Here is a 230,686-nt window from a genome sequence, read left to right on the forward strand (position 1 = left end):
CTCAGCGTCAGTTGGGCTGGGACAGTGATCGACTCGGTCAGGGCTTGGGCACAGCGCTGGAGCGCCCGGAACTCGACGCACAACTGCAACTGGTGCTGCGCGGCGGCACCCTTGAGCGTGCTCCGGACGATTTGAGCATCGAGGTCGATGGCGAATCACGTCTGCTGACTTACAGCCTGACGCCGGTCAGCCACACCCAGGGGCATATTCTTGGTGCGGTGATGGTGCTGCACGACGTCACCGAGCAGCGCGCCTTCGAGCGCGTACGCAGCGAGTTCGTGCTGCGTGCCTCCCATGAGCTGCGCACGCCGGTCACCGGCATGCACATGGCGTTCGGGCTGTTTCGCGAGCGGGCGAAGTTTCCCCCGGAGTCACGTGAGGCGGACCTGCTCGACACGGTCAACGAAGAGATGCAGCGCCTGATGCAGTTGATCAACGACTTGCTCAATTTCTCGCGTTATCAGAACGGCTTGCAGAAACTCACCCTGGCGCCGTGCTCCATCGAGGACTTGCTGGAGCAGGCGCAGTTGCGCTTCGCCGATTCAGCGGCGGCCAAGGGCGTTGCCTTGAACGTCGAAGTGCAGGGGCCGTTGCCGCGCCTGCAGGCCGATCAGGCGCAGCTCGATCGGGTGCTGGATAACCTGATCGATAACGCCCTGCGCCACACTGCCCGCGACGGGCAGATTCGCCTGCAGGCGCGTCGACATGGCGAGCGCGTCATCATCAGCGTCGAAGACAACGGCGAAGGCATTGCCTACGGGCAGCAGGGGCGGATTTTCGAACCGTTCGTGCAGGTCGGGCGCAAGAAGGGCGGCGCCGGGCTCGGTTTGGCTTTGTGCAAGGAAATTGTGCAGTTGCATGGCGGGCGCATGGGCGTCTATTCGCGGCCGGGGCAGGGCACGCAGTTCTACATGGCGCTGGCGGTCTAGGCTTCGTCATCCAGCCGGCGTCCGGCGAGGCGTCGTCCACGGGTGATCAGTTCGATGAACTGCACCGCACTCAAAGCCTGGGCGAACAGCCAGCCCTGACCGAACTTGACTCCCTCACTGCTGAGAAACACGGCTTGCGCTTCATGCTCGATGCCCTCGGCAATCACTTTCAGATCCAGTGCCTGCGCCATGTGAATGATGTGCGGAGCAACGCCGCTGCTGGCCGCGTCATGACCGAGTGCGTCGATGAACGCCTTGTCGATTTTCAGGCAGTCCACCGGCAACGTTTGCAGGTAGGCGAGGCTGCAATAACCGGTGCCGAAGTCGTCGATCAGCACCTGATGGCCGACATCGCGCAAGGCTTGCAGGTTCTCCCGGGCCACCACCACATCGATCAGCCCGCGTTCGGTAACTTCGAAGGCAATCTGCCGCGCCGCGACCCGATGCAAGGTCAACAGCCTGGCCATGACCTGGCCGATGCGCGGCACCATTACATCGCACGCCGCGAGGTTGACCGAGATATACAGCTGCGGATTGGCGCGCAGCACTGGTCCCAATTGTTCCAGCAGCCGCTGCAGGACGAAATCGGTCATCTGCCGAATCTGCCCGGTGTTTTCCGCCAGCGGAATGAACAGGTCGGGGCTGGTCAAGGTGCCATCCGGGCGGCGCCAGCGCAGCAGGGCTTCGGCGCCCACGCAATTGCGGCTGTCGAGGTCGAAGATCGGTTGATACAGCACTTGCAGCTCGCCACGCCGAATCGCGCCCTGGAGTTCGGCGTCCAATGACTGGCGCTGGCGCACCAGCAGAAACACGAAGAAACCGGCAAACGCCCCCAGCAGCAGGCAGGCCGGCACCATCCACCACCAGACGGTGGGGACGTGCATGCCGCTGCGCGGAGTGATCAGCACCAATTGGTATTCCGGATTGTTGGTTGGCATGCGGTAGATCAGCCGTGACTGGGTGACTTGCAGGGCTTCGCGGCTCTTCGGTGGCCAGGCTTCGCTCGGTGGCCAGGTCTGCGCGGTGCCGAGTACCGGAATCGCTCGCCTGCCATGATCGAGTACCACCAGCAGGCTGCTGTCCGGTGGCAGGTCGACCATGTCGGTCAAATGCCCGCGCGATGTCGCCACACGGAAATTGCCGCGCCCGAGCATCAGCGCCGCGCGGTTTTCATCGGGTTCGGTGGTGGTGTTGAGCCAGTAGCTGTAAGTCGGGCCCTTGATGTCCGGCGCGCGGACGACCGAAAGCCCCTCCTGCCGGGGGCGGTTGGAGCAGATCCGCGAGCCATCCATGTAGGCCGCTTCATAGACGAAGCGATAGTTGAAAGTGACCTGTTGCAAGGTCGCGATCATTTCCTCATCGCAACTGCGCAACGGCTGCGCCTGGAGGTCGTCGAGACTTTCGCGCAATTGCCCGAACAGTTGCTCGAGGCGGGCTAGAAAACGCTCGCCCTGGGCGTTCATCTCCTGGCTTTCGTTCTGTTCGATCTGGCGCATGGCGACGAACATTCCGCCGGCGATCAGCAGGCTTGCACTGAGGACAGCCGCGATCATCGCCAAAAACCACGGGCGATAAAACCAGCTACGCAGCGTCGCTCGGGTAGCAACCATCATGGAATATCCGAAGAATTACCAATGAGTTATAGCTGCTGATTACGATTTCGCCCTGACCGTCGGGCGGGCGTCATTATTTTGTCTGATTGAGTACCAGCAACAACGCGGCTGTTTGCGCGTCCGGCAAACCGTCGAAACGGGAAGGGCGGAAGTGCATCTGGAACGCTGCGAGCACATGGCGCGTCGCTACATCCAGCTCGCCGGTTTGCGGGGTGTCGTAACCGACACGCGCCAGTTGTTCCTGGAACCAGCTAATGCTCGGCAGTTCGGCGTTGAACTGTGCCTGCTGCCGCGCCACCGCTTGTTCATTAGGCCATACGCCCAAGCCTTCGGCGGCCAGACGTTTCCACGGGAACAGTGGGCCGGGGTCGAGTTTGCGCAGGGGCGCGATGTCGCTGTGACCGATGATATGGCGCGGGCTGATGCCCTGACGCTGGCTGATGTCCTTGAGCAGGACGATAAGCGATTGAATTTGCGCTTCGCTGTACGGGAACCAGAGGCGCCCGGTCGGCGTGTCCTTGAAACCCGGATTGACGATTTCGATGCCGATCGAGCTTGAGTTGAGCCAGGTGCGGCCCTGCCATTGGCTTTCGCCGGCGTGCCAGGCGCGCTGGTTTTCATCCATCAGCTTGTAGATGGTGCCGCCCTTGTCATCGCCGATCAGGTAGTGGCTGCTGACTTCGCCGTGGGTCAGCAGTTGCAGCGAACGCGCAAGGGACGCCGAGGTGTAATGCACGATCACGAACTGCACGCGGCTGTCGTGATTGGCCGAAGGATGGCTGGTGTCGTAACGCGGGCCGCTGGCACAACCGGCCAGAACGAGCAGCGACGCGAGAAGGGTAAAAAATTTCATGGCAGGAGGCAGTACACGCAAGACAGTAATGCAACAGTGTAACGTACTGCCTCGGGTCTCGACGGCCGGCGGGCTGAATTAAACACAATGGAACAATTACTCAGCCCAGCTCGACCCGGTTGCGCCCGGCATTTTTCGCCCGATACAACGCCTGATCGGCTCTTTTGAGTACCAGATCGCTGTGTTCTCCCGGGCGGAACGACGCCAGGCCCATGGAAATGGTGATCGTCACCCGTTCGCCCTTGAAGTGAAACGGGCAGGCTTCGATCGCCGCGCGCAGGGTCTCCAGCAGTTTGGCACCCACCGCAGGCGTGGTCGCCGGCAACAGCAGCACGAACTCCTCGCCACCAAAACGGGCAATGAAATCCGCTGCGCGCAGGCGTTTGCGCAGCACTGTGGCGATGATCTTCAGTACCTTGTCGCCGGCCAGATGGCCGTAGTTGTCATTGATGCGCTTGAAATGATCGAGGTCGAGCATCGCCAGGCTCAAGGTGTTGCCGTGTTGCTGCCACTGATTGATCTCGTGTTCCAGCCTCTCGCTCCATGCAGCGCGGTTGGGCAGGCCGGTCAGCGGATCGATCAGGGCTTTCTGCCGCTGTTCTTCCAGATGCTCGCGGAAGCCCAGGGCTTCCTGCTCCATGTGCGCCACACGCTCAGCCAGGCCCTTGAGGCGTGCTGCCACTTCCTGCTCGCGGGCATCGCGTTGTTTCTGGTGCTGATCCATGGTGCCGAGCAGGCCTTCGAGATGGTTCTCCAGCACCTGCTTGAGGTCATCCAGATCGGCCGCTTCCTGCACGCTGGTTTGCAAGCCGTCGACCTGCTCGCGGATCTGCGTGTCCATCGCCCGCGCCGCCGAGCTGTTGTCGGCGTGTCCTTCGCTGGCGGCCTGCAGGTTGCTCTGGAACGCTTCGAGGCGTTCGTTGAGTTGTTGCAGATAGGCTTCGAATTCGTGCTGTCCGCTGTCGGTGATTGCCAGCATCAACGTTGCAAGATCGTCGAGAATCGGCAGCAGTTCGTACCAGTTCAAACCATTTTTCAAGCGATCGCGCATTGCCTCGGCCTGCGGGCGATGGCGCTCGGGCAACGTCAGGTCGTCGAGCAGCCCGATCAGCGTGTCTTCGATGTGTTTGGCCACTGAACTGTAAGACGGCTCCGGGGAATCGGGCAGGGCGTACAGAATGTCCTGCTCGGGTTGCTCCGGATCGATGGCGGCCAAAGCCTGGGCAATCGGTTCGGGCAGGGGCAGACTATCGAGGAGCAACGGTGCCGGGATGTCGCCCGGGTGGATCAACTCGTCGGGGTTGAACGCGGCAGCAGGTGCTGGCGCCGTGATCGGGGTGGTCGGCCGTTCGGCTTCAGGTTCGGCCGCTGGTAGTGCGGGTGCAGCAACGGGTTCGCTGATCGGCTCGGCAGCAATGACCGGAGGCACGAACGCGAACACAGATGATTCGGCCTCAGGCTGCACTGCTGGCGTTTGCTTAAGCTCGGCCTCTGGTGGTTGCGCGATGGCCGCTACGGTGACGGGTGCTGCCGGAATCGGCTCGACCGCTGCGGTTGGCGCGGGTACCGGCTCAGGCGCAGGTTCAGCGTTGGCCGGCGTCGGCGTCGGCGTCGGTGCCTGAGGCTGATCCGAAGACTCTGGCACCCCTTCACTGTCACGGCTGCCAAACAGGCGCTGCAAAAAGCCCGGGCGGTCGGGCTCGGCCGGTGTTTCCAGCTGGCTCAACGCCTTGCCCTGCAAACCACTGAGTTCGCTCAGCAGCAGCGGCATTTCCCGCGCCTGGCCGACCCGACTGTCGAGTTGCTTGGCGAATTTCTTCAGCGGTTGCGCGACTTCCCGTGGCAGCGGCAACGCTTGCAGTTGGGTGACCAGTGCGGTCAGCGCGGTGCTGACCTGATCGATTCGGGTTTCGCGACGTTGCTCGGAATCGAGCACGGCTTTTTCCAGGCGCGGCAGCAGGGCGGCGAGGCCGGCGTCCATGTCGTCGGTGCGCACCACATCGCGCATCTCTTTCATGCACTGATCAACGACCTTGTCGGTGCCTTCAGCGGCCAGCGTGCTGCGCACCAGACCGCGGCGCAGCAAGTCGAGCCGGGCGGCCCAGCGACGTTCGAGCTTGTCCTGTTGTTCGATGCTTTTGAGGTACTTCTCTTTCCAGCGCTGGGCGTCGTCGCTCATTCAGGGGTTCCGCGAGGGGCAGGACTCAACGCGGGCAACGCATCGGCCGTGAGCGAACCCGGCAGACGAATCTCTACCGCGACCGGCAGGTGATCGGAAATGGGTTGGGCCAGCACTTCGACCTTTTCCAGGGTCAGGGTCGGGCTGAGCAAAATATGATCAAGGCATCGCTGTGGCCGCCAGCTGGGAAACGTGGCTTGCATCTGCGGGGCCAGCAGGCCGAGATCGCGTAACGGTGACTGTTGTAGCAGATCACTGGCATGGGTGTTCATGTCGCCCATCAATATCTGGTGCTTGTAGCCACTGATCAGGTCACGAATATAGGCCAGTTGCAGGCTGCGCACCCGTGCGCCGAGCGCCAGATGCATCATCACCACCACCAGCGCCTCCGGACCTTCACCGAAGCGCAGCAGGATCGCGCCGCGACCTTTGGGGCCGGGCAGCGGATGATCTTCGATCGCCCACGGCTTCAGGCGACTGAGCACGCCATTGCTGTGCTGGGCCAGTCGGCCGAGGTTGCGATTGAGTTGTTGATACCAGTAGGGGAAGGCGCCGAGGTGGGCCAGGTGTTCGACTTGATTGACGTAGCCCGAGCGCAGACTGCCGCCATCGGCTTCCTGCAGGGCGACCAGATCGAAGTCGCCAAGCAGGTCACCGATCTTCTGCAGATTGCCTGAGCGCCCGGTGTGCGGCAGCAGGTGCTGCCAGCTGCGGGTCAGATAATGCCGATAGCGCTCGGTGCTGATGCCGACCTGGATATTGAAGCTGAGCAGGCGCAGACGATGGTCTGCGGGCAGGCCCGTGGACTCCAGGTGATGCTCGTTGACCTGCGGGTCATGCAGGCCAACGCTGCGTTCGGTGCCCCAGCGGCGCATGGCGATGACCGCGCTTAGTTGGCAGCTGCCTTGTTGGCCGCTCGCTCTTTGGCCACCAGTTGATCAGCCAGTTTCAAGGCTTCTTCGGCACCACCGGCCGAGCCGATGTCGAAGCGGTATTTGCCGTTGACGATCATGGTTGGCACGCCAGTGATTTCATACTTCTTGGCCAGTTCACGTGCCTTGACGATCTGACCTTTGATGGCGAACGAATCAAAGGTGGCGAGGAACTTGTCCTTGTCCACGCCCTGAGTGGCGAGGAAATCAGCCATATCGTTCTTGTCGGTCAGCTTCTTGTGTTGTTTCTGGATGGCTTCAAACACGGCGGCGTGAACCTTGTGCTCGACACCCATCGCTTCCAGGGTCAGGAACATCTGGCCGTGAGCATCCCACGGGCCGCCGAACATGGCAGGAATGCGCACGAAGTTGACGTCGGACGGCAGTTTTTCAACCCATGGATTGATCACCGGCTCAAACGCGTAGCAGTGCGGGCAGCCATACCAGAACAGCTCGACCACTTCGATCTTGCCAGGCTCTGCCACCGGTACCGGGTTGGCCAGCTCGACATAAGGGGCGGCCGGTGCTTCAGCGGCCTGCGCGGTCACGCCGAACAGGCTGGCAGCGACGAGAGCGGCGCTGATGATCAGATTACGCATGCTTTACTCCTGGACAATTTTGGTCGCCTCGCGCGACCTGTTTTCAGACAGATCCTGGCGGGCATGAGTTCTGTAGTGTAACGGCAGCAGCCACAAAAAAGGGCGGCCAAAGCCACCCTTTTTATACTTGATGCGTCGGATTAATCGAGCGTTAACGTTGCAGGAGATGTCCATCACCGGTAACGCACGATTCAGGGCGGTTAGTGCAGGCCCTGGATATAGCTGGAGACCGCGGCAATGTCTTCATCACTCAAGCGCTTGGCGATGGTCTGCATCGTCATGGTGTCGCCGTCGTTGTTGCGGCCGCCTTCTTCCTTACGGAAATCGGTCAGTTGCTTGGCGATGTATTGAGCGTGTTGACCACCCAGATGCGGGAAGCCGGCGGCGGCGTTGCCGGCGCCATTCGGCGAGTGGCAACCGGTGCAGGCTGGCAGCCCCTTGGCCAGATTACCGCCGCGGAACAAAGCTTCACCGCGAGCGACGATCTTCGGATCGGCTGCGCCGACGCTGCCTTTCTGGCTGGCGAAGTAGGCTGCGATGTCAGCCAGATCCTGGTCGCTCAGGTTGGTCAGCAGGCCAGTCATTTCCAGAACGGTGCGCTTGCCCGACTTGATGTCGTGCAGTTGCTTGGTCAGGTAGCGTTCACCTTGACCTGCCAGTTTCGGGAAGTTTGGCGCCATGCTGTTCCCGTCCGGGCCATGGCAGGCTCCGCAGACGGCAGCTTTGGCCTGGCCGGCGGCGGCATCACCGGCAGCATGGGCGAAGCCTGAAATTCCCACGGTCAACAGCAGACTCACGATCAATTTGTTCATCAGCTAATCCAACTACGGCTAAGGGTTAAGAGTTATGGACCGGGCTTACTCTCGCTCATCCAAAGGATGATGGCCTGGTAATCCTCGGCACTGCAGTCCATGCACAAACCACGCGGCGGCATCGCCTTGAAACCCTGGGTCACGTGTTGCACCAGCGTCTCCATACCTTTCGCCAACCTCGGCGTCCAAGCTGCCTGATCGCCTCTTTCGGGCGCCATGGGTAGTTGGCCGGAATGACAGGCACCACAAACACGGTTGTACACGGCTTCCGGTTCCTGTGTAGCCTGTGCGCCGCAAAGCGGTATCAGGACTCCGGCAGCCAGCAGCCATTTCGTCATAAAACGACCTTTTCAGGGTTGAGAGCGTTCTGCGTTCTGATGCGCAATCAAGGTCTTTGGCTCTCGTGAACTTCATCCTTCGCTGGGACAAAGCACACACAAAATCTGCGGCATTATATACTGGCGTCACTGAAACGGAAGCGACACCGCGTTCCGCGCCCAATCCCGGCGCCGCCCACATCGGAAATCCCATGCAACTCAAGAATCCCATCCTCGGCCTGTGCCAACAGTCCACGTTCATGCTCAGTGCCGCCAAAGTCGATCAATGCCCTGACGACGAAGGCTTCGAAGTGGCGTTCGCCGGTCGTTCCAACGCCGGTAAATCAAGCGCACTGAACACCCTGACTCACGCCAGTCTGGCGCGCACCTCGAAAACTCCGGGTCGCACACAGCTGTTGAACTTCTTCAAGCTAGACGATGAACGGCGTCTGGTCGACCTGCCGGGCTACGGTTATGCAAAAGTACCGATCCCGCTCAAGCAACACTGGCAGCGTCACCTCGAGGCGTACCTCGGTGGCCGCGAGAGTTTGAAGGGTTTGATTCTGATGATGGACATCCGTCATCCAATGACCGACTTCGACCTGCTGATGCTCGACTGGGCGGTTGCCGCCGGCATGCCGATGCACATTCTGCTGACCAAGGCCGACAAACTGACCTATGGCGCAGCCAAGAACACGCTGCTCAAGGTGCAGTCGGAAATCCGCAAGGGCTGGGGTGATCTGGTGACGATCCAGCTGTTCTCGGCGCCAAAACGCATGGGCCTGGAAGAGGCTTACACTGTGTTGGCAGGCTGGATGGAACTGGCAGACAAGGGCGCCGAAGCGGCGACCGAGACAGAATAAGGGAATTTCAAAACTGTCTGTGGTGCTGCCAGGCAAGGCAAAAGTGCAACAAAAAAGCGGAGTTTAGGGGACCTAAATGAGCATTTTTTGTTGCGCTTTTAACGCAGCATGGCTGCGCCACAGGCAGTTTTGAGGCAAAAAAAGCCCCGGACTTCATATGGGGAGGGAGAAGTTCCGGGGTTCAAGTTCCGAACCGCTAGGGCGGGGTTCAGATATCTGCCAACACTTAACACAACATAGGAGCATCGAAGGGCTTCACCAGCCATTCAGTATCTCTGAGTAGCGAGTTGTCAGATTAGTTCAGATTTTTTTCAAAAAGCTTTGGAATAAGCCCAAGCGCGATTCGAAATAAGGCCATTTCGGGCATTTATCGCAACAGTATGTCGCGGCAAACGCCCGTGCCAGACGCCTCAGTGCGCCTCATCCCAGTTGTTGCCGACTCCTACTTCTACCAGCAACGGCACGTCCAGTTTCGCCGCTTCGCTCATGTGCAGGCGTATTTCCTGACTCACCTGATCGACCAGATCCTCACGAACCTCCAGCACCAGTTCGTCGTGCACCTGCAGGATGACTTTGGCGTCCAGCCCCGAAGACGCCAGCCAGTTATCCACCGCCACCATGGCTTTCTTGATGATGTCGGCGGCGGTGCCTTGCATCGGCGCGTTGATCGCCGTGCGTTCGGCGGCGGCACGTTCCTGCGGCTTGTTCGAGTTGATTTCCGGCAGGTACAGGCGTCGACCGAAGAAGGTCTCGACGTAACCCTGATCCGCTGCCTGCTTGCGGGTGCGGTCCATGTATTCGCGCACACCCGGGTAGCGCGCGAAGTAGGTGTCGATATAGGCCTTGGCGGTCTTGGTGTCGACGCCGATGTCCTTGCCGAGCTTCTGCGCGCCCATGCCATAAATCAGGCCGAAGTTGATCGCCTTGGCGCCACGGCGCTGGTCGGAAGTCACTTCGTTCAGCTCGACCTTGAACACTTCAGCGGCGGTCGCGGTGTGCACGTCCAGATTGTTGCGGAAGGCGTTCATCAGGCCTTCGTCCCTGGACAGATGGGCCATGATCCGCAGTTCGATCTGCGAATAGTCCGCCGCCAGCAGTTTGTAGCCTTTGGGCGCGACGAACGCCTGACGGATCCGTCGGCCTTCAGCGGTACGCACCGGAATGTTCTGCAGGTTCGGATCACTGGAAGACAAGCGACCGGTGGACGCCACAGCCTGATGATACGAGGTGTGGATACGCCCGGTGCGCGGGTTGATCTGCTCTGGCAGGCGGTCGGTGTAGGTGCTTTTCAGCTTGCTCATGGAACGATGTTCCATCAGCACTTTTGGCAAGCGGTGATCGTCCTCAGCGAGTTTTGCCAGCACTTCTTCGGCAGTGGACGGCTGGCCCTTGGCGGTCTTCTTCAGCACCGGCAGGCCGAGCTTTTCGTAGAGGATCACGCCCAACTGCTTTGGCGAGCCGAGGTTGAATTCTTCACCGGCAATTTCGAAGGCTTCACGCTCCAGCGCGACCATCTTGTTGCCCAGCTCGATGCTCTGGATGCCGAGCAGTTCGGCATCGACGAACGCGCCCTGACGCTCGATGCGCGCCAGCACCGGCACCAGCGGGATTTCGATGTCGGTCAGCACGCTGGCCAGACTCGGGATTGCGCTGAGTTTTTCAAACAGGGTCTGGTGCAGACGCAGGGTGATGTCGGCGTCTTCGGCGGCGTACGGGCCAGCCTGCTCAAGGGCGATCTGGTCGAAGGTCAGCTGCTTGGCGCCTTTGCCGGCGATGTCCTGGAAGCTCACGGTAGTGTGATCGAGGTACTTCTGGGCGAGGCTGTCCATGTCGTGGCGGGTGGCGGTGGAGTTGAGCACGTAGGACTCAAGCATGGTGTCGAAAGCGATCCCGCGCACGTTAATGCCCTGGCTCTGATCGCCGCCGATGGCGCAGTTGGCCAGAATGTTCATGTCGAACTTAGCGTGCTGGCCGACCTTGAGCTTGTTCGGATCTTCCAGGATCGGCTTCAGCGCGCGCAGCACGGTGTCGCGATCCAGTTGCTCGGGCACGCCGATGTAGGAGTGGGTCAGCGGGATGTACGCGGCTTCGTTGGCCTGCACCGCGAACGAAAGGCCGACCAGTTGCGCCTGTTGCGCGTCGATGCCGGTGGTTTCGGTGTCGAAGGCGAACAGCCTGGCGTTCTGCAGTTTTTCCAGCCAGACATCGAAACGGGCCTGATCGAGGATGGTTTCGTAGGCGGCTTCAGCGGGGGCGGCAGGCGCTTCGTCCGCTGGTGCGCTGAACAGATCGCCAGCCGGCGCAGGTTCGGCGGCAGCGCTCAGTTCCTGGCGCTTGGCGTCACGATCGAGGTCGTTCAGCCAGCTCTTGAATTCCAGCAAGGTGTACAGCTCGTAGAGCTTGGCCGGGTCTTCCGCGCCCATCTGCAGGTCATCGAGTCTGATGTCCAGCGGCACGTCGACCTTGATGGTCGCCAGTTGATAGGAGAGGAAAGCCATCTCCTTGTGCTCTTCGAGCTTGGCCGGCAGGGTTTTCGCGCCGCGAATCGGCAGGGTCGGGACAATGTCGAGATTCGCGTACAACTCGGTCAGGCCGCCGTTGACGCCGACCAGCAGGCCGGAGGCGGTCTTTGGACCGATGCCGGGAACCCCCGGAATGTTGTCGGAAGAATCGCCCATCAGTGCCAGATAATCGATGATCTGCTCGGGTGCGACGCCGAATTTCTCCTTCACGCCCTCCACATCCATCGAGCTACCGGACATGGTGTTGACCAAGGTAATGTGGCCATCGACCAGTTGCGCCATGTCCTTGTCGCCGGTGGAGATGATCACCGGACGATCCGCCGCCGCGCTGCTGCGTGCCAGGGTGCCGATCACGTCGTCCGCCTCGACGCCTTCCACACACAGCAGCGGGAAGCCGAGGGCGATCACGCTCTGGTGCAGCGGCTCGATCTGCACGCGCATGTCGTCGGGCATGCTCGGACGGTTGGCCTTGTATTCGGCGTACATCTCATCACGAAACGTCCCGCCCTTGGCATCGAAGACCACGGCGAACGGGCTGTCCGGGTACTGCTTGCGCAGACTCTTGAGCATGTTCAGCACACCTTTGACCGCGCCGGTCGGCAGGCCTTTGGAGGTGGTCAGCGGTGGCAGGGCGTGGAAAGCGCGGTACAGGTAAGACGAACCGTCCACCAGGACGAGGGGGGCTTGGCTCATGAGCAGAATCAACCTTTTCGGCGGGCCCGGCGCTAGAATAGCGGGACCGTTGACGACAAAGGGACAAGGTTATCATGCGTACGTTAAATCGCTTGCTGCTGGTCGGTTTGATTGCTGCCTCACCATTGGCCGCGATGGCGGCGGATGATGCGCCGTCAAAGGAGCCGGAAGTTACCATTAACACGCACACCGAAGGCGACAAGGTCATTCAGGAATACAGCCGCAGTGGCTTCGTCTATGCGATCAAGGTCACGCCGAAGGGCGGCAAACCGTATTTTCTGGTGCGCGCCGATGGTTCGGACGTGAACTACATCCGTTCCGACCAGCCGGATATGCTGATTCCGTCGTGGGAAATCTTTACCTGGAAGTAAGTTTCCCGACTTTTAATCGGCGCCGCTCGACAGCGGCGCCCGAACTGAGCAGTTTTAACCATGTCTGTGTTCACCCCCCTGGCTCGGCCCGAGCTGGAAACCTTTCTCGCCCCTTATGGGCTCGGCCGTCTGCTTGATTTCCAGGGGATCGCCGCCGGCAGCGAAAACACCAATTTCTTTATCAGCCTGGAGCAGGGCGAATTCGTCCTGACCCTGGTCGAACGCGGCCCGGTGCAGGAAATGCCGTTCTTCATCGACCTGCTCGACGTGCTGCACGAGGCTGATTTGCCGGTGCCCTACGCGCTGCGTACCACTGACGGCGTGGCCCTGCGTGAACTGAAGGGTAAACCGGCATTGCTCCAGCCGCGCCTGTCCGGCAAGCACATCAAAGTTGCCAACGCCCAGCATTGCGCGCAGGTCGGCGAGTTGCAGGCGCATCTGCACCTGGCGACCCAGGGCGAGCGCATGATCAAGCGCAAGACCGATCGCGGCCTGGACTGGATGCTGGAGGAGGGCACGGAGTTTCTTTCGCACCTGGCGGACGAGCCGCGTGCGCTGTTGCACAAGGCGCTAGAGGAGATTACTGCGCAGAAAGACAGAATTCTCGCGCTGCCACGGGCCAACATTCACGCCGACCTGTTCCGCGATAACGCGATGTTCGAAGGCACGCACCTGACCGGGTTGATCGACTTTTACAACGCCTGCTCGGGGCCGATGCTCTATGACGTGGCGATTGCCTTGAACGACTGGTGTTCGGACGAGGAAGGCTTGATTGACGGGCCGCGTGCCCGCGCATTCCTCGGTGCCTATGCGGCGCTGCGTCCGTTCACTGCCGCTGAAGCTGAACTCTGGCCGACCATGCTGCGCGTGGCCTGTGTACGGTTCTGGCTGTCGCGGTTGATCGCCGCCGAGCAATTTGCCGGGCAGGACGTGCTGATTCACGATCCGCGGGAGTTCGAGCAGCGTCTGGCGCAGCGGCAGCAGGTGCATACACCGCTGCCTTTCGCTCTTTAAGATCAAAAGATCGCAGCCTTCGGCAGCTCCTACAGGGGATCACCCTGTAGGAGCTGCCGAAGGCTGCGATCTTTTTCTTTGGGGTTACAACGATTCCAGGCACCCGGCCAGATCGTTGCCCAGCTTCTCCAACACCTGCTCATACCCCTGAGCTGTCGCCGGCGTATAGCCGCCCAGCGCATCCAGCTCTGCCAGCTTCACCGGCAGGCCCGCCACCAGGGTTTCCGCCAGGCGTGGACGCAGCGGCGGTTCGCTGAACACACAGGTCTTGCCCACTTCCTGCAGACGCTTGCGCATCGCGGCGACATGCTGCGCGCCCGGCTGCACTTCGGCGGCCACGCTGAACACGCCAGTGTGTTTCAGGCCGTAAGCGTCTTCGAAGTAATCGAAGGCTTCGTGGAACACGAAGTAGGGTTTGCCTTCAACGCTGGCCAGACGTTTTTTCAGTCGTGCATCCAGCGCATCGAGGCGTTCGTCGAAGGCCTTGGCGTTGCTCTGATAGCGTTCGGCGTTGGCTGGGTCGGCAGCGCTCAAATCAGTCGCCATTTTGTCGGCAATAACCCGCGCGTTGACCGGCGATAGCCACAAATGCGCATCGAGCGTGCCCGGGCGGTGATCGTGATCATGCTCGTCGGCGTCTTCGGCGTGGGAGTGACTGTCTTCGGCAAAGCGGCGCAGTTTCATGCCGGGCAGATCCTGCACGGCGACGCTTGGCAGCGTACGACCGTTGAGCACGCGCGGCAGGAAACCTTCCATGTCCGGGCCGATCCAGTACAGCAGGTCCACCGATTGCACCTTGCGCACGTCGGATGGGCGCAGCGCGTAGTTGTGCGGCGAAGCGCCCGGCGGCAGCAGCACTTCCGGGATGGCCACGCCGTCCTGCACCGCGGCGGCAATCAACTGCAGCGGTTTGATGCTGGTGAGAACCTTGACCTCGGCCTGAGCCGAACCGATCAGCAGAAAACTGCCGACAAAAGCCACAAAAACAGAAAAAAGTCGGGACACGATGACCACTCAAGGAGGCGAGAACGGGTAACATAATAACGTCTCTATCAAAACTCGTCGCCGCCCATGCCTATTACACCGATTGCCAGCCGTCCCCACGACCACTCTCATTGCGTGCACAGCGCACTGACCGAGGCCGATACCTTGTGCGCCCAGAAAGGCCTGCGCCTGACTGCGCTGCGCCGGCGGGTGCTGGAACTGGTGTGGCAAAGCCACAAGCCACTGGGCGCCTACGACATTCTCGCGGTGCTGAGTGAGCAAGACGGCCGCCGTGCCGCGCCGCCGACCGTTTACCGCGCGCTGGATTTCCTTCTGGAAAACGGCCTGGTGCACCGCATCTCCTCGCTCAACGCCTTCGTCGGTTGTGTGCATCCCGAGCATGCGCATCAGGGCCAGTTCCTGATCTGCCGCGAGTGCCACGCCGCCATCGAGCTGGAACAGAAAGCTATCAGCGACGCGATCATCCACAGCGCCAGGGATGTCGGTTTCATCGTCGAAGCGCAGACCGTCGAAGTGGTCGGCCTGTGCTCCGGTTGCCAGGGGGCTTGATGAGCAACCCGTTGATCCGTCTTGAGCAGGTCGCCGTCACCTTCGCCGGGCAGACCGTGCTGGACAACATCGAGCTGAGCGTCGAACCGGGGCAGATCGTCACCCTGATCGGCCCCAATGGCGCCGGCAAGACCACCCTGGTGCGCGCCGTGCTCGGGCTGTTGAAGCCGGACAGCGGCAGCGTCTGGCGCAGGCCAAAACTGCGCGTTGGCTACATGCCGCAAAAGCTGCACGTCGATCCGACCTTGCCGCTGTCGGTACTGCGCTTCCTGCGCCTGGTGCCCGGCGTAGACCGTCCGCGTGCATTGGCGGCGCTCAAGGAAGTCGGCGCCGAACACGTCATCGACAGCCCGGTGCAAAGTGTTTCCGGTGGCGAAATGCAGCGCGTGCTGCTGGCCCGGGCGCTCTTGCGCGAGCCGGAGCTGCTGGTGCTGGATGAGCCGGTGCAGGGCGTCGATGTCGCCGGGCAGGCCGAGCTGTACAGCCTGATCACCCGCCTGCGTGACCGTCACGGTTGCGGCGTGTTGATGGTCTCGCACGATCTGCATCTGGTGATGAGCACCACTGATCAGGTGGTGTGCCTGAACCGTCACGTCTGCTGCTCCGGGCACCCCGAGCAGGTCAGCGGCGATCCGGCGTTCGTCGAGCTGTTCGGCAAGAATGCGCCGAGCCTGGCGATCTATCACCACCATCACGACCACGCCCACGACCTGCACGGTTCGGTGGTCAAGGCGCCCGGTGCGGGCCACACCCACGTTCACGGAGACCACTGCAAGCATGGCTGATTTTCTGTTGTATGCCCTGCTTGCAGGTCTGGCGCTGGCGCTGGTGGCCGGGCCATTGGGTTCGTTCGTGGTCTGGCGGCGCATGGCCTACTTCGGCGACACCCTGTCACACGCTGCGCTGCTCGGCGTGGCCCTGGGCTTTCTGCTGGATGTCAGTCCTACGGTGGCGGTGACCGTCGGCTGCCTGCTGCTGGCAGTGCTGCTGGTGACCTTGCAACAGCGTCAGCCGCTGGCCTCCGACACGCTGTTGGGAATTCTCGCACCGAGCACGCTCTCTCTCGGGCTGGTGGTACTAAGCTTCATGCATGAAGTGCGGATCGACCTGATGGCCTATCTGTTCGGCGACCTGCTGGCGATCAGCCCGACTGACCTGGCGTGGATCCTCGGCGGCAGCGCGGCGGTGCTGGTGTTGCTGGTGACGCTGTGGCGGCCGCTGCTGGCGATTACCGTGCATGAGGAGCTGGCCAAGGTCGAAGGCCTGCCGGTGGCGGGCCTGCGCATGGCGCTGATGCTGTTGATTGCGGTGGTGATTGCGGTGGCGATGAAAATCGTCGGTGTGTTGCTGATTACTTCGCTGCTGATCATTCCGGCGGCTGCGGCACAACGTCACGCCCGCTCGCCGGAGCAGATGGCCGTGGGCGCGAGCCTGCTGGGCATGCTCGCCGTGTGTGGCGGGCTGGCGTTGTCATGGTTCAAGGACACCCCGGCGGGGCCGTCGATCGTTGTGACGGCGGCCGCACTGTTTCTGCTGAGTTTTGTTCTGCCCCGTCGAGGGGTGTAGACTTGCTCGCTTTTTGCGCAATTAGAGAGTCGCAGGAATGAAGCCGTTCGCCTCCCGTTATCTGCTCCTTGTCGCATTTTCCGTGCTGCTGGGCGCCTGCCAAAGCACGCCGCCGGTGGCCGAAGCCCCCGACGCGCGGGCCACGGCCATCGCACAGCTAGAGCAAAGCCTGGCCAGCAGCGAACTGGCCACTGCCGAAGACCAGTTGGCCGCCTTGCAGGCACAAACCCCCAACGATCAGTCCCTCGAGCAATACCAGCGCCAGTTGGCCGAGGCCTACCTGCGCCGCAGCCAGATCGTATTGCAGAAAGGTGATGTGAACGCTGCTGCCACCGCGCTGAGCCGCGCCCGTGCCCTGATGCCCAAAGCCCCGGCATTGACCGGTGGCGTCAACGGCGCCATCACCGAAGCGCGCAAAGCCGAGCTGGAGAAAGCCGAAGCCGCGCTGCTGGCAGCTGAAGCCAAGCCGAAAGCCAAGGTCATCGACCCGACTGCCGAAAGCACCACGGTGGCACTGAACATCAACGATAGCCGCAAACTTCGCCGGCAACTCGATGCGATCGCCGCCGATGTGGTGAATTATGAGTGTGCGGTGAGCATTCAGGCGCCGCGTACCCAGGATTACCCATGGCTGGCGACGTTGCTGAGCAAGCGCGTGAAGAAACTGAATCCGGATTTCGATTTGCGGATCGAGAAACAGATTCTGCGCACGGTGCCAGCGCAGATGGTCTTGATTCCAGCCAAACCCTAAAAGATCGCAGCCTCCGGCAGCTCCTACAGGTGCAAGTTATCCCTGTAGGAGCTGCCGAAGGCTGCGATCTTTTGCTTTAGGCCGGAATGGCTTTGGCCTTAGGCTCCCGCGCCCAGACCCGGTGTTGCCCGATCGCCGCAAAGAACGGCTTGGTCAACCCCGACACATCCTTGCCCTGCAGCAACCCGTCATCCGCCTCGAGCTTCAGCAGGTCCTGCAACTGCTTGGCATCGCCGTGCAGCGCGATCGCCTTCAGGTGCTTGTAGGCTTCCAGAAGGTAATGCAGCGCCACGCCATCGCCGCTCAACGCCTTGATCGACGCCGCGCCACCCGGCACGAACACCGCATCGAAGATCACTGAAGGCATACCTTCCATGGATGCGTCCACCGGCAGGGCTTTGCCGTCGGCAGTCTTCACCGGTGCCGAAGTCGGGCCGAGCAGCTTGGCGTGCGCACCTTCAGCCGCCAGAGCCTTTTTCATCGCATCAATCGCCGCACCATCGACGCCGTTAGCGGCAAGAATCGCCACTTTGCGGGTTTTGATGTCCTCTGGCAGCAGGTTCGCCTGACTCAGCGCTGGTGAATGATCGAACGAAGTCTTGCGCACCTCGACCGTGCCTTTGTTCGGCGCCGGCAGCCCGAGGTTGGCCGCGACACGTTTGGCCAATTCCAGGTCAATGTTGGCGAGAATCTCATTCACCTGCCGTGCACGGATGAACTCGCGTTCGACCTTGCCCAGCTCGAAGCTGTAGGCGGCAATGATGTGCTCCTTCTCGTGCTCACTCATGCTGTTAAAGAACAGCCGCGCTTGCGAGAAGTGATCGCTGAACGACTCGCTGCGCTGGCGGATCTTGTTCGCATCGATGCGTTCCGGGTAGCTCTCGAAGCCGCCGTCCTGCGCGGCTGGCGGAGTCTCTTTCGGCCAGCCGCCATCAATCGAGTTCGGCTCGTAGGACGCGCGACCCTTGTCGATCACTGTGCGGTGCTGCGCGTCGCGCTGGCCGTTGTGGAATGGCGCCACCGGGCGGTTGATCGGCAGCTCATGAAAGTTCGGCCCACCGAGTCGGCTGATTTGCGTGTCGGTGTAGGAAAACAGCCGGCCTTGCAGCAGCGGGTCATTGGAGAAATCGATGCCGGGCACGATGTGGCCGGGGCAGAATGCGACCTGCTCGGTCTCGGCGAAGAAGTTGTCCGGGTTGCGGTTCAGGGTCATCTTGCCCAGCGGGGTGATCGGCACGATTTCTTCGGGGATCAGCTTGGTCGGGTCGAGGATGTCGAAATCGAAGTCGTGTTCGTTTTCCTCCTCGATGATCTGCACACCCAGCTCCCATTCCGGGTAGTCGCCCATCTCGATGGCTTCCCAGAGGTCGCGACGGTGGTAGTCGGTGTCTTTACCGGCGAGCTTCTGCGCTTCGTCCCACACCAGCGAACAGGTGCCGGCAGTCGGGCGCCAGTGGAATTTGACGAAGCGCGATTTGCCCTCGGCGTTGACCAGGCGGAAGGTGTGCACGCCAAAGCCCTGCATGCTGCGCAGGCTTTTCGGGATCGCCCGGTCGGACATCGCCCAGATCACCATGTGCGCCGATTCCGGCACCAGCGAGACGAAGTCCCAGAACGTGTCGTGGGCCGAGCCGCCGGTAGGAATTTCATTGTGCGGCTCGGGTTTCACCGCGTGGACAAAGTCGGGGAACTTGATCGCGTCCTGGATGAAGAACACTGGCATGTTGTTGCCGACCAGATCGAAGTTGCCCTCGTCAGTGAAGAACTTCACCGCGAAACCGCGCACGTCGCGCACGGTGTCACCGGAACCGCGTGGCCCCTGCACCGTGGAAAAACGCACGAACACCGGAGTCTTTTTCCCCGGGTCTTGCAGGAAACCGGCCTTGGTCAGCGCCGAATGGTTCTCATAGGCCTGGAAGAAACCATGCGCGCCGGTACCGCGCGCGTGAACGATGCGCTCCGGAATGCGTTCGTGGTCAAAGTGCGTGATTTTCTCACGCATGATGAAGTCTTCCAGCAACGACGGCCCACGCGCGCCGACCTTCAGAGTGTTCTGGTTATCGGCGACCTTCACCCCTTGGTTGGTACGCAGGGCCTGGCCGGTAGCGTCGGAGCGGAATTTCTCCAGGCTATCGAGTTTGGCGTTGGTGTTGGCGCGATCCTTGGTATCGGTTCCGGCCAGCTGGCTTTTGTCGGTCGTAGGTTTCTTGCTGCTCATCAGACGTAAACTCCTCGGTTGACCCCTTTTTACGGGGACTCTTGAGCGTTTCCGGGCACGGTTACCCAGGGTTTCAAGTCGCTTATCTAGTGACCAATGAGCAGGAACGGGCGTTCCTTTTTTATGACCTTTGATCTTGTTATTGCCAAATCGAAGGTTAATTGCGAAATAAATGCTAAGAACCTCTATACGGACAGGCTAAAATGCGCGCCCGGCTAACCGCTGATCCTTTTCTAACGCGCCCCACAAGGTTCGCTACGTGATCGAGTTTCAAAACGTCCACAAAACTTACCGCGTCGCCGGTAAGGACATCCCCGCCCTGCACCCGACCAGTCTTTCGATTGAAAACGGTCAGGTCTTCGGCCTGATCGGCCATTCCGGTGCGGGCAAAAGTACCCTGCTGCGACTGATCAATCGCCTGGAAGACTCCAGCGGCGGCAAGATCATCGTCGACGGCGAAGAAGTCACCGCGCTGGACGCCAACGGCCTGCGTCGTTTCCGCCAGCAGGTCGGGATGATCTTCCAGCACTTCAACCTGCTCGCCTCCAAGACCGTGGCCGACAACGTCGCGCTGCCGCTGACCCTGGCCGGCGAACTGTCGAGCAGCGAGATCAATCAACGCGTCGCCGAGTTGCTGGCGCGGGTCGGTCTGTCTGATCACGCCAAAAAGTACCCGGCGCAGTTGTCCGGCGGCCAGAAGCAGCGCGTCGGCATCGCCCGCGCTCTGGCGACCAAGCCGAAGATTCTGCTGTGCGACGAGGCCACCAGCGCCCTCGACCCGCAGACCACCGCGTCGGTTCTGCAACTGCTGGCCGAGATCAATCGTGAACTGAAGCTGACCATCGTCCTGATCACCCACGAGATGGACGTGATCCGTCGCGTTTGCGATCAGGTCGCGGTGATGGACGCCGGGGTGATCGTCGAGCAAGGTTCGGTGGCCGATGTGTTCCTGCATCCGCAGCACCCGACCACCAAGCGTTTCGTTCAGGAAAGCGAGCAGATCGACGAAAGCGAACAGCGCGATGACTTCGCTCACGTGCCCGGTCGCATCGTGCGTCTGACCTTCCAGGGCGAAGCGACCTACGCGCCGTTGCTCGGTACCGTTGCCCGGGAAACCGGGGTCGACTACAGCATCCTCGCCGGCCGCATCGACCGCATCAAAGACATTCCTTACGGGCAATTGACCCTCGCCGTCACCGGTGGCGACATGGAAGCGGCCTTCGCTCGCTTCACCGCCGCTGACGTTCACATGGAGGTGCTGCGTTAATGGAAATGCTCAAGGCTTTCTTCGAAAACATCGATTGGCTGGAAATCTGGCTGGCCACTGGCGACACCATGCTGATGCTCGGTGGTTCGCTGCTGTTCACCGTATTGCTCGGCCTGCCGCTGGGCGTGCTGCTGTTCCTCTGCAGCCCGCGTCAGTTGCTGGAAAACCGTGGTCTCTACGCCTTCATGTCGTTGGCGGTGAACATCCTGCGTTCGCTGCCGTTCATCATTCTGCTGATCGTGATGATTCCGTTCACCGTGCTGATCACCGGCACCTCGCTGGGCGTGGCCGGTGCGATTCCGCCATTGGTGGTGGGTGCGACGCCGTTCTTCGCGCGTCTGGTGGAAACCGCCCTGCGTGAAGTCGATCGCGGCATCATCGAAGCGACTCAGTCGATGGGCGCGACCACCCGGCAGATCATCATGAACGCCTTGCTGCCGGAAGCCCGTCCGGGCATCTTCGCGGCGATTACGGTGACCGCGATTACCCTGGTGTCCTACACGGCGATGGCCGGTGTGGTCGGCGCCGGTGGTCTGGGTGACCTGGCGATCCGTTTCGGCTACCAGCGTTTCCAGACTGACGTGATGATCGTCACCGTGGTATTGCTGCTGATTCTGGTACAAGTGCTGCAAATGGTGGGCGACCGTCTGGTCGTGCATTTCTCGCGCAAGTAACCGGTTTTTGTAAATCAAGAGATGAGCCGGCCATTCGCTGGCAGGCGCCAGACGGGCGCCTCATAAGGAGTTAGCTGAATGAAAAAACTGATCGCTGCTTTCGCTGCCGTAGCCGCTTTTTCGGCCCACGCTGAAACCCTGACCGTTGCCGCCACTCCGGTGCCGCACGCGGAAATCCTCGAATTCGTGAAGCCGGCCCTGGCCAAAGAAGGCGTGGATCTGAAGGTCAAGGTCTTCACCGACTACATTCAGCCGAACGTGCAGGTGGCCGAGAAGCGCCTGGACGCCAACTTCTTCCAGCACCAGCCGTACCTCGATGAGTTCAACAAGGCCAAGGGCACCAGCCTGGTGGCGGTGACCGGTGTGCATCTGGAGCCGCTGGGCGCCTACTCGAACAAGATCAAGGATCTGAAGGATCTGCCAAGCGGCGCCAACGTGGTGATCCCGAACGACGCCACCAACGGCGGCCGTGCGCTGTTGCTGCTGGCCAAGGCTGGCCTGATCACCCTGAAGGATCCGACCAATATTCTGTCGACCCCGAAAGACATCGCGCAGAACCCGAAAGACCTGAAAATCCGTGAACTGGAAGCTGCGACCATCCCGCGCGTGCTGACCCAGGTCGATCTGGCGCTGATCAACACCAACTACGCGCTCGAAGCCAAGCTCGATCCGTCCAAGGATGCGCTGGTGATCGAAGGCAACGACTCGCCATACGTGAACATCCTCGTATCCCGTGCGGACAACAAGGACAGCGACGCGATGCAGAAACTGGCGGCTGCGCTGCACAGCCCGGAAGTGAAGAAATTCATTACCGAGAAGTACAAAGGCGCTGTGTTGCCGGCGTTCTGATACAGGACGGGACAGGCGCAATAAAAAGGCGATCCCTCAGGATCGCCTTTTTTATGGGGCAAATTCCCCTGTAGGAGCTGTCGAGTGAAACGAGGCTGCGATCTTTTGATCTTGCTGTTGAAGATCAAGAGCAAAAGATCGCAGCCTTCGGCAGCTCCTACACAGGAATGTCTTGCCTGATTACTTGCGGTTGAGCATCACCGGGAGCTGCGCAACCAGTTTGGCGTTGTTCAGCGGCGCACGGATGAACCCGCGCTGGGTGCCGTCCGGGCCGATCACCGCGAGGTTGCCACTGTGATCCACCGTGTAATTCGGTTTGCTGGTATCGGCCGGAATGAACGGAATACTCACCGCATTCGCCACCTTCTGCAGCTCTTCGATCGACTTTGGCGTCAGGCCCACGAACTGCGGATCGAAGTAGCCCAGGTACTGCTTCAACTGCTGCGGGTTGTCGCGGTTCGGGTCGACGCTGACCAGCACGATCTGCAACTTATCCACAGCATCCTTGGGCAACTCGCTCTTGATCTGGCGCAGTTGGGCGAGGGTAGTCGGGCAGATGTCCGGGCAGAAGGTGTAGCCGAAGAACAGCAGACTCCACTTGCCTTTCAACTCATCGATGGCGACCGGTTGGCCGTCCTGATTGGTCATGGTCACACCCGGCAGGGTGCGGCTCTGCGGCAGCAGGATGATCCCGGCGTCGATCAGCGCGGTGGGGTCGCCCTGGCCCTTGCCACTCAGCACTTTGTTGACGGTCAGTCCCAGGATCAGCGCGATCACGGCGACGAGGATGAAAACGGTTTTCTGGGTTCGAGTCATAGGTTCAACAGTAAGTAATGGTCTACGAGCAGGGCGATGAACAACAGGAACAAGTAATAAATAGAGTACTTGAAGGTGTTGATCGCCGCGTGCGGCCGAGTGCCACGGTACAGCACCACGGCCCATTGCAGAAACCTTGCGCCCAGCGCGAGGGCGCAGATGAGGTAGAGCACGCCGCTCATGTGGATCACGTACGGCAGCAGGCTCACCGCGAGCAGCGCGAAGGTGTACAGCAGAATATGCACCTTGGTGTAGTGCTCGCCGTGGGTCACCGGCAGCATCGGGATGTCGGCCTTGGCGTATTCCTCCTTGCGATGAATCGCCAGCGCCCAAAAGTGCGGCGGGGTCCAGGCGAAGATGATCAGCACCAGCAGCAACGGTTCGGCGCTGACGTGACCGGTGGCGGCGGTCCAGCCGAGCAGCGGTGGGGCGGCGCCGGCCAGGCCACCGATGACGATGTTCTGAGGCGTCGCACGCTTGAGGAAACCGGTGTAGATCACCGCGTAGCCGAGCAGCGAAGCGAGGGTCAGCCACGCGGTCAGCGCATTGGTGAAAGTCAGCAGCATCGCCTGCCCGAGCAGGGCCAGCACCAGCGCAAAGGTCAGCGCCGCTGCCGGTGAAACCCTGCCCTCGGCCAATGGCCGTTTGTGCGTGCGCGCCATCACTGCATCGATGCGCCGGTCGACCACATGGTTGACCGCCGCCGCGCCACCGGCACACAACGCAATGCCCAGATTGCCAAACACCAGCACCGTCCACGGCACCCCGGCGCGGGTCGCGAGGAACATGCCGACCAGCGAGGTGATCAGCATCAGCACCACCACTTTCGGCTTGGTCAGCTCCAGATAGTCACGCCACAGTGCTTGCGCGGGGCGTTCGCCGATCAGAAGCGCCATGGCGTTTCTCCTTTTATCGTGATGGGCGCGGCCGAATGTTTACGTGGGCTCAGACGCCAGCGTGCCAACATCGGCTGTTTGACCCGAACCAGACTGGTGCGCGCGTGATAATTGACCAGCACCATGCTCAGCAGCAGCGCTGCGCCACCAGCGTTGTGCGCCACGGCCACCGGCAGCGGCAGATGGAACAACACGTTGCTGATGCCGAGGGTGATCTGTGCGCCGAGGGCAATGACGACTAGTCCGGCCAAACGCGTCATGCCGACAGCCCTGAGTTGCCAGGCCAGACCGAGCAGGACGATCGTCACCAGGAGCGCGCCGATGCGGTGGGTCAGGTGAATCGCTGTGCGTGCATCGCTGTCGAGTTGGCCGCCGAGATAATTGGGGCCGATGTGCTGGGTCAAGTGAAAGCCGTTGGCAAAGTCCGCCGGTGGCAGCCATTGACCGTGGCAGGTCGGGAAGTCGATGCAGGCCACCGCCGCGTAGTTGGAACTGACCCAACCACCCAGTGCGATCTGGCCGATCACCAGTAACAGTCCCGCCGTTGCCCAATACTGCAAGCGCTTGGGCACGGTCAGCGCCGGCAGCACGCCGGACAATCGCAAGGTCAGCAGGAACAGCAGACTCAACGTCGCAAAACCGCCGAGCAGGTGTCCGGTGACCACTTGCGGCCAGAGCTTGAGCGTCACCGTCCACATGCCGAACGCCGCCTGGGCTAACACCACCGCCAGCAGAAACAGCGGCAGTTTCAACGGCTGGCCCGGATGACCACGATTGACCCAGGCACGCCCGGCCAGAATCGCAATCAGCAGGCCGAGGGTGCCGGCGAAGTAGCGGTGGATCATCTCGTTCCAGCCCTTGTGCGCCACCACCGGCGAGTCGGGGTAATGCAGCTCGGCATGGGCCAGTTGGGCTTCGCTTTTCGGCACGCTGATAAAACCGTAACAGCCCGGCCAGTCCGGACAGCCCAAGCCTGCGTGGGTCAGGCGGGTGTAGGCGCCGAGCAGCACGACGATCAGTGCCAGCAGGGTGGCAAACAGCGCGAGGCGAAATCCAGGTTTGGCCATGACGATGCCCTTATCCGATGTTCGACAGTTTCAGCAGGTGGCGCAGGTCGTTGAGCAGATCCTTGCCCTTCACACTCGGGTCGTAGCGCAGCACGAGGTTGCCGTGGGGGTCGATGATCCACAGTTGTGGCGTGGCCTTGTCGCCGGTGGCCTTGCTCAACGCTGCGCTGTCCAGCGGGTAGCGTTGCAGCTGCGGGTATTCGCGGGTCAATTTGGCTTCGTAGTCGGCGCTCAGCGGTTGGGCAGCGGCGAGGGCGTGGCTGGCGCGCCCGGCATCGCGGCCGAGACCGATCTGGATCTGCCGGGCGAGGTACACCAGTTGCTGACAGTCCACCGCGCAATCCTTCGGCGCGGTCACCAGCATCTGCCAGCGCTGTTCATCGGCTTGCACGCCGAGGTCGGCGCGGGTCTGGCCGTTGCCGAGCAGTTCGCCGTGATAGCTGCGACCTTCCGGCACCCAGAACTGCAATTTGTACATGCCGGTGGCGAGCAGCATCGGGCCGACCACGCCGAGCACAATCAGCAGCAGCTGGATCCGCCCTCGGCGGCGGGTGGCCGGGGTTTTCGCCTCAGACATGCTGGGTGGATTCATGGCCGTTCCCATGGGTTTTCTCCTTTGCGTTGTGCAAGCCCAAATAGACGTAGAGACCGAACAGGGCGGTGGCCATGGCGAACCACTGCACGGCGTAACCGAGGTGTTTTTCCGGACCCATGGCCACGACGGGCCAGTCGGCCTCGTAGCTGGCGGGGCCAGGTTCGGCGCGCAGTTCGTAGGCGAAGCCGTCGCGTTCGAGGGCTTTCCACAGCCTGGCCGGCTCGACGGCGGTGACGGTTTGCGGCCAGGTGCTGCTGGCCGGGTCGGCGTGCAACTGGAAGGTCGCGCCGGGGGCGACGTAGACCCAGGCATCCAGGTTCACCGTGTCGGCGGGGGTGGAAAATTTTGGCGTTACCCGGCGATCCGGCCATGGCAGCCAGCCGCGATTGACCAGCAGCCACTGGCCGCTGGCCCGATCCTGAAACGGCTGCAGCAGCTCGACGCCAACCTTGCCGTTGCGCTGACGGTTATCCAGCAGCAGGCTGTGGGCGCTATCGAACTGGCCGTACAGGTGCACGCGGCGAAAGGCCGGGTCGGCGCTGTGCAGCAATTCGCTGCTGGCCATCGGCTCGGCCGCACGGCGCTCGGCGTAAGTGGCGAGCAGGGCGGTTTTCTCCGCGCCCCGGCCCAGTTGCCAGAAACCCAGCGACACCAGCAGCGGCAGCAACAGCGCCACCACCACGGTCGGTATCACGCCCGGCCGAAAGAGCTTCATGGCCGCGCCACAAAGGCAGTCGTCGCGCTCGCTATACTCAACTGCATCGCCTGTCCCTCGGAGTTCTTCCCATGCTCAAGGCAGCCATTGTCGTGCTGCTGATTGCCACGGTGATCAGCCTGTTCAGCGGCCTGTTTTTCCTGGTCAAGGACGACAGCAGTTCCAATCGCCTGGTGATCGCCTTGAGTGTTCGGGTGGCTCTGGCCGCTGCCACCGTCGGCCTGATTGCCTGGGGCTTCTACAGCGGCCAACTGGTGTCGCACGCGCCTTGGTGATCAGTGCTCAGAGCACGTAAACGAAGACGAACAAACCGATCCACACCACATCGACGAAGTGCCAATACCAGCTCGCTGCCTCGAAACCGAACTGATGCTCGGCATCGAAATGGCCCTTCATGATGCGCATCAGCATCACGAACAGAATGATCGTGCCGATGGTCACGTGGGCACCGTGGAAACCGGTGAGCATGAAGAACGTCGCACCATAGATGCCCGAACCCAGGGTCAGGCCCAGTTCGTGATAAGCGTGCATGTATTCCTCGGCCTGCAGGGCGAGGAAGCCGCAGCCCAATAGAACGGTGATCGCCAGCCAGATTTTCAGTGCGCCGCGATGGCCCTTCTTCAAGGCATGGTGGGCGATGGTGATGGTCACGCTGGAGCTGACCAGCAGGATCGTGTTGATCAGCGGCAGGCCCCACGGGCTGATGACTTCCTTGGGCGGCGGGAAAAGTTTCGGGTCCGGGGTGTGCAGCAGCGGCCAGGTGAACTGGAAGTTCGGCCAGAGCATGTGGGCGATGCCTTTCGGGCCTTCACCGCCGAGCGCTGGCCCCGAGACGTGACGCACGTAAAACAGCGCACCGAAGAAGGCGACGAAGAACATCACCTCGGAAAAGATGAACCAGCTCATGCCCCAGCGGAACGAGCGATCGAGCTGCGGGCTGTACAGCCCGGCGCGACTTTCCTTGATCACCGCACCGAACCAGCCGAACAGCATGTACGCCAGCAACAGCCCGCCGACGAAAAAGATGTACGGGCCGTGGGATTCCGGGCGCGCAGCCTTCAGATCGTTGAACCAGGTCGCCAGGCCGTACACGGTGATAACCATGCCGAAGGTGGCGATGATCGGCCATTTGCTCTGGGCCGGGACGTAATAGTGCTCATGAGTTGCCATTTATTGTTCTCCTTATCGGGCACGCTTAACCGCCAGTGTTTGCAGCCACCGGAGGATGTCGGGCGGTGATATCGAACAGCGTGTAGGACAGCGTCAGGTGCTTCACGTCCTTGGGCATGTCGCGGTCAACAATGAAACGCACCGGCATCTCGATCTGCTGACCGGGCTGCAGCACCTGCTGGGTAAAGCAAAAGCATTCGGTCTTGTGGAAATACGCCGCGGCGTTGCTCGGCGCGATGCTCGGCACAGCTTGCGCACTCATCGGTTTGTCGGTGGGATTGCGCGCGATGAAAATCATCTCGTTGACCGCGCCGGGGTTGGCGGTCAACTCGTCGTGCTTGGGGTAGAACTCCCAGGGCATGTCGATGTTGTTGGTCGACAGAAACTGCACGCGCACCTGGCGCGAACTGTCCACCACCTGCTCGCCCTCGTACTGCCCGGCGGTTTTGCCATTGATGCCGAAGGCCTTGCACATCACGTCGTAGATCGGTACCAGGGCGAAGCCGAAGACAAACATCGCCACCACCACGCCGAGCAGGCGGGTGACCAGTTTTTTCAGCGAGATCGAATCAGCCATGGTTCATGCCTCGCACCAGATCCCTTGTGGGAGCGAGCCTGCTCGCGAAGCAGGCAACTCGGTGCATCAGATGGACCGCGTCATCGTTCTTCGCGAGCAGGCTCGCTCCCACAGGGAGATTCGTGTTCATTTCACTTCCGGCGGCGTAGTAAAGGTGTGATACGGCGCCGGTGACGGCACGCTCCACTCCAGACCTTCGGCGCCATCCCACGGTTTGGCCGGGGCTGGCGGGCCGCCACGAATGGTCTTGATCACGATGAACAGGAAGAAGATCTGCGTGGCACCGAACATGAACGCGCCGATCGACGAGACCATGTTGAAGTCGGCGAACTGCAGGTTGTAGTCCGGAATCCGACGCGGCATCCCCGCCAATCCCACGAAGTGCATCGGGAAGAAGGTCAGGTTCATGCCGACGAACGACAGCCAGAAGTGCAGCTTGCCGAGGGTTTCGTCGTACATGTGCCCGGTCCATTTCGGCAGCCAGTAATAGGCCGAGGCGAAGATCCCGAAGATCGCTCCCGGCACCAGCACATAGTGGAAGTGCGCGACCACAAAATAGGTGTCCTGGTACTGGAAGTCCGCCGGGGCGATGGCCAGCATCAGCCCGGAAAAACCGCCGATCGAGAACAGGATCACAAACGCTACGGCGAACAGCATCGGCGTCTCGAAGGTCAGCGACCCCTGCCACATCGTGCTGGCCCAGTTGAACACTTTCACCCCGGTCGGCACGGCGATGAGCATGGTCGCGTACATGAAGAACAACTCGCCCACCAGCGGGATGCCGACCACGAACATGTGGTGCGCCCAGACAATGAACGACAGGAACGCGATGCTCGCCGTCGCATAGACCATCGAGGTGTAGCCGAACAGCGGCTTGCGCGAGAAGGTCGGGATGATCTGGCTGACGGCGCCGAACGCCGGCAGGATCATGATGTACACCTCGGGGTGGCCGAAGAACCAGAACACGTGCTGGAACAGCACCGGGTCACCGCCACCGGCGGCACTGAAGAAACTTGTGCCGAAGTGGATGTCCATCAGCATCATCGTCACGCACCCGGCCAGCACCGGCATCACCGCGATCAGCAGGAACGCGGTGATCAGCCAGGTCCAGACGAACAGCGGCATTTTCATCAGGGTCATGCCGGGGGCGCGCAGGTTGAGGATGGTGGCGATCACGTTGATCGCGCCCATGATCGAACTGATCCCCATCAGGTGGATGGCGAAGATGAAGTAGGTGACGCTTTCCGGCGCGTAGGTGGTGGACAGCGGCGCATAGAACGTCCAGCCGAAGTTCGGCCCGCCACCGGCGGTAAACAGGGTCGAGACCAGCAGCAGGAAAGCCGCCGGCAGCAGCCAGAAGCTGAAGTTGTTCATCCGTGGCAGGGCCATGTCCGGCGCGCCGATCATCAACGGGATCATCCAGTTGGCAAGGCCGACGAACGCCGGCATCACCGCCCCGAAGACCATCACCAGGCCGTGCATGGTGGTCATCTGGTTGAAGAACGCCGGTTCGACGATCTGCAGCCCGGGCTGGAACAGCTCGGCGCGGATCACCATGGCGAACGTGCCGCCGAGCAGGAACATGCAGAACGCAAACCACAGGTACAGCGTACCGATGTCCTTGTGGTTGGTGGTCAGCACCCAACGCATCAAGCCTTTGGCGGGACCGTGGGCGTGGTCGGCATGACCGTGGTCATCGATTACAGCGCTCATGGCCGGTCTCCTTTACGTGAGTGGACGGGGCTGGCCGGGGCGCATTGCCCCGACCGATTCACGAAGTACGCGATAGACCGGCTCATTTGCTTTCCGCCTGTTTGAGCTCCAGCACTTCTTTTGGCGTGACCATGTCGCCCTTGTTGTTGCCCCAGGCGTTACGTTCGTAGGTCACGACCGCTGCGATATCGACTTCCGACAGCTGCTTGCCGAACGCTGCCATGGCGGTGCCGGGTTTGCCGAAGTACACGCGGTGCAGGTGATCGGCTTTGGGCCCGGTGGCAATCGGTGAGCCCTTGAGCGCCGGGAACATCGGCGGCAGACCCTGGCCTTCGGCCTGGTGACAGGCCACGCAGGTGGTGTGATAGATCTTGTCGCCGCGCTCTTTAAGCTCGTCCAGCGTCCATTCCTTGCTGGTCAGCTCCTTGAGCTGCGCAGCTTCTGCTTTGCGGTCGGCAAGCCATTTGTCGTAGTCGGCCTTCTCTTTGACGTCGACCACGATCGGCATGAAGCCGTGATCCTTGCCGCACAACTCGGCGCACTGGCCACGGTAGAGGCCGGGCTTGTCGATGCGGGTCCAGGCTTCGTTGACGAACCCCGGGATCGCATCGCGCTTGACCGCGAAGGCCGGCACCCACCAGGAGTGGATAACGTCGGCGGAGGTCACGAGGAAGCGCACTTTCGCGCCGACCGGCAGCACCAGCGGCTTGTCGACTTCGAGCAGGTAGTGCTCGCCCTTGGCTTCCTTGTTGTGGATCTGTTCGGCAGGGGTGGCCAGGTTGCTGAAGAACTCGACATCCTGACCCAGGTATTTGTAGTGCCACTTCCATTGATAACCGGTGATCTGGATATCGATATCCGGCTCACTGGTGTCGTACATGCGGATCAGGGTGGCGGTCGCCGGAACGGCCATCGCCACCAGGATCAGCAGCGGCACGACCGTCCAGAGAATCTCGACGGTGGTACTTTCGTGGAATTTTGCAGCGACCTGCCCGGTCGAGCGGCGATGCACGATCATCGACCAGAACATGGCGCCGAAGACGATGATCCCGATCACCACACAGATCCAGAAAATGGTCATGTGCAGGTCGAATACTGCGTGACTGATTTCAGTCGCTCCAGGCGCCATATTCACAGTCCAGGCCGCATGGGCCGGGCTGAAAATCGACCACAACAGGAGGCCCATCCAGACGTGTGGATGTCGCATCATTGCGGGTTCCCCTTATCGTTCTTGTTATCCCGCCGGCTTTCGCCTGCGGCAAGGGAGCGGCTGCATCAGACTACGAACTTGAATCGCCGGGCCTTGCTGCGGGTGCAGTCGGGCGTCATCAGCTAACTCCATTCAATGGCGAGTATAGACAGCCATCGGGAATTGCAATGTCGTCGCGTAAATGATCTGGAACAGCCAAAGCTTGCGCTCAAGGGCACGAATGGAGAAGGATGCGGACGAGTGGTGGCAAACCGATATAACGCAGGTGTATCAAGGATGAAATAATTATGACAAATGCGTCTTAGCATTTTTCGTAAGCCAGCTAAGTTATGTCTTCCCTATTTCATTGCCTTGTTTCCTGGAGTTTTCATGAACACCGCCGCATTGCGCGAGCAGATCCAAAAAGCCCGACAAACCGAAAATGAAACCGGACGCCTCAAGCGTCAGCTGGAAGCCAAGTTGCCTCATCTGCATTCGGCCATCCAGTTGCCGGACGCTAACCGCGAAGAAGCGTTGACGAGCTTTGTCACCGCCTATATCGACGAAGTACCAGACATGCTGGACGCAGCCAATGAAGTTGCCAGGGAAGCGGGAATCGAGTCGCAGATCAAACCGGTGCTGAAAATCGCCGAGCAGTACTTCCTCCAGCCGCCGGTCGGTCTGGACAGCCTGCTGGATGAAGCCTATCTGGCGCACCGCTTTGTCGAAGAGGTCAACGACCTGTACATCAAGCACCTCGGCCAGCCACTGATCCCCTTGGACATGACGGTCGCCAATCTGATTGCTCACCAATTGCTCGGTGAGGAATTTGCCAATCAACTGGACGAAGTGGTGCATCACACTATCGACGAGATGCTCGACGACGAGAGTTTTGCGCTGGAATCGGTAGAGGCCTACCGCGACAAACTCAGCAGTCCGGACACCGGAGCGGCGTGGAAGCGCTGGCCGTGCATGGGCCGTCGCCTCGGCGTGGGCCTGGAGCTCGACCAGCCCGCTGCCTGAGTTACACACAATCCAATGTAGGAGCTGCCGCAGGCTGCGATCTTTTGATGTTGTTTTTAACAATCAAGAGCAAAAGATCGCAGCCGCGGCAGCTCCTACAGGGGTTGAGTTCAACCCGCAGATTTAACCGGCAGCGCCGATGCCTGTTGTTGTGCGAACCCGCCCCTCCAACCGTCGCTTCAACCCACGCGACTCGATCAACAGCTTCGACCCCTTCGCCGCATTCGCCCGGCCCCACTCCTCCAGTAACTCCAGACACGAATGGTCGATGTAGCTCAGGTTATTGAGCGGCACATGCACCGTCGTGCCCTGCGGAATGCTGCCCAGCACCTGGGTCAGCGCCGGTACCTTGAGAAAGGTCGCCGCGCCCACCAGACGCAATTCCATCTCGCCGTCCTGCGGCAGGTCGATCAGGCTGATCTTCAGGCGCGATGCCTTGAACGCCAGTTTCAACATCGTCAGACCGAAACCGATCAGCACACCGGTTAGCAGGTCGGTGAAGATGATCGCCAGTGCCGTGGCGGCGTAGGTGAACATCGGCATCCGTCCGTAACGGCCCAGGCCGCGAAAGGCTTTGAGATCCACCAGTTTGAACCCGGTGTACACCAACACGCCTGCCAGACTCGCCACCGGAATGCTTTGCAGCACGCTCGACAGCAACAGCACGAACGCCAGCAGCCACAGACCATGGAAGATCGTCGAGTATCGGGTGGTTGCACCGGCCTGGACGTTGGCCGAGCTGCGCACGATCACTCCGGTCATCGGCAGCGCACCGACCAGACCGCAGAGCATGTTGCCGACGCCTTGCGCCGACAGTTCACGGTCGAAATCCGAGCGCACGCCGTTGTGCATGCGATCCACCGCAGCAGCGGACAACAGCGTTTCGGCGCTGGCGATGAACGCCACGGCAAAAGCCGCAATCAACAGGGTTGGATCGGCGAGGCTGAGCAAGTCCGCCGGTTTCAGCCAGTCAATGGCTTCGGCCAGATTCTCCGGCACCTCGACCCGTTTAACCTGCAACGCCAACAGCAGGCTGGCGCCCGTGGCCAGACCGACGCCGAGCAGCGCACCGGGAATGAAGCGCAGCGAATGCGGGCGAAATTTCTCCCACAGCCACATCACCGCAATGGTCGCCAGCCCGAGCAAGCCGGCCTGCCAGCCGAACGACGGCAAGGCTTGCGACACCGCACCGGGGAACGCCGTTAAGTTATCCAGCCCGGACGGCTGCGGCTTGGCATCGAGCATCACATGCACCTGCGACAGAACGATCAGCACGCCGATCCCGGCGAGCATGCCGTAGACCACCGCTGGCGCCGTCACCCGAAACCAGCAACCGAGCTTGAGGCGCCCGGCCACCAGTTGCAGGAACCCGGCGAGCAACAGAATCGGCCCGAGCATCTCGATCCCGTGCTGGCGCACCAACTCGAACACCAACACCGCCAGACCTGCTGCCGGCCCGCTGACCTGCAACGGCGAACCCGCCAGCCAACCGACCACCAGACCACCGATGATCCCGGTGATCAGGCCTTTGGCCGGTGGCAACCCGGAAGCAATCGCGATACCCATGCACAGCGGTAGCGCGACCAGAAACACAACCACCGAAGCCAGCAGCTCCCGTGGCAACACCGCTTTCAATTGAGCAGCACGCATGGTGACTCTCCCGAAGTTTTCTTCAGGCATGGCTTCGCCGAACCGCTGAAACAGCGGCCGGCATCAAACCACACAGATTTTTAGGAGGATTTAGAAGCGCGCTTTGGGCGTCGCCACCGGAATCGGATGGCTGCCGTCGAGCGGCAGGAAGCGTCCCTGATCCGCGTCGTAAGCCTTGATTTCGCTGGTTTCGATGTTGTAGACCCAGCCATGGATGAACAGTTGACCGTTCGCCATGCGTGAGGCTACCGAAGGATGGGTACGCAAGTGCTGCAGTTGGGCGATGACGTTCTCCTCGGTGAGGATCGGCATGCTTTCTTTTTCGTCGGTGCAGTTACAGTTTTCGTGCACCATGGTTTTTGCCACTTCGGCGTGGCGCAACCAGGCTTTGACCGTCGGCATTTTTTCCAGGCTGTCCGGATTGAGCACTGCGCGCATGGCACCGCAATCGGAGTGGCCGCAGATGATGATGTGTTGCACGCCCAGCGCCAGCACCGCGTATTCGATCGCGGTGGAAACGCCGCCGTTCATCTGGCCGTAAGGTGGTACGACATTGCCGACGTTACGGGTCACGAACAGATCGCCCGGTGAACTCTGGGTGATCAGCTCGGGTACGATGCGCGAGTCGGCGCAGGTGATGAACATCGCCCGCGGCGATTGCGCCGTGGCGAGTTTCTTGAAGAGTTCTTCCTGCTGCGGGAAGACCTCATGATGAAAATGCAAAAAGCCGTCAACGATCGTACGCAGCGCTGCATCGGCGGATTCCGCCCCAGGGACGGCTTGCGCCGACGCAGCCAACGGCTGTTTATCCTTGTCACTCATGATTCATCCTCTTTGGCGGATTCGGGGAGTCATTCCCGTGTGTTCCGGTATGAAGCCAGTGGCTGTTTAAAACATCCGGGCCATCCCGACCCGTCAGTCACTCGATGAACAAGGTAGCCGCCGAAACTTAACTCAAACTGAATCGAGCGCTCTAGAACGTGTGTTCCAGGTCACAAAAACGTGACTGGCGTATTTCAACGGAGGGATTCCAACCCTCAACCATAAGCCGATTGTCGCTAAATCAACGACATCTGGCGACCCGGCGGACAGAAGGCCGCGCGATCAAGTTGAAAAAAATTTCATCTGTGCCATTTGATAATGAGGAGGAAGTTGGTATTAGTTGGATTTAGTCTCGTGTTAGTTGTTTTATTTGTAATCGATCTTATTATTTTGAAATGACTAAGTTGTTGTGGCTCAATCGTTTTGTTCCTATAGTTTTTTGGCGGGCATGATTAGTGTGTTCGTCTAATTTATTATTCAAGGATTGAAAAAATGACAACTCAAACTACATTTGTTACTACCATGAATGCGCTGCGCGAATTTCATAAGGCAAGTTGCGATCATACGCCTGGGGCGCGCCGCCAAGTTCTGGTCAAACCGTTTTACCCAACCGTTTCTGCGCTCACTTCGCTGACACCGGAAGAAACCGCGGCAGTTGAAGGCTTGAAAGACGATTCGCAAAGAAACGGTGCCGCTAATACCAATGAAATTCAGAATCAGATCACCGCGGACACCGAGCGGTTCAAGGAAAGCGGTGGTGGTGACGCTGCCAGCGAGGAGTTCAGGAAGCGTATGGAGGAGAAGCGTGCAGCGCAGAAAGAATCTTCCAACAAGATGATCGATGATATGTACGATAAGGCTATTGATATTGGTGAAAAATATCCGGCGACTCAGGGTGTAATCCTTTCTGTGTCGGATCAGATCATGGCGTTTTTCAGCAAGTTATACAACGAGATCTATTTCTGGGTCAGCAATATTGTTGAGCAGTTTGTCGAGTGGGTTAAAAACGCTTGGGAAAACATCAAGAATACCGCTCGTCGCATCGTCGACTGGATCGGTAACTGGTTCAAATAACAGCTTCTCCGAAGCCAGTAGATCCAAATAATCGCTTGATGGAGCCAGACTCCCTCAGGCGATTTTTTATTGTTTGCGCTCTGCCTACAACAGAGACATTTGTGCCCCTGGCGGACAAAAAGCCGTGCAGTCGAGGTCGTAGCCATCACGATGATTGAGGCCAAGACGCTTGATGGCTTTGGCAAAACGTTGCGCCAGCAAGTCGGCGAACGGCCCCTCGCCGCGCATCCTGGCGCCGAAACGGCTGTCGTAGAGCTCGCCGCCACGGCTCTGGCGGATCAGGCTCAGGACATGGGCCGCGCGCTGCGGATAGTGTGCGTGCAGCCATTCCTCGAACAGCGGCGCCACTTCCAGCGGCAAACGCAGCATCATGTAGGCGGCACTTTGTGCACCGGCGGCATGCGCCTCGGTCAGCAGGCTTTCGATTTCGCTGTCGTTGATCATCGGAATCATCGGCGAACACAGCACCCCCACCGGAATGCCTGCTTCGCGCATCACCCGGATCGCCCGCAGCCGTGCTTTCGGTGCAGCGGCTCGCGGTTCGAGGATACGTTTGAGTTCATCGTCCAGCGTGGTCAGGCTGATCATCACCGCCACCAGCCGTTGCTGCGCCAGCTCGGTGAGCAGGTCGAGGTCGCGCAGAATCAGCGAACCTTTGGTGACAATGGTCACCGGGTGCCGGTAGCGCAACAGCACTTCAAGGGTCTGGCGGGTGATCCGGTGTTCACGTTCGATGGGCTGATAGGGGTCAGTGTTCGAGCCAAGATTGATCGGCGCGCACTGATAGCCGCGCTTGCTGAGCTGCTCTTCCAGCACCTGGGCGGCGTTGGTCTTGGCGATCAGCCTGGTCTCGAAATCCAGCCCCGGCGACATGTCCCAATAAGCGTGGCTGGGCCGCGCATAGCAATAGATGCAACCATGCTCGCAGCCGCGATAGGGATTGATCGACCGGTCGAAGGGCAGATCCGGCGAGGTGTTGCGGGTGATGATGGTTTTCGCGGTCTCGATCATCACCTCGGTGTTTTGCGTCTCGGGCACTTCCTGATACCAGCCGTCGTCCTCGGCTACCGAACGATTCGGCGCGAAGCGGTTGTGCGGGTTGGTCGCGGTGCCGCGACCGCGGGGAGGCAAGGGCGTGTGCATCGGAGGTGTCCTGATGGCTGTATGTGCATACAGTATCGCTGGTGCGAGGAAACAGCCAGTGCCGTTCGGCGATTCGGGGGATGTGATCCAGGTTATCCGGTTTATTGATTACCTTTTTTTACTGCAACCCGGAGACACATGTTTCAAGTAGCAGTACAACTTGCAATGTCGTTAGTATCCGCCGTGTTGTCATTCTGCTATTCAATATTTAAAAGGAATTAAACGTGTCTAACTTTAACCATCGTGGCATCTTTCTGCAGAAACTTGGTCCGACGCCGGTTGATCCGGATGAAGTCCTGGTGTCCATGCAGTTTGCGCTGAAGCAATCCGGCTGGGATGCAGAGAACGCCGTGCAGACCGACTCTCTGCTGGATTCGCGGATTATCATTGCGTCGTCCTATGACGGGGGCAAGACCTTCGATGTGCGCAATGACAAGGATGTCGATGGTGACGGTGATGTCGATGCAGATGACAAGGCCAAGTTGCTGGCGCTGGCCAAGGCTTATGTAAGTATCATGAATCCGTAATAGGGATCGGACGCTATGTTAGTTGTGGCGTGAATATAAAAAAGCCCTGCCCGTATTAAATACGAGCAGGGCTTTTTATTAGTTGCTGTGGGTCACCTGACCGAGATCATCAGCCGAGGTGGTCGTCATGTCGCTGGTGCGTAAATGACTGACCTCGTTGGCGCTCACCGGCGCCCCTTTGTTACCCCAACTGCCACGGATGAAACTCACCACATCCGCCACTTCCTGATCCGACAACCGCCAGGCGAATCCCGGCATGGTGAAGGTCGAGGGTGCCGTGTGCGTCGCCGGCAAGGTGCCGCCCTTGAGCACGATGTGGATCAGTGATGTCGGATCCTCCGATTGCAGCACCGGGTTACCGGCCAGCGCCGGGAAAACCCGGGTGTAACCGTGGCCGTCAGTACGGTGACAGGCCGCGCAGTTGTCGATGTACACCGCTGCGCCGCGCTGACTGTCGTCGCCGTTCCACAGGGCTTTGGCCGCTTTCTCGTCGTACTGGTGCGGCTGGTCCGCCGGATCATTGGCCGGCAGCGACTTGAGATAGCGGGCGATCGCGGTCAGGTCGGCATCGGTCATGTATTGCATGCTGTGGGTGACCACATCGCTCATGCCGCCGAACACCGCACTGCGGTCGTTGCGTCCGGTCTTGAGGAATTGCACCAGCTGCTCTTCGCTCCAGCTGCCCAGGCCATCCTTGTGATCACCGCGCAGACTCTTGGCGATCCAGCCTTCCAGCGGCGCACTGCCGGCGAGGAAGTTCTTGCCGTCCGCCGCGCTCAGGGATTTTTCCTGCATGGTCAGCGCCCGTGGCGTATGGCAGGCGCCGCAATGGCCGAGGCCTTCGACCAGATAGGCGCCACGATCGATCACCGGATCATCCGAGGTGGCCTTGTAGTCCTCGACCTTCGGCGCAAACAGCCAGCGCCAGCCCATCAAGGGCCAGCGCATGCTCAGCGGCCATGGAATGTCGCTGGCCTTGTTCTCCTGTGTCACCGGCTCGACGCCGTGCATGAAGTAGGCGTACAGCGCTTTCATGTCGCTTTCGCTGACACGGGCGTAGGACGGATACGGCATTGCCGGGTACAACGTACTACCGTTTTTGGCGACGCCGTGACGTACGGCCTGGTCGAAATCCTCGAAGCTGTAATCACCGACGCCGGTATTGTCCGGGGTGATGTTGGTCGAGTAGATCGTGCCGATCGGCGTTTCCATCGGCAGGCCGCCGGCGAACGGTTTGCCGCCCTTGGCGGTGTGGCAGGCCACGCAGTCGCCGGCGCGGGCGAGGTATTCGCCTTGTTTGATCAACGTCTGATCAACGTCGGCGGCGTGTACGGCAGCACTGCCGAGCAGGGCCAGGGTCGCGATAACGAGATTTTTCATGGTCATCGCTCCTTATGCCTGAACCAGCGGGCCGGGGTTTTTCAGGTATTGCTCGCGGATCGCCTTGGCCGACCAGTAGGTCAACGCCGCCACCAGCCCGGTCGGGTTGTAACCCAGACCCTGCGGGAATGCCGACGCGCCCGGTACGAACACGTTGTGCACGTCCCAGCTCTGCAGATAGCGGTTCAACGCGCTCTTCTTCGGATCGGTGCCCATGATCGCGCCACCGTTGAGGTGAGTGGTCTGGTAGGCCGCCGTGTTGAAGTGATCACCAACCTGCTTGCCGATCACCGCAATGGCTTTCGGGCCCATGGCTTGAGCGACCTTGCCCATTTTCTCGACCATGAAGCGGTTCATCTTGATGTCGTTTTCCTGCCAGTCGAAGGTCATGCGCAGCAGCGGCAAGCCGTAGGCATCGCGGTACACCGGATCCAGATCGAGGTAGTTGCCACGGTAGGACTGATGCGCGCCGTGGGCATCCATCGACACCTGATGGGTGTAGTAATCGGCGGTCGCGCGCTTCCACTGGCTGCCCCAGGCCGGAGTACCCGGCGGGTTCGAGGTGCCGGCAATCGGGCGGCTACCGGCCTGGTTGACCCACATCGGCGAGCCGCCGACGAAGCCATGCGGGCCGTGGTCGAAGTTGTCGGCGTTGAAGTCATCCAGCGCCACACCGTTACCGCCGGCACCGATGAAGTTGTTGGTGTGGGTGTCCTTGTCGAAGAACGCCTTGATGGTCGCCATGTTCTGGTAGGCGAAGTTACGCCCGACCACGCCTTCGCCGCTGATCGGGTCGTAAGGTTTGCCGATGCCCGAGAGCAGCATCAGGCGCACGTTGTGCAACTGGAAGGCGCCGAGGATCACCAGATCCGCCGGTTGCTCGATCTCGCGACCCTGGCCGTCGATGTAAGTCACGCCGGTGGCCTTGGACTTGGTGCTGTCGAGGTTGACCCGCAGCACATGCGAGTTGGGCCGCAGCTCGAAATTCGGCAGGGGCTTGAGCGCCGGCAGAATGTTCACGTTCGGCGACGCCTTGGAATACATGTAGCAAACGTAACCGCTGCAGAACCCGCAGAAGTTGCACGGGCCCATCTGTGCGCCATAGGGATTGGTGTATGGGCCTGAAGTATTCGCAGAGGGCAGGTTGTAGGGTTTGTAACCGACCTCTGTCGCCGCTTTGCCGAACAGTTGTGCGGAAACCGTATTCTTCTGCGCTTGCAGCGGGAACGGATTGGAGCGATCCGGTGCGTAAGGGTTACCGCCCTTGCCCTGACCGACCAGTTGGCCGTTCACGGTCCAGGCCTGGCCGGAGGTGCCGAAGACCTTTTCGGCGAAGTCGAAGAACGGCTCCAGCTCTTCATAGCTGACGCCAAAGTCCTGGATGGTCATGTCCTTGGGGATGAAGCTTTTGCCGTAGCGCTCTTCGTAGTGGCTGCGCATGCGCAGTTCGATCGGATCGACGCGAAAATGTACGCCCGACCAGTGCAGGCCGGCGCCGCCGACGCCATTGCCCGGCAGGAACGCACCCAACTGGCGGTTCGGCAGGGCGATGTCGTTGACGCTGTGGCGGATGGTGACGGTCTCTTTCGATATGTCCTGAAAGAGTTTTTTGCGCACGCTGTAGGTGAGTTCATCGATCACCTGCGGATAGTTGCCGTCGGGGTAGGTGTCCTGCATCGGCCCGCGCTCCAGCGCCAGCACGTTGAGCCCGGCTTCGGTCAGCTCCTTGGCCATGATCGCGCCAGTCCAGCCAAAACCGACGATCACCGCGTCGACCTTCTTCATTACGGTTGCCATGCTCAAGCCCTCTCGCCGCGAATCGAAACTGCCGGGAAGGGGTATTGTTCGTTGCGTTCCACCCAATCCATGAAATCGGCGCGGGCGCCGGGGAAGCCGATCATGGTCCAGCCGACCATGCCTTTATTGCCGCCGTGGATCGGGTCGCAGAAGAACCCTTCCTTGGTGTTTTGCAGCAGCAAGCTGAAGAAAATCTTCGATGGAACCGCATCGAACTGCGGTTTTCCGGCTTCGAGCTGCTTGAGCAAATCTTCTCGGGTAGCGCTGTCTTGCTCGGCAAATGTTTTACCGTTGAGCGATTTTGCCCACTGATCCGTGGCAGCGATGCCCAGGCGATAGATCTCTTTTGGCACCAGTTTGCTCTGCCAGCCCATCTCCGGCGCAGCGTCGGCGTTGAACGGACCTTGCATGTACCACAGGGCACCGGCGGCGTACGGGGTGTTCATCTGGCGGTCGATGTATTCCGGTACGCCGGCTTCCAGGGCTCCCGGGCCTTGCTCGTCGTTGGGAATCAGGTGCGCCACGGCGGCGTTGATGAAGGCCCATTCCTCGGCGGTGAAATAGCTCGGCTGGTAAGTGCCGGCCTCACTCTTCGCAGGAGTTGCTGCGGGCGTCGCCGGGGACGCTTCAGGCGCAGCTTGCAAGACGCTGCTGCCCAGACCGCTACCGGCGAGGGTGACCACGGGAATCAGGGTCAGGGATTTGCGCAAGAACTCACGCCGCGGGTTGTCTTGATCTGCATCAGACATGGGGTGCACCTCATCAGGCATTGATGGTTGTCCGTTTCTGCGAACGGCTTGAGCATTTTTTCGTCGCGGCGTGGCCCGGTGGTTGACCGGGAAAAGGGGGACGCCTGCAACATCGTGTGACAAATGGTAGCAGGCTATGCATCGGGTTGAACCGATTCAGCGGAAAAAGCTGCGGTTTTTTTACCGGGCGCTCCATGAAATCCCACGGATTCACGATTCTTTGACAAGTGCCTCACAGGGCTTTGACCGGCAGACGTGGAAGCTGCGAGGCCTTTCATTGATGAATTCCGATACGGTCAGCCCAGCATGTCTCGAGTGCGCCTTTTTCCTGCTTTGTGTTTGTCGCTTGTTGCCCTGTTGCACTTGATGCCAGCCCAGGCTGACGCCGCTGTCACATCGCGCCCGCCGGAGTGGGCGCAACCGGTTGAAGTGCAATACAACCTGTTCCAGATGTCGCCGACGCTTTACCGCAGCGCCTTGCCCGACGGTGGCGTGGTTCCATTGCTGAAGAACCTGAAAGTGGCGACGGTGATCAACTTCCTGCCGGAAGCTGACAGCAGTTGGCTGTCCGAGCCGGGCATCAATCAAGTGCAACTGCCTTATCGCACCAACCATGTCGATGACGCCGATGTGCTCAAGACGTTGCGCGCGATTCAGACAGCCGAAGCCAACGGCCCGGTGCTGATGCATTGCAAACATGGGTCTGACCGCACCGGCCTGATGGCGGCGATGTACCGGATTGTGGTGCAGGGCTGGAGCAAGGAAGACGCGCTGAATGAAATGACGCAGGGCGGTTTTGGTGAAAGCGGCCATTTCAAGGATGGCGTACGTTATGTGATGCAGGCTGATGTCGACAAACTGCGCACCGCGCTGGCCAACGGCGACTGCAGCACCAGTGCGTTTGCCACCTGCTCGATGAAGAGCTGGTTCCAGTCGGTCAACCTCAAGTAAGCCGCACCCTCCACGGCATTGCACCGTGGAGGGTTATTCGCCGGCTCAGTCTTCGGACTTTTTCTTCAGCTTCGGATTCGGAAAGAATTGCACGGCCTGGACGGTCTTGTCCGGCGCCGGCTTGAGCGCGCTGGTATTGACCCGCGTGCCCAGTTCCTTGGGAACCGACAAGCCTTGCTCGTTCAACGTATCCGAGTAACCGCAGGCCACGCACTCACGGTGCGGCACGCTGTCCTCGTTCCACATCATCAGTTTGTCCGGCTCGCTGCACGCCGGGCAGACCGCCCCGGCGATAAAGCGCTTCTTGGTAATCACAGGTGCCTCACTCATGCTGCCGCGTCCTCACTCAGGCCGCTATGGCGCAAGAGTGCGTCAATCGAAGGCTCACGGCCACGGAAGTCGACGAACAGCACCATCGGTGCCTGCGAGCCGCCGCGTGCCAGAATCGCTTCGCGGAAGGCGCGCCCGGTCTCGGCATTGAGCACGCCGTCCTCTTCGAACCTGGAGAAGGCATCCGCCGACAGCACTTCCGCCCACTTGTAGCTGTAGTAGCCCGCGGCGTAACCGCCGGCGAAGATGTGCGCGAAGCTGTTGGGGAAGCGGTTGTACGCCGGTGGTCGCATCACCGAAACTTCGTCACGCACGCCTTCCAGCACTTGTGCCACGCTGCGGCCGTCACCGTGGGTGGCGTGCAGCTCGAAGTCGAACAGCGAGAATTCCAGCTGACGGACCATCATCAGCCCGGACTGGAAGTTTTTCGCCGCGAGCATTTTTTCCAGCAGGTCTTGCGGCAGCGGCTCGCCGGTTTCGTAGTGACCGGAGATCAGCGCCAGGCCTTCCGGCTCCCAGCACCAGTTTTCCATGAACTGGCTTGGCAGCTCGACCGCATCCCACGCCACGCCGTTGATCCCGGAAACACCGGCGTGATCAACGCGGGTCAGCAAGTGATGCAGGCCGTGACCGAATTCGTGGAACAGGGTGGTCACTTCATCGTGGGTCAGCAGCGCAGGCTTGCCGCTGTCGGCCGGGGTGAAGTTGCACACCAGGTTGGCCACCGGGCTTTGCAGCACGCCGTCGACGGTGCGGCGACGGTCGCGGGCGCCGTCCATCCACGCACCGCCACGCTTGTTGGCGCGGGCATACAGATCGAAAAAGAAGCGGCCGACGTGCTGGCCGTTTTCCTTGATTTCGAACAGACGCACGTCCGGGTGCCAGGTGTCGAAGCCTTTCAGCTCGGCGATTTCGATGCCGTACAGGCGCTGAACGATAGCGAACAGCCCGCTGAGGACTTTATCGATCGGGAAGTAGGCGCGCAGGGTTTCCTGAGCGACGCTGTAGCGCTGCTCGCGGAGTTTTTCCCCATAGAAACCGCTATCCCAGCTTTGCAGATCGGCGCAGCCCTGTTCGGCGGCGTAGGCGCGCAGCTGCTGCAGGTCCTGCGCAGCGAACGGCTTGCTGCGCTTGGCCAGGTCGCGCAGGAAGCTCAGCACCTGATCGCTGGACTCGGCCATTTTGGTCGCCAGGCTCAGTTCGGAGAAACTGGCGAAGCCCAAGAGTTTGGCCAGCTCCTGACGCAGGTCGAGGATCTCTTCCATCACCGGGCCGTTGTCATTCTGCCCGGCGTTCGGGCCTTGGTCCGAGGCACGGGTGCAGTAGGCGGCGTAGACTTCTTCACGCAGCGCACGGTCCTGGGCGTAGGTCATCACCGCGTAGTAGCTCGGGAACTCCAGGGTGATCAGCCAGCCATCGAGGCCTTTGGCCTGGGCGGCAGCGGCCATTTGCGCCTTGGCCGAATCGGTCAGGCCGGCGAGGGCAGCCTCCTCAGTGACGTGCTTGGTCCAGGCTTGCGTGGCATCGAGCAACTGGTTGGAGAAGCGGCTGCCCAGCTCGGACAGTTTGCTCTGCACTTCAGCGTAACGCTTCTGTTCGGCTTCCGGCAGGTCGATACCCGACAGACGGAAATCACGCAGGGCGTGTTCCAGAATGGTTTTTTGCGCCACGTCGAAACCGGCGGCTTCCGGGCTGTTGGCCAGCGCTTCATAAGCCTGGAACAGCTCGCGGTTCTGGCCCATCTCGGTGGAGTAGGCACTCAGGGCCGGCAGGCACGACTCGTACGCTTCGCGCAGTTCAGCGCTGTTGCACACGGCATTGAGGTGGCTGACCGGGCTCCAGGCAGCGCCGAGGCGATCGTTGAGTTCGTCCATCGCCAGTACCAGGCCGGCCCAGGTCGGGTTTTGAACCTGGGTCTTGAGAATTTCGGCGATGGCGGCGCGGTTGTCGGCCAGGATCGTTTCGATGGCTGGCAGCACGTGTTCGGCACGGATCGTGGAGAACGGCGGCAGGTCGTAGGACTGCAGAAGAGGGTTGTTCACGCTCACGGTTGGCACCTTGGCTGGAAGAAACATGCGCCCATCTTAATTACAATCGACACTCACCGCAGCTATCGGCGACAGAGAGAGAACTTATCGTGCCCGTTCGCAAGTACCAGAATCACACCCCGCAGCTCGGTCAAGGCGCGTTTGTCGACGCCTCCGCGGTGGTGATCGGCGACGTCGAAATCGGCGAAGACAGCTCCGTGTGGCCGCTGACCGTGATCCGTGGCGACATGCACCGCATCCGCATCGGTGCGCGCACCAGCGTGCAGGACGGTTGCGTGTTGCACATCACCCACGCCGGGCCGTTCAACCCGGACGGTTTTCCGTTGCTGATCGGCGATGACGTGACCATCGCCCACAAGGTCATGCTGCATGGCTGCAGCGTCGGCAGTCGCGTGCTGATCGGCATGGGCAGCATCGTCATGGACGGCGCGGTGGTCGAGGACGATGTGATCATCGGCGCCGGCAGCCTGGTACCGCCGGGCAAGCGCCTGGAAAGCGGTTTTCTGTACGTGGGCAGCCCGGTAAAACAGATCCGCCCGTTGACCGACAAGGAACGCGCCTTCTTCAGCTACAGCGCAGCGAACTACGTGAAGCTCAAGGATCTGCATCTGGCCGAAGGCTACGACCAGCTCTGAATCGACCTACACCTGCTCAGGATTTCTCATGCATTACCAGACCGTACTGTTCGACCTCGATGGCACCCTGACCGACCCGCGTGAAGGCATCACCCGTTCCATCCAGTTCGCTTTGAGCAAACTCGGCATCGACGAGCCGGACCTGAGCAAACTCGAACACTTCATCGGCCCGCCGCTGTTGCAGGCGTTCATGCAGTTCTATGGCTTCGACGAAGCCAAGGCCTGGGAGGCGGTGAATTTCTATCGCGAACGCTTCAAGGTCACCGGCCTGTACGAGAACCGTGTGTTCGACGGCGTCACACCGTTACTGGAAACCCTGAGCGGCCAGGGGCGACAGCTGTACATCGCGACCTCCAAACCTTGGGAATTTGCCCGGGAAATCGCCCGGCACTTCGACTTCGCCAAACACTTCAAGGTGATCTACGGCAGTGAGCTGGATGGCACGCGGACCAACAAGGTCGAGCTGATTGCGCACCTGATCGCCGAAGAAGGGCTGGATCCGGCCAATACGCTGATGATCGGCGACCGCAAGCATGATCTGATCGGCGCGCGCAGCAACGGTATCGATGCGGCGGCAGTGGGTTATGGGTTTGGCAGTTTTGAAGAGTTGAGTGCCGAGGCGCCGGCTTATCATTTTGAGACTTTGGCCGAGTTGCATCAGGCGTTTTTGCGGCGCTGATGAGTCGGCCACCGCTGGCAAGCCAGCTCCCACAGGTGAGCAGTGGGCGCAGGTTCACCTGAATCCATGTGGGAGCTGGCTTGCCAGCGATGAGGTCGGATCAGCCGACATCAACTCAAGATCCGGCCAAAGCTTTCAAGGCCGCTTTACGCTCCGCGACAGCTAAACCACCCAACTTCTCGACCTCAGCATAGAACCGCAGCCAATCCCCCCCAACCTGCCTGAACAACGCAGCAAACGCCGGCACCCATTGGTCATACAGCCCGAACGGCAACAATCGCGCATTGTTCAGCGGCATATTCACCCACGCGTCGTAACGCTTGTCCCCGGCCCACTGACTGTCACGCATCACCCGGTAGTCGCGCCGAAACTGCTCGAACTCCGCCGCTTTATCCCTGCGCATCTGCTCGGCCGGCATTTGCTGGGCGTAGAGCTTTTCCAGACGTGAGCGCGTTTCCAGCACCAGCTCAATGAACTGATCGCGCTGCTTTAGCCTGGCATCGGTGTCCGGCGGCAATCCACGAAACGCCCGCCACTGGCGGGTGCCTTCCTGTTCGACAAATGTGGCAAAGGACTCGTTGAATTCGGTGTCGTCCTTCACATAGAAGCGCTGATGTGCCAGTTCATGAAAGATCAGCGTGGCCAGACGCTCATCGCCCCAGCCCATCATCGAATTGAGGATCGGGTCATTGAACCAGCCGAGGGTTGAATAGGCCTCGACGCCGCCAATCGCCACGTCCATGCCTTGCAGACGCTGGAGCGCCGCTTCGCCGCGCGCGGCGCTCTGGCTGTAGTAGCCGCGATAGGCCACGCAACCGGCGATCGGGAAGCAATGGTTTTGCGGGGTGAGGGAAAACTCCGGGGTGGCGAACACGTTCCACACCACGTACGGCCGGCCAATATCGGCGTACAGCCGATAGCTCTGGTTGTCCGGCAGGTGCAGCTGTTCGCTGGCGAAGGCGCGGGCCTTTTGCGACTGGATCAGGTGCGTGCGCAGCTTCGCGTCGCGGCTCGGGTCGGCAATCACCTTGGCCACCGGTTCGCGCGCGCGCAACAACTGCAACTGACCGCTGGCCAACTGGCTGTAATAGCTGACGCTGGAACAACCGTTGAGCAACAAAAGCATCACACCCGGAAACAAAATCCGAAAAACGCGATCAAGTAACCCATGGCTTGGAAGCGGCCTGCTCAAAATAAAAATCCTTTGGAAAGTCTGCCCGCAAGACTATCCCGCCATTTGGAGCTTCGCTATGCGCATGTTGTTGCTGACAGGAGGCCTGCTGACGCTGGCCGGTTGTGCCGGATTCGGAATGCCCGATCCTGACCCCTCGCAAGCCTGGATCGATCTCGATGCCCGGCAACAGGACACGGCGTTGCAAGCGCTGAAAGTCGATGACAAGGCAACTGTCGACAAACGTTATTTCGAAGTGCAGCCCGGCAGCCACGAACTGAAGGTGCGTTATCAGTTTCCGGTCGAAGCCACCAACATCGGCCCCGACGCCGAGCCTCTGTGGCGCGACTGCCAGTTGAAGCTGACATTCAAGGAATTCAACGCCGGACAGCGTTATCAATTGCAAGCCGGCAGCATCGGTTTCCGGCCATGGGCGAAGCTCTATGACGAGCAGCGCAACGTGGTCGGCCAAGGCTCGCCGGCAGGCTGTCAACGCACCTGATCGGCGCTATGCTGGAGGTCTGAATCCTTGGACATCCATCATGCGCAAGTTGGTGTTGTTACTCGCGGTCGGCGTTGTCGCCGGCTGCCAGACCCCGTTGCCGCCGGTCGATCCACAGATGGCCTGGGTTGATTTCTCGACCCCGACCCCCGGCGGAAAACTGCTCATGGCCGAGCGCCTGGATAATCAACGTCTGAGCGACGGGCGTTTCTTCCAGGTCACCCCCGGCAGCCATGAGCTGCGGGTGCGGTTTGACTTCGAGGTGTTTGGCGGCGGCGGCAGTCTGATGACCGGCCCGGTCGAGCGGCTGTGCTACCTGTACATTCGCTATGACCATTTCGAGGCGGGGCAGCGTTATCTGCTGGAGGGACGTTCGCTAGGGTTCACACCGAGCGCCCGCCTGTACAACGCCAAGCATGAAATCGTTGCCGAGGATCACGACATGGACTGCCTAAGCTGAGACGGATCAGTTGTCGTTCTTCTGGTAAATGATTGCCTTGCTGCCGTTTTCACAAGTGCCGACGACCATGGCCACGTCGTGCTTGTCGGCCTCTTCCTTGCTGACGATTTCCAGCGTGTAGGTGGGCACGGCGTTCGCCTGGATCTTTACTTCGATTTCTTTTCTGAGTTCTTCACAGTCTTTCGGTGCGGCAAGAACCGTTGTGGCCAATGCACTGCAGAGGATCGCCAAGCCAATACGTTTCATATCCTGAAGCTCCATGGGGCAGCGCGCACGGGTGTGCGCTGAAGCTGCTGTCACTTATTCGACCATATTTTTGCAGGGCGGGTTCTGACTTCGCTCACATCTTCGGTAACTGCAGTGATTTGTGGATTACATTCGCGAGCCTGCTCGCTCCCACATTGGAATTCACTTCAAATGTGGGAGCGAGCCGGCTCGCGAACGGGTCAGTCAGCGCCGATTCAGCTGACCAGCGAAGCCTCAAGGGTAATCTTCGCGTTCAACACCTTGGACACCGGGCACCCTTCCTTGGCCTTGTTGCTCAGTTCTTCAAACTGCGCCTGAGTAGCGCCCGGAATTTTCGCCTTGAGGATCAACTTGATCGCGGTGATGGCAAAGCCACCCTCGACCTGATCCAGCGTGACCTCTGCCTGAGTGTCGATGCTCTCGGCCTTCAGGCCTGCATCACCGAGAATCATCGAAAACGCCATGGAAAAACAGCCGGCATGCGCGGCGCCGATCAGTTCTTCCGGATTGGTGCCCTTACCGCCCTCGAAGCGTGCCTTGAAGCCGTAGGGGGCTTCTCTGAGGACACCGGTTTCAGTGGAGATCGAGCCGATGCCGGTTTTCAGATCGCCTGCCCAATGTGCGGATGCTTTCTTCACGATAGCCATGTCTGCCTCCTCAAGAACTGGCGCGGAAACGCCGCGCCGTCGTGGTTTTTGCTTGCAAGGCTTCTGAGGATAGACGTCGGGACAAAGTTCAGCCCGGCTGAATCGTTGACTTTTTTAGTAGGAAATTTTATCGCGGCTATTGAAACTCGGGTATATGCCCTCATTGCATAAAACACGCTTATGGATTGGGCAGGTTTTCGTTCGCAAGAAAAACCTGCCTCCTCATTCGGAGACGCAGGTTTATGAAGCAACTGTCCGACGTAAAGTTTTCCACCCTCGACTTAGTGCCCGTGCGGGAGAACGGCAGCCCGGCGCAATCGCTGCGCAACTCGCTGGATCTGGCACAGCATGTCGAAAAGCTTGGCTACACCCGTTTCTGGGTCGCCGAACACCACAACATGGACGGTATCGCCAGTTCTGCCACCTCGGTGTTGCTGGGATACCTGGCCGGCGGTACCTCGACGATTCGCGTCGGCTCCGGCGGCGTGATGCTGCCCAATCACGCGCCGCTGGTGATCGCCGAACAGTTCGGCACTCTTGAAAGCCTGTACCCGGGACGCATCGACCTGGGGCTGGGGCGCGCGCCGGGTTCCGACCAGATGACCGCCCGCGCTCTGCGCCGCGAACGCTCCGGCAGTGCTGATGATTTCCCGGAAGACGTTGCCGAGCTGGCCCGCTTCCTCGGCCCGCGCACCCCGGATCAACGGGTGATCGCCATGCCCGGCACCGGCACCAACGTGCCGATCTGGTTACTCGGTTCCAGTCTGTTCAGCGCGCAGCTGGCCGGTGAGCGCGGGTTGCCCTACGCCTTCGCCTCGCACTTCGCCCCGCGCTTCATGCATGAGGCGATTCGCGTCTACCGCAACCACTTCAAGCCGTCGGCAGTGCTCGACAAGCCGTATGTGATGCTCGGGGTGCCGTTGGTGGCAGCCGATACCGATGAGCAGGCCGACTATCTGGCGACCTCGGTGTACCAGCGAATTCTCGCGCTGATGCGTGGGCAGAGTTTGGTGCAGCGTCCGCCGGTGAAAACCATGGACGGCCTGTGGCTGCCCCATGAGCGCGAGGCGGTGGGGGATTTCCTCGGTCTGGCGATGGTCGGCAGCCCGCAGAAGATCCGCGCGAAGCTGGAGGTGCTGGTCGAGCAGACCCAGGCCGATGAGCTGATTTTCACCTGCGACCTGTATGAGCACGTCGATCGCCTGCATTCCTACGAACTGCTGGCGCAGGTCATGAAGGGATAAACGCGGCCCCCTGGAGGAGCCGTCGAGTGAAACGAGGCTGCGATCTTTTGATCTGATTTTTTAAAGCCAGGATCAAAAGATCGCAGCGTGCCGCAGCTCCTACAGGTAAATCATCGCCCACAAAAAAGCCGACGCCTTCGCGTCGGCTTTTGCATTTCAGGCGCGATCAACCGCGTTTGTAGACGATTTCCTTGGTGCCACCTTCGCAACTGCCAACGACTTTGCCGCCAGCGGCTGCACCCTTGTCGACAATCTCCAGCGAATAACTGGAGGCACCTTTGGCATCAATCTTCGCCGCAATCTCGCTTTTCAGCTCTTCACAAGGCTTGCCAGCAGCCAACGCGCCACCCGCAAGGCTCAACAAACCTACTGCCAATATGAACTTCTTCATCGGTCGCACTCCCTGGTCGGATTAAAAGAGGCGGGCACCGGCTGTGCCGATGCACTCACCTTGTAGCGCTTTGCCATTCCTATGGCACTCGGCCAGCGCGCAAGTTCAGAAGCGTAGCCCAAACTCAGCTACTGGCAATGCGAAAGCCGACTTTGAGGGTTACCTGGAAGTGCGCCGCCTTGCCGTCCTTGATGTGGCCACGGGTCTCGACCACTTCAAACCATTCCAGATGTTTGATGCTCTTGTTGGCTTCGGCCAACGCGTTGTTGATGGCGTCTTCGATGCTGCTGGTGGACGAGCCGACCAGCTCGACTTTCTTGTACGTGTGATGGTCACTCATGGCGATCTCCTTGGCGTTTGGAATTGACGTGTGGATTTGAGACTAGCAGTGAATCTGCACTGTTGATTTCGGTGTCCCGGCGCAAGCGAAGTTCAGATTTTCTGCACTTTCTCAAACCGCTGAAGTCCCAACCAACACACGCCACTCATCACCAATGCAGGAGAGCCACCATGGCCAACACCTCTTTACGTAAAGCCTCGTTGCAAAGCATGGAAGCCGAGATCGAGAGTCTGCTCAAATCGTTGGAAAGCCTGAAGGACGACGCGTCCGACGAGTCGCGCAAGACCCTCAAGGCGCTCAAGAGCAACGCTGAAAGCGCGCTGAAACATTCGCGCAGCCTGCTCAGCGATGCCTACGAAGAAGTCAAAGTGAAAACCCGCGAGACCGGCATCGCCACCCGCGATTACGCTCAGGAACACCCGTGGACCACCGCCGGTGTGGCGGTCGGTGCAATCGGTCTGCTGGCCGCTTACTTGCTGTTCAAGCGCGGCGAGTGATCCGTCTGGCGCAGCTCATTCTTGAGCCACTGCGCCAGTTGCCGGGCGCGTCCGTCTGCGGCGCGCTTGGGTAGCCACAACGCCAGTTGCGCCGGGGTTTCGCAGAAGCCCCACGGCGCAACCAGGCGACCGGCCTTCAAGTCCTCGGCCACCAGCGGCTCTGGCGCGATTGCCACGCCGAGTCCGGCCACTGCGGCTTCCAACAGATAATACAAATGCTCAAAACCTTGTCCCAACTTCAACGCCTTGGCGTCGAGGTTATTTTGCTGTGCCCAACTCGGCCAGGCTTGCGGGCGCGATGTGGTGTGCAGCAGCGGCTCACTGAGCAAGGCTGACGCCGGCGCCGCTTGCAGGCGTTGGTAGCCACTGAACAGCGGGCTCATCACCGGGCCGATGCGTTCTGCGGCCAGTTCGTAGACCTGCATGTCTGCCGGCCATGGCGGCTCGGCGAACAACAGCAAAGCATCGAGTCCGGGGCGCCTAGGGTCGAGATCACCTTCACCGGCGGACAGGTGCAGTCGCAAGTCCGGCAAGTCTGCGTTCAGCCGCCCCAGGCGTGGGATGAACCAGCGCGCCAACAGACTGCCGGAGCAGCCGAGCACGAAAGGCGCGTCAGCGGTGCTTTGCGTCAGCTCGGCACACACACTGCGCAAGCGATCGAAGGCCTCACCGCTGGCGTCTCGCAGACGAACACCTGCATCTGTGAGTTTCAAGCCGCGACCCTCTTTGACGAACAGGCTCACGCCCAGATGCTCTTCAAGCATTTTGAGCTGACGGCTGACCGCACCGTGAGTAACGTGCAGCTGTTCGGCCGCCTGACTGACGCTGTTCAGTCGGGCAGTGGCCTCAAACGCGCGCAAGGCGTTCAGCGGGGGAAGGTCGTGGCTCATGGTATCTGTGAGTTTTCCTGACAGGTTGTGGCGATCTTATCGGTTTTCAGTCTGGAAGGTCAGGGGTAGAGTGGACGCCATTGTCTTCTCACCCGAATTCACCTGGAGCACATCATGACCCAGACTTCGAACACCTCCAACCTGCGCAGCGGCCCTGACGATAACGGCCTGTTCGGCGCGTTCGGCGGCCGCTACGTGGCGGAAACCCTGATGCCGTTGATCCTCGATCTGGCCCGTGAATACGAAACGGCCAAGGAAGATCCGGCGTTCAAGGAAGAGCTGGCCTACTTCCAGCGTGACTATGTCGGTCGTCCGAGCCCGCTGTATTTCGCCGAGCGTCTGACCGAGTTCTGTGGCGGCGCGAAGATTTACCTCAAGCGCGAAGAGCTGAACCACACCGGCGCGCACAAGATCAACAACTGCATCGGCCAGATCCTGCTGGCGCGGCGCATGGGCAAGAAACGCATCATCGCCGAGACCGGCGCCGGCATGCACGGTGTGGCGACCGCTACCGTGGCCGCACGTTTCGGTCTGGATTGCGTGATCTACATGGGCACCACGGACATCGAACGTCAGCAGGCCAACGTGTTCCGCATGAAGCTGTTGGGCGCCGAAGTGATCCCGGTGGTGGCCGGTACCGGCACTCTGAAAGACGCGATGAACGAAGCGCTGCGTGACTGGGTAACCAATGTCGACAGCACCTTCTACCTGATCGGCACCGTGGCCGGCCCGCACCCGTATCCAGCCATGGTGCGCGACTTCCAGGCGGTGATCGGCAAGGAAACCCGCGAGCAGTTGCAAGCTCAGGAAGGTCGTCTCCCGGACAGTCTGGTGGCGTGCATCGGTGGCGGTTCCAACGCCATGGGCCTGTTCCACCCGTTCCTTGACGACCAGAGCGTCGAGATCATCGGCGTCGAAGCGGCCGGTTACGGCATCGAAACCGGCAAGCACGCGGCGAGCCTCAATGGCGGCGTACCGGGTGTGCTGCACGGCAACCGCACCTTCCTGCTGCAGGACGACGATGGCCAGATCATCGACGCCCACTCGATTTCCGCCGGTCTCGACTATCCCGGCATCGGCCCTGAGCACGCCTGGTTGCATGACATCGGCCGCGTCCAGTACACCTCGGTGACTGACGACGAAGCCCTCGCCGCGTTCCACCAGTGCTGCCGCCTCGAAGGCATCATCCCGGCACTGGAAAGCGCCCATGCGTTGGCTGAAGTGTTCAAACGCGCACCGAAACTGCCGAAGGATCACCTGATGGTGGTCAACCTCTCCGGCCGTGGCGACAAAGACATGCAGACCGTCATGCATCACATGGAACAGTCGAAGCAGGAGAAACACTGATGAGCCGCCTGCAAACCCGTTTTGCCGACCTCAAGCAACAGAATCGCGCCGCGCTGGTGACCTTCGTCACCGCCGGTGATCCGGACTACGACACTTCGCTGGCGATCCTCAAAGGCCTGCCGGGCGCTGGCGCCGACGTGATCGAGCTGGGCATGCCGTTCACCGATCCGATGGCCGATGGTCCGGCGATTCAACTGGCGAATATCCGTGCCTTGGGCGCCAAGCAGAATCTGGCGAAAACCCTGCAGATGGTCCGCGAGTTCCGCGAAGGCAACAGCGACACGCCGCTGGTGCTGATGGGTTACTTCAACCCGATCCACATGTATGGCGTTGAGCGTTTTATCGCAGATGCCAAAGACGCGGGCGTCGACGGTCTGATCGTGGTCGACATGCCGCCAGAGCACAACAATGAACTGTGCGATCCGGCACAGGCGGCGGGTCTGGACTTCATCCGCCTGACCACCCCGACCACTGACGATGCGCGTCTGCCGAAAGTCCTCAATGGCAGCTCGGGCTTCGTTTACTACGTGTCGGTGGCCGGTGTGACCGGTGCCGGTGCCGCGACTCTGGAGCATGTCGAAGAAGCGGTGACTCGTCTGCGTCGACACACTGACCTGCCGATCAGCATCGGTTTCGGTATCCGTACTCCGGAGCAGGCGGCGTCCATCGCTCGTTTGGCGGACGGTGTAGTGGTGGGCTCGGCGCTGATCGACCATATCGCCAATGCGACCACGCCAGCCCAGGCTGTCGATGGCGTGCTGGGTCTGTGCAAGGCGCTGTCCGAAGGCGTGCGTCAGGCCCGCGTCAGCTGAAGGTAAAGTTCCTGATACAGAGGAATTAGCGCCTCACATCACGGCCTAATTGAGCAAGACCGAGGGATTCAGAACCACGTTCTGAATCCCTTTTTGCTGTTGGTGCAGTGAGGAAAGACCCGATGAAAATGCCGAAACGTCTGATTGCCGGACTGGGTGTGCTGATGCTCAGCGCGACGCCGCTGCTGGCCAGCGCCGATCCACGCGATGATCATGACCACGGCGGCCCGCAGCAGGGCCACTACGACAACCGTGGTGACGATCACCGTGGCCCGCAGAGCGATCACCGTGGCGGCCCGCCACACGACTTCGGCCCGGTACGCCAGACCATTCGCGATAATCATGGCTACTTCGTGCGTGGTGCACCGCCACCTCCGGGAATCCATCTGGAACGCGGCAGGCCGTTACCGCATGGTTACTACGGCGAGCGGCTGGACGGTCGGGCGCTGAGTCGTCTGCCGGTGTATCCGGGTTATGAGTGGCGCCGCGCCGGGGGCGATATCGTGCTGATCGCAGTGGGTACCGGGATCGTTTACGAAATTCTGGATGGTGTTTTGTACTGATTTACAGGCAATAAAAAGATCGCAGCCTGCGGCAGCTCCTACCTTTATCTCCGTAGGAACTGCCGCAGGCTGCGATCTTTTGCTTTTAAGGCAACTCCAGTCCGCCGGACGCCTTGTGCAGTTTGCGCAGATGCTCGCCGATCTGCTTCACGTTGGCTTCGCTGGCGGCAATTTCGGCCGCGCGCTTGGGTTCCAGCAACTTGCGCACTTCCTTGTCCAGATCGCCGCTCAGCGCCAGCAGTTGTTTCTGACGTTGAGCGCTTTCGTCTTGCAGGCGCTTGAACTCGCTTGGTTGCGGCAGCCCGTAGCCACGGCTGTCGAGCAGTTCCGCCGGACGACTGAGGAAGCCGCTGTTGGCGAGAATTTCCTGCAGGGTGGCGTTGGCCTTGTCCATGCCGCCGTTTTCCAGCTCGCGGGCGCCGAGGTAGCGCTGCTTGACCTCGTCCTGGGCCAGCAGCAACTGGCGGCGATAACTCGCCTGTTCCAGCAGGAGCAATGCGGCGCTGGTGCGCAGGTCTGCACGTTCAAACCACTGGCGACGTTCTTCGGCGGAAAGTGAGAGCCAATCTTCGACGCTGGTCTGTTTGATCGGCAACTGCTTCTTCAACACATCGAACATAGCCTGATAGCGATCGCGGAACGAGTCGAAGCGATAGCCCAGGCGCAACGCTTCCTTGGGATTGTCGAGCACGCTGGTGTCGGCTAGCCCGCGACCTTTCATCACCTCCAGCAAGCCGTTAGGCATGATGCTGTCGAGGCCGACGAGTTGCTTGTTGTTGCTGCCGCTGCGCAGCAGTTTCAGGCCTTCCACCGCGCAGTTGTTGGAGAGGAAGAAGTAGTTGCCGTCATAGCTCCAGTGCATCTCGGCAGCGTGTTCGACCACACCTTCGATCTCGTCGCGTGACAGCTTCAGTGGCACCGAGGCGAGACTGCGCAGTTCAGTCTTGGTGTATTCGTCGATTACCTGGGCCAGCGGCAGCACGAACAGCCGCGACGGGTACTTGCCGACCAGACCGTCCCAGCTCGACAGCTGCACGTCACCGACAAAGGCGCGGTAGGACAGCACCAGATGCTGGTCGAGGTCGAGCCGGCAATCCGGGCCGCGTGGTCGACCCGGCGCGCAGATCACCAGGCGCAGCATGCTGTGGCCCCAGCGGCTGACCCAGTTCTGGTTGGCTTCAGCCAGCAGATAATCGACGGCATACACCCGCTCCGGGTCGACCTGGCCCAAGGGTTGTTTGGCGAAGTCGTTGCCGGCGTTGAGAAAGGCGAAGGTATTGCTGCAGATGTCCTTGGCCGGTGGTGCCCAGCCGAAGCGCGCCTTGTAGTAGCGATAGAGCGCCGGACGGCGACACGCGTAGCTCGGGTCGAGGAGGAAATACTCCATGTTGACCGCGACAAACTCTTTCGGACTGGAGATCTCGTACAGGTCCGGGCTGCGGGCCACCTGACGGTTGTGTTGTTCACGCTCGCCGCGGCGCCCGACGTACTGTTGCCAGCCGGCGAGATCTAGCAGACGTGGATCATCGCTGAGCGTGAAGCGGCGCTCGGTCTGGCCTCGGCACTCGTCGGGAATGCCGACCAGCCCGGCGCTGTTACTGCGGCGGGTGCAGCGTTGGATCAGCGTGCGCTCGGCTGCGGGCCACAGGCGCGCGCGGTCATAAATGTGGGTGAGTTCATGCAGCACCGTTGCCAGCAGTTCCTGGCGCACAGTGCCATGGGGGCGATTGGTTTTCTCTATGGCCGCGCTGCCGTCGGTGAGGCCGGCGAGCAGTTTGCGATTCAGGTCGAGTTCGGCGACCAGGGTCGCCTGGCCGTACGCATTGCCGGGCATGTCGTCGGTCCAGCCGACATCGATACGCCGGTCCAGCTGTTCGACGAAGCTGGGCGGCAACTTGTGCATGGCTTCATCGAGCAGCGCCTGGCTGGCCTGCTGCTGGGCGGGGCTCAAGCCGTCGGTCTTGAGCCGCAATTGCAGGCTGGCGTGGGCGCTGTTGCCAAGCAGCAACAATGCCCCGGCCAGCAGCCAGGCGCCGAGTGACTTCACAGGGCGAGGATGGCTTCGGCGAGCACCTGGTCACTGGCGTCGCGGGCTTCCGGCACGCGGGTGCGCAAGGTATTGAGGGCGGCCTCCAGGTGCGCACCGCGGATATCGCCGTTGGTGGCAACGAAGCTGGCCGCATCGTCGTGGGCTTCGCGGATGATTTTCGAGTCGCGAATCGACGTCGTGGTATCGGAGGTGAAATCGATGGTGCGCTGGGAGGCACGAACGATGATGTTACTGGTGGCTACCAGGGTGTGTGCCTGGGCCACATCGGCCAACAAAAACAGGCCAAGGGCGGCAGCAATCAGCGGGCTACGCATGGAACGACTCCGGAGGGCAATGTTAACGAGGGATCATGATAACTATTGGACGAGAATTGCCTGTGCCAGTTCAAGGTCGCTGACATGAAGTTTTGGTCGGGATTTGCGCAAGTAATGCAGGGCGGATTCGAGCTGCGCGCCGCGCAATTGACCGTCACTGGCAACAAACGCCGCCGCGTCATCGTGAGCGGCGATGATCAGTTTACGGTCGAACGGTGCGGAAGACACCATTCCGGTCGCCCAAACGCTGACCACGGTGTTTTGTGTGGAGACATCAAAGGCATCGACCGAGGTCGCCCAGAAGGCACTGACCAATACGCAAGGGAAAAGCAGTCTGAATAAACGCATGAGACTCGGTAACGGTTAACGAGCTTCAAGGCTAGCGCAAATGCCCGGGCCAGAGCCAGCGGCGAAATATCGGGACACGACTGGCGTGTCCCTTGCGGCATCGGCGGATCAGATCGCGAGGATGGCTTGCGCCAGCTGGAAGTCGGTTGCGCTCAGTTGCGGTGCCTGATGGCGGATCAGGTCGAGGGCGCTTTCCAGTTTCACGCCGCGGATCTGACCTTCGCTGGCGACGAAGCTGGCTGCGTCGTCACGGGCAGCGATTACGACTTTGTTGTCACGCAGCGAAGAGCTGACGTCGGAAGTGGCGTCCGACGAGGACTTCAGCGCGCCAACCACGGCGTCGGTGGTCACGATGAAGCTGGAGGCACTGGCGTTGGCAGCCACGGCGAGCAAGGCGGCAGCGCTGAGCAGGCGAAGACGGGACATGGTGGATCTCCTGAAAGTAAACCGTATTGAGAGGTGGCTTGTGTCTGGTGAGTCAGACGCGGGTTACAGAAGATTCGCCACGTTCTGGCGTGGATATTAGGCCTGCGCGCGACGTTCGGACAGTGGGCAGAATGCTAGTGCCAGAAGGGTTTTTCCAGTTCATTGAGCCGATCGGCATGGCTGAGGCCCAGATCCGCGAGGTCGCGCTGGTCCAGCTGAGCCAGCAGGCGCCGCGTCCTGGCGCGCTCCAGTCCTTGCCACAGGTTACGAAACAAGCGCCGCAGCGGGTGCGAGTGAGCGCGGGGTAGAGTCGAAGCTGTCGAAACATCCTGTAAGCCTTTCATGGCGTTTTCCTTAAACCGAGGAGGATTAAGGACATGCTGCGCCCGATGCAGTTTGGCGAGCAGATACACTCATGAAAAATTGTACTGGTTCAGATTTTTGTTATTGAGAACTGTACCTGTGCTTTGAATATTCTCCTGTACGGGCATTTTTCGAACCCTGAAACGACAAGACCCGTCGCGGTTTCCCGCGACGGGTCTTGTATGTTCAATTCGGGTTGCTGGCGGTGGGTCTAACGACCAGAGCCAGCGACGCTACTTAGCGCCAGAACGGCTTGCTCAGCTCTTCGTAGCGTTGTGCTTCGCTGATACCGGCGTCAGCCAGCAGACGCGAATCCAGACGAGCCAGTTGGTGGCGGCTGGAGATGCGGCGCTGCCACAACATCAGGTTGGCGATAACGCGCAGAGGCAGGGAAGCCTGGTTTTTTGCAGCTTTGTCTTCGAAGAACAGTTCGGAACTGAGTGTACGTTCCATGGTTGACATCCTTCCGCTTGTGGCGGGATCAGGTAGTGGTTTAACTGGTGCCCATGATCCTCTCGTTTGCCTAGTCTCTCTAGATACAGTTCAACTGTATTGTGAGTGACCAGTTAACTGTTTATAGGGGGTGTACGGGTCAAAATCGAGCAAACTGTACCTGTCTGCACTCAAGTGGTGCATTTTTGCGCAATCTTGGGGTTGGGGTAGGCAAAAGCTGTAGGAAATCACCGGTACAGCAGTACAGTTTTTGCCAGGTAGGGGCGATGAAAAAACCGCTGACACAAACGGTGTTTGCATCAGCGGTTCGACTGTGCGAATTACACCGCGAGCATGCGGCCGGTTTCTTCAAGGTTGATGTGCCAGCTCAAGGCGTCACGCAGAATGTGCGGGGTATGACCGCCGATGGCGCAGGCGGCGGTGAAGTAGTCATTCAGCGCCTGGCGGTAATCGGGATGCACACAGTTGTCGATGATCACCCGCGCGCGCTCCCGTGGCGCCAGGCCGCGCAGGTCGGCCAGGCCGACTTCGGTCACCAGGATGTCGACGTCATGCTCGGTGTGGTCAACGTGGCTGACCATCGGCACCACGCTGGAAATTGCGCCGCCCTTGGCGATCGACTTGGTCACGAACACCGCGAGGTGCGCGTTGCGCGCGAAGTCGCCCGAGCCACCAATGCCGTTCATCATCCGCGTGCCGCAGACATGGGTGGAGTTGACGTTGCCGTAGATGTCGAACTCCAGCGCAGTGTTGATGCCGATGATACCCAGACGACGCACCACTTCCGGGTGGTTGGAAATCTCTTGCGGACGCAGCACCAGTTTGTCCTTGTACTTCTCCAGATTGCCGAACACGTCGCTGTTGCGCCGCTCCGACAAAGTGATCGAGCTGCCCGAAGCGAAGCTCAGCTTGCCGGCGTCGATCAGATCGAAGGTCGAGTCCTGCAGCACTTCGGAGTACATGGTCAGGTCTTCGAACGGCGAATCGATCAGACCGCACATCACCGCGTTGGCGATGTTGCCGATTCCGGCCTGCAACGGGCCGAGCTTGTTGGTCATGCGCCCGGCGTCGACTTCCTGCTTGAAGAAGGTGATCAGGTGCTCGGCGATGGCATTGGTGTCGACATCCGGGGTCGACACCGTGGACGGCGAATCCGCTTGCTGGGTGATGACGATGGCGACGATCTTTTCCGGTGGAATCGGGATCGCGGTGCTGCCGATGCGGTCATCGACCTTTACCAGCGGGATCGGCGTGCGCGTCGGGCGGTAGGTCGGAATATAGATGTCATGCAGGCCTTCGAGGTTGGCGTTGTGCGCCAGGTTGATCTCGACGATCACCTGCTTGGCGAAAATCGCGAAGCTTGCCGAGTTGCCCACCGAGGTGGTCGGCACGATGTGGCCTTGCTCGGTGATGGCCACGGCTTCGATCACCGCGATGTCCGGCAGCTTCAGTTGCTGGTTGCGCAGTTGCTCGACGGTTTCCGACAGGTGCTGGTCGATGAACATCACTTCGCCGGCGTTGATTGCCTTGCGCAAGGTGCTGTCGACCTGGAACGGCATGCGCCGCGACAAAACGCCGGCTTCGGTCAGTTGCTTGTCGAGGTCGTTGCCCAGGCTCGCGCCGGTCATCAGGCTGATCTTCAGCGGCGTGACCTTGGCTCGCTCGGCCAGTGCGTGAGGGACGGCTTTGGCTTCGCCCGCGCGGGTGAAGCCGCTCATGCCGACGGTCATGCCGTCTTCAATCAGCGCGGCGGCGTCGGCGGCGCTCATCACTTTATCCAACAACGAAGGCAGGCGAATACGGTCACGGTACATGGATTATTTTCTCGGGAAGCGAGTAGCAGGATGCGCAGTCTAGTGAATTTCGCGGGCGCCTGTCCCGCTACCAAGGTCGCAAACGAGGCGTCTATTTAGCGGGTTTCAAGTAAAACACCGTTACTGGATCTGCAACAACGTGGCAAATTGTCCGACGGTTTGCGCAAACAAAAACGCCCCGACAAGTCGGGGCGTCCGGTGCAGCTGCGGAGGATTACTCGACCGCTTTGACCATGTCTTCGATGACTTTTTTCGCGTCGCCGAACACCATCATGGTCTTGTCCAGGTAGAACAGTTCGTTGTCCAGACCGGCATAACCGCTGGCCATCGAACGCTTGTTGACGATGATGGTCTTGGCCTTGAACGCTTCGAGAATCGGCATGCCGGCAATCGGCGATTTCGGATCGTTCTTGGCGGCCGGGTTGACCACGTCGTTGGCGCCGAGCACCAGCACCACGTCGGCCTGGCCGAACTCGGAGTTGATGTCTTCCATCTCGAACACCTGGTCGTAAGGCACTTCGGCCTCGGCGAGCAGGACGTTCATGTGCCCCGGCATACGACCGGCCACCGGGTGGATCGCGTACTTCACGGTCACGCCACGGTGGGTCAGCTTCTCGGTCAGCTCTTTCAAGGCATGCTGTGCGCGGGCCACCGCCAGGCCGTAACCCGGGACGATGATCACGGTGTCGGCGTTGGTCAGCAGGAAGGTCGCGTCGTCGGCCGAACCGGATTTCACCGGACGGGCTTCTTTCGCTCCGGCAGGTCCTGCGTCGGCCGTGTTGCCGAAACCACCGAGCAGGACATTAAAGAAGGAACGGTTCATCGCCTTGCACATGATGTACGAGAGGATCGCACCGCTCGAACCCACCAGCGAACCGGCAATGATCAGCATCGAGTTGTTCAGCGAGAAGCCGATACCCGCCGCCGCCCAGCCGGAATAACTGTTGAGCATCGACACCACCACCGGCATGTCGGCGCCGCCGATCGGGATGATGATCAGCACGCCCATCACGAATGCCAGGGCCAGCATCAGCGCGAACGCGGCGAGGTTGCCGGTGAGCATGAAGGTCACGCCGAGCACCAGTGTCGCCAGACCGAGTACCGCGTTCAGCTTGTGCTGACCGGCAAACTGTACCGGCGCGCCTTGGAACAGGCGGAACTTGTACTTGCCCGACAGCTTGCCGAAGGCGATCACCGAACCGGAGAAGGTGATTGCACCAATCGCCGCGCCGAGGAACAGCTCCAGACGGTTGCCCGCCGGGATCGAATCGCCCAGATGTTTCACGATGCCCAGCGATTGCGGCTCGACCACCGCAGCAATCGCGATGAACACTGCCGCCAGACCGATCATGCTGTGCATGAAAGCGACCAGTTCCGGCATCTTGGTCATTTCGACGCGTTTGGCCATGATCGAACCGGCAGTGCCGCCGATCAGCAGGCCGACGATCACGTAACCGATACCCGCAGTCGCCAGCTCGGCACCGAGCTTATAGATGAGGCCGATGGTGGTGAGGATGGCCAGCGCCATGCCGAGCATGCCGAACAGATTGCCGCGCCGCGAGGTGGTCGGGTGCGACAGGCCTTTAAGGGCCTGGATAAAGCAGATCGACGCGATCAGGTAGAGCGTCGTGACGAGATTCATGCTCATTACTTCGGCGCCTCTTCTTTTGCTTTCGGGGCTTTCTTCTTGAACATCTCAAGCATGCGGCGGGTGACCAGGAAGCCACCAAACACGTTGACCGCAGCCAGTGCCACGGCGAGGGTGCCCATGGTCTTGCCCAGCGGCGTGACGGTCAGCGCAGCAGCGAGCATCGCGCCGACGATCACGATTGCCGAAATGGCGTTGGTCACCGCCATCAACGGCGTGTGCAGCGCAGGTGTAACGTTCCAGACCACGTGGTAACCGACATAAATCGCCAGCACGAAGATGATCAGGTTGTAGATACCGGGGGAGATAAGCTCTTCCATCGTCTGAATCCCTGCTTAGGCGTTTTTGCGGATGACTTGGCCGTCGCGGCACATCAGGCACGCGGCGACGATGTCGTCTTCGAGGTTGACGTCGAACTGGCCTTCTTTGGTGAACACCAGCTTGAGGAAGTCCAGCAGGTTGCGGGCGTACAGCGCCGAAGCATCTGCGGCGACTTCACCTGCGAGGTTGGTTGGGCCGACGATGGTCACGCCATTCTCGACCACGACCTGATCGGCCACAGTCAGCGGGCAGTTGCCGCCCTGCGCCGCCGCGAGGTCGATGACCACCGAGCCCGGCTTCATCTGCGCCACGGTATCCGCGCTCAACAGTGTCGGCGCCTTGCGGCCCGGGATCAGCGCAGTGGTGATGACGATGTCGGCCTGCTTGGCGCGCTCGTGCACAGCCTGGGCCTGACGCTGCATCCAGCTTGTCGGCATTGGGCGCGCGTAACCGCCGACACCGACCGCGCATTCGCGCTCTTCGTCAGTCTCGTAAGGCACATCGACGAACTTGGCGCCGAGAGATTCGATTTGTTCCTTCACTGCCGGACGCACGTCAGACGCTTCGATCACCGCACCCAGACGTTTCGCCGTGGCAATCGCCTGCAACCCGGCCACACCGGCGCCGAGAATCAGTACGCGCGCCGCTTTCACGGTGCCCGCAGCGGTCATCAGCATTGGCATGAAGCGCGGATAGTAGTGCGCAGCCAGCAACACCGCCTTGTAGCCGGCGATGTTCGCCTGCGACGACAACACATCGAGACTCTGCGCCCGAGAGGTACGCGGCGCCGCCTCAAGGGCGAACGCGGTGATCCCGCACTCGGCCATTTTGGCGATGGTGTCGTTATTGAAGGGGTTGAGCATGCCCACCAGCACCGTGCCGCGCTTGATCAGCGCCAGTTCGGCGTCGCTGGGGGCGACCACTTTGAGAATCAGCTCGGCGCCGAACGCATCGTTGGCACTGCCAATGGTTGCGCCCGCCGCTTCATAGGCACTGTCGACAACGCTGGCTTTGACGCCGGCGCCGGTTTGCACAGTGACCTTATGACCTTGGCTGATCAGCTTTTTAATGGTTTCCGGGGTTGCAGCAACCCGTGTTTCACCGGTCTGGGTTTCGAGAGGAACACCAATGTGCACGTCAAATCTCCTGCGTGATCTTATTGAGTAAACCCAGGCACTGCGGATGGTGCGACTGGGGCGGCCGATCAGCACGATCCCGCCAAATCAGGGCGGGGCGCGGCATTTTGCAGGCGAACTTTATGCCCTTCAAGGGATTATGACGGGTGACGGAAAATTAACTACAAGTCATCCCGTGACCGAATGTCGCAGATGGCCAGTTGAATCCCTTGCAGGCCGTGCCTTGCAAGGATTCTGGCTGAATTTGAAAATATTTCTCATCGGTGGCGTGAATAGGCCGTAATGAGTCGTGGATGGAGGCTCAAAGCCACGTCTTCAGGCGCTTGTGGGACGTCTGTACGACTTTCGGATACAGTCTGTGATTTTGCGACAAATACTTATATCTGTAGGGCTTTTATTTTCCTGACTACCGGGTTAGCAATCGCTGTGCGCCTTTATCCTTCTAGGCTGTAGCTGTTTGCCTGATTGACCAGCCAATCGCGAAAAGCCTTGAGTGATGCCGATTCGACCTTTCGCTCCGGAATCATCAGGTAATACGCCTTGATGCTGGAGAGCGCATTCGGGTTGGCGATCACCAGGCGTTTCTCGGCCAGTTCACGCTGGATCAGGAACGGGGGAATCAGCGCAATCCCCATTTCATGCATGGCCGCCTGGGCCAGCATGGAGAATAGCTCGTAGCGTGGGCCTGTCATGTCACGAGGGATGTTCAGGCGCTGTGAGTTGAACCATTGGCGCCAGGCGTAGGGGCGAGTGGTTTGCTGCAACAGGGGCAGCTCGGCGATCTCTTCAGGAGTCAGATGTGTCCTGCTGCCGAGTAGGGTGGGGCTGCACACCGGCATCGGATTTTCGCCCATCAGTCTGTGGGATTCGGTACCTGACCAGTCGGCGTCGCCGAAGTAGATCGCCGCGTCGAAATCAGTATCGGCGAATAGGAACGGGCGGGTGCGGTTGGTGAGGTTGACCGTTACTTCCGGGTGGTTGAGTTGGAAGTCCTTGAGCCGTGGCAGCAGCCATTGCGTGCCGAAGGTGGGCACCACCGCCAGTTCGATTACGTTGGTGCCTTGCTGGCCCATCACTGAGAGCGTATCGCGCTCGACGGCGTCCAGTTGCGTGGCCACCCGACGGCTGTAAGAAAGGCCCGCCTCCGTCAGCTTCACGCCGCGTCGCGAGCGTCGGAACAGTTCCACGCTGAGGAAGTCCTCAAGGCTGGCGATCTGTCGGCAAATGGCACCCTGAGTGAGGGAAAGCTCTTCGGCTGCCTTGGTAAAGCTCTCATGACGAGCGGCGGCCTCGAAGCTGATCAGGGCGGTGGTGCTGGGGATCTTCCTGCGCATGTACATGAACCTCACTAATGCGCCGCGCAAAAGGCATTGAGCGACGTCTCGGAGTGAGAAATTAGCACAACATAATGCGAAATCCTCGTTTGCCGTGCTGGCGAACCGGGCCTAGGATCAATGCCACGTTAATTCACCGATTTGCGAGGACACACCCATGGGCGGTAAAGCTAGCTTCAACTGGATCGATCCCCTGCTGCTGGATCAACAGCTCACCGAAGAAGAGCGCATGATCCGTGACACCGCCGCCCAGTTCGCTCAGCAGAGCCTGGCGCCACGTGTTCTCGAAGCTTTCCGCCATGAGAAAACCGATCCGGCGATCTTCCGCGAAATGGGCGAAGTCGGCCTGCTCGGTGCGACCATCCCTGAGCAATACGGAGGCAGCGGCCTGAACTACGTCAGCTATGGCCTGATCGCCCGTGAAGTGGAGCGTGTCGACTCCGGCTACCGTTCGATGATGAGCGTGCAGTCCTCGCTAGTGATGGTGCCGATCAACGAATTCGGTACAGAAGCCCAGAAACAGAAGTATCTGCCGAAACTGGCCTCTGGCGAATGGATCGGCTGCTTCGGTCTGACCGAGCCAAACCACGGTTCCGACCCGGGCGCGATGATCACCCGTGCGCGCAAAGTCGACGGCGGCTACAGGCTGACCGGCGCCAAGATGTGGATCACCAACAGCCCGATCGCCGATGTATTTGTAGTCTGGGCCAAGGACGATGCCGGCGACATCCGTGGCTTCGTACTGGAAAAAGGCTGGAAGGGCCTGAGCGCTCCGGCGATTCACGGCAAGGTCGGTCTGCGCGCCTCGATCACCGGGGAAATCGTCATGGACGACGTGTTTGTCCCGGAAGAGAACATCTTCCCGGACGTGCGCGGTCTGAAAGGCCCGTTCACCTGCCTTAACTCCGCACGCTACGGCATCTCCTGGGGAGCCTTGGGAGCTGCCGAGTTCTGCTGGCACACCGCTCGCCAGTACACCCTTGATCGTCAGCAGTTCGGGCGTCCATTGGCTGCCACCCAGCTTATTCAGAAGAAGCTGGCCGACATGCAGACCGAGATCACTCTGGCCCTGCAAGGCTGTCTGCGTCTGGGCCGCATGAAGGATGAAGGCACTGCGGCAGTCGAAATCACTTCGATCATGAAGCGCAACTCCTGTGGCAAGTCGCTGGATATCGCTCGCATGGCTCGTGACATGTTGGGCGGCAACGGTATCTCCGACGAGTTCGGCGTGGCCCGTCACCTGGTCAATCTGGAAGTGGTGAATACCTATGAAGGTACTCACGACGTTCACGCGCTGATTCTGGGTCGCGCGCAAACCGGTCTGCAGGCGTTCTATTAACAGGAGAGCGACCATGGGCGCGCTGTCGCATCTGCGAGTACTGGATTTATCACGCGTGCTGGCCGGGCCTTGGGCCGGGCAGATTCTCGCCGATCTTGGCGCCGAGGTGATCAAGGTCGAGCGCCCGGGCAATGGCGATGACACGCGCGCCTGGGGGCCACCCTTCCTTAAAGACGCCTATGGTGAGAACACCAGCGAGGCGGCCTATTACCTGTCGGCCAACCGCAACAAGCAATCGGTGACCATCGACTTCACCCGACCAGAAGGGCAAAACCTCGTACGGGAGCTGGCGGCGAAGTCGGACATCCTGATCGAGAACTTCAAGGTCGGTGGCTTGGCTGCCTATGGGCTGGACTATGAGTCGCTCAAAGCGATCAACCCGGATCTGATCTATTGCTCGATCACCGGCTTCGGTCAAACCGGGCCGTATGCCAAGCGTGCCGGATATGACTTCATGATCCAGGGGCTCGGCGGGCTGATGAGCCTGACCGGTCGTCCTGAAGGTGATGAAGGTGCCGGGCCGGTGAAGGTGGGGGTGGCGCTGACGGACATCCTTACAGGTCTGTATTCGACCGTGGCGATTCTGGCAGCGCTGGCTCATCGTGATCACGACGGCGGCGGGCAACATATCGATATGGCTTTGCTGGATGTGCAGGTCGCATGCCTGGCGAACCAGGCGATGAACTATCTGACTACCGGCAATGCACCGAAACGTCTGGGCAATGCACACCCTAATATTGTGCCTTATCAGGACTTCCCGACGGCCGATGGTGATTTCATTCTTACCGTTGGCAATGACGGACAGTTCCGCAAGTTTGCCGAGGTGGCGGGCCAGCCGCAGTGGGCGGACGATCCGCGTTTCGCGACTAACAAGCTAAGGGTGGCTAACCGCTCGGTGTTGATTCCTCTGATCCGTCAGGCAACGGTATTCAAGACCACTGCCGAATGGGTGGCGCAGTTGGAGCAGGCGGGCGTGCCGTGTGGGCCGATCAACGATCTGTCCCAGGTGTTTGAGGATCCGCAGGTGAAGGCGCGTGGCTTGGCAATTGAGTTGCCTCACGCACTGGCGGGGATGGTGCCGCAGGTGGCGAGTCCGATCCGGTTATCGCAGACGCCGGTCGAGTACCGCCGTGCACCTCCTTTGTTGGGCGAGCATACGCTGGAGGTTTTGCAGCGGGTGCTGGGTCTGGGCGCAGGTGCGGTGGATGCGCTCAAGGCTGATGGGGTGCTTTGAGTATCGCTTCTATATAGAAGGAATCGTTTCCCTCCTTCTAAATAGAGGATTTTGTATGTTTTTTAACCGATCTGTAAGTTGTTGAAAGAAAAGTGAAAAAAGCGGTTGACGGCAGATTCTGGAAGTCTATAATTCGCCCCACTTCCGGCGCAGTCGAAACGGAAAACTCCTTGAGATTCAATGAGTTACGCAGTTTTCGACAGCAACTTGCTTCAGCTCATCGAAGCCTGGAAGGATTTGAAAGAGCGGTGATGGTTGGCTCTTTTGACGGCTCGATCTTCTCGGTCGAAAGCGGAGAAAAAGAGGTGTTGACAGCAGCGTGTAACGCTGTAGAATTCGCCTCCCGCTAACGAGAGATCGGAAGCGCAAGTGGTTGAAGTTGTTGAAGAAATCTTCGAAAACTTCTGAAAATAATCACTTGACAGCAAATGAGGCTGCTGTAGAATGCGCGCCTCGGTTGAGACGAAAGATCTTAACCAACCGCTCTTTAACAACTGAATCAAGCAATTCGTGTGGGTGCTTGTGGAGTCAGACTGATAGTCAACAAGATTGTCAGCATCACAAGTTACTCCGCGAGAAATCAAAGATGTAACCAACGATTGCTGAGCCAAGTTTAGGGTTTCTTAAAAACCCAAAGATGTTTGAACTGAAGAGTTTGATCATGGCTCAGATTGAACGCTGGCGGCAGGCCTAACACATGCAAGTCGAGCGGATGAAGGGAGCTTGCTCCTGAATTCAGCGGCGGACGGGTGAGTAATGCCTAGGAATCTGCCTGGTAGTGGGGGACAACGTTTCGAAAGGAACGCTAATACCGCATACGTCCTACGGGAGAAAGCAGGGGACCTTCGGGCCTTGCGCTATCAGATGAGCCTAGGTCGGATTAGCTAGTTGGTGAGGTAATGGCTCACCAAGGCGACGATCCGTAACTGGTCTGAGAGGATGATCAGTCACACTGGAACTGAGACACGGTCCAGACTCCTACGGGAGGCAGCAGTGGGGAATATTGGACAATGGGCGAAAGCCTGATCCAGCCATGCCGCGTGTGTGAAGAAGGTCTTCGGATTGTAAAGCACTTTAAGTTGGGAGGAAGGGTTGTAGATTAATACTCTGCAATTTTGACGTTACCGACAGAATAAGCACCGGCTAACTCTGTGCCAGCAGCCGCGGTAATACAGAGGGTGCAAGCGTTAATCGGAATTACTGGGCGTAAAGCGCGCGTAGGTGGTTTGTTAAGTTGGATGTGAAATCCCCGGGCTCAACCTGGGAACTGCATCCAAAACTGGCAAGCTAGAGTATGGTAGAGGGTGGTGGAATTTCCTGTGTAGCGGTGAAATGCGTAGATATAGGAAGGAACACCAGTGGCGAAGGCGACCACCTGGACTGATACTGACACTGAGGTGCGAAAGCGTGGGGAGCAAACAGGATTAGATACCCTGGTAGTCCACGCCGTAAACGATGTCAACTAGCCGTTGGGAGCCTTGAGCTCTTAGTGGCGCAGCTAACGCATTAAGTTGACCGCCTGGGGAGTACGGCCGCAAGGTTAAAACTCAAATGAATTGACGGGGGCCCGCACAAGCGGTGGAGCATGTGGTTTAATTCGAAGCAACGCGAAGAACCTTACCAGGCCTTGACATCCAATGAACTTTCCAGAGATGGATTGGTGCCTTCGGGAACATTGAGACAGGTGCTGCATGGCTGTCGTCAGCTCGTGTCGTGAGATGTTGGGTTAAGTCCCGTAACGAGCGCAACCCTTGTCCTTAGTTACCAGCACGTAATGGTGGGCACTCTAAGGAGACTGCCGGTGACAAACCGGAGGAAGGTGGGGATGACGTCAAGTCATCATGGCCCTTACGGCCTGGGCTACACACGTGCTACAATGGTCGGTACAGAGGGTTGCCAAGCCGCGAGGTGGAGCTAATCCCACAAAACCGATCGTAGTCCGGATCGCAGTCTGCAACTCGACTGCGTGAAGTCGGAATCGCTAGTAATCGCGAATCAGAATGTCGCGGTGAATACGTTCCCGGGCCTTGTACACACCGCCCGTCACACCATGGGAGTGGGTTGCACCAGAAGTAGCTAGTCTAACCTTCGGGAGGACGGTTACCACGGTGTGATTCATGACTGGGGTGAAGTCGTAACAAGGTAGCCGTAGGGGAACCTGCGGCTGGATCACCTCCTTAATCGACGACATCAGCTGCTCCATAAGTTCCCACACGAATTGCTTGATTCATTGAAGAAGACGATAGAAGCAGCCCGAAATTGGGTCTGTAGCTCAGTTGGTTAGAGCGCACCCCTGATAAGGGTGAGGTCGGCAGTTCGAATCTGCCCAGACCCACCAATTTTTGTGTGGGAAACCTGTAGAGATACGGGGCCATAGCTCAGCTGGGAGAGCGCCTGCCTTGCACGCAGGAGGTCAGCGGTTCGATCCCGCTTGGCTCCACCACCACTGCTTCTGAAGTTTGAAAGCTTAGAAATGAGCATTCCATCGCTGTGATGGTGAATGCTGATTTCTAGTCTTTTGATTAGATCGTTCTTTAAAAATTTGGGTATGTGATAGAAAGATAGACTGAACGTTACTTTCACTGGTAACGGATCAGGCTAAGGTAAAATTTGTGAGTGACTCTTAAGAGTTTTGCGAATTTTCGGCGAATGTCGTCTTCACAGTATAACCAGATTGCTTGGGGTTATATGGTCAAGTGAAGAAGCGCATACGGTGGATGCCTTGGCAGTCAGAGGCGATGAAAGACGTGGTAGCCTGCGAAAAGCTTCGGGGAGTCGGCAAACAGACTTTGATCCGGAGATGTCTGAATGGGGGAACCCAGCCATCACAAGATGGTTATCTTGTACTGAATACATAGGTGCAAGAGGCGAACCAGGGGAACTGAAACATCTAAGTACCCTGAGGAAAAGAAATCAACCGAGATTCCCTTAGTAGTGGCGAGCGAACGGGGACTAGCCCTTAAGTGGCTTTGAGATTAGCGGAACGCTCTGGAAAGTGCGGCCATAGTGGGTGATAGCCCTGTACGCGAAAGTCTCTTAGTCATGAAATCGAGTAGGACGGAGCACGAGAAACTTTGTCTGAATATGGGGGGACCATCCTCCAAGGCTAAATACTACTGACTGACCGATAGTGAACTAGTACCGTGAGGGAAAGGCGAAAAGAACCCCGGAGAGGGGAGTGAAATAGATCCTGAAACCGTATGCGTACAAGCAGTGGGAGCCCACTTTGTTGGGTGACTGCGTACCTTTTGTATAATGGGTCAGCGACTTATTTTCAGTGGCGAGCTTAACCGAATAGGGGAGGCGTAGCGAAAGCGAGTCTTAATAGGGCGTCTAGTCGCTGGGAATAGACCCGAAACCGGGCGATCTATCCATGGGCAGGTTGAAGGTTAGGTAACACTGACTGGAGGACCGAACCGACTACCGTTGAAAAGTTAGCGGATGACCTGTGGATCGGAGTGAAAGGCTAATCAAGCTCGGAGATAGCTGGTTCTCCTCGAAAGCTATTTAGGTAGCGCCTCATGTATCACTGTAGGGGGTAGAGCACTGTTTCGGCTAGGGGGTCATCCCGACTTACCAAACCGATGCAAACTCCGAATACCTACAAGTGCCGAGCATGGGAGACACACGGCGGGTGCTAACGTCCGTCGTGAAAAGGGAAACAACCCAGACCGTCAGCTAAGGTCCCAAAGTTATGGTTAAGTGGGAAACGATGTGGGAAGGCTTAGACAGCTAGGAGGTTGGCTTAGAAGCAGCCACCCTTTAAAGAAAGCGTAATAGCTCACTAGTCGAGTCGGCCTGCGCGGAAGATGTAACGGGGCTCAAACCATACACCGAAGCTACGGGTATCACGCAAGTGATGCGGTAGAGGAGCGTTCTGTAAGCCTGTGAAGGTGAGTTGAGAAGCTTGCTGGAGGTATCAGAAGTGCGAATGCTGACATGAGTAACGACAATGGGTGTGAAAAACACCCACGCCGAAAGACCAAGGTTTCCTGCGCAACGTTAATCGACGCAGGGTTAGTCGGTCCCTAAGGCGAGGCTGAAAAGCGTAGTCGATGGAAAACAGGTTAATATTCCTGTACTTCTGGTTATTGCGATGGAGGGACGGAGAAGGCTAGGCCAGCTTGGCGTTGGTTGTCCAAGTTTAAGGTGGTAGGCTGAGATCTTAGGTAAATCCGGGATCTTAAGGCCGAGAGCTGATGACGAGTTACCCTTTGGGTGACGAAGTGGTTGATGCCATGCTTCCAAGAAAAGCTTCTAAGCTTCAGGTAACCAGGAACCGTACCCCAAACCGACACAGGTGGTTGGGTAGAGAATACCAAGGCGCTTGAGAGAACTCGGGTGAAGGAACTAGGCAAAATGGCACCGTAACTTCGGGAGAAGGTGCGCCGGTGAGGGTGAAGGACTTGCTCCGTAAGCTCATGCCGGTCGAAGATACCAGGCCGCTGCGACTGTTTATTAAAAACACAGCACTCTGCAAACACGAAAGTGGACGTATAGGGTGTGACGCCTGCCCGGTGCCGGAAGGTTAATTGATGGGGTTAGCTAACGCGAAGCTCTTGATCGAAGCCCCGGTAAACGGCGGCCGTAACTATAACGGTCCTAAGGTAGCGAAATTCCTTGTCGGGTAAGTTCCGACCTGCACGAATGGCGTAACGATGGCGGCGCTGTCTCCACCCGAGACTCAGTGAAATTGAAATCGCTGTGAAGATGCAGTGTATCCGCGGCTAGACGGAAAGACCCCGTGAACCTTTACTATAGCTTTGCACTGGACTTTGAATTTGCTTGTGTAGGATAGGTGGGAGGCTTTGAAGCGTGGACGCCAGTTCGCGTGGAGCCATCCTTGAAATACCACCCTGGCAACTTTGAGGTTCTAACTCAGGTCCGTTATCCGGATCGAGGACAGTGTATGGTGGGTAGTTTGACTGGGGCGGTCTCCTCCTAAAGAGTAACGGAGGAGTACGAAGGTGCGCTCAGACCGGTCGGAAATCGGTCGTAGAGTATAAAGGCAAAAGCGCGCTTGACTGCGAGACAGACACGTCGAGCAGGTACGAAAGTAGGTCTTAGTGATCCGGTGGTTCTGTATGGAAGGGCCATCGCTCAACGGATAAAAGGTACTCCGGGGATAACAGGCTGATACCGCCCAAGAGTTCATATCGACGGCGGTGTTTGGCACCTCGATGTCGGCTCATCACATCCTGGGGCTGAAGCCGGTCCCAAGGGTATGGCTGTTCGCCATTTAAAGTGGTACGCGAGCTGGGTTTAGAACGTCGTGAGACAGTTCGGTCCCTATCTGCCGTGGACGTTTGAGATTTGAGAGGGGCTGCTCCTAGTACGAGAGGACCGGAGTGGACGAACCTCTGGTGTTCCGGTTGTCACGCCAGTGGCATTGCCGGGTAGCTATGTTCGGGAAAGATAACCGCTGAAAGCATCTAAGCGGGAAACTTGCCTCAAGATGAGATCTCACTGGAACCTTGAGTTCCCTGAAGGGCCGTCGAAGACTACGACGTTGATAGGTTGGGTGTGTAAGCGCTGTGAGGCGTTGAGCTAACCAATACTAATTGCCCGTGAGGCTTGACCATATAACACCCAAGCAATCTGCATGCTCGAAAGAGACCAGATTGCGGTGTGTGAAGACGCAATGAACCGAAAGTTCGCGATGCTCACAAACACCTGTATCACATACCCGATTTGCTGAAGCGAGGCCAACAGGTCACGAGTCAGTACCCGAATTTCTTGACGACCATAGAGCGTTGGAACCACCTGATCCCATCCCGAACTCAGAAGTGAAACGATGCATCGCCGATGGTAGTGTGGGGTTTCCCCATGTGAGAGTAGGTCATCGTCAAGATTAAATTCCGAAACCCCAATTGCGAAAGCAGTTGGGGTTTTGTTTTAGTAGAAGTCACCGATTTTGCTGGCACGTTACCGTGTTGACGGGCCAGATACAGAATTTCTTGACGACCATAGAGCGTTGGAACCACCTGATCCCATCCCGAACTCAGAAGTGAAACGATGCATCGCCGATGGTAGTGTGGGGTTTCCCCATGTGAGAGTAGGTCATCGTCAAGATTAAATTCCAGAACCCCTGTCTGCTAACGCAGACAGGGGTTTTGTCGTTTCAGGGTTTCCGAACGTCAGGCCGCTTTGCGAGCCTTGCTGATGCGCCGGGCCTGCCACTTGCGCCACCAGATGTAGACGCCAGTCCCCGATAGCCCCGCGATCAGAACCCCCAATACCGCGATGATCACTTGCCCGGTGAAGCCGATGATCCGTCCGCCATGTATCGGTAGTTGCAAGCGGTAAAACCGTTCCCCCAGTGTCCCTTGTCCGGCAATTTCCTGACCTAATAATCGCCCGTCAGTACCGTGGAAAAACAACCAGGATTTGCCATGCGCTTCAGTGTCGTGTTGCCCGAATCCTGCGCCGTAGAAGTTGTACTCAAAGCTGTAATACAACTCCCCGATCGCCGCTGTCAGTCCTAACCTCTTCCCCTCGACCAATGCCCTTTCGTACGCCTGTTGATAACTCAACTGTGTCACCCCCAACTCAGATGGAGGCATTCGCCCTCGAGCCTCATAAACGCTCGGCTCGATCGGTGAAAGCAGCGACACCGCCGGTTTGAAGACCTGACTGGGCAAGTTCATCGCGACACTGCTGACCGCAATCGGTAGCAACAACAACCACAGCCACAATCCACCGGCCCGATGCAGATCGAAGTTGAGTCGATAAACGTGGCCGCCCTTGATCTTCCAGGCCGTCGACCATTTCTTCCAGAACGGTTTGCCACGAGGAAATGTCAGCCACAGCGCGATGAAGCAATCGATCACCCAAGCGATGGCAACCAAACCCATCAACCACAATCCCCAGTTTCCGGGCAACGTCAGGTTGTAGTGAAACTCGAGAATGAACGGAATGAAGTTCTCCCGTGCAAAGCAGCACTCGCCCCAGTAACGTTGCCCTTTCAGCTCGGCATTGACCTGATCCAGATAGAACACCTGATTGCGCTCATCAAACGGTTTGCCTGTCGCCGGGTCGTTACGTGGGACCGCCGCCAATAATGCGGTATGCCCAACTTCGTCCGGATACTCCATGTACCAGACCTGCAACTTCGGATGCGCAGTCTGAACCGCGTCGACCAACGCCCCGGGAGGCAATCGCTGACCCTCGGCGGAGCCCGCATAGAATTGCGGATTCAGCCACTCATCCAGCTCATGATTGAACGCCAGAATGCTCCCGGTGATCCCGGCCAGCAGCAAAAACACCGCCGTCGCCAGCCCGATATAGCGATGCAACAACACCAATGATGCGCGCATGAAAGTTCCCCACAAAGACGACAAAGCCAGCCCCTGAACAATCAGGGGCTGGCTTTTTTATGCACTAGGCAAAGGTTTAGAACTGGTAGCTGACCGTGGCGGCGACGTTGCGCTCTTCGCCCATGTAGCAGAAGTTCAGACTCGCACAGGAGGCCACGTAGGATTCATTGGTCAGGTTGTTCGCGTTCAGGCGCACGTCGACGCCCTTCAAGCCAACCTTGCCCAGGTCATAACCGATGGATGCGTCGAACAATGTGTAGGACGGCACCTTCAGCGTGTTTTCCGCATCCGCCCAGCTGTAACCGACATAACGCACACCACCGCCCAGGCGCAGGCCGTCGAGTGCGGCACTGTCGAATTTGTAATCCGCCCACAACGAGGCCATGTGCCGCGGTGCCTGAGTTGGCGAGTTGCCTTTGTTCTCGATCACGTCGGTCGGCGTGCTCAGGGTGCTGACCATCGACTTCGAATACTCGATATCGGTGAAGGTGTAGCTGCCGAGTACTTTCAGGTTGTCGGTCAACTGCATGTGCGCTTCCAGCTCCAGGCCTTGCGAGCGGACAGCGCCTACCGCGCGGTAGAAGTTTTCCTGCGGCAGTTTGGTCGCCAGATTCTCTTGATCGATGCGGAACAGCGACGCGGTGAACAGGTTGTCGGTGCCCGGCGGCTGGTACTTCAGGCCGACTTCCCATTGCGTCCCGTCAGTTGGCGGCAGAGGATTACCGGCGCTGTCGGCATACGAGTTCGGGTTAAACGACTCGGAATAGCTGATGTACGGCGCCAGGCCGTTATCGAATAGATACAACGCACCAGCACGGCCGGTCAGTTTGGTGCGGCGGTCATTGATTTCCGTGCCGACCGGACGGCCCGCTTCGGCGATACGGTTCTCATCCGACGTCTCGACCCAGTCCTGACGCAGCCCCAGCGAGAACCGCCACTGGTCCATCTCGATCAGGTCTTGCAGGTAGACCCCGGTCTGCTCCAGGCGGCGCAGGTAACTGGTGTCGCCGTACATATCGATCGCCGAATTGCCGTAGACCGGGTTGAACGCATTGATCGGCGCCAGACCACCACTGGTCCAGTCGACCACCGTCTTGCGTCGTTGATAATCTGCGCCCATCAACACGGTGTGCTTGGTAGCCCCGGTAAAGAATTCGGCCTGCAGCATGTTGTCGACGATGAACGCATGCAGACGTTCATCGCCGCCGGTGTAATAGCGGTTCAGTTCGTTGCTGGTTGGTGTCGTCCAGCCATAGGCGTAGACCTGATCCATATTCACTTTGGAGTCGAGGTAACGGAAATTCTGCCGCGCCGTGAAAACATCGTTGAAGCGATGTTCGAACTGATAGCCGAACGACTGCTGATCCCGCGAGTAACCATCAATCCCCGGCTCACCTTCGAAGAAATGCGGCGAGATGCGGTTGCCGTTGCGCTGATGAATCGTCCCGTCCGCCGGCACGCCGCCGTGGTAGCCGCCATCCGGATCGTGCTGCAGATACGCCTGTAGCGTCAGCGAGGTGTCTTCGCTGAAGTCGATACTCAGGGTCGGGGCGAGGGCGAAGCGTTTTTCCTTGTTGTGGTCGAATTGTGTGTCGGACTGATCGGACAAACCGGTCAGACGATAGGCAATGCGCTTGTCGTCATCGACCGGACCGCTGAAGTCAAAACCGACCCCGCGCTGACCTTGGGTACCGACCGTGGCCTGCACCTGATGATAGGCCTCGTACAACGGCTTTTTACTGGTCAGCGCCACCAGCCCACCGGGCGAACTGCGACCATACAACACCGACGACGGGCCTTTGAGAATATCCACGCGCTCGAGGAAATACGGATCGACCTGCATGGTGCTGTAGGTGCCGCTGTCGCCCATCGACTTGAGGCCGTCGAGGTAGATGTTGTCCACCGAGCCGTCGTTGAAACCGCGCATCGCCACGTAGTCGTAGCGATGGGTTGCGCCGTAAGGGTTGGTCAGCACGCCGGGGGTATAACGCATCGCCTGGGAGACGGTCTGCGAGCCTTGATCGTCCATTTGCTCGCGAGTGACCACCGATACGCTTTGCGAGGTTTCCAGCAGAGCAGTACTGGTCTTGGTGGCGATCTGACTGTGAGTGGCGTTGTAGCCTTCCATGCTGCCCAGCGCGTTACCGAGGGCGAAGCCTTTGATATCGGTGGTTGGCAGTGCCAGCGCGTCGGTTTCACTGACAGCACGCAGGACGTAGCTGCTGCCGTCCTGGCTGACTGCTTCCAGGCCCGAACCGCTGAGCAAATGGCTCAACGCCTGATCAGTTGAATATTCGCCCTGTACGCCCGGAGACTGTTGTCCCTGAGTTTGCTGCGGGGTCATCGACAAGGTGATGCCCGCCTGACGAGCAAACTGGTTCAGCGCTTCGCCCAGCGGGCCGGCGGCGATGCTGTAGCGATGACTGCTCGCTTCACTGGCAGGGGCGGCGAGGCTCAGGCCGGGCAGCGTACCGGCACCCAGAACGGTGGACAGCAGGGCGGCGCGAACGGCGTGGCGCAGCAGGCCCGATTCGGCAGTGAAATTCAGCGGGTTCTTACAGGTGATGCGGACAGTCATTGTAGGTTTCCGTGGGCAGTCGAAAAGGCTGAGTTAAAGTGCTTACTGACCAAGCCGAACTTGTCGCGAAAACCCGCCAAAATAAATTCAGGCCACTGCTTCCAGCGTGACCCACCATCGGGTGCGATAACGCAATTGCACCGGCAGGGTCTGCGGCAGGATGGCAAGCAGCTTGTCGGTGTCCTCCAGACGGAACACTCCGGACAGGCGCAAGTCCGCCACCTGCGGCGCACACGTTACGAAGCCCTGCCGATAACGCCCGACCTCGTTGAGAAGATCGCCCAGGCGCATGTTGCGAGTGACGATCAAACCGTCGACCCACGCGCCCACGTCCATATCCAGTGGCGCTGCCGGGCGCACCTGATGGTGATCAATCAGATAGGTCTGCCCGGCGAGTGCCTCGACGGAGGTTGCGCCGCTGCGGATGGCGACGCTCCCGGAGCTGACAGTGAGCCGCGTGCAATCGCTGTCCTGACGCAGGATGAAGCGAGCCTTTATCGGCTCATAAATGCCATGACGACTTTGCACGCGAAGTGGCCGGTTGAAAGTCGCGCCTTCATCGTTACCGCCGCATGTGACGATGATTTCGCCGCGAGTGAGTTTGATCAGCCGCTGCTGCGAGGTGTAATCCAGATCCACTGCGCTGGCAGTGTTCAGCTCGATCCGCGTGCCATCGGGTAACTGGAAGCTGCGGCGTTCGCCGGTCGCCGTCGCGTAATCAGCGCACCACTGCTGCCACACGGAGGTGTCCTTCGCCAGCCATGCCGCGGAGCTCATCAGCACCGCGCCAGACAGCAGCTTCAAGGCTTGTCGCCGGCCCAATCCCTGCGCACTGTTTTCCAGCGTATTGAACGCCACCTGGGCGCCGGGCACCGCGCGCAGGTTATGGCTCAATTCCGCTTGCAGCGACTGCACGCGCTGCCAGGCCAGCTCATGCTCATGATGTTCGGCGCGCCATGCATCGCACTGATGACTCAGGCGCGCATTGCCATGGTTGTTGCGCAGCCGCAGCAGCCAGTGAATGGCTTGCTTGACCACCTGTTGCTGCGGCTCGGCGCGGCGCGCGACTGAGTTGTTATCCACAGGCATCAACTTGCGTACCGCAACACGTAGCAGTGATACAGCGCATCGGCGACGTAACGTTCGACTGAGCGCAGTGACAATCCCATCTGCGCGGCAATCTGCTTATGGGTCAAACCTTCGCACTGCGCCAGCAGAAACGCCTGACGCACTTTCGGCCGCAAGCCTTCGAGCATGCGCGCGATGTTCTCAAGCAACTCGATCACCAAGGCGCGGGTTTCGGCGCTCGGGGTTTCGGCTTCGGGCAAATGGGCGATGGTTTCGAGATAGGCGCGTTCGATTTCTGCACGACGCCAATGATCGATCACCAGGCCACGGGCGATGGTGCGTAAAAATGCGCGAGGCGCCTTGAGTTCAAGACGTTCGCTGCGCTGCAACAGACGGACGAAGGTGTCCTGGGCCAGATCCGCGGCATCCGCGGCGTTGCCCAGCCGTGCCCGCAGCCAGGCGTTAAGCCAGCCGTGATGACTCCTGTAAAGCGCCTGCACTGCAAACTCAGGTGAGGACATGAACGCGACAGCCCGAACGTCACAAATGATAATTAGTCGCATTTTTATCAGGGGCTGCGAATTTTGCAACCTCTGCTCGGAGATCCAGCAAAAAAACTTCGTGGCGAACGCTCTGGCACGCCGTTCGGCGGGAATCTGATAGAAATGCAGGCCATTTCCCACGCAGCCCTAAGATTTCCGTGAATGGTGCCGACAGACTGGTGAGACATGCGTGCACCAAAGTAGAGCGGCCGTCAGAACGCCGCCTGCGCTGTACATGGAATGTTGCATCCCGGAACGCATCCCCACTTTTGCATAAGAAGTCCCATGAAATGAATCTCAAGTTCAGCCATAAAATCCTGTTGGCCGCCTCGGGCGTCGTGGTCCTGGCTTTCGCTTTGTTCACCCTCTACAACGACTATCTGCAGCGCAACACCATTCGCCAGAATCTTCAGTCGTCCGTGCAGCAGGCCGGCGATCTGACCGCCAGCAGCGTGCAGAACTGGATGAGCGGGCGGATCCTGGTGCTGGAAAACCTCGCGCAAAACGTTGCCCATCAGGGCAAGGACGCCGATTTCCCGGGGCTGGTCGATCAACCGGCCTTCACCTCGAACTTCCAGTTCACCTACGTCGGTCAGGCCAACGGTGTGTTCACCCAGCGCCCTGACGCGAAGATGCCCGACGGCTACGACCCGCGTCAGCGCCCTTGGTACAAGCAAGCAGTCGTTGCTGACAAAACCATGCTGACGCCGCCGTACATGGCGGCGGTCGGCGGTCTGGTCGTGACCATCGCCATGCCGGTGAAAAAGAATGGCGAACTGCTGGGTGTGGTCGGCGGTGACCTGAGCCTGGAAACACTGGTGAAGATCATCAACTCGGTGGACTTCGGTGGCCTCGGCCACGCATTCCTGGTCAGCGGCGACGGTCAGGTGATCGTCAGCCCGGACAAAGACCAGGTGATGAAGAACCTCAAGGACATCTACCCGAATTCCGGCGTGCGCATCGAGAAAGGCAACCAGAACGTGGTGCTCAACGGCCAGGAACGCATCCTGTCGTTCACCCCGGTCAGCGATTTGCCGAATGCCGACTGGTACATCGGTCTGTCGATTGATCGTGACAAGGCCTACGCCGCCCTCAGCCAGTTCCGTACTTCGGCGCTGATCGCGATGTTCGTCGCGGTTGCTGCGATTGCGCTGCTGCTGAGCCTGCTGATCAACGTCCTGATGCGTCCGCTGACCACCATGGGCCGCGCGATGCAGGACATCGCTCAAGGCGAAGGCGACCTGACCCGTCGTCTGGTCGTGGCAGGCAAGGATGAGTTCGCCGAACTGGGCAGCGCGTTCAACCAGTTCGTCGAGCGCATTCACGCGTCGATTTCCGAAGTGTCGTCGGCCACCCGTCACGTGCACGACCTGTCGCAACGGGTAATGGCCTCGTCCAACGCCTCGATCATCGGTTCCGACGAGCAAAGCGCGCGCACCAACAGTGTCGCCGCAGCGATCAACCAATTGGGCGCCGCCACTCAGGAAATCGCCCGCAACGCCGCCGATGCTTCGCAGCACGCCAGCGGCGCCAGCGAGCAGGCCGATGACGGTCGTCAGGTGGTCGAGCAGACCATTCAGGCGATGACCGAGCTGTCGCAGAAGATCAGCCTGTCGTGCACCCAGATCGAAACCCTCAACGCCAGCACCGACAATATCGGCCACATCCTCGATGTGATCAAAGGCATCTCGCAGCAGACCAACCTGCTGGCGCTCAACGCGGCCATCGAAGCGGCCCGTGCCGGTGAAGCCGGACGCGGTTTTGCGGTGGTGGCGGACGAAGTGCGCAACCTTGCCCATCGCACTCAGGAATCGGCGGAAGAGATCCACAAGATGATTACCTCCTTGCAGGTCGGTTCCCGTGAAGCGGTGACCACCATGAACGCCAGTCAGGCGTCCAGCGAAGAGAGCGTGGAAGTGGCGAATCAGGCCGGTCTGCGCCTGGTCAGCGTGACCCAGCGCATCGGCGAAATCGACGGCATGAACCAGTCGGTGGCCGCTGCAACCGAAGAGCAGACGGCGGTGGTGGAAACCCTCAACGTCGACGTCAACCAGATCAACCTGCTGAACCAGCAGAGCGTCGCCAACCTCAATGAAACATTGAAGGACTGTGATGCGCTGTCGCAGCAGGCGAATCGGTTGAAGCAGTTGGTGGACAGCTTCAAGATCTGACCGCGTTATCGTTCTTCGCGAGCAGGCTCGCTCCCACAGGTTGACCGTGTTCCCCTTGAAGGAATGTGATCAAAATGTGGGAGCGAGCCTGCTCGCGAAAGCGGTCATGCAATCACCGCTCAACAACAGCCTTAAACAAACAGTTTCAGCACATTCCCCATCGCATCATCGGCAAACCCCTGCACGAAATCCTTGAACCCCGGCAGCGCTTGCGCCCCACTTGATGCCGGCTCGGCAATGATCGTCCAGGTCGCCCGCGACTTCCCCGCCCCCAGCGATTCCACATTCATCGCCGCCCACAAATTCGCCACACCCAAGGTGTTGTAGATCGTGGTCCAGGTCATGGCCCGTGCCTGCTCATCGCGGGAGTTGAGTTGTTCGACCACCACGTTGCCGTCCTTGAAGAATTTCTTGCGCAGCGAAGTCACGCCGTCGCCGGTCATTTCGATGTGCGACAGCGCCGGAATGAATCGGTCGAAGCCTGCGAAATTGCCGACCACCGCCCAGACCTGCGCCGCGTCCGCGGGCACTTCCACCGACGACACAACGTGGCAGCCGTGCGGGTTTTTGATCAGGGTGTCGGGTTGCAGATTGCTCATGGTGTTGCTCCTTTTTGGGTGAACTAGATGAAGTTGATCTGTTTCAGGTAGTCGCAGCCGCGACGCAGCAGCGCCGGGGATTTTTCCGGGTACTGCGCGCCCATCTGTTGCACGCCGGCTTCAGCGTTGGCGTGGCCGATCAGGGAGATGTCGCCGATGTCCTCCTCGAAGCCGTTGAGGTAGAAACCGAGCACGCCGAACAGCGCGTTGTCGGCATCGACCCGGCCCAGTTGCTGTTGCCAGTCGGCGACGCTGACCAGCGAGAACTCGCTGCCGGTTTCGCGGAACGAGGCGACGTAGGCATCCCAACTCAGCGGCTCGGGGTTGTGCAGGTTGAACACCGCTCTTTCGGCCGAATAACGGCTGGCGTGGAAGGCGATGAAGCGGGCGAGAAAGTCCACCGGCATCAGGTCGAAATTCAGCGCGAAGGCCGGTACCTGACCGAGCTGGATTGAGCCCTTGAGCATCAGCATCAAACGGTTTTTGTGCGGCTGGCAGACGCCGCTCAGGCTGTTGAAACTGATGTTCCCGGGGCGATACAGGTTGACCCACACCCCACGCTCGCGCGCCCGTTCGAGGACGCGCTCGCCGACCCATTTCGACAGGTTGTAGCCGTTGCGGATGTAGATCGGCGGGGTCGGCGCGGCGGGCAGTTCGAGCACTCGGCCTTCGCCGTCGACGGTGCTGGAAGCGGACAGCGTCGAGACAAAGTTGAAGACCTTTTTGCTGCGCCCTTCACACAGGCGCAGCAGCTCGAAAATCGGCTCGACGTTATCCGCGGCCAGCGACTCGTAATCGAGTACGTGGTTGACGTTGGCGGCGTTGTGCACCAGCGCGCCGAACTCGCGATCGAGGCGCTGATAATCGTCATCGGCCAAACCCAGTTGCGGGCGGGTGATGTCTGCCGAATAGATTCGCACCCGGCTCAAATCGAGATGTTCGAGACGGTTCTCGCGCAACGCCTGAGCAAAACGCTGTGCCGCCGTTTGCCCGCCGCCGTCACGCACCAGACACGCCACCTCGCTGGCGCCCCAACCGAGCAGCGCTTCGACGATGTGCACGCCGACAAAGCTGTTGGCGCCGGTGACGATCACCTTGTGCACATCGCCCAGGCGACTGATCGGCAGCGGCTCGATGTTCAGCGGGCGCTCGGCGTCGGCCATGGCCTGGGCGCTGAGCACCGCGCTGTCATCAGTACCGCGTACCAGCGTCGCGAGTTTGCTGATGGTCGGCAGTTCGATGAAGCGGTTGATCGAGATGCTGCGCCCGAATTCCTCACGCAAACGCAGCAACATCCGCGACAGCAGAATCGAATGGCCACCGAGATTGAAGAAGCTTTCGTCGGTGGAAATATCGCTGCTCGGCAGCTCCAGCAGTTCTGCCCAGATCTCCAGCAGCAGCGCTTCGTCAGCGGTTGCCGGCAGGCATTTCGGGCCGCTGTCTTGCACGCTAACCGGCAGCTCCAGCAACGCCCTACGGTCGACCTTGCCGTTGCTGGCGAACGGCATCTGCGCCAGTTCAGTCCATGCCACCGGTTGCATGTAGTCCGGCAGAAACTGCTGGGCATGCGCCTTCAATGCATCGCGAGCGGCGTCCGATTGCGGCTGCGCAAGGAACGCCAGAATCCGCCGCTGACTGTCGATCACCACCGCCACCTGACGGTACAACTGGCTCTCGCGCAGGCAGCGCTCGATCTCTTCCGGTTCGACCCGAAAACCACGGATCTTTACCTGATTATCGCGTCGTCCGCACAGCTCGATGCCGTGTTCGCCCCACTTGGCCATGTCGCCACTGCGGTAGGCGCGCAAGCTCTCACCGTGCGGCAGTTGCAGGGTCAGATAACGCTCTGCGGTCTGCTGCGGATTGTTCAAGTAACCGAGGCAGACGCCGGGGCCGACGATGAACAATTCGCCGACGGTGTTCTCCGTCACCGGTTGCAAGTCGTCATCGAGAATCAGCACCTGACTATTGGCAATCGGTGCGCCAAGAGTGCGGTTGCTGTCACCCGGTTTGAGCTGGCGAGCGGTAATCAGCACCGTCGCTTCGGTGGGGCCGTAGAGGTTGTGCAGCTTGCCCTGACGGGTCAGTTGCTCGATGACGAAAGGCTCGCAGACGTCGCCACCGGTCATTACCTCGACGCCTTGCAATTGCTCCAATGGCAGGATGCTCAGCAGCGCCGGCGGCAGGAACGCGTGGCTCAGTTGCCGACGGCGGATCAGCGCCACCAGTTGCAGCGGATCGCGCCGTTGCGTGTCATCCGGTACCACCAGTTCGGCGCCCTGCAGCAGGCTGGGGAAGATATCGATCAGCGAAGAATCGAAACTCAGCGAAGAGAACTGCAAAACCCGGCTCTCGGCGCGCAATTGCACGTAATCGGCGTACCACGCGGTGAAGTGCGCAAGGTTCGCCTGGCTCAGCAGCACGCCCTTCGGATGCCCGGTGGTGCCGGAGGTGTAGAGCGCCATGCACGGTGCTTCAAGCGTCGGCCGCTGACGCATCAACGCTTGGCTGAGATCCGCGTCCGCGCTGTCGATACGACTGACATCCAGCCCCGGCATCGCCGCACCGAGCGGATGCTCACCGTTATGCAACAGCAACGCCGCGCCGGCGTTTTGCAGGATGTATTGCTGGCGTTGCAACGGATGGCTCGGCTCCAGCGGCAGATACACTGCGCCACTGCCGAGCACCGCCAGAATCGAGGCGAACAGCGCCGGGCTTTTCGGCTGGCAGATACCCACGATCCACGGCTGCGGATGCTGCTCGAGCAGCGGTTGCAGACGTTGCTGGATCGCACGGCTGTGCGCGTGCAACTGGCGGTAGCTGAACGACTGCTCGGCCAGGTGCAGCGCCGGTCGCTCGGCGTGCGCGATCAGGCTCTGTTGCAGGCGCTCGATCAGCGGCGTCTGTGCCTGTTGCAACAATGCCGGATGCGTCGTCGCGTTGAGGCGATGGACGTAAGCCAGACTGTCGAGAAACGACAGATCTTCCACCTGTTCGAAGTCCGGCGCCGTGGCCGGCAATGCCTGCTGAAAATACTCGGCATCGCGGGAGAAGCGGCTGACCAGCAGCGCGACTTCGTCGACCACATGTGTCAGCACTCGCTGGCGCAGTGCTTGACCATTGCCGGACGGCTCATCGCCAATCGGCACACGGCTGATCATTGACGAGCCGAGGAAGCACAGCAGGTCGAGCGTCGGCAAACTGCCAAGGCCCGGCGACCCTATACCCAGACGCAGATGCAAGTGCGGAATGGCGCAGAGATCGCCGGCGCCGATGAAGCCATCGTCGATGATCAGGTCTACCGGCGATTGCGCCGCGCCGCTGCGCCGCAAGGAGTGGCCGTGTTGTTCGAGTTCCTGCGCCAGGTCGGTCATGGCCTGGCTGGCGCCAATCAGCAAAATGTCGAGACGTCTCATGTCGGCCTCCTCATCAAACCAGATAGTCACGCAAGGCGTGCCGCACGCAGGGCGTGTCGAGCAGCGAGCTGCTGTGGAAAAAACGCACGATGTTGCCCACCAGCGGATGGTGGCGATTGATCGGGAACGCCAGCCCGGCCATCTCGTCCCTGAGCGAACGGCGCACTGCCTCGCTGACCGGCAAGGCGTCGATCAGACGCAGATCGAAGGACTTCTGGATGTCGTTGGTCAGGTAATGGCCGATGAACACCGGCAGGATCTGCGCGATGGTTTCCCGGTCCGCGTCATTGGCGGTGTGCCAATAGATGCGCACCATGCGCGCCCAGAAGCTGGAATGCCGGCCCTCGTCGAGCAAGTGATCGGCCATCAGCCCTTTGATCGATGGCTTGACCGTATCGTCCCGGGCGAACGCGGCGACGTCGCCGGTCACGGTGTTCTCGGCGATGGCCACGCAGATCAGTTCCACCGCGCTGCGCAGGTGCTCGGGCGCCAACGCCACAGCGGCAGGAATCGCCCGGCTCAGTTCGATTTCTGCGGGCAATTCGATCGGCTCGATGCCGGTCATGGCCACGGTCTGCTGCATGAAATCCATCGCCACCAGTGCGTGGTAATCCTCGTCCACAACCACGGTCATGGCGTCGTATCGACAGGCGAACGGGAAGGGCACGGCGAAGCGATTCTTGGCGATGGCTCGGGCGGTCTGGTCGACGATCTCGGTCTCGAAAATCACCACATCGTTGATGAACTTGTACAGCGTCTGCACCAGGGCGAAATCCCGTTGTTGCGGGCACTCACGCAGGAAGGTTTCGCTGAGCACCAGGGGCTGGCGGCTCAACGGATAGATCAGGCGCTCGTCGTCTTCGAGCACGCGCCGTGGCCGGGTGCGGATGGTGGCGCGGGTTTCCCAGGCGTCGGCGAAGGATTGGTAATCGGCGGCGTTCATTGGGCCACCTCCGCCAAGGGTTCGCGCATGCTCAGACGCAGGCCGTCCCACAGGGCGATGCGGCTTTCCACCGCCGCGATGGCACTGGCGTAGACCTCGGCTTCACGCTGCGGATCGCCATCGACCAGACGCTCAAGCAGTTGCTCTGCTGCCGGACCGTGATCTTCCGAGTCGACCTCGATGTGGCGCTCCAGGTAATAGCGAAAGGTCGGCGCCTGTTCGATGCCGATCCCCCAGTCATCAAGAATGCGCTGGAACATCGTCGGGATAACGCTCTCGCGGCCATGCAGGAACGCGGCGGCGACGCTGTGGCCTGGCGCATGCAGGGCGGTGTGCAGCGTCTCGCGCACAAATTTTGCTGCTGCCGGATCCACTTCGACGCTTTGCAGGGCGACGTCGTAACTCACCCCTTCCTGTTGCAGCGCGACAAACCGTTCGACCGCCGTGGTGCTCGCACCGACTTCGCGCATCGCGTCCAGGTACAGTTCGAAATGGCTGTAATGGCCGTGGGCGGGACGATCATCCGACTCTTCGCCAAGCACGATCTCGTTGATCAGCCGCGCAGCACGCGGATCGCGTGGCGGCAGCCATGGCAGGCGGGTGCAGGTCAGTTCCTGCTGCAGGCGTTTGGTCAGCGACATGAAGTCCCACACGGCGAAGACGTGGGATTCCATGAACCTGCGCAGTACCGATAACGAATCGATTTCGGTAAAGATCGGGTGAACGCTCAATTGCGCTTTTTTCAGGGCGAGTTGTTCTTTAGTTGGCATCATGGCGAACCTCGGTGTTATTGGAATAGAGGGAGTTGCTCGTTCAGTGCATCAACACGGACTTTGTGAGTTTGTAATGTTTTCTATTGGCGAACGCGGGCCTCATTCGGATTAATGAAAGTTTGCAAAGTGCATGAAAGGCTCTCGGCCATGCGTTGGCGACTATTTGCCAAAGCTATTGGCTGACTGCAGAGCTGCGCCGTGTTTGCGGGGCGAACCCTGCTCGGCGAGGAAAAGCTAATACATCGTCAAATAACTTAACAAGTTTATTTTTAATTATTTTTAGTTGTATATTTTTCAAGTATGAGTCGGCCCAGTAAAACTTTTGGTTTAAGTTTTACTTGGGCGTAGTTGCTCCTTTCGGCAAATAATGGCCAAAATTGAATACAAGAGTGAATGCCTCACTCAAAGCAACTTTAAGAAGCGAAAAATTGAGGTGATGTATAGGAATGAAAGTGGGCCGGAAACGGCGCCGTAACTTCCTTTTATCCCGTGGCAAGGCTCCTTCCGTAGGTTCCTGGTGCGGGGACTGCGCCGGCGGTGCGGTGCGTCGCCCGTTCTTCATGGGTTGGCCGTTTAAGAGTGCGGGTAAATTGGCGGGACGGCTATGACCGATTCGTCCGCAGCGAACTGCAATGCCGGGCTTATGGGCGCAGGGAGGTTAGAGCGAACAGGCGGATCCGCCACCTGGGTTTGCGGCAGACCGTAGAGGGGATTTGTAAGCGGGTTATTCGCCGGTCAGCTGCGGGAGCCTGGGACCGGCGTGGACAGCATCAGCGAACAGCCTTGCGGCTTTGTCCGGCGGGACTGGCGAGGAACCGGGTGATGACCTCGACGCCACGGTTGAGGTGATGTGTGAGCAACTTAACCGACAGCTCGACATCGCGCTCGATCACGGCTTGGAGCATGGCGCGGTGATCTTCCTGGGACAGTTTGCCCAGGCCCATGGCTTCGAGGTTGAAACGCAGAAAGCGCTCCTCCTCGTTGAGGCCGTCTTCGACCAGCCGCAGCAGACGCTTATTCGGTGCCTTGCTGTACAGGGCCATGTGGAACAGGCGATTGAGCCGACCGATTTCGCTGTAGTCGTGCTGGGTTTCCAGTTCTTCGATATAGCCGGCGGCGTGTGCATGATCGGCGCTGGTCAGCAGCGGGATCGACTGGCGCATGGCCTCGGATTCGAGGAGGATCCGCAACTCGTAGGTTTCGGTGGCGTCGCCCTGAATCAGCGGGGCAACCACGGCGCCCTTGTGGGTGGTGACGCTCAGCAGTTCCTGCGCTTCGAGCTGGCGCAGAGCCTCGCGCACCGGCATGCGGCTGACCCCGAACAGGTCGGCCAGGTCCTGCTGGCGCAGGGCGGTGCCGCACGGCAAGCGACCGTCAAGGATCGCCGAGCGCAGGGTCTCTTCGATGATCGAGCGGGCAAGGTGTGCGGGAATCGGCCCATCGACTTTGATGCTGTGCAGCGGTTTGGGCTTCTGTGTCACAACTACTCACCCTGAATGACAACGGAATTTGGATCCAAAGACACTAGTGATTGCTCTACAGGTTGTCAAACCATGTAAAGGATTGCTGTCCTGAATGAAGTTTAGCGCGATGGTGATGATCTCATGGTGCCATTGTTTTTTGCCGGGCTAAGCTTCACCATCAAACGCTTTCCTTCCTGCCCCCTGGAAACCTGCTGTGGCGGTACGTTTCGCGATCCCTCGGACTTTGCGCTGGCTAGGCTGCACACTGCTGCTGGCCGGCGTCATGCTGGGCGGCCTGCATGCCGATTGGGATTTTTCCGCAATCAGCCGCAAGGCTACGGCGCTGTACGGCCCGTTGGGTGCCGGGCAGCAGCGGATCGATGCCTGGCAGAACCTGCTGGCCACGCAGAAACAGGTCAGCGAGATGGAAAAGCTCAAAGTGGTGAACCTGTTTTTCAACAAACAGGTGCGTTATGTCGAAGATATCGATCTGTGGGGGCAGGTCGATTATTGGGAGACGCCCATCGAGGCGTTGTGGAAAGGCGCCGGCGATTGCGAAGACTACGCGATCGCCAAGTATTTCAGCCTGCGCCATCTCGGGGTCTCCAGTGACAAGCTGCGCATCACCTACGTCAAGGCACTGCGCCAGAATCGCGCACACATGGTGCTGACTTACTACGCCACCCCCGATGCCATGCCGCTGGTGCTCGACAGCCTGATCGATCCGATTCAGCCTGCGTCCCAGCGAACCGACTTGCTGCCCGTCTACTCTTTCAATGCTGAAGGTCTGTACCTGCCGGGAGCCAAGGGCAACAAAAAGGTCGGTGACACCAAACGCCTGTCGCGCTGGCAGGATGTGCTGAAGAAAATGCAGGCCGAAGGTTTCCCGGTCGAAACGACTAACTAGGAGCACGCGCTCAGATGTCTTTGTTCAAACAGCTGTTGATCGCTATCTGTCTGTTCCTGGTGGTTGCCTTCACCGGCAGCTTCATGGTCAGTCTGGAGAGCTCGCGCACCCAGTACGTCAATCAGCTGCGCTCGCATGCCCAGGACGCCGCCACGGCGCTGGCGTTGTCGCTGACGCCGAATATCGACGACCCGGCGATGGTCGAGCTGCTGGTCAGCTCGATTTTCGACAGCGGCTATTACGCGAGCATCCGCGTGGTCGATCTCAAGACCGACAAGACCATCGTCGAGCGCAGCGGAATTCCGGCGGTGAGCAATGTGCCTGACTGGTTCGTCAAACTGATTGGCCTGGAGCCTGCCGGTGGCGACGCATTGGTCAGCCGTGGCTGGGAGCAGGCGGCGCGGGTCGAGGTGGTCAGCCACCCGATGTTTGCCGTGGCCAAACTGTGGCAGAGCGCGTTGGGCAGCCTCGGCTGGCTGCTGCTGTGTGGCGCGGTCAGCGCGGTGCTCGGTGCGTTGCTGCTGCGCCGGCAATTGCGCCCGCTGGATTACATGGTCAAACAGTCCCACGCCATCGCCCGCCGCGAATTCCTCAGCCTGCCGGAGTTGCCGCGTACCCCTGAACTGCGGCGCGTGGTGCAGGCGATGAATCAGATGGTCGAGAAGCTCAAGGCGTTGTTCCAGGAGCAGGCCGAGCGCAGCGAAAAACTGCGCGCCGAGTCTTATCAGGACAACCTCACGGGGCTTGCCAACCGGCGCTATTTCGAGATGCAACTGCACAACCGCGTGAGCAACCCGGAGCAGGCCAGTTCCGGTTACCTGCTGCTGCTGCGGGTCAAGGATCTGGCCGGGCTCAATCAGCGTCTGGGCGGGCAGCGCACCGATGAATTGTTGAAAGCCGTCGGCGAGCAACTGTCCCGCGAATGCGCCAAATACCCGGAAACCCAAAACCTCGTCACCCGGATTCGCGGCGGTGAATTTGCCGTGCTGGCACCGGGACTGGTGCGCGAAGAAGCGCTGCAACTGGCGCAGAATCTCGACAGCGCATTGAGCAGCCTGCATGCCACTGGCGCAACCGATGTGCCGGCCGTGGCCTCCATCGGCCTCGCTCCGTTTGCCCACAGCGATTCACCGCAAGCGGTACTGACCCTGGGTGACCAGGCGCTGGCGCAGGCCGAGGGGCAGGGTGAGCAGAACTGGGCGTGCATCGATCAGAGCCTGGTGGCGGACGTCGGTGACGATCACCACGCCTGGCATCGCTTGCTCGATCAGGCGCTGAATCAGCAGCGTTTCGAGCTGTACTTCCAACCGGTGGTGGCCGTTCAGGACACGCAACTGGTGCTGCATTACAAAGTGCTTTCGCGCCTGCTGGATGAACAGGGCCAGACCATCCCGGCCGGGCGTTTCCTGCCGTGGCTCGAGCGTTTCGGCTGGACCGCACGGCTTGACCGCTTGATGCTCGAGCGCGTGCTGGAGCAAATGAAGGCGCATGAAGACTCGCTGGCGCTGAACCTGTCTTCGGCAACCCTGGCCGATCCACAGGCGTTGAACAAAGTGTTCGAGATTCTGCGAGCGCACTCCGACCTCGGCGAGCGCCTGACGCTGGAGATCGGCGAGGAGCAATTGCCGGAGCAAGCGGTGCTGGAGCAGTTGACCCGGCGTCTGCGTGAACTCGGTTTCTCCCTGAGCCTGCAGCGCTTTGGCGGACGCTTCAGCATGATCGGCAACCTGGCGCGGCTGGGGCTGGCGTACCTGAAGATCGATGGCAGTTACATCCGCGCGATCGATCAGGAGAGTGACAAGCGCCTGTTCATCGAGGCGATCCAGCGTGCGGCGCACAGCATCGATCTGCCGTTGATTGCCGAGCGGGTGGAGACCGAAGGCGAGTTGTCGGTGATTCGCGAGATGGGTTTGTATGGGGTGCAGGGGCAGTTGTTTGGTGAGCCCAAGCCCTGGAAGTAAACCTTTGGTGCGGCGGCGTCATTGATGCCGTCTTCGCGAGCAGGCTCGCTCCCACATTGGAATGCATTTCAAATGTGGGAGCGAGCCTGCTCTCGAAGCCGTTAAAAACGAAAAGATCGCAGCCTTCGGCAGCTCCTACAGGGAATGCGTTCCCTGCTGGAGCTGCCGGAGGCTGCGATCTTTTGCTTTAAATCAGCCCGGACTCTTCATCATCGATCAACTGGCTCAACCCGCCCAGCGCCTCACGCGCCTGGGTCCGGTCCATCAGCTTGGCCTGTGCTGCCGGCGGCAGGTCGGTGACGCGGATCACGCCTTTCTGGGTCAGCACCTGAATCAGGTCGTCGAGTACCCGAATCATTTCCAGGTCGCTCTGCTTGAGCTGTTTCAGGCTGGTTTCCACCACTTCATTGGCGAACCAGGCCTGGATTTCATGGCTGTCGGCCGGCAGCGTTTCCGTGGCCTCGGCGTAGGCCGCGGCTTCCACGCGAATCAACAGACCTTGCGCATCGCGTTGCACGTAAAACATTGAGCATCCCTCAGAAAGATCCAGCGTCATGCTGTCAGCAGCATAGGCTAACTGCGCGCGAGTATGCGGGGTGGCGACGAAATCGTCACCGCCGAGTTAGCCGCAAACGTGACGACCGCCCCAAGGGGCGGCCGTTTTGTTCACGCATCAGCTGTTGTTGTGGTCGACCTTGATGGTCGGATCGCTGCCGGCAATCAGGTTGTGAATGTTGGCGCTCGACCAGTTGTTGCCTTCCAGTTTGATCGTCACGTCCGGCGTGGCGGCTGCCGCGTCGCCGGAGTTGAACTTGCCCGCCGAGCTGACTTGCAGCGACGACGTGCCATCAACCGTGGTGATCTTCAGGAAGTTGTCGATGGTGCTGCCGGTTTCACCCTGCAACAGATCGCGCAGGTCGATGCGGTCGCCTTCGTTGGCATTGAAGTCCTTGATCACATCGTTGCCGGTGTCGCCTGCTTTCCAGACGAAAGTGTCAGCACCGGAACCACCGATCAGGATGTCGTTGCCCTGGCCGCCGATCAGCGTGTCGTTGCCGGTGCCGCCGAGCAGGATGTCATTGCCCTTGCCGCCGTCGAGCAGGTCGTTGCCGCCCGAGCCGAACAGGATGTCATTGCCCGCGCCACCCAGCAGGGTGTCGTTGCCGTCATGTGCGCCGGACACATCGAACGCCTGATAGTGCTCGGTGATGTACTGGTGCACGTTGCTGGTGGTGACCTTGCTGACGTCGACGCCGGTCTGCTGCGCCACGAACGCCTGCATCGCCTGATAACCCTCGCCGGCAATGCCGTTGAAGCTCACCAGATCGCCGAACAGGATGTCGTTGCCGTCGCCACCGCTGACAGTGTCGTTGCCCGGCATTGTCGCTTCGGTGTGGCCGATGATCGAGTTGGCCAGATCCTTCGGATCGATGTTGGTCTGTGGCGAGTGATCCGAGTCATACGGTTTCAGGTCGTTGAGGCTGACACCGCTGTTGATACCGATGGCTTCGACGTTCGACAGGCCGCTGAGCAAGGCGAAGCTGCTGGTCGAGTTGTCGGTGGTGGCCGAGCTGGTGCTGCTGCCGCTGCCCGCCAGGCTCGACAGCTCATAGGTACCATCACCCTGAGCGTGAACCGTGCCCAGGTTGGTGGTGGTCCAGCCACGGCCAGTGTAGGTCTGCAACTGGGCATAACCGCTGGCGGTGATGCTCAGGTAATGCGTGTTGTCGATGTACGTGCTGAAGGTATCGCCCAGCTTGTAGTTGCTGGTTGTCACCACACTGTCGAACTTCACGCTGCCATACAGCGTCGGGTTGGTCTGCTCGCCGCTCTGGTAGTAGGTCGGCTGGCCGTCGGTGATGAAGTAGGTGAGGTTCTTCGCCCCGGTGTTGGCCAGCGCTTCGGTGCTCTGGAAGAAGTTGGCCGTGGTCTTGAACACGTCTTCGTAGTTGGTGCCGCCGCCAGACGTCATCGAGTCGAGCACGGCTTTGAGCTTGGTCAGCGCGTTCGGGTCGTTGAGGTTCACCGACACCGACTTGTTGACCTGGGTATCGAAGTCCACCAGGAAGATGTTCACCGTGCCCGAGTTGCTGCCGCCCAGGCTCTGCTTGAGTGTGTTGAACACCGACGTCAGCGAGTCCTTGGCCGCATTGATCGACGAGGTGCTCATGCTGCCCGAGCTGTCGACCATGAACGCGATGTTGTAGTTGGTGCCCGGCACCACGGTCAGACCGCCGATGTCGGCGACCATGATGTCGTTGCCGTCGGTGCCGTTGAAGGTGTCGTCGCCAGAAGTACCGACCACGGCGTTGTACACCGCCGGCACCACGGTGACCGGAATCATCGCGGTGCTGCTGGCCGAGCCGCCGACCATCTCGGTGGAGGTCGAGGTCACGGTCAGGTTGAACTGGCCGTTGTAGTAGGTCGGCGGGGTCACGGTCAGGCTGCCGAGGCTCCAGCCGGTGACGTTGGCTTCGCCGTTGCTCGCGGTGACAGTAAAGCTGTGGCCATGGCCGTCGGAGAGGACCGAACCGACTGGCGCACCGCTGATCTTCACGCTCAGGGTTTCCGAGCCGTCGGTGTCGGTCAGCGCGGTGTTGATCGCCGACAGTTTCACCGTGGTGCCTTCGGCGCCGGTGTTGAGCTTGTAGCCGTCGTAATAGCCTTCGCCGTTGCTGCCATGCAGGTCGGAGACGGTCACACCGGCATTCACCAGATCCTGTACGCCGGTGTAGATCGGCACGCCGGCACTGCTCAGGTCGATTGGCGTGCTGCCGTTGACCGACAGGTTCACGTCATAGCTGCCCGGGCCGCTCTGGTTGTGGTGGTAGATGTCCAGGGTGTAGTAGCCGCTGGTGGTCGGGGTGAACGAGCCGCTGATTGCACCGCCCGCGCCCCACGTGCCGGAAGCCACGCTCTTGCCGCCAATGGTGATCAGCAGACTGTCGTCAGCCACGCCGCTGAAGCTGTATGTCTTACCGGCTTCCAGATAGATCAGGCCCGAGGTTTTCGACGCGGTGCCGGCGGTCACACTGCCGTCGGACTGCACGTTGGTCACGTTGGTGCTGGAGTTCGGGGTACCAGCGCCGTCGATTACGTTTTTCAGCGTGGTCGAGTCGGCGCCGTTGCCGTTGGTCCCAAGACCCGGCAGGCCGGTCCAGACTTCCTTGACCAGTCCGGTGGACTTCACGCTGTTGTCGGCCACGCTCACGGTCGGCGCATCCGCCACTGGCGTGATGTCGATCTTCACGGTGCCGGTGTTGCCCAGCAGCTGGCCGTCGGTTGGCTGGAACTTGATCTGTGCGTAGTCGGCCTGGTTGTTGCCCAGGCCGGTGCCGCCGTAACCGTTGACGCCCGATTCGTTGGCATCCGGCATGAAGCGCAGCTTGCCGGCGTCGATGTCAGCCTTGCTGAAAGTCTGGTTGTTGGCGACGTCTTTCCAGGTCGAACCGTCCAGGTACTGCAGTTTGCCTTCGCCCGGCAGCTGGGTGATTTTCACGCCCAGGCTGCTGGCCGGGCTGTCGACGTCGGTCACACCGAAGGTCGACCAGCCGAGGATCAGCGGGGTGTCTTCGGTGCCGGTGACGTTGACCGGAGCCGCAACCGGCGCATCGTTGACCGCCACCACGTTGACCGTGGTGGTCGCGGTGTTGGAGTAGTTGCCGCCATCGGTCACGGTCACGGTGATGATCCGCGGCACGGTGCTCGGGTCTTCACTGCTGTTGGTGAAGCTGATGTTCTTGATCGCCTGCATGTAGTCGGCCAGCGTCGCGTTACCCGACAGTGTCAGGGTCACGGTGCCGTTGGTGCTGTTGGCATTGATCGTAATGCCGTTGACGCTGTTGCCCAGGTTCAGCGCATCGCCGTCCTGACGGTTGGTCAGCACGATGGTCGCGCCGGTCAGCATGGTGCTGTCTGGGTCGGTGATCGTCAGGTCAGTGTCGGCAATCGACACGCCGGCGCCCGGGGTGTTTTCGGTGAACGTCACTTTGTAGTCGGCACCGGTGGCGCCGCTGGAGTTGTTGGCGTCCAGGTCGATGACCGGTGGCGCATCGTTGTCGATGATCGAGGTACTGACGCTGCCGTTGGTGCTGCTGACGGCCAGGTTCTCGAAGTTGCCGCCGGTGGCCGAGTCGATCTTGACCACGAAGTTCTCGGTGCCTTCGGTGATCTTGTCATCGATGGTCGCGACGTTGAACTGCGCGCTGCTGGCGCCCGCCGGGATCTTCACGGTGTACACGCCAGTGAAGTCCGAACCGTCGGCAGCGGTGCCGCTGTAGACGATTTTCAGGGTTACGTCGGTTTGCGCCGGGTGGGTCAGGCTGACGGTGTAGCTGGCGGTCTGGCCTTCGGTCACCGAGGTGCTGCCGGTGATGCTGACGGTGGTGGTGTCGATGGTATCGGCGACGTTGGTCACGGCCGGTGTCGTGCTCGGTACCAGGTTCTCGAAGTTGCCACCGCTGGCGTTGGTGATGGTCGCCTGCACGCTGCCGGCGTCTTTGTAAACGTCGTCAGCCGGAGCCGGAACGGTCACGGTGCCGGTGGTTTTGCCGGCGTCGATGGTGATCACCGAGCCGTTGCTCAGGGTCACGGTCACCGGCGAGCCGGCGGCGTTGCTCAGGGTGGCGGTGTAGGTGATCTGGCCACCCTCGTTCACCGCCGGGGTCGCGGACAGCGACAGGCTGGTGGTGTCGATGGTGTCGGTCACGGTGGTGCTGACCGGTGTTTTGTCGGCTACCAGATTTTCGTAATTGCCGCCGGACACGTTAGTGATCGAGTTAGTCAGCGGCGCGTGACCGGTCAGCGCGTCATTCGGCGCGATGCTGGTCACGGTGCCGGTGGTTTTACCGATGTCGATGGTGATGGTCTGGCCGTTGGACAAGGTCACGACGACTGGCGAGCCAGTGACTGGCGCACCCACAGTGGCGGTGTAGGTGACGGTGCCACCCTCGGCCACGGTGCCCGTGGCGGTGAGTTTCACGCCAGTGGTGTCGATGGTGTCGGTGACACTGGTCACGGCTGGCGTGGTGCTTGGTACCAGGTTTTCGAAGCTGCCACCGGTCGCGGTTTTGATCGTGGCCTGCACGGTGCCGGCGTCTTTGTAGACGTCGTCGGCTGGCGCTGGAACGGTCACGGTGCCCGTGGTTTTGCCCGCGTCGATGGTGATCACGGCGCCGTTCGACAGAGTCACGGTGACTGGCGAACCAGCGGCGTTGGTCAGGGTTGCGGTGTAAACGATCGAGCCACCCTCGGCCACGGTGCCGGTCGCGCTGAGCGACAGGTTGGTGGTGTCGACGGTATCGGTCACGGTGGTGCTGACCGGTGTTTTGTCGGCAACGAGGTTTTCGTAGTTGCCGCCGCTCACGTTAGTGATTGCGTTGGTCAGCGGCGCGTGGCCGGTCAACGCGTCATTTGGCGCGACAGTGGTCACAGTGCCGGTGGTTTTGCCGATGTCGATGGTGATGGTCTGGCCGTTGGTCAACGTCACCACGACTGGCGAACCAGTGACTGGCGCGCCGACAGTGGCGGTGTAGACGACGTTGCCGCCTTCGGCCACGGTGCCCGTGGCGGTGAGTTTCACGCCAGTGGTGTCGATGGTGTCGGTGACGCTGGTCACGGCTGGCGTGGTGCTTGGCACCAGGTTTTCGAAGCTGCCACCGGTCGCGGACTTGATCGTTGCCTGCACGGTGCCGGCGTCTTTGTAGACGTCGTCGGCCGGGGCAGGAACGGTGACGGTACCGGTGGTTTTACCGGCGTCGATGGTGATGACTGCACCGTTGCTCAGCGTCACGGTCACTGGCGAGCCAGCGGCGTTGGTCAGCGTTGCGGTGTAAATAATCGAGCCACCTTCGGCCACGGTGCCGGTAGCGGACAGCGACAGGTTGGTGGTGTCGATGGTGTCAGTAACAGTGGTCGAAACCGGGGTCTTGTCGGCCACCAGGTTTTCGTAGTTGCCGCCGCTGACGTTAGTGATCGCGTTGGTCAGTGGTGCATGACCGGTCAACACGTCGTTAGGCGCGGTGGTGGTCACGGTGCCGGTGGTTTTGCCGACTTCGATGGTGATGTTCTGGCCGTTGGCCAGAGTCACGGTCACTGGCGAACCGGTTACCGGTGCACCAACGGTCGCGGTGTAGGTGACGGTACCACCTTCAGCAGCAGACTCGGTCGCGGTCAGTTTGACCGTGGTGGTGTCGATGGTGTCGGTGACGCTGGTCACGGCTGGCGTGGTGCTTGGCACCAGATTTTCGAAGTTGCCGCCAGTCGCGGTCTTGATCGTGGCCTCAACGGTGCCGGCGTCTTTGTAGACGTCATCAGCCGGTGCCGGAACGGTCACGGTGCCGGTGGTTTTGCCGGCGTCGATGGTGATCACGGCGCCGTTGCTCAACGTCACGGTAACCGGCGAGCCGGCAGCGTTGGTCAGCGTCGCGGTGTAAACGATCGAGCCGCCTTCAGCCACGGTGCCGGTAGCGGACAGCGACAGGTTGGTGGTGTCGACGGTATCGGTGACCGTGGTATTGACCGGTGTCTTGTCGGCAACGAGGTTCTCGTAGTTGCCGCCGCTGACGTTGGTGATCGCGTTGGTCAGCGGCGCGTGTCCGGTCAGCGCATCGTTCGGTGCGGTGGTGGTTACGGTGCCGGTGGTTTTGCCGACTTCGATGGTGATGTTCTGACCATTAGCCAGAGTTACCACGACTGGCGAGCCAGTCACTGGCGCACCAACGGTCGCGGTGTAGGTGACGGTGCCACCTTCGGCAGCAGACTCGGTCGCGGTCAGCTTGACCGTGGTGGTATCGATGGTGTCGGTGACCTGAGTCACAGCCGGCACGGTGCTCGGTACCAGGTTTTCGAAGCTGCCACCGGTAGCGTTGGTGATCGTTGCCTGAACGGTGCCGGCGTCTTTGTACACGTCATCGGCAGGTGCCGGAACGGTCACAGTGCCAGTGGTTTTACCGGCGTCGATGGTGATGACTGCGCCGTTGCTCAACGTCACGGTGACTGGCGAGCCAGCGGCGTTGGTCAAGGTCGCGGTGTAGATGATCGCACCACCCTCGGCGACCGAATTGGTTGCGCTCAGGGACAGGTTGGTGGTGTCGACTGTATCGGTAACGGTGGTCGAAACCGGGGTTTTGTCGGCGACCAGATTCTCGTAGTTGCCACCGGTCACGTTAGTGATGGCGTTGGTCAACGGCGCATGGCCGGTCAGCGCATCGTTTGGCGCAGTGGTGGTCACGGTGCCGGTGGTTTTGCCGACTTCGATGGTGATGTTCTGACCATTGGCCAGAGTCACGGTCACTGGCGAACCGGTTACCGGTGCACCGACGGTTGCGGTGTAGGTGACGGAGCCACCTTCAGCAGCAGACTCGGTCGCGGTCAGTTTGACCGTGGTGGTGTCGATGGTGTCGGTGACGTTGGTGACGGCCGGAACGGTACTCGGCACCAGGTTTTCGAAGTTGCCACCGGTGGCGGTCGAAATGGTCGCTTCGACTTTGCCTGCGTCTTTGTAGACGTCATCGGCAGGCGCCGGAACGGTTACGGTGCCGGTGGTTTTACCCGCATCGATGGTGATCACCGCGCCGTTGCTCAACGTCACGGTAACTGGTGAGCCTGCAGCGTTGGTCAGGGTTGCGGTGTAAACGATCGAGCCGCCTTCGGCCACGGTACCGGTCGCGGACAGCGACAGGTTGGTGGTGTCGATGGTGTCGGTGACGTTAGTGCTGACCGGGGTTTTGTCAGCCACGAGGTTTTCGTAATTGCCGCCAGTCACACCCGTGATCGAGTTGGTCAGAGGCGCATGACCGGTCAGCGCGTCGTTCGGTGCGATGGTGGTGACGGTACCGGTAGTTTTACCCAATTCGATGGTGATGTTCTGACCGTTGGCCAGGGTCACCACAACCGGAGAACCGGTGACTGGTGCGCCAACAGTGGCGGTATAGGTGACGGTGCCGCCTTCGGCCACCGAGGTATCGGCGGTCAGTTTGACGGTCGAGGTGTCGATGGTGTCTGTGACTTCGGTGACAGCCGGCACGGTACTTGGCACCAGGTTTTCGAAGTTGCCACCGGTGGCGGTGGAGATTGTTGCCTCGACTTTACCGGCATCTTTGTAAACGTCGTCCGCCGGAGCTGGAACAGTCACGGTGCCGGTGGTTTTACCGGCGTCGATGGTGATGACTGCGCCGTTGCTCAACGTTACGGTGACTGGCGAGCCAGCGGCGTTGGTCAGGGTTGCGGTGTAAACGATCGAGCCACCTTCGGCCACGGTACCGGTCGCGGACAACGACAGGTTAGTGGTGTCGACGGTGTCGGTGACATTGGTCGAAACCGGGGTTTTGTCAGCCACGAGGTTTTCGTAGTTGCCCCCGCTGACTTCGGTGATGGCGTTGGTCAGCGGTGCATGACCGGTCAGCGCATCGTTCGGTGCGGTGGTGGTCACGGTGCCGGTGGTCTTGCCGACTTCGATGGTGATGTTCTGACCGTTCGCCAGGGTCACGACCACAGGCGAACCGGTTACCGGAGCACCGACAGTCGCGGTGTAGGTGACGGTGCCACCTTCCGCAGCAGACTCGGTCGCGGTCAGTTTCACTGTGGTGGTGTCGATGGTATCGGTAACGTTGGTGACGGCCGGAACAGTGCTCGGCACCAGGTTTTCGAAGTTGCCACCGGTGGCGGTGGAGATGGTCGCTTCGACTTTACCGGCGTCCTTGTACACGTCATCGGCTGGCGCCGGAACGGTCACGGTGCCAGAGGTTTTACCGGCTTCGATGGTGATCACCGCGCCGTTGGACAGGGTCACGGTGACCGGCGAACCAGCGGCGTTGGTCAGGGTTGCGGTGTAAACAATCGAGCCACCCTCGGCCACGGTGCCGGTCGCGCTGAGCGACAGATTGGTGGTGTCGACGGTGTCGGTGACATTGGTCGAAACCGGCGTTTTATCCGCCACGAGGTTTTCGTAGTTACCGCCGCTCACGTCGGTGATGGCGTTGGTCAGCGGCGCGTGGCCGGTCAACGCATCGTTCGGCGCAGTGGTAGTCACGGTGCCAGTGGTTTTACCCACCTCAATGGTGATGTTCTGACCGTTGGCCAGGGTCACGACCACAGGCGAACCGGTCACTGGCGCGCCGACAGTCGCGGTGTAGGTGACGGTGCCACCTTCAGCAGCAGACTCGGTCGCGGTCAGTTTGACCGTGGTGGTGTCGATGGTATCGGTAACGTTGGTGACGGCCGGAACGGTGCTCGGCACCAGATTCTCGAAGTTGCCACCGGTGGCAGTCGAAATGGTCGCTTCGACTTTACCCGCGTCTTTGTACACGTCGTCAGCCGGAGCTGGAACGGTCACGGTGCCCGAGGTTTTACCGGCTTCGATGGTGATCACCGCGCCGTTGGACAGAGTCACGGTCACCGGAGTCCCGGCCGGGTTGGTCAGGGTCGCGGTGTAAACGATCGAACCACCTTCCGCCACCGAGTCGCTGGCGGTCAGGTTCAGGTTGGTAGTGTCGACAGTGTCCGACACCGAGGTGTTCGCCGGTGTCTTGTCGGCCGCCAGGTTTTCATAGTTGCCGCCGGCAACCTTGTCGATGGCGACGCTCAGCGAGCTGCCGCCCGCCAATGGGCTGTTCGGCGCAACGAAATTCACGCTGCCGGTGGTCTCACCGACGGCGATGGTGATGGTCTGGCCGTTGGACAGGGTGACCACAACAGGCGAGCCGGTTACTGGCGCGGTCACGCTTGCGGTGTAAACCACGGTTTCGCCTTCGGCGACGTTGGCGGTGGCGGTCAGCGACACGGTGGAGGTGTCGATGGTGTCGTTGACGGTGGTCACGGCCGGGGTGTTACTGGTCACCAGGTTTTCGAAGTCGCCACCGGTCGCGCCCTTGATGGTCGCTTCAACGGTGCCGGCGTCCTTGTAGACGTCATCCTTCGGCGCATCGACGGTCACGGTGCCGGAAGTTTTGCCGGCGTCGATGGTGATCACCGCGCCATTGCTCAAGGTCACGGTCACCGGGGTGCCGGCGGCGTTGGTCAGGGTGGCGGTGTAGGTGATCTGGCCGCCTTCGTTCACCGCCGGAGTCGCGCTCAGCGACAGGTTGGTGGTGTCGACGGTGTCGGTCACGGTGGTGCTGACCGGCGTTTTGTCGGCGACGAGGTTTTCGTAGTTGCCGCCGCTGACATTGGTGATCGAGTTGTTCAGCGGCTCATGACCGTTCAGCGCATCGTTCGGTGCGGTGGTCGTCACGGTGCCGGTGGTCTTGCCGATGTCGATGGTGATGGTCTGACCGTTGGCCAGGGTCACAACAACAGGTGCGCCAGTCACTGGAGCGCCAACAGTCGCGGTGTAAGTGACAGTGCCGCCTTCAGCCACCGAAGTATCGGCGCTCAGCTTCACGGTCGAAGTATCGATGGTGTCGGTGACTTCGGTGACGGCCGGAACAGTGCTTGGCACCAGGTTCTCGAAGTTGCCGCCCGCTGCGTCCTTGATCGTGACTTCGACCTTGCCGGCGTCTTTGTAGACGTCATCGGCTGGCGCTGGAACGGTCACGGTGCCGGTGGTTTTACCGGCTTCGATGGTGATCACGGAGCCGTTGGACAGAGTCACGGTCACCGGCGTACCGGCCGGGTTGGTCAGGGTGGCGGTGTAGATGATCGAACCGCCCTCGGCCACGGTACCGGTAGCACTCAGGGTCAAGTTGGTGGTGTCGACGGTGTCGGTCACGGTGGTGCTGACCGGGGTTTTGTCGGCCACCAGATTCTCGTAATTGCCGCCACTCACGCCGGTGATTGCGTTGGTCAGTGGCGCATGGCCGTTCAACGCATCGTTTGGCGCGGTGGTGGTTACAGTGCCGGTGGTCTTGCCGACTTCGATGGTAATGTTCTGACCGTTAGCCAGGGTCACGACCACAGGCGAGCCGGTCACTGGAGCGCCAACAGTCGCGGTGTAGGTGACGGTGCCACCTTCAGCAGCGGACTCGGTTGCGGTCAGTTTCACCGACGTGGTGTCGATGGTGTCAGTGACTTCAGTCACTGCCGGAACAGTGCTCGGAACGAGGTTCTCGAAGTTGCCGCCGGTTGCACCGTTGATGGTGACTTCAACCTTGCCGGCGTCTTTGTAGACGTCATCGGCTGGTGCTGGAACGGTCACGGTGCCGGTGGTTTTACCGGCCTCGATGGTAATCACCGAACCGTTGGACAGGGTCACGGTGACTGGCGAGCCAGCGGCATTGGTGAGTGTCGCGGTGTAAGTGATCGAACCGCCCTCGGCGACCGAGTTGGTGGCGCTGAGCGACAGATTCGTCGTGTCCACGGTGTCGGTGACGGTGGTGCTGACAGGGGTTTTGTCGGCGACGAGGTTTTCGTAGTTGCCACCGGTGACGCCGGTAATCGAGTTGGTCAGCGGTTCGTGACCGTTCAGCGCATCGTTTGGCGCGGTGGTGGTTACAGTGCCGGTGGTCTTGCCGACTTCGATGGTGATGTTCTGACCATTGGCCAGGGTCACCACGACTGGCGAACCGGTGACTGGTGCGCCAACGGTAGCGGTGTAGGTGACGGTGCCACCTTCAGCGACCGAAGTATCGGCCGTGAGTTTCACGGTCGAGGTGTCAATGGTGTCAGTGACTTCGGTGACAGCCGGGACCGTGCTCGGCACCAGGTTCTCGAAATTGCCGCCTGCGGCGTCTTTGATCGTGACTTCAACCTTGCCAGCGTCCTTGTAAACGTCATCGGCTGGGGCGGGAACAGTCACGGTGCCGGTAGTTTTACCTGCTTCAATGGTGATCACCGAGCCGTTCGACAGGGTCACGGTCACCGGCGTACCGGCCGGATTGGTCAAGGTCGCGGTGTAAACGATCGAACCACCTTCGGCAACGGAGCCAGTGGCGCTCAACGTCAGGTCGGTGGTGTCGACGGTGTCGGTAACAGTGGTCGAAACAGGAGTTTTGTCAGCGACCAGATTTTCGTAGTTGCCACCGGTGACGCCGGTAATCGAGTTGGTCAGCGGTTCGTGACCGTTCAGCGCATCGTTTGGCGCGGTGGTGGTCACGGTGCCGGTGGTTTTGCCCACTTCGATGGTGATGTTCTGACCATTGGCCAAGGTCACCACGACTGGCGAACCGGTGACCGGTGCGCCGACGGCGGCGGTGTAAGTGACAGTCCCGCCTTCAGCTACCGAAGTGTCGGCGGTGAGTTTGACCGTCGACGTATCGATGGTATCGGTAACTTCGGTAACAGCCGGAACGGTGCTCGGCACCAGGTTCTCGAAATTGCCGCCTGCGGCGTCTTTGATCGTGACTTCAACCTTGCCAGCGTCTTTGTAAACGTCATCGGCTGGTGCTGGAACGGTCACGGTGCCGGTAGTTTTACCGGCTTCGATAGTGATCACCGAGCCGTTGGACAAGGTCACGGTCACCGGCGTACCGGCCGGATTGGTCAGGGTCGCGGTGTAGACGATCGAACCGCCTTCCGCCACGGTGCCGGTGGCGCTAAGAGTCAAGTTGGTGGTGTCGACGGTGTCGGTGACGTTGGTCGAAATCGGGGTTTTGTCAGCGACCAGGTTTTCGTAGTTGCCGCCGCTCACGTCAGTGATTGCGTTGGTCAGTGGCTCGTGACCGTTCAACGCATCGTTCGGTGCGGTGGTGGTCACGGTGCCAGTGGTTTTGCCCACTTCGATGGTGATGGTCTGACCGTTGGCCAGGGTCACAACAACCGGCGAGCCAGTCACCGGCGCACCGACAGTGGCGGTGTAAGTGACGGTGCCACCTTCAGCCACCGAAGTATCGGCGGTCAGTTTGACGGTCGAGGTGTCGATGGTGTCGGTGACTTCAGTGACCGCAGGGACGGTGCTCGGCACCAGATTCTCGAAGTTGCCGCCGGTTGTTCCGGTAATGCTGACTTCCACTTTGCCGGCGTCTTTGTAGACGTCATCGGCAGGTGCTGGAACCGTTACGGTGCCAATGGTTTTGCCGGCCTCGATGGTGATGAACGAGCCATTGCTCAAGGTCACGGTCACCGGAGTACCGGCCGGATTGGTCAGGGTTGCGGTGTAGACGATCGAACCGCCTTCCGCCACGGTGCCGGTCGCAGTCAGCGACAGGTTGGTGGTGTCGACGGTGTCGGTGACGGTGGTGCTGACAGGGGTTTTGTCGGCCACGAGATTTTCGTAGTTGCCACCGCTCACGTCAGTGATCGCGTTGCTCAGTGGCTCATGACCATTCAACGCATCGTTCGGCGCGGTGGTGGTCACGGTGCCGGTGGTTTTGCCGACTTCGATAGTGATGGTCTGGCCGTTGGCCAGGGTCACAACAACCGGCGAACCGGTCACCGGCGCACCAACCGTAGCGGTGTAAGTGACAGTGCCGCCTTCAGCTACCGAAGTATCAGCGGTCAGTTTGACGGTCGAAGTATCGATGGTATCAGTAACTTCGGTGACAGCCGGAACGGTGCTCGGAACAAGGTTCTCGAAATTGCCACCGCTGGTTCCGGTAATGCTGACTTCGACTTTGCCGGCATCTTTGTAGACGTCATCGGCTGGCGCCGGAACGGTCACGGTTCCGGTGGTTTTGCCGGCTTCGATGGTGATGACGGAGCCATTGCTCAGGGTCACGGTCACCGGCGTGCCGGCCGGGTTGGTCAGGGTCGCGGTGTAGACAATCGAACCGCCTTCAGCGACGGAGCCAGTGGCGCTCAACGTCAGGTTGGTGGTGTCGACGGTGTCGGTCACGGTGGTGCTGACCGGCGTCTTGTCGGCGACCAGATTCTCGTAGTTGCCACCGCTCACGCCAGTGATCGAGTTGCTCAGCGGCGCCTGGCCGTTCAGCACGTCGTTCGGTGCGGTGGTGGTCACGGTGCCGGTGGTTTTACCCACTTCGATGGTGATGGACTGACCGTTGGCCAGGGTCACAACAACCGGCGAGCCAGTCACCGGCGCACCAACCGTAGCGGTGTAAGTGACAGTGCCACCCTCGGCCACCGAGGTGTCAGCGGACAGCTTGACCGTCGAGGTATCGATGGTGTCGGTGACTTCGGTGACTGCAGGGACAGTGCTAGGCACCAGATTTTCGAAGTTGCCGCCGGTTGCACCGTTGATGGTGACTTCGACTTTGCCGGCATCTTTGTAAACGTCATCCGCAGGCGCCGGAACGGTCACGGTACCGGTGGTTTTACCGGCTTCGATGGTGATCACGGCGCCGTTGCTCAGGGTCACGGTAACCGGCGAGCCGGCAGCATTGGTCAACGTCGCGGTGTAAACGATCGAACCGCCCTCAGCCACGGTACCAGTCGCGCTCAGCGACAGGTTGGTGGTGTCGACGGTGTCGGTAACGGTGGTCGAAACCGGGGTTTTGTCGGCGACGAGGTTCTCGTAGTTACCGCCACTGACATTGGTGATGGCGTTGGTCAGCGGTGGGTTGCCGGTCAACGCATCGTTCGGCGCGGTGGTGGTCACGGTGCCGGTGGTTTTGCCCACTTCGATGGTGATGGTCTGACCGTTGGCCAGGGTCACGGTCACTGGCGAACCGGTGACAGGCGCGCCTACGGTGGCGGTGTAAGTGACGGTGCCGCCCTCAGCGACCGAGGTATCGGCAGTCAGTTTGACGGTCGAGGTATCGATGGTGTCGGTGACTTCGGTGACCGCCGGAACGGTGCTCGGCACCAGATTCTCGAAATTGCCGCCGGTAGTGCCGGTAATGCTGACTTCGACTTTGCCGGCATCTTTGTAGACGTCATCCGCAGGCGCCGGAACGGTCACGGTACCGGTGGTTTTGCCAGCTTCGATGGTAATGACGGAGCCGTTGCTCAACGTCACGGTCACCGGGGTACCGGCCGGGTTGGTCAGGGTGGCGGTGTAAACGATCGAGCCGCCTTCAGCGACGGTGCCGGTCGCGCTCAGCGACAGGTTGGTGGTGTCGATGGAATCGGTGACGGTGGTGGTCGCCGGGGTGGTGTTCGGCACCAGATTCTCGAAGTTGCCACCGGTTGCGCCGGTAATCGTGGTGCTGACGGTGCCGCCGTTGTTGTAGACGTCGTTCGGCGCGGTCGGCACGTTGACCGTGCCAGTGGTCTGGCCGGCTTCGATGGTGATGGTCGAGCCGTTGGACAGGGTAACGGTAACCGGCGTCTGTGCCGGGTTGGTCAGGGTCGCGGTGTAGGTGATCTGGCCACCTTCGACCACGGTACCGGTGGCGGTGAGGGTCAGGCCGGTGGTGTCGCGCGAATCGACGATGTTCGTTACGGCTGGCGTCGTGTTTGGTACCAGATTCTCGAAGTTGCCACCAGTGGCACCGGTGATGGTGGTGCTGACGGTGCTGCCGTTGTTGTAGACGTCATTCGGCGCGGTTGGCACGTTGACGGTGCCAGTGGTCTGGCCGGCTTCGATGGTGATGGTCGAGCCATTGGACAGGGTGACGGTGACCGGCGTCTGCGCCGGGTTGGTCAGGGTCGCGGTGTAGGTGATCTGGCCGCCTTCGGTGACGCTGTTGCCCGCCGTCAGGGTGACGGTGGTGGTGTCGATGGTGTCGGTGACCTGAGTCGTGGCCGGGGTGGTCGGCGGGGTCACGGTAATGCCGTTGCCGCCGGTGGTGCCGGTGACTGTCACGTTGATCTGGGTCGGGTCGTTATAAACGGTGTCGTTCGGTGCCAGCGGCACGTTGACGGTGCCGGTGGTGGAGCCGGCCGGAATCACGATTACCGAGCCGTTGGACAGGGTGATGGTCAGGTCGGTCAGCGGCGCCTGGGTCAGGGTCGCGGTGTACACCAGCACGCCGCCGGCTTCGGTGATGGTCGGCGTGGCGCTGAGGCTCAGGGTCGACTCACGCAGGGCGTTGGTGGTGGTGTCGGTAGTCTGGCCACCGGTGATGTTCTGTGCTGCTTGTGCGCCGGAGTTGATGCCCGCGGTCGGGAAGCCGATGGTCGGATCGACGCGGCCAGCCGTGGCATCGAGCATCACGAAGCTGTGGCCGCCGCCTGCCGCACCGCCAGTGCCTGCGGCGGTGGCGCCGGCAGCCGTGGCTTCAAGGGCGGTGGTCGGGTCGGCACCGGCAGCGATGGCCTGCTGCAGCTCGGCTACAGAAGGCGCGGCCTGCGCGGTGGCTTCGGCCAGGTCAGTGCTGGAATCGGGCGCGTTGGCGCTCCACTGGGTTTCACGGCCCAGGTCCAGGGTGCGGCCATCCGCCAGTTCCAGCGACACGGCGCCGGAGAGGCCGGTATCGATCTGGTCGCCGACGAACAGGCGATCGCCTTCAACGAGCACGCGGCGTACACCCTCGGGGGAGACCACGAATACCTGACCGACAATGCTTTTGACGATGGCAACAACACTGCTCATTGAAGACTCTCCGGGTGTCACGTTCAGTTGACTTCCATAGCCTGATGGCTTCGGCGCCGATTCAGTCTGGACGTACTTTTAAAATTTGCGAATCAAGATTGACGCTGTTCTTCGTCAATAATTTGGCTAGATTCTTTCGCTATTAACTTTATGCCAAACTATTGACCTTCTGGGTGCCATCCTAAACAATCGCCCCACTAATGTCACATTGATATTTCCGCGGCGACCTGTCCCTCAGCGTGTGATCCAGTTCCTATTTTGAACTTTCCGACATACGGTCATTCCGGTTGCCAATCATCCGACGCAGCAGCACGTTTTGCTGTGATTCAAGACAAGAAGTCCTGGGAAATCTTTACCATGCGTTTGCACTTGTTCAAGGCTCTACCGTTCGCCCTCGCCGCCTCTTTCGTCCAAGCACAATCCTTACCAGAAGCCATGCAACAGGCACTGGATGTCCATCCGGAAATCCAGGCGGGGGTCAACAGTCGTTTGGCCGCGGATTATCAGTTAAAGGCAGCCAAAGGTGGATACCTGCCTAAGGTCGATCTGCTGGGCGGTTATGGTCGTGAGAGCACTGACAGCGTGACCACCCGCGCCAACGGTGGTGGCAACCACTGGGAAACGTTGAACCGCAGCGAGTCAAGTTTACGTCTCTCGCAAATGGTTTTTGACGGTTTTGCGACGTCCAGCGAAGTCGGGCGTCAACAAGCCACCGTCAACTCGCGCGCCTACTCGCTGCTCGGCACTTCCGAGCGCACCGCGCTGACCGTTGCCCAGGTGTACCTGGACGTGCTCACCCGCCGCGAATTCGTGCGTCTGGCCGAAGAGAACCTCAAGAGTCACCAACGCATTTACGATCAGATCCAGTTGCGTACTCAGCGCGGCGTTGGTAGCGGCGCTGACCTCGATCAGGCCGAAGCGCGGATGGCCCAGGCCCGCAACAACCTGATCACCGAACAGACCAACCTCGCCGACTCCGAGACCAACTTCCTCAGTGCCGTCGGCCAGATGCCTGACCAGCTGGAGCGCCCGGCGCCGTTCATGGCGATGATGCCGGCCAACCTCAATGAAGCCCGTACGCAGATGCTGGAAAACAGCCCGATCCTGCGCTCGGCCGAGTCCGATATCGCTGCGGCCGAGAAGCAGTACGAAACCGCCAAGTCGACGTTCTACCCACGTTTCGACGCCGAGCTGGGTCGCACCGCCGACAACGATCTCGACGGTCAGAACGGCCACAACAACGAATGGCAGGCCATGCTGCGCATGCGCTTCAACCTGTATTCGGGCGGCAGCAACAAGGCTGACCTGGAATCCAAGTCGTACCTGTCGAACCAGGCGCTGGACATCCGCAACAACGCCCTGCGTCAATTGAACGAAGAACTGGGTCTGGCCTGGAACGCCCTGAACAACGCCAATGCGCAGGTGCCGATCGCTCAGCAGTACGTTGATCACAGCACCGCCGTACGTACCGCCTACCAGCGTCAGTTCAGCCTCGGCGAGCGCACCCTGCTCGATTTGCTCGACAGCGAAAACGAGTTGTTCACCGCTTCGCGCCGTTTGGCCGAGATCAAGAACATTCAGTTATTTACTCAGTATCGAATCAAGGCGACCATGGGCGAGTTGCTCAAGAGCCAGGGAGTGGTCGCACCATTGGCATCCGTCGTGCAGAACGATGTGAAGCCGAAGGTCCAACTGCCGGGTATGAATTGAGCAGAACCTTCATTGTTCAATTGTTAGCCAAGAGTGCCGAGCGTGGAATCAGAAGTCAGTCGAGTTCAACTCATTCATGATCCGCGCGCGATGCACGACGATCCGTTACTGGATGGTCTGCTCGCTCTATGCATGTTGCACCAGAAGCCGGCCAGTGCCGCGATGCTCACCACTGGCCTGCCGCTGCCCAAACAACGCCTGAGTGTCGAGTTGCTGCCCCGCGCAGCGGCTCGCGCCGGGCTGCAGGGCCGGGTGTTGCAACGCAAGCTGGAAGAAATTCCGGCGATTGCCATGCCGGCGCTGTTGCTGCTCAAGGATGGCCGCAGCGCTGTCCTGCTCGGCTGGCAAGGTGAAGACGAAGCGCGGGTGCTGCTCAGTGAAAGCGACGGCGGCGAATCGGTGGTCAGTCGCGAACTGCTGGCCGACGACTACACCGGCAAAGTGTTCTTCGCCCAGCCGCAGCACAAATTCGACGTCAACCACGGCACGCTGATCCCGCGTGCGCGCTCGTGGTTTCGTGACACCCTCAAGCGTTCGCGCTGGTTGTATGCCGATGCGATCGCCGCCAGTTTCCTGATCAACATCATCGCCATGGCCGCGCCGCTGTTCGTGATGAACGTCTACGACCGCGTGGTGCCGAACCAGGCCGAAGCGACCCTGTGGGTGCTGGCGCTGGGCATCACCGGTGCCTACATCTTCGACCTGATCCTCAAAAGCCTGCGCAGCCTGTGCCTGGATCTGGCCGGCAAGAAAACCGACCTGATCATCTCCGCGACGCTGTTCGAGCGCATCGTCGGCATGGCCATGAAGTACCGCCCGGCGCGGGTCGGCAGCTTCGCGCAGAACATCCATGAGTTTCAGAGCCTGCGCGACTTCCTCGCCTCGTTGACCCTGACCAGTCTGATCGACCTGCCGTTCACCATCCTGATCTTCATCGTCATCGCGATTCTCGGCGGGCATCTGGTGTGGATTCCGGTGCTGGCGTTCCCGATTGCGCTGTTGATCGGCTACGCGTTGCAGAAGCCGCTGGTAGCGACCATGGAACGCACCATGGCCCTCGGCGCCGAGCGGCAGTCGAGCCTGATCGAAACCCTCGCCGGCCTCGATGCGGTCAAGGTCAACAACGCCGAAAGCGAACGCCAGTATCAGTGGGAACAGACCATCGGCACCCTCAGCCGCCTCGAACTGCGGGTGAAAATGCTCTCCGGTCTGGCGATGAACATCACCTTGCTGATCCAGCAACTGGCCGGGGTGATCATGATCGTCTTCGGCGTGTACCAGATCATCGCCGGCAACCTGAGCATGGGCGGCCTGATTGCCTGCTACATGCTCAGCGGCCGTGCGCTCAGCCCGCTGGCGTCGCTGTCCGGTCTGTTGACCCGCTACCAGCAGGCACGGGTAACCATGACTTCTGTCGACCAGATGATGGAGCTGCCGCAGGAACGCAATTTCGAAGAGCGGCCACTGAGCCGCAAGGTGTTGCAGGGCGCGATCGAGTGCCGTCAGCTGAACTTCACCTACCCGGAACAGCAGAACCCGGCGCTGAAGAACATCAATCTGGTGATCCGTCCCGGCGAGAAGATCGGCATCATCGGCCGCAGCGGTTCCGGTAAAAGCTCACTGGCGAAACTGCTGGTCGGCCTGTACCAACCGGATGACGGCGCGCTGCTGGTAGATGGCGTCGACATCCGCCAGATCGACGTCAGCGAGCTGCGCTACAACATCGGCTACGTGCCGCAGGACATCCAGCTGCTGGCCGGCACCCTGCGTGACAACCTGGTCTCCGGCGCGCGCTATGTCGAAGACGAGCTGGTGCTGCAAGCCGCAGAACTCGCGGGCGTGCACGAATTCGCCCGTCTGCATCCGCAAGGCTATGAGCTGCAAGTCGGCGAGCGTGGACAGAACCTGTCCGGCGGTCAGCGGCAGAACGTTGCACTGGCGCGGGCGCTGCTGCTCAACCCGCCGATCCTGCTGCTCGACGAACCGACCAGCGCCATGGACAACACCGGCGAAGAACGCCTCAAGCAGCGTCTGGCTGCCGTCGTTGAAAACAAGACCGTGGTGCTGGTGACGCACCGGGCCTCGCTGCTGTCGCTGGTCGACCGCCTGCTGGTGGTCGACCGTGGACAGATTCTTGCCGATGGCCCGAAAGCCGCCGTGATGGAAGCGTTGAAGAAGGGGCAGATCAGTGTTGCTTAAGTCGGGTGTCAAAGAGTCGATCCGTCGCTACTTCAAGGGTTCTGCCTCGCTGCAGGGCCAGCCGCTGCCGGAGGTCAACAAGGCGCTGATCGAGGACGCCCCGCGCGTCGTGCGCCTGACCATCTGGGCAATCATCGGCTTCTTCCTGTTCTTGCTGCTGTGGGCCAACTTCGCCGTTATCGACGAGGTGACCAAGGGCGACGGCAAGGCGATTCCGTCGTCGAAGATCCAGAAAATCCAGAACCTTGAGGGCGGGATTGTCTCGGAAATGTTCGTCAAGGAAGGCCAGATCGTCGAGGCCGGCGCACCGTTGATTCGCCTGGACGACACGCGGTTTGCTTCCAACGTCGGCGAAACCGAGGCCGACCGGCTGTCGATGCTGCTGCGCGTCGAGCGTCTGAGCGCCGAGGTCGATGACCGTCCGCTGAATTTCCCTGAAGACGTGCTCAAAGCCGTGCCGGGCCAGGCGAAAAGCGAAGAATCGTTGTACATCAGTCGTCGTCAGCAACTGCACGACGAGATCGGCGGTTTGCAGGAGCAGTTGATCCAGCGTCAGCAAGAGCTGCGCGAGTTCAGCTCCAAGCAGGCGCAGTATCGCCAGCAACTGGGATTGCAGCGCCAGGAAATCAACATGTCCGAGCCGCTGGTGGCGCAAGGCGCCGTATCGCCGGTGGAAGTGCTGCGGCTCAAGCGTGCCGAAGTCGAAACACGTGGTCAGCTCGACGCCACCACGTTGGCTATCCCGCGCGCCGAATCGGCCATCAAGGAAGTACAACGCAAGATTGACGAGACGCGCGGCAAATTCCGCAGCGATGCGCTGACCCAGCTCAACGAAGCCCGCACCGACCTGAACAAGGCCCAGGCCACCGGCAAGGCGCTGGAAGACCGGGTCAGCCGGACGCTGGTCACCTCACCGGTACGCGGGATCGTCAACAAGTTGCTGGTCAACACCATCGGTGGCGTGATCCAGCCGGGCAGCGACATGGTGGAAATCGTGCCACTGGACGACACCTTGCTGGTCGAAGCCAAGATCCGTCCGCAGGACATTGCGTTCCTGCACCCGGGGCAGGAAGCGATCGTCAAATTCACCGCGTACGACTACACCATTTATGGCGGGCTCAAAGCCAAACTGGAGCAGATCGGTGCCGACACCATCACCGACGAAGACAAGAAAACCACCTACTACATCATCAAGGTGCGCACCGAGCGCAGCCACCTGGGCACTGATGAAAAGCCGCTGCTGATCATTCCGGGGATGGTGGCGTCGGTGGATATCATCACCGGCAAGAAGTCGGTGCTGAGCTATCTGCTCAAACCGATCATTCGGGCGCGGGCCGAGGCGTTGCACGAGCGTTAGATTTGCAGCGCGGCTGATGGCCTATTCGCGAGCAGGCTCGCTCCCACATTGGATCTTTGTTAAGCACTCATTTTGTGTTCACCAACGAACCCCTGTGGGAGCGAGCCTGCTCGCGAAGGCGTCAGCGGGAATAACACACTCCTGTCAGTAAGTGACACAAACCGTCACTCACCATCCAGTCCATTCCTCACCATCTGCCATATCGTTATTCATTAACGGTATTTAATTTCCAGTTCTTATAGCTTTAAAGTCATCCACCTGCGTACCTGCCGACCAATCGGCGCGCCGCACGACCTGAACCAACACGCAATCCAGCGTGAGTGTCTGATCGACGTGCGCGCCTGTGAGCGCGCCGTGCGTGGGAGATTGAAAGATGTCCGCAGCTACTGCCACCCCAAGCGCCGCGACTGCCGCGCCGCAAACCTTTGAAATTCGTCCGTTCAGCGGTGCCGTCGGTGCCGAGATCATCGGCCTGGACCTGACCCGGCCGGTCAACGATCAGGACTTCGCGCGCATTCATCGTGCGCACCTGGATCACCACGTGGTGGTGTTCCGCGACCAGCGCATCACCCCGCAACAGCAGATCGATTTCAGCCGCCGCTTCGGCGTGTTGCAGATTCACGTACTCAAGCAGTTCCTGCTGGCCAATCACCCGGAAATCCTCATCGTTTCCAACATCGTCGAGAACGGCCAGAACATCGGTCTGGGCGACGCCGGCAAGTTCTGGCACTCCGACCTTTCCTATAAAGAGCTGCCGAGTCTCGGCTCGATGCTGCATGCCCAGGAGTTGCCGTCCGAGGGCGGCGACACGCTGTTCGCCGACATGCACAAAGCCTGGGACAACCTGCCCGAGGCACTGCGCAAAGCCGTGGAAGGCCGCTCTGCCGCGCATTCCTACACCGCGCGCTACAGCGAAACCAAATTCGAAGGCAACTGGCGTCCGACCCTGACCCCGGAACAACTGGCGCAGGTCGCCGAAGTGGTGCATCCGATCGTCCGCACCCACCCGGAAAACGGCCGCAAGGCATTGTTCGTCAGCGAAGGCTTCACCACCCGCATCGTCGGTCTGCCGGAGGACGAGAGCAAACAACTGCTCGCCGAGCTCTACGCCCACAGCGTGCTGCCGCAAAACATTTACCGCCACCAGTGGCAGCCCCACGACATGGTGTTCTGGGACAACCGTTCGCTGATCCACCTCGCCGCCGGCTGCCCAGCGCACCTGCGCCGCAAGCTGTATCGCACGACCATTCAGGGCGATGCGCCTTTCTGATTTGCCGGAGATTCGATCATGTCCAAACGTCTTCCATTTGCACCGCTGGCGGCGGCCATCGGCCTGGGTTTCAGCCTGCTTGCCGGCAGCCTGGTGGCGCCAACCGTGGCCCACGCCGAAGGTGAAATCCGCATCGCCGAACAGTTCGGGGTCGTCTATTTATTGCTCAACGTGGTGCGCGATCAGGGCCTGATCGAGAAGTACGGCAAGCAGCAAGGCCTCGACATCAAGGTCGACTGGACGCAGCTCTCGGGCGGCGCGGCGGTCAACGATGCGCTGTTGTCCGGCTCTATCGACATCGCCGGCGCCGGCGTCGGCCCATTGCTGACCATCTGGGATCGCACCCACGGCAAGCAGAACGTCAAGGCAGTCGCCTCGCTTGGCAACTTCCCGTACTACCTGGTGAGCAACAATCCCAAGGTCAAAACCATTGCCGATTTCACCGAGAAGGACCGCATTGCGGTGCCGGCGGTGGGCGTGTCGGTGCAGTCGCGCTTCCTCCAATACGCCGCGGCCAAGCAGTGGGGTGACAAGGAATTCAATCGCCTCGACAAGTACACCATCGCCGTGCCGCACCCGGATGCGACCGCTGCGCTGATTGCCGGCGGCACCGAGCTGACCGGGCATTTCTCCAACCCGCCGTTTCAGGATCAGGCGCTGCAGAACCCGAACGTGCACGTGGTGCTCAACTCCTACGACATCCTCGGGCCGAACTCGCCAACCGTGCTGTTCGCCACCGAGAAATTCCGCAACGAGAACCCGAAAACCTACAAAGCCTTCGTCGAGGCGCTGTCCGAAGCCGCGCAATTTGCGCAGAACGATAAGGGCGCGGCGGCGGACACCTACATCCGCGTGACCAAGGCAAAAATTGACCGCGCCGAGCTGCTGAAAATCATCGACAACCCGCAATTCGAATTCAGCGTCACACCGAAAAATACCTATCCACTGGCCGAATTCCTCTACCGCGTCGGTGCGATCAAGAACAAACCGGAATCGTGGAAGGACTACTTCTTCCAGGACGCCAAACCGCTGCAGGGGAGCTGATCGAGATGAATGCCCCTTTGCAAGGCCACGCGGCCAGCAACCCGGTCGCCAGTACACAAGCGCTGCTGGCGGTGGATAACGTCAGCCTCGAATACCGCACCCCGCAACGGGTGGTGCGCGCCACCCATCAGGTCAGCTTCGAAATCGATCCGGCGGACCGCTTTGTGCTGCTCGGCCCGTCCGGCTGCGGCAAGTCGACTTTGCTCAAAGCGGCTGCAGGGTTCATAGCGCCGAGTGAAGGCGAGATTCGCCTGCAGGGTCAGCGGGTCGATGGACCAGGTCCGGATCGGATCGTGGTGTTCCAGGAATTCGATCAACTGCCGCCGTGGAAAACCGTCAAACAGAACGTGATGTTCCCGCTGCTGGCCTCGCGAACCTTGAACAAAAAAGACGCCGAAGAACGTGCACTGCACTACCTGGAAAAAGTCGGTCTGGCAGCATTCGCCGACGCCTATCCCCACACCTTGTCCGGCGGCATGAAGGCGCGGGTGGCGATTGCCCGGGCGCTGGCGATGCAGCCGAAAATCCTTCTGATGGACGAGCCATTCGCCGCGCTGGACGCGTTGACCCGGCGCAAGATGCAGGAAGAATTGCTGCTGCTCTGGGAAGAGGTGCGCTTCACCTTGCTGTTCGTCACCCACTCGATTGAAGAGGCGCTGGTGGTCGGCAACCGCATCCTGCTGCTGTCGCCACATCCGGGGCGGGTACGCGCCGAAGTGCACAGCCATCAATACGATCTGCAAAGCCTCGGCGGCGTGGCTTTCCAGGAATCGGCGCGGCGCATTCACCGTTTGCTGTTCGATGAAGGCCAGTCGCCGGAAGCCGAGCGTGACCATGACTTCAACGACATTCGCATCGCTTATTGAGCGTTCTGGAGGATTGCCCGATGAGCCAACCATCGTCTCTACGACAAGAGTTTGAAACCGTTCTTGAACCACTGACCAGCGTGCCGCTTGAGCGCGAACTGCCGCTGGGCCAACGCCTGTGGCAACAGGGCTGGTTGCGTAAGAGTGTGATCCTGATTCTGCTGGCGATCGTCTGGGAAGTGATCGCCCGGGTGCAGAACAACGACCTGCTGCTGCCAGGTTTTCTGCAGACCAGTCATGCGCTGTACGACGGTCTGCTCAGTGGTGAGTTGCTGGGCAAGGTGTGGATATCGCTGGTGGTGCTGATCAAGGGTTACCTGATCGGCATCGTGCTGGCATTCGCCCTGACCACGCTGGCGGTGTCGACCCAGTTTGGTCGCGATCTGCTGAGCACCCTGACCTCAATGTTCAATCCGCTGCCGGCAATTGCCTTGCTGCCGCTGGCCTTGCTCTGGTTCGGGCTGGGGCAGAACAGCCTGATTTTCGTGCTGGTGCATTCGGTGCTGTGGGCGCTGGCGTTGAACACCTACGCCGGTTTTCTCGGTGTCTCGGAAACCCTGCGCATGGCCGGGCGTAACTATGGGCTGAAGGGCATGCGTTTTGTGCTGTTCATCCTGATCCCGGCAGCGCTGCCGTCGATCCTCGCCGGGCTGAAAATCGGCTGGGCGTTTGCCTGGCGCACGCTGATCGCCGCCGAACTGGTGTTCGGCGCTACCAGCGGCAAGGGCGGGTTGGGCTGGTACATCTTCCAGAATCGCAACGAGCTGTACACCGACAAGGTGTTTGCCGGGTTGGCGGTGGTGATCCTGATCGGGTTGCTGGTGGAGAATCTGGTGTTCGACACGCTGGAGCGGGTGACCGTAAAGCGTTGGGGTATGCAGCGCTGATGTGTATTGCCCATCGCTGGCAAGCCAGCGATGGGGTCCTTACAGCCGCCGCCAACTTGAGGGATGTTTGCTAGCATTGCACCCAGATCAATCCAGATCAGCCAAGAGTGCTCAGCATGCAACTCCCGGACATGAACCTTCTGGTCGCCCTCGACGCTCTGCTCGACGAGGGCAGTGTGGTTGGCGCCGCCCGGCGGATGAACCTCAGCCCCGCCGCCATGAGCCGCACCCTGACGCGCATTCGCGAGGCGATCGGCGATCCGATCCTGGTACGCGCTGGCCGTGGCCTGGTGCCAACCCCCAAAGCCCTCGAATTGCGCGAGCAGGTGCGCGATGTGGTCGAGCAGGCGGCGTTGCTGTTTCGCTCCGCCGACAGCGTGGAGCTCGGCACCCTGCGCCGGCGCTTCAGCATCCGCGCCAATGACTTTTTCATCGGCGTGTACGGCGGCAAGCTGTTCGACACCCTTGACCAGCAGGCGCCGCACTGCGAATTGCGCTTCGTCCCCGAGGGCGATGGCGACGATGAGGCGTTGCGCGAAGGGCGGATTGATCTGAGTGTCAGCAACACCCGTCCGGTGACCCCGGAAGTCAAAGTGCAGAACCTGTTTTCCACGCATTTCGTCGGCCTGGTGCGTGAGGATCATCCACTGCTCGACGGCGAAATCACTGCCGAGCGCTATGCCGGTTACTCGCATATCAGCATGTCGCGCCGTGGTATTGCCCGTGGCCCTATTGATACCGCGTTGAATGCCTTGGGCCTGGAGCGGCGGGTGGCGGTGATTGCGCCAAGCTTCCACGCGGCGATGTTTGCCTTGCCGGATTCCGACCTGATCCTGCCGGTGCCCAAGGAAGCATTGCTCAGTGTGCGGCGGCTGGGCCTGAAGCTGCGCTCGTTCAATCTGCCGATCCCGTTGCCGACGCTGATGCTGACCCAGGCCTGGCATCCGCGCTTCGACAAGGACCCGGCACACCGCTGGCTGCGCGAAACGCTGAAGAACTGTTGCGATGAGACGTGGCTGGCCGCGCAGCCCTGAAGGGCAAAAGATCGCAGCCTTCGGCAGCTCCTACAGGGGAACGTATTGCTCTGTAGGCGCTGCCGAAGTCTGCGATCTTTTGCTTTAGACAGTTGTGTCTGACGCACTTATAACCTGCCAATAAGTCAATTTTCGTCAGCAGTAAGCCTTACTAAAATGCTCCGGTATTTTTCTTCCGGAGTATGTATCCATGACATCCCTGACGGCCCCGGCGCCCATCGCTGCGGCCAGTCCGGCGACGGCGGCTGCGCCAGCGGTGTTCGGCGTGCGGATCATCACCGGCCTGGTTGGCGTGCTGCTGGCGGTGCTGGTCTCGGGTCTCAACGAAATGGTGACCAAAGTCGCACTGGCCGACATTCGGGGCGCGCTGAACATCGGTTATGACGAAGGCACCTGGCTGGTGTCCTGCTACGCCGCGACCTCGGTGGCGGCGATGGCTTTCGCGCCGTGGTGCTCGGTGACCTTTTCGCTGCGCCGTTTCACCCTCTGCGCGATCAGCCTGTTCACGCTGCTCGGCGTGTTGTGCCCGTTCGCCCCGAATTACGAAAGCCTGCTGCTGATGCGCACCCTGCAAGGGCTGGCCGGCGGGGCGTTGCCGCCGATGCTGATGACTGTCGCCCTGCGTTTCCTACCGGCCAATTTCAAACTCTACGGCCTGGCTGGTTACGCCCTGACGGCGACTTTCGGCCCCGGCCTCGGCACGCCGCTGGCCGGGCTGTGGAGCGAGTATGTCGGCTGGCAATGGACGTTCTGGCAAATCATCGTGCCGTGCCTGATCGCCATGGCGATGGTCGCTTGGGGCATTCCGCAGGATCCGTTGCGCCTCGAACGTCTAAAAACATTCAACTGGAAAGGCCTGCTGCTGGGCTTCCCGGCGATCTGCATGCTGGTGATCGGCTTGCTCCAGGGCAACCGGCTGGACTGGTTCGAGTCGAGCCTGATCTGCGGTTTGCTCGGCGCCGGTTCGCTGTTGCTGGTGGCGTTTCTGATCAATGAGTGGTCGCAGCCGATTCCGTTTTTCAAGCTGCAGATGCTCGGCATTCGCAATCTGTCGTTCGCACTGATGACCCTCGCCGGGGTGCTGGTGGTGTTGCAGGCGGTGGTGCTGATTCCGTCGAGCTATCTGGCGCAGGTCCAGGGTTATCGTCCGGTGCAGACCGCACCGATCATGCTGATCGCCGCATTGCCGCAATTGATCGCGCTGCCGCTGGTGGCGGCGCTGTGCAACCTGCGCTGGGTCGATTGCCGCTGGGTGCTGGGCATCGGTTTGAGCATGTTGACCCTGTCCTGCCTGGGCGGCTCGCTGCTGACCTCGGAGTGGATCCGCGACAATTTCTACGTCCTGCAATGGCTGCAGATTTTCGGTCAGCCGATGTCGGTGTTGCCGCTGTTGATGCTCTCGACCGGCAGCATCCAGCCGCAGGACGGGCCGTTCGCCTCCGCGTGGTTCAACACGGTGAAAGGCCTGGCGGCGGTGATCGCCACCGGAGTCATTGAGGCGCTGACCACCGCGCGCCTGCATTTCCACTCGACCATGTTGATCGACAACCTCGGTAATTCACCGTTGGCCGATCGCAGCGATCCGGGCCTCGCCCATCGTCTGCACGAACAGGCCGTGGTGCTGACTTCCTCTGATCTCTATGTGTGCATGGCCGGCGTCGCGGTGACGCTGATCCTGCTGATTTTCTGGCTGCCGACGCGGATCTTTCCGCCCCGTGCACCGACCTGATTGCTTCACTGATACCGAAGGTTTTTATGACGACTCAAGCAAAGCAAAAACTCGCGGTGGCTGTGGCGGCCGCACTGGCTGTTGGCATGTTGCTGTACCTGGCGGTGCCGGGGCTGTTCGGCAAACGCACCCAGCAAAATACCAACGACGCGTTCGTTTCCGCCGACTTCACCTTGGTGGTGCCGCGCGTGGCCGGGTTCATCAAGGAAGTGCTGGTGGAGGACAACCAGCAAGTGAAGGCCGGGCAACTGCTGGCGTTGATCGATGATCGCGATTTGCGCGCCGCCGCTGAAGCGGCCGATGCGCAAACCTTGGTCGCCCGGGCTCAGCTGCAAAACGCCAAGGCGACGCTGGAGCGGCAGACGTCGGTGATCGCTCAGGCGCAGGCTTCGGTGGTCTCGGCCAAGGCAGAAATGGCCTTCGCCCAGCAGGAACTCAATCGCTACAACCACCTCGCTGGCGTCGGTGCCGGCACGGTGCAGAATGCGCAACAGGCGCGTACGCGCATTGACCAGGCGAGCGCCCGGCTCGACACCGTCAGCGCGAAACTCGCGGCCGAGCGCAAGCAGGTGGAAATTCTCACGGCGCAGCGCGATGCCGCCGAAGGCAATCTGAAGCATGCGCAAGCGGCGCTGGAAATCGCCAGTTTCGAGCTGTCCTATACGCGCATCACCGCACCGCAGGACGGCATGATCGGCGAGCGCGCGGTGCGTGTCGGTGCCTACGTGACGCCGGGCAGCAAGCTGTTGGCGGTGGTGCCGTTGCAGCAGGCATATGTGGTTGCCAACTTCCAGGAAACCCAACTTACCGACGTGCAGCCGGGGCAGCACGTGCAGGTGCGCGTCGACAGCCTCGGCGGCGAGGCCTTGAGCGGTCGCGTTGAAAGTATCGCCCCGGCCACCGGCGTGACCTTCGCCGCAGTGAAACCGGATAACGCCACGGGTAACTTCACCAAGGTCGTGCAGCGGATTCCGGTGAAGATCCAGCTTGAGCCGGGTCAGCCGTTGGCCGAGCGTTTGCGGGTGGGCATGTCGGTGGAGGCGAGTATCGATACCCGCCGTTCGGCGTCGGCGGAGCGCGAGGTGACTCAGCGATGATTCTGGGGAAAAACCTGTGGCGAGGGAGCTTGCTCCCGCTGGGTTGCGAAGCGACCGCAAAAATCGCGAGCGCTGCGCACTCGAGCGGGACGGTGCGACGATTCGACAAGCTCCCTCGCCACAAAAGTCTGTTTCAGTCACTTGTTATGGTGAGCTTATTTGGCCTCAGCGCCTGCACCGTCGGCCCGGACTTCCACAAGCCCGAAGCCAAACAGATCGCCGACTGGGCCAAGCCCGCCAAGTCCGCCCCCAGCCAAGCCGTCAGCGAACCGCTGAACGAACGCTGGTGGGAGGTTTTCCACGACCCGCAACTCTCAGCCCTGACCCAGCGGGCGATGAACAGCAACCTCGATCTGCAACTGGCCAGCAGCCGCTTGCAACAAAGCCGTGCCGCGCGCCAGGTAATCACCGCGGATCGTTACCCGAACACCGCCGCTAACGGCAGCTACGCGCGTAAGCGCAACAGTGGCGAAGGCCTGAATGACCCGTCCGGGCACAACGGCGATTCCGCCTTCAATCTGTGGGACGCCGGTTTCTCCGCCTCCTGGGAACTGGATTTCTGGGGCCGTGTGCGCCGTGAAACCGAAGCCGCCGATGCCAACCTCGAAGTCGCCGAAAACGACCGTCGCGGTGTGCTTCTGGCGGTGCTCGCCGACACCGCACAGAACTACATCCAACTGCGCGGCGTGCAGAACACCCGCGCGGTCACCGAGCAGAACCTCGACGTCGCCCGGCACAGCCTCAAACTCTCGCAACTGCGCCTGAGCGATGGTGTGGCAACCGATCTCGACGTCGCCGAAGCCGCCGCGCAGGTTTCCGCCATCGAATCGCGCCTGCCGGCCCTTGAGCAGCGTCAGTCGCAATTGATCAACGCGATAAGCCTGTTGATGGGCGAAGCGCCGCAGGCCCTGGCCAAGGAGTTATCCACAGACGGTGCGGTGCCGCAGTCACCGCTGCAAGTCGCCATCGGCCTGCCGTCGCAGCTGGCTGAACGCCGTCCGGACATCCGGCAGGCCGAGGCGCGCCTGCATGCCGCCACCGCCAACATCGGCGTGGCCAAGGGCGATTTCTATCCGCGCATCACCCTGTCCGGCAACCTCGGATCGCAAGCGATGCAACTGAGCGATTTCGGTTCCTGGGGCTCGCGCGCGTTCGGTATCGGCCCGCAATTCAGCCTGCCGCTGTTCGACGGCGGACGCCTGCGCGGCATGCTGCAACTGCGTGAAGCCCAGCAACAGGAAGCGGCCATCGCCTACCAGCAGACCGTGCTGCGCGCCTGGCATGAAATCGACGACCAGTTGACGGCCTACAACGCCAGCCAACGCCGCCGCGACAGCCTCGCCGAAGCCGTACGCCAGAACCAGATCGCCCTGCGCACCGCACAGCAGCAGTACGTCGAAGGCGTGGTCGATTTCGTCAACGTCCTCACCGTGCAAGGCGCGTTGCTGGCGACTCAGGAGCAGTGGGTGGAAAGCTCGACCGGCGTTTCGCTGGCGATGGTCGGGTTATACCGGGCATTGGGCGGGGGCTGGGAGTCGGTATATCCGGCGGGGGAGATAGCGCAGGGAACCCAATCGATGCATTCGCTTTGATCGGAGGTGCCGGGAACTCCAGCGTTTCGCCCCCTCCGGTTGCACTAGATGATCGAGTCGATATCGAGCGTATGTGGCGCACCGATCGTATGACCGTAAAGTGAGGTCAGCAGTGCATCGTTGCTGGGGTTGTCCGGGGCCTGCGCGAGTTGTTCTTGCTTGAGGTTTTCCGGGTGCGTTCGCCAGCGTTGCAGGCTTTCGGCGAGCAGTTCCGGCTGTTCGCCGAGCAGGCCATAAACGTCCGTTGCGCTGACCCGTTTATGCCGCAAGGCGCTCAGGCGCGCATGGGTGGTCTCGATGCGGCTGACTTCGTGGCTGATCGCCTCGATCGTGCGCTCCTGGGTGCGCACGTAGGCCGCTGGCCGGGCCAGCAGGTCCTGGCGGGCGGCGCGCAATTGCCGGGTAATGCGCACCAGCGCTTGCTCGACCCATTCAAACTCGCTGTCAGTGACCCGCGTGCGATTCGCCTCATGCGCCTGTTGCCAACGGCGCAAGGCGGCCCAGCACGCCGGGACATAGCCGCCGACCATCGAGTGATGCCCGGCATTGAAGATCTGCCGCAACAATCCCGGACGATCCGGCAGGCCGTTTTGCTGTTGCAACGCGAGGGTGCACGCCGCGTGCTGGGTGATGGTGTCGCAGCCCGGCTCCCACAGGATCGAAGAGGTCTGCTGGCGCCCGAACTCCACCGGCATGGCGTGATGCAAGGTGCCATGATGGTCGTAGGCTTCCCCCGTCCAGTTTGTAATGCCCGCGACGAACACCGACAGCCCGACCGGCACGTTGGTAAACATCAACGCCGCGCCGGTTCCGTAGACCCCTGCCTTAGTATTCATCCAGCTGCCCGGTACGCTGGGCACCGGATCGTTGTGGTTGACCATGCGGTAATGCACCAGCGGGGCGGCGGCTTGGGTGAAGACGGTGTCGCCGGCGCGGGGGGCGCCGTAGGTATAGAGTTGGATGTTGTAGCCTTCAGGATTGCGCCTAAGCATTTCCGAAAGCAGCAAAGTGATTGCCCCACCCAAGCTATGTCCACAGATCAGTAGTTTTTGACCTGCGTAGAATCGGTCCAGATAGCTCGCTACAAAAGCTTCTGCTTTTTTTGCTGCGTCATAAAACCCCCGATGAACCTGGCCCTCTCCTTCCTCGAATGGTACTTGCAGAGCGTCAGCATCTCGTAATCCGTCAGGAATAATCTCAAAGGTGCCACGTACGGCGATCAGAATCAGTTCGTCATTGTGAGAGATGAAGGCTTGGGTGTCGGTCGCTTCTTTTCCGAGGTGCCTGTCGTCGAGAAAGTGGACCTTCTCGGGGTGCTCCTGATCCTCACCAAGGGCTGGATCATTAACCTCATACAGCGTCGGATCGAACGGCACGATTTCCAGCCTTCTCGAATACGCCACGTCTTCATACAAAGGGTAATAGGCATTCTTTTGCGCGGTGTCGACGCGCCACAGCTCATCGGACTTGGCCAAGGCATCGGCGAACCAGTTGCCCACACTGGGTTGATCCGGGAAGACAACCCGGGGTTCCTTGATCGGAGCGGCGGCGGGTTTCTGGCCAAAAGGGCAGTAACTCAGGGTGGCCATCAATGCCAGTTGATACAGGTTGAGTGCGCAGAACTCAGGCGCCGTCGACAGCATCGGGCGCAAGGCCCGCAACGCACGAACTTCCAGCACCGTGTGCTTGCGCGAGGCCAGGGCGACGCCGACTTCGGCGTGCTTGCCCATGATCGCGGCCAGGCCGCTGTCGGCGGGGTAGTGGCGATAGACCTCGGGGGGCAGATGAGCGACATGCCGGACCAGGTGGCGTACCTCGACCTGTATGTATGCGTCGCCGTTCGGTATGGGTTGTTCGCGGTTACGGGTGGCGCCGGAATTGCGGTATCGGGTTTGCTCGGCGCGAACCTGGAGTTCGGTGATTTTCAGGGGATAGTGGGGTCTGTTGATCAAACTTTTATAGGGCTCATCAGATCCTTCGTAGGTGTGATCGAATGAAAGTGCAATGGGGCCGGCACAGCAATTGGTCACCCGACCGCAACCTTTGGCATCCAGGTATCCGTTGAAAGTCTGCCCCTCTGAATCAATCGCATCGTAGGCGAGCCCTGCGTAGGCTTCTGTCAGTCCGTGTTCATCAACTAGCTGAAAACTGCACCAGTTCCCTTGTGTGGGGCAATTGAGCATCCTGTTGTTCAATGGTGATTGCAGTTCTTTTTCCAATGACGTCATGTGGAACACTCCTTATTCCGTGCAGCCGGGATAGATGGTGCAGATGCGGCCATCGACCATCTGGAAGGTGCTGAAATCGGTGTAATTACCATTGCAGTAAGCACGCTGGTCTTCAAAGCCTTTGCCCATGCAGCGCTTCCAGCCGTTAGGTACCTTGACCCAGGTGTCTCCCCAACCAGGCCTTTCTTCCGCCGCCAAATCGATCTTCATCCGCACGGTTTTTCCCGGCAGTTGATCGAGGGTGTACGCGGCAAAAGGGCGACCTCGACTGAGTACGCCAAGCTCATCGTTTTTTTTTGCAGTCGAGGAGTTTTCGCAGGATGCGTGGCTTGCCCGAGGTGCGGAATAGCCACTGACACTGACCGTAAAAGCGGCTTTCACCGGTTTCGTCGAATGTGCCTTTGTACTTTTCTTCAAGCTCTCCGCGTATGGCCACGGCGGCATAGTCTGAAGCGAAGTCCCCTCGATCTTTGCCATACGCGAAGTAGAGCTCCAGATCGATTTTGCGGATCACCAACGGGCAACCGCGCACGGTTCTGCGAATGGCTATTTCAGAAACGGCGACATAGTTCTCACGCCACTTCAGGTTGTACCCCACGGCGGTATTGCGGCCGTCCGGAACAGTGCAGGTTTCACCTGCGTCGGGTTCGTATTTGGCGATAGCTTGATAAACAAACCCCGGTGGCAAATCAGCCGTGAAGGTGAAGCTGTTGGGCGGACTGCTCTTGCAGCCAGCCATAAGAGCGAAGCAACCACCCAGCATCGCCATGCATCGCAAGCGAGGCCTGCTGAGGTAGCTGTGCAATCCCTTTTCAAATGACGTCATGTGGAACACTCCTTATTCCGTGCAGCCGGGATAGATGGTGCAGATGCGGCCATCGACCATCTGGAAGGTGCTGAAATCGGTGTAATTGCCGTTGCAGTAAGCACGCTGGTCTTCAAAGCCTTTGCCCATGCAGCGCTTCCAGCCGTTGGGTACCTTGACCCAGGTGTCTCCCCAACCAGGCCTTTCTTCCGCCGCCAAATCGATCTTCATCCGCACGGTTTTTCCCGGCAGTTGATCGAGGGTGTAAGCGGCAAAAGGGCGACCTCGTGCGAGCACGCCTAGCTCATCGGTTTTTTTGCAGTCGAGGAGTTTTCGCAGGATGCGTGGCTTACCAATGGTGCGAAATAGCCATTGGCATTGGCCATAGGAAGTACTTTCGCCAGAGCTATCAAAAACACCCTTGTACTTCGCCTCCAAATTATCGCGAAGGGCAATGACGGCACTGTCACCACTGGAGTCTCTTCGACTGTTGCCATACGCAGCCCTGATCTCAATATCAATCCTCCAAATCACCAACGGGCACCCTTTGACCGTCCGATGGATCGCAATTTCTGAAACCGGCTCGTAGTGTTCGCGCCACTTCAGGTTGTAGCCAACCGCGGTATTTCGCCCGTCCGGAACGCTGCAGGTTTCTCCTTTTGCGGGTACGTATTTGGCGATCGCTTCATAAGCAAAACCCGGCGGCAAATCAGCCGTGAAGGTGAAGCTGTCAGGCGGACTCGCCACACAACCCGGCAACAATCCCATGCAGCCCACCCACCCGGCATATCGAAAAAATCGTTTCACTGCGTTGCCTCTCCAGCCATCGTTTTCACCCAGTGGCTCACCCGTTCGAAATGCTCCTGCGGCGTTTCCCCCGGGCGCACTTGCCACTGCGCATCAAAGCCGTTGGCAGTCGCTCGCAAGCTGTGAATCAGCAGAAACTCCAGCTGCAGCGGGGTCTGCCAACCCCACTCATCCGCTTGCGCCAAGCGTTCGCGCAGCCAGGTTTGCGGTGGCTGTGTACGGGCGAGGTCGGCGTAGGCCTGTTCGTGTTCGGCCAGCAGATAGCGATGAGCGTTAAGCAAGTGAATCTCGCGGGTCTGCTCCGCAGGCACGGGTGTTTGCAGCCATGGTGGAGACTCTGGCAGTGGATAAAGGCCAGGCGCCGGGTTGTCGCAGCTTTCCCATTGCGTGCCCTGCCAGTAACACACGCTGAGCGCGGGGCCGAGGTAGGCCGCAATATCTTCGGTCGGCAGATACGCCAGTGTCCGGCTGAGCACGCGGTTATCGTGAAAGCGGTAAAGCGCCTGATGTGGGCGTTCGCCGATAATCAGCCGTTGCTGCCAGTGTTCGACCCACGCGGACAGGGAAGTTTGCGGCAGGCTGAACAGCCATCCCCAGTTGCTCTCCGGATTGGCGAGCAACGGCGCGATGCGCTTGTCGTCGTACCGCTCCAGGGCGAAGACAAACGGCCCGTTGTCGGCCAGTTCGGCGGCGGGTGTGTCTTTGTAGAGGATGCGGTAGTGCTCGAAGTCGCTGGTTTGCAGCAGCGTCTGCCGGGTTTCCCGTTGTGCCGGCTGTGAGTCCAACAGCAGGTACAGGCCGTGCCCTGAAGCGAATTGACCGCTCATCCAGCGGCGCGCAAATGCGTCGTTCATGCGACGTTCTCCCGTGGCAGGCAGACGCCATCGCGGCAGGCTTCACACAGTGGGCAGAATGTCGCGCCCATGGCGTTGCTGGCCGCCAGCAGCGCGAGTTGCGTGGACGCCAGCGCGGGTGGCAATGGAGATGGGGCCGCCAAGTCGTCGACGCCGTCGGGCATCGCGGCCCGCGCCGACGCAACCGCCTTGGGATTGCCGCCGAGCTGGATGGCACTGCTGCTGAAAATGCCACCGTGACCGATCACCAGATGCTCGCCACCGACCGTGAGGCTGATGCTGTTGCCGGCGTTGAGTACCAGATGATCGCCGGCGTTGAGGTGGATTTGCCGACCGGCCTCGATCGCCTGCAGTTGATCGACCCGGCTATGGCTGTCACCGCTGACGTGCAAGTAGTCGCTGGCAAACAGCCGGGTTTTGCGGTCGCCGTGCACGGTGCGCTGGTCTTCGGCCTGCAGCACGCTGATGCTGTGGCCCTTGATGTTTTCGTGGCGCTGGTTGCCGACGTCCAGGCGACTGTCGTTTCCAATCTTGTGTTCGAGGTCGCGCTGGGCGCGCAAGTAAATCAGTTCGCGACCGGCGCGGTCTTCCACGTGCAATTCGTTGAAGCCGCCATTGTCTGGTGAACTGCGTGAGCGAAACACGCTACGGGTCTTGTGTTCCGGCAGTTCATAGGGGGCCGGGTTGGCGCTGTTGATCAGGCAGCCGCTGACCACCGGGTGATCGGGGTCGCCCTCGAGAAAACTGACCAGCACCTCCATGCCGACCCGGGGCAGCGTCACGCTGCCGTGGGCGCTGCCGGCCCAGTTCGAGGCCAGCCGCAGCCAGCAACTGCTGTGGTCGTCGTGGATGCCTTCGCGATCCCAGTAGAACTGGACTTTGACCCGACCGAACGCATCGCAATGGATCTCTTCGTTGACGGGACCGGTCACCACGGCGGTCTGGCTGCCGAAGATTCGTGGCTTCACGAAAGATGGCGGTGGGCGGTAGATCACCTCCCATGGCGTGGCGACGAAGTCGTTCCGGTAACCTTCTACGAAGCCGTCGTCAGCGGCGCCGGCCACCCCGCCCAGCGTTTCCTCCAGCACGGCGGGCTGTTTGCCGCGGTGGTTCACCTCGGTCAGCAGCCACAACCGATTGTTGTCCTCGCAGGGATGCTCGCTGATCGACAGGAAATGACCCGACATCAGGTTTGGCTGATCGCTGTGGCCGCGAGCCTGCAAGTAGTCAGCGCGATGACTTTCGAGGGCGCGGTGGGTCAGTTGCTTGCCTCGCGCGCCGTCGGTGAAGAGCCCCGGATAGCGATAATCCTCAAGCGCCGGCCCTGCCGCGTCGCGATCGGACCGTTGGGCTGCCTCCAGCAGAAAGCGGGTCTTGCGAAAGTCATGATCGCGGCGCGTGGTCGCCGTGGGGCGGGTTTCTACTCGTACCTGCCATTGTTGGATCGCAGGCGTTTCGGCCACCATGCCGCTGTCCTGGCGATAGGGTGTGGGACGCTCCAGACGAGGAAAAACCGTCTGATTGTCGCCCAGCACCAACAGGTGTTTTTCCCGGCTGTGCTGGAAGTGGTAGTGAATGCCTTCTTCCTGACACAGGCGCTGGATGAAATGCAGATCGGATTCCGACTGGACGCAGTATTCGCGCGGCGGATAGTCGGCGCCGAGATGAAACTGGTGCAGGTCACGTTGAATGCCGTTGTCCGCGAGAATCCGGGTAATGATCTGTGGCACGCTCATCTGCTGGAAAATTCGCTGGTTGAAACGGTGTTGCAGATACGAAAGGCGTGGAACCAGTGTCAGGCTGTAGCGAGTCAGGCGTTTGCCGCTATCACCCCGGGCAACGCGATTGACTACACCGTGGATGCCATGACCTTCGAGGTTGAACGCCAGGAACGCCTGCTGGTGCATGAAGCTTTCCAGGCGCAGGTTCGCTCGTTCGCTGACCAACTCGATTTCGAACGTGTAGGGCTGGCTGATGGATTCGTGGCCGGTGAAGGAGAGGACCTGCAGGTCGTGTTTAACGTCGGTGAGCGAAAGGCTGAAGCGGGCACGGGTGGTCGACATCCTTTATTCCTTGTCCTGTGACGGGGCACAGGCTCTCGGACGTCGATGCAACGCTTGCGCGCAGACCTTCCATGGTCTTGCGCGCAACAAACGTCTCGGAGCCGGTTTTGTGCAACGCTAACAAGGCCGCCGAAGAAATGATGTCAGACGCTTCCCAAATTGCAGTTACACATAAACGGGGCGTGGAACGCGGTCAGTAGATGTTCGCGAAACCTGCTCTCTGCCGAGCGGGTTGCCGGATGTCGTGAAACCGTACGGCGGCATCGACGGCTCTACGGTGGCTGACCTAAAGTGACTGACAGGTTCGGCTCCATCCGTTCGCGATATTCCGGCACAGCAAGAGGATGCAATGGCGGCACACAGAGAAACGCCGGTTGGCGACACGCAGGATCCGCGCGCGGTCCCGGGTGCATGGTTGGTTGCCTTGCGTCTGCTTCGCTGGGCCAGAGAGCACTGGCTGTTACCGATCATGCTGCTCGCGGCGGCGGTGCGTTTTTTCGACCTGACGGCGGCGGCGATCTGGTTCGACGAAGGCTCCAGCGTCCTGCTGAGCCAGTTTCCACTGGCCGAGATCTGGGGGCTAGCGGCCCACGACGTGCACCCACCGCTGTATTTCCTGCTGCTGCACGGCTGGATTGGGCTGTTCGGTGACGGCATCCTGTCCATTCGCTTGATGAGTGCGCTGCCGGGGATCATTACCGTCGGTCTCGGTGTGTGGCTGGTGGATCTGCTCGCCACCCGTCGCGCTGCGTTGCTGGCCGGGCTGTTGCTGGCGTTGTTGCCCACGGCCGTGCGCTACAGCCAGGAAGTGCGCATGTATTCGCTGCTCGGCATGTGGCTGATCGGCGCGACGATCGCGCTGGTCTACTGGGTGCGCCAGCCGCGGCGGCATCGCTATCTGGTGGCCTATGCGCTGCTGATGACGGCAGCGTTCTACACCCACTACTTCACCGTTCTGTGCGTGATCAGCCACTGGCTGTATCTGACAGCGGTGCGCGTGCAGCCGGGGTATCGGCTGCGGCATATTCAGCGTCCGGCCTGGTGGCTGGCCAACGTGAGCATCGCGTTGCTGTACATGCCGTGGGTGTCCAACCTGCTTGATCTGCTGCAGCACATCCCGGAACTCAAGGCCAGCAATGACATAGGCTGGGAAGATCCGGTGACCCTCAGCTCATTGCCGTCGATGGTCTGGTCGATGCTGATCCAGGACGACGGCATGACCTTGCCGGGGTGGCTGTTTTTGCTTTTGCCATTGGGGCTGGTAGCCGTGATTGCTGTTGCCCTGCATCGTGATCGCAGCGTATTTCGCGGCAGCTTGTTGTTGCTGTGCTACAGCGTGATGCCGATTCTGCTGGTGTTTGGTGTGTCGTTCATCTCGCCGGTGTTCATCGAGCGATATTTGACGGCCTATGCGTTGGGGTTGCCGATGCTGGTGGCGCTGGCGGTCGATCGGCTGTACACAGGCTCTCGCGTTCTGGCGCTGGCGATTCTGGTGCTGTTCGTTGGGGTCGAGCTGGTGGGTGTGAAGAACAACGCCACGGTCGACAGCAATGATCAGTTCAGCGTGCTGGTCGACTACGTCAACCGGCACTTCACCGAGGGTGACCGGATCGTCACCAGCGACATGATGTGGTACCTCAGTTACATCTACTACAACCGCACTGACGCGCAGATCCGTCTGTACACGCCACCAGCGGCGGATGGGCGCTCCACGCGTCCCAATGCCTACGGATTTGGCACTTTGGTCGGCGCAGAGGTTTTCCTCGATCAGCTTGGCGACGTGTCCAAGGGCAGCACGCGGATGTGGTTGATCGGCACGCTGGATGAACCCGATGAGTTTGCGGCGTTGCCTGAAGGCTGGCAGCGGCAGAGCGATGTCCATGCAGGCGGCGCATTTGCACGTTTGTACGTGAGGGAGCCGAGCGCCGATAAACCGGGCGGGTGATCGCAGGCTCAGGATTTGCCCGACAAATCCGCCATCCCCTTGAGCAATTCGATCGGCAACGGAAAGACGATCGTCGAGCTCTTGTCGCCGGCAATCGAACTCAAGGTCTGCATGTAGCGCAACTGCATGGCGCCGGGCTGGCGGCCGAGCATTTCGGCGGCTTGCATGAGCTTTTCCGAAGCCTGCAGTTCGCCTTCGGCGTGAATCACCTTGGCCCGGCGTTCGCGTTCGGCTTCGGCCTGTTTGGCAATTGCACGCACCATCGATTCATTGAGATCAACGTGCTTGATCTCGACGTTGGCGACCTTGATGCCCCAGGCATCGGTCTGGGCGTCGAGCACCTGCTGGATGTCGATGTTCAACTGCTCGCGTTCGGCCAGCAGTTCATCCAGCTCATGTTTGCCGAGCACCGCGCGCAGGGTGGTCTGCGCCAGTTGGCTGGTGGCCGAGAGAAAATCTTCGACCTGAATGATCGCCTTCTGCGGGTCGAGCACGCGGAAGTACAGCACCGCGTTGACCTTCACCGAGACGTTGTCGCGGGTGATCACATCCTGTGGCGGTACGTCGAGGACCACGGTGCGCAGGTCGACCCGGACCATTTGCTGCACCACCGGAATCAGCAGGATCAGCCCCGGGCCCTTGACCTGCCAGAAGCGTCCGAGCTGGAACACTACGCCGCGCTCGTACTCACGCAGAATGCGGAAGGTCGACCCGGCGAGGGCGATCACCAACAGCAGCAGTGCAACAAAACCGATTTGCAGAACCATGATCACTCTCCGTGTCGCACCGCGTCAGTCGCGGCGACTTTCAGCAATAAGCCATTTCGCCCGACCACGCGCACCGATTGACCGGCGTGCAGCGGTGTCGCGCTGTGCACTTGCCAGTGTTCACCCTGCAATTGCACCCAGCCGCTGTGGGCGTTTTGCGCTTGCACGGTGGTCACCGCCGTCACGCTGCCGACCAGCCCTGCATCGCCGCTGACGGCGTGGCGCGGGCGGGTTTTCAAGGCGCGGACGATCAATGCGATCAGCAGCAGGGCGCTGAGCAGGCCGAGGCCAATGATCATCGGCACCGGCAACTCGGCGTTGCCCAGAATCAGCGCGCCGATGACGAACATGATGATCCCGCCGAGGCCGATCACCCCGTAGTTGGGCAGCGCGGCTTCGGCAATCAGAAAGGCAATGCCGAGGGTGATCAGCCACAGGCCGACCGGATTGACCGCCGTCGGCAGGACATCAGCCGCGAGGGCTGAGCCGCTGGTCAGCAGTATCAGGAAAAACGTGCAACATCGGCTGTTCACGTGACCCTCCGGGAGAGTCATGGGGGTGTTTCCTTAAGTCTAGTTGAGCCTGACGCCGGATGAATTTTGATCAATAAGCGGATGTGTCCAATGAGCGGATTTCCCTTCATCAGCAACTGGCCGAACTAGACTCAGCAGAACAGGCACAACGTTCAGCGGGACACCGAGGTGCAGCATGCGTATGGCAAAAAAAGTGCAGAGCAGCCTGAACCGGGCGCATTGCGAATATGACATCGTGGCCCACCGCCACTCGGCCAGCAGCCTGGAAACCGCGCGGGTTTCCGGGGTGCCCGCCGAGCGCGTGGCCAAGTCGGTGATTCTCGACGACCACCACGGGCATTACCTGATGGCCGTGCTGCCGGCCAGTCGGCATCTGGACTTGAGTAAAGTGCGCATTCGCGGCGAATGGCAGATCACCCGGGAGAGCAATCTGGCGCATATCTTCGATGACTGCGAACGCGGCGCGGTGCCGCCGCTCGGTGATTCCTACGGCCTGGACATGGTCATCGACCCGCTGCTGACCCGGCAGAAAGACATCTACCTGGAAGCCGGCAACCACAACTACCTGCTGCACATGAGCATGCCCGAGTTTCTGAAAATGGTGCCGCATGCCGAGGTGCGGGAGTTGAGTCATTAGGTTCTGTAGCGCTTTCGCGGACGCCTTCGCGAGCAAGCTCGCTCCCACAGGTTGATCGCGTACCCCTGTGGGAGCGAGCCTGCTCGCGAATGATCTCCCACCCACCGCATTTTTGAAGGAGTCTTCCATGGAGCAGCCAACCCACAGCTTGCCATCCCTCTTCGAGCAGCTCGGCCTGAGTAGCGACCCGGTGAGCATTGACCAATTCATCGCCACCCATTCCCCGCTCAAACCCGAACTGCACTTGGCGGACGCGTTTTTCTGGAGCAAGAGCCAGGCGGATTTTTTGCGGGATGAGATTCTTGATGATGCGGATTGGGCGGAGGTGGTGGATCAGTTGAATGTGTTGTTGCGCAAGGGGCGGGTTTTGTAGGACTGAAGTAAAACCTTATTACAGAATGTCCGCAGGGTCCCTATCGATGTTGGAGTAGCTTGCCAATTCAACAATCCGGAGCCGTCGATGCAATCATTTTTGCCAGTCAGAACAATTGATGTTGACGCGCTTGGGGACTGTATTGAGGCAGTGATCGAAAGCATCTCCAACGGGCCTGTCGAGTTTCGGAAGCACGACACAACAGTGGCTGTGCTGATTTCGCCAGAAATTTATGAAGCGATCCTGAATAAGCTGGATGATTTCGATTTGGTGTCAATCACATATTCGCGCAGGAACGAAGTAGGGGTAGCCATCGAGCTGGATGAACTATAGAAATTCTCTGCCGAGAAGATTTGTTTCAAAACTTGACTGAAATTCCCCGCCAATGCGATATTGATAGTTAGCAAACTAACAGTGTGCATTTTCCCGTGGCGAATTCCCTCGACGCTCTCCAGATGAACATCAGCAGTGCCATGGTGGTGGCCGCCAGGCATTGGCGGAAGATCTGCCAGACCACGCTGGTCAACTATGGAATCTCCGAAGCCTGCGCCGTGCCGTTGTTGATGATCGGGCGGTTGGGCGAGGGTGTGCGTCAGGTGCAGGTGGCGCAGGCGGCCGGGATGGAGAGTCCGTCGCTGGTGCGCCTGCTCGATCAGTTGTGCCACGCCGGCTATGTCTGCCGCACCGAAGATGCGCAGGATCGCCGGGCCAAGTGCCTGAGCCTGACCGACACCGGCCGCGAACTGGTGCAAGCGGTGGAAAGCGAGCTGGTACGTCTGCGTCATGAAGTGCTCGAAGGCATCGACCAGAGTGATCTGGAAGCTACGCTTCGGGTACTGCGAGCTTTTGAGGCGGCCAATCCGCCTGTGGTGATCAATTCTTGAACGGTTTTTTCTCCGGCATTCCTCCGGCCCGCGACTGGTTCTACGGGGTCCGTACCTTTGCAGCGTCGATGATTGCGCTGTACATCGCCTTGCTCATGCAAATGCCGCGTCCGTATTGGGCGATGGCCACGGTGTATATCGTCTCCAGCCCGTTTCTCGGGCCGACCAGCTCCAAGGCTTTGTACCGCGCCATCGGCACCTTTCTCGGCGCGGCGGCGGCGGTGCTGTTCGTGCCGATGTTCGTGCAGAGTCCGTATGTGCTGGTGGTGGTGATTGCCTTGTGGACGGGGATTTTGCTGTTCCTGTCGCTGCACCTGCGTACCGCCAATAACTACGCACTGATGCTGGCCGGCTACACCTTGCCGCTGATTGCCTTGCCGACCGTGGATAACCCGCTGGCGGTGTGGGACGTGGCGGAGGCGCGCACCGAAGAGATTTTTCTCGGCATCGCCGTGGCGGCGGTGGTCGGCGCGATGTTCTGGCCGCGACGTCTGGCTCCGGTGTTCAACGACGCGGTGGGCAAGTGGTTCGCTGACGCCACCACCTACAGCCTGAAGTTTCTCAGCCGCGACGTGCAGCCGGAACAGATCGCCGCGCTGCGCATGGCCATGGTCGCCAACTTCAACAGCCTCGAATTGATGATCGGCCAGTTGCCCCACGAAGGCGCGCGACCGCAAACCGTGCGCAACACCAAGGAACTGCGCGGGCGGATGATCCACCTGTTGCCGGTAATCGACGCTCTGGAAGACTCGCTTTACGCCCTTGAGCGACGCACACCGGAACTGGTGGAAAAGTTTGCACCGCTGCTGACCGCGACCCAGGAGTGGCTCGGCCATAACGACGCCGATCTGGCGCGTTGGCAGGCACTCAAGGATCAGCTGCAGACCCTGCAGCCAAGCTGCGAGGCGCTGGAAGATCGCAAGCAATTGCTGTTCTCCAACGCGATTTATCGCCTCGGCGAATTCATCGATCTGTGGCAGGACTGCCGCAGTTTGCAGGACGCGATTCTCTGCGAGCGCCAGGACAGCTGGCGCGCGGTTTACCGGCACTGGCGCCTCGGGCGGCTGACGCCATTTCTCGACCGCGGGATGATGCTGTATTCGGTGGCCTCGACCGTTCTGGCGATCATCGTCGCTTCGGTGCTGTGGATTCTGCTCGGCTGGCCGGACGGTGGCAGCGCGGTGATTCTGGCGGCGGTAGCGTGCAGTTTCTTCGCCTCGATGGACGACCCGGCACCGCAGATCTACCGGTTCTTTTTCTGGACCGGGATGTCGGTGCTGTTCGCCAGCCTTTACCTGTTTCTGATTCTGCCGAACCTGCACGATTTCCCGATGCTGGTACTGGCGTTTGCGGTTCCGTTCATCTGTGTCGGCACCCTGACGGTGCAGCCACGGTTCTTCCTCGGCATGCTCCTGACGCTGGTCAACACCTCGTCGTTCATCAGCATTCAGGGCGCCTACGACGCGGACTTCTTCGCCTTCGTGAACTCCAACCTGGCCGGCCCTCTGGGCCTGCTGTTCGCGTTCATCTGGACCCTGATCGCCCGCCCGTTCGGCGTCGAGCTGGCCGCCAAACGTCTGACCCGCTTCAGCTGGAAAGACATCGTGCGCATGACCGAGCCGGCCAATCTGGCCGAACACCGGCATCTGGGCGTGCAGTTGCTTGACCGCTTGATGCAGCACTTGCCGCGTCTGGCCATGACCGGGCAGGACACCGGGATTGCCATGCGTGAAGTGCGCGTCGGTCTCAACCTGCTCGATCTGCTGGCCTACACCCCGCGGGTGGAAGGCGCGCCGAATGCCCTGCTGCAACAAGTGGTGGCTGAGGTTGGCGAGTATTTCCGCGCCTGCCTCAAGGCCGGCGAACGCTTGCCGGCACCGAGTCCGCTACTGATGACCATGGACCGTGCGCGCCGCGCGCTCAAAGGCCACGGCGACGAAGAAACCCGGCTAAACCTGTTGCATGCCCTGAGCGGTTTGCGCCTGGCGCTGCTGCCCGGTGTGGAATTCGTCAGCACCAGCGATGCCGAAGAACCGCTGCCCGATGGAGCGCCCCTATGATCGGTGATCTGGATATCAGCGGGATTTTCCTGCCCACCCTGCTGGTGTTGATGGGCATCACCTATGTGTTGTTTTTGCTGGTGCACGGCGTGCTCACGCGCCTGCACTTTTACCGTCTGGTCTGGCACCGGGCATTGTTCAACGTGGCCCTCTACGCCGTGATGCTGTACGGCGTGGACTCACTCAGTCGATACCTGATGACATGAAAAAACCGTTTCTGACTATCGGTCGCGTGGTCCTGACCCTGCTGATCGTGACTTTTGCCGTCGTCCTCGTCTGGCGCATGGTGATGTACTACATGTTCGCGCCGTGGACCCGCGACGGCCACATCCGCGCCGACATCATCCAGATCGCCCCGGACGTGTCCGGGCTGATCCAGCAGGTCGAGGTCAAGGACAACCAGTTGATCAAACGCGGCCAGGTGCTGTTCAGCATCGACCAGGACCGTTTCAAGTTGGCTCTGCGTCAGGCTAGAGCGGCGGTCACCGATCGCGAAGAAACCCTGGCTCAAGCCCAGCGCGAAGCCAAGCGTAACCGTGGCCTGGGCAACCTGGTGCCGGCCGAACAGCTGGAAGAAAGCCAGTCGAAAGTCGCCCGGGCGCAATCGGCGCTGGCCGAAGCGCTGGTGACGGTGGACAGCGCCCAGCTCAACCTGGATCGTTCGGTGATCCGCAGCCCGGTGGACGGCTACGTCAACGACCGCGCGCCGCGTGTGCAGGAATTCGTCACCGCCGGGCGGCCGGTGCTGTCGGTGGTCGACAGCAACTCGTTCCACATCGACGGCTATTTCGAAGAAACCAAACTCGACGGCATTCATGTCGGACAGTCGGTGGATATCCGCGTGATCGGCGACAAAGCCAGGCTGCGCGGGCATGTCGAAAGCATCGTCGCCGGTATCGAAGACCGCGACCGCACCAGCGGCAACAACCTGCTGCCGAACGTCAACCCGGCGTTCAGCTGGGTACGGCTGGCGCAGCGAATTCCGGTGCGCATCGCCTTTGACGAAGTGCCGGAAGACTTCCGCATGATCGCCGGACGTACCGCCACCGTGTCGATCATCGACGACAAAACGCAGGAGCCCGCGCAATGAACAAGGCCCTGATGATCGCCGGGTTGGGCGTGATGCTCTCGGCCTGTCAGATGGTCGGGCCGGACTATCACCTGCCCGCTGACGCGGCGGTGCAGCGCAAGGACTTTCAGGGCGAACTGGCGGTGGAGGGCAAACCGGTGGTGTCGGCGCCGGTACCTGCTGACTGGTGGCGCCTGTATCGTGATCCGCGTCTGGATCAACTGGTGCAGCAGGCCATGGCGTCCAACACTGATTTGCGCGTAGCGGCGGCGAACCTTCAACGGGCTCGCGCGCAAGTCGATGAGGCCGAAGCGGCGGGTGGCTGGAGCGCAGGCGTGAAGATGGGCGCGCAGCGTTTGCAGGAATCCGGGCAGGCGTTCTTGCTGCCGGAAAAAGTCCCGGTCGACAACGTCGGCGATATTGGCATCAGCGCGTCTTATCAGTTCGATCTGTGGGGCACCCTGCAACGCGGTATCGAAGGCGCGAAGGCTAACGCCGATGCGACTCAAGCGGCGGCTGACACCGCACGCATCACTTTGGTGGCCGACGTGGTTCGCGCCTACACCCAGGTCTGTGCGGCCAACGAAGAACGGGAAATCGCCCAGCATTCCCTCGACCTGCAATCCCAGAGCACCACGCTGATCCAGCGCCTGCGCGATGCAGGGCGTGGTGATGAAACCCAGGTCACCCGTTCGCAAACCCAATTCAAGTCGTTGCGCGCCGACCTGCCGCGCTATGAAGCAGCTCGTCAGGCCGGGTTGTTCCGCCTGTCGATGCTGCTGGCCAAGCCGGTCGAGCAATTGCCGGCCGGCACCGCAACCTGTGCCGAGTTGCCGAAAATCGCTCAATTGGTGCCGGTGGGTGATGGTGCTGCGCTGCTCAAGCGTCGTCCCGATATTCGTCAGGCGGAACGTCGCTTGGCGGCCTCGACAGCGGGCATCGGCGTCGCTACGGGTGAGCTGTACCCGGACATCAGTATCGGCGCGACCATCGGCACCGTCGGTCTTATTGACGACTTGGGCGATCCGTCGACCAACCGCTGGGGCTTCGGCCCGTCGTTGAGCTGGAAGGTGCCGACCAACGGCGCCCGCGCACGTATCCGCGAAGCCGAAGCCAACACCCAGGCCGCACTGGCACATTTCGACGGCGTGGTGCTCAACGCCATCCGCGAAACCCAGACCGGCCTGGCCCAGTACAGCGCGCTGCTGCAACGCCGCGACGCCCTGGCCGATGCCGAGCAGTCGGCGAAACTGGCGGCGGACCAGACTCACCGCTTCTTCCAGGCCGGGCGCGAGTCGTTCCTCGCCGACCTGCAGGCGACCCGCACCTACACCGACGTCACCGCGCAACTGGCCGCCGCCAACACCCAGGTCGCCATGAGCCAGATCGATTTGTTCCTCGCCCTCGGTGGCGGTTGGGAAAGCGGACGAACGCAAACCTCAAGCGCCAGCAAACCCTGAACCCGTTGCTATGCTTTGAAGTGTTGAAGGGGTGCCACGTGCAACGCACCCTTTCAGCGCACATTGCTAGCGCTGGTCTAGGGGAAACCAATAATGAAAAACCCTTACGCTCTCGGCTTCTGGTGCGCCCTGGTAGCGCTGGTGCTGCTGTCGGCCACCTATTTCTACGGCATCATGCTGGCCCACCAGATCGACAAGGCCATGGTCTTCCTCGACAGCGCCACGGCGTTGATCGCGGTGATGGCAATTGTCGTCGTGGCCTGGGCATCGATCCAGGTGCAGCGAGTCAAGAAAAGACAACTTGAACAAGGCAAGACTCTGGTGCTGATCTGGGACACCAAAGTCGCCCTGCGTCGGGTCGAAACCGTATTCGATCGCTACTTCTGGGGCAGCTACTGGCAACCGGGGCGCACCTTCGCCGAAGTCATGGGCGAACTCACCGGCACCCCGCTGGAAAAAAGCCTCGAAGCCTTGAAAAAACAGTGCCTGGAACTCGACAAGCAGATTGCCGACGAAGGCTGGCACTGGCTCAACAATGCCCGCGAACTGTCGGATGTCGCCACGGCCATGGCCCGTGAGCGTTATCAGCTGGATTTCTGTGACCCTCGGGCGGATGGGCCGGGCGGTGCGGTGATCGATCGCGACTTTGAAGTGCTGGTGTATACCTGGACGGCGCGGTTGAAGAGCTTCGATCATCAACTCGATGAGATCGAGGTTCAGTATTCCTGATCTGCATTCATTTCACTGGCCTCTTCGCGAGCAGGCTCGCTCCCACAAGGGTAACACTGCACCTGTGGGAGCGAGCCTGCTCGCGAAGACGACCTGAAAAACGCCGAAACTCTCCCCGCCTGTCAGCTGTCCACACTCCCCATAGACACTCTTTAACCTTTAAACATTGGGCCGCCTTGCGCTGCCAGTGCTAATCTCCACCGCTAATTTCAGCGGAGTCGAGCCGCGACCCGGTCACGGGTTCAGGGAAGACGACCACATTTTCAGCCACGGACATTGATCAGGTCATTCATGAATAAATCAGCAGGCGTGCTTCTCGGGATTGTTGTTGCCATCGGTGCGATCAGCGCCGGCGGGGCCTGGTACACCGGGACCAAAATCGAAGGCGTGCTGAACAACGCCGTCAGCAACGCCAACAAAGAGCTGCAGACCGCGATGGCCGGCTCCAATGGCACCGCGTCGCTGGAGCTGGTGTCGCTGGAGCGTCACACCTTCACCAGCACCGCGCACTACCGCCTCAAGGGCGAGGGCGAGATGTTCGGCGACCAGCCGGTCGAGTTGCTGTTCGTCGACCACATCGAGCACGGCCCGCTGCCGTTCTCGCGCCTGGTGTCGCTGAAGTGGCTGCCAGTCATGGCCACCAGCAATTACGAGCTGGAAAAGAGCCCGGCCACCGAAAAATGGTTTGCCGCCACCAAGGGCGCCGCGCCGCTCAAGGGCGTGACCAACATCGGCTACGACGAATCCACCACCAGCAGCCTGGAGTTGCTGCCGCTGGAAACCGCGCTGGACGAGCAGTCGAGCCTGAAATTCTCCGGCCTGACCATGAACATCTCCGCCAGTGCCCAGGCGCAGAAGGTCAAGGCTGACGGCTACATGGACAACCTGAAACTGGTCACCGTGTCGCAGGATCAGGCGCCGGTGCAGGTCGAACTCAACGGTCTGACCCTGGCCAGCAACCTTACCAAGAGCAGCTACGGCTACTACACCGGGGAAAACACCCTGGAGCTGACCAGCAGCAAAACCACCTTCGGTCCCAAGCAGTCGGTGCTCGGCGTGAAGAACTTCGAAATGAAGAACCTCACCGAAGAGAGCGGCAGCAATGCCTCGGGCCGCGCTGATTACAAGGTGGGTGAAGTCACCCTCAACGACAAGAAAATCGGTTCGGCCAACATGGCCATGAGTCTGAAGAACCTCGACATCCCGTCGACGATGTCGCTGATGCAGATCTACCAGACCAAATTGCAGCCGTACGAGAAGGAAGCGGCGGCCGCTGCCGAAGCCGGCCTGCCGGCACCGGAACTGAACCTGACCGAAGCCGAGTCGGCACAGGTCAAGGCTGACCTGCAGAAACTGCTGGCCGCCAGTCCACAGATCGCGCTGGAAAACCTGTCGCTGAAAACCGCCAACGGTGAAAGCCGCGCCAGCCTGGTGATTGATCTGACCAAGCCACAGTCGATGGATCTGCCGCCGGATCAACTGGGTAAACAGTTGGTCGCGCTGCTGGACCTGAACATTCAGGTGTCCAAGCCGATGCTGATCGATCTGCTTAGCGTGCAGGCGCAGCTTGACGGCCAGACCGACGCCAAAGCCATCGTCGACCAGGCCAGCGCCGGTGCCGACATGTTCTCCGGCATGGCCGTCGGTTCGCAGTTGGCGACCGTCGATGGCACCAACGTCGTGACCAAGCTGCATTACGCCGCCAATCAGGTGGAGTTCAACGGCCAGAAGATGACCGTCGAGCAGTTCGTCGGCTTCCTGATGAGCAAGTTCGCTGGCGTCACGCAAGTGCAGTAATCCTGCGTTCTAAATAGAAACGCCCGGCCTCTGATCCACAGACGCCGGGCGTTTTGCTGTCTGGTGTGCGGGTTTTCGTCTGAGCCGGCGCCACGATTCTGAACAATTATTGCGTTCTGGATATTCGACTACGCTTGCATGCAAGACTGCCTGACTAAGCTTGGCTGGGTCTCTTTTGACTCGGTCTCCGTTACGAATGGGCAAGGGGGGCATTGCGACCCGGCTGGCCATGTAAGGATGCTGACGAATGCCGCGTATTGATGGTCCTGTTTTACATCGTGGTTTACGCCCGTTGTTTCGCGTTGCGCTGTGCAGCCAGTTGCTCTGGCCGGCACTGGCGTTTGCCGATACGCCCTATGATCAGATGGTGCGTGATGCCCGTGCCGGGCAGACCACGCCTGCGCTGAACGTGCTGCGCCAGGTGCCACCGGGGCAATCGACCACCGGCCAGATCAGCGATCACCTGCAGATCGCCAGTTGGGCCGGCCTCGATGCCGAGGTGGTGCAGGTCTATGAGACCCAGGGCCGTGACCGGGTGCTGCCGGTGCAGGCACTGACCGCCACCGCGCGCGCCTATCGCAACCTCAAGCGTTGGGAGCAGGCGACCCAGGTCTACAACAAGGCCCTGGCGCTGGAGCCGGACAATGCTGACCTGCAACTTGGGCTGGCGCTGACTCAAGCTGACGCGGGCAAACCCGACGAAGCCGTGACCCGCGCCAAGGCTCTGGTCGCCGCCAAACCCGACGATCCCTCGCGCCGCCTCGCACTCGGCTATGCCCTGACCCGCGCCGGCAAACAGTACGACGCGCTGTTTGAATACGATCAAGCGTTCATGCGTGCCGGCAGCAAGCCGGAAGTCGCCCGTGAATACGTGGTCGCCCTGCAAAAGGCGCGGCTGCCGGAACCGGCGCTGCGTCTGGCCAATCAACGTCCGGGGTTGATTGACCCGGTCACCCTGCGCCGCCTCGAAGGTGATCTGGCTGCCGAACGCGTGCGTCTGGCCGAACTCGCCACCCGCAGCGAAAAAGAACGCTATGTGATCGCCGACCGCGCGTTGGCCGATTACGACAAATTGCTCGCCACCTGGACCCCGGACGCCAGCGCCCACGATGACGTGGTTCGCTGGCGCATCGACCGCATGGGCGCACTCAAGGCCCGGGCGCGCACCGCCGACGTGATCAACGAATATCAGAAGCTGCAAAGCGAAGGCGTGAAGATTCCGACCTACGCTCTGCGCTGGGTAGCGGCGTCGTATCTGGATCAGCGCCAGCCGGAAGTCTCCACTGACCTGTATCGCCAGGTGCTGTCGGCGCCGGATGCCGATGTCGGTGATCGCCTCGAAGACACCACCGCGTTGTACTACTCGCTGCTGGAAAGCGACCGCGCCGATGAAGCGCGCAAAGTCGCCGAGGATCTGGCCAAGACCCAGAAACCGCGAGTCGAACTCAAGGGCTTGCCGATCGGCAACCCCAACGATGAATGGATGGACGCCCAGCAACTCGCGGCGCAGGCCGGTACCTACGGTTCTGATCTGCCGCACGGCGAGGAGCGCCTGCAGACCCTGGTCGATCAGGCACCGGGCAACATCGGCCTGCGCCTGGCCCAGGCCGATCTGTACCTGGCCCGGCAATGGCCTCGCCGCGCCGAAAACCAGCTCAAGGAAACCGAGAGCATGGCCCCGCGCGACATGGGCCTGGAACTGGCTCAGGCGCGCACCGCGATGACCCTGCAGGAATGGCGGCAGATGGATGCGCTGACCGATGACGTGGTCGAGCGTTTCCCTGACAACCGTCAGGTGCAACGAGCGGCCCGCGAGCGCGAAGTGCACGACATGTCCGAACTGCGCGTCGAAGCCTACGGCGGCAAGGCCAATGGAGGTGGCGGCAGCGGCGGTGCGGGCGCGGTCAGTGGCAGCCGCGATTTCGGCATCCAGAGCACCCTGTACAGCCCGCCGATTGATGAAGACTGGCGGGTGTTTGTCGGCGCCGGTTATGCCACCGGCGACTTTGCCGAAGGCACCGGTACCGACCGCTTCCAGCGCGTCGGCCTGGAACGGCGTACCCGCGACATGAGCCTGGAAGCCGAAGTTTCCAACCACGATTACGGTTACGGCGCCAAACAGGGCGCGCGGATCGCGATAGCCCGCGACATCAACGACCACTGGCAGTACGGCGGCAGCTTCGCTTACCTGTCGGCCGAGACGCCGTTGCGCGCCCTCAACAGCGACATCAAGGCCAACGGCGGCAACGCGTTCATCCGCTGGCGCGCCAATGAGAGTCGCGAGTGGCGGCTGTCGGTCAGCCCGTCGCACTTCAGTGATGGCAATAACCGCGTCGAGGCCTTGCTCACCGGGCGCGAGGGCGTCTACAGCGCGCCGAACGTACAGGTCGATGCCGGTCTGGAGGTCGGCACCAGCCACAACTCCAACTCCGAGGATGTGCCGTACTTCAACCCGAAGTCGGACTTCAGCGTGATGCCGACGGTCAACGTCAACCATGTGCTCTACCACCGCTACGAAACCTCCTGGAGCCAGCAATTCCAGGCCGGTGCGGGTACCTACAGCCAGCGTGACCACGGCACCGGCGGCATGGCGATGCTCGGTTATGGCCAACGTTATGCCTGGAACGACGTGTTCGAGGTGGGCGGTTTGTTCAGTGTGATCAACCGGCCCTACGACGGTGATCGGGAGACCGATCTGCGTCTGCTCGTCGACCTCACTTTCCGCTTCTAGAAGAGTTTGAAGATGCCTTTGATGACGCGTTTCATCCTTCTGCTGGGAGTGCTGCTGATCAGCGCCTGCGCCCAGCAAGCCCCGGCCTTCGCGCCGCCGTCGCAACGTCCGGTGGCGGCTAGTGAAAAACCGTGGCCGAAAAACCATGTGCTGGGTATCGCCTATCACGACGTCGAAGATCGCGACCCCGATCAGGCCGTCGTGGCCGTGCGCACCGAGCGCATGATCGAACAGTTGGCCTGGCTGCGCGAGAACGGCTACCAGCCGGTTACCGTCGATCAGATCATGGCAGCGCGCAAGGGCGGCCCGGAACTGCCGGCCAAAGCGATCCTGCTCAGCTTCGACGACGGTTACTCAAGCTTCTATACCCGCGTGTTGCCGGTGCTGCGTGCCTACAACTGGCACGCCTTGCTGGCGCCGGTCGGCGCGTGGATCGACACGCCGCTCAATCAACCGGTGGATTTTGCCGGCGCACCCCGCGCACGTTCGGATTTTCTGACCTGGGATCAGGTGCGGGAAATCTCGCAATCGGGGCTGGTGGAAATCGCCGCCCACACCGACGCCAGCCACAAAGGCATCCTCGCCAACCCGCAGGGCAACATGCAGCCGGCGGCGGCCACACGGCGTTACGACCCGGTGACCAAACGCTACGAATCCGAGGCTGATTTCCAGGCACGAATCCGCAATGACGTCGCCACCATTTCGGAAAAGATCCGCAAGGTCACCGGCAAGAAACCGCGCATCTGGGTCTGGCCGTACGGCACGGCGGACGGCACTTCGCTGACCGTGGTCGGCGAGCAGGGCTACGAAATGGCCCTGACCCTGGACGACGGTCTCGATGCCCTCGACAACCTGATGAGCAGCCCGCGCTTCCTGGTGGCCTCCGATCCTGACGGCGAGCATTTCGCCAACAGCATCGTCGCGGCGCAGTCGGATTTCACCATGCGTGTAGTCCATGTCGATCTGGACAACGTTTACGACCCGGACCCGGCGCAGCAGGAAATCAACCTCGGCAAGCTGATTCAGCGCATGGCCGACATGGGCGCCAATACCGTGTTCCTGCAGGCCTTCGCTGATCCGAAGGGCGACGGACTGGTGCACTCGCTGTACTTCCCCAACCGTCATCTGCCGGTGCGCGCCGACATCTTCGATCGCGTTGCCTGGCAACTGCGCACTCGGGCGCACGTGAAAGTGTTCGCGTGGATGCCGGTGCTGAGTTTTGGCCTTGATTCGAAGCTGCCGCGTGTCACGCGCTGGGATCCGAAAACCGGCACCACTTCGGTCGATCCGGGCCAGTATCAGCGCTTGTCGCCGTTCGATCCGCAAGTACGGCGGATCATCGGTGAAATCTACGAAGATGTGGCGCGCCTGACCTCGGTCGACGGCATTCTCTATCACGACGACGCGGTGCTCTCGGACTTCGAAGACGCCAGCCCCGAGGCCCTGAAGGCGTATGCCGCGCACGGATTGCCGGGGTCCATTGCTGCGCTTCGCGATGATCCGGCAGCCATGCAGCGCTGGACGCGGTTCAAGAGTAAATACCTGATCGACTTCACCAATGAGCTGACCGCCAAGGTCCGCGCGATCCGTGGCCCGCAGGTGCTGACCGCACGCAACATCTTCGCCGAGCCGGTGCTCAATCCGGAAAGCGAAGCCTGGTTTGCGCAGAACCTCGACGACTTCCTCGTGACCTACGACTGGACGGCGCCGATGGCCATGCCACTGATGGAAAAACAGACCCAGGCGCAATCCGGCCCGTGGCTTGAAGAACTGGTGGCGAAGATCAAACAGCGCCCCGGTGCACTGGATCGTACAGTCTTCGAACTGCAGGCCCGCGACTGGACGAAAAAGGATCAGGCCGACATCGACGGCGCCCAACTGGCCGACTGGATGGGCCGGCTCAAGCGTCAGGGTGCGACCAGTTTCGGTTACTACCCGGACAACTTCCTCGACAACCTGCCGGACCTGAAAACCGTAAGGCCTGCGCTCTCCAACAAATGGAACCCATGACATGCTGGATAGACTGTTAGCCCTGCTTGTTCTGGCGCTCGTCCTCGGCGTGCCGCTGGGGTTGATCTTCCTGGTCACCGGGCAATTCCTGATGGACTTCGTGTTCTTCTACCCGTTGTTCATGTCCGGGCTGTGGATTGCCGGCGGCCTGTATTTCTGGCTGCACTGGGAACGCCACTGGCCATGGAAGGACGACACCCTGCCGCCGCCACTGGAAGGCGAGCCGCTGATCTCGATCCTGATCCCTTGCTACAACGAAGGCGAAAACGCTGCCGACACGATTCACGCGGCGCTGGCCCAGCACTACCCGAACATCGAAGTCATCGCGATCAACGACGGCTCCAAGGACAACACCGCCGAAGTGCTCGACCGGCTCGCTCAGGAAGACCCACGCCTGCGGGTGCTGCATCTGGCGGAAAACCAGGGCAAGGCCGTGGCCCTGCGCATGGGCGCCATTGCTGCGCGTAGCGAATATCTGGTGTGCATCGACGGCGACGCACTGCTGGCGCCTAACACGGCGGCCTATCTGGTGGCGCCGATGCTCGACAACGCGCGGCTGGGCGCGGTGACCGGCAACCCACGGATTCGCACGCGTTCGACACTGGTCGGGCGGGTGCAGGTCGGCGAGTTCTCGTCGATCATTGGCCTGATCAAGCGCACGCAACGGGTGTTCGGGCGGATTTTCACCGTGTCCGGCGTGATCGTCGCGTTCCGCCGTACCGCGTTGAACCGGGTTGGCTACTGGAGCCCGGACATGATCACCGAAGACATCGACATCAGCTGGAAGCTGCAACTCGATCACTGGAGCATCTTCTACGAGCCGCGCGCGCTGTGCTGGATCCTCATGCCGGAAACCCTGCGCGGTCTGTGGAAGCAGCGCCTGCGCTGGGCCCAGGGCGGTGCCGAGGTGTTGTTCAAGAACATTCGCGGGATCTGGCAGTACCGCCATCGTTACTTGTGGCCACTGCTGTTCGAATACTGCCTGTCAACCGGTTGGGCCTTCACCTTCCTGCTGTCGGTGATTTTCTGGGGCGTCGGCAAGTTTGTGGTCATGCCGGAATCGATTGCCGTGCATCACCTGATGCCCCCGGCGTTCACCGGCCTGTTGCTGGCGTTCGTCTGCCTGGTGCAGTTCGCCGTCAGCATCATTATCGACCGGCGCTACGAACCGGGATTGGGCCGAACCATGTTCTGGGTGGTCTGGTACCCGATCGCATTCTGGCTGGTCAGCCTACTCACTACATTGGTCAGTTTCCCCAAAGTGCTGTTTGGTCAACACCAGAAGCGTGCGCGTTGGGTCAGTCCTGACCGGGGTATCAAACCGGTCGGCGACGACGAAGAGGAGGTCATCAAATGAAAATCATCCGGACCCGCCAGCGGCCCTTCCTGGTGGTGGTCGATGTGGTCCTCACCGTGCTGGCCTGGGTCGGCCTGCTGTTTCTGCTGATTCGCGGACTGTGGCCGCTGATCGAGACCCACGCCGGTGGGCCACGCATCGACAACTCGGCGTTTGAAGCCCTCGGCACCTTGCAGATCTACCTGTGGGTGGCGCTGGTCAACGCAGTGATTCTGATTGGTTGGGCGCGTTATCAGCAGCGTAAAAGCAGAAGCTTCGCCCAGCGTCGCTTGCCGGCACCGGTGGTCGATGATGAAGGGCTGAGCAAGAGCTTCCGCCTGTGCGATGACCGCCTGGAGAAGCTGCGCACACCGGGGGTGATGACCATCCACAACGACCAGGAAGGTGATATCAGCCATGTGGTGCTGAACTTCCGGCCGCTGGAGCCTGCGGAGCTGCCGCCACCGCTGGCGCCACTGGAACATCCCCGGGTGATCTTTCTGCACGCCGAGGATGATGACAATCGCGATCCGGTAAACCGCCTCACCTGAACGACGCGTCCCCTGTAGGAGCTGCCGAAGGCTGCGATCTTTTTGATCTTTAAAATCAAGATCAAAAAGATCGCAGCCTTCGGCAGCTCCTACATTGTTCAGCATTCAGCATTCAGCATTCAGCATTCAGCCGCGAATCAGTTCCCACGCGTCTTCCATCGTCAGCGGCTGTTTCATCCGTTCGGCCAGCATCGCCATGGCCCGCTCCTCCTCGCATGCCACAGCGGCAACCACCACGCCGTTGTGGCCGAACAGGCCAATAAAGGGCGGATGCTCGGGTTCTCCCTTGAACTCGATTTCATCCCACTGACTGGCGTGGCCCAGGTAGTCGTAGTTCCTGCCGAAGTGCCAGGTCCAGAAAAACGGCACATCCAGATAATGCTCATCGGCGCCCAACATGTTGGCGGCAGCGATGCGCGCGTGCTGCTGGGCCAGGCGCCAATGCTCAATGCGCTGCGGCTGGCCGCTCAGGGTGAACGTGGCGATATCGCCAATCGCCCATAGACCTTCGCAGACCCGCAGACCGGCATCAACGCGCAGTGACTGGTCTTTCTCCCTTGGCAGCGAAGCGAACGCTTCTGTGGCCGGATGAACGCCAACCCCCGCCAGCACCAGATCCGCCGAAACGCGCAAACCGTTATCCAGCAGCACCGCCTCGACCTTGCCGTCACCGGTGATTTCCCGGGCTTCGTGATCGGTGATGAATTTCACCCCGTGTTGTTCGTGGAGCGCACGGATCGCCTTGCCCACCGCTTCGCCGAATTGTTCGGCAAATGGAACGGCGTGGCGGGCGATGACCGTGACGTCGAGGCCGAACTGACGCAGGGCCGAGGCGCATTCGAGGGCGATAAAGCTGTCGCCGATGATCAGCGCCCGCTGTTCGGGTTTGGCCGTGCGCATGATCTGTTCGGCCTGGGCTTTCGAGCGCAGGACGAACACCTGCGGCAGGTCAGCGCCGGGTAGTTGCAGCGGATTGGGCTCGCCGCCGGTGGCGAGCACCGCGGCGTCGTAACGCAGGGATTGGCCGTCGTGCAAATGCAGGGTTTTCGCCGAAGCGTCGATCGCGGAGATTTCGCCTTGTCGGCGTTCGATGTGCTGCTCTTGATAAAAATCTTCATCGCGCAGCGGCGGGGTTTCCTGCGCCGGCATCTCGCCGGCGAGGACGAATTTGCTCAGCACCGTGCGGTCGTAACCGGCATCCGCTTCGCGGTCGAGCATGATGATCCGGCCACCGAAACCTTTCTCCCGCAGAGCCGCCGCACATGCCGTGCCCGCTGCACCTGCGCCGACAATCACAAAGATGCGCGGATCATCGGCCGGCGGCGTGTGCGCATCCGGCAGTGGTTGATCATCGACCCAGACCTCATCGCCACGTAACTCCAGCGGATAACGCTTGAGACTGTCGAGGGCCGGTGGCTCGCACAACGCGCCGTCTTCGACGCGAAATGCGGCTTTGTGCCATGGGCAGATCAGGCGTCCGTTGCACAGCGCGCCGTCAGCCAATGGCGCGCCAGCGTGTGGGCATTCGCCTTGAAATGCGCGCAGTTGGCCATTGGCGTGGAGCAGGACAATCTTGCGCTCACCGATTTCGACTTGCAGGCCGCGGTCTTCGGGGACATCGGCGAAACGGGCGACACGGTGCAGGCTCATGTTCGTGCTCCTGGCAGGCATTTCTCTTACGAGTTTGCGCCGCAGTGCGAGGTTCAGCCAATTGCCACTGCCAAGGTACGAACGGTACAGCTATAGTTTGCAGGCCGACGAAGGCCCAACTGCACAAGGTGCTCCCGGAATGACCCGATTGACCTCTCTCAACCCTTGGCTGGCGGCCGTCGCCGTCGCCCTTTGCGTGCAGTTTCCGGCGCAGGCGGCCGAGCGCTTTACCCTCGACATCCCCGGTGTCTCGGACAATCGCCTGTTCACCTCCGCCGCCGCGAGCGATGCGGCCGGTTGCGGTGGCAAGAACCAGTCCCCGGCACTGGCCTGGAACTCTGGCCCTGCCGGTACGCTGAGCTACGCGATCGTCATGCACGACCCGGACGGCCAGAAAGGTGCAGGCGTCGATCACTGGATTCACTACGGCATCAAGGCCACCACCCGGCAGATCCCGGCCGGCGTCGGCGCCAAATCCAGTCTCGAAGGCGTGGGCGGTACCAACAGCAAAGGCACTACCCATTACATCGGGCCGTGCCCACCGGTCGGCGACAGCGCCCACCACTACATCATTCAGATCTACGCCCTGGATCTGGCCCCGGACGCCTTGCCCGCCGGTCTGACCCGTGCCGAGCTGATGGACAAAATCAAAGGTCACGTACTGCGTAACAGCAGCGTGGTGCGGCGTTATCACCGCTGAAAATATTTTCAGCGGCGTTTAACCCGATCTGAAGGGGCTGGCCGTCTCAGTGGATGAATGGATCACTTTCATCCCGAGGTCAGCCCCCATGTCCCGCTCCCTGCCTTTTCTGCGACCCGTTGCCGTCGGTGTGTTGTTGACCGTCGCCGGTTGCGGCGTGTCCTCTAATCCCGAATCGGCTGCCGTCCCGGCGCCGGCCCAGCCACAGGCTTCGATTCAGCATGAGGCGCTCGTTGCCGACAGTGCGCTGGCCAAGCGCAGTGCGCGTCCGGCGCCGATTGCCAGTTTCGCGGCGATGCCGGCCCCGGAAAGTTATCCACAAGGCTATCGCGACGAGCAGCGCGAGCAGTATCAGGCGCTGGCCGACAATCCGATCCACAGCGTGGCCGAGGCCCCGGTCTCGACCTTCAGCGCCGACGTCGATACGGGGGCTTACGCCAATGTCCGGCGTCTGCTCAATCAGGGGCGTCTGCCGCCGGAAGGTGCTGTGCGGCTGGAAGAGATGGTCAATTACTTTCCCTTCAACTACGCGCTGCCCAGTGATGGCTCGCCGTTCGGCGTGACCACCGAACTGGCCACCACTCCGTGGAATCCGCATACCCGCCTGCTGCGCATCGGCATCAAGGCCTCTGACCGGGCTGTGGCGGAGCTGGCCCCGGCGAATCTGGTGTTTCTGGTGGATGTGTCCGGCTCGATGGATCGCCGCGAAGGGCTGCCACTGGTCAAAAGCACATTGAAACTGCTGGTCGATCAGTTGCGCGAACAGGATCGGGTGTCGCTGGTGGTGTATGCCGGCGAATCCCGTGTGGTGCTGGAGCCAACGTCCGGACGCGAGAAAGCCAAAATTCGCACAGCCATCGAGCAATTGACCGCAGGCGGTTCAACCGCTGGCGCGTCGGGCATCGAGCTGGCCTATCAAATGGCGCAGCAGGCGTTCATCCCCAAAGGTATCAACCGCATCCTGTTGGCCACTGACGGTGACTTCAACGTCGGCATCAGCGACTTCGACAGCCTCAAACAAATGGCTGTGGATAAACGCAAAACCGGGATTTCCCTGACCACCCTGGGTTTCGGTGTGGATAACTACAATGAACACTTGATGGAGCAACTGGCCGACGCCGGTGACGGCAACTACGCCTACATCGACAACCTGCGCGAGGCGCGCAAGGTGCTGGTAGATCAACTCGGTTCGACCCTGGCGGTGGTGGCGAAAAACGTCAAATTGCAGGTGGAGTTCAACCCGGCGCAGGTCAGTGAATATCGCCTGCTCGGCTACGAAAACCGCGCCTTGAAGCGTGAGGATTTCAGCAACGACAAGGTCGATGCCGGTGAAGTCGGCGCAGGACACACGGTGACCGCGCTGTATGAAATTGTTCCGGCAGGTGAGCAAGGCTGGCTGGAACCGCTGCGCTACGGTAAATCGGAGAAGGTGGTTGCTGCGAAGGATGGAGAATTGGCGATGCTGCGTGTGCGTTATCAACAGCCTGAAGGTGGGAAAAGTCTGCTGATCGAGCGGCCGATTGCCAATCAGGTCGCATCGGCCAGCGAGGACCTGCGTTTCGCGGCGGCGGTGGCGGCGTTTTCCCAGCAGCTCAAGGACGCCCGCTACACTGGCGACTTCAGCCTCAAGGACACCGAAACCCTGGCCCGTGGCGCTCGCGGCGACGACCGTTTCGGCTTGCGCAACGAGTTCGTGCAACTGGTGGAACTGGCGCAAACCCTGCGCACCTCAACCGCATCGAATGCGATGCCCACTGAGCGACGGATTGAATAGTGAGCCGATTGAAAGGCTTCATCAGTCAGCTGTTTGCTACACCAGACAGCCTGGCCGCCGGCAGCGATGAAACGCTGCTGGCGCGTTATCGTGAGGGCGATGGCGCGGCGTTCGAGATTCTGTACTCGCGCCATCGTCAGGGTTTGTATCGGTTTCTGCTCGGATTGAGCGGCAAACCGGAACTGGCTGATGAAGTGTTTCAGGACACCTGGCTGAGCCTGATCCGCAGCACCAGCCAGCCACAAGGCCGGGCGACGTTTCGTACGTGGCTGTTCCAGATTGCGCGCAATCGCCTGATTGATCACTGGCGCAAACACGGCGCACATCAGCCGCTGCACGATAGCTACGACGAACAGCTGCATGCAGTTGGCGACGAGACCCACGATCCCGAACAACTGCTGAACCTCAGCCGCGACAGCCAGCGCCTGGAAAGCGCCCTGCAAACCCTGCCCGCCGACCAGCGCGAAGTGTTCCTGCTGCGCGCCCACGGCGACCTCGACCTGGCGCAAATCGCCAGCCTCACCGAAACATCGCTGGAAACCGTCAAGAGCCGCTTGCGCTACGCCCAGCAAAAACTGCGTCGGCTGCTGGCCGAGGAGGTACTGACATGACTGACGCCCGCCAGACACCCGAAGATCCTGTGATCAAACATGTACGCGAACAGCACAATGTTGAACCGCCGGCGCACCTTGATGCGTTCATCCTCAATGCTGCTCACCGCGAAACCCCGGCGCCCAAGCCAAGCCTGTGGCAGCGCTGGCTGAATGCCTGCCAGAAACCGCGTTGGCAGGTCGCCTTCGCCAGCGTGGTCGGTGTGGCACTGATGTTGTCGCTGGTGCAACGTGCACCCGAGCCGCAAGCGCAATTCGACTTCGCCCCGGCGGCCAAACCGGCTGCACCACTGGCGCGCAAACAAGCCCCCGAAGCGCAATCACTGGCCGCTCCACCCGCTGCGGCCATGCCCGCGCCGGCACCGATGATGGAAATGGCCGCGCCGATGCAAAGCGACTCGATCAGCGCCGATGAAGCCAGCCTCGGCAAACGCGCCGCCGCCCCGGCCAACGGCCTCGACACGCAACTGCGCGAAGTCCTGCGCCTGCGCGACTCCGGTCAGTCGCAAGCCGCTGACGCGCTATACAACAACCTGCACAAACGCTACCCCGGCGTGGATCTCGACCGGCGACTCGAAAAAATCCGCCAGAACTGACCGCTTGTTCACCCAGCCATTTGGCATTGCCCGGCAAAAACGCGCACTATCGGGCCATGGCTGAAGCGCTGGAGAACAAAGTGGCAGCAAAAATCGACCGCATCGCCCAACTCCTCAACTGCCCGCAGAAGGGCGAGGAGATGCGGCGCGCGATTACCGAGGCGCGCAAGGAGTTTCTGCTGAACCAGTCGGAAGAAGACGTCGTGGAAGAAGACGAGGTTTTTGAGGAGGTTGGGGAAGAAGAGGAAGACGACGATTACGACGAGTTTGACTGGACGACGGAGTGACCGCCGTCGCATGAAACACCTCGCCCACAAAAAAGCCCCGGACCATCACAGTCCGGGGCTTTCTCGTTTCAATTCATGGCGCACCAGGCGGGATTCGAACCCACGACCCCTGCCTTCGGAGGGCAGTACTCTATCCAGCTGAGCTACTGGTGCAGCGGGCGACATCATACCTAGGTCGGCTCGGGGCGTCCATGCCGGGTTTTGGCGGGTTTTGTCAGTGCGCGTGTCGGTGTGAATCGCTGCATTCCTTAAAGCTGTAACGTCCTGCAAAACCCTCGCTTGGCGCTTTTTCCTGGCTGATCTATGGTTTGGCTGCGGCCGGGGCTTTTTGCGCGTTGATCTGAAAAAACCAGCAAACGCTGGGATTTTGTTCTTTTTTTCGAACGACCTATTGTCCTTTACCCCCTTTGATCCTACGATCCGTTTGAGATTTCAAACGCTCTTTGACGGGGTGTTGATGCGCAGGTGCTGTGAATAACGCACGATCGCTGCGCCTCACCCGGTCGATGATTTCCCTGACGGCAGCCTTGCGAGGCGCCTTTCTACAATCATAATTTTGCTCCGCGCAGGCCGCGGTGCTGTTAAGGAAAGCCGACATGCAGCTTAAAGATACCCAGTTGTTCCGCCAGCAAGCCTTCATTGATGGCGCTTGGGTCGATGCGGACAACGGTCAGACGATCAAGGTCAACAACCCGGCCACCGGCGAAATCCTCGGCACCGTGCCGAAGATGGGCGCCGCCGAAACCCGCCGCGCCATCGAAGCCGCTGACAAAGCGCTGCCGGCCTGGCGTGCACTGACCGCCAAGGAGCGTGCAGGCAAGCTGCGTCGCTGGTTCGAACTGATGATCGAGAACCAGGACGACCTCGCGCGCCTGATGACCCTCGAGCAGGGCAAGCCGCTGGCCGAAGCCAAGGGTGAAATCGTTTTACGCCGCTTCGTTCATCGAGTGGTTCGCCGAAGAAGCCAAGCGCATCTACGGCGACGTGATTCCGGGCCACCAGCCGGACAAGCGCCTGATCGTGATCAAGCAGCCGATCGGCGTTACTGCTGCCATCACTCCCTGGAACTTCCCGGCGGCGATGATCACCCGTAAAGCCGGCCCTGCGCTGGCCGCCGGTTGCACCATGGTGCTTAAGCCCGCTTCGCAAACCCCATTCTCCGCCTTCGCCCTGGCTGAACTGGCGCAGCGCGCCGGCATCCCTAAAGGTGTGTTCAGCGTGGTCTCCGGCAGCGCCGGCGACATCGGCAGCGAGCTGACCAGCAACCCGATCGTGCGCAAGCTGTCCTTCACCGGTTCGACCGAGATCGGTCGTCAGCTGATGTCGGAATGCGCCAAGGACATCAAGAAAGTCTCGCTGGAACTGGGCGGCAATGCGCCGTTCATCGTGTTCGACGACGCGGACCTGGATAAGGCCGTCGAAGGCGCGATCATTTCCAAGTACCGCAACAACGGCCAGACCTGCGTCTGCGCCAACCGTCTGTACATTCAGGATTCGGTCTACGACGCGTTCGCCGAGAAGCTGAAAGTGGCGGTGGCCAAGCTGAAGATCGGCAACGGTCTGGAAGAAGGCACCACCACGGGCCCGCTGATCGACGAGAAAGCCGTGGCCAAGGTGCAAGAGCACATCGCTGACGCCGTGGCCAAAGGCGCCACCGTGCTGGCCGGTGGCAAGCCGATGGAAGGCAACTTCTTCGAGCCGACCATCCTGACCAACGTGCCGAAAGACGCGGCTGTGGCCAAGGAAGAAACCTTCGGCCCGCTGGCGCCGCTGTTCCGCTTCAAAGACGAAGCCGAAGTGATCGCGATGTCCAACGACACCGAGTTCGGTCTGGCGTCCTACTTCTACGCTCGTGACCTGGGCCGCGTGTTCCGTGTGGCGGAAGCCCTGGAATACGGCATGGTCGGCGTCAACACCGGGCTGATCTCCAACGAAGTCGCGCCGTTCGGCGGCATCAAGGCCTCGGGCCTGGGCCGTGAAGGCTCCAAGTACGGCATCGAGGATTACCTGGAAATCAAATACCTCTGCCTGGGCATCTAAGCCGGGACAGGGATCGCTGCAAACGCAAAGGGCACGAGAGCGCTGTCCCTTTGCGTCGTTTCAAACCGGAATTTTCTCTGCGGCCAGGAACGCCGTGGCAGTCGATCATCGCATGCTGCCACCGCCGATTTCTCCCGCTTAATCCTTGAACCACGCCGCCCGATGAGCGGTGAATGAGGACTGTAATGAGCAAGACTAACGCTGAACTGATGGCCCGTCGTACCGCAGCTGTTCCACGTGGTGTTGGCCAGATTCACCCGATCTTCGCTGAATCGGCGAAGAACGCTACCGTGACTGACGTTGAAGGTCGTGAATTCATCGACTTCGCCGGCGGTATCGCTGTGCTGAACACCGGCCACGTGCACCCGAAAATCATCGCCGCCGTGACCGAACAACTGAACAAGCTGACCCACACCTGCTTTCAGGTACTGGCCTACGAGCCGTACGTTGAGCTGTGCGAAAAGATCAACGCCAAGGTGCCAGGTGATTTCGCCAAGAAAACCCTGCTGGTGACCACCGGTTCCGAAGCCGTGGAAAACGCCGTGAAAATCGCCCGCGCCGCCACTGGCCGTGCCGGCGTGATCGCCTTCACCGGTGCTTACCACGGTCGCACCATGATGACCCTGGGCCTGACCGGCAAGGTAGTGCCTTACTCGGCCGGCATGGGCCTGATGCCAGGCGGCATCTTCCGCGCGCTGTACCCGAACGAACTGCACGGTGTGAGTATCGACGACTCGATCGCTTCCATCGAACGCATCTTCAAGAACGACGCCGAGCCGAAAGACATCGCCGCGATCATCATCGAGCCGGTGCAGGGTGAAGGTGGTTTCTACGTCGCGCCGAAAGAATTCATGAAGCGTCTGCGTGCCCTGTGCGACCAGCACGGCATCCTGCTGATCGCTGACGAAGTGCAGACCGGCGCTGGCCGTACCGGCACCTTCTTCGCCATGGAACAGATGGGCGTTGCCGCCGACCTGACCACTTTCGCCAAATCCATCGCTGGCGGCTTCCCGCTGGCCGGTGTCTGCGGCAAGGCCGATTACATGGACGCCATCGCTCCAGGCGGCCTCGGTGGCACCTACGCCGGTAGCCCGATCGCTTGCGCTGCGGCGCTGGCCGTGATGGAAGTGTTCGAAGAAGAGCAACTGCTTGATCGCTGCAAGGCTGTCGGCGAGCGTCTGGTAACCGGTTTGAAGGCCATCCAGGCCAAGTACCCGGTGATCGGTGAAGTGCGTGCCTTGGGCGCGATGATCGCGGTCGAGCTGTTCGAAAACGGCGACAGCCACAAGCCAAACCCGACCGCCGTTGCAGCTGTCGTGGCCAAGGCGCGTGACAAGGGCCTGATCCTGCTGTCCTGCGGCACCTACGGCAACGTGCTGCGCGTCCTCGTACCGCTGACCTCGCCGGACGAGCAACTGGACAAAGGTCTGGCGATCATCGAAGAGTGCTTCTCGGAGCTGTAATTCCGGGCACTGTGTGATCTGATCGAGAAAAACCCGCTTCGGCGGGTTTTTTTATGCCTTGGAAACCCTTTTGCGCTGTATCGAAAGGCCAGCATTGGCTAAGGTTCAGGCATTGCAAGGGAGAGCGCGCATGACCGCCGTTGATTTACCCGCCGTACCCCGAGTGCTGATTGCCGAGGCTGATCCATGGTCTCGTGACCTGCTTAAACAAGTGTTGCTCAACGTGCGTTGTGATGCGCGGCTGGACTTGTGTGCCGATGGCCAGCAAGCCATGTCGTTACTCAGCGAAGTGCCTTATGACCTGGCCATTGTCGATTGGGAGTTGCCGGGCATTGATGGCTTGAGCGTGCTGCGCAGCGTGCGCCAGCGCAAACGCAATCCGCCGCTGCCGTTCATTCTGATGAGCAGTCGCAACGACAGCGCCAGCGTGCGCGAAGCCATCCCGTTGGCCCCGACGGCCTATCTGACCAAACCGCTGAACATGGAAAGTCTGACCGAGCGGCTGCAGGGTTTGCTGCTGAATGCGGGTGAAGAGGTTTTCTGTGAAGTGCCGACGCTGGCGCCGGGCATGACCTTGTCGGTGTTCCTTGAGCGGCGTCGCGAGCAGGCCGATGGCGCGCCATTGATGACCGATGTGCAAGTGGCGGTCAAACGCAGCCTCAACCCCAATGGCCTCGACCTGAAGCTGCTGGAAGAAGAGATCCGCACCGATCCGCAGATCACCGCCGTGCTGATCGCCGCCGCCAACAGCGCGGCGCAGCATCATGGTGCGGCGGTGCAGACCCTGGGGCAGGCGTTGCATCGCCTCGGCACCGGGCAGAGCATGAACCTGATTCTCGGCCTGGCGCTCAAGCGCAGCGCCAGACTCATTGACCCGTGCCTGGCGGACTACGCCGAGCGCTACTGGGGGCTGTCGCTGCACACGGCCGAATACGCGCGCACCCTGGCGCGCCTGCTCGATCTGGATCAGGAACGTTGCTACTGCGCGGGCATGTTGCATCGTCTCGGTGATTTGGCCTTGCTGCGCTGTTTGCAGGAGTGGAAGCAGGCTGGCGGCGAGCTGGATGAGTGGGAGGAGGTCGGTGACGCCCTGGCGGAATTCGGCGCGGCCTACGGTTCGGCGTTGCGCACGCGCTGGCGCTTGCCGCTGGAGCTGCGCGAGTTGATTGCGTCGGTCTACCAGCTCGGTGGCGGGGTCTACTCCCGGGAGGCGCTGGTGATGAACATGGCAGCGCAGATGGCCCGTCTGACCGAGCATGAGGGCGTTGAGGAACTGGCCAGGAGTCGTACGGCGCGGCTGCTGAAGATCGGGCTGCCGGAACTGACGCGGATGCGCAAATAACCGGATTCACGAGAATCCCCCTGTAGGAGCTGCGGCACGCTGCGATCTTTTGATCTTGTCTTTTAAAACAAAATCAAAAGATCGCAGCGTGCCGCAGCCCCTACAGGGGAAGTGAATCGGACGGTGGATTTCAGCTTGAGATAATCCGGTTCTTGCCCTGACGCTTGGCCTCATACATCGCCGCATCCGCCCGGGAGAACAGGCTGTCGAGGCTTTCGTCTTCATCCTTGAGGCTGGTCAATCCCTGGCTGACGGTGATGCCGAAGGTCTGGCCGTCGACATTGAAGCTCAACCGCTGAATCTCCTGCTGCAGCCGCTCGGCCACCTGCAGCGCCATGTCCGGTGCACAACCGGGGAACACGGCGGCGAATTCTTCGCCGCCGATACGTCCGAACAAATCACCCCGGCGTAACGAAGCGCGCCCGCATTCGGCGATGCGCTGCAGCACGTTGTCACCCTCCGGGTGGCCGTAACTGTCGTTGATCAGCTTGAAGTCATCGATGTCCAGCAGCAGGAAGGCCAGTGGCGCACCTTGCAGGCGTGCCTCTTCGAACGCGCGGTTGGCGCATTCGAAGAAATGGCGGCGGTTGCTGCTCTGGGTCAGCACGTCAGTGGTCGCCAGGCGATGCAGCTCGGTTTCCATGTGTTTCTTGTCGGTGATGTCTTCGGCGATGCCGACAATGATCACCGGTTGCCCGGGCTCATCCTTGCGGTTGATGAAGCACTTGTCGCTGAGCCAGCGCACCTGGCCGTCGGCGGCGATGATCCGGTATTCGCGGTCTTCCACTGCACCCTTGTGCAGCACTTCGGCAAGGCTGCGCTCGGCGTAATCCAGGTCGTCGGGGTAGATGCTGTCGCGCCACTGGTTGTAGTCAGCCAGCAACAGGCCTGCGGAGCGACCGAAAATCCGCTCGTAGGCCGGGCTGACATACAGCACCTGACGGGTTTCCCAATTGAACGCCCAGAGCACCGCGTTGACGCTCACCAGCAATGAGCTGAACAGCTGTTCGCGCTCGCTCAGCCGGGCGACTTCGCCTTGGGCATGCATCAGCGCCATCAGGATTTGCGCGGCCTCGGGCCACTGCGCAAGGGATGAGTCTTTTTGATTGTTGTTGACCATCGGCACGTTTCTCAAAAGGTGTGCCGCAATTTCGACAACGGCCACAGTACAGCCCGCCGGGGTGGCGAAGTGTCTTTGAGATAGGGCTTTCGGTGCTAAGTTCCGCGCTTTTGTGGCGAGGAAGCTTGCTCCCGCCGGGCGGTAATCACCTTGATTACGCTGCCTGGAGGGAAATGGCATGACTCTGTAGGAGCTGCCGCAGGCTGCGATCTTTTGATTTTGTTTTAAAAGACAAGATCAAAAGATCGCAGCCTGCGGCAGCTCCTACAGGAGGTTACGCGGTTGGGCGCAGCGAGTAGGTTTTCAGCTGGTCGGCAAATTCACGCAGGGACTGGATGCCGCTGGCTTCGGCCTCGTGCACCCATTCCTTGATGGCGGCGAGCATGTCGTGGCCATTGGCGCTGGTCTTGACCCAGATCTGCTGCAGGGCCAAGCGTTTTTCGTAAATGACCTTCAGCGCCTGGCTGTGCTCGAGCATGTTCTGGATGCGCAAGTGATGACGGTCTTCCAGCAGGCTGGTTTCCCGCGACAGCAGGCGCTTGGCCCGATGGAATTGATGGCGTACCGAATGATCGACCTTGTCCAGCTCCTGCTTGACCAGCGGGCCGATCACCAACTTGCGGTACTGGGCCATGATCTGGAAGCGGTTGTTGAGGATCGCCATGGCGGTGTCCATGTCCAGATGGCCCTTGCCTTCGACGCGGTGGGCGATCGGCGCCACACGCTGCACCTTGGCCAGACCGAGGAAGCTGAAGACCTTGATCCACGCCCAGCCGAGGTCGAACTCCCACTTCTTCACCGACAGCTTGGCCGAGTTGGGGTAGGTGTGATGGTTGTTGTGCAGTTCTTCGCCACCGATCAGGATGCCCCACGGCACCAAATTGGTCGCCGCGTCGCGGCATTCGAAGTTGCGGTAGCCGATGGCGTGACCCAGACCGTTGACCACGCCGGCGGCCCAGACCGGGATCCACATCATCTGAATCGCCCAGATGGTGATGCCGATGGTGCCGAACAGCAGCAGGTCGATGACGCCCATGATCGCCACGCCCAGCAACGGGTAGCGGCTGTAGAGGTTGCGCTCGATCCAGTCTTCGGGGCAGTTCTTGCCGTAGATGCGCAGGGTTTCCGGGTTCTCGGCTTCGGCGCGATACAGCTCGGCGCCTTTGCGCAGCACGGTGGACAGACCCTTGATGACCGGGCTGTGCGGGTCATCTTCGGTTTCGCATTTGGCGTGATGTTTGCGGTGGATGGCGGTCCACTCGCGGGTGTTCTGCGCCGTGGTCAGCCACAGCCAGAAGCGGAAAAAATGTTTCAGGCCGGCATTCAGCTCCAGCGAGCGATGGGCCGAGTAACGGTGCAGATAGACCGTGACGGCGACAATTGTCACGTGGGTCATCAGCAGGGTGACCGCGACCAGAGACCAGGCCGACAAGCCAAGAAAACCTTCGTACCACATAGGCTATAGGGCCCTCGATAAAGATAAAAACAGCCGTTGCATTATCACCAAGCACACAGATAAAACCAGTCGCCCTTTCAGATAAGAGTCGCTGGATGTTTCTTGACCTATAATTCCAACCTTTTTTGTAGGGACATGGACAGCCGAATGCCTGCCACTTACCGCGATGCCTTGCGTGCAGCGCTGCTTTACCTGTTGCTTGCTGTGGTCTGGCTGCAGGGAACTGGTTACTTATTGAACAGTTTCTTTGATGAGTCTGTCGATCTGCAGCGATGGCAACTGATCAACGGTTACGTCTGGGCTGCCGTCAGCGCTGGCCTTATTTTCCTGGCACGGGCCAGATTGTGCGAATTTCTCGGCATTGGTGCGCGGTTACGCGAGCGTCAGTCCGATCGTGAACGCTTGCGTCAGGCGGCAGCGGTGTTCGATTGCACCCGCGAAGGGGTGCTGGTCACCAACCGTCAGGGCCTGATCGTGCACGTCAACCGCGCGTTCATGGAAATCACCGGCTACCAGTACGACGAAGTTCTCGGCCATCAGCCAAGCCTGTTCAAGTCCGGCCACCATCCGCCGGGCTTTTACCAGGCGATGTTCGCCACGCTGGAGAGCGAGGGCGAATGGAGCGGTGAGATCTGGAACCGGCGCAAGAGCGGCGAGATTTATCCACAGTGGCAGACCATCCGCGTGATTCACGATGATCAGGGCCGCCTCAGTCATTACGTGGCGGTGTTTTCCGACATCAGTGCGATCAAGGACTCCGAACACGAGCTCAAGCACCTCGCCCACCACGACCCGCTGACCGACCTGCCCAATCGCCTGTTGTTCAGCGACCGCGCCGAGCAGGCACTGGCCTCGGCGCAGATTCACAAGCGCGGCTGCGCCTTGCTGATGATAGATCTGGACCACTTCAAGATGATCAACGACAGCCTCGGGCACAACGTCGGCGATCGCCTGCTCAAAGCGGTGGCGGCGCGCTTGCAGGAATTGTTCGGTCCCGGGATTACCCTGGCGCGACTCGGCGGTGACGAATTCGCGGTGCTGGCGGAGAGTTGTCCACAATTGGTTCAGGCAGCGGCGCTGGCCCAGCGCATTCTCGATGCGCTGAAGGAGCCGTTCAGCATCGACCGGCATCAGCTGTTCATCAACGCCAGTATCGGTATCAGCCTGTTCCCCAGTGATGCATTGAGTGCCGATCAGTTGTTGCGCAATGCCGACGCTGCACTGTTCAAAGCCAAGAGCAGTGGACGTAACGGCTACGCGTTGTACACCGAAGAGCTGACCGCCCACGCGCAGCAACGGGTCGAGATCGCCTTCGAGCTACGCCGCGCGCTGGAGCAACAGGAGCTGCGGGTCTATTACCAACCGGTTCACGATCTGCGCAGTAGTCGCCTGATCGGCGTCGAAGCGCTGGTGCGCTGGCAGCACCCACAGCGGGGGCTGGTGTCGCCGGCGGAATTCATCCCGATTGCCGAGCGCACCGGGCTGATCGCTGAAATCGACGCCTGGGTGATGCGCCAGGCGTGTTCGCAGATGTGCCAATGGCAGCAGGCCGGGATTGTGCTGTCGTTTGTCGCGGTGAATGTGTCGTCGCGCCTGTTTGCCCGGCGCGAGCTGTATCAGCAGGTGGCACAGGTACTGCACGAGACCGGGCTGGATCCGGCGTATCTGGAGCTGGAGGTTACCGAAAGCGCGGTGATGGATGACCCGGAAGTGGCGCTGGAGCAAATGCATCGCTTGCGTGAATTGGGCATTCGCCTGGCCATCGACGATTTTGGCACCGGGTATTCATCGCTGCTGAGGCTCAAGCGTCTGCCGGTGCAGAAGCTCAAAATCGATCAGGGTTTTGTGGCCGGCCTGCCGTGGGACGAGGACGACGCAGCCATCGTTCGGGTGATCGTCGCCCTGGCACGCAGCATGGGCATGCAGGTGCATGCCGAGGGGATCGAGCAGGCCGAGCAGGCGGCATTTCTGCTGGAGCAGGAATGTGATCTGGGGCAGGGCTACTGGTTTGGGCGGCCGGTACCGGCGGGGGTGATTGATTGGAGCAATGCGCCTTTTATTGATTGAGCCCGATTCTGTGGCGAGGGAGCTTGCTCCCGCTGGACTGCGTAGCAGGCCCCAAAAAAAAGGCGAGCGCTTCGCACTCTAGCGGGAGCAAGCTCCCTCGCCACAGGGGTTGCGGTGTTCTTTTGTACCGTGAACACCGCGCAAACCCTTGCCCCGTCAGATAATGTTTTCTAGTTATATAAACATTCTTAAATAGTCTTTTTAAGAATATCTGCGCCTCTCTTATATTGCTTCCACGCCGAACGCAGTGCCGCCCACTGCCAGGCACATCCCATTCAAAGGAGCAGCACCATGAGCGCATCCCTTCGCAGCGTTGACGGTCAGGACGAAACCACCATCTTGCGTGAAATCCAGAGCGCCCTGCGCGATCTGCGTTTCGGCGCGGTGGAGATCACTGTGCATAACGCCCAGGTCGTGCAGATCGAACGCAAAGAGAAATTCCGTTTGCAGCAGCCGGGTAACAAGCCGAGCTGATTTGAAGATCAAAAGATCGCAGCCTGCGGCAGCTCCTACAGGGGGCTGTGTGCAGGAGCTGCCGCAGGCGGCGATCTTTGAATGAGCAACCCGATTCCAGCAACACATAAGAAAAAGCCACCACCAAGAATTCCAGGAGCTTTCACCATGTCGTCGATTCGCCGTTACGCTTTGGCCGCGCTGGCCAGCGCTGTGTTTGCCGGTTCCGCGGTTGCCAAGGATTACGAACTGCTCAATGTGTCGTACGATCCGACGCGCGAGCTGTATCAGGACTACAACGCCGAATTCATCAAGTTCTGGCAGAAGGATCATGCCGGCGACACCGTGAAAATCCAGCAATCCCACGGCGGTTCGGGCAAGCAGGGCCGGGCGGTGATCGACGGTCTGCGCGCCGACGTCGTGACCCTGGCACTGGCCGGCGACATCGACGAAATCGCCAAGCTCGGCAAGACCCTGCCGGCCGACTGGCAGAAGCGTCTGCCGGACGCCAGCACTCCGTACACCTCGACCATCGTGTTCCTGGTGCGCAAGGGCAACCCGAAAGGCATCAAGGACTGGGGCGACCTGGTCAAGAACGACGTCTCGGTGATCACCCCGAATCCGAAAACCTCCGGCGGTGCGCGCTGGAACTTCCTCGCCGCGTGGGCCTATGGCCTGAAAGCCAACGGCGGCAGCGAAGAAAAAGCCAAAGAATACGTACAGACCCTGTTCAAGCACGTGCCGGTATTGGACACCGGTGCTCGCGGCTCGACCATCACCTTCGTCAACAACGGTCAGGGTGACGTGTTGCTGGCCTGGGAAAACGAAGCGTTCCTGGCGCTGAAAGAAGACGGCGGCGCCGACAAGTTCGACATCGTCGTGCCGTCGCTGTCGATCCTTGCCGAACCACCGGTCGCCGTGGTCGACAAGAACGCCGAGAAGAAGGGCAACGAGCAGATCGCCGAAGCCTATCTCAAGCACCTGTACAGCCCGGCCGGTCAGGAGATCGCGGCGAAGAACTTCTACCGCCCGCGTGACAAGGACGTGGCGGCGAAGTACGCCCAGCAGTTCCCGAAACTGGAACTGGTGACCATCGACAAGGACTTCGGCGGCTGGAAATCCGCGCAGCCGAAATTCTTCAACGACGGTGGCGTGTTCGACCAGATTTATCAGGCGCAGTAATCTGAATCACAATGAGCCTGAAGTTCAGGCACAAAACATGTGGGAGCGAGCCTGCTCGCGAAGGCGGTATTTCAGGCGACAGGGATGTTGACTGATACTCCCTCTTCGCGAGCAGGCTCTCTCCCACATTGATGCGTTTTCAACCAGGGACTTTTATGTCGCGTCGTATCTCCCCCGTCATACCCGGCTTCGGGCTGACGCTGGGTTACACCTTGGTGTACCTCAGCCTGATTGTGCTTATCCCGCTGGCGGCGATGTTCGTCCACGCCGCCCAACTCACCTGGGATCAGTTCTGGACGATCATCACCGCGCCACGTGTGCTGGCAGCGTTGAAGCTGAGCTTCGGCACCGCGCTGTGTGCGGCGGTCATCAACGGCATCATCGGTACGTTGCTGGCCTGGGTGCTGGTGCGCTACACCTTCCCCGGGCGCAAGGTGATCGACGCGATGATCGACCTGCCGTTCGCCCTGCCGACGGCGGTGGCCGGTATCGCCCTGACCGCGCTGTACACCCCGACCGGTCTGGTCGGGCAGTTTGCCGCCGACCTCGGGTTCAAGATCGCCTACACCCCGCTGGGTATTACCCTCGCGCTGACTTTCGTCACGCTGCCGTTCGTGGTGCGCACGGTGCAACCGGTACTGGCTGACATTCCCCGTGAAGTCGAAGAAGCCGCCGCCTGCCTTGGCGCGAAACCTTTGCAGGTGTTCCGCCATATCCTGCTGCCAGCGCTCTTGCCCGCCTGGCTGACCGGTTTTGCCCTGGCGTTCGCCCGCGGTGTCGGTGAGTACGGTTCGGTGATTTTCATTGCCGGCAACATGCCGATGAAAACCGAGATCCTGCCGCTGCTGATCATGGTCAAGCTCGACCAGTACGATTACACCGGCGCCACTTCCATCGGCGTGCTGATGCTGGTGGTTTCCTTCGTCCTGTTGCTGCTGATCAACCTGTTGCAGCGGCGCATCGAAACCCCATAAGGAGGCGCGAACATGTCCCAATCGTCTATTGCGGCCGCGTCCTCGGCCAACGCTGCCCGGCGTGGCAGCGCTACTTCACGCAGAATCCTGATCGGCCTCGGCTGGCTGATCTTTTTCCTGTTTCTGGTGCTGCCGCTGTTCATCGTGGTGTCGCAAGGTCTGAAGAATGGCCTCGGCGCATTTTTCACGGCGATCTTTGAACCGGACGCCTTGTCGGCGCTGAAACTCACGGTGATCGCCGTGCTGATTTCGGTGCCGCTGAACCTGGTGTTCGGGGTCAGTGCCGCGTGGTGCGTGAGCAAATATTCGTTCCGCGGCAAGAGCATGCTGGTGACGCTGATCGACCTGCCGTTCTCGGTATCGCCGGTGATCGCAGGTCTGGTCTACGTGCTGATGTTCGGCGCTCAGGGCCTGTTCGGCCCGTGGCTGCAGGATCATGACATCCAGATCGTCTTCGCCCTGCCGGGCATCGTGCTGGCGACGATCTTCGTCACCGTGCCGTTCGTGGCCCGTGAGCTGATCCCGCTGATGCAGGAACAAGGCACGCAGGAAGAGGAAGCCGCGCGGCTGCTCGGCGCCAATGGCTGGCAGATGTTCTGGCACGTCACCGTCCCCAACATCAAATGGGGCCTGATCTATGGCGTGGTGCTGTGTACCGCACGGGCCATGGGTGAGTTCGGTGCGGTGTCGGTGGTTTCCGGGCACATTCGCGGGGTGACCAACACCTTGCCGCTGCACGTCGAGATCCTCTACAACGAATACAACCACGTGGCCGCGTTCGCCGTGGCGAGCCTGTTGCTGATCCTGGCGCTCTTCATCCTGCTGCTCAAGCAGTGGAGCGAAAACCGTATCAACCGCCTGCGCGCCAGCGCCGCGGAGGAATAATTCATGTCGATCGAAGTGCGTAACGTCAGCAAGAATTTCAATGCGTTCAAGGCGCTGGACAACATCAGCCTGGACATCCACAGCGGTGAACTGGTGGCGCTGCTCGGCCCGTCCGGCTGCGGCAAGACCACGCTGCTACGGATCATCGCCGGCCTGGAGACCCCGGATCAGGGCAACATCGTGTTTCATGGCGAAGACGTCTCCGGCCACGACGTACGTGATCGCAACGTTGGTTTCGTGTTCCAGCACTACGCCTTGTTCCGCCATATGACGGTGTTCGACAACGTCGCGTTCGGCCTGCGCATGAAACCGAAAAACCAGCGCCCGAGCGAAAGCCAGATCGCGACCAAGGTCCACGAGCTGCTGAACATGGTGCAACTGGACTGGTTGTCGGATCGCTACCCGGAACAACTGTCCGGTGGTCAGCGTCAGCGTATCGCCCTCGCGCGCGCGTTGGCGGTTGAGCCGAAGGTGCTGCTGCTCGACGAACCGTTCGGCGCCCTCGACGCCAAGGTGCGTAAAGAGCTGCGTCGCTGGCTCGCGCGGCTGCACGAAGACATCAACCTGACCTCGGTGTTCGTGACCCACGACCAGGAAGAAGCGATGGAAGTCGCCGACCGCATCGTGGTGATGAACAAGGGCGTGATCGAGCAGATCGGCTCACCGGGCGACGTCTACGAAAACCCGGCCAGCGATTTCGTTTATCACTTCCTCGGCGACTCGAACCGCTTGTTGCTCAGCGACGACAACCATGTGCTGTTCCGTCCGCACGAAGTGTCGTTGTCCAAGCATGAACTGGAAGATCACCACGCCGCTGAAGTGCGCGATATCCGGCCGCTGGGCGCAACCACGCGAGTGACGTTGAAGGTCGAAGGGCAGACCGATCTGATCGAGGCCGAAGTGGTGAAGGATCACGACAGCCTGATCGGACTGGCCAAGGGTGAAACGCTGTTCTTCAAGCCGAAGGTCTGGCAGAAAGTCGCCAGTCTTTAAGATCAAAAGCTTCGCGAGCAGGCTCGCTCCCACAGGGAAATACATTCCAAATGTGGGAGCGAGCCTGCTCGCGAATGCGATCTACACAGCCGCACGATTCGGATTGACCCGCACCACCCCCGCCCGCGCCTCGATCTGCTCTTTCAACTCATGGCGCATGCCGAGCAGGAACGCCACTTCGGCCACCACAAACAGCGGCCCGACAATCAATCCGCTCACGTCATCGACAAACGCCGGTTTGCGCCCCTCGTAGTGGTGCCCGACAAACTGGATCACCCAGCCAATCACGAACATCGCCAGCCCGCTGCTGAGCCAGACCATGGTGCTCTGCTGCGCCAGCGCATGCCCGGCCCAGACCGACAGGCCCATCAGCACCGTCATCAGCACGCCCAGTTTCAGTTCCAGGCGCAGGTAGAACCACGCCGAGGCCAGCGCCAGCAGCGCCGCCGGCGATACCCAGAAACCGTCCAGCGACCACTCTGGTCGCGACAACAACACCGCCACCGCCACCACGATCAGCGGAATGCCGATAAAGTGGCTGGCAATGTTGCGCGGGTCGCGGTGGTAGGCGGCGTATTGACTGAGATGGTCGACGAGGCTTTTCATTGTTGTTCCTCCTGTAGGGTGAGAGCAGCATGCCCCGGGTTCGGCGTTCGCTCTGTCAGGCAGGCGACAATTGGGAGTGTTCATGGATAAGCGTTCACGGCTGCTGACCGGGCAATGGTTCAGTCATCTGCCGGCATCCTTTCAGGATAGTCTGCTGGCGGCGGCCCGGGAGCGGCGGCTGACGGCGGGGCAACGCTTGTTCCAGCGCGGTGATCCGCCCTGCGGCTTGTACGCGGTGCTCGACGGCGCGATCCGGATCGGGGCGGTGAGCGAGCAGGGCAAGGAGGCGTTACTGAGCCTGGTCGAGGCGCCGCACTGGTTCGGCGAAATCTGCCTGTTCGATGGTCAGCCGCGCACCCATGATGCCTACGCTGTGGGGCCGTGCACCCTGCTGAATATCCCGCAGGCCACGCTGCTGAAAATCCTCGATGAACAGCCGGTGTACTGGCGGCATCTGGCATTGCTGATGAGCCACAAACTGCGCCTGACCTTTATCAATCTCGAACAATTGAGCCTGCTGCCGGCCCCGGCACGCCTGGCCCATCGCTTGTTGATGATCGCCGAAGGCTACGGTGAAATCGATGCGCCACGTCGGGTGCTGCAACTGCCGCAAGAGCAGTTGGCGTCGATGCTGTCGCTCTCACGGCAGACCACCAACCAGATCCTCAAGGATCTGCAGGGGCAGGGGATTATCGGGTTGGGGTATGGCGAGATCGAGATTCTCGATGCCGAGCGATTGCGGGCGCTGGCCACGCTCTAAAGAACACTGCCATCCCTGTGGGAGCGAGCCTGCTCGCGAATGCGGTAGGTCCTTCAACGGTGATGTCGACTGAACCGACGCCTTCGCGAGCAGGCTCGCTCCCACATTTTTGATTTGTGTTGATTCAGGAACCGCGATAGGTCGAGAAGCCATAAGGGCTGAGCAGCAGCGGGATGTGGTAGTGCTGGTCAGTCTGCTTCACCTGGAAAATCACCGGAATCTCCGGGAAAAACGTGTCGCGCTTGTTCTTCTCGAAATATTCGCCGGTCTTGAACACCACCCGGTATTCGCCCGCCTCGAAAGGCTGTTTGGCCGGGAACAGTTCGGCGATGCGCCCCTGCTCGTTGGTGGTGCCCTGGGCCAGTGGCTGCCAGTTCTGGCCGACGTGTTTTTCCAGGGTCACGTTGACGCCCGGCGAGGGCAGGCCGTTTTCCAGGTTCAGCACGTGCACGCTCAGTGGATTGCCGGCGGCCAGCGCCAGGCTGGAGAAGGCACTCAGGCCGAGTGCGGCGAAGGTCATGCGCAGGGTGGTCATGGTCAGTCTCCTTATTGGGAACGGGTAATGGTCAGGCCGGCCTTTTCGGCGGCCTTGATGGCACAGTTTTCGTCCTGCTCGCCGCCGCCGGAACCGGCCACGCCCATGGCGCCGACCAGTTCATCAGCGGCGAACAACGGAATCCCGCCGCCGAGCAACAGCAGCTCATCGAGGGTGTTGAGGTTGGCGGTCTCCGGATTGCTGCGTGCGCGTTCGGCGAACAGCCGGGTCGGGGTTTTCGTCGACAGCGCGGTGTAGGCCTTGCGCTGGCTGGCAGCGGTGTTGTGCGGGCCGATGCCATCGCCGCGCAGGGTCACCAGCAGGTTGCCGCCACGGTCGAGCACCGTTACCGTGGCGGTGCAATTGCTCAGTGCGGTGTCGGCCAGCAGGCGTGCGGTTTTCAGGTCGAGGTCAGCGTGGCGCGGCAGCTCGGCGCTGGCGAAAGCGCTGGCGCTCAGGCCGATGGCGAGGCTCGCAGCAAGGTATTTGACGGTCATGAACAGGCTCCGGAAGCGAAGGACATCACCTTAAACGCCGGTCTTCGTCAGAACCCCGTCAGGCGGATTACAAGTTTGTAATGGGCAACGCCGCCGAAGGCGCCTAGCCTGTGTGCCTGATCAATCGAGGTGTGCCATGCGTTTGCTGGTCGTAGAAGATGAAGCCAAAACCGCGAATTTCCTGGCCAAGGGCCTGGGCGAGTCGGGTTTTGCCGTGGACGTGGCGCTCAATGGCCTCGATGGACGCTATTTCATCGAGCAGCAGGCATACGACCTGATCATCCTCGATGTGATGCTGCCGGGCCTCAATGGCTGGCAACTGCTGCAACTGATCCGCCAGCGCGGCGCCACCCCGGTGCTGTTCCTCACCGCCAAGGATGCCATCGAAGACCGTGTGCGCGGCCTCGAACTCGGCGCCGATGATTACCTGCTCAAACCCTTCGCCTTTGCCGAATTGCTCGCGCGAGTGCGCACGCTGTTGCGGCGTGGGCCGCTGCGCGAGGCCGAGTCCTACAGCATCGCCGATCTGGAAATCGACGTGCTGCGGCGTCGGGTCAGTCGCGGCGGTCAGCGCATTGCCCTGACCAACAAGGAATTTGCCTTGCTGCAATTGCTCGCCAGCCGTCAGGGCGAAGTGTTGTCCCGTACGCTGATAGCCTCGCAGGTGTGGAACCTGAATTTCGACAGCGACACCAACATGGTCGAAGTTGCAGTGCGCCGCCTGCGGGCCAAGGTCGATGACCCTTACATGCCGAAACTGATCCACACCGTGCGCGGGGTCGGCTATCAGCTGGAGGCGCCCGACGATGCGGTCTAGGTCGATCGCCTGGCGTCTGGCGCTGGCGTTCGCCGTGGTTTGCGCGTTGGTGTTGAGTGCGATCGGTGTGTTTCTGTACCGCTCGCTCGAGTCGGAGATCGCCTATCGGGATGATCTGGCGTTGCTTGGCCGCCTGGAACAGGTGCGCGCCTTGCTCGCCGACAGCGATAGCCTCGGCGCCTTGCAGGCGCGGCCACGGCTGTACCAGAACATGCTCGGTAACCTCGACAGCCTGCTGCTGGCACGGCGCGCCGATGGCTCGAACGTGATTGCGATCAACCCGCGTCAGCGCGAGCTACCGCCATTGAACGCAATCGCGCGCGAGCAAACGCCGCAGCGTGGCGATGTGCTGACCTGGCAAGCGCCGGACGGCGCCGAGCTGGCGCTCTTGTCCGGTGAAGCCCAAGGGCCGAACGGCGAACCGCTGACGGTGATCGCCGGCAAGGTGCTCACTGAACGTGAACAGATGCTCGCCAGTTATCGCTTGCGCCTGTACCTGGCCGTCGGGCTGGGCGCGTTGCTGGCGTTCGCGCTGGGCCTGGTGCTGCTGCGCCGTGGTCTGCAACCGTTGCGCCAGTTGAGCGCGGCGGTGCGCGGCATTGATCTGCGCAGCCTCGACCAGCGACTGCCCGCCAGTGGCACCCCCGCCGAACTGCTCGAACCGGTGCAGGCGCTCAACGGCATGCTCGCGCGGCTGGATGACAGTGTGCAGCGGCTGTCGCAGTTTTCTGCCGATCTGGCTCACGAGATCCGCACACCGTTGCACACCTTGCTCGCCAGCAACGGCCAGGCGCTGAATCACCCGCGCAGCACGGCGGAGTATCAGGAGCTGCTGGCGTCGAACATGGAAGAGTTCGAACGCCTCAAACGCATGGCCGAGAACCTGATGTTCCTCGCCCGCGCCGAACAGGCGGAGCGCGCGCTCGACTTGCAAACACTGGATCTGCATAGCGTCGGCAGCGAGCTGTGCGATTACTTCGAAGCCCTGGCCGATGATCGCCAGTTGCGCCTGGAAAACCAGCTGCACGGCGAACTGTTGGCCGATCAGCAACTGCTGCAACGTGCCCTGGGTAATCTGCTTGCCAACGCGGTGCGTCACGCCGATGAAGGCACACTGATCAGCCTGCGCCGCCACGATGAGCCTGGCGTGTGCTGGTTACAGGTACACAACCACGGCCCGGTGATTGCGCCAGAACATCTGGGCAAACTGTTCGACCGCTTCTATCGCATCGACCCTTCACGGGCGCAACCTGGGGATTCCGGTGGGCTGGGGCTGGCGATTGTGCAGTCGATCATGCTGTTGCATGGCGGGCGGGTGCGGGTGAGCAGTGATGCGAGTGGCACTGTGTTCGAGTTGGGGTTTGTCCTAAGCCAATGATGCGCCGTGCAAGTACTCTGAAACTCAGCTAGAGTGTGGAAATTAGTGCATCGCATGTGATGCATTTTGTTTATTTATCTATAAATGCATCGTAAACAGTGCAGGTTTGCGCAATGGAACAGATCGGCGAACTGATCAGAAGCTTGCGCAAGGCGCGCAAACTCTCCCAGCAGGCACTGGCTCAACAATATGGCATGAGCCGCGCCACTATCTCAGGGATCGAAAACAATACGGTCTCCGAAATCGGACTGCGCAAGGTTGAGGCAATTCTTAATGGCTTCGGTTACGAGCTGGTTGCCGTTCCCCGCCAGTCCAATCGCCCAACCATCGACACTCTGCAAAAAGTGAATTTCCATGACTGAAACGCCGGACAGGTTGCAAATCCGTGTTGGTGAACAGGTGGTCGGGACGCTGGGGCGCGGGCAAGTTCGCGACGACAGCGTGTTCAGTTACCGCGAAGACGCCAGCGCGGACAATGCGGTATCGCTGACAATGCCCACTCGCCTGGACAGCTATGGCTGGGAACATGGCATTCACCCCGTCTTCGAGATGAACTTGCCCGAAGGCGCGCTGCGTGAGGAATTGATGCGGCGCTTCAGTAAAGCAGTGCGTGGCTTCGATGATTTTGCTTTGTTGGCTATCGTCGGCCCCCATCAGCTCGGCCGTCTGGCAATTGCCGGCGCACCGGCGACTGATCAGCCTCCGGCAACATCCCTCAGCGATCTGCTGGTACACGATGGTGCTCAGGGGCTGTTCGAAGATCTGTTACAGACCTACGGTCAGTATTCCGGAGTGTCAGGCGTGCAGCCCAAAGTGCTGGTGCGTGACAGCGCTGCCGCGATTGATCGCCTGACTCATCGGGGCGCGACTCATCTGGTCAAGGCCTTTCGCGCCGAAGAGTATCCGCAGCTGGCAACCAATGAATATTTCTGTATGCGGGCGGCGCAGCACTGCGGCCTCGAAGTGCCAACATTCGAGCTCAGCGAGCGCGGCAAATTTCTGGTGATCGAGCGTTTTGACCTGAGCGATTCGGGGTACCTCGGTTTCGAAGATTTCTGTGTACTGAACGGGTGGCCGTCAAAGGCCAAATACGACGGTTCCTATGAAGGTGCCGCGCGGCAGATCAAGGCATTCGTTTCGCCGCAGTTGCTGGGCTCTGCCCTGGAAGCGTTTTTCAAGATTGTCGCGTTGTCTGCGGGGCTGAAAAATGGTGACGCGCATCTGAAGAACTTCGGCGTGCTTTACGAAGATTGTGCAGAGCAGTCATCCGTCAGGCTCGCGCCGGCGTACGACATCATCACAACGTCGGTTTATATCAAGAGCGACAGCATGGCGCTGCTGCTGGGCGGTTCAAAAGCCTGGCCCAAGTACAAGATGCTGATGCGATTCGGTCGTACGGCATGCAACCTGACCGAGGCACGTTGCAACGAATTACTGCAACAAGTGGCTCATGGCATGCAGATGGCGATGAAGGAAATGGCCGAATACAGTCGTAAGCATCCCGAGTTTGCCGAAGTGGGCGAGGCGATGATCGAACAGTGGACTTCCGGCCTGCAACGCAGCTTGATCAAGGGCTGATGGTCAGCGCAACTGATCGCGAAACTGCCCCGGCGTCATTCCCGTCCAGCGTTTGAACGCGCGGCTGAAGCTGCTGGTGTCGGCAAACCCCAGCAGGTAACTGACTTCACTCAACGAACACTGCGGATCGCGCAGGTGCAGCAGCGCGAGGTTTTCGCGGCTCTCGTTGAGCAGCGTGTCGAAGCGACAGCCCTCGTCCGCCAGGTGCCGTTGCAGGCTGCGCAGGCTCAGGTGCAAGGCCTGGGCGATGCGTTCGGCGCTGGGTTCGCCTTCAGGCAGTTGTTCTTCGATGGCGTCGCGCACCTTGCGCTCCCAGGTCAGCGGTTGGAGCTGGGCCAGGGTGCGCTTGAGCACCGCTTCGTTGTGTTCGGCCAGTTCCGGGTTGGCGTCGTCGAGGTGGCTGTCGAAGTCGGCGAGGGCAAACTCCAGGCGATCTTCGGCGCAGGAGAAATGCACCGGGGCGCGGAACACCTTGTGCCACTGATGCGCATCGGACGGTTCCGGGCGGCGCAGGTACACCGCCAGCGGCGCGTAATCGCGACCCAGGCGATTGCGGCAGGTACGCACGTAGATCGCGGCAAACGCGTCGATGGCTTCGAAGGCCGGCGCCGGATTGCCTGACGGAATTTTCAGACGAAACAGATAGCGGTCATCGCTGCGGCTCAACTCCAGTTCCAGCGCATCGCTGACCACCGGGTGATAACGCACGATGCGTTCGAACACTTCGCGCAGACTGCCGCTGGCCACCAGCGCATAACCCAGCGCATGGAACGTGGTCGGGCTGACGAACCGCGACACTCGCAGGCCGATCGCGGGATCGCCGCTGAACTGTACTGCCAGTTGCCACAGGCGCGTGGTGCCGGACAACGGATAACGCGCGTTCGGGTCGTCCATCAACTGCGGATCGAGCCCGGCCTGTTGGCACAGGCCGAGACTGTCCAGCCCCAGCGCATCGAGTTGCTTGCGCAAGGCACGGGTCCAGCTGGCGAGAGAGGTCGGTTCCTTCATGCTGATTGGCGCTTCCGGTCAACAGGTTGGCGTTCACGGCTACCATCAATAAAGCTTTCGCAAGGCAGGATGCGAACATCAATAACCAGAGGATGGAAGCATGGACCGTACTTCTGCAAGTCCCCAGCGACACAATGCTGCCCAGCGATCAGCGCATATTCGCGAAGTGGTGCTGGCCAAGGGCGTCGAGTTGCGTCAGCGCTATCCGATTTTGCAACACCAGGACGCCTTCGGCGCGGGGATTCTGGCCTTTGCTCTGGCCGGGATGATCGGTTCGGCGACGCTGTACATCACTGGCCACATGGCGTGGTGGGTATGCCTGTTGCTCAACGCGTTTTTCGCCTCCCTGACCCACGAGCTGGAGCACGACCTGATCCACAGCATGTATTTCCGCAAGCAGCGCGTGCCACACAACCTGATGATGGGCCTGGTGTGGCTGGCGCGGCCGAGCACGATCAATCCGTGGATCCGCCGCCATCTGCACCTCAACCACCACAAGGTCTCCGGCACTGAAACCGACATGGAGGAGCGGGCGATCACCAACGGCGAGCCTTGGGGTCTTGCGCGCTTGCTGATGGTCGGCGACAACGTGATGTCGGCGTTCATCCGCATGCTAAGGGCCAAGACCTGGGCGCACAAAATCAACATCATCAAACGTACCCTGAAGGTTTATGCGCCACTGGCGCTGGTGCATTGGGGCGCGTGGTACGTGTTCCTCGGTTTCCATGCGGCGAATGGCATCGCCTACCTCATGGGTTCGCCGATTGAATGGTCGGCGACCACGCTGTCAGTGATGCAGGTGATCGATATCGCGGCGGTGGTGATCATCGGCCCGAACGTGCTGCGCACCTTTTGCCTGCACTTCATCAGCTCGAACATGCATTACTACGGCGATATCGAGGCGGGCAACGTGCTGCAGCAATGCCAGGTGTTGAACCCTTGGTGGTTGTGGCCATTGCAGGCGTTCTGCTTCAACTTCGGCAGCAGCCACGGGATTCATCATTTTGTGGTGAAGGAGCCGTTTTACATCCGGCAGATGACCGTGCCGGTGGCGCATAAGGTGATGCGTGAGATGGGCGTGCGGTTCAATGATTTCGGCACGTTCGGGCGGGCTAATCGGTTTGTTCGTCGGGATGAAGTGGCGCAGGAAGAGGTGCGCACTGCCCGGGCTTGATGGTGAGTGTGAAGGCCTATTCGCGAGCAGGCTCGCTCCCACACTGGATCGTATTCGCAAATCCAGATTGTGGGAGCGAGCCTGCTCGCGAAAGCGATCTATCAGTCAACATCAGTCCGGCTGAAACGGCGAAGCACTTAAAATCACCCCGGTCTCCTCCACATATCTCTGCCAATGCCCGATCAAGGTGCTGAGCTTGTCCGGCTGACTCGACGCCAGATCATGAATCTCACCCGGATCGCTGCTCAGGTCATACAGCTGCCAGGTCGCCGGCCCCACCGGCCCGGGGATCCACACGGCTTTCCAAGACCCTTGGCGAATCGCTCGGCGGCCAAACAACTCCCAGCCAGTCACGGTGTGCTCGTCATGCACCTGCGCCGTCTCGCCGGACAAAAAGCCCAGCCATGATTTACCGCGCAGCGGCGCCACCGGTTTGCCGTGCCATTGCTTGCCCGGATGGCGCACGCCGGCCAGATCGAGAATCGTCGGAGTGATGTCCATCACCGTGCCAAAGCCGTGGCTGATATGTCCTTTGATCGGCAGTTGCGGATAGTGCAGCAGCGCCGGTACGCGAATCCCGCCTTCGGTGGTGAACGCCTTGAACAGCCGTGACGGCGCCGTCGCCACCTGCGCCCAGCTCGGCCCGTACCAGACGTAGGAATTGGCGCGGCCGATGTTGTCGAGGCTGTTGTCGTAATGCTGATTGAGGTAAGTCAGCAGTTCCGGGCCGAACTTGGGGAACGCTTCCAGCAGCGCGCCCTCGGCACCGTTGTCGGACATGAACAGGATGAAGGTGTTATCGAGTTGGCCCTGCTGGCGCAGGTAATCGACCACCCGGCCGATGTTCCAGTCCATACGCTCGACCATGGCCGCGTAGACCTCCATGGCCCGCGCGGAAATCTGCCGTTGCTCATCGCTCAGCGCCGCCCATTGCGTGTTCAGTTGAATCAACGGATGCGGCTCGACATCCGGCTCGATCAGGCCCAGCGCCTTGAGTTTTTCCAGGCGCTCCAGACGCAAGACTTCGGGACCGGCGTCGTAGCGACCACGGTATTTTTCGACGATGTCGGCCGGTGCCTGCAACGGCCAGTGCGGTGCGGAGAAGGGCAGATAAGCGAAGAATGGCCGGCTCTGATCGCGCTCCTTGAGATACTGCAGCAGCTTGTCGCCGAAGGCGTCCGACGAGTAGAAATCCTTGGGCAGCTCATCGATAAAGGTGTCGTCTTCGATGTACAGCGCCGGAGTCGATTTCAGCAGGCCAGGGGTGTGTTCATCGTAGGTCGGCTCGAAACCATAGTGGTTGGCCGCACCCGGCAGCAGCGAGAACGAACGCTCGAAACCACGGGCCTGCGGCGCCAGTTCAGCGGTCAGGCCGAGGTGCCATTTGCCGCTCATCAAGGTTTGATAACCGGCCTCGCGCAGCAGCTCCGGCAGGGCCACAACGCGGTCGTTGAGATAGCCCTCGTAACCCGGTTTGCCGATCAGCTCCGGGGTCAGCGCTTCGGCCATGGTGCCGATGCCGGCGATGTGGTGGTCGGTGCCGGTCAGCAGCATCGAGCGGGTTGGCGAGCAGGTCGGTGCGGTGTGGAAATCGGTCAGGCGCAGGCCGTTGTTGGCCAGGGCATCGAGGTTCGGCGTGGCGATTTCGCCACCGAAGGCGCCGATGTCGGAGAAACCGAGATCGTCGGCCAGAATCACCAGAAAGTTGGGGCGTTGCGGCATCGAAAAGCTCCTCTCAGCAGGCAATGAACGACAGCGGCAGATCGCGGATCTGGACCGGCAGGCTCGGTTGGTAATGGTCGTCACTGGTCAGTTCGTGCAGCAGCTCTTCACGCAACTGATGGAAGTCGAAACTGCTGCGCTGACGCGGGTGCGGCAGGGCGATGTCGACCACTTGCTTGATCCGTCCCGGACGGGGCTCCATCACCACCACGCGATCGGCAAGAAAGATCGCTTCTTCGACGTCGTGGGTGACGAGGATTGTGGTGATTTTTGCCCGGTCGCGGATCGCCAGTAGCTCGTCCTGCATCTGTTGGCGGGTCAGCGCATCGAGCGCGCCGAAGGGTTCGTCGAGCAGCAGAATCCGTGGGCTGGCGACCAGTCCGCGAGCAATCGCCACACGCTGGGCCATGCCACCTGAGAGCTGGTGCGGATAGGCCCGGGTGAAATCGCGCAGGCCGACCAGGTCGATGAAATCGTTGATGCGCTGCTGCTTTTCGGCGGTGCTCAGCGGCTCGTTGACCAGGCCCAAACCGATGTTGTCGGCCACGGTCAGCCACGGGAACAGCCGATGCTCCTGAAACACGATGCCACGCTCGCCGCCGATGCCGCTGACGGCTTTGCCATCGACGGTGATCTGCCCGCGAAACTGCGTATCCAGACCCACCAGCAAACGCAGCAAGGTGGATTTGCCGCAACCGCTGGAGCCGACGATGGCGACAAATTCGCCCTCGGCGATGTCGAGATTGAATTCGCGAATCGCCTCCAGTTCGAAACCGTCGACGTCGAAGGATTTGCCTACGTGGGTGAAGCTGACAATCGGTGCGTTCATGCGTGTCTCCAGCGAGTGGCGCGAATTTCCAGGCGTTGGCCGATGAGGTTGAGCAGGGCGCCGGTGAGGCCGACCAGCAGCATCCCGGCCATGATCAGGTCCATGCGCAGCAGTTGTTGGGCGCCGATCATCTGGCTGCCGATGCCGCCGTTGGATGGCATGAAATATTCGGCGCCGATGGTGCCGAGCCAGGCGTAGATCAGGCTCAGGCGCAGTCCGGCGAAAATCCCCGGCGCCGCACCCGGCAGCACCAGACGACGCAGGCGCTGGCCGAGGCTCAGGCGCAGCACCTGCGCGGCTTCGTTGAGTTGTGGCGAGAGGTTGGCGACGCTGCGTTGGGTGGCGATGAACAGCGGGAAAAACGCGGCGAGGGCGACGAATACCCACTTCGCCAATTCACCCAAACCGAACCACGCGGTGAGCAGCGGCACCCAGGCAAAAATCGCGATCTGGCGAATGGCGGCGAGGGTCGGGCCGAGCAGCCGTTCGCTGGTATGTGAAAGCCCCAAAAGCAAGCCGAGGGCGAAACCAAGTCCGCCGCCGAGCAGCAAGCCGCCAAGGGTACGACCGAGGCTCAACGCCATGCCGCTGATCAGCGTGCCGTCGAGCAGCCCGTTTTTTGTTGTTTCCAGCACCGCCAGCGGGCTGACCAGAATGTTCGCATCGATCCACTGCTGATCGCTCGCCACTTGCCATAAACCGATCAGGCTCAGCGGCAATAGCCACGGTTGCAGGCGTTGCCAGCCTTCATAGCGCGGGCCACGACGGATTTCCGCAGTGGCCGGGTGCGGCCAGTGCACCAGTTTGCGGTCGAGAAAACTGATGCCGCGATCCATCGCTACACCCAGCACACCGATGACCACGATGCACACGAACACGATATCGAGCATGAACAGTTGCCGTGCCCAGACCATCAGGTAGCCGACGCCTTCGCTGGACGCCAACAGCTCCACCGCCAGCAATGAAGTCCAGCCGGCGGCCAGGGCCAGACGCACGCCGGCCATGAACGCCGGCAGTGCGGCAGGCAACACTAGACGCCGGATCAGCAAGTACGACGGCAGGCGCAGTACGGCGGCGGCTTCGCGCAGTTTCGGTTGCGCATCACGAACGCCGACCAGGGTGTGCAGGGTCACCGGCACCACGATGGCCTTGATCAGCACCACCAGTTTCAGCACTTCGCCGATGCCGAAAAACACCATGAACAGCGGAATCCACGCCAGCGTCGGCACCTGTGCCAGACCGGCGAACGTCGGGAAGACCAGGCGTTCGAGGCGACGGCTGAAGCCCAGCGCGGCACCCAGCAGCGCACCAGCCGAGATCCCTGCCAGCAAGCCCCAGAGCAGACGTTGCAGGCTGATCCACAAATGACTCCACAACTCGCCCTGTGACAACTCGATGGCGCTGGTCCACACCAGCGATGGCGCCGGCAGGATCTGCTCGCTCATCCATTGATTGCGTGCGGCCAGCCACCACAGCGCGAACAGGCTGATCGGCAGCAGCCATGGCAAAAGGCGGTGGTTGAGGCTTGGCCACACCCGTCGACTTTTCAGGGGCGGCGCGGGCAGCGGCAGGCTGAGCAGGGAATCACGGGCCATGGGTGACCTCCGTTGTCGGGTTGGATCGGGAGCAAGATCAAAAGATCGCAGCCTTCGGCAGCTCCTACAGGGGTACGCGTCCCGTGAATTCGCCCCTGTAGGAGCTGCCGACGGCTGCGATCTCTAGCGGCATTAGCTAAAAACAAATCGTTATAAGTAAAATTGAAAACATCATATTTGGAGATAAGCAGCGCCATTTAAGGCTTTCAGCGCATCGCGCATCCAATGCATTCGAAGAATATTTTCGATGCTGTTAATGCATACGCCGCTGCAGCCCGCGTTATTGCTTGCTTAGCGTCAAAAGCTATAAAAATGTGCATTTATAGTATTTAAGCGAAGGTCGTGCTTCGGCCTACTTTCGGCTCCTCAACGCCTGTCGTGATCAAGGAGCCGTACCCATGAACCTTCCCTTCAAACGAGTCTTCAGTCTGTTTGCCATTCCGGCACTGGCGGGCCTGCTGGCGTTTAACGCGCAGGCTGACGAACTCAAGGAAATCAGGATCGCCGTGCCTGACCTGAGCGCCGGCACCCAGCACAGCGGCGGCGGTGTGGTGGACGTGCTGCGTGATCAGCAGATCTTCGAAAAAGCCTTCGCCGATCAGGGCATCAAGATTCAGTGGAGCTTCTTCAAGGGCGCCGGGCCGGTGATCAACGAGGCGTTTGCCAACGGTCAGGTCGATCTGGCGTATCTGGGCGACCTCGCGGCGATCATCGGCAAATCCAATGGCCTCGACACGCGTTTGCTCAGCGCCAGTGCGCGTGGGGTGAAGCAATATCTGGGCGTGGTGCCGGGCTCGGGGATCAAGACCCTGCAGGATCTGAAAGGCAAGCGCGTGGCGATCTTCCGTGGCACCGCCACGCAGTTGTCGTTTGATGCGGCGTTGGCCAGTCAGGGCTTGAGCGAGAAGGACCTAAAAGTGATCAATCTCGACTTCAGCGGCGCGGTCGCGGCCTTGGCGGCGAAACAGATCGATGCGTCGTGGGGTAGCTCAGGGCTGACGGCGCTGCAAGCTAAGGGGCTGGCGGAATTGCCGCTGAACACCAAGGATCTGGGTGGTGCCGGTAGTGTGCAATCGGTGCTGGTTGGCACCGGCAAGTTCATCGACGGGCACCCGGAGGTCGTGGCAAAACTGCTCAAGGCGCAGCAGCAGGCGGTTGAGTGGCTGACTCGGGACAGCAACAAGGACGCTTATGTGCAACTGGTGTCGGGGCTGGCGAGTTATCCACCGGTGATCCTGACCCAGGATCTGGCGGATCAGAAACTCAGTGAAGTGTTCCCGTCGACGCTGGACCCGGTGTTCCTCGGCAAGTTGCAGGACTCGGTAGACCTGGCGGCGCAGCAGAAGCTGATTCGCAAGCCGTTCAAGGTCAGCGATTGGGTGGCGCCTGAACTGGCGGCGGCCAAGCTTTAAAAGCCAAAGATCGCAGCCTTCGGCAGCTCCTACATGAGAACGCATCTCCATGTAGGAGCTGCCGAAGGCTGCGATCTTTTGATCTTCAAACGGCCACGCTGATCGCCTGTTTATCCACCGCCACTAACGTCTCGATCATCGCTCTTGCTGCCGGCGACAAGCGAAACCCGGTGCGACTGACAATCCCGCAGCGCGCGTTCATGCTCTCCAGATTCTGCGGCAGATTGCGCCAGTGCAGCAGCGCCAGTGAACCTTGGGCAATGTCCTCGTAAAACGCCTCTTCCGTACCGATGCCGATGGCATTCGATTGCAGCACCACTTTCACCAGCGCCGGGAAGTGCTCGGTCTCGATGGTCGGGGAAAAATCGATCCGGCCGCTGAGGTTCGCCAGCAGTTTGCGAATCCCCGGCGGAATCAGCGTGGTCGCCAGCGGGTAGTCGAACATGTCGTTGGTCGACATGCTTTCCTTGGCCAGCAGCGGGTGCCCGGGACGGCAGAAAAACACCCCGCGCTTGGGCGTCAGGGCCTGGGTCTGGAAGTTCGGGTCGGCTTCGAAGTGGCGGATGTCGGCGATGAAGAATTCGATCTCTTCACGGCTCAGCGCACGGCTGAGTTTTTCCCAGTTATCCACCTGAAAACAGGTGCGCACTTTCGGGTGCGCGTTGATGAATTGCGCCACCGCATCCGGCACCAGTTTCACCGCCGGGGCCGGGCCGCAGCCGAAGTGCAGTTCACCGGCATCAAGCTTGGTCATCTGCGTCACTTCCGCGCTGAGCAGCGCCGCGCCTTGCACCAGGGTCAGGGCGTGTTGCAGCACCACCTGGCCTTCGGGCGTCGGGCGCAGATCCTTGTTTCCGCGATCCACCAGCACGCAGCCGAACTCTTGCTCCAGCCCTTGAATGCTGCGACTGAACGCCGGTTGAGTAATGCCCATCGCGTCCGCTGCACGGACAAAACTGCGGTGTTCGTTGAGGGCGATGAAGTAGCGCAACTGGCGAAGATCCATATGCTTTTCCGGCATCCTAAAAATAGCTCGAAGGCATTTGCGACGAGGGTTGCTTGAGGTTTTAAATGCAAGCTCTTATTCCGTCAACGAAGCATGTGAATATCTATTAGATGTAAATGGAATATAGATAGAGCGATGCTTCGCTGCCGCCCAACCGCAAGCAGTCGATGAGGGTCTAACCATGAGCAATGCCGCACTCGCTGTAAAACCCGCTGTCCATGCGCTGGAAATCCATCCGGTGGCCGGCCGTATCGGCGCCGAAATCCGTGGTGTGCATCTGTCCGGTGAGCTGGACGCAGCCACAGTCGAAGCCATCCAGCAGGCGCTGATCCAGTACAAGGTGGTGTTCTTCCGCGAGCAGACCCAGCTCGACGATCAGCGCCAGGAAGCCTTCGCCCATCTGCTCGGCGAGCCAGTGGCGCATCCGACCGTACCGGTGCGTGAGGGCACGCGTTATCTGCTGGAACTGGACGGCGCTGAGGGCCAGCGCGCCAACTCCTGGCACACCGACGTGACCTTCGTCGACGCCTACCCAAAAGCTTCGATCCTGCGCTCGGTGGTGGCCCCGGCATTCGGTGGCGACACCCTGTGGGCCAACACCGCGACCGCTTACAACGAACTGCCGAGCGAGCTGCGTGAGCTGGCGGACAAACTGGTTGCCGTGCACAGCAACGAGTACGACTACGCCGGGGCCAAGCCGGACGTCTCGGCAGAGAAGCTTGAACGCTATCGCAAGATCTTCACCTCGACCGTCTACGAGACCGAACACCCGGTGGTGCGCGTGCACCCGATCAGCGGCGAAAAGAGCTTGCTGCTGGGGCATTTCGTCAAACGCATCAAGGGTTATTCGCAGGCCGATTCGGCGCACCTGTTCGGCCTGTTGCAGAGCCATGTGATCCGTCAGGAAAACACCGTGCGCTGGCGCTGGAAGGCCGGTGACGTGGCGATCTGGGATAACCGTTCGACTCAGCATTATGCGATTGATGATTACGGCACTCAGGATCGCATCGTGCGGCGGGTGACGCTCAAGGGTGAAGTGCCAGTTGGGGCTTCGGGGCAGCGTAGTCAAACCATCAAAGGTGCCGAGCTGGTCGGCGTCTGATCGGCCGGTACTTGTAGGAGCTGTCGAGTGAAACGAGGCTGCGATCTTTTGATTTTAAAGATCAGGATCAAAAGATCGCAGCGTGCCGCAGCTCCTGCCGGAATCACCAGACGCCAATCTGCACGACTTTCTCGGTCTCCGGCTCGCCATAGCGAAACCGCTGTCCACGCAAATCAATCTCCTGATGACTGATCGTGGTCCGCCGCTTCAGCCCGCGCAGCCACTCGAACAGATACCCCGCATGCTCCTCGCGCACCGCCGCGTAGGCCGGATCCTCACCCAAGTCGCGCAGCTCCTGCGGGTCATTCAACAGGTCAAACAATTGCGGCCGAAAGCCGTCGTACGCCAGGTATTTCCAGCGCTCGCTGCGCACCATGGTCATGCGGCAACGGTCGATCGGCTGGCCAAGTCGCTCGCGGGCAGGTGCCTGGAAGGCGTAGTCGTATTCGCTGATGGCGTAGCGGCGCCAATCGGGATTTTCCCCGTGCAGCAGCGGGATCAGCGAGCGTCCTTCCAGCCGATGCTCGGCCCCCGGCAAGCCCAGGGCCTGGAGAAACGTCGGCAACGTATCAATGGTTTCCGCCAGCCGCTCATCCACCGTGCCCCGAGTGTTGTCCGCCGCGGCGCGCGGGTCGCGCACGATCAATGGCACGCCTACCGCTTGCTCCAGCAAAAACTCTTTTTCGCCTAGCCAGTGATCGCCAAGAAAATCGCCATGATCGCTGGTGAAGACGATCAGTGTGTCATCCCAACGTCCGTTGCTCTGCAGAAAATCAAACAGTCGCCCGAGCTGATCATCCACCTGCTTGATCAGGCCCATGTAGGTGGGGATTACATTCAATCGTACTGAATCACGAGAGAAGTTGAGGCTTTCCTCATGTTGACGAAACGCCGTGTATACGGGGTGTTTGCTGGCTTCGGAGGGCGTCGCGCGGACCGCTTCGAGAATCGATTTCGTACTGTACAAAGCGTGGTACGGTTCCGGTACGATGTAGGGCCAGTGCGGTTTGATGTAGGAAAGGTGTAAACACCAGGATTTCTCACCTTGCTCGGTGATGAAGTCGATGGCTCGATTTGTAGTGTAGACAGTCTCTGAAAACTGCTCGGGAATTCGCGCTGGCAAATGCGCATGACGCATCTGCCAGCCGCTGAGGATTTCGCCGTTCTCACCTTCGGCGGCGTTGGCCCAGTCGTGCCAGGGATTGCGCCCGTCGAAACCCTGCTTGCGCAGGTAATGGGTGTAGGGCGCGGACTCGCGTTTGTCGTCGAACAGCGGGTCGTCGGGGAAGATCCCGTCGTGACGAAAGTACGGTTCGAAACCGACCTCATTGAGCACCTCGGCCTGCGCGCTGTCCGGGTTGATCGCCAGACGCTGCAAGGCATCGACGTTGGCGGTGGCGTGGGTCTTGCCGACCAGCGCAGTGCGGATGCCATGGGGGCGCAGGTAATCACCGATCGTCAGCTCTTCCAGGGGCAACGGCACGGCGTTCCACGCGACCTGATGGCTGCTGACGTAGCGTCCGGTGTAGGCCGACATTCGCGACGGCCCGCAGATCGTGCCCTGGGTGTAGGCACGGCTGAAGCGCACGCCGGCGGCGGCCAGGCGATCGATGTTCGGCGTGTGCAGATGCGGGTGGCCATAGCAGGACAGGTAATCGCGGCGCAGCTGATCGCACATGATGTACAGCACGTTGCGCATGGGGTTTTGCGGGTTGGACATGAGATTCACCGGTCAGAAAGACAGGCGAGGGTTGTCGCTTTCGACGGGGGTGTTCGGCAAGTGCATTTGGGGAATGGGTTTTATGCAGGGATTGCATTGGCTCCTGTACCGGCCTCTTCGCGAGCAGGCTCGCTCCCACAGTGGATTGTGGTGAGCGCAGAATTTGTGATCGACGCTAACTCTGTGGGAGCGAGCCTGCTCGCGAAGGCGTGCTGTCAGACGGCAAAATTTTCCAGCGAACACACCTCGTCATCCACCGCATCAATCGCCTTGATCTGCTCAATCATCGCCTCGGCCAGCGGCGACAACCGATACCCCGCCCGACTGACAATCCCATAGCGGGTGTACAGCTCTTCCAGATCATCCGCCAGACCCTCGATCCGCAAACACACCAGCTCACCCTTGGCTTGATGCAGCGCGTCGGAATACGCCCCGACAATGCCGATCGCATCCGAACGCAGCACCACGCTGAGCAGGCTGGAACTGTTTTCGCATTCCACATTCGGCGTGAAATCCGGGCGACCGCTGAGGTCGACGATGACCTTGCGCAAGTTCGGCGGACGAATGCTCACTGCCAGTGGATAGCTCATCAGTTGCTCGGCTGAGACTCGTTCAAATGCCGTCAGCGGATGCCCGGCACGGCAACAGAAATGCCATTTGCGCGGCCGCAAGCGATACGTCAGGTAATCCGGATCGGCCTCGAAGTGTCGAGTGTCGGCAACGAAGAATTCGAACTCCTCGCTGAGCAGGCGTTTGCTCAGGCTCTGCCAGTCATCGACCTGAAATTGCACCCGCGCTTTCGGGTAACGGCCGATGAACGCTCCGATCGCGCGCGGGATCAATCCGGCCGCCGGCGCCGGGCCGCAACCGAAGCGCAGTTCGCCAGCCTCCAGGCCATTGAACTGGCTGATCTCGTTGGCCATCTGCTGCGCACCGCTGACCAGTCGCCGGGCATGTTCGAGCAACACCTGGCCTTGCTTGGTCGGTGGCAGTTCCTTGCGCCCGCGATCGATCAACTGACAGCCAACGCTGTGTTCCAGCGCCTGAATGCTGCGGCTGAACGCCGACTGCGACAGGTTCACCGCCTGCGCGCCGGCTACGAAACTGCGTTGTTCGGCGAGGGCGATGAAGTGTCGAAGTTGGCGCAAGTCGATATGCATTTTTCACATAAAAAATATCCGGGAAATGCATTGGATATGCATTAGGTCGACTCCTTATAAAGGCAATCTCTTATGCAGTAAATATTTGTAAATCCATAAATAAATAACTTAAAAGAATATGCAGCGCTGAAGATGTCTGTGTGTTTTTTGACTAGGAGCCGCGCCATGAGTCCGTTGAACCTTGCGTCACCCTTAACGCCACGACGGCTCAAACGCCTGCCTCTGGCCCTGTTGCTGGCGGGGAGTGCCAGCTGGACTCACAGCTACGCCGCCGACGCCGAAACCCCGGCGCCAGTCCCCGCCGGCAAACCGGCGGCCAACAGCTCGCAGCTGGAAACCGTGACCGTGACTACCCGCCGACGTGAAGAAAGCTCGCAGGATGTGCCGACGCCGATGAGCGTGGTCAGCGGCCAGACGCTGGAGACGCAGAGGGTCTATCGGATTCAGGATTTGCAGCAACTGGTGCCAAGCGTCAACGTCGCCTACATGCACGCGCGCCAGTCCAGCGTGTCGATTCGCGGCCTGGGCAACAACCCGGCCAGCGACGGCCTGGAAGGCAGTGTCGGTCTGTACATCGACAACGTGTATCTGGGCCGTCCGGGGATGGCGGTGTTCGACCTGATGGACATCGAACAACTCGAAGTCCTGCGCGGGCCGCAGGGCACGCTGTTCGGCAAGAACACCACCGCCGGGGTGATCAACATCAGCACCCGCGCACCGACGTTCACCCCTGAGCGCAGCATCGAAACCTCGTTCGGCGAGGACGGTTATTTCCAGACCAAGGGCACCATTTCCGGGCCGATCAACGATGAACTGGCCGGACGTTTTTCGGCCTATCGCACCCGCAGCGATGGCGACATCAAGAACGAATACAACGGCCATGAGCTGAACGGTGGCTCGCGCGATGGCTTCCGCGCGCAGTTGCTGTTCAAGCCCAACGAAGATTTCAATCTGCGCTGGATCGGCGATTACAACGAAGAGGACTCCAGCGCCGGCACCCGCGTGCTGTACAACACCGGGCCGACCATCAATGGCGTCAACCTCTATCAATCGCGGGCCAATGCGGCCGGTGCGACGCTAGTCAACGGCTCGCACCGCAAGGTCAATCTGGACAACGACCAGCACGTCACCGTGCATCAGGGTGGCACGTCGGTGGAGGCCAACTGGACGCTGCCGAGCGATTTCACCCTGACCTCGATCAGCTCCTATCGCTTCTGGAATTTCACCCCGGCCAACGACGACGGTCTCAACGTTGCGGCGACCTACAACGCCGGGGTTTCGGTCGAAGACAAACAGTACTCGCAGGAATTCCGCCTGGCCTCGCCCAAGGGCGAGTTCTTCGATTACGTGGTGGGCGCGTACTACTTCGGCTCGGATCTGGACAACAAATCCTTCGCCTATTACGGCCCGCAGGCCGACATCTGGAACGGCACGCCACGCGGTGCGCTGGCCAACGTCGGCAGCGTCGGCAACGGCCACATCAAGACCGACAGTTTCGCCCTGTTCGCCCAAGGCACCTGGCACCTCACTGAGCGCCTGGACTTCACCGCCGGGGTGCGCGGCACCTATGAAGAGAAGAACGCCTGGGTCACTCGCGATGCGCCGGTCGGTGGCGCCACGGTCACCGGCGCAGCGGCCACGGCACGACGCGGACGCACCGGCGCCTACGACTCCGGCGATCTCAATCAGTACAGCTCCAGCCCGTCCGGATTGCTCAACCTCAGCTATCGCATCACCGATGATCTGCTCGGCTATGCCACGCTGTCTCACGGGGAAAAATCCGGTGGGGTGAACCTTGCGGTGGGGTCTGCTCCAACCGCTGGCGCCGATTCGCTGCTGATCGGCACCGAGCGCGCCAACAACGCCGAACTCGGTTTCAAAAGCACCCTGTGGGATCGGCGTCTGCAGCTCAACGCCAACGTTTTCTGGACTCAGGTCAACGCCTACCAGACCAACGCCTACGACGACGTCAACCGCGTGCAATACCTGACCAACGCCGGCTCGGTGCGCTCGCGCGGCGTCGAATTCGAAAGCACGGTGATCCCGTTGCGCGGCCTTACCCTGAACTTCAACGGCTCGTACAACGACGTCAGCTACCTCTCGTATAAAGATGCGCCATGCCCGCCGGAAGTCAGCCAGGCACCGGGCGCACCGGCGTCCTGCGACCTCAGCGGGCACCAGGTGGTCGGCGCGTCGAAATGGATCGGCAACGCCAACGGCGAATACAAATGGAATCTGGCCAACGGCTTCGAACCCTACGTCACCGCCAGCTACGCGTTCCGCTCGAAAGCGGTGGGCACGGTCGAGGATTCCGACTACGGGCAGATCCCGAGTTATGCGGTGGTCAACCTGTCCACCGGTCTGCGTGGCGATTTCAATCAGGGCCAGTGGGACGTTTCGCTGTGGCTGAAAAACGCCTTCGACAAGACCTACTACACGACCCTGTGGACCGGCGGCAACGGCGGTTATGAAGGCCTGCTCGGCACGCCGCGCACCCTCGGCGTTACCGGTCGCTACGACTTCTGATCTGTCATTCAAGGAGCTGCATCATGTTGCCAGGCAAAACCGCCTTAGCCCTGTTGTTATCCAGCGCGGCATTAAGCAACGGGGCGTTCGCCGCCCCCAGCGTGTACCCGACCGGCGTCACCCGTTACGACCCGGACAAGGCGTTCAATCAGTACGTGATTTTCAGTGGAGCCGACAAGCAGACGCACCTGATCGACATGAACGGCAACGAAGTCAAGAACTGGCCGCAAGCGGGTTTTCCCTCGGCGATCATCGACCCGCAACTGGTCGGCGGCGAGCGCGGGCATGTGCTGCTGCAACTGAGCGACAAGGACCCGGGCAAGCTCGGTTCGGCCGGCAACGGTCTGGGCAATCAGAGTGTCGGCGAGCTGGACTGGAACGGCAAAGTGGTCTGGCAGTGGGGCGACAAGGCGCCCGGCGGTGCGGCGCAACAGCATCATGATCAGCGCCGGTTAAGCAACGGCAACACCGTGGTGCTGGCGAACAAGGTGCACCAGGTCAAAGGCTTCAAAGTGCCCGAGGTGATCGACGATGCGATCTATGAAGTCAGCCCCGACGGGCAGGTGAAATGGCAGTGGCTGGCCTCGGAACACCTCGACGAATTCGGCTTCACCCCGGAGCAATTGAAACTGGTGCGCGCCAGCGGCAACCCGGATTACCTGCACATCAACAACCTCAGCGTGGTCGGGCCGAACAAGTGGTTCGATGCCGGCGACAAACGCTTCAATCCGGATAACCTGTTGCTCGATTCACGCAACGCCAATTTCATCGCGATCATCGACAAACACAGCGGCAAAGTGGTCTGGCGCCTCGGCCCGAACCTGCCGCTGATCAACCCGAAAACCGCACAGAAACTGCCGCGTCCGGTGGATCAATTTGTCGGCCAGCACGACGCGCACATCATCCCGGCCGGGCTGCCCGGCGCGGGCAACTTGCTGGTGTTCGACAACCAGGGTTCGGCGGGGTATCCGAACGTCACCCTCGGGCTGATTTCCGGCTCGCGAGTGCTGGAAATCGACCCGCAGAAAAATGAAATCGTCTGGCAGTACAGCGCGGCGAATTCGAAGCAGCCGGGGTGGGCGTTCTATAGCTCGTTCATCAGCAGCGCGCGACGTTTGCCCAACGGCAATACGCTGATCGACGAAGGCATGAACGGGCGCTTTTTCCAGGTCACGGCCAGCGGCGAAAATGTCTGGGAATACGTCAGCCCGTTTCTGGGCAAGGCGCCGGGCAGTGACGCGATCAGCAACTGGGTCTATCGCGCGTTGCCTGTGAGTTACGACTGGGTGCCGGCGGGCACGCCGCGTTCGGAAACAGCCGTCATTGCCCCGGCATCGGCGGCGCAGCAGACCAGCGCAAGTCGTTAGTTGAAATGGAATTAATGCTCGAATGAATGGCGATAAGTTATGTGAGAGATGAATAGTGCTTATTGCAATTTCGTTGAAAAGTCGCGTGGACAATAAGTGAATGGCCAACCATCCTGAGGGTCGTGAGTTTCCAGGAGGGAACTTGCTCTCATCGGAAGACACTTATTCAACGATAAAGGAAATCACGTTATGTCGAGCATTAATGGAACTTATGTAAACGCTAACGCTGGCGCCAAACTGACGATTACCGATGGCAACGACTCCAACGGCACCTTCAGCGGCAAGTTCAGTCAGAACGGCGTGAACTACGACATCGCTTACGGGCATTACCATTTCCAGAACAGCACCGGGCAGCCTACGATCATCACCTTCGCGGCTCTGAATGACGGCACCGGTTATCAATCCTGGACGCTGTTCTCGCCGGATCACAACTACTCAAAAGTTCGTGCGGTGGGTTCGCGTAACAACTTTGATGGTGATGTTGTTGGCCTGGCTGGAGAGTTTGTTAAACAGTAATTTTGTGTCACAAAAAAGCCGTCATGCTATTGAGCCTGGCGGCTTTTTTCTTACATGAAATAAGTCATTTTCATGTTGGTTGCGCTTCCTATGGATGACAGCGTTTGCTGGCGTCTGATTCTAAGCTCGAGGTGAACTCAATCATTCGAGCAGGACGCTTACATGCAAAATGCGCTTTATTCCAACACCTTCGATGGGCCCTCTCTGACCATTGTCGATTCCGATGACCGCACCGGGGTCTTCGCCGGCACGTTGCATTACCAAGGCATCAACTACGGCATCGTCAATGGCCGTTATGCCAGCCTCAACGGCTACCAGCCGCCAACCGTGGTCACGCTGATTGCCAATAACCAGGATCACGGTTATTTCGCCCTGACCCTGTTCTCGCCAAGTCGCGGCACTCATGAACTGCAAGGGCACTGCGTGCGCGTTACCTATGACGGCGTGGTCAGCAGCCTGCCGGGCGACTTCGTTCGCCATGCATGAGGCGCAGCCAGCGCCAGGTTTCTCTCTCAAACACCAAGCAAGGATGCTGCACATGTCCACGATCAACGGCGTTTATCGTCATGAACCCTCAGATACAACCTTGACCTTGACCGAGGGCGATGACCGCACCGGCAGCTTCACCGGAACCCTGTCACGGTCCGGCACCGATTATCCGATCGCATTTGGCAATTTCCATTTCAGGCATGGTTTTTCAACAGGCCCGGTCGCCATCTCTTTCAATATGCTGACGGCCGATGGCAAGGGGCAAGCCTGGGTGATGTTCTCGCCCGATCAGGCCTACACACGCTTGCGGGCTCTGGGCAGCGCGGCGGACATGATGGGCAACATCGGGTTGAATGGCCTGGAATTCATCCGGCAACACCGCTGAAGAAGTGCGAAATGAGCGTGTTTCGCATGCCTTAGCCGAATATTTTTCATGCTTGAAAAGCATTGTAAATTCAGCCCTCGGCGCCAGGCCTTGCAGGCCGTGGCTTCGCGACAATCCAAGAAAATTCATATTCGTAAAAAATCTAAATACATCGATAAAAGTTACTTTCGGAGATAAGCGATTGCTCCAATGATTCACCCAACGACCGGTCGCCCGGGGGATGTTTGCGGCGACCGGTCGGGTACTTCGCAAAGAGACCGCAGGGAGTGAATCAATGGGCAATGTCCAGACCGCCGCGAGCGCACAGGAATTGCTGTGGCGTCAGACGCCGAGTGGCGAATTGGTCGATCTCGGCCGGCCGCATCGTGTGCCGCTGGGGCAGCTGCGTTTGCAGCGTGCGCCCAAGGGCATTCTGAGCCGCCGTGAAACCATTCTGCTCGGCGTGCTGGCGCTGTTGGTGCACGGTGCGGTGATCTACTGGATCAACCAGCATCCGACGCCGGCGTTGCCGATCGTGCCGCCGGAAATTCCACCGATGACCATCGAGTTTTCGCGGCCGGCGCCACCCGCGCCACCAGTGGTCGAACCACCGCCACCGGCACCGGTCGTTGAGCCGCCGCCGCCGGTTGAAGACGAGTTGGCGGTGAAGCCGCCGCCACCCAAACCGATTCCCAAGCCCAAGCCGAAACCGGTGGCCAAACCGGTGCCGAAACCGGCACCGAAAGCAGTCGAACAGCCTCCGGCGCCGCCACAACCGGCCGCTCCGGTCGCGGCCCCGGCACCACCCGCGCCACCGGCTCCCGCGCCAGTGACCCCGGCCTCGGCGAACGCGGCGTATCTGAAGAACCCGGCGCCGGAATATCCATCGCTGGCCCAGCGTCGCGGCTGGGAAGGCACCGTGATGCTAAGGGTGCACGTGTTGGCCAATGGCAAACCGGGCGAGATCCAGATTCAGAAAAGCAGTGGTCGGCAACAGCTCGACGATGCGGCACTCAACGCCGTCAAACAGTGGAGCTTCGTGCCGGCCAAGCAGGGTGATGTCGCCCAGGACGGCTGGGTCAGCGTGCCCATCGATTTCAAGATTCATTAAACCGAAACCTATTCGCGCTAAATGTTTACACGAGGGAACACATCATGACGTTACTGGCCTCTCCACTGGAATCCATCGAAAGTGCGGTGATCTGGCTGCTGGTGGTTTTTTCCGTTGCCACCTGGGGACTGGCGCTGCTCAAGGCTGTGCAGTTCGGTCGTCTGAAGGCGCAGGATCGCAAGTTTCATAAACGTTTCTGGGCGGCGTCGAGTCTGGATTCCGCCGCTGAGTTGAGCGAAACCCAGCCTGGTGCTGCGGCACGAGTCGCTCAGGCCGGTTACGCGGCGATCCAGGTGGGTGAGGCGCCACAGGCCAATGACTTGAGCCAGGCGATCAACCATCAGGATCGCCTCGAACGTGCCTTGCGCCAGCAGATCGTCCGCGAACGCCGTTCGCTGGAAACCGGTCTGGCGGTGGTCGCGAGTATTGGCAGCACCTCGCCGTTCATCGGCCTGTTCGGCACGGTGTGGGGAATCATGGAAGCGCTCAAAGGCATCAGCGCGGCAGGCTCGGCGAGCCTGGAAACAGTTGCCGGTCCGATCGGTGCGGCACTGGTTGCCACCGGAGTGGGGATCGCGGTCGCAGTGCCGGCGGTGCTGGTTTACAACTACTTTTTGCGGCGTCTGAAACTGACGGCGGCGGACCTGGATGACTTCGCCCACGACTTCTACAGCCTGGCGCAAAAGAGCTCGTTTCGCGTGCTGATCCACCCGACGGCGCACAAGGTCGCGGCACCGGGCAACGCGACAAAAGTGAAGGAGGCGTCCTGATATGGCCTTCTCCACGCAAGACAGCGACGAGGTGCTGAGCGAGATCAACGTGACACCGCTGGTGGACGTGATGCTGGTGCTGCTGGTGGTGTTTATCGTCACCGCGCCGCTGCTGACCAATGCGATCCCGATCAACCTGCCGAAAACCGAAGCGGTGGCGCCGGTCGAGCAAAAAGATCCGCTGGTGGTGAGCATCGACGGCGCCGGCAAACTGTTTATCAACAAGGATGAAATTCAGCCGGACTTGCTGGAATTCAACCTCAAGTCGGCCAAGGCAAAAGACCCGGAAGTGCGCGTGCAATTGCAGGCCGACGACGGGGTGAACTACGGCGAAGTGGCGCGGGCCATGGCTTCGATCGAGCGGGCGGGGATTACCAAATTGTCGGTGATCACTGCGCGGTAACCAGATTTTCGTTTTTCCGGGGCCGTCTCCTTGGCAGGGTGCGGCCCTTTTTTTATCCCGGTTTTAACCCACACCCAATACCTGTAGGAGCTGCCGAAGGCTCGGGCCGCGATCGGACGATCTTTTGATTTTGCTTTTAAGAACAAGATCAAAAGATCGCAGCCTTCGGCAGCTCCTACAAAAGGCAACTTATATTCTTTATAGGTCTTAATAAATAGCTTCTTATTCCTTAACGAATATAAATCCCGTCCCTATACTCGATCAGGAACAGACACGACGCAGGAGAGCTCCCCATGCGCAACGAATCAATCCGCTACCTGATTGTGCCGGGCTGGCAAGGATCGCCAGAAGATCATTGGCAAACCCACTGGCAGAACAGTCTGCCCAACAGCGCACGCGTGGAGCAGGCCGACTGGCTGACGCCGCGCCGTGAAGACTGGGTGGCGGCGCTGGCCGAAGCGATTGCTGCCGACAGCACGCCGGTGATCCTGATTGCTCACAGCCTGGGTTGCATCACCGTTGCACATTGGGCGGCTACCGCGCCCGTGCAATACCTGCGTCAGGTGCGCGGCGCGTTGCTGGTCGCACCGGCCGATGTCGAGCGTCCGGCCTGCGCGCCGGCACTGCGCAATTTCGCGCCGATCCCGACCGACCTGCTGCCGTTCCCCAGCCAGGTGGTCAGTTCCGACAACGACGCCGCCGTCAGCGCCCCGCGCGCCCTCGAGCTGGCGCGCAACTGGGGCGCCGAGGCGGGGATTCTTGCCGGTGCCGGGCACATCAACGTCAAGTCCGGGCATCAGCGTTGGGAGCAGGGTTTCGCTTATCTGTATCGCCTGCAAAACCGTATGGAACACCACGCCCGGCGTCGCGCTTGAACCTTTTTCTTTTTTGAACGCCCCCGTCTGCCGGCGGTTCTGGGCGGGAGTATGCCATGAGTTTCGAAACGTTCGGTCAGCCGTTGCTGACCTTTCCCGATGCGGAAAAAAGTCCCCTGAGCATTCGCGCCAAGGCGCTGGTGTTCGTCGATCCCCGCTCCCGCCAGTTGCGCGAGGAGCTGGAGCACCTGGCGCCGCGAGCCATTTCGGTGTTGATTCGTGGCGAGACCGGCACCGGTAAAGAGCTGCTCGCGCGCCATATCCATCGTGCCAGTGATCGCAGCGGCCTGTTCGTCTCGGTCAATTGCGGTGCGATCAGTCCTACCTACGCCGATGCCGAGCTGTTCGGTTATGCCGCCGGCAGTTACACCGGTTCGGCGAGCAGTCGCGCCGGCTGGTTCGGTTCGGCCAACGGCGGCACCTTGTATCTGGACGAAATCGGCGATCTGCCGTTGCCGATCCAGGTCAAACTGCTCGCCGCCCTGGAAAACCACGAGGTCACCCGCGTCGGCGCACATCAGCCAAGCCCGGTGGATGTGCGGCTGGTGGCGGCAACCAGCATTGATCTGGCACAGGCGGTGGACGCGGGGAAATTTCACGAACGGCTCTATCACTACCTCAGCGAAGGTCAGCTGGAATTGCCGGCCCTGCGCGAGCGGATTGGCGACATCCTGTCGCTGGCGGAGTATTTCCTCGGCATCTACAGCCAGCGCCTGGATCTGCCGGTGCCGTTGATCAGCGAAGCGGCGCAGCACCTGTTGGAGCGCCACAGCTGGCCGGGCAACACCCGCGAGCTGGAAAACGTCATTCACTTTGCGCTGCTGGTCAGCACCGGTGACGAAATTCTCCCGGAGCACCTGAACCTGCCCGAAGTGTCTGGGCCGCAGCTTCAGATCGAACGACTGGTAGCACAAATCAATATCGGCGGTAGCGTCGACGAACGTAAGGCTTTGAAAGATCTGCTGATTGGTTTGAGCCAGCAGTTGTAGCCGTTTGCTTCTGTATGAACGAAATGGAATATCAAAGTGAATAAACGTTATTGTGCGGGAATAAAAAATCCCGGTATTGTCCGCTTCACGCCAGAGATAGCACTTCACTGGCACTCGTATTAATAGCCGTCGCCATTCGCGACCGTGATTCTCGATAAGGACACTGCATGAAAAAGGTTCTGTTGTTTACCGCATTGGCGGCTGCTCTGACTGCTTCCCTGGCCCAGGCCGGCGAGAAACTGGTGGTGGCGGCGACTCCGGTGCCGCACGCGGAAATTCTCGAGCTGATCAAACCGACCCTGGCCAAAGAAGGCGTGGATCTGGAAATCAAGGTCTTCACCGACTACGTGCAGCCGAACGTGCAGGTTGGCGAGAAGCGTCTGGATGCCAACTACTTCCAGACCAAGCCTTACCTGGACAGCTTCAACGCCGGCAAATACAAGGACGACAAGTCCAAGTACCTGGTGACCGTGCAAGGCGTCCACGTTGAACCGTTCGGTGGCTACTCGAGCAAGTACAAGAAACTGGCTGATCTGCCAGACGGCGCGACCATCGCCATCCCTAACGAAGGCAGCAACAGCGGCCGCGCACTGATCCTGCTGCAGAAGGCTGGCCTGATCGAGCTGAAAGATCCGAAAAACGCCCTGGCGACCCCGAAAGACATCGCCAAGAACCCGCACAACTTCAAGTTCAAGGAACTGGAATCGGCCCTGCTGCCACGTGTGCTGAAGGAAGTTGATCTGGACATGATCAACACCAACTACGCGCTGGAAGCCAAGCTGAACCCGACCAAGGATGCGCTGGTGATCGAAGGCGCTGATTCGCCTTACGTGAACTTCCTCGTGGCCCGTGAGGACAACAAGAACAGCGACGCCATCAAGAAACTGGCCGCTGCGCTGACCAGCCCGGAAGTCAAAGCGTTCATCGAGAAGAAGTACAACGGCGCGGTATTGCCGGCGTTCTGATCCGACGCGTGAACCACCCCTTCAAGGTATGAAAACGCCGATGGCCAGTGATGGTCATCGGCGTTTTTGTGCGTGCTCGCTTTGTGGGATCGACATTCCTGTGGCGAGGGAGCTTGCTCCCGCTGGAGGCCGAAGGACTTCCAATGGCGGGCCCGGTTTGCGACTGCTGCGAAGCCGAGCGGGAGCAAGCTCCCTCGCCACAAGATCTAAAGCCAGAAGCAAAAGATCGCAGCCTGCGGCAGCTCCTGCAGGGGAATGCGATTCCCTGTAGGAGCTGCCGCAGGCTGCGATCTTTTGATTTTGATGTGTGTAGCTCAGGCCACCTGAGCCTTCAACGCCCGTCTCAACGCCACGAGCAATTTCACGATGTCCTGCGGATCCAGTCGCTGCGGCACTTTTACGTCCATGTTGTCTTCCTTGTAATGGTTTGGCCGGGGGAGTCTGGCCAAAAGCTGTTCGTCCTTGGAGGGCTTTCATGCAAAAAAGATCCTTCCTACAGCGCAAGGGAAAATAGCCTTCTTATTCCTTCCCGGCAAACCCACAGGATAGTTTTTTGCGTGATATCAATATGCTTTAACGGTATTTAAATTCTTGTTTTTATACCTATAAAGTCAGCGCCTGCCGGACAGTTACCCGCTGTCCATGGACTGCATGACCGTCGCTTACCGAGCGACGTCCAGGATGCTTCATGACTTTCGATTACGCATTTATCCTCAGTACCCTGCCGGCCTTTCTCAAGGCTGTGGGCGTGACGCTGCAAGTCGGGTTCATCGCCATTGGCACGTCGCTGCTGGTGGCGCTGCTCAATGCAACGATCCTGGTGTTCCGCACACCGTACCTGCAAAAACTGGTGGGCCTGTATGTGGAGTTGGCGCGCAACACGCCGCTGCTGATTCAACTGTTCTTCGTCTACTTCGCCTTGCCGGCGCTAGGAATCAAGGTTTCCGGATTCACCGCGGCGATTATCACCATGACTTTTCTCGGCGGCGCCTACCTCACCGAAGTGCTGCGCGCCGGGGTCGATGCGGTACCGCAGGCGCAATTGGAATCGGGCCGCTCCATTGGTCTGTCCCACGGTCAGTTGCTGCGCTACGTGATCCTGCCGCAAGCGGGGATTCTCAGCCTGCCGTCGCTGTTCGCCAATTTCATTTTCCTGCTCAAGGAAACCACCGTGGTCTCGGCGGTGGCCGTGCCGGAAATCCTCTACACCACCAAAAGCTACATCGCGCTCTATTACAAAACCTACGAAATGCTCGCCGTGCTGACGCTGATCTGCGTGCTGTTGTTCTTGCCGCTGTCGCTGTTGCTCAGCCGTCTGGAAAGGAGGCTCCAGCATGGCCAGTTCGGGTCTTGAACTGCTCTGGGTGTCGTTGCCGCAATTGGCAAAAGGCGCCGGGCAAACGCTGTCGATCTCGTTTCTGAGCATCGCCATCAGCACCATTGGCGGGGTGCTCTACGGCGTATTGCGCACGCTCAACGTGACGTGGCTGAACGCGATCCTGCGGATCTATCTGGAACTGTTCCGGGCGATTCCGGTGCTGGTCTGGCTGTACCTGCTGTTTTTCGGCTTGCCGATTTTCTTCGGACTGAGCCTGCCGAGCTTCTGGTGCGCGGTGCTGGTGCTGTCGCTGTGGGGCGCCAGCGAGGTCGGCGAAGTGGCGCGCGGTGCGTTGCATTCTTTGCCGCGCGGGCAGCGTGAGGCAGGGCTGTCGATCGGTCTCAATGCGGCGCAACTCTATGGCTACGTGTTGCTGCCGCAAGCGCTGAAACGCATGACGCCGCCGACCATCAACGTCTACACGCGAATCATCAAGACCAGCTCGCTGGCGGTGCTGATTGGCGTGGTCGATGTGATCAAGGTCGGCCAGCAGATCATCGAGCGCACCTACGAATCAGTGCTGATCTACGGCGCGCTGTTTCTGTTTTTCTTTTTCATCTGCTACCCGCTGTCGGCCGCCTCGCGCGTGCTGGAGCGGCGCTGGACGCAAGCATGAGCGCATTGATCGAGTTTCACGGATTCAACAAATTCTACGGCGAGCAGCAGGTGCTCAAGGGCATCGACCTGCAAGTGCGCAGCGGCGAAGTGATCGTCATCCTCGGCCCCAGCGGTTGCGGCAAAAGCACCTTGCTGCGCTGCCTCAACGGCCTGGAAAGCGCGCACAGCGGCAGCCTGAAATTTGCCGGGCGCGAGCTGCTGGACAAGGCCACCGACTGGCGCGAGATCCGCCAGCAGATCGGCATGGTGTTCCAGAGTTATCACCTGTTCCCGCACATGAGCGTGCTCGACAATTTGCTGCTCGGCCCGCTCAAGGTGCAAAAGCGCCAGCGCCGTGAAGCGCAGCAGCAAGCCGAAGCCTTGCTCGAACGGGTGGGCCTGGCGGACAAGCGCGACGCCTTTCCGCGCCAGCTCTCCGGCGGCCAGCAGCAACGCATCGCCATCGTTCGCTCGTTGTGCATGAACCCACGGGTCATGCTTTTCGATGAAGTCACCGCCGCCCTCGACCCGGAGATGGTCAAGGAAGTGCTGCAAGTGATTCAGGGCCTGGCCCGCGAGGGCATGACCCTGCTGATCGTCACCCATGAAATGGCCTTCGCCCGAGCGGTGGCCGACCGCATCGTGTTCATGGATGCCGGACGCATCCTTGAACAGAACCCGCCCGAGATTTTCTTTACGAACCCGCAAACCGCACGCGCGCAGCAGTTTCTGGAGAAGTTCTCCTTCGTTGCAACACTGCCTCAAACGAATCCGACAAAGGAACTGGAACCGCTATGAAAACTGCCGCTTTTTTACTGCCTCTGCTCAGCCTTGCCTTGCTTGCCGGTTGCAGCAAAACCGAAGAACCACCGAAGCCGAAAGTAGCCAGCGCAAGCGCCGCGCCAGCCGGTTACCTGGACAAGATCAAGGCCCGCGACAAACTGATTGTCGGTGTATTCACTGACAAGCCACCGTTCGGTTTCGTCGATGAGGCCGGGCGCTACGTCGGCTTCGACACCGACATCGGCCGGCGCTTTGCCAAGGATCTGCTGGGCGATGAGAACAAGGTCGAGTTCGTGGCCGTGGAACCGGCGAGCCGCATTCCGTTCCTGCAGAGCGACAAGGTCGACCTGATCCTCGCCAACATGACCGTGACCCCGGAGCGCAAGGAAGCGGTGGAGTTCACCAACCCGAACCTCAAGGTCGCGGTGCAGGCGCTGGTTCCGCAAAGCAGCGCGGTAAAAAATCTGGATGACCTGGCAACTCGCACCACCATCGTTACCACCGGCACGACCGCCGACATCTGGCTGACCAAGAATCATCCGGACTGGAAACTGCTGAAGTTCGAGAAAAACTCCGAGTCGTTGCAGGCCCTGGCCAACGGTCGCGGCGATGCCTACGCGCAGGATAATCTGGTGCTGTTCAGTTGGGCCAAGCAGAACCCGGGCTACCGCGTGCTGGAGGAAAAACTCGGCGCCGAAGCACCGATTGCCCCGGCGGTGAAGAAGGGCAACGTCGAGCTGCGTGACTGGGTGAATACCGAGCTGACCAAGTTGGGTGAGGAGAAGTATCTGCTCAAGCTGTACGACCAATATGTGCGTAAAGAGCTGAGCGATGACACCAAGCCTGAAAGCGTGATTGTCGAGGGTGGCAAGTGGCAGGGTTGATTGGCCGATAAATCTGCGCTGACCTGAAGGCCCTCTTCGCGAGCAGGCTCGCTCCCACAGGGGTACGCATTCCAACTGTGGGAGCGAGCCTGCTCGCGAAAGCGCTCGCTCAGGCGCCGCTCAATCCGGCCAGTTCCACGCCGGCTCATCCAGCACCCGCTGGCCAACAATTCCGGTCTGCCCCAGCGTTTTTTCGAGCACGATGCAGTTGCATTCGGGATCTTCCTGCAACGCCGAAATCAACCGCCGCGCATGGGACACCACCCATACCTGACACGCCTGCGAAGCGCGAATGATCAAGCGCGCCAGCGCCGGCAACAGATCCGGATGCAGACTGGTTTCCGGTTCGTTGAGCACCATCAATGACGGCGGGCGTGGCGTCAGCAGCGCGGCGATCAGCAGCAGATAACGCAACGTCCCGTCCGACAGCTCCGCCGCCGACAAGGGTCGCAGCAACCCCTCCTGGAAAAACTCGATGGCAAAGCGTCCGCCGGCCAGCGGTGCGATGTTCAGCCGTGCGCCGGGAAAGGCATCGCTGATCGCCGCCTGCAATGCCTCGGGGTCGCCGATTTCATTGATGGTCTGCAGGGCTGCGGCGAGGTCGCGACCGTCGTGGTGCAGCACCGGCGTGCGCGTTCCCAGTTGCGGCTGGCGCACCGGGGCGTCGGCGTCGCTGCGAAAGTGATCGTAGAAGCGCCAGCGGCGGATGAACTCGCGCATCTGGAACACTTCCGGCGAACTGCGCAGGCTGCCGACCTGATCGAACAGGCTATCGAAATTCGGCGTGTGCTGTGCGAGCACGTCCCAGCTGCGGCCTTCGCGGGCGCGAATCATCGGGCCGTGGCGATCCACCAACAGGCTGGCCGGGCGATAGAGCGGCCCGGCCCAGATGCACTCCTTCTTGATCTCCGGATCAAGGGAGAAGAACGACAGGCTCGGCTCCGGCAAGCCGAGGGCAATGGCGTAGCTGAAGTCTTCCCCGGCAAAGCCCAGACGCAGACGTCTGACGCCCTGACGCACGGTCGGCTCGATCGCCACTTCGCCGTTGCGCATGCGCCGGCTGATGGTTTCCGGGCCGGCCCAGAACGTCGAATCCAGCCCACCCTCGCGGGCCAGCGCGTTGACCACGCCACCCTGCGCAGTCTCCGCCAGCAGGCGCAAGGCGCGATAGAGATTGGACTTGCCGCTGCCGTTGGGGCCGGTGATCAGATTCAAGCGGCCCAGCGGAATCACCAATTTGTTGATCGAGCGGTAATTGGCCACCGCGAGGGTCTTGAGCATGAAAATCCTTCTCTGGAGGCGACCATTGTAGGAGCTGCCGCAGGCTGCGATCTTTTGATCTTGCTTTTATAAAGTCAAAAGATCGCAGCCTGCGGCAGCTCCTACAGGGAAATATGGAGATCGCGCGAGCGAACGTTGAACCCTGTTCTAAGCTCACAGTCGTATCGTCACTTGCACGTTCGTACACAGGAAGGAGTCTGCATGGCGAGTCCCGGATTGAAAACAGTTGTCGTGCTGAGCCTGCTCACGTTGCTGACCGCTTGCGGCAAGAAAGAAGCCCCGGCGGAGTACCTGCCACGGGTCTTCGTGCAGGAGGTCAAACCGGCTGATTACGCCGCTGCCGTGACCCTCACCGGTGACGTGCAGGCGCGGGTGCAGACCGAACTGTCGTTCCGGGTCGGCGGCAAGATCATTCAGCGCATGGTGGATGTCGGCGACCGGGTCAGCGCCAAACAAGTACTGGCCAAGCTCGATCCCAAGGATTTGCAGACCAACGTCGATTCGGCGCAAGCCCAGGTCATCGCCGAACAGGCGCGGGTCAAGCAGAGTGCGGCGGCGTTCGTGCGTCAGCAGAAGCTGCTGCCCAAGGGCTACACCAGCCAGAGCGAATTCGATTCCGCACAAGCCGCTTTGCGCAGCAGCCAGAGCGCCCTGAGCGCAGCGCAGGCGCAACTGGCCAATGCCAAGGATCAACTCAGTTACACCTCGCTGATCGCTGACGCCCCCGGCATCATTACCGAGCGCCAAGCCGAAGTCGGCCAGGTGGTCCAGGCCACCGCGCCGATTTTCAAACTGGCCCGCGATGGCGATCGTGACGCGGTGTTCAACGTTTATGAATCGTTGCTGGCTGAGCGCCAGGCGGAGCGTTCGATTGTCGTCAGCCTGCTCGACAACCCCAACATCAAGACCACCGGCACCGTGCGTGAAATCACCCCGGCGGTGTCGGCGCAGTCCGGCACGGTGCAAGTCAAGGTCACCCTCGACAGCCTGCCGCAGGGCATGCAGCTCGGCTCGGTGGTCAGCGCCACGGCCAAGGGCAGCGGCAAGTCGGCAGTGGAATTGCCGTGGTCGGCGCTGACCAAAAACATCAGCGATCCGGCGGTGTGGATGGTTGACGACAAGGGCGAAGCGCAGCTGCACAACGTCACCGTCAGCCGCTACCTGATCGGCAAGGTCATCATCAGCGACGGCCTCAAGGGCGGTGAGAAAGTGATTGTCGCGGGTGGGCAACTGCTGCACCCGGGCATGAAAGTCGAAATCGCCGAAAACACCTACGAAGGTCTGCAACCGGGAGCACAGCCATGAAGCGTCTGGGGCTGTTGTCCATCGGCGTGCTGCTGGCCGCCTGCTCGAAAAGCGAGCCACCGCCGGAGCCGGTGCGACCGGTGCTGTCGATCAAGGTACAGGCGCTGAACGAGGAAACCCTTGGGCGTTTTGCCGGGAGCATTCAGGCGCGTTACGAGAGCAACACCGGGTTCCGTGTCGGCGGGCGCATTGCCAGTCGCAACGTCGATGTCGGTGCCGAGGTGCAAAAGGGTACGCTACTGGCGACCCTTGACCCGTCCGATCAGCAGAACCAATTGCGCTCGGCCCAGGGTGACCTGGCCAAGGTTCAGGCGCAACTAATCAACGCTCAGGCCAATGCCCGCCGGCAGCAGGCGCTGTTCGATCGCGGCGTGGGCGCCCAGGCACAACTGGACATCGCCACCACCGACCTGAAAACCACCCAGGCTTCGCTCGATCAGGCGCGGGCGGCGGTCAATCAGAGCCAGGATCAGCTCGGCTACACCGAACTGCGCGCCGACCACAAAGCCGTGGTCACCGCGTGGAATGCCGAGGCCGGGCAAGTGGTAACAGCAGGTCAGCAAGTGGTGACCCTGGCGCAACCGGACATCAAGGAAGCGGTGATCGATCTGCCGGACACGCTGGTCGATGAGATTCCTTCCGACGTGGTGTTTCTGGTGGCCGGGCAACTCGACCCGAGCATCAACACCACCGCAACCATTCGCGAAATCGAACCGCAAGCCCAAAGCGCCACGCGCACCCGCCGCGCGCGGCTGACCCTGGCCAACACGCCGGACGGTTTTCGCCTCGGCACGGCGATCAGCGTGACCCTCAGTTCGGCGATCAAGCCGCGCATCGAATTACCCGCCACCGCCCTGCAGGAAACCGACGGCAAGACCCGCATCTGGGTGATCGACACCCAAAGCAAAACCGTCGCGCCCCGTGACGTCAGCGTGATCAGCCGTACCGACGGCACGGTGGTGCTGGCCGGCGGAGTCAAATCCGGCGAGCAGGTGGTCACCGCAGGCGTTAACAGTCTCAAACCCGGACAAGCCGTGAAACTCGACGAGGACAGTCAATGAAAGGCTCTTTCAATCTCTCCGAATGGGCCCTCAAGCATCAGTCGTTCGTCTGGTACCTGATGTTCGTCGCGCTGCTGATGGGGGTGTTTTCGTACTTTAATCTGGGGCGCGAAGAAGACCCCTCGTTCACCATCAAGACCATGGTCATCCAGACCAAATGGCCGGGCGCGACCCAGGAGGAAACCCTCAAGCAGGTTACCGACCGCATCGAGAAAAAACTCGAAGAGCTCGACTCCCTCGACTACGTGAAAAGCTACACGCGCCCCGGTGAATCTACGGTCTACGTGTACCTGCGCGACACCACCAGCGCCAAGGACATCCCGGAGATCTGGTACCAGGTGCGCAAAAAGATCGATGACATTCGCGGCCAGTTTCCCCAGGGCATTCAAGGCCCCGGGTTCAACGACGAGTTCGGCGATGTGTACGGCTCGGTCTACGCGTTTACCGCCGATGGCCTGACCATGCGCCAGTTGCGCGACTACGTGGAGCAGGCCCGCGCCGAGATCCGCAACGTCCCGGGGCTGGGCAAGATCGAAATGATCGGCCAGCAGGACGAAGTGATTTACCTGAACTTCTCCACCCGCAAACTCGCCGCGCTGGGCATCGACCAGCGTCAGGTGGTGCAGAGCCTGCAATCGCAGAACGCCGTGACCCCGGCGGGGGTGATCGAGGCCGGTCCGGAGCGGATTTCGGTGCGCACCTCGGGGCAGTTCGCTTCGGAGAAGGACCTGGCCGAGGTCAATCTCAAACTCAATGACCGCTTCTATCGCCTGGCCGACGTCGCCGACATCAGTCGCGGTTACGTCGACCCGGCCACACCGGAATTCCGTTTCGACGGCAAGCCGGCAATCGGTCTGGCGATTGCCATGCAGAAGGGCGGCAACGTCCAGGAATTCGGCAAGGCGCTGCATCAGCGGATCGACCAGATCACCGCTGATTTGCCGGTTGGCGTCGACGTCCATACGGTGTCCGATCAGGCGGTGGTGGTGGAAGAGGCCGTCGGCGGCTTCACCAGCGCGCTGTTCGAAGCGGTGATCATCGTGCTGGTGGTCAGCTTCATCAGCCTCGGCGTGCGCGCCGGGCTGGTGGTGGCGTGCTCGATTCCGCTGGTGCTGGCGATGGTCTTCGTGTTCATGGAGTACAGCGGCATCACCATGCAGCGGATCTCCCTCGGCGCCCTGATCATTGCCCTCGGCCTGCTGGTGGACGACGCGATGATTACCGTGGAAATGATGGTCACGCGCCTGGAAATGGGTGAGACCAAGGAGCAGGCGGCGACGTTCGCCTACACCTCGACCGCATTCCCGATGCTCACCGGTACGCTGGTGACGGTCGCCGGTTTCGTGCCGATCGGCCTCAACGCCAGCTCCGCCGGTGAGTACACCTTCACCCTGTTTGCGGTGATCGCGGTGGCGATGCTGGTGTCGTGGATCGTCGCGGTGCTGTTCGCACCGGTGATCGGCGTGCACATTCTCAGCACCAACGTGAAACCCCACGAAGGCGAGCCGGGGCGCATTGGCCGAGCGTTCAACCATGGTCTGCTGTGGTCGATGCGCAACCGCTGGTGGGCGATCGGCATCACCGTGTTGTGTTTCGTGCTGGCGGTGTTCTGCATGCGCTTTGTGCAGAACCAGTTCTTCCCGTCTTCCGATCGCCCGGAAATCCTCGTCGATTTGAACCTGCCGCAAAACGCCTCGATCGACGAAACCCGCAAGGCTGTGGACAAGCTCGAAGCCACGCTCAAGGGCGACCCGGACATCGTGCGCTGGAGCACTTACATCGGTCAGGGCGCGATCCGCTTCTACCTGCCGCTCGACCAGCAACTGCAGAACCCGTACTACGCGCAACTGGTGATCGTCAGCAAAGACTTCGAGGCCCGCGAAGCCCTCAGCCAACGCTTGCGTGAACGCTTGCACAAGGACTTCGTCGGCATCGGCAGTTACGTGCAGGCGCTGGAAATGGGTCCGCCGGTAGGACGGCCGATCCAGTACCGGGTCAGTGGCAAGGACATCGATCAGGTGCGCAAGCACGCCATCGATCTGGCGACCGAGCTGGACAAGAACGAACACATCGGCGAGATCATTTACGACTGGAACGAGCCGGGCAAAGTCCTGCGCATCGACATCGCCCAGGACAAGGCGCGCCAGCTCGGGCTGTCCTCGGAAGACGTGGCGAAGTTGATGAACAGCATCGTCAGCGGCTCGCCGTTGACCCAGGTCAACGACGATATTTACCTGATCAACGTGGTCGGCCGGGCCGTGAACTCGGAACGCGGCACGCCGGAAACCCTGCAGAACCTGCAGATCGTCACACCCAACGGCACGTCGATTCCGCTGCTGGCCTTCGCCACCGTGCGGTATGAGCTGGAGCAGCCGCTGGTGTGGCGTCGCGACCGCTTGCCGACCATCACCATCAAGGCTTCGGTGCGCGACGAGATCCAGCCGACCGACCTGGTGAAACTGCTCAAGCCGTCAATCGAAGCCTTCGCTGAAAAACTGCCGGTCGGCTACAAAGTCGCCACCGGCGGTACGGTCGAGGAAAGCGGCAAGGCCCAGGGGCCGATCGCCAAGGTGCTGCCGTTGATGCTGTTTTTGATGGCGACCTTCCTGATGATCCAGTTGCACAGCGTGCAGAAGATGTTCCTGGTGGCGAGTGTCGCGCCGCTGGGTCTGATTGGCGTGGTGCTGGCGCTGGTGCCGACCGGGACACCGATGGGCTTCGTGGCGATTCTCGGGATCCTGGCACTGATCGGCATCATCATCCGTAACTCGGTGATTCTGGTGACGCAGATCGATGAGTTCGAGCAGAAGGGCTATGCGCCGTGGGATGCGGTGGTGGAAGCGACCGAGCACCGGCGCCGGCCGATCCTGCTGACCGCAGCGGCGGCGAGCATGGGCATGATCCCGATCGCCCGGGAGGTGTTCTGGGGGCCGATGGCCTACGCGATGATTGGCGGGATCGTGGTGGCGACGTTGCTGACCCTGCTGTTTTTGCCGGCGCTGTATGTGGCCTGGTACAAGATTCGCGAGCCGCAGAAAGAGACCGCTTGAGGCAAAAGCAAAAGATCGCAGCCTGCGGCAGCTCCTACAGGTAATCCCCTGCAGGAGCTGCCGAAGGCTGCGATCTTTTGATCTTCAGCCAACCCGTCGCCAGACACTCGCCAACCAAGGCTGCTGCTCACGCGGCAATCCTGCCGGCCGGTAGTAATGCTCAAGCTCGACAAACCCCGCCGCCCTCAGCAACCCGCGCCACGCCTCAAGGTCGTGATACGCGCCATACCTCGGCCCGTTCCAGCCCTCACGGTTATCCCCGCGTGGATTGGAACTGAACAACACTCCGCCCGGTTTCAACGTGCCATGCAGCTGCTTGAGCACTCGCGGCAACTCCTGCAACGGCACATGAAACAGCACCGCATTGGCGAAGATCCCGTCGAAGCGCTCGGCCGGCAGATCGAGTTTCAGAAAGTCCTGACACCACACTTCACAGCCACTGTCTGCCCGTGCCATTTGCGCAAATTTTTCCGCGCCATCGAGGCCGACTGCGATGTGGCCCAGTCGGGTGAACGTCTGCAAGTCGCGTCCCGGGCCGCAGCCGAAATCGAGCAGGTTGAACGGCGCAGTGCCGTGGATATGCCGTAGAAGCGCGTCGATGTTCTGGCTGACATCGTGATCGCGGGTGCCTTCGCGGAAGTCTTCGGCCACCGAGTTGTAGTGGCCGAGGGTGGTGGCGGTGATCTGTTCCAGATCGGTGGGGGTTTGCTTCATGGTCGAGGGCTGCGCGGGCAATGAGGATTTGCCGAATATACGCCATCAGGTCTGGGGCTGCTGCGCAGCCATTCGCGAGCAGGCTCGCTCCCACAGGGGAACGCATTCCAAATGTGGGAGCGAGCCTGCTCGCGAAAGCGGTTTCAAAAGCGTCGAATGAGCCCTGCTGAAATCAGCGCTTGTTCAGCCCCCGCGCCAGACGATCCCCCCCAACTGAATCACCGCCACCAACGCCACCAGCAACACAATCACCGTCAACATGATCTGGCTGTCGAAACGCTGATAACCGTAGCGGTAAGCAATGTCGCCGAGGCCGCCGGCGCCAATCGCTCCGGCCATGGCTGACGAGTTGATCATCGTCACCAGCGTAATCGTGAACCCGCCAACGATCCCCGGCAGCGCTTCAGGCAACAGCACATGCCAGACGATATGCCAGCGCCGGCAACCCATGGCCTGCGCCGCCTCGATCAAACCGTGATCGACCTCACGCAGACTCACTTCGGCAATCCGTGCGAAGAACGGCGTCGCGGCAATCGTCAGCGGTACCACCGCCGCCCACACCCCGTACGTGGTGCCGACAATCAGTCGGGTAAATGGAATCAGCGCGACCATCAGAATCAGAAACGGGATCGAGCGGAACAGATTCACGAACGCGCCCAGCGCCCGGTTGAGCAGCGGCGCCTGGTAGATCCCACCCTTGTCGCTGGTCACCAGAATCACCGCCATTGGGATCCCCACCAGCAACGCGATCAGCGACGACACGCCGACCATCAGGAAGGTGTCGATGAATCCCTGGAGCAAACGATCAAACCACATAACCCGATACCTCCACTCGTTGCGCCCACTGCCCGGCGTGCTCGCGCAATTGTTCGGCGCTCAGGGCCGAGCCGCTGACCGCTAGTAACAGTTGTCCCAGCGCATGCCCCTGAATCCGTTCGACGCCACCCTGCAGCAACTTCACGCGTCCGCCGAGGGCGGCGAACAGCGCCGCCAGATCCGGCTCGTCGGCGGCACTGCCAGTGAACTGCAAACGCAGCACCACCGCCGCGCCCGGGGAGGGCGGCTGGGCATGCAGACGGCTTTGCAGTTCTTCCGGCAGTGCGTGTTGCAGCGGTGCGAGCAAGGTCTGGCTGACCTCGTGCTGCGGATTGCCGAACACCTCCCAGACCGGGCCCTGCTCGACGATCCGCCCGTGTTCCAGGACCACCACGTGGTCGCAGATTTCGCGGATCACCGCCATTTCGTGAGTGATCAGCACAATGGTCAGGCCCAGGCGCTGATTAATCTCGCGCAGCAGGCCGAGGATCGACTGAGTGGTCTCGGGATCAAGCGCCGAAGTGGCTTCGTCGCACAGCAGAATGTCCGGGTCATGCACCAATGCGCGGGCGATGCCGACGCGCTGTTTCTGCCCGCCGGAAAGCTGCGCCGGATAGGCCTTGTGCTTGGCTTGCAAACCGACCAGTTCGAGCAGTTCACGAACCTTCTGCTCGCGTTGCGCCTTCGGCACGCCCGCGACTTTCAGCGGCAGTTCGACGTTCTGCCATACGGTCTTGGCCGACATCAGGTTGAAGTGTTGGAAGATCATGCCGATCCGCCGCCGCAGGGCGACCAGCCGGTCTTCATCGAACTCGCCAATGTCGACCTGATCGATCAGCACGCGCCCCGCAGTCGGTTGTTCCAGACGATTGATCGTGCGGATCAGCGACGACTTGCCGGCGCCGCTGCGACCGATGATGCCGAACACCTCGCCGCGCTGGATCGCCAGATCGATACCTTGCAGGGCCGCCACCGGGCCTTGCCGACCCTCGTAGGTTTTACCCAAGCCGATAAAGCGCACGTGGGCGCGATTCAGCTCGGGATGCAGTTCGGTTTTTTCAGCATTTTTTGGCTCTGGAAACTCCAGTCGCCGTTGGATCGCGGCCGTCATGTTCAGCTTTCCCAGCCGGCCTGATACAGCTTGCCGTGAGCCTTATCCAGCGCGGCGCGAACGGCCGGTGAGTGCTGGTAGATGTCGACGAATTTGATCAGGCGCGGGTCGTCCTTGCTCTTCGGCTGGATGACGAACTGGATCACGTATTCCTTGTGGTCGAGACCGTCGAACAGCAGCGCCGAGCCGGCATCGAAGGTTTTCGCCAGACGGATGTAGGCCGGGTAGCCCTGGACCAGATCGGCGTCATCGTAGGCGCGCACCAGTTGCACGGCTTCGACTTGCAGGATCTTGATCTTCTTCGGGTTGGCGACGATGTCGTCTTCGGTGGCCTTGTAGCCGACCCCCGGTTTCAGGGTGATCAGGCCAGCCTTGGCCAGCAGTTGCAGGCCGCGGCCGCTGTTGATCGGGTCGTTGGCGATGGCGACGCTGGCACCTTCAGGCAACTCGTCGAAGCTTTTGTATTTTTTCGAATAGAGGCCGACGTTGTTGATGATCCCCGGGGCGAACGGCACCAGGTCAAAACCTGCGGCAGCCTTGGCGTTTTCGAGGAACGGGATGTGCTGAAAGTAGTTCACGTCGATGTCGCCGGCGGCGAGGCTGACGTTCGGTGCGATCCAGTCGGTGAACTCCACCAGTTCGACTTTCAGGCCTTGCTTGGAGGCCTCCTCGACGGCGGCTTCCAGCGGAATCGCGAAGGCGGCGGTGGTGCCGATTTTCAGTGGCGCATCGGCGGCGAACACTGCCGAGCTGAACAGGCCGAAGGCCAGGGCCAGTGCTTTGACTGGGTGGGACAGGAATTTGTTGGTCATGGTGGTTTTTCCAGTCAGTGCATTGATTTTATGGTGTTGAGTCGGGCCCCTTCGCGAGCAGGGAAATGCATTTCAAATGTGGGAGCGAGCCTGCTCGCGAAGCAGTTAATGCCGGTATGAAGAGCCGATGTGTTGCTCGGGCAAATGCGCCTCGCCTTGAAACAACTTCTCGCGCAGGCTGCCGCTGTCATACGCGGTCTTGTACGACCCGCGCCGTTGAAGCTCCGGAACCACCAGCTCGATGAAATCGACATAGCTTTCCGGGGTAACGATGCGCGTCAGGTTGAAGCCGTCGAGCCCGGTTTCAGCGATCCACGATTCCAGTTCATCCGCCACTTGCTCGGGTGAGCCGACCACGGTGATGTAGCGGCCACCGAGGGCGTGCTGCTCGAGCAATTTGCGTCGGGTCCAGTCGTTGTTCTGCAGGTTCTTGGTTGCGGACTGGATGGCGTTGCTCTTCACGTACTGGATCGGTTCGTCGATTTCGTATTGGGAAAAGTCGATCCCGGTGGAGGCCGAGAAATGCGCGACGCCGGCCTCGGCGCTGGCATAACTCAGGTACTCGGCGTGCTTGGCCCAGGCGGCTTCTTCGGTCGCGCCGACGATCACGTTGAGGCCCATGAACACCTTGATGTCCTCGGGATTGCGCCCGGCCTCGACCGCGCTGGCGCGGACCTTGTCCACCTGCACCTTGGTCGACGGTTTGTTCTGGCCGCTGATGAACACGCACTCGGCGTGACGTCCAGCGAACAGCAATCCACGATCGGAACTGCCAGCCTGGAACAGCACGGGTGTGCGCTGCGGCGACGGCTCGCACAGGTGATAGCCCTCGACCTGATAGAACTCGCCGTGGTGCTCGACCTTGTGCACCTTCTCCGGCTGCGCGTATATGCGCTGCTCACGGTCATTGAGCACCGCGCCGTTTTCCCAACTGCCTTCCCAGAGTTTGTAGAGCACTTCGAGGTACTCGTCGGCCTGATCGTAACGCCGGTCATGCTCGACCTGTTCGCGCAGACCCATGGCCTTGGCGGCGCTGTCGAGGTAACCGGTGACGATGTTCCAGCCGACCCGACCCCGGCTCAGATGATCGAGCGACGACATGCGGCGGGCGAACAGATAGGGCGGTTCATAGGTGAGGTTGGCGGTGAGGCCGAAGCCGAGGTTTTTCGTCACGGCGGCCATCGCTGACACCAGCAGCAGCGGGTCGTTGACCGGCAACTGGATCGACTCTTTGAGCGTGACGTCCACCGAGTTCTGGTAGACGTCGTACACGCCGACGATGTCGGCGATGAACAGCCCGTCGAACAGCCCGCGCTCCAGCAACTGCGCCAGTTCTGTCCAGTACTCGATGGTGTTGTAGCGCGTCGAGGTGTCGCGTGGATGCGTCCACAGGCCATGGTTGATGTGGCCGATGCAGTTCATGTTGAACGCGTTGAGCAGGATCTTTTTCTTGCTCATCAGATGGTGCCCCGCAGTGGCGGCTTTTCATCATTGAGGTAGTAATTGCCCACTGCGTGATATTTCCAGCGTACCGGGTCGTGCAGGGTGTGCACCCGGGCGTTGCGCCAGTGACGATCGAGGCCGTGCTCGATCAGAGTCGCCTGACTGCCGGCCAGTTCGAACAGGGTGCTGCCCGCCGCCAAGGAGATTTCGGTGCTGATCGCCCGTGCTTCGGCGACGGCAATCGACGCGGCTGCGACGGTTTCGGCGTTAGTCTCGGCCTGGGCCTTGTCGAGGAATTCGCCGGAGCGTTCCAGCAGTGCTTCGGTGGCGTGCAGGCGGATGCTCAAATGGCCAAAGCTCTTCAGGGTCAGCGGGTCTTCGGTGGCCTTGTCGTTACCGGAGTCGATCCATGGCCGGGTCTTGCTGCGCACGAAGTGCAGGGCATCTTCGTAAGCGGCGCGAGCGATGCCGGTGTCGATGGCGGCGTGGAGGATCTGCGCCAGCGGGCCGACCGTGGTCGGACGCTCGAAGGCGCTCTGGAACGGGATCACGTCCTCGGCGGCAACGTAGACGTCTTCGAACACCACCGAACCGCTGCCGGTGGTGCGCTGGCCGAAACCGCTCCAGTCGTCGATCACCGTCAGGCCTTTGCTGTCGCGCGGGACGAAGGCCAGTTGCTGCACGCCATTTTCATCAACCACCGACGTCGGGATGCGCTGCGCGTAGATCGCGCCGGTCGCGTAAAACTTGCGACCGTTGATGCGATAGCCATCGCCGTCTCGCTTGAGGCTGGTGACGCGGTCGTGGGCGGTTTTGGTGCCCAGTTCCGCCAGGGCGTTGCCAAAACGTTGACCGGCCAGCACCTCGGCGTACAGCCGCTGTTTCTGCTCATGGCTGCCGTTAACGCGTAGCACTTCAAGGGCGTAAAAGTGGTTTTGTGGAATCTGCCCGAGGGAGCCGTCGGCCTGAGCGATCAGGGCGATGACTTTGGCCAGGGTCACATTGGACACGCCGGCGCCGCCATACTCCTTGGGCACGCTGATGCCCCACAGGCCGGACCGGGAAAATACGTCGAGCTCCGGCAGTGGCAGGCGGCGTTCGCGGTCACGCACGGCACTGTCGCGTTTGAAATCTTCGGCCAGGTCGCTGGCGACGATCAGGGCTTGCTCATCGCTGGTGATGACCGCGACGGGATGGGAAAAAGTCATAGGTTTCTCTCCAGATGTCTGGTCGTCAGATCCAGGAATGGCGGGCCGGCAAAGTGCCGTTCAGGCGATAGGCGCCGACCGCGTGATATTTCCAGCGCACCGGGTCGTGCAGGGTGTGCACCCGGGCGTTGCGCCAGTGTCGGTCGAGATTGAATTCGGCGAGGGTCGCGCGGCTGCCGGCCAGTTCGAAGAGTTTTTCGCTGGCTTGCAGCGAGATCTCGGTGGTCAGCACTTTGGCCTCGGCCACGGCAATCGAGGCGCGGGCGGCCGACTCGGCGGTGAGCGGTGCGGCGTGCACCTGATCCAGCACTTGCCCGGCCTTGCGCAGCAGGGCTTCGGCGGCGTGCAGTTCGATTTTCAGTTTGCCGATGTCGGCGATCACGTAGAGGTCATCGCTGGCGCGTTCGACCTTGGCGTCGATCCATGGCCGCGCGCGGGTTTTGACGAATTCGATGGCATCATCGATGGCGCCACGGGCGATGCCGGCGTCGATGGCTGCCTGAATCAGCTGCGACACGGCGCCTTGAGTATTGGGCTTCTCGTTGATCTTCCAGTTGTCGACCACCAGGCTCGACTCGACGCGCACGTTGTTCAGCAGAATCGTGCCGCTGGCGGTGGTGCGCTGACCGAAACCCGACCAGTCATCAACGATGCGCAGGCCCGGGGTGCCACGGCGGACGAAGGCCAGCACTTGCTTGCCGTCGTCATTGAGCGCCTTGACCGCCACCCAGTGCGCGAACAGCGCGCCGGTGGAATAAAACTTCTGGCCGTTGATCACGTAGTCATCGCCGTCGGCGGTGATGCGCGCTTTCAATTCCAGGGTGTTTTTGGTGCCGCGCTCAGGACCCGCATTGCCGATCCGCCAGCCTTCCAGAACACTCTGGAACAGCTGTTTTTTCTGCGCTTCGGTGGCGCTGCCGAGTACCAGATTGATGATGCCGAACTGGTTCTGCGGGATCTGTCCCAGTGCCGGATCGGCCGCGGAAATGATCGCGAACACTTCGGCCAATGTGACGAATGAAACCTGTGGGCCGCCGTACTCACGCGGGATGGCAATGCTGCCGAGGCCGCTGCGGGTGAACTGTTCGATTTCCGACCACGGCAGCTTGCGCTGACGATCACGTTTGGCGGCCTGCGCACGGGCAACTTGCGCCAGATCGTGAGCAGCCTTGATGGCTTGGGCGTCGTTGCGCAACACCTGCGCAGGCAACAACAGTGGGGCGATGTCCAGATCCGACTGGACGTTTGCGTCTGCCAGACTGGACATCAGTGCCGCTCCTTGGCTGCACGCAATGCCCTGGCGATCTGCACTGGGGTGATTGTGTTCCGGACCATACTACCTACCTCACATCTCATGAAAAACGCCGCAAAAGTGCGGCGAACGAAAGAATGTCCGGTGGTCCGGTTCATATACCCTAAGCGTGTATAAATATTAAATAAACTAACTTTTAGGAATATGTATAGAAGGGGCGGTGGTCGGGTTGGTTAACAACTTCGGTGGCTGGATCTGTGGCAAGGAGCTTGTCGAATCGTCGCACCGTCCCGTTCGGCTGCGCAGCAGTCGCGAAACCTGATCCCACCTTTCAATTGAATGAACGCAGTGCGCAGGTTCTGGGGGGCCCTTCGCACCCCAGCGGGAGCGAGCTCCCTCGCCACAAAGTTCAGCGTTCTTCTTTGCGCGATTCAGCAGCCTTCAGATCCTGGCGCAACGGCAGTTTCAGATAAGGATTCACACAGCCGATCTTCAGCGTCCGCGGCGGTGCCCAGCGTGAGTTGTTGCCCACCCAGTCGATGATGCAGTAGGTCACGTCCAGACGCAGATCCTCACCTCCTTCGACGATCACCGCCGGTGGCACCCAGACCTGAATCGGCAGGCCGACATCGGCTGCAGTGATCCGGGCCAGGTCCATGCGCACGTCGCCCCAGCGCAAGGTGATCGCGTCGTCCTCGGCCATGTTCAGGTAGGGTTCGATGGTCAGTGGCACACCGCGTTTGATCTGACTGGGGTTCACGCCCTGGCGGCGAATGGTGTCGGGCAGCGAGACGGGTGCCAGTTGCTGATTCTCGTCACCGCAGAGCGGCGAAGGCTGGCCGCCAGGGCAGTCGAGCTTGACCTGGACCCGCGTTGCCGCCGACAGCGCTGGTCCCTGACCGATCTGCATTACCCGATAGTGGATCCGTGCAGTGCCACTGGCGATAAAGCTTTCCGGCACCCGCAGGCTGACCGTTGCGCCGACGTCTTCGCTGGTCAAGACCCGCGAGGCGACGTAGCAGTTGTTCCAGAACAGTTCGATCAGATCACCGGCGTCCATGCCGGGGTAGGGCAGCACATCAATCAGCAAGTGCGCGGCCGCCGCCAGGTTGATCGCGTTGTTGTGTGCGGATGCGAGGTTCGGCGCTGCCAGTTCGGCGGTATGCAAAGTGCGGGTCATCGGGTTCTCTCCTTGAAGTCTTGCGGCGAATTCCGTTTCTTGAAAAAACAAAAGGCGTGATGAATCGGTAATGCAACCGTGAACTTTTGTTCGGGCTGAGTACGGATTGATTCAACTAATGGGTGCCGGTTGCCGACTAGATAAGAGCGTGCGGGAAAGAGTGTCAATAGAGCGTATTAGTTAATCCATGAATTACGGGTTAATCAGAAGCGTCCTACGCTGATGAGGCATGCTGCCTAGCATTGATGGCGAATGGAACTACGGTTTTTCGCGAGTTTTTGCGATTTTTTGCTGGCCCGTTTAAATCATTTCACAGGCACGAAAGCGCGCCGCAGATCACGTGTATCTGTTGCAGAACATATATGTATTGTTTTGACAGATTTAAGCTGAAGGGATTTGGGGTTTTTCAAGCGGGGTAAGTAAAACTTCCGTCCATGGAAGTTAATGACTCAAGGCAATAAGTATCTCAGGCGTGATTCAGGAACTTGCTGAGAAACTGTTTAGTGCGTTCTTCTTTCGGATTTGCAAACAACGCCTTGGCTTCGCCTTGCTCGACGATCACGCCCTTGTCGAAAAACACCACACGGTTGGCCACGTCGCGGGCAAAACCCATTTCGTGGGTGACAATGACCATGGTGCGTTTTTCTTGCGCGAGACCGCGAATAGTCGCCAGTACTTCGCCCACCAGTTCCGGGTCGAGGGCCGAGGTCGGCTCGTCGAACAGGATCACTTCCGGCTCCATCGCCAGCGCCCGGGCAATCGCCACGCGCTGTTGCTGACCACCGGACAGACGACGCGGATACGCATCTTCCTTGCCGGCCAGACCGACCTTGGCCAGCAGCTTCATGCCCAGGGCAACGGCCTGCTCGCGCGCCATCTTCTTGACCACGATCGGCCCTTCGATGACGTTTTCCAGTGCGGTGCGGTGGGGGAACAGGTTGAAGTTCTGGAACACGAAACCCACGTGCTGGCGCAGGTTGCGCACCAGACTCTGTTGCTGGCTCAGCGGGCGGCTGGTATCGATCTCGATATCGCCGACCTTGATCCGGCCGCTGGTGGGTTGTTCAAGGAAATTCAGGCAGCGCAGGAACGTGGTCTTGCCCGAGCCGCTAGGGCCGATGATGGCCACGACCTCGCCTTCCTTCACCTCAAGATCGATGCCTTTGAGCACCTCTTGACCCTTGAACTGCTTTGTCAGTTTTTCCACGACAATCATGGGGTCAGGACTCCTGGTCGTGCCGATTGGCCCGCTCTTCCAACTTGTTCTGCAGGTGCGACAGCACCGTGGCCAGAATCCAGTAGATCAGCGCGGCGGCAAGATACATGGTGAAGACTTCGAAAGTCCGGGCGGTAATCAGTTGCGCCTGGCGGAACAGTTCCGGCACCTGAATGGTGGCGGCCAGTGCCGTGTCCTTGACCAGCGAAATGAAGCTGTTGCCCAGCGGCGGCAGCGCCGTGCGCATGGCCTGCGGCAGAATGGCCCGGCGCAAGGTTTGCGCGCGGGTCATGCCGATGCTTGCGGCGGCTTCCCACTGGCCGCGCTCGATCGAACCGATTGCCGCACGGAGGATTTCACAGGCGTAGGCAGCCATGTTCAGCGAGAAGCCGATCAGCGCCGCCGGCAGCGGATCCAGTTCCAGACCCAATTGCGGCAAGCCGTAATAGATCACGAACAGTTGCACCAGCAACGGCGTGCCGCGAAAGAACGACACGTAGATGCGGGCAATCCAGCTCACCAGTTTGAAGCGCGACAGGCGCATCAAGGCAAGGCCGAAGCCCAGCAGCAAGCCGAAGAACATGCCGCCCAGACTGAGGATGACCGTGTAATACGCGCCCTTGAGCAGAAAGGGCGCGGAGTCCAGTGCGAGTTGGAAAGCTTCTTCCATTATTTGGTGACGTCAGCGTTGAAGTATTTCTTCGACAGCTTCTCAAGGGTACCGTCGGCACGCAGCTCGTCGAGAGCCTTGTTCACCGCCGCCAACAGCTCAGGTTCGCCTTTGCGCAGGGCGATACCGGATTCCTGACGGGAGAATGCTTCACCGGCAGCCACGGTTTTCGGGGCTTTCTTGGCGTATTCAAGCGCAGCCAGACGGTCGATCAGGATGGCGTCGGTGCGGCCGTTGTTCAGGTCGGCGAACTTGGTCGGATCATCGTCGTAGGTACGCACGTCAGCGCCCGGCACGTTGGCGCGGACCCACTGTTCGTAGTTGGTGCCCAGGCCGACACCGACTTTCTTGCCGGACAGGTCGGCGGCAGTCTTGATGTTCAACTTGGCTTCCTTGTCCTTCAGCACCAGCGCCTGAATCCCGGAAACGGTGTACGGCTCGGAGAAGTCATACTTCTTCTTGCGCTCGTCGGAGATGGTCACCTGGTTGACGACGACGTCCAGACGCTTGGATTCCAGCGCAGCGAGGATACCGTCCCACTTGGTCGGTTGAATCTTGGCTTTGACGCCCAGCTTTTGCGCCAGGGCTTCGGAGAGTTCGACTTCGAAACCGGACAGCTTGCCGTCGGCGTCAACGAAGCTGAACGGTGGGTAAGTGCCTTCCAGGCCGACGTTGATAACGCCTTTGTCCTTGATCTGTTGCAGTTGCTCACCGGCGGATGCCTGGCCGATCAGGCCGGCGCTCAGTGCAAGGCCCAGCGAACCTACCAGCAGATTGCGACGTAGTGCGGAAAAATTCATGACAAGCCCCTGTGTTTTCTTATGGAAGACGCTTAAGGAAAGTTGGCGAATCCGGGAATTCAACGACTGCGTTATCGTGCCCTAAAGCAGCTTATGCGTCTTGCCCGAAATTCGCCTGCGGCGAGACTATAAGATGTCTTCTTTAGACTTGAAAATACTTAATATTTGAAATGTTATTCTTTTATGGAATATTCGCTGTTCGCGAAAAAGATCGCAGCCTGCGGCAGCTCCCACATTTGAAATGCCTACTCCTGTAGGAGCTGCCGCAGGCTGCGATCTTTTGATCTACCGGTTACAGAAAATCCCGATACGCAAACAACGCCGGCGCCCCACCGGTATGCAGGAAGATGATCGGGCCCTCGTTGAAACGCTGGCGGCCGATCCCGTCGAGCAACCCGGCCATGGCCTTGCCGGTGTATACCGGGTCGAGCAGCACCGCGTCCTGACTGGCCAACAGTTTCACCGCCGCCAGTGTCCCGGCATTGGGTTCGCCATAACGCGGGCCGAAATATTCATCCCACAACTCGATCTTGAAGCTCTCCGGCAATTTCACGCCCAGCAGCTCCGCCGTGCGCTCGGCCAGACCCTGCACTTTCGGGCGCTGATCTTCTTCGCTGCGCGAGACCGTCACGCCGATTACTGGCAACTGCGGCAGCGCTTCGCTCAAGGCCAGCGCCAGACCGCTGTGGGTCCCGGCGCTGCCCGAGGCCAGCACCACGGCTGCGAAATTCAGGCCGGTGTCCTTGATCTGCTCGGCCAGTTCCAGGCCGGCACGTACGTAGCCCAATGCACCAAGGGCGTTCGAGCCACCGATCGGCACCAGATACGGCTTCTTGCCATTGCTGCGCAGGCGCACGGCGAGGGCGGCGAGTTGTTCGTCGGCGTTATCGAGGTTGTCCACCAGCTCGACTTTGGTGTCGAACAGGTCGAGCAGCAGGCGGTTGCCGTTACCGGTGTAGTTGCTGTCGTCGGTGCCCAGCGGATTCTCCAACAGCGCCACGCAACCCAGGCCAAGTTTGGCCGCCAGCGCGGCGGTCTGGCGCACGTGGTTCGATTGCAGGGCGCCGGCGGTGATCAGCGTGTCGGCGCCCTGGGCGAGGGCATCGGCGGCGAGGTATTCGAGTTTGCGCAGCTTGTTGCCGCCCATGGCCAGCGGCGTCAGGTCATCGCGTTTGATGTACACCTCGCGGCCCAGCCAGGCGGACAGGCGTTCGAGTTTTTCCAGTGGCGTGGGTTGGCCGAGCAGGTCGAGACGGTTAAAGCGATCCAGCTGTTGTTTGATCATGAGTCCGTACTGGCGGAGGAAGATGACAGGACTATAGGCAGGCCGTTTTAGCGGGGCAACCGTGAATTGCTTATAGCCAAATGTGCTTAGCCCAGTACTATCGGTTCTTAATTCGCCCTCGCGGGCATGCCGTAAAGTAGTCGCCGTTGACGCGGCCAGACCGTCCGGCCGCCCGTGAGGAGTCTTTACCGTGAGCGAGCGTTCCAGCCATTGGCAATTGCAGACCATCGTCAGCCAACTGCGTACCGCGCGGGATCAGTGGCGTACCCAGAATGGCCGGGCCAGCGGCGAGCAGGGTGGTCGCGAGTTACCGTCCCGCGCGGCGATGGCCGAGATTCTCGAGGCGCTGTGTGGTGCGTTGTTCCCGATGCGGCTGGGGCCGGTGGATCTGCGTGAGGAAAGTGAGGACTTCTATGTCGGCCACACCCTCGATACCTCATTGAATGCCTTACTGGCGCAGGCGCGGCTGGAGTTGCGTTATGTCGCACGGCACAGCGCTCAAGGTGATGCTGATGTCGAAGCTCAGGCGATCCGCATCATTCAGGATTTTGCCCTGGCCTTGCCGGGCCTGCGCAGCCTGCTCGATACCGACGTGCTGGCCGCCTATCACGGCGATCCGGCGGCACGCAGCGTCGATGAAGTGTTGCTGTGCTATCCGGGGATTCTGGCGGTGATTCACCATCGTCTGGCGCACCATTTGTATCGCGCCGGGTTGCCGTTACTCGCGCGAATCAGCGCGGAGATTGCGCACTCGGCCACCGGCATCGATATCCATCCAGGCGCGCAGATCGGCCGCAGTTTCTTCATCGACCACGGTACGGGTGTGGTGATCGGCGAGACCGCGATCATCGGCGAGCGGGTGCGGATATATCAGGCCGTGACTCTGGGTGCCAAGCGCTTCCCGGCGGATGAAGACGGGCAGTTGCAGAAGGGCCATCCACGGCATCCGATTGTCGAGGATGACGTGGTGATTTACGCCGGAGCGACGATTCTCGGGCGGATCACCATCGGCCAGGGGTCGACCATCGGCGGTAATGTGTGGCTGACGCGCAGCGTGCCGGCGGGGAGCAACCTGACTCAGGCCAATCTGCAGCATGATGACGGGACGCAGAAGTAAGTTCCTGAATCTGCGTTGCCGCGTCAGGCCTCTTCGCGAGCAGGCTCGCTCCCACACTGGAATGCGTTTCAAATGTGGGAGCGAGCCTGCTCGCGAATGGTTTTTTTGGTCAGATCGAGATAATGGCATTCAGCCAATTCTCCATTGAACGAATCCCCTCAAACCCGCGTCATACCCCTCCTTGGGCTACTGTAGGAAAACTACCGCCTGGCCCTGCGATTAGTCCTTACCACCCTATCCATGTTTAACTTGAACGTTCATTCAAGTTAAACCGGTGGTTCGCTGCCCGCTCACAACAGGAGGCTTGCCTTTGCTGAGTCCGATCATTTCAGCCACGTTTCAACCCCTCGAGGTGCACGTTTCATGAGTGCATCGTCCACCCCCGCCAGCGGTCTGGTACGCATGAATCCGCCGGTGTTCTACTTCGCCGCGACGGTGATTCTGCTGTTTGGTCTGGTTGTCATCGCCATGCCGGAGCAGGCCGGTGCCTGGTTGCTGGCTGCGCAAAACTGGGCGGCCAATACGGTCGGCTGGTACTACATGCTCGCGATGACCCTGTATCTGGTCTTCGTGGTGGTCACCGCGTTATCGGGCTACGGCAAGATAAAACTCGGTGCCGACCACGACGAACCCGAGTTCAGTTACCTGTCCTGGGCCGGCATGCTGTTCGCCGCCGGGATCAGTATCACGCTGTTCTTCTTCTGCGTGTCCGAACCGCTGACCCACATGTTGCAACCGCCGCAAGGCGAGGCCGGCACTGCCGATGCGGCGCGGCAGGCGATGCAGATTCTGTTTCTGCACTGGGGCCTGCACGGCTGGGGCGTGTTCGCCTTCGTCGGTATGGCGCTGGCCTATTTCGCTTACCGGCATAACCTGCCGCTGGCCTTGCGTTCGGCGCTGTACCCGCTGATCGGCAAGCGCATCAACGGCCCCATCGGTTACGCGGTGGACGGCTTCGGCATCATCGCCACGGTGTTCGGTCTGGGTGCCGACATGGGCTTCGGCGTATTGCACCTCAACTCCGGTCTCGACTACCTGTTCGGCATCGCTCACACCCAATGGATTCAGGTCGGCCTGATCACGCTGATGATGGGTGCGGCGATCATCGTCGCCGTGTCGGGTGTGGATAAGGGCGTGCGAGTCATGTCCGACATCAACATGCTGCTGGCCTGTGCGCTGCTGCTGTTCGTGTTGTTCGCAGGCCCCACCCAGCATCTGCTCAACACGCTGATCCAGAACCTCGGCGATTACCTCGGCGCGTTGCCGATGAAGAGTTTCGACCTCTACGCCTACGACAAACCAAGCGACTGGCTCGGTGGCTGGACGGTGTTCTACTGGGCCTGGTGGATCGCATGGTCGCCGTTCGTGGGCCTGTTTATCGCGCGGATTTCCCGTGGCCGCACCATCCGCGAATTTGTCTTCGGCGTGCTGCTGATTCCGCTCGGTTTCACCCTGGCGTGGATGTCGATTTTCGGCAACAGTGCGATTGATCAGGTGCTCAATCACGGCATGTCGGCGCTGGGCATGTCGGCCCTCGACAATCCGTCGATGAGCCTTTACCTGCTGCTGGAAACCTACCCGTGGAGCAAGACCGTCATCGCGGTGACGGTGTTCATCAGCTTCGTGTTCTTCGTCACTTCCGCCGACTCCGGCACCGTGGTGCTCTCGACGCTGTCGGCCAAGGGTGGTAACCCGGACGAAGACGGGCCGAAATGGCTGCGAGTGTTCTGGGGCGCGATGACCGCGCTGGTGACCAGTGCACTGCTGTTCTCCGGCAGCATCGATGCGCTGAAATCGGCGGTGGTGCTGACCTCGCTGCCGTTTTCGATGATTTTGCTGCTGATGATGTGGGGCCTGCACAAGGCGTTCTATCTGGAATCGCAGAAGCAGATCGCGCAACTGCATTCGCTGGCACCGGTCTCCGGTTCGCGGCGTGGCACGGGCGGCTGGCGCCAACGTCTCAGTCAGGCGGTGCACTTCCCGTCGCGTGACGAGGTGTACCGCTTCATGGACACCACGGTGCGCCCGGCGATTGAAGAAGTGACGGCGGTATTCGTCGAGAAGGGCTTGAACGTGGTCACTCAGCCGGATCCGGCGCACGACAACATCAGCTTGGAAATCGGCCACGGTGAGCAGCATCCGTTCATCTACCAGGTGCAGATGCGCGGCTACTTCACGCCGTCGTTCGCCCGGGGTGGCATGGGTTCCAAGCAGCTCAACAACCGCCGCTATTACCGCGCTGAAGTGCACTTGAGCGAGGGCAGTCAGGACTACGATCTGGTCGGCTATACCAAAGAGCAGATCATCAACGACATCCTCGACCAGTACGAGCGTCACATGCAGTTCCTGCATCTGGTGCGTTGATCGGCAACTGAGCGCCGGGACGTTTCACGACTCGGCGCTCAGCACCATGAACAACACCATCGCCGCCATCGGCACCCCGAACACCGCACTGCCCACTGCGATCTCCGAACCCAGCGGCTGCCCGGCATGCACCACCCCCACCGCACCATTGATCACCGTCAACGCCAGCCACAGCGCGGCGAAGCTGTAGGCCAACGTCTGCCGGCTGAAACCGACGCGCTCACCGATGTAGAGCATCAGGGCGAGCAGGACCAGACCGAAGAAGATGATGATGGCGGTGTGCATGATCGGGATCTGCCTGGTAGGGATGTGTTGTATGGCTGGGCCTTATCGCGAGCAGGCTCGCTCCCACAATGGACCTCGATTGTTCACTGATTCCGTGTTCACAGCTGATCTCTGTGGGAGCGAGCCTGCTCGCGATAGGGCCAACTCGGTGTTTTTTAGAGCATAGCCAATTCAGCCCACATCAATTCAAGCCAGGCTCAATTGTCGGCATAACGAAGACACTGTAGGAGCTGCCGCAGGCTGCGATCTTTCGCCTTTAAAAGCCAGAATCAAAAGATCGCAGCCTGCGGCAGCTCCTACAGGGGTTGTTGAAATCATGTACTTTCGCGCTCGATCATTTGGCACTGCAGCAGGTTCAACCGCTGCACCTCATCGCTCGGCAATACGCCAAGGCTTTCCAGCACTCGCGTCGCTGCCAGCACGCCGATCTCCAGTGCCGGGGGTTTGATCGTGCTCAGGCTCGGCAACAGCATTTCGGCGAACGGGTAATCGCCGAAGCCGAGCACGGCGCAGTCTTCGGGGATCTTGATGCCTGCGCGTTGCCCGGCGAGCAAGCCGCCTGCGGCGAGGTTGTCGTTGGCGAAGATGATCGCGTCGGGGCGCGGGGAGGCGTTCATCAGCGCCTCCATTGCCTGCTTGCCGGCTTCGAACGGCGCACGGTCGGCGTCCGGGGCGAACACCCACGGCTGCAGTCCGAACTCACGCAGGGTGGTGGCGTAACCGTCGCGACGTTCCAAGGCACTGAGGTCGCCGGCGGCACTGTTCTGTACGAAGGCGATGCGACGATAGCCTTTGTCGTGCAGATAACGCGCAGCGGTCACGCCGACTTCATAGTGCGAAAAGCCGATCTGCATCGGCTCGCGATCCGGCTGGTAATCCCAGGTTTCGATCACCGGAATCTCCGCCTCGGCGATCATTTTTTCCGTGCCCGAACTGTGGAAGTGGCTGGTCAGCACCAGCGCCGCCGGTGACCAGCCGAGAAACGCGCGCACGGCGTTTTCTTCCTGTTCGGTACTGAAGTAACTCGACGCCAGCAGCAGTTGATAACCGTGGCGGCTGAGGGTGTCGCTGAAGCCCTGAATGGTGTTGGCAAAGATCGGCCCGGAGATGTTCGGAATCACCATGCCGACGATTTTCCCTCGCGCCGAGGCCAGGCCGCCGGCCACCAGATTCGGCACATAACCCAGCTCGGCGACTACTGCTGCAATGCGCTCGCGGCGCTCAGGCGAGACGGTTTCCGGCTGATTGAAATAGCGCGACACGGTTATCGCCGAAACGCCAGCCTCGCGCGCCACTGCATTCAGGGTCACGCGTCCGGCACCACGGCGTTTTCGGGGCTTTTCCTGGCTCAAGGCTCGATCCTTCTTAAAAACCAAAACGCATATAAAAGTAATTTTTCAGTATTGGACGCTCTATGCCTAGCTTGCCAATACTGGCGATGTTAGCGCTAACAAAGCGCATTGTCTGCTACTCGCTCGAGCGAATGCCCAAGACACCGATTCAGGCGCTGTCGTCGCAGAACGGCAGCGGTTCAGGGCCAATTTCGAGCGGGCAAACATGCACAACATTCCTGGGGCGACACACAAACTGGCGCAGTCGATTCGCGCCGCTGGCTGGATTTTCACCGGGCTGGCGGTGTTGCCGCTGCCTAATGCTTTTGCTGCCGACAGCAGCGATCAGGAGCCGACCCTCAAGTCCGTCACGGTCACCGCCACCCGCCGCGAAGAGTCGCTGCAGAAGGTGCCGGTGGCAGTGTCGGTGATCGACGGCGAACAACTGGAGCGCGACAACCGCAACGGCGTGGCGAGCATCGTCCAGCAAGTGCCGTCGCTGAATTTCCGCACCGGTGCCTCGAACAAGGACACCTCGTTGTTCGTCCGTGGCGTCGGCACGATTTCCACCTCGCCCGGCGTCGAGCCAACGGTGGCCACGGTGATCGATGGCGTGGTCTATGCGCGTCCCGGTCAATCGACCCTCGACCTGCTGGATCTGGAGCGCGTCGAAGTGCTGCGTGGCCCGCAAGGCACGCTGTTCGGCAAGAACGCCTCGGCCGGTGTGCTCAACATCACCAGCAAGGCGCCAACCAACGAGACCCACGGCTACATCGACCAGTCGTACTACAGCGGTAACGAAAGCCGCACCCGCTTCGGCATTGGCGGTAGCCTGATTCCGGATACGTTGAAGGGCTCGATCAGCACTTTGGTCAGCAGCTACGACGGCAACGTCGACAACAAATACAACGGCCAGGAGGTCAACGGCTACAACCATCGCGGCGTGCGCGGCAAGCTTGAATTCACCCCGAATGACGACGTGACCTTCACCCTGATCGCCGACTACATGCAGTCCCACGACGACGGCCCCAACGGCGTCGTCAGCAAGTCGCTGACCCCGGCCTTCGCCAACGCGTTGAGCCCGGTCTACGCCAGCGGCCACAACCGCGACATCAACACCGACACCCGCAGCCACGTCGAGGACACCAACAAAGGCCTGTCCGGCCAGCTCGACTGGCAACTGGGTGATTACACCCTGACCTCGATCACCGCGTGGCGCGGCTGGGACAACACCCAATATCAGGATGGCGATCGGCTGAGCACGATCAGCGCAGCGTTTCCCGGCACCGCCGACAAGGGCGATCTGGCCTTCGATCAGTACTCGCAGGAGCTGCGCCTGGCCTCGCCGAGAGGTGAGTTCATCGAATACGTTGGCGGCCTGTTCTACATGCACGGCAAGGACGACGAGACCTATCAGCGCACCTTGACCACCACCACGCGCACCGACCGTGGCGTCGCCGATTACAGCACCACCAGCGACAGCTACGCCGCGTTCGGCGAAGCCACGCTGAACTTCACCTCGGACTTTCGTGGCATCGCCGGTCTGCGCTACACCCACGATGATCTTGAATACGATCACCGCCGCGTCTCGACCTCGGCGACCACGGTCAGTGGCATTCAACCGGCGACCAGCAGTTCCGGTTCGGTAGACGAGGACGGCTGGTCCGGTCGGCTCGGCGTGCAGTACGACCTCAGTGATGCCGTCACCACGTACCTGACCTACTCGCGCGGCTACAAAGGCCCGGCGTACAACGTGTTCTTCAACATGCAGCCGCGTGACACTGAAGCGCTGAAACCGGAAACCTCCAATACCTGGGAGGCGGGGATCAAGGCCACCAGCTGGAACAACCGGCTGACCACCAACCTCGCGGTGTTCCACAGCGATTACGACAACTACCAGGCGAATTTTTTCGACACCGTCGCCGGGCAAGTGGTGACGCGCCTGATCAACGCCGGCAGCGTCAGCACCGAAGGCGTCGAACTCGATTACGCCTTGCAGGCGACCCAGCAATTGAAGTTCTCCGGGGCGCTGGCCTACACCCGCGCGCGCATCGACCAATTCAGCTGCCCGGCAGGTGCGGCGGCGTCTTGCAACGTCAATGGCAAGCCATTGCCGTTCAGCCCGGACTGGAAAAGCTACGTGCGTGCCGACTACAGCATCCCGCTGGACAACGGCCTCGATATCGAACTCGGCACCGACTACAGCTGGCAGAGCGAAGTGCAGTACGACATCAGCCAGAACGCCGACACCAAGCAAGGCGCCTACGGCATCTGGAATGCCAGCGTCGCTCTCGCCGATTACAGCAACGGCTGGCGCGTGGCGCTGCTGGGCAAGAACCTCGCCGACAAGTCCTACTCACCGCTGCTGGCCAGCGGCGGCAGCTACATCTACCGCGCCGTGCCACGGGATGACGAGCGCTACTTCGGCGTGCAACTGCGCAAGGATTTCTGAGATGAGCAGACAACTGAAACTCGGCGCGTTTCTCATGGCCACCGGGCACCACGTCGCCGCGTGGCGTCACCCGCAAGTACCGGCCAATGCCGGGTTGGATTTCGCCCACTACAAGCGTCTGGCGCAGATTGCCGAGGCGGCCAAATTCGACACGCTGTTCGTCGCCGACAGCGTTGCCGCGCCGACCCAGGACATCGCCAGCCGCATGGCGCGCTCGGATCACTTCGAGCCGCTGACCTTGCTCTCGGCCCTGAGCGCGGTGACCGAGCGCATCGGCCTGATCGCCACGGCGACCACCAGCTACAACGAGCCGTATCACGTGGCGCGCAAATTCGCTTCGCTCGATCATCTGTCGGGCGGCCGTGCCGGGTGGAATCTGGTGACCTCGGACAACGCCGCTGAATCGCAGAATTTCGGTCGCGATGAACACATCGGTCACGCCGAACGCTACAGCCGCGCCCGCGAGTTTCATCAGGTGGTCACCGGGCTGTGGGACAGTTGGGAGGACGATGCCTTTGTCCGCGACAAGGCCAGTGGCGCCTATTACGACCCTGCGAAGTTGCACGTGCTGGATCACGTCGGCGAGCACTTTCGGGTGAAAGGCCCGCTGAACGTGGCGCGCTCGCCGCAGGGGCAACCGGTGATTGTGCAGGCCGGTTCATCCGAAACCGGGCGTGGACTGGCGGCGCAGACCGCTGAGGTGGTGTTCACCGCGCAGACTTCGCTGGCCGGCGCACAGGCGTTCTACGCCGACCTCAAGGGGCGTCTGGCCAAGTACGGACGCAGTGCCGATTCGCTGAAAATCATGCCGGGGGTGTTTGTCGTCGTCGGGCAGACAGAAGCCGAAGCGCAGGAAAAATGTGAAACGTTTCAGCAATTGGTCGAACCGGAGGTTGGCGTGGCGTTGCTTGGGCGTATGCTGGGCAACTTCGACTTGTCGAAGTACCCGCTGGACGGCCCGCTACCGGATTTGCCGCTGACCGACAGTGGCCAGCAGAGCCGGCAGAGATTGCTGACTGAACTGGCGGGGCGGGAGAATCTGACCCTCGCCGAATTGGGCCGCAGGATTGCCGGTGGGCGCGGGCATTACAGCCTGATCGGCACCCCGGTGCAGATCGCCGATCGCTTGCAGGAATGGTTCGAACAGGGCGCGGCAGACGGCTTCAACGTGCTGGTGCCGCACCTGCCGGGCGGGCTCGAAGATTTCGCCCATGGCGTGGTCCCGGAACTGCAACGGCGTGGTCTGTTCAGAACCGAGTATGAGGGCCGGACCTTGCGCGAGAACCTGGGCCTGGGCCGACCCGGCAATAGATTTGTGTAGCACCCTTCGCGAGCAGGCTCGCTCCCACATTTGGAATGCATTTACCTGTGGGAGCGAGCCCGCTCGCGAAGAAGTCGACACCTATTTCAAGACAGACAAGAGAGGATTCGATGACTTACACCGCTGCCGAAAACCGCTACGACTCCATCCCTTACCGCCGCGTCGGCCGCAGTGGTCTGGTACTGCCGGCGCTGTCGCTGGGCCTGTGGCACAACTTCGGCGACAGCACGCCGATCGACACCCAGCGCGCCCTGCTGCGCACCGCGTTCGACCTGGGCATCAACCACTTCGACCTGGCCAACAATTACGGCCCGCCGTACGGCAGCGCCGAGATCAATTTCGGTCGCCTGCTGCGTGAAGACTTCAAGCAGTACCGCGATGAACTGATTATCTCGAGCAAGGCCGGTTGGGACATGTGGCCCGGCCCTTATGGCCAGGGCGGCGGCTCGCGTAAATACGTGCTGGCCAGTCTGGACCAGAGCCTGCAGCGCCTCGGTCTGGACTACGTGGATATCTTCTATTCGCACCGCTTCGACCCGGACACCCCGCTGGAAGAAACCGCCAGCGCCCTCGCCACCGCCGTGCAACAGGGCAAGGCGCTGTATATCGGCATCTCGTCGTACTCCGGGGTGAAAACCCGCGAGATCGCCGCGCTGCTCAAGGAATGGAAGGTACCGCTGCTGATTCATCAGCCGGCGTACAACCTGCTCAATCGCTGGGTGGAAAAAGACCTGCTCGACACCACCGAAGAACTCGGCACTGGCGTGATCGCCTTCACCCCGCTGGCGCAAGGTCTGCTGACCGACAAGTACCTCAACGGCGTGCCGGTGGATGCGCGGGTCAATCGTCCGGGCGGTGGTTCGCTGCAGGCGTCGCATCTGTCCGAGGCCAACATCGCGCATGTGCGCGCACTGAACGAGATCGCCAAGCGTCGCGGCCAGAGTCTGGCGCAACTGGCGCTGGCCTGGACCCTGCGTGATCCGCGAGTGACCTCGGCGCTGATCGGCGCGAGCCGGCCGGAGCAGATCATCGAGAACGTCGGTGCGTTGAAGAATCTGAGTTTCAGTGCTGAGGAACTGGCGGAGATCGACCGGTTTGCCCAGGAGGGCGGGATCAATCTTTGGGAGAAGCCTTCGACGGCGGAGTAATCGGCAACGCAAAAGATCGCAGCCTGCGACAGCTCCTACAGAGGAACGCATTCCAATGTAGGAGCTGCCGCAGGCTGCGATCTTTTGCTTTTAAAAGTAAGGAACATCCCCCAACACCGTAGCCCGCTGCATCACCCGCCGCGCAGGCCGGTAATCATCCACCGCATAATGCTGGGTCACACGGTTGTCCCAAAACGCAATGTCGTCCTGCTGCCAGCGCCAGCGAATGGTGAACTCCGGCCGCGTTGCATGGGCGAACAGGAACTTCAGAATCGCCTCGCTCTCGCTGTCCGACAGCTCGTTGATCTTCGAGGTGAAGCCTTCGTTGACGAACAACGAACGGCGTCCGCTCACCGGGTGAGTGCGGATCACCGGGTGCGACAGCGGCGGATTCTTGCGCCTTGCTTCTTCCCACTGTGCCAGCGCTTCCGGCGTGTTGCCGTAGCGCTCCAGCGGAAACGAGCGAGTGAAAT

At 60.6% G+C, this 230,686-nt stretch carries 189 protein-coding genes, 3 tRNA genes, 4 rRNA genes and 3 pseudogenes (2 of these 199 only partly in view); 107 read left to right on the plus strand and 92 right to left on the minus strand.

The window, feature by feature from the left end:
- On the plus strand, positions 1-929 hold the 3' portion of the coding sequence (locus LOY52_RS00270; RefSeq protein ID WP_258677589.1) for a KinB sensor domain-containing domain. It extends 862 nt beyond the left edge of the window; the window shows 929 of its 1,791 coding nt (coding positions 863-1,791); the start codon falls outside the window, past its left edge; it ends in the stop codon at positions 927-929.
- Here LOY52_RS00270 and LOY52_RS00275 read toward each other — a convergent pair.
- The 7 genes from LOY52_RS00275 to LOY52_RS00305 form a co-directional block, all read right to left on the minus strand.
- Positions 926-2,539: an EAL domain-containing protein gene (locus LOY52_RS00275; protein ID WP_408980450.1), complete on the minus strand. Its 1,614-nt coding sequence runs from the start codon at positions 2,537-2,539 to the stop codon at positions 926-928. The genes LOY52_RS00270 and LOY52_RS00275 overlap by 4 nt on opposite strands.
- 76 nt (positions 2,540-2,615) lie before the next feature.
- Positions 2,616-3,395, minus strand: a complete 780-nt coding sequence (locus LOY52_RS00280; protein ID WP_258677593.1) for an N-acetylmuramoyl-L-alanine amidase — start codon at positions 3,393-3,395, stop codon at positions 2,616-2,618.
- Positions 3,396-3,495: 100 nt separating this feature from the next.
- On the minus strand, positions 3,496-5,574 hold the full coding sequence (locus tag LOY52_RS00285; protein WP_258677595.1) for a GGDEF domain-containing protein: 2,079 nt from the start codon (positions 5,572-5,574) through the stop codon (positions 3,496-3,498).
- Positions 5,571-6,449 carry an endonuclease/exonuclease/phosphatase family protein gene (locus tag LOY52_RS00290; protein ID WP_027610242.1) on the minus strand — a complete coding sequence of 293 codons (879 nt, stop codon included), beginning with the start codon at positions 6,447-6,449 and terminating at the stop codon, positions 5,571-5,573. Before LOY52_RS00290 ends, LOY52_RS00285 begins: the two co-directional genes overlap by 4 nt.
- Before the next feature lie 14 nt (positions 6,450-6,463).
- Entirely contained in the window at positions 6,464-7,105 is a 642-nt protein-coding gene (locus LOY52_RS00295; RefSeq protein WP_222017468.1) for a thiol:disulfide interchange protein DsbA/DsbL, read from the minus strand.
- A 200-nt stretch (positions 7,106-7,305) separates the two neighbouring features.
- Entirely contained in the window at positions 7,306-7,917 is a 612-nt protein-coding gene (locus tag LOY52_RS00300; protein ID WP_016986443.1) for a cytochrome c, read from the minus strand.
- A 32-nt stretch (positions 7,918-7,949) separates the two neighbouring features.
- A complete protein-coding gene (locus LOY52_RS00305; protein WP_041073683.1) occupies positions 7,950-8,255 on the minus strand; it encodes a cytochrome c5 family protein in 306 nt (101 codons plus the stop codon).
- A 191-nt stretch (positions 8,256-8,446) separates the two neighbouring features.
- Between LOY52_RS00305 and yihA the strand changes: the two genes are divergently transcribed.
- Positions 8,447-9,097 (plus strand): ribosome biogenesis GTP-binding protein YihA/YsxC, encoded by a 651-nt coding sequence (yihA, locus tag LOY52_RS00310; protein ID WP_258677601.1) that lies wholly within the window; start codon positions 8,447-8,449, stop codon positions 9,095-9,097.
- Between the two features lie 410 nt (positions 9,098-9,507).
- Here yihA and polA read toward each other — a convergent pair whose 3' ends face one another.
- Positions 9,508-12,312, minus strand: a complete 2,805-nt coding sequence (gene polA / locus LOY52_RS00315; RefSeq protein WP_258677602.1) for a DNA polymerase I — start codon at positions 12,310-12,312, stop codon at positions 9,508-9,510.
- Between the two features lie 74 nt (positions 12,313-12,386).
- Here polA and LOY52_RS00320 point away from each other — a divergent pair, with 74 nt between their 5' ends.
- On the plus strand, positions 12,387-12,683 hold the full coding sequence (locus tag LOY52_RS00320) for a DUF2782 domain-containing protein (protein ID WP_007962757.1): 297 nt from the start codon (positions 12,387-12,389) through the stop codon (positions 12,681-12,683).
- A gap of 60 nt (positions 12,684-12,743) precedes the next feature.
- Complete coding sequence (locus LOY52_RS00325) at positions 12,744-13,697, plus strand: homoserine kinase (protein WP_258677605.1); 954 nt, start codon at positions 12,744-12,746, stop codon at positions 13,695-13,697.
- 84 nt (positions 13,698-13,781) lie between these two features.
- Here LOY52_RS00325 and LOY52_RS00330 read toward each other — a convergent pair whose 3' ends face one another.
- A complete protein-coding gene (locus LOY52_RS00330; protein WP_258677607.1) occupies positions 13,782-14,702 on the minus strand; it encodes a zinc ABC transporter substrate-binding protein in 921 nt (306 codons plus the stop codon).
- Between the two features lie 66 nt (positions 14,703-14,768).
- On the opposite strand from LOY52_RS00330, the gene LOY52_RS00335 reads away from it, so the two are divergent.
- From LOY52_RS00335 to LOY52_RS00350, 4 genes are read left to right on the plus strand one after another with little or no spacing between them, the layout of a single operon-like run.
- Positions 14,769-15,251, plus strand: coding sequence for a Fur family transcriptional regulator (locus LOY52_RS00335; RefSeq protein WP_097090199.1), 483 nt, complete (start codon positions 14,769-14,771; stop codon positions 15,249-15,251).
- Positions 15,251-16,036 (plus strand): zinc ABC transporter ATP-binding protein ZnuC, encoded by a 786-nt coding sequence (znuC, locus tag LOY52_RS00340; RefSeq protein WP_258677608.1) that lies wholly within the window; start codon positions 15,251-15,253, stop codon positions 16,034-16,036. The genes LOY52_RS00335 and znuC overlap by 1 nt, the downstream gene beginning before the upstream one ends.
- Positions 16,029-16,817, plus strand: coding sequence for a zinc ABC transporter permease subunit ZnuB (gene znuB / locus LOY52_RS00345; RefSeq protein WP_008081222.1), 789 nt, complete (start codon positions 16,029-16,031; stop codon positions 16,815-16,817). The genes znuC and znuB overlap by 8 nt, the downstream gene beginning before the upstream one ends.
- 37 nt (positions 16,818-16,854) lie before the next feature.
- A complete protein-coding gene (locus LOY52_RS00350) occupies positions 16,855-17,568 on the plus strand; it encodes a PA5502 family lipoprotein (protein ID WP_258677612.1) in 714 nt (237 codons plus the stop codon).
- A gap of 76 nt (positions 17,569-17,644) precedes the next feature.
- Here the strand turns inward: LOY52_RS00350 and katE are convergent, their stop codons facing one another.
- Positions 17,645-19,786, minus strand: a complete 2,142-nt coding sequence (gene katE / locus LOY52_RS00355) for a catalase HPII (RefSeq protein WP_258677614.1) — start codon at positions 19,784-19,786, stop codon at positions 17,645-17,647.
- A gap of 259 nt (positions 19,787-20,045) precedes the next feature.
- Between katE and LOY52_RS00360 the strand changes: the two genes are divergently transcribed.
- From LOY52_RS00360 to LOY52_RS00370, 3 genes are all read left to right on the plus strand, one after another.
- Positions 20,046-21,053, plus strand: coding sequence for a methionine ABC transporter ATP-binding protein (locus LOY52_RS00360; protein WP_027610230.1), 1,008 nt, complete (start codon positions 20,046-20,048; stop codon positions 21,051-21,053).
- On the plus strand, positions 21,053-21,727 hold the full coding sequence (locus LOY52_RS00365; RefSeq protein ID WP_027610229.1) for a methionine ABC transporter permease: 675 nt from the start codon (positions 21,053-21,055) through the stop codon (positions 21,725-21,727). Before LOY52_RS00360 ends, LOY52_RS00365 begins: the two co-directional genes overlap by 1 nt.
- A gap of 78 nt (positions 21,728-21,805) precedes the next feature.
- The gene (locus tag LOY52_RS00370) at positions 21,806-22,576 is read left to right on the plus strand and encodes a MetQ/NlpA family ABC transporter substrate-binding protein (RefSeq protein WP_047597043.1); all 771 of its coding nucleotides are present in this window, start codon (positions 21,806-21,808) and stop codon (positions 22,574-22,576) included.
- 180 nt (positions 22,577-22,756) lie between these two features.
- Here the strand turns inward: LOY52_RS00370 and LOY52_RS00375 are convergent, their stop codons facing one another.
- Genes LOY52_RS00375 through LOY52_RS00395 form a run of 5 tightly spaced genes read right to left on the minus strand, consistent with a single transcriptional unit; the run spans position 22,757 to position 26,665 of the window.
- Positions 22,757-23,392: an SCO family protein gene (locus LOY52_RS00375; protein WP_007962772.1), complete on the minus strand. Its 636-nt coding sequence runs from the start codon at positions 23,390-23,392 to the stop codon at positions 22,757-22,759.
- The gene (gene cyoE / locus LOY52_RS00380) at positions 23,389-24,288 is read right to left on the minus strand and encodes a heme o synthase (RefSeq protein WP_003220336.1); all 900 of its coding nucleotides are present in this window, start codon (positions 24,286-24,288) and stop codon (positions 23,389-23,391) included. Before cyoE ends, LOY52_RS00375 begins: the two co-directional genes overlap by 4 nt.
- Positions 24,276-25,355: a heme A synthase gene (locus tag LOY52_RS00385; RefSeq protein WP_258677617.1), complete on the minus strand. Its 1,080-nt coding sequence runs from the start codon at positions 25,353-25,355 to the stop codon at positions 24,276-24,278. Before LOY52_RS00385 ends, cyoE begins: the two co-directional genes overlap by 13 nt.
- A gap of 10 nt (positions 25,356-25,365) precedes the next feature.
- Entirely contained in the window at positions 25,366-25,959 is a 594-nt protein-coding gene (locus tag LOY52_RS00390; RefSeq protein ID WP_258677619.1) for a hypothetical protein, read from the minus strand.
- Positions 25,925-26,665, minus strand: coding sequence for an SURF1 family protein (locus LOY52_RS00395; RefSeq protein ID WP_258677621.1), 741 nt, complete (start codon positions 26,663-26,665; stop codon positions 25,925-25,927). The genes LOY52_RS00390 and LOY52_RS00395 overlap by 35 nt, the downstream gene beginning before the upstream one ends.
- Before the next feature lie 71 nt (positions 26,666-26,736).
- Here LOY52_RS00395 and LOY52_RS00400 point away from each other — a divergent pair, with 71 nt between their 5' ends.
- Complete coding sequence (locus LOY52_RS00400; RefSeq protein ID WP_041073718.1) at positions 26,737-26,940, plus strand: twin transmembrane helix small protein; 204 nt, start codon at positions 26,737-26,739, stop codon at positions 26,938-26,940.
- A gap of 7 nt (positions 26,941-26,947) precedes the next feature.
- Here the strand turns inward: LOY52_RS00400 and LOY52_RS00405 are convergent, their stop codons facing one another.
- The 4 genes from LOY52_RS00405 to coxB form a co-directional block, all read right to left on the minus strand.
- Complete coding sequence (locus tag LOY52_RS00405; RefSeq protein WP_027610223.1) at positions 26,948-27,835, minus strand: cytochrome c oxidase subunit 3; 888 nt, start codon at positions 27,833-27,835, stop codon at positions 26,948-26,950.
- Between the two features lie 25 nt (positions 27,836-27,860).
- On the minus strand, positions 27,861-28,412 hold the full coding sequence (locus LOY52_RS00410; RefSeq protein ID WP_096797313.1) for a cytochrome c oxidase assembly protein: 552 nt from the start codon (positions 28,410-28,412) through the stop codon (positions 27,861-27,863).
- A 126-nt stretch (positions 28,413-28,538) separates the two neighbouring features.
- Positions 28,539-30,125, minus strand: a complete 1,587-nt coding sequence (gene ctaD, locus LOY52_RS00415; protein ID WP_007962785.1) for a cytochrome c oxidase subunit I — start codon at positions 30,123-30,125, stop codon at positions 28,539-28,541.
- A gap of 82 nt (positions 30,126-30,207) precedes the next feature.
- Entirely contained in the window at positions 30,208-31,335 is a 1,128-nt protein-coding gene (gene coxB / locus LOY52_RS00420) for a cytochrome c oxidase subunit II (RefSeq protein WP_007962788.1), read from the minus strand.
- 369 nt (positions 31,336-31,704) lie between these two features.
- Between coxB and LOY52_RS00425 the strand changes: the two genes are divergently transcribed.
- The gene (locus LOY52_RS00425; protein WP_007962790.1) at positions 31,705-32,337 is read left to right on the plus strand and encodes a hypothetical protein; all 633 of its coding nucleotides are present in this window, start codon (positions 31,705-31,707) and stop codon (positions 32,335-32,337) included.
- A gap of 123 nt (positions 32,338-32,460) precedes the next feature.
- Here the strand turns inward: LOY52_RS00425 and LOY52_RS00430 are convergent, their stop codons facing one another.
- Together LOY52_RS00430 and LOY52_RS00435 are read right to left on the minus strand one after the other, a co-directional pair.
- Complete coding sequence (locus tag LOY52_RS00430; RefSeq protein ID WP_258677623.1) at positions 32,461-33,987, minus strand: SulP family inorganic anion transporter; 1,527 nt, start codon at positions 33,985-33,987, stop codon at positions 32,461-32,463.
- Between the two features lie 90 nt (positions 33,988-34,077).
- Complete coding sequence (locus LOY52_RS00435; RefSeq protein WP_098966495.1) at positions 34,078-34,809, minus strand: carbonic anhydrase; 732 nt, start codon at positions 34,807-34,809, stop codon at positions 34,078-34,080.
- A gap of 492 nt (positions 34,810-35,301) precedes the next feature.
- Between LOY52_RS00435 and LOY52_RS00440 the strand changes: the two genes are divergently transcribed.
- Complete coding sequence (locus tag LOY52_RS00440) at positions 35,302-35,883, plus strand: hypothetical protein (protein WP_258677626.1); 582 nt, start codon at positions 35,302-35,304, stop codon at positions 35,881-35,883.
- Positions 35,884-35,967: 84 nt separating this feature from the next.
- Here the strand turns inward: LOY52_RS00440 and LOY52_RS00445 are convergent, their stop codons facing one another.
- A complete protein-coding gene (locus tag LOY52_RS00445) occupies positions 35,968-37,026 on the minus strand; it encodes a PA0069 family radical SAM protein (RefSeq protein WP_258677627.1) in 1,059 nt (352 codons plus the stop codon).
- Between the two features lie 224 nt (positions 37,027-37,250).
- Here LOY52_RS00445 and LOY52_RS00450 point away from each other — a divergent pair, with 224 nt between their 5' ends.
- Complete coding sequence (locus LOY52_RS00450; RefSeq protein ID WP_258677629.1) at positions 37,251-37,553, plus strand: hypothetical protein; 303 nt, start codon at positions 37,251-37,253, stop codon at positions 37,551-37,553.
- 78 nt (positions 37,554-37,631) lie between these two features.
- Here LOY52_RS00450 and LOY52_RS00455 read toward each other — a convergent pair whose 3' ends face one another.
- From LOY52_RS00455 to LOY52_RS00465, 3 genes are read right to left on the minus strand one after another with little or no spacing between them, the layout of a single operon-like run.
- The gene (locus LOY52_RS00455) at positions 37,632-38,933 is read right to left on the minus strand and encodes a cytochrome c (RefSeq protein WP_258677630.1); all 1,302 of its coding nucleotides are present in this window, start codon (positions 38,931-38,933) and stop codon (positions 37,632-37,634) included.
- Positions 38,934-38,945: 12 nt separating this feature from the next.
- Positions 38,946-40,730 carry a GMC family oxidoreductase gene (locus LOY52_RS00460; RefSeq protein WP_258677632.1) on the minus strand — a complete coding sequence of 595 codons (1,785 nt, stop codon included), beginning with the start codon at positions 40,728-40,730 and terminating at the stop codon, positions 38,946-38,948.
- A gap of 2 nt (positions 40,731-40,732) precedes the next feature.
- Positions 40,733-41,479, minus strand: a complete 747-nt coding sequence (locus tag LOY52_RS00465) for a gluconate 2-dehydrogenase subunit 3 family protein (protein ID WP_258677635.1) — start codon at positions 41,477-41,479, stop codon at positions 40,733-40,735.
- 306 nt (positions 41,480-41,785) lie between these two features.
- On the opposite strand from LOY52_RS00465, the gene LOY52_RS00470 reads away from it, so the two are divergent.
- Positions 41,786-42,430 (plus strand): dual specificity protein phosphatase family protein, encoded by a 645-nt coding sequence (locus LOY52_RS00470; protein WP_045122161.1) that lies wholly within the window; start codon positions 41,786-41,788, stop codon positions 42,428-42,430.
- 45 nt (positions 42,431-42,475) lie between these two features.
- On the opposite strand, the gene LOY52_RS00475 is transcribed toward LOY52_RS00470, so the two are convergent.
- Positions 42,476-42,760, minus strand: a complete 285-nt coding sequence (locus tag LOY52_RS00475; protein WP_007962808.1) for a YheV family putative zinc ribbon protein — start codon at positions 42,758-42,760, stop codon at positions 42,476-42,478.
- On the minus strand, positions 42,757-44,835 hold the full coding sequence (prlC, locus tag LOY52_RS00480; RefSeq protein WP_258677641.1) for an oligopeptidase A: 2,079 nt from the start codon (positions 44,833-44,835) through the stop codon (positions 42,757-42,759). The genes LOY52_RS00475 and prlC overlap by 4 nt, the downstream gene beginning before the upstream one ends.
- A 62-nt stretch (positions 44,836-44,897) precedes the next feature.
- On the opposite strand from prlC, the gene LOY52_RS00485 reads away from it, so the two are divergent.
- Positions 44,898-45,443: a gamma carbonic anhydrase family protein gene (locus tag LOY52_RS00485; protein ID WP_258677644.1), complete on the plus strand. Its 546-nt coding sequence runs from the start codon at positions 44,898-44,900 to the stop codon at positions 45,441-45,443.
- A 28-nt stretch (positions 45,444-45,471) separates the two neighbouring features.
- Positions 45,472-46,122, plus strand: coding sequence for an HAD family hydrolase (locus LOY52_RS00490; protein ID WP_258677646.1), 651 nt, complete (start codon positions 45,472-45,474; stop codon positions 46,120-46,122).
- 115 nt (positions 46,123-46,237) lie between these two features.
- Here LOY52_RS00490 and LOY52_RS00495 read toward each other — a convergent pair whose 3' ends face one another.
- On the minus strand, positions 46,238-47,314 hold the full coding sequence (locus tag LOY52_RS00495; protein WP_258677650.1) for an aminopeptidase: 1,077 nt from the start codon (positions 47,312-47,314) through the stop codon (positions 46,238-46,240).
- Between the two features lie 58 nt (positions 47,315-47,372).
- On the opposite strand from LOY52_RS00495, the gene LOY52_RS00500 reads away from it, so the two are divergent.
- Together LOY52_RS00500 and LOY52_RS00505 are read left to right on the plus strand one after the other, a co-directional pair.
- Positions 47,373-47,795, plus strand: coding sequence for a hypothetical protein (locus tag LOY52_RS00500; protein WP_258677652.1), 423 nt, complete (start codon positions 47,373-47,375; stop codon positions 47,793-47,795).
- A 40-nt stretch (positions 47,796-47,835) separates the two neighbouring features.
- Positions 47,836-48,255 carry a hypothetical protein gene (locus tag LOY52_RS00505; RefSeq protein WP_258677654.1) on the plus strand — a complete coding sequence of 140 codons (420 nt, stop codon included), beginning with the start codon at positions 47,836-47,838 and terminating at the stop codon, positions 48,253-48,255.
- A gap of 6 nt (positions 48,256-48,261) precedes the next feature.
- On the opposite strand, the gene LOY52_RS00510 is transcribed toward LOY52_RS00505, so the two are convergent.
- Both LOY52_RS00510 and LOY52_RS00515 read right to left on the minus strand, forming a co-directional pair.
- A complete protein-coding gene (locus tag LOY52_RS00510) occupies positions 48,262-48,501 on the minus strand; it encodes a DUF1161 domain-containing protein (protein WP_202369331.1) in 240 nt (79 codons plus the stop codon).
- Positions 48,502-48,716: 215 nt separating this feature from the next.
- A complete protein-coding gene (locus LOY52_RS00515) occupies positions 48,717-49,148 on the minus strand; it encodes an OsmC family protein (protein ID WP_007962818.1) in 432 nt (143 codons plus the stop codon).
- A gap of 242 nt (positions 49,149-49,390) precedes the next feature.
- Here LOY52_RS00515 and LOY52_RS00520 point away from each other — a divergent pair, with 242 nt between their 5' ends.
- On the plus strand, positions 49,391-50,392 hold the full coding sequence (locus tag LOY52_RS00520; RefSeq protein WP_258677658.1) for an LLM class flavin-dependent oxidoreductase: 1,002 nt from the start codon (positions 49,391-49,393) through the stop codon (positions 50,390-50,392).
- A gap of 166 nt (positions 50,393-50,558) precedes the next feature.
- Here LOY52_RS00520 and LOY52_RS00525 read toward each other — a convergent pair whose 3' ends face one another.
- Both LOY52_RS00525 and LOY52_RS00530 read right to left on the minus strand, forming a co-directional pair.
- The gene (locus tag LOY52_RS00525; protein ID WP_258677659.1) at positions 50,559-50,783 is read right to left on the minus strand and encodes a DUF1161 domain-containing protein; all 225 of its coding nucleotides are present in this window, start codon (positions 50,781-50,783) and stop codon (positions 50,559-50,561) included.
- 124 nt (positions 50,784-50,907) lie between these two features.
- The gene (locus LOY52_RS00530) at positions 50,908-51,123 is read right to left on the minus strand and encodes a dodecin (RefSeq protein WP_027610201.1); all 216 of its coding nucleotides are present in this window, start codon (positions 51,121-51,123) and stop codon (positions 50,908-50,910) included.
- Positions 51,124-51,293: 170 nt separating this feature from the next.
- Here LOY52_RS00530 and LOY52_RS00535 point away from each other — a divergent pair, with 170 nt between their 5' ends.
- On the plus strand, positions 51,294-51,620 hold the full coding sequence (locus LOY52_RS00535; protein WP_003220391.1) for a YqjD family protein: 327 nt from the start codon (positions 51,294-51,296) through the stop codon (positions 51,618-51,620).
- Here LOY52_RS00535 and LOY52_RS00540 read toward each other — a convergent pair.
- Positions 51,593-52,510, minus strand: coding sequence for a LysR family transcriptional regulator (locus LOY52_RS00540; protein ID WP_258677662.1), 918 nt, complete (start codon positions 52,508-52,510; stop codon positions 51,593-51,595). The genes LOY52_RS00535 and LOY52_RS00540 overlap by 28 nt on opposite strands.
- 114 nt (positions 52,511-52,624) lie before the next feature.
- Between LOY52_RS00540 and trpB the strand changes: the two genes are divergently transcribed.
- The 3 genes from trpB to LOY52_RS00555 all read left to right on the plus strand — a co-directional run bounded on the left by trpB (position 52,625) and on the right by LOY52_RS00555 (position 55,232).
- Positions 52,625-53,857 carry a tryptophan synthase subunit beta gene (trpB, locus tag LOY52_RS00545; RefSeq protein WP_103483941.1) on the plus strand — a complete coding sequence of 411 codons (1,233 nt, stop codon included), beginning with the start codon at positions 52,625-52,627 and terminating at the stop codon, positions 53,855-53,857.
- The gene (trpA, locus tag LOY52_RS00550; RefSeq protein WP_135294677.1) at positions 53,857-54,669 is read left to right on the plus strand and encodes a tryptophan synthase subunit alpha; all 813 of its coding nucleotides are present in this window, start codon (positions 53,857-53,859) and stop codon (positions 54,667-54,669) included. The genes trpB and trpA overlap by 1 nt, the downstream gene beginning before the upstream one ends.
- 122 nt (positions 54,670-54,791) lie before the next feature.
- Positions 54,792-55,232 (plus strand): RcnB family protein, encoded by a 441-nt coding sequence (locus LOY52_RS00555; protein WP_258677670.1) that lies wholly within the window; start codon positions 54,792-54,794, stop codon positions 55,230-55,232.
- Between the two features lie 85 nt (positions 55,233-55,317).
- Here LOY52_RS00555 and LOY52_RS00560 read toward each other — a convergent pair whose 3' ends face one another.
- The 11 genes from LOY52_RS00560 to LOY52_RS00610 form a co-directional block, all read right to left on the minus strand.
- The gene (locus LOY52_RS00560) at positions 55,318-57,279 is read right to left on the minus strand and encodes a DUF4105 domain-containing protein (protein WP_258677673.1); all 1,962 of its coding nucleotides are present in this window, start codon (positions 57,277-57,279) and stop codon (positions 55,318-55,320) included.
- Positions 57,276-57,596: a DUF2388 domain-containing protein gene (locus tag LOY52_RS00565; protein ID WP_007911662.1), complete on the minus strand. Its 321-nt coding sequence runs from the start codon at positions 57,594-57,596 to the stop codon at positions 57,276-57,278. The genes LOY52_RS00560 and LOY52_RS00565 overlap by 4 nt, the downstream gene beginning before the upstream one ends.
- Positions 57,597-57,638: 42 nt before the next feature.
- Positions 57,639-57,944: a DUF2388 domain-containing protein gene (locus LOY52_RS00570; protein ID WP_027610195.1), complete on the minus strand. Its 306-nt coding sequence runs from the start codon at positions 57,942-57,944 to the stop codon at positions 57,639-57,641.
- A gap of 108 nt (positions 57,945-58,052) precedes the next feature.
- Positions 58,053-58,370, minus strand: coding sequence for a DUF2388 domain-containing protein (locus LOY52_RS00575; protein ID WP_123586051.1), 318 nt, complete (start codon positions 58,368-58,370; stop codon positions 58,053-58,055).
- A 134-nt stretch (positions 58,371-58,504) separates the two neighbouring features.
- Positions 58,505-58,714 (minus strand): DUF1127 domain-containing protein, encoded by a 210-nt coding sequence (locus LOY52_RS00580; protein WP_258677678.1) that lies wholly within the window; start codon positions 58,712-58,714, stop codon positions 58,505-58,507.
- Between the two features lie 256 nt (positions 58,715-58,970).
- A complete protein-coding gene (locus LOY52_RS00585) occupies positions 58,971-59,186 on the minus strand; it encodes a DUF1127 domain-containing protein (protein ID WP_007962833.1) in 216 nt (71 codons plus the stop codon).
- 320 nt (positions 59,187-59,506) lie between these two features.
- The gene (locus LOY52_RS00590) at positions 59,507-61,000 is read right to left on the minus strand and encodes an acetyl-CoA hydrolase/transferase family protein (RefSeq protein ID WP_258677681.1); all 1,494 of its coding nucleotides are present in this window, start codon (positions 60,998-61,000) and stop codon (positions 59,507-59,509) included.
- 214 nt (positions 61,001-61,214) lie between these two features.
- Positions 61,215-62,648: an NAD(P)(+) transhydrogenase (Re/Si-specific) subunit beta gene (locus LOY52_RS00595; protein WP_027610192.1), complete on the minus strand. Its 1,434-nt coding sequence runs from the start codon at positions 62,646-62,648 to the stop codon at positions 61,215-61,217.
- A complete protein-coding gene (locus LOY52_RS00600) occupies positions 62,648-62,968 on the minus strand; it encodes an NAD(P) transhydrogenase subunit alpha (protein ID WP_003220416.1) in 321 nt (106 codons plus the stop codon). Before LOY52_RS00600 ends, LOY52_RS00595 begins: the two co-directional genes overlap by 1 nt.
- A gap of 15 nt (positions 62,969-62,983) precedes the next feature.
- On the minus strand, positions 62,984-64,105 hold the full coding sequence (locus LOY52_RS00605; protein WP_258677684.1) for a Re/Si-specific NAD(P)(+) transhydrogenase subunit alpha: 1,122 nt from the start codon (positions 64,103-64,105) through the stop codon (positions 62,984-62,986).
- A gap of 434 nt (positions 64,106-64,539) precedes the next feature.
- Positions 64,540-65,439, minus strand: coding sequence for a LysR family transcriptional regulator (locus tag LOY52_RS00610; protein WP_258677686.1), 900 nt, complete (start codon positions 65,437-65,439; stop codon positions 64,540-64,542).
- Positions 65,440-65,596: 157 nt separating this feature from the next.
- On the opposite strand from LOY52_RS00610, the gene LOY52_RS00615 reads away from it, so the two are divergent.
- The 8 genes from LOY52_RS00615 to rrf (LOY52_RS00650) all read left to right on the plus strand — a co-directional run bounded on the left by LOY52_RS00615 (position 65,597) and on the right by rrf (LOY52_RS00650) (position 74,084).
- Entirely contained in the window at positions 65,597-66,778 is a 1,182-nt protein-coding gene (locus tag LOY52_RS00615; protein WP_258677688.1) for an acyl-CoA dehydrogenase, read from the plus strand.
- A 13-nt stretch (positions 66,779-66,791) separates the two neighbouring features.
- Entirely contained in the window at positions 66,792-68,012 is a 1,221-nt protein-coding gene (locus tag LOY52_RS00620) for a CaiB/BaiF CoA-transferase family protein (protein WP_258677690.1), read from the plus strand.
- 643 nt (positions 68,013-68,655) lie between these two features.
- A 16S ribosomal RNA gene (locus LOY52_RS00625) occupies positions 68,656-70,192 on the plus strand.
- An 81-nt stretch (positions 70,193-70,273) separates the two neighbouring features.
- Positions 70,274-70,350, plus strand: a tRNA-Ile gene (locus tag LOY52_RS00630).
- Between the two features lie 29 nt (positions 70,351-70,379).
- Positions 70,380-70,455, plus strand: a tRNA-Ala gene (locus LOY52_RS00635).
- Positions 70,456-70,702: 247 nt separating this feature from the next.
- Positions 70,703-73,594: ribosomal RNA gene (locus LOY52_RS00640) — 23S ribosomal RNA — on the plus strand.
- Positions 73,595-73,747: 153 nt separating this feature from the next.
- Positions 73,748-73,863, plus strand: a 5S ribosomal RNA gene (gene rrf, locus LOY52_RS00645).
- A 105-nt stretch (positions 73,864-73,968) separates the two neighbouring features.
- Positions 73,969-74,084: ribosomal RNA gene (gene rrf, locus LOY52_RS00650) — 5S ribosomal RNA — on the plus strand.
- The 16S, 23S and 5S rRNA genes sit together here with 2 tRNA genes alongside, the layout of an rRNA operon.
- A 65-nt stretch (positions 74,085-74,149) precedes the next feature.
- Here rrf (LOY52_RS00650) and LOY52_RS00655 read toward each other — a convergent pair.
- From LOY52_RS00655 to LOY52_RS00670, 4 genes are all read right to left on the minus strand, one after another.
- Complete coding sequence (locus LOY52_RS00655) at positions 74,150-75,328, minus strand: PepSY domain-containing protein (RefSeq protein WP_258677692.1); 1,179 nt, start codon at positions 75,326-75,328, stop codon at positions 74,150-74,152.
- A 76-nt stretch (positions 75,329-75,404) separates the two neighbouring features.
- Positions 75,405-77,906, minus strand: a complete 2,502-nt coding sequence (locus tag LOY52_RS00660; protein WP_258677694.1) for a TonB-dependent siderophore receptor — start codon at positions 77,904-77,906, stop codon at positions 75,405-75,407.
- Positions 77,907-77,993: 87 nt separating this feature from the next.
- Positions 77,994-78,995 carry a FecR domain-containing protein gene (locus LOY52_RS00665; RefSeq protein ID WP_258677696.1) on the minus strand — a complete coding sequence of 334 codons (1,002 nt, stop codon included), beginning with the start codon at positions 78,993-78,995 and terminating at the stop codon, positions 77,994-77,996.
- Entirely contained in the window at positions 78,995-79,495 is a 501-nt protein-coding gene (locus tag LOY52_RS00670; protein ID WP_258677697.1) for a sigma-70 family RNA polymerase sigma factor, read from the minus strand. The genes LOY52_RS00665 and LOY52_RS00670 overlap by 1 nt, the downstream gene beginning before the upstream one ends.
- A gap of 311 nt (positions 79,496-79,806) precedes the next feature.
- On the opposite strand from LOY52_RS00670, the gene LOY52_RS00675 reads away from it, so the two are divergent.
- Positions 79,807-81,687: a methyl-accepting chemotaxis protein gene (locus tag LOY52_RS00675; RefSeq protein WP_258677699.1), complete on the plus strand. Its 1,881-nt coding sequence runs from the start codon at positions 79,807-79,809 to the stop codon at positions 81,685-81,687.
- A 131-nt stretch (positions 81,688-81,818) separates the two neighbouring features.
- On the opposite strand, the gene LOY52_RS00680 is transcribed toward LOY52_RS00675, so the two are convergent.
- The 5 genes from LOY52_RS00680 to LOY52_RS00700 all read right to left on the minus strand — a co-directional run bounded on the left by LOY52_RS00680 (position 81,819) and on the right by LOY52_RS00700 (position 88,899).
- Entirely contained in the window at positions 81,819-82,286 is a 468-nt protein-coding gene (locus tag LOY52_RS00680) for an SRPBCC family protein (RefSeq protein ID WP_258677701.1), read from the minus strand.
- Positions 82,287-82,309: 23 nt separating this feature from the next.
- Positions 82,310-85,702, minus strand: a complete 3,393-nt coding sequence (locus LOY52_RS00685) for a non-ribosomal peptide synthetase (RefSeq protein ID WP_258677703.1) — start codon at positions 85,700-85,702, stop codon at positions 82,310-82,312.
- Between the two features lie 13 nt (positions 85,703-85,715).
- Positions 85,716-86,645, minus strand: coding sequence for a diiron oxygenase (locus LOY52_RS00690; RefSeq protein ID WP_258677705.1), 930 nt, complete (start codon positions 86,643-86,645; stop codon positions 85,716-85,718).
- Complete coding sequence (locus tag LOY52_RS00695) at positions 86,642-87,418, minus strand: DUF3050 domain-containing protein (RefSeq protein WP_258677707.1); 777 nt, start codon at positions 87,416-87,418, stop codon at positions 86,642-86,644. Before LOY52_RS00695 ends, LOY52_RS00690 begins: the two co-directional genes overlap by 4 nt.
- 770 nt (positions 87,419-88,188) lie before the next feature.
- Complete coding sequence (locus LOY52_RS00700; RefSeq protein WP_258677710.1) at positions 88,189-88,899, minus strand: GntR family transcriptional regulator; 711 nt, start codon at positions 88,897-88,899, stop codon at positions 88,189-88,191.
- A gap of 196 nt (positions 88,900-89,095) precedes the next feature.
- On the opposite strand from LOY52_RS00700, the gene lapG reads away from it, so the two are divergent.
- Together lapG and lapD are read left to right on the plus strand one after the other, a co-directional pair.
- Complete coding sequence (gene lapG / locus LOY52_RS00705; RefSeq protein WP_258677712.1) at positions 89,096-89,788, plus strand: cysteine protease LapG; 693 nt, start codon at positions 89,096-89,098, stop codon at positions 89,786-89,788.
- Between the two features lie 14 nt (positions 89,789-89,802).
- Entirely contained in the window at positions 89,803-91,749 is a 1,947-nt protein-coding gene (lapD, locus tag LOY52_RS00710) for a cyclic di-GMP receptor LapD (protein WP_408980415.1), read from the plus strand.
- 187 nt (positions 91,750-91,936) lie between these two features.
- On the opposite strand, the gene LOY52_RS00715 is transcribed toward lapD, so the two are convergent.
- On the minus strand, positions 91,937-92,275 hold the full coding sequence (locus LOY52_RS00715; RefSeq protein ID WP_258677714.1) for a tryptophan synthase subunit beta: 339 nt from the start codon (positions 92,273-92,275) through the stop codon (positions 91,937-91,939).
- A gap of 147 nt (positions 92,276-92,422) precedes the next feature.
- Positions 92,423-108,058: a LapA family giant adhesin gene (locus LOY52_RS00720; protein WP_258677716.1), complete on the minus strand. Its 15,636-nt coding sequence runs from the start codon at positions 108,056-108,058 to the stop codon at positions 92,423-92,425.
- Between the two features lie 357 nt (positions 108,059-108,415).
- Here LOY52_RS00720 and LOY52_RS00725 point away from each other — a divergent pair, with 357 nt between their 5' ends.
- The 11 genes from LOY52_RS00725 to LOY52_RS00775 all read left to right on the plus strand — a co-directional run bounded on the left by LOY52_RS00725 (position 108,416) and on the right by LOY52_RS00775 (position 122,843).
- Positions 108,416-109,768, plus strand: coding sequence for a TolC family outer membrane protein (locus LOY52_RS00725; RefSeq protein ID WP_258677719.1), 1,353 nt, complete (start codon positions 108,416-108,418; stop codon positions 109,766-109,768).
- 42 nt (positions 109,769-109,810) lie between these two features.
- Positions 109,811-111,967 (plus strand): type I secretion system permease/ATPase, encoded by a 2,157-nt coding sequence (locus tag LOY52_RS00730; RefSeq protein WP_258677721.1) that lies wholly within the window; start codon positions 109,811-109,813, stop codon positions 111,965-111,967.
- A complete protein-coding gene (locus LOY52_RS00735) occupies positions 111,957-113,324 on the plus strand; it encodes an HlyD family type I secretion periplasmic adaptor subunit (RefSeq protein WP_096796933.1) in 1,368 nt (455 codons plus the stop codon). The genes LOY52_RS00730 and LOY52_RS00735 overlap by 11 nt, the downstream gene beginning before the upstream one ends.
- A 373-nt stretch (positions 113,325-113,697) precedes the next feature.
- Entirely contained in the window at positions 113,698-114,594 is an 897-nt protein-coding gene (locus LOY52_RS00740; protein ID WP_097086774.1) for a TauD/TfdA family dioxygenase, read from the plus strand.
- An 18-nt stretch (positions 114,595-114,612) separates the two neighbouring features.
- On the plus strand, positions 114,613-115,638 hold the full coding sequence (locus LOY52_RS00745) for an ABC transporter substrate-binding protein (protein WP_258677723.1): 1,026 nt from the start codon (positions 114,613-114,615) through the stop codon (positions 115,636-115,638).
- Positions 115,639-115,643: 5 nt separating this feature from the next.
- Positions 115,644-116,504 (plus strand): ABC transporter ATP-binding protein, encoded by an 861-nt coding sequence (locus LOY52_RS00750; protein ID WP_258677726.1) that lies wholly within the window; start codon positions 115,644-115,646, stop codon positions 116,502-116,504.
- Between the two features lie 20 nt (positions 116,505-116,524).
- The gene (locus LOY52_RS00755) at positions 116,525-117,391 is read left to right on the plus strand and encodes an ABC transporter permease (protein ID WP_258677728.1); all 867 of its coding nucleotides are present in this window, start codon (positions 116,525-116,527) and stop codon (positions 117,389-117,391) included.
- A 116-nt stretch (positions 117,392-117,507) separates the two neighbouring features.
- Positions 117,508-118,425: a LysR family transcriptional regulator gene (locus LOY52_RS00760; protein WP_258677730.1), complete on the plus strand. Its 918-nt coding sequence runs from the start codon at positions 117,508-117,510 to the stop codon at positions 118,423-118,425.
- Between the two features lie 190 nt (positions 118,426-118,615).
- Positions 118,616-120,154, plus strand: coding sequence for an MFS transporter (locus LOY52_RS00765; RefSeq protein WP_258677732.1), 1,539 nt, complete (start codon positions 118,616-118,618; stop codon positions 120,152-120,154).
- Between the two features lie 26 nt (positions 120,155-120,180).
- Positions 120,181-121,251 carry an HlyD family secretion protein gene (locus LOY52_RS00770; RefSeq protein WP_258677733.1) on the plus strand — a complete coding sequence of 357 codons (1,071 nt, stop codon included), beginning with the start codon at positions 120,181-120,183 and terminating at the stop codon, positions 121,249-121,251.
- Positions 121,252-121,397: 146 nt separating this feature from the next.
- On the plus strand, positions 121,398-122,843 hold the full coding sequence (locus LOY52_RS00775) for an efflux transporter outer membrane subunit (RefSeq protein WP_258677735.1): 1,446 nt from the start codon (positions 121,398-121,400) through the stop codon (positions 122,841-122,843).
- 44 nt (positions 122,844-122,887) lie between these two features.
- Here the strand turns inward: LOY52_RS00775 and LOY52_RS00780 are convergent, their stop codons facing one another.
- The 5 genes and pseudogenes from LOY52_RS00780 to LOY52_RS00800 all read right to left on the minus strand — a co-directional run bounded on the left by LOY52_RS00780 (position 122,888) and on the right by LOY52_RS00800 (position 129,600).
- A complete protein-coding gene (locus tag LOY52_RS00780; RefSeq protein ID WP_258677737.1) occupies positions 122,888-125,071 on the minus strand; it encodes a lipase family protein in 2,184 nt (727 codons plus the stop codon).
- Between the two features lie 12 nt (positions 125,072-125,083).
- Positions 125,084-125,840: pseudogene (locus LOY52_RS00785) on the minus strand (hypothetical protein).
- Positions 125,841-125,909: 69 nt separating this feature from the next.
- Positions 125,910-126,644, minus strand: a complete 735-nt coding sequence (locus tag LOY52_RS00790; protein WP_258677739.1) for a hypothetical protein — start codon at positions 126,642-126,644, stop codon at positions 125,910-125,912.
- Between the two features lie 35 nt (positions 126,645-126,679).
- A complete protein-coding gene (locus LOY52_RS00795) occupies positions 126,680-127,537 on the minus strand; it encodes a DUF4123 domain-containing protein (RefSeq protein WP_258677741.1) in 858 nt (285 codons plus the stop codon).
- Positions 127,534-129,600 carry a type VI secretion system tip protein VgrG gene (locus tag LOY52_RS00800; protein ID WP_258677743.1) on the minus strand — a complete coding sequence of 689 codons (2,067 nt, stop codon included), beginning with the start codon at positions 129,598-129,600 and terminating at the stop codon, positions 127,534-127,536. The genes LOY52_RS00795 and LOY52_RS00800 overlap by 4 nt, the downstream gene beginning before the upstream one ends.
- Before the next feature lie 349 nt (positions 129,601-129,949).
- On the opposite strand from LOY52_RS00800, the gene LOY52_RS00805 reads away from it, so the two are divergent.
- The gene (locus LOY52_RS00805; protein ID WP_258677745.1) at positions 129,950-131,545 is read left to right on the plus strand and encodes a glycosyltransferase family 39 protein; all 1,596 of its coding nucleotides are present in this window, start codon (positions 129,950-129,952) and stop codon (positions 131,543-131,545) included.
- Between the two features lie 8 nt (positions 131,546-131,553).
- Here the strand turns inward: LOY52_RS00805 and LOY52_RS00810 are convergent, their stop codons facing one another.
- Together LOY52_RS00810 and LOY52_RS00815 are read right to left on the minus strand one after the other, a co-directional pair.
- Positions 131,554-132,312 carry a slipin family protein gene (locus LOY52_RS00810; protein ID WP_258677748.1) on the minus strand — a complete coding sequence of 253 codons (759 nt, stop codon included), beginning with the start codon at positions 132,310-132,312 and terminating at the stop codon, positions 131,554-131,556.
- Positions 132,313-132,314: 2 nt separating this feature from the next.
- Positions 132,315-132,866, minus strand: coding sequence for an NfeD family protein (locus LOY52_RS00815; RefSeq protein ID WP_258677750.1), 552 nt, complete (start codon positions 132,864-132,866; stop codon positions 132,315-132,317).
- A 154-nt stretch (positions 132,867-133,020) separates the two neighbouring features.
- Here LOY52_RS00815 and LOY52_RS00820 point away from each other — a divergent pair, with 154 nt between their 5' ends.
- The 14 genes from LOY52_RS00820 to pgaD all read left to right on the plus strand — a co-directional run bounded on the left by LOY52_RS00820 (position 133,021) and on the right by pgaD (position 148,482).
- The gene (locus tag LOY52_RS00820) at positions 133,021-133,482 is read left to right on the plus strand and encodes an aminoacyl-tRNA deacylase (protein WP_027611126.1); all 462 of its coding nucleotides are present in this window, start codon (positions 133,021-133,023) and stop codon (positions 133,480-133,482) included.
- 127 nt (positions 133,483-133,609) lie between these two features.
- Positions 133,610-133,855 carry a DUF2789 domain-containing protein gene (locus LOY52_RS00825; protein ID WP_115988491.1) on the plus strand — a complete coding sequence of 82 codons (246 nt, stop codon included), beginning with the start codon at positions 133,610-133,612 and terminating at the stop codon, positions 133,853-133,855.
- An 87-nt stretch (positions 133,856-133,942) separates the two neighbouring features.
- Complete coding sequence (locus LOY52_RS00830; RefSeq protein WP_041070983.1) at positions 133,943-134,188, plus strand: hypothetical protein; 246 nt, start codon at positions 133,943-133,945, stop codon at positions 134,186-134,188.
- 122 nt (positions 134,189-134,310) lie between these two features.
- Positions 134,311-134,739 (plus strand): MarR family winged helix-turn-helix transcriptional regulator, encoded by a 429-nt coding sequence (locus LOY52_RS00835; protein WP_047290742.1) that lies wholly within the window; start codon positions 134,311-134,313, stop codon positions 134,737-134,739.
- Entirely contained in the window at positions 134,736-136,799 is a 2,064-nt protein-coding gene (locus LOY52_RS00840; protein WP_258677754.1) for an FUSC family protein, read from the plus strand. Before LOY52_RS00835 ends, LOY52_RS00840 begins: the two co-directional genes overlap by 4 nt.
- Complete coding sequence (locus tag LOY52_RS00845; RefSeq protein ID WP_098966584.1) at positions 136,796-137,005, plus strand: DUF1656 domain-containing protein; 210 nt, start codon at positions 136,796-136,798, stop codon at positions 137,003-137,005. Before LOY52_RS00840 ends, LOY52_RS00845 begins: the two co-directional genes overlap by 4 nt.
- Positions 137,002-137,889 (plus strand): HlyD family secretion protein, encoded by an 888-nt coding sequence (locus LOY52_RS00850; RefSeq protein ID WP_258677756.1) that lies wholly within the window; start codon positions 137,002-137,004, stop codon positions 137,887-137,889. Before LOY52_RS00845 ends, LOY52_RS00850 begins: the two co-directional genes overlap by 4 nt.
- Entirely contained in the window at positions 137,886-139,328 is a 1,443-nt protein-coding gene (locus LOY52_RS00855; protein ID WP_258677757.1) for an efflux transporter outer membrane subunit, read from the plus strand. Before LOY52_RS00850 ends, LOY52_RS00855 begins: the two co-directional genes overlap by 4 nt.
- Positions 139,329-139,421: 93 nt before the next feature.
- Positions 139,422-140,057 carry a hypothetical protein gene (locus LOY52_RS00860; RefSeq protein ID WP_025113416.1) on the plus strand — a complete coding sequence of 212 codons (636 nt, stop codon included), beginning with the start codon at positions 139,422-139,424 and terminating at the stop codon, positions 140,055-140,057.
- 291 nt (positions 140,058-140,348) lie between these two features.
- Complete coding sequence (locus LOY52_RS00865; RefSeq protein WP_258677759.1) at positions 140,349-141,854, plus strand: YdgA family protein; 1,506 nt, start codon at positions 140,349-140,351, stop codon at positions 141,852-141,854.
- Between the two features lie 247 nt (positions 141,855-142,101).
- A complete protein-coding gene (gene pgaA, locus LOY52_RS00870; RefSeq protein ID WP_258677761.1) occupies positions 142,102-144,585 on the plus strand; it encodes a poly-beta-1,6 N-acetyl-D-glucosamine export porin PgaA in 2,484 nt (827 codons plus the stop codon).
- Positions 144,586-144,597: 12 nt separating this feature from the next.
- The gene (gene pgaB, locus LOY52_RS00875; protein WP_258677762.1) at positions 144,598-146,595 is read left to right on the plus strand and encodes a poly-beta-1,6-N-acetyl-D-glucosamine N-deacetylase PgaB; all 1,998 of its coding nucleotides are present in this window, start codon (positions 144,598-144,600) and stop codon (positions 146,593-146,595) included.
- Position 146,596: 1 nt separating this feature from the next.
- Positions 146,597-147,952 carry a poly-beta-1,6-N-acetyl-D-glucosamine synthase gene (pgaC, locus tag LOY52_RS00880; protein ID WP_007961454.1) on the plus strand — a complete coding sequence of 452 codons (1,356 nt, stop codon included), beginning with the start codon at positions 146,597-146,599 and terminating at the stop codon, positions 147,950-147,952.
- Positions 147,949-148,482 carry a poly-beta-1,6-N-acetyl-D-glucosamine biosynthesis protein PgaD gene (gene pgaD, locus LOY52_RS00885; RefSeq protein ID WP_134785145.1) on the plus strand — a complete coding sequence of 178 codons (534 nt, stop codon included), beginning with the start codon at positions 147,949-147,951 and terminating at the stop codon, positions 148,480-148,482. The genes pgaC and pgaD overlap by 4 nt, the downstream gene beginning before the upstream one ends.
- Before the next feature lie 126 nt (positions 148,483-148,608).
- On the opposite strand, the gene LOY52_RS00890 is transcribed toward pgaD, so the two are convergent.
- Complete coding sequence (locus tag LOY52_RS00890) at positions 148,609-150,132, minus strand: FAD-dependent oxidoreductase (protein ID WP_258677766.1); 1,524 nt, start codon at positions 150,130-150,132, stop codon at positions 148,609-148,611.
- A gap of 139 nt (positions 150,133-150,271) precedes the next feature.
- On the opposite strand from LOY52_RS00890, the gene LOY52_RS00895 reads away from it, so the two are divergent.
- The 5 genes from LOY52_RS00895 to LOY52_RS00915 all read left to right on the plus strand — a co-directional run bounded on the left by LOY52_RS00895 (position 150,272) and on the right by LOY52_RS00915 (position 154,100).
- Entirely contained in the window at positions 150,272-150,832 is a 561-nt protein-coding gene (locus LOY52_RS00895) for a YbhB/YbcL family Raf kinase inhibitor-like protein (RefSeq protein WP_258677768.1), read from the plus strand.
- An 88-nt stretch (positions 150,833-150,920) separates the two neighbouring features.
- The gene (locus LOY52_RS00900; protein WP_258677771.1) at positions 150,921-152,606 is read left to right on the plus strand and encodes a VWA domain-containing protein; all 1,686 of its coding nucleotides are present in this window, start codon (positions 150,921-150,923) and stop codon (positions 152,604-152,606) included.
- 29 nt (positions 152,607-152,635) lie between these two features.
- The gene (locus LOY52_RS00905; protein ID WP_258679814.1) at positions 152,636-153,217 is read left to right on the plus strand and encodes an RNA polymerase sigma factor; all 582 of its coding nucleotides are present in this window, start codon (positions 152,636-152,638) and stop codon (positions 153,215-153,217) included.
- Positions 153,214-153,813: a hypothetical protein gene (locus LOY52_RS00910; RefSeq protein WP_258677773.1), complete on the plus strand. Its 600-nt coding sequence runs from the start codon at positions 153,214-153,216 to the stop codon at positions 153,811-153,813. The genes LOY52_RS00905 and LOY52_RS00910 overlap by 4 nt, the downstream gene beginning before the upstream one ends.
- 56 nt (positions 153,814-153,869) lie before the next feature.
- Positions 153,870-154,100 (plus strand): hypothetical protein, encoded by a 231-nt coding sequence (locus LOY52_RS00915; protein ID WP_007963505.1) that lies wholly within the window; start codon positions 153,870-153,872, stop codon positions 154,098-154,100.
- A gap of 76 nt (positions 154,101-154,176) precedes the next feature.
- Here LOY52_RS00915 and LOY52_RS00920 read toward each other — a convergent pair.
- Positions 154,177-154,253, minus strand: a tRNA-Arg gene (locus LOY52_RS00920).
- A gap of 443 nt (positions 154,254-154,696) precedes the next feature.
- Between LOY52_RS00920 and gabD the strand changes: the two are divergent.
- The 3 genes and pseudogenes from gabD (at position 154,697) to LOY52_RS00935 (ending at position 158,945) form a co-directional block, all read left to right on the plus strand.
- Positions 154,697-156,140 (plus strand): annotated as a pseudogene (gene gabD, locus LOY52_RS00925) (NADP-dependent succinate-semialdehyde dehydrogenase).
- A 185-nt stretch (positions 156,141-156,325) separates the two neighbouring features.
- Entirely contained in the window at positions 156,326-157,603 is a 1,278-nt protein-coding gene (gene gabT, locus LOY52_RS00930; RefSeq protein WP_225137026.1) for a 4-aminobutyrate--2-oxoglutarate transaminase, read from the plus strand.
- Positions 157,604-157,733: 130 nt separating this feature from the next.
- Positions 157,734-158,945, plus strand: coding sequence for a response regulator (locus tag LOY52_RS00935; protein ID WP_258677775.1), 1,212 nt, complete (start codon positions 157,734-157,736; stop codon positions 158,943-158,945).
- A gap of 130 nt (positions 158,946-159,075) precedes the next feature.
- Here the strand turns inward: LOY52_RS00935 and LOY52_RS00940 are convergent, their stop codons facing one another.
- Positions 159,076-160,065, minus strand: coding sequence for a sensor domain-containing diguanylate cyclase (locus tag LOY52_RS00940; protein WP_258677777.1), 990 nt, complete (start codon positions 160,063-160,065; stop codon positions 159,076-159,078).
- A gap of 274 nt (positions 160,066-160,339) precedes the next feature.
- A complete protein-coding gene (desA, locus tag LOY52_RS00945; protein ID WP_258677779.1) occupies positions 160,340-161,521 on the minus strand; it encodes a delta-9 fatty acid desaturase DesA in 1,182 nt (393 codons plus the stop codon).
- Positions 161,522-161,668: 147 nt separating this feature from the next.
- Between desA and dibA the strand changes: the two genes are divergently transcribed.
- The 6 genes from dibA to LOY52_RS00975 all read left to right on the plus strand — a co-directional run bounded on the left by dibA (position 161,669) and on the right by LOY52_RS00975 (position 168,075).
- Positions 161,669-163,588 carry a phosphodiesterase DibA gene (gene dibA / locus LOY52_RS00950; protein ID WP_258677781.1) on the plus strand — a complete coding sequence of 640 codons (1,920 nt, stop codon included), beginning with the start codon at positions 161,669-161,671 and terminating at the stop codon, positions 163,586-163,588.
- A 291-nt stretch (positions 163,589-163,879) separates the two neighbouring features.
- Entirely contained in the window at positions 163,880-164,062 is a 183-nt protein-coding gene (oscA, locus tag LOY52_RS00955) for a sulfur starvation response protein OscA (protein WP_003220508.1), read from the plus strand.
- Positions 164,063-164,209: 147 nt separating this feature from the next.
- The gene (locus LOY52_RS00960; RefSeq protein WP_027611146.1) at positions 164,210-165,223 is read left to right on the plus strand and encodes a sulfate ABC transporter substrate-binding protein; all 1,014 of its coding nucleotides are present in this window, start codon (positions 164,210-164,212) and stop codon (positions 165,221-165,223) included.
- Positions 165,224-165,378: 155 nt separating this feature from the next.
- Complete coding sequence (gene cysT / locus LOY52_RS00965) at positions 165,379-166,197, plus strand: sulfate ABC transporter permease subunit CysT (protein ID WP_202370896.1); 819 nt, start codon at positions 165,379-165,381, stop codon at positions 166,195-166,197.
- Between the two features lie 12 nt (positions 166,198-166,209).
- Complete coding sequence (gene cysW / locus LOY52_RS00970) at positions 166,210-167,082, plus strand: sulfate ABC transporter permease subunit CysW (protein ID WP_007952817.1); 873 nt, start codon at positions 166,210-166,212, stop codon at positions 167,080-167,082.
- Between the two features lie 3 nt (positions 167,083-167,085).
- Positions 167,086-168,075 carry a sulfate/molybdate ABC transporter ATP-binding protein gene (locus tag LOY52_RS00975; protein WP_003220514.1) on the plus strand — a complete coding sequence of 330 codons (990 nt, stop codon included), beginning with the start codon at positions 167,086-167,088 and terminating at the stop codon, positions 168,073-168,075.
- 81 nt (positions 168,076-168,156) lie between these two features.
- Here LOY52_RS00975 and LOY52_RS00980 read toward each other — a convergent pair whose 3' ends face one another.
- Complete coding sequence (locus LOY52_RS00980; protein ID WP_258677788.1) at positions 168,157-168,681, minus strand: DUF962 domain-containing protein; 525 nt, start codon at positions 168,679-168,681, stop codon at positions 168,157-168,159.
- Between the two features lie 82 nt (positions 168,682-168,763).
- Here LOY52_RS00980 and LOY52_RS00985 point away from each other — a divergent pair, with 82 nt between their 5' ends.
- Complete coding sequence (locus tag LOY52_RS00985; protein WP_003220518.1) at positions 168,764-169,441, plus strand: Crp/Fnr family transcriptional regulator; 678 nt, start codon at positions 168,764-168,766, stop codon at positions 169,439-169,441.
- Positions 169,442-169,565: 124 nt separating this feature from the next.
- Here the strand turns inward: LOY52_RS00985 and uraH are convergent, their stop codons facing one another.
- Positions 169,566-169,976 (minus strand): hydroxyisourate hydrolase, encoded by a 411-nt coding sequence (uraH, locus tag LOY52_RS00990; protein ID WP_258677790.1) that lies wholly within the window; start codon positions 169,974-169,976, stop codon positions 169,566-169,568.
- An 11-nt stretch (positions 169,977-169,987) separates the two neighbouring features.
- Positions 169,988-170,473, minus strand: coding sequence for a heme-binding protein (locus LOY52_RS00995; protein WP_258677794.1), 486 nt, complete (start codon positions 170,471-170,473; stop codon positions 169,988-169,990).
- A 136-nt stretch (positions 170,474-170,609) separates the two neighbouring features.
- Between LOY52_RS00995 and LOY52_RS01000 the strand changes: the two genes are divergently transcribed.
- The 4 genes from LOY52_RS01000 to LOY52_RS01015 all read left to right on the plus strand — a co-directional run bounded on the left by LOY52_RS01000 (position 170,610) and on the right by LOY52_RS01015 (position 174,246).
- Entirely contained in the window at positions 170,610-171,290 is a 681-nt protein-coding gene (locus LOY52_RS01000; protein WP_047290769.1) for a heavy metal response regulator transcription factor, read from the plus strand.
- A complete protein-coding gene (locus LOY52_RS01005) occupies positions 171,280-172,668 on the plus strand; it encodes a heavy metal sensor histidine kinase (RefSeq protein ID WP_258677797.1) in 1,389 nt (462 codons plus the stop codon). The genes LOY52_RS01000 and LOY52_RS01005 overlap by 11 nt, the downstream gene beginning before the upstream one ends.
- A 113-nt stretch (positions 172,669-172,781) precedes the next feature.
- Positions 172,782-173,030 (plus strand): helix-turn-helix domain-containing protein, encoded by a 249-nt coding sequence (locus tag LOY52_RS01010; RefSeq protein ID WP_258677799.1) that lies wholly within the window; start codon positions 172,782-172,784, stop codon positions 173,028-173,030.
- Positions 173,023-174,246, plus strand: a complete 1,224-nt coding sequence (locus tag LOY52_RS01015; RefSeq protein ID WP_258677801.1) for a type II toxin-antitoxin system HipA family toxin — start codon at positions 173,023-173,025, stop codon at positions 174,244-174,246. The genes LOY52_RS01010 and LOY52_RS01015 overlap by 8 nt, the downstream gene beginning before the upstream one ends.
- Positions 174,247-174,249: 3 nt before the next feature.
- On the opposite strand, the gene LOY52_RS01020 is transcribed toward LOY52_RS01015, so the two are convergent.
- On the minus strand, positions 174,250-175,254 hold the full coding sequence (locus LOY52_RS01020) for an AraC family transcriptional regulator (RefSeq protein WP_115988474.1): 1,005 nt from the start codon (positions 175,252-175,254) through the stop codon (positions 174,250-174,252).
- 100 nt (positions 175,255-175,354) lie between these two features.
- Between LOY52_RS01020 and LOY52_RS01025 the strand changes: the two genes are divergently transcribed.
- Complete coding sequence (locus LOY52_RS01025) at positions 175,355-176,428, plus strand: fatty acid desaturase (protein ID WP_258677805.1); 1,074 nt, start codon at positions 175,355-175,357, stop codon at positions 176,426-176,428.
- 111 nt (positions 176,429-176,539) lie between these two features.
- On the opposite strand, the gene LOY52_RS01030 is transcribed toward LOY52_RS01025, so the two are convergent.
- The 3 genes from LOY52_RS01030 to LOY52_RS01040 are packed head-to-tail and all read right to left on the minus strand — an operon-like array spanning position 176,540 to position 180,574.
- Entirely contained in the window at positions 176,540-178,150 is a 1,611-nt protein-coding gene (locus LOY52_RS01030; RefSeq protein ID WP_258677807.1) for an arylsulfatase, read from the minus strand.
- 13 nt (positions 178,151-178,163) lie between these two features.
- Positions 178,164-178,979 carry an ABC transporter ATP-binding protein gene (locus tag LOY52_RS01035; protein WP_095137867.1) on the minus strand — a complete coding sequence of 272 codons (816 nt, stop codon included), beginning with the start codon at positions 178,977-178,979 and terminating at the stop codon, positions 178,164-178,166.
- Positions 178,976-180,574: an ABC transporter permease gene (locus tag LOY52_RS01040; RefSeq protein WP_258677810.1), complete on the minus strand. Its 1,599-nt coding sequence runs from the start codon at positions 180,572-180,574 to the stop codon at positions 178,976-178,978. Before LOY52_RS01040 ends, LOY52_RS01035 begins: the two co-directional genes overlap by 4 nt.
- A gap of 398 nt (positions 180,575-180,972) precedes the next feature.
- Between LOY52_RS01040 and LOY52_RS01045 the strand changes: the two genes are divergently transcribed.
- Positions 180,973-181,986, plus strand: a complete 1,014-nt coding sequence (locus LOY52_RS01045; RefSeq protein ID WP_258677811.1) for an ABC transporter substrate-binding protein — start codon at positions 180,973-180,975, stop codon at positions 181,984-181,986.
- A gap of 85 nt (positions 181,987-182,071) precedes the next feature.
- Here LOY52_RS01045 and LOY52_RS01050 read toward each other — a convergent pair whose 3' ends face one another.
- Entirely contained in the window at positions 182,072-182,992 is a 921-nt protein-coding gene (locus LOY52_RS01050) for a LysR family transcriptional regulator (protein WP_258677812.1), read from the minus strand.
- Between the two features lie 181 nt (positions 182,993-183,173).
- Here LOY52_RS01050 and LOY52_RS01055 point away from each other — a divergent pair, with 181 nt between their 5' ends.
- Entirely contained in the window at positions 183,174-184,094 is a 921-nt protein-coding gene (locus tag LOY52_RS01055) for a TauD/TfdA family dioxygenase (RefSeq protein WP_025111029.1), read from the plus strand.
- A 103-nt stretch (positions 184,095-184,197) separates the two neighbouring features.
- On the opposite strand, the gene LOY52_RS01060 is transcribed toward LOY52_RS01055, so the two are convergent.
- Together LOY52_RS01060 and LOY52_RS01065 are read right to left on the minus strand one after the other, a co-directional pair.
- Complete coding sequence (locus LOY52_RS01060) at positions 184,198-185,814, minus strand: alkaline phosphatase family protein (protein WP_258677813.1); 1,617 nt, start codon at positions 185,812-185,814, stop codon at positions 184,198-184,200.
- A 215-nt stretch (positions 185,815-186,029) separates the two neighbouring features.
- Positions 186,030-186,974 carry a LysR family transcriptional regulator gene (locus LOY52_RS01065; protein WP_258677814.1) on the minus strand — a complete coding sequence of 315 codons (945 nt, stop codon included), beginning with the start codon at positions 186,972-186,974 and terminating at the stop codon, positions 186,030-186,032.
- A 165-nt stretch (positions 186,975-187,139) separates the two neighbouring features.
- Here LOY52_RS01065 and LOY52_RS01070 point away from each other — a divergent pair, with 165 nt between their 5' ends.
- The 15 genes from LOY52_RS01070 to LOY52_RS01140 all read left to right on the plus strand — a co-directional run bounded on the left by LOY52_RS01070 (position 187,140) and on the right by LOY52_RS01140 (position 200,991).
- Positions 187,140-189,500, plus strand: a complete 2,361-nt coding sequence (locus LOY52_RS01070; protein WP_258677815.1) for a TonB-dependent receptor — start codon at positions 187,140-187,142, stop codon at positions 189,498-189,500.
- A gap of 23 nt (positions 189,501-189,523) precedes the next feature.
- A complete protein-coding gene (locus LOY52_RS01075) occupies positions 189,524-190,867 on the plus strand; it encodes an aryl-sulfate sulfotransferase (protein WP_258677816.1) in 1,344 nt (447 codons plus the stop codon).
- Between the two features lie 189 nt (positions 190,868-191,056).
- Positions 191,057-191,383: a hypothetical protein gene (locus LOY52_RS01080; protein ID WP_258677817.1), complete on the plus strand. Its 327-nt coding sequence runs from the start codon at positions 191,057-191,059 to the stop codon at positions 191,381-191,383.
- Between the two features lie 162 nt (positions 191,384-191,545).
- Positions 191,546-191,869 carry a hypothetical protein gene (locus LOY52_RS01085; RefSeq protein WP_258677818.1) on the plus strand — a complete coding sequence of 108 codons (324 nt, stop codon included), beginning with the start codon at positions 191,546-191,548 and terminating at the stop codon, positions 191,867-191,869.
- Between the two features lie 52 nt (positions 191,870-191,921).
- Complete coding sequence (locus LOY52_RS01090; protein WP_258677819.1) at positions 191,922-192,257, plus strand: hypothetical protein; 336 nt, start codon at positions 191,922-191,924, stop codon at positions 192,255-192,257.
- Between the two features lie 274 nt (positions 192,258-192,531).
- Positions 192,532-193,347: an energy transducer TonB gene (locus tag LOY52_RS01095; protein ID WP_096797441.1), complete on the plus strand. Its 816-nt coding sequence runs from the start codon at positions 192,532-192,534 to the stop codon at positions 193,345-193,347.
- Between the two features lie 44 nt (positions 193,348-193,391).
- A complete protein-coding gene (locus LOY52_RS01100) occupies positions 193,392-194,117 on the plus strand; it encodes a MotA/TolQ/ExbB proton channel family protein (protein ID WP_027611170.1) in 726 nt (241 codons plus the stop codon).
- A 1-nt stretch (position 194,118) separates the two neighbouring features.
- Positions 194,119-194,520, plus strand: coding sequence for a biopolymer transporter ExbD (locus LOY52_RS01105; protein ID WP_003220570.1), 402 nt, complete (start codon positions 194,119-194,121; stop codon positions 194,518-194,520).
- A 293-nt stretch (positions 194,521-194,813) separates the two neighbouring features.
- Complete coding sequence (locus LOY52_RS01110; RefSeq protein ID WP_003220572.1) at positions 194,814-195,395, plus strand: alpha/beta hydrolase; 582 nt, start codon at positions 194,814-194,816, stop codon at positions 195,393-195,395.
- 56 nt (positions 195,396-195,451) lie between these two features.
- Entirely contained in the window at positions 195,452-196,384 is a 933-nt protein-coding gene (locus tag LOY52_RS01115; protein ID WP_258677826.1) for a sigma 54-interacting transcriptional regulator, read from the plus strand.
- Between the two features lie 167 nt (positions 196,385-196,551).
- The gene (locus LOY52_RS01120) at positions 196,552-197,349 is read left to right on the plus strand and encodes a MetQ/NlpA family ABC transporter substrate-binding protein (protein WP_027611172.1); all 798 of its coding nucleotides are present in this window, start codon (positions 196,552-196,554) and stop codon (positions 197,347-197,349) included.
- A gap of 688 nt (positions 197,350-198,037) precedes the next feature.
- Positions 198,038-198,703, plus strand: a complete 666-nt coding sequence (locus tag LOY52_RS01125) for an amino acid ABC transporter permease (protein ID WP_123375646.1) — start codon at positions 198,038-198,040, stop codon at positions 198,701-198,703.
- Positions 198,684-199,343 (plus strand): amino acid ABC transporter permease, encoded by a 660-nt coding sequence (locus LOY52_RS01130; protein ID WP_024011159.1) that lies wholly within the window; start codon positions 198,684-198,686, stop codon positions 199,341-199,343. The genes LOY52_RS01125 and LOY52_RS01130 overlap by 20 nt, the downstream gene beginning before the upstream one ends.
- Complete coding sequence (locus tag LOY52_RS01135; RefSeq protein ID WP_258677831.1) at positions 199,340-200,122, plus strand: amino acid ABC transporter ATP-binding protein; 783 nt, start codon at positions 199,340-199,342, stop codon at positions 200,120-200,122. Before LOY52_RS01130 ends, LOY52_RS01135 begins: the two co-directional genes overlap by 4 nt.
- Positions 200,119-200,991 (plus strand): transporter substrate-binding domain-containing protein, encoded by an 873-nt coding sequence (locus LOY52_RS01140; protein ID WP_258677833.1) that lies wholly within the window; start codon positions 200,119-200,121, stop codon positions 200,989-200,991. Before LOY52_RS01135 ends, LOY52_RS01140 begins: the two co-directional genes overlap by 4 nt.
- A 120-nt stretch (positions 200,992-201,111) precedes the next feature.
- Here LOY52_RS01140 and LOY52_RS01145 read toward each other — a convergent pair whose 3' ends face one another.
- Positions 201,112-202,272: an AAA family ATPase gene (locus LOY52_RS01145; protein ID WP_258677834.1), complete on the minus strand. Its 1,161-nt coding sequence runs from the start codon at positions 202,270-202,272 to the stop codon at positions 201,112-201,114.
- 201 nt (positions 202,273-202,473) lie between these two features.
- Between LOY52_RS01145 and LOY52_RS01150 the strand changes: the two genes are divergently transcribed.
- From LOY52_RS01150 to LOY52_RS01160, 3 genes are read left to right on the plus strand one after another with little or no spacing between them, the layout of a single operon-like run.
- A complete protein-coding gene (locus LOY52_RS01150) occupies positions 202,474-203,577 on the plus strand; it encodes an efflux RND transporter periplasmic adaptor subunit (protein ID WP_258677835.1) in 1,104 nt (367 codons plus the stop codon).
- Positions 203,574-204,638: an efflux RND transporter periplasmic adaptor subunit gene (locus LOY52_RS01155; RefSeq protein ID WP_223008401.1), complete on the plus strand. Its 1,065-nt coding sequence runs from the start codon at positions 203,574-203,576 to the stop codon at positions 204,636-204,638. Before LOY52_RS01150 ends, LOY52_RS01155 begins: the two co-directional genes overlap by 4 nt.
- Positions 204,635-207,688 carry an efflux RND transporter permease subunit gene (locus LOY52_RS01160; protein ID WP_258677836.1) on the plus strand — a complete coding sequence of 1,018 codons (3,054 nt, stop codon included), beginning with the start codon at positions 204,635-204,637 and terminating at the stop codon, positions 207,686-207,688. The genes LOY52_RS01155 and LOY52_RS01160 overlap by 4 nt, the downstream gene beginning before the upstream one ends.
- An 84-nt stretch (positions 207,689-207,772) precedes the next feature.
- On the opposite strand, the gene LOY52_RS01165 is transcribed toward LOY52_RS01160, so the two are convergent.
- The 12 genes and pseudogenes from LOY52_RS01165 to LOY52_RS01220 form a co-directional block, all read right to left on the minus strand.
- Positions 207,773-208,402 (minus strand): bifunctional 2-polyprenyl-6-hydroxyphenol methylase/3-demethylubiquinol 3-O-methyltransferase UbiG, encoded by a 630-nt coding sequence (locus tag LOY52_RS01165; RefSeq protein WP_258677837.1) that lies wholly within the window; start codon positions 208,400-208,402, stop codon positions 207,773-207,775.
- A 172-nt stretch (positions 208,403-208,574) separates the two neighbouring features.
- Positions 208,575-209,218 (minus strand): annotated as a pseudogene (locus tag LOY52_RS01170) (methionine ABC transporter permease).
- On the minus strand, positions 209,208-210,329 hold the full coding sequence (locus tag LOY52_RS01175; protein ID WP_258677838.1) for a methionine ABC transporter ATP-binding protein: 1,122 nt from the start codon (positions 210,327-210,329) through the stop codon (positions 209,208-209,210). The pseudogene LOY52_RS01170 and the gene LOY52_RS01175 overlap by 11 nt, the downstream one beginning before the upstream one ends.
- Before the next feature lie 2 nt (positions 210,330-210,331).
- Positions 210,332-211,141, minus strand: a complete 810-nt coding sequence (locus LOY52_RS01180) for a MetQ/NlpA family ABC transporter substrate-binding protein (protein ID WP_258677841.1) — start codon at positions 211,139-211,141, stop codon at positions 210,332-210,334.
- A gap of 105 nt (positions 211,142-211,246) precedes the next feature.
- Positions 211,247-212,599 (minus strand): LLM class flavin-dependent oxidoreductase, encoded by a 1,353-nt coding sequence (locus tag LOY52_RS01185; protein ID WP_258677842.1) that lies wholly within the window; start codon positions 212,597-212,599, stop codon positions 211,247-211,249.
- Positions 212,599-213,792 (minus strand): SfnB family sulfur acquisition oxidoreductase, encoded by a 1,194-nt coding sequence (locus LOY52_RS01190; protein WP_247840756.1) that lies wholly within the window; start codon positions 213,790-213,792, stop codon positions 212,599-212,601. The genes LOY52_RS01185 and LOY52_RS01190 overlap by 1 nt, the downstream gene beginning before the upstream one ends.
- A gap of 25 nt (positions 213,793-213,817) precedes the next feature.
- Positions 213,818-215,059, minus strand: a complete 1,242-nt coding sequence (locus LOY52_RS01195) for an SfnB family sulfur acquisition oxidoreductase (RefSeq protein ID WP_258677845.1) — start codon at positions 215,057-215,059, stop codon at positions 213,818-213,820.
- Between the two features lie 394 nt (positions 215,060-215,453).
- Complete coding sequence (locus LOY52_RS01200) at positions 215,454-216,224, minus strand: hypothetical protein (RefSeq protein WP_258677846.1); 771 nt, start codon at positions 216,222-216,224, stop codon at positions 215,454-215,456.
- A gap of 466 nt (positions 216,225-216,690) precedes the next feature.
- Positions 216,691-217,440, minus strand: a complete 750-nt coding sequence (tcyN, locus tag LOY52_RS01205) for an L-cystine ABC transporter ATP-binding protein TcyN (protein ID WP_258677847.1) — start codon at positions 217,438-217,440, stop codon at positions 216,691-216,693.
- Between the two features lie 4 nt (positions 217,441-217,444).
- The gene (tcyL, locus tag LOY52_RS01210) at positions 217,445-218,110 is read right to left on the minus strand and encodes a cystine ABC transporter permease (RefSeq protein WP_003220607.1); all 666 of its coding nucleotides are present in this window, start codon (positions 218,108-218,110) and stop codon (positions 217,445-217,447) included.
- A complete protein-coding gene (tcyJ, locus tag LOY52_RS01215) occupies positions 218,110-218,910 on the minus strand; it encodes a cystine ABC transporter substrate-binding protein (RefSeq protein WP_202370864.1) in 801 nt (266 codons plus the stop codon). Before tcyJ ends, tcyL begins: the two co-directional genes overlap by 1 nt.
- 292 nt (positions 218,911-219,202) lie before the next feature.
- Positions 219,203-220,195 carry a D-cysteine desulfhydrase gene (locus tag LOY52_RS01220; RefSeq protein ID WP_258677849.1) on the minus strand — a complete coding sequence of 331 codons (993 nt, stop codon included), beginning with the start codon at positions 220,193-220,195 and terminating at the stop codon, positions 219,203-219,205.
- 190 nt (positions 220,196-220,385) lie between these two features.
- Here LOY52_RS01220 and epsC point away from each other — a divergent pair, with 190 nt between their 5' ends.
- Both epsC and betT read left to right on the plus strand, forming a co-directional pair.
- Complete coding sequence (gene epsC / locus LOY52_RS01225; protein WP_095137901.1) at positions 220,386-221,312, plus strand: serine O-acetyltransferase EpsC; 927 nt, start codon at positions 220,386-220,388, stop codon at positions 221,310-221,312.
- A gap of 402 nt (positions 221,313-221,714) precedes the next feature.
- Positions 221,715-223,676, plus strand: coding sequence for a choline transporter BetT (gene betT, locus LOY52_RS01230; RefSeq protein ID WP_174377299.1), 1,962 nt, complete (start codon positions 221,715-221,717; stop codon positions 223,674-223,676).
- Between the two features lie 24 nt (positions 223,677-223,700).
- On the opposite strand, the gene LOY52_RS01235 is transcribed toward betT, so the two are convergent.
- Both LOY52_RS01235 and LOY52_RS01240 read right to left on the minus strand, forming a co-directional pair.
- Positions 223,701-223,961, minus strand: a complete 261-nt coding sequence (locus LOY52_RS01235) for a hypothetical protein (RefSeq protein WP_003220613.1) — start codon at positions 223,959-223,961, stop codon at positions 223,701-223,703.
- Between the two features lie 314 nt (positions 223,962-224,275).
- Positions 224,276-225,313, minus strand: a complete 1,038-nt coding sequence (locus tag LOY52_RS01240; RefSeq protein ID WP_258677852.1) for a LacI family DNA-binding transcriptional regulator — start codon at positions 225,311-225,313, stop codon at positions 224,276-224,278.
- A gap of 205 nt (positions 225,314-225,518) precedes the next feature.
- Here LOY52_RS01240 and LOY52_RS01245 point away from each other — a divergent pair, with 205 nt between their 5' ends.
- The 3 genes from LOY52_RS01245 (at position 225,519) to mgrA (ending at position 230,213) form a co-directional block, all read left to right on the plus strand.
- Positions 225,519-227,744, plus strand: a complete 2,226-nt coding sequence (locus tag LOY52_RS01245; protein ID WP_258677853.1) for a TonB-dependent receptor — start codon at positions 225,519-225,521, stop codon at positions 227,742-227,744.
- 1 nt (position 227,745) lies between these two features.
- Positions 227,746-229,065 carry an LLM class flavin-dependent oxidoreductase gene (locus tag LOY52_RS01250; RefSeq protein WP_258677855.1) on the plus strand — a complete coding sequence of 440 codons (1,320 nt, stop codon included), beginning with the start codon at positions 227,746-227,748 and terminating at the stop codon, positions 229,063-229,065.
- Positions 229,066-229,175: 110 nt separating this feature from the next.
- Complete coding sequence (gene mgrA, locus LOY52_RS01255) at positions 229,176-230,213, plus strand: L-glyceraldehyde 3-phosphate reductase (RefSeq protein WP_258677857.1); 1,038 nt, start codon at positions 229,176-229,178, stop codon at positions 230,211-230,213.
- Positions 230,214-230,303: 90 nt separating this feature from the next.
- Here mgrA and tauD read toward each other — a convergent pair whose 3' ends face one another.
- Positions 230,304-230,686, minus strand: the end of a protein-coding gene (gene tauD / locus LOY52_RS01260; protein WP_258677858.1) for a taurine dioxygenase. The gene runs 457 nt beyond the window's last position; the window shows 383 of its 840 coding nt (coding positions 458-840); its start codon lies beyond the right edge, outside the window; its stop codon occupies positions 230,304-230,306.

It is taken from the genome of Pseudomonas sp. B21-051 (assembly GCF_024748795.1).
GTDB classification, from domain to species: domain Bacteria; phylum Pseudomonadota; class Gammaproteobacteria; order Pseudomonadales; family Pseudomonadaceae; genus Aquipseudomonas; species Aquipseudomonas putida_A.

Excerpts from the sequence above, each read along its gene's own strand:
- LOY52_RS00275 (WP_408980450.1), bottom strand. The coding sequence starts at position 2,539 with ATGGTTGCTACCCGAGCGACGCTGCGTAGCTGGTTTTATCGCCCGTGG.
- LOY52_RS00280 (WP_258677593.1), bottom strand. The coding sequence starts at position 3,395 with ATGAAATTTTTTACCCTTCTCGCGTCGCTGCTCGTTCTGGCCGGTTGT.
- LOY52_RS00285 (WP_258677595.1), bottom strand. The coding sequence starts at position 5,574 with ATGAGCGACGACGCCCAGCGCTGGAAAGAGAAGTACCTCAAAAGCATC.
- LOY52_RS00290 (WP_027610242.1), bottom strand. The coding sequence starts at position 6,449 with ATGCGCCGCTGGGGCACCGAACGCAGCGTTGGCCTGCATGACCCGCAG.
- LOY52_RS00295 (WP_222017468.1), bottom strand. The coding sequence starts at position 7,105 with ATGCGTAATCTGATCATCAGCGCCGCTCTCGTCGCTGCCAGCCTGTTC.
- LOY52_RS00300 (WP_016986443.1), bottom strand. The coding sequence starts at position 7,917 with ATGAACAAATTGATCGTGAGTCTGCTGTTGACCGTGGGAATTTCAGGC.
- LOY52_RS00305 (WP_041073683.1), bottom strand. The coding sequence starts at position 8,255 with ATGACGAAATGGCTGCTGGCTGCCGGAGTCCTGATACCGCTTTGCGGC.
- yihA (WP_258677601.1), top strand. The coding sequence starts at position 8,447 with ATGCAACTCAAGAATCCCATCCTCGGCCTGTGCCAACAGTCCACGTTC.
- polA (WP_258677602.1), bottom strand. The coding sequence starts at position 12,312 with ATGAGCCAAGCCCCCCTCGTCCTGGTGGACGGTTCGTCTTACCTGTAC.
- LOY52_RS00320 (WP_007962757.1), top strand. The coding sequence starts at position 12,387 with ATGCGTACGTTAAATCGCTTGCTGCTGGTCGGTTTGATTGCTGCCTCA.
- LOY52_RS00325 (WP_258677605.1), top strand. The coding sequence starts at position 12,744 with ATGTCTGTGTTCACCCCCCTGGCTCGGCCCGAGCTGGAAACCTTTCTC.
- LOY52_RS00335 (WP_097090199.1), top strand. The coding sequence starts at position 14,769 with ATGCCTATTACACCGATTGCCAGCCGTCCCCACGACCACTCTCATTGC.
- znuC (WP_258677608.1), top strand. The coding sequence starts at position 15,251 with ATGAGCAACCCGTTGATCCGTCTTGAGCAGGTCGCCGTCACCTTCGCC.
- znuB (WP_008081222.1), top strand. The coding sequence starts at position 16,029 with ATGGCTGATTTTCTGTTGTATGCCCTGCTTGCAGGTCTGGCGCTGGCG.
- LOY52_RS00350 (WP_258677612.1), top strand. The coding sequence starts at position 16,855 with ATGAAGCCGTTCGCCTCCCGTTATCTGCTCCTTGTCGCATTTTCCGTG.
- katE (WP_258677614.1), bottom strand. The coding sequence starts at position 19,786 with ATGAGCAGCAAGAAACCTACGACCGACAAAAGCCAGCTGGCCGGAACC.
- LOY52_RS00365 (WP_027610229.1), top strand. The coding sequence starts at position 21,053 with ATGGAAATGCTCAAGGCTTTCTTCGAAAACATCGATTGGCTGGAAATC.
- LOY52_RS00370 (WP_047597043.1), top strand. The coding sequence starts at position 21,806 with ATGAAAAAACTGATCGCTGCTTTCGCTGCCGTAGCCGCTTTTTCGGCC.
- LOY52_RS00375 (WP_007962772.1), bottom strand. The coding sequence starts at position 23,392 with ATGACTCGAACCCAGAAAACCGTTTTCATCCTCGTCGCCGTGATCGCG.
- cyoE (WP_003220336.1), bottom strand. The coding sequence starts at position 24,288 with ATGGCGCTTCTGATCGGCGAACGCCCCGCGCAAGCACTGTGGCGTGAC.
- LOY52_RS00385 (WP_258677617.1), bottom strand. The coding sequence starts at position 25,355 with ATGGCCAAACCTGGATTTCGCCTCGCGCTGTTTGCCACCCTGCTGGCA.
- LOY52_RS00390 (WP_258677619.1), bottom strand. The coding sequence starts at position 25,959 with ATGGGAACGGCCATGAATCCACCCAGCATGTCTGAGGCGAAAACCCCG.
- LOY52_RS00395 (WP_258677621.1), bottom strand. The coding sequence starts at position 26,665 with ATGAAGCTCTTTCGGCCGGGCGTGATACCGACCGTGGTGGTGGCGCTG.
- LOY52_RS00400 (WP_041073718.1), top strand. The coding sequence starts at position 26,737 with ATGCTCAAGGCAGCCATTGTCGTGCTGCTGATTGCCACGGTGATCAGC.
- LOY52_RS00405 (WP_027610223.1), bottom strand. The coding sequence starts at position 27,835 with ATGGCAACTCATGAGCACTATTACGTCCCGGCCCAGAGCAAATGGCCG.
- LOY52_RS00410 (WP_096797313.1), bottom strand. The coding sequence starts at position 28,412 with ATGGCTGATTCGATCTCGCTGAAAAAACTGGTCACCCGCCTGCTCGGC.
- ctaD (WP_007962785.1), bottom strand. The coding sequence starts at position 30,125 with ATGAGCGCTGTAATCGATGACCACGGTCATGCCGACCACGCCCACGGT.
- coxB (WP_007962788.1), bottom strand. The coding sequence starts at position 31,335 with ATGATGCGACATCCACACGTCTGGATGGGCCTCCTGTTGTGGTCGATT.
- LOY52_RS00425 (WP_007962790.1), top strand. The coding sequence starts at position 31,705 with ATGAACACCGCCGCATTGCGCGAGCAGATCCAAAAAGCCCGACAAACC.
- LOY52_RS00430 (WP_258677623.1), bottom strand. The coding sequence starts at position 33,987 with ATGCGTGCTGCTCAATTGAAAGCGGTGTTGCCACGGGAGCTGCTGGCT.
- LOY52_RS00435 (WP_098966495.1), bottom strand. The coding sequence starts at position 34,809 with ATGAGTGACAAGGATAAACAGCCGTTGGCTGCGTCGGCGCAAGCCGTC.
- LOY52_RS00440 (WP_258677626.1), top strand. The coding sequence starts at position 35,302 with ATGACAACTCAAACTACATTTGTTACTACCATGAATGCGCTGCGCGAA.
- LOY52_RS00445 (WP_258677627.1), bottom strand. The coding sequence starts at position 37,026 with ATGCACACGCCCTTGCCTCCCCGCGGTCGCGGCACCGCGACCAACCCG.
- LOY52_RS00455 (WP_258677630.1), bottom strand. The coding sequence starts at position 38,933 with ATGAAAAATCTCGTTATCGCGACCCTGGCCCTGCTCGGCAGTGCTGCC.
- LOY52_RS00460 (WP_258677632.1), bottom strand. The coding sequence starts at position 40,730 with ATGGCAACCGTAATGAAGAAGGTCGACGCGGTGATCGTCGGTTTTGGC.
- LOY52_RS00465 (WP_258677635.1), bottom strand. The coding sequence starts at position 41,479 with ATGTCTGATGCAGATCAAGACAACCCGCGGCGTGAGTTCTTGCGCAAA.
- LOY52_RS00470 (WP_045122161.1), top strand. The coding sequence starts at position 41,786 with ATGTCTCGAGTGCGCCTTTTTCCTGCTTTGTGTTTGTCGCTTGTTGCC.
- LOY52_RS00475 (WP_007962808.1), bottom strand. The coding sequence starts at position 42,760 with ATGAGTGAGGCACCTGTGATTACCAAGAAGCGCTTTATCGCCGGGGCG.
- prlC (WP_258677641.1), bottom strand. The coding sequence starts at position 44,835 with ATGTTTCTTCCAGCCAAGGTGCCAACCGTGAGCGTGAACAACCCTCTT.
- LOY52_RS00490 (WP_258677646.1), top strand. The coding sequence starts at position 45,472 with ATGCATTACCAGACCGTACTGTTCGACCTCGATGGCACCCTGACCGAC.
- LOY52_RS00500 (WP_258677652.1), top strand. The coding sequence starts at position 47,373 with ATGCGCATGTTGTTGCTGACAGGAGGCCTGCTGACGCTGGCCGGTTGT.
- LOY52_RS00505 (WP_258677654.1), top strand. The coding sequence starts at position 47,836 with ATGCGCAAGTTGGTGTTGTTACTCGCGGTCGGCGTTGTCGCCGGCTGC.
- LOY52_RS00510 (WP_202369331.1), bottom strand. The coding sequence starts at position 48,501 with ATGAAACGTATTGGCTTGGCGATCCTCTGCAGTGCATTGGCCACAACG.
- LOY52_RS00515 (WP_007962818.1), bottom strand. The coding sequence starts at position 49,148 with ATGGCTATCGTGAAGAAAGCATCCGCACATTGGGCAGGCGATCTGAAA.
- LOY52_RS00520 (WP_258677658.1), top strand. The coding sequence starts at position 49,391 with ATGAAGCAACTGTCCGACGTAAAGTTTTCCACCCTCGACTTAGTGCCC.
- LOY52_RS00525 (WP_258677659.1), bottom strand. The coding sequence starts at position 50,783 with ATGAAGAAGTTCATATTGGCAGTAGGTTTGTTGAGCCTTGCGGGTGGC.
- LOY52_RS00530 (WP_027610201.1), bottom strand. The coding sequence starts at position 51,123 with ATGAGTGACCATCACACGTACAAGAAAGTCGAGCTGGTCGGCTCGTCC.
- LOY52_RS00535 (WP_003220391.1), top strand. The coding sequence starts at position 51,294 with ATGGCCAACACCTCTTTACGTAAAGCCTCGTTGCAAAGCATGGAAGCC.
- LOY52_RS00540 (WP_258677662.1), bottom strand. The coding sequence starts at position 52,510 with ATGAGCCACGACCTTCCCCCGCTGAACGCCTTGCGCGCGTTTGAGGCC.
- trpB (WP_103483941.1), top strand. The coding sequence starts at position 52,625 with ATGACCCAGACTTCGAACACCTCCAACCTGCGCAGCGGCCCTGACGAT.
- trpA (WP_135294677.1), top strand. The coding sequence starts at position 53,857 with ATGAGCCGCCTGCAAACCCGTTTTGCCGACCTCAAGCAACAGAATCGC.
- LOY52_RS00555 (WP_258677670.1), top strand. The coding sequence starts at position 54,792 with ATGAAAATGCCGAAACGTCTGATTGCCGGACTGGGTGTGCTGATGCTC.
- LOY52_RS00565 (WP_007911662.1), bottom strand. The coding sequence starts at position 57,596 with ATGCGTAGCCCGCTGATTGCTGCCGCCCTTGGCCTGTTTTTGTTGGCC.
- LOY52_RS00570 (WP_027610195.1), bottom strand. The coding sequence starts at position 57,944 with ATGCGTTTATTCAGACTGCTTTTCCCTTGCGTATTGGTCAGTGCCTTC.
- LOY52_RS00575 (WP_123586051.1), bottom strand. The coding sequence starts at position 58,370 with ATGTCCCGTCTTCGCCTGCTCAGCGCTGCCGCCTTGCTCGCCGTGGCT.
- LOY52_RS00580 (WP_258677678.1), bottom strand. The coding sequence starts at position 58,714 with ATGAAAGGCTTACAGGATGTTTCGACAGCTTCGACTCTACCCCGCGCT.
- LOY52_RS00585 (WP_007962833.1), bottom strand. The coding sequence starts at position 59,186 with ATGGAACGTACACTCAGTTCCGAACTGTTCTTCGAAGACAAAGCTGCA.
- LOY52_RS00590 (WP_258677681.1), bottom strand. The coding sequence starts at position 61,000 with ATGTACCGTGACCGTATTCGCCTGCCTTCGTTGTTGGATAAAGTGATG.
- LOY52_RS00595 (WP_027610192.1), bottom strand. The coding sequence starts at position 62,648 with ATGAGCATGAATCTCGTCACGACGCTCTACCTGATCGCGTCGATCTGC.
- LOY52_RS00600 (WP_003220416.1), bottom strand. The coding sequence starts at position 62,968 with ATGGAAGAGCTTATCTCCCCCGGTATCTACAACCTGATCATCTTCGTG.
- LOY52_RS00610 (WP_258677686.1), bottom strand. The coding sequence starts at position 65,439 with ATGCGCAGGAAGATCCCCAGCACCACCGCCCTGATCAGCTTCGAGGCC.
- LOY52_RS00615 (WP_258677688.1), top strand. The coding sequence starts at position 65,597 with ATGGGCGGTAAAGCTAGCTTCAACTGGATCGATCCCCTGCTGCTGGAT.
- LOY52_RS00620 (WP_258677690.1), top strand. The coding sequence starts at position 66,792 with ATGGGCGCGCTGTCGCATCTGCGAGTACTGGATTTATCACGCGTGCTG.
- LOY52_RS00655 (WP_258677692.1), bottom strand. The coding sequence starts at position 75,328 with ATGCGCGCATCATTGGTGTTGTTGCATCGCTATATCGGGCTGGCGACG.
- LOY52_RS00660 (WP_258677694.1), bottom strand. The coding sequence starts at position 77,906 with ATGACTGTCCGCATCACCTGTAAGAACCCGCTGAATTTCACTGCCGAA.
- LOY52_RS00665 (WP_258677696.1), bottom strand. The coding sequence starts at position 78,995 with ATGCCTGTGGATAACAACTCAGTCGCGCGCCGCGCCGAGCCGCAGCAA.
- LOY52_RS00670 (WP_258677697.1), bottom strand. The coding sequence starts at position 79,495 with ATGTCCTCACCTGAGTTTGCAGTGCAGGCGCTTTACAGGAGTCATCAC.
- LOY52_RS00675 (WP_258677699.1), top strand. The coding sequence starts at position 79,807 with ATGAATCTCAAGTTCAGCCATAAAATCCTGTTGGCCGCCTCGGGCGTC.
- LOY52_RS00680 (WP_258677701.1), bottom strand. The coding sequence starts at position 82,286 with ATGAGCAATCTGCAACCCGACACCCTGATCAAAAACCCGCACGGCTGC.
- LOY52_RS00685 (WP_258677703.1), bottom strand. The coding sequence starts at position 85,702 with ATGAGACGTCTCGACATTTTGCTGATTGGCGCCAGCCAGGCCATGACC.
- LOY52_RS00690 (WP_258677705.1), bottom strand. The coding sequence starts at position 86,645 with ATGAACGCCGCCGATTACCAATCCTTCGCCGACGCCTGGGAAACCCGC.
- LOY52_RS00695 (WP_258677707.1), bottom strand. The coding sequence starts at position 87,418 with ATGATGCCAACTAAAGAACAACTCGCCCTGAAAAAAGCGCAATTGAGC.
- lapD (WP_408980415.1), top strand. The coding sequence starts at position 89,803 with ATGTCTTTGTTCAAACAGCTGTTGATCGCTATCTGTCTGTTCCTGGTG.
- LOY52_RS00715 (WP_258677714.1), bottom strand. The coding sequence starts at position 92,275 with ATGTTTTACGTGCAACGCGATGCGCAAGGTCTGTTGATTCGCGTGGAA.
- LOY52_RS00720 (WP_258677716.1), bottom strand. The coding sequence starts at position 108,058 with ATGAGCAGTGTTGTTGCCATCGTCAAAAGCATTGTCGGTCAGGTATTC.
- LOY52_RS00725 (WP_258677719.1), top strand. The coding sequence starts at position 108,416 with ATGCGTTTGCACTTGTTCAAGGCTCTACCGTTCGCCCTCGCCGCCTCT.
- LOY52_RS00740 (WP_097086774.1), top strand. The coding sequence starts at position 113,698 with ATGTCCGCAGCTACTGCCACCCCAAGCGCCGCGACTGCCGCGCCGCAA.
- LOY52_RS00745 (WP_258677723.1), top strand. The coding sequence starts at position 114,613 with ATGTCCAAACGTCTTCCATTTGCACCGCTGGCGGCGGCCATCGGCCTG.
- LOY52_RS00750 (WP_258677726.1), top strand. The coding sequence starts at position 115,644 with ATGAATGCCCCTTTGCAAGGCCACGCGGCCAGCAACCCGGTCGCCAGT.
- LOY52_RS00755 (WP_258677728.1), top strand. The coding sequence starts at position 116,525 with ATGAGCCAACCATCGTCTCTACGACAAGAGTTTGAAACCGTTCTTGAA.
- LOY52_RS00760 (WP_258677730.1), top strand. The coding sequence starts at position 117,508 with ATGCAACTCCCGGACATGAACCTTCTGGTCGCCCTCGACGCTCTGCTC.
- LOY52_RS00765 (WP_258677732.1), top strand. The coding sequence starts at position 118,616 with ATGACATCCCTGACGGCCCCGGCGCCCATCGCTGCGGCCAGTCCGGCG.
- LOY52_RS00770 (WP_258677733.1), top strand. The coding sequence starts at position 120,181 with ATGACGACTCAAGCAAAGCAAAAACTCGCGGTGGCTGTGGCGGCCGCA.
- LOY52_RS00775 (WP_258677735.1), top strand. The coding sequence starts at position 121,398 with ATGGTGAGCTTATTTGGCCTCAGCGCCTGCACCGTCGGCCCGGACTTC.
- LOY52_RS00780 (WP_258677737.1), bottom strand. The coding sequence starts at position 125,071 with ATGACGTCATTGGAAAAAGAACTGCAATCACCATTGAACAACAGGATG.
- LOY52_RS00790 (WP_258677739.1), bottom strand. The coding sequence starts at position 126,644 with ATGGGATTGTTGCCGGGTTGTGTGGCGAGTCCGCCTGACAGCTTCACC.
- LOY52_RS00795 (WP_258677741.1), bottom strand. The coding sequence starts at position 127,537 with ATGAACGACGCATTTGCGCGCCGCTGGATGAGCGGTCAATTCGCTTCA.
- LOY52_RS00800 (WP_258677743.1), bottom strand. The coding sequence starts at position 129,600 with ATGTCGACCACCCGTGCCCGCTTCAGCCTTTCGCTCACCGACGTTAAA.
- LOY52_RS00805 (WP_258677745.1), top strand. The coding sequence starts at position 129,950 with ATGGCGGCACACAGAGAAACGCCGGTTGGCGACACGCAGGATCCGCGC.
- LOY52_RS00810 (WP_258677748.1), bottom strand. The coding sequence starts at position 132,312 with ATGGTTCTGCAAATCGGTTTTGTTGCACTGCTGCTGTTGGTGATCGCC.
- LOY52_RS00815 (WP_258677750.1), bottom strand. The coding sequence starts at position 132,866 with ATGACTCTCCCGGAGGGTCACGTGAACAGCCGATGTTGCACGTTTTTC.
- LOY52_RS00820 (WP_027611126.1), top strand. The coding sequence starts at position 133,021 with ATGCGTATGGCAAAAAAAGTGCAGAGCAGCCTGAACCGGGCGCATTGC.
- LOY52_RS00825 (WP_115988491.1), top strand. The coding sequence starts at position 133,610 with ATGGAGCAGCCAACCCACAGCTTGCCATCCCTCTTCGAGCAGCTCGGC.
- LOY52_RS00830 (WP_041070983.1), top strand. The coding sequence starts at position 133,943 with ATGCAATCATTTTTGCCAGTCAGAACAATTGATGTTGACGCGCTTGGG.
- LOY52_RS00835 (WP_047290742.1), top strand. The coding sequence starts at position 134,311 with ATGAACATCAGCAGTGCCATGGTGGTGGCCGCCAGGCATTGGCGGAAG.
- LOY52_RS00845 (WP_098966584.1), top strand. The coding sequence starts at position 136,796 with ATGATCGGTGATCTGGATATCAGCGGGATTTTCCTGCCCACCCTGCTG.
- LOY52_RS00850 (WP_258677756.1), top strand. The coding sequence starts at position 137,002 with ATGAAAAAACCGTTTCTGACTATCGGTCGCGTGGTCCTGACCCTGCTG.
- LOY52_RS00855 (WP_258677757.1), top strand. The coding sequence starts at position 137,886 with ATGAACAAGGCCCTGATGATCGCCGGGTTGGGCGTGATGCTCTCGGCC.
- LOY52_RS00860 (WP_025113416.1), top strand. The coding sequence starts at position 139,422 with ATGAAAAACCCTTACGCTCTCGGCTTCTGGTGCGCCCTGGTAGCGCTG.
- LOY52_RS00865 (WP_258677759.1), top strand. The coding sequence starts at position 140,349 with ATGAATAAATCAGCAGGCGTGCTTCTCGGGATTGTTGTTGCCATCGGT.
- pgaA (WP_258677761.1), top strand. The coding sequence starts at position 142,102 with ATGCCGCGTATTGATGGTCCTGTTTTACATCGTGGTTTACGCCCGTTG.
- pgaB (WP_258677762.1), top strand. The coding sequence starts at position 144,598 with ATGCCTTTGATGACGCGTTTCATCCTTCTGCTGGGAGTGCTGCTGATC.
- pgaC (WP_007961454.1), top strand. The coding sequence starts at position 146,597 with ATGCTGGATAGACTGTTAGCCCTGCTTGTTCTGGCGCTCGTCCTCGGC.
- pgaD (WP_134785145.1), top strand. The coding sequence starts at position 147,949 with ATGAAAATCATCCGGACCCGCCAGCGGCCCTTCCTGGTGGTGGTCGAT.
- LOY52_RS00890 (WP_258677766.1), bottom strand. The coding sequence starts at position 150,132 with ATGAGCCTGCACCGTGTCGCCCGTTTCGCCGATGTCCCCGAAGACCGC.
- LOY52_RS00895 (WP_258677768.1), top strand. The coding sequence starts at position 150,272 with ATGACCCGATTGACCTCTCTCAACCCTTGGCTGGCGGCCGTCGCCGTC.
- LOY52_RS00900 (WP_258677771.1), top strand. The coding sequence starts at position 150,921 with ATGTCCCGCTCCCTGCCTTTTCTGCGACCCGTTGCCGTCGGTGTGTTG.
- LOY52_RS00910 (WP_258677773.1), top strand. The coding sequence starts at position 153,214 with ATGACTGACGCCCGCCAGACACCCGAAGATCCTGTGATCAAACATGTA.
- LOY52_RS00915 (WP_007963505.1), top strand. The coding sequence starts at position 153,870 with ATGGCTGAAGCGCTGGAGAACAAAGTGGCAGCAAAAATCGACCGCATC.
- gabT (WP_225137026.1), top strand. The coding sequence starts at position 156,326 with ATGAGCAAGACTAACGCTGAACTGATGGCCCGTCGTACCGCAGCTGTT.
- LOY52_RS00935 (WP_258677775.1), top strand. The coding sequence starts at position 157,734 with ATGACCGCCGTTGATTTACCCGCCGTACCCCGAGTGCTGATTGCCGAG.
- LOY52_RS00940 (WP_258677777.1), bottom strand. The coding sequence starts at position 160,065 with ATGGTCAACAACAATCAAAAAGACTCATCCCTTGCGCAGTGGCCCGAG.
- desA (WP_258677779.1), bottom strand. The coding sequence starts at position 161,521 with ATGTGGTACGAAGGTTTTCTTGGCTTGTCGGCCTGGTCTCTGGTCGCG.
- dibA (WP_258677781.1), top strand. The coding sequence starts at position 161,669 with ATGCCTGCCACTTACCGCGATGCCTTGCGTGCAGCGCTGCTTTACCTG.
- oscA (WP_003220508.1), top strand. The coding sequence starts at position 163,880 with ATGAGCGCATCCCTTCGCAGCGTTGACGGTCAGGACGAAACCACCATC.
- LOY52_RS00960 (WP_027611146.1), top strand. The coding sequence starts at position 164,210 with ATGTCGTCGATTCGCCGTTACGCTTTGGCCGCGCTGGCCAGCGCTGTG.
- cysT (WP_202370896.1), top strand. The coding sequence starts at position 165,379 with ATGTCGCGTCGTATCTCCCCCGTCATACCCGGCTTCGGGCTGACGCTG.
- cysW (WP_007952817.1), top strand. The coding sequence starts at position 166,210 with ATGTCCCAATCGTCTATTGCGGCCGCGTCCTCGGCCAACGCTGCCCGG.
- LOY52_RS00975 (WP_003220514.1), top strand. The coding sequence starts at position 167,086 with ATGTCGATCGAAGTGCGTAACGTCAGCAAGAATTTCAATGCGTTCAAG.
- LOY52_RS00980 (WP_258677788.1), bottom strand. The coding sequence starts at position 168,681 with ATGAAAAGCCTCGTCGACCATCTCAGTCAATACGCCGCCTACCACCGC.
- LOY52_RS00985 (WP_003220518.1), top strand. The coding sequence starts at position 168,764 with ATGGATAAGCGTTCACGGCTGCTGACCGGGCAATGGTTCAGTCATCTG.
- uraH (WP_258677790.1), bottom strand. The coding sequence starts at position 169,976 with ATGACCACCCTGCGCATGACCTTCGCCGCACTCGGCCTGAGTGCCTTC.
- LOY52_RS00995 (WP_258677794.1), bottom strand. The coding sequence starts at position 170,473 with ATGACCGTCAAATACCTTGCTGCGAGCCTCGCCATCGGCCTGAGCGCC.
- LOY52_RS01000 (WP_047290769.1), top strand. The coding sequence starts at position 170,610 with ATGCGTTTGCTGGTCGTAGAAGATGAAGCCAAAACCGCGAATTTCCTG.
- LOY52_RS01005 (WP_258677797.1), top strand. The coding sequence starts at position 171,280 with ATGCGGTCTAGGTCGATCGCCTGGCGTCTGGCGCTGGCGTTCGCCGTG.
- LOY52_RS01010 (WP_258677799.1), top strand. The coding sequence starts at position 172,782 with ATGGAACAGATCGGCGAACTGATCAGAAGCTTGCGCAAGGCGCGCAAA.
- LOY52_RS01015 (WP_258677801.1), top strand. The coding sequence starts at position 173,023 with ATGACTGAAACGCCGGACAGGTTGCAAATCCGTGTTGGTGAACAGGTG.
- LOY52_RS01020 (WP_115988474.1), bottom strand. The coding sequence starts at position 175,254 with ATGAAGGAACCGACCTCTCTCGCCAGCTGGACCCGTGCCTTGCGCAAG.
- LOY52_RS01025 (WP_258677805.1), top strand. The coding sequence starts at position 175,355 with ATGGACCGTACTTCTGCAAGTCCCCAGCGACACAATGCTGCCCAGCGA.
- LOY52_RS01030 (WP_258677807.1), bottom strand. The coding sequence starts at position 178,150 with ATGCCGCAACGCCCCAACTTTCTGGTGATTCTGGCCGACGATCTCGGT.
- LOY52_RS01035 (WP_095137867.1), bottom strand. The coding sequence starts at position 178,979 with ATGAACGCACCGATTGTCAGCTTCACCCACGTAGGCAAATCCTTCGAC.
- LOY52_RS01040 (WP_258677810.1), bottom strand. The coding sequence starts at position 180,574 with ATGGCCCGTGATTCCCTGCTCAGCCTGCCGCTGCCCGCGCCGCCCCTG.
- LOY52_RS01045 (WP_258677811.1), top strand. The coding sequence starts at position 180,973 with ATGAACCTTCCCTTCAAACGAGTCTTCAGTCTGTTTGCCATTCCGGCA.
- LOY52_RS01050 (WP_258677812.1), bottom strand. The coding sequence starts at position 182,992 with ATGGATCTTCGCCAGTTGCGCTACTTCATCGCCCTCAACGAACACCGC.
- LOY52_RS01055 (WP_025111029.1), top strand. The coding sequence starts at position 183,174 with ATGAGCAATGCCGCACTCGCTGTAAAACCCGCTGTCCATGCGCTGGAA.
- LOY52_RS01060 (WP_258677813.1), bottom strand. The coding sequence starts at position 185,814 with ATGTCCAACCCGCAAAACCCCATGCGCAACGTGCTGTACATCATGTGC.
- LOY52_RS01065 (WP_258677814.1), bottom strand. The coding sequence starts at position 186,974 with ATGCATATCGACTTGCGCCAACTTCGACACTTCATCGCCCTCGCCGAA.
- LOY52_RS01070 (WP_258677815.1), top strand. The coding sequence starts at position 187,140 with ATGAGTCCGTTGAACCTTGCGTCACCCTTAACGCCACGACGGCTCAAA.
- LOY52_RS01075 (WP_258677816.1), top strand. The coding sequence starts at position 189,524 with ATGTTGCCAGGCAAAACCGCCTTAGCCCTGTTGTTATCCAGCGCGGCA.
- LOY52_RS01080 (WP_258677817.1), top strand. The coding sequence starts at position 191,057 with ATGTCGAGCATTAATGGAACTTATGTAAACGCTAACGCTGGCGCCAAA.
- LOY52_RS01085 (WP_258677818.1), top strand. The coding sequence starts at position 191,546 with ATGCAAAATGCGCTTTATTCCAACACCTTCGATGGGCCCTCTCTGACC.
- LOY52_RS01090 (WP_258677819.1), top strand. The coding sequence starts at position 191,922 with ATGTCCACGATCAACGGCGTTTATCGTCATGAACCCTCAGATACAACC.
- LOY52_RS01095 (WP_096797441.1), top strand. The coding sequence starts at position 192,532 with ATGGGCAATGTCCAGACCGCCGCGAGCGCACAGGAATTGCTGTGGCGT.
- LOY52_RS01100 (WP_027611170.1), top strand. The coding sequence starts at position 193,392 with ATGACGTTACTGGCCTCTCCACTGGAATCCATCGAAAGTGCGGTGATC.
- LOY52_RS01105 (WP_003220570.1), top strand. The coding sequence starts at position 194,119 with ATGGCCTTCTCCACGCAAGACAGCGACGAGGTGCTGAGCGAGATCAAC.
- LOY52_RS01110 (WP_003220572.1), top strand. The coding sequence starts at position 194,814 with ATGCGCAACGAATCAATCCGCTACCTGATTGTGCCGGGCTGGCAAGGA.
- LOY52_RS01115 (WP_258677826.1), top strand. The coding sequence starts at position 195,452 with ATGAGTTTCGAAACGTTCGGTCAGCCGTTGCTGACCTTTCCCGATGCG.
- LOY52_RS01120 (WP_027611172.1), top strand. The coding sequence starts at position 196,552 with ATGAAAAAGGTTCTGTTGTTTACCGCATTGGCGGCTGCTCTGACTGCT.
- LOY52_RS01125 (WP_123375646.1), top strand. The coding sequence starts at position 198,038 with ATGACTTTCGATTACGCATTTATCCTCAGTACCCTGCCGGCCTTTCTC.
- LOY52_RS01130 (WP_024011159.1), top strand. The coding sequence starts at position 198,684 with ATGGCCAGTTCGGGTCTTGAACTGCTCTGGGTGTCGTTGCCGCAATTG.
- LOY52_RS01135 (WP_258677831.1), top strand. The coding sequence starts at position 199,340 with ATGAGCGCATTGATCGAGTTTCACGGATTCAACAAATTCTACGGCGAG.
- LOY52_RS01140 (WP_258677833.1), top strand. The coding sequence starts at position 200,119 with ATGAAAACTGCCGCTTTTTTACTGCCTCTGCTCAGCCTTGCCTTGCTT.
- LOY52_RS01145 (WP_258677834.1), bottom strand. The coding sequence starts at position 202,272 with ATGCTCAAGACCCTCGCGGTGGCCAATTACCGCTCGATCAACAAATTG.
- LOY52_RS01150 (WP_258677835.1), top strand. The coding sequence starts at position 202,474 with ATGGCGAGTCCCGGATTGAAAACAGTTGTCGTGCTGAGCCTGCTCACG.
- LOY52_RS01155 (WP_223008401.1), top strand. The coding sequence starts at position 203,574 with ATGAAGCGTCTGGGGCTGTTGTCCATCGGCGTGCTGCTGGCCGCCTGC.
- LOY52_RS01160 (WP_258677836.1), top strand. The coding sequence starts at position 204,635 with ATGAAAGGCTCTTTCAATCTCTCCGAATGGGCCCTCAAGCATCAGTCG.
- LOY52_RS01165 (WP_258677837.1), bottom strand. The coding sequence starts at position 208,402 with ATGAAGCAAACCCCCACCGATCTGGAACAGATCACCGCCACCACCCTC.
- LOY52_RS01175 (WP_258677838.1), bottom strand. The coding sequence starts at position 210,329 with ATGACGGCCGCGATCCAACGGCGACTGGAGTTTCCAGAGCCAAAAAAT.
- LOY52_RS01180 (WP_258677841.1), bottom strand. The coding sequence starts at position 211,141 with ATGACCAACAAATTCCTGTCCCACCCAGTCAAAGCACTGGCCCTGGCC.
- LOY52_RS01185 (WP_258677842.1), bottom strand. The coding sequence starts at position 212,599 with ATGAGCAAGAAAAAGATCCTGCTCAACGCGTTCAACATGAACTGCATC.
- LOY52_RS01190 (WP_247840756.1), bottom strand. The coding sequence starts at position 213,792 with ATGACTTTTTCCCATCCCGTCGCGGTCATCACCAGCGATGAGCAAGCC.
- LOY52_RS01195 (WP_258677845.1), bottom strand. The coding sequence starts at position 215,059 with ATGTCCAGTCTGGCAGACGCAAACGTCCAGTCGGATCTGGACATCGCC.
- LOY52_RS01200 (WP_258677846.1), bottom strand. The coding sequence starts at position 216,224 with ATGACCCGCACTTTGCATACCGCCGAACTGGCAGCGCCGAACCTCGCA.
- tcyN (WP_258677847.1), bottom strand. The coding sequence starts at position 217,440 with ATGATTGTCGTGGAAAAACTGACAAAGCAGTTCAAGGGTCAAGAGGTG.
- tcyL (WP_003220607.1), bottom strand. The coding sequence starts at position 218,110 with ATGGAAGAAGCTTTCCAACTCGCACTGGACTCCGCGCCCTTTCTGCTC.
- tcyJ (WP_202370864.1), bottom strand. The coding sequence starts at position 218,910 with ATGAATTTTTCCGCACTACGTCGCAATCTGCTGGTAGGTTCGCTGGGC.
- LOY52_RS01220 (WP_258677849.1), bottom strand. The coding sequence starts at position 220,195 with ATGATCAAACAACAGCTGGATCGCTTTAACCGTCTCGACCTGCTCGGC.
- betT (WP_174377299.1), top strand. The coding sequence starts at position 221,715 with ATGAATCCGCCGGTGTTCTACTTCGCCGCGACGGTGATTCTGCTGTTT.
- LOY52_RS01235 (WP_003220613.1), bottom strand. The coding sequence starts at position 223,961 with ATGCACACCGCCATCATCATCTTCTTCGGTCTGGTCCTGCTCGCCCTG.
- LOY52_RS01245 (WP_258677853.1), top strand. The coding sequence starts at position 225,519 with ATGCACAACATTCCTGGGGCGACACACAAACTGGCGCAGTCGATTCGC.
- LOY52_RS01250 (WP_258677855.1), top strand. The coding sequence starts at position 227,746 with ATGAGCAGACAACTGAAACTCGGCGCGTTTCTCATGGCCACCGGGCAC.
- mgrA (WP_258677857.1), top strand. The coding sequence starts at position 229,176 with ATGACTTACACCGCTGCCGAAAACCGCTACGACTCCATCCCTTACCGC.